This is a genomic window from Fundidesulfovibrio sp. YSD1, from assembly GCF_055397115.1.
In genome coordinates this window covers 1,841,448-2,064,666 of record NZ_AP043666.1, presented here as the reverse complement: position 1 = coordinate 2,064,666, position 223,219 = coordinate 1,841,448, and the positions used below count along the sequence as shown (strand labels likewise).

Sequence of the window (223,219 nt, the reverse complement as noted above, 5' to 3'; positions counted from 1 at the left end):
AGGACATGGCCTGGTTCACGGGCGTATCCGACGCGGACATCACCATGCCCGTGCGCGACTACGGCCACGACTACCCCAACGGGGTGAACAACGTCATGGCCCAGCCCACCTTCGAGGAGCTGAAAAGCGGTGAGATCGACGTCAACGGCCAGAAGATCCGCACCGTCCCGCTGACCAGCTACGCCCTGTCCCTGGAGATCGCCCAGGACCTCAAGGCCAAGATCGAGAAAGGGGAGTTCCTGCTCACCGAGGCGCAGGACAAGATTCCCTCCGAATAGCCCGAAGACGGCTTCACGGGCCGGTCGAAGCGCGCTTCGGCCGGCCCTTCTTCTTCCTTCCGCGCCGCGCGCGTGCTACACGCACCCGAATACGCACCCCGAGGAGTGAGCCCATGGCCCCGGAATGGACCAAGCACGACGACTCCACCTACTACATCTCCCTGGGCAAGGCGCTTCTGGTCACGGTGGTCTTCGAGCGCCTGACCCCGCCGGGCTGGAAGGTCCAGGTGGGCCAGCGCGCGCTCAAGGACAAGTTCGCCTCCCTGGAGGACGCCCAGAAGATCGCCCTGGCCTTCGCCGACAAGGTCGCCACGGCGGTGCGCGCCGACCTGGACGCCCTCAAGGCCGGCTCGTGATCTCGCGCCGGGCGCTCCTGGCCTGCCTGTGCGCCGTGGCCGGGGCGGCGCTTGGCGCGCGGCCAGCCCGGGCCATGACCCTGGACAAGACCCAGGCGAAGTGCGCCACCTGCCACTTCTGGATCGCCCCGCGCAAGGCCCAGTCCGGCGAGCGCGTGGTGGTGGAGGTGGCCGAGCGCGGCCGCTGCAACAGCGTGGACAGCCTCTACCGCAACCTCTGGGTGGGCCCCCTGCACGCCTGCCCCCAGTACCTGCTCTGGGAGGAGCTCGACCTGGAGCGGCGCGAGGGCGTCACCCGTCAGGAAGGCCTGCCCAGCACCTCCCTCAATTTGCCCCCGTCCTGAAGCCCCTGGATGTACGCGAAGCGCACGTAGAGGTGCTTGATGCGCTCGCTCAGGTTCTGGATTTCCGTGAAAAGCGCCCGGGCCTCGTCACGCGAGTCCGCGGCCACCAGAGCGAGGATCTTCTCCTGCGCCGCGTGCAGGGTGTCGTGGTACTGCGGGGCCTCCTCCCCGGGCAGGGGCGCGTTCCAGAGGTCCTCCAGGCGGGAGGTGATGATGTCCGGGAAAACGGTCTTGGGTGCGTCCATGGTCGGTCTCCTTTGGGCGCTTCTCACGCGCCCTGAAGATAGGCGGTGAAGTCCGAGCGCCCGGCCAGCTTGCAGTCGATGTAGAGCGCCGCGTACTCGTCGTAGCCCAAGGCCTGGCCGAACACGTTGAAGCGCTGGCCGGGCGCGCAGAATTCGAGCTTGTGGAAGGCCGCCACCTTGGGGTGGATGGGCAGCTCGAACTCGGGGTAGAGCTCCGGGCAGACCCGCCTGAATTCATCCGGAAGCGGGGGCAGGCCGAGTAGCCCCAGCACCGAGTCCGCCACGTGCAGCATGAGGCTCGCGCGCGGGTGGTTCACGGTCTGGAAGAGCTTCTCGCGCCTGAACCGGCCTGTGAGCAGGTCCGCGTACTTCACGTCGCTCTGAAGCTCCTTTTCGCGCTCGATGGCCATGGTCTGCTCGAAAAGCCCGGCCAGCCCGAACAGGCGGTCAAGGTCGGTGCGGAGCGCCACGTGCAGCGCCTCCGGGGCCGAAAGCCCCCGGTCCAGCAGCCCGTCCAGCAGGCTGTCCGAGAACTCGAAGCCCGGCCTGTTGGACCAGAACGGCCAGTACCCCTTGAAGAGCATGTTGGGGTAGCAGACGCTTAAGGCGCGCGCGGGCAGCCTGGCCTTGAGGGCCGGCGAGGAGAGCTCCCCCCACTGCGGCCCCAGGTGCTGGTGCAGGAAGAGCCCGCAATCCGCGAGGCTCTCTTCGGGTATGGCCTGGCGCGTGAAGTTGACGTAGAACTCCACCCGCCAGGCGGCCGAGAACTCCGGCGACGCCGCGAGGAAGGCGGCCAGGACCTCGCCCTGGCAGTTGCCGTGAATGATGCACGATCTTTTTGCCGCTTCCATGACGGGCGCACCCTAGCACAGCCGCGACCCGAGGAGAACACATGATCACCAGAGACGAAGCCCTTGAACTCGTGAAAAGCTTCAACCCCGAGGAGCACATGGTCCTGCACGCGCTCCAGACCGAGGCCGTGATGCGCGCCATGGCCGCGAAGCTCGGCCGGGACGCCGAACTCTGGGGCCTGACGGGCCTGCTGCACGACCTGGACTACCCGGCCACCAAGGACGAGCCCGCGCGCCACGGCCTGGAAAGCGCGACCATGCTCGAAGGCCGCCTGCCCGGGGAGGCGCTGAAGGCCATAACCGCGCACAACGGCGAGATGACCGGCGTGGCCCCCGAGAGCGAGCTGGACTGGGGCTTGCGCTGTTCGGAGACCGTGACGGGCATCATCCACGCGGCCACGCTCATGCGCCCCACCCGCTACGAAGGGCTGGAGGCGAAAAGCGTGAAGAAGAAGATGAAGGACAAGGCCTTCGCCAGGAGCGTCAGGCGCGAGAACATCCTGGAGTGCGAAAAGGCCGGGGTCGGGCTGGACGAGTTTCTCACGCTTTCCATCGCGGCCATGGCCGGGGTGAAGGCGTAACGCAAAAGGGCGGCCCCTCGAGGGGCCGCCCTTTTGCTTGATCAGTCGAAAAGGCTAGAACGGATTGATCGTGCGCTCCTTGGTGAAGCCCATGTACCCGGCGTTGACGCCGAGCCTCAGCCCCACGCCGAAGCGGATCGGGGCCAGCACCACCCTGCCCGACTGCTGGTAGTTCATGCCGAACCCGCCCACCACGTAGGCGCTGCCGTCCACGCTGGGGAAGCGCTGGTAGATCTCCGAGGGGTCGTTCATGTTGTAGACCAGGCAGAACACCTTGGAGGCGTTCACGCCCAGGTCGAAGCCCACGGACGGGCTCTGCCAGTACACGTAGGCCTTCTTGCCGTTTTTCAGGTACAGCCAGCCCTCGCCGTAGCGAAGCCCGACCACCAGCGCGCCCGCGCCCTCGTTGCCCTTGATGAAGCCCGTGGGCTCGCCGTAACGCTCGAAGGCCCTCGAGATGAGGTCGGCCAGTCCCCTGGCCCCGCCCTCGAAGAAGCCCATGACCTGCTCGTCCACTTCCTTGCGCGAGTAGGTGCTCACCTGTACCTGCTTGGCCTCGGGCATGTCGAAGACGCGCCCGGTGGAAGGCGTGCCCTCCTGGGCCGGGGGCTCCTGGGAGCCGCCGGGGGTCCACCTGCCGCTGGAGGAGTCCTGCCCGGAGGGCTGGTAGGGGGCCGGGTCGGACGTGGGCGGGGTCCAGGGCTTGTCCTGGGACGCGGGCGTCTTCGCCGGAGCCTGGTTCGCGGAGGGGGCCGGGGCCTTGTCCGTGGCCGCCGGTGCGGCGGGGGTCTTCGCCGTGGTCTGTGGCTTGTCCACGGTGGGTTCGTCCGTGATGGTGCGCTCCTGCAGGGCGTGTGCGGCGTAAGGGGCGCAGGCCAGGGCCAGTGCGAGCAGAAGAACGGCCGTCTTGTTCAAGGATATTCTCCGGTGTTGGCGGTTGTTCATCTGGCGAGCCGGATCACCAGGCCTTCGGGGGTCTTCTCGACGGCCGGGCGCTTGCCTGATTTGTAGGTGTCGGCCAGGTCGAGGACCAGGCGCAGCTTGTCGGGATGCTTGCCCACGCGCACGGCCTTGACGATCTCCGGCGCGGGCTTTTCGGTCACGCGGTAGGCCCACTCTCCGGGCAGGTCCACCACCAGCCGCGGCGGGTTGGCCAGGAAGAGGGCCTCGGGGCTGGACGAAGTGCTGGCCCCGGCCAGGGTGAAGACCGTCTCGTTTCCGGAGGAAACGGCCGTGATCTTGTCCACCGCGCGCCGCTCCGGGCCGGTGTGGACCTTGGCCTGGGGCTTGGCGGGCTGCTCGGGCCTGGCGGGGGCGGCGTCCTGGGGAATCGCCTGGGGCGCTGGCTGCGGTACGGGCTGGGCCGGAGCCTGGGGAGCCGGTTCCGGAGCCTTTTGGGGGGCCTTCTTCTGGGCGGCCTGGGCGCGCTTGAGCTCGGCCTCGGCCTTGCGCAGCTCCTCCTGGGCGCGGCGCAGGGTCTCGGCGCGGTCCTTTCTCGCCTCGGCCTCGGCGCGCTTGGCCTCGGCAGCGGCCTTGCGCTCGGCGGCCTGGCGGGCGCGGCGCTCGGCCTGGGTCTCCGGCTTCCTCTTTTCGGGCTCGGGGGCGGGAGCCTGCGCCGGGGCGGGCTGCGGCTCCGGGGCCTTCTCGGGCTCGGGCGGGGCCGGAGGTGGCGTCAGGGGTTCGAACCCGGATGTCGCCGGGGCCTTGGGCCCGCCGTTGAAGATCTCGGAAAGGGACTTGTCCGGCTCGGGATGCGGCGCGGTGGCCGTGGCCGGAGGGATCGGCAGCGGCGCTTCCTGGGCAGGCTGGGGCTGCGAAGGCGGAGGGGCGATGGGGGCGGTGACGGCGGGTCTGGCGTCCTGCGGGGCCTCCACCTTGTGCTCCACGGACGGCGCGGCCTTTTCGGCCTGACCGGCGGGGGGTTCGGGCAGCCTGCCCGCCGTGCGCCACCAGGCCAGCGCGCCGACCACGGCTCCGGCCAGGAGCACCGCAGCCAGGATGAGCATCTTGTCGTTACGTGTCAGGGCCATGAAGACTCCTTGCGGGCTTCCGGTATCATCCTTGCGCGGGCGTAGGCAAGGCCAGGGTTTCCGGGCAGCGCGCGCATACGCGGCGTTGCCGTTTCGTGTTTCGTGGTGTAATACGTGGGCCAGACAAGGAGGCCTTTCATGCAACGCCGCGTGCGATCCGTCCGCGTGCCAGCGGAACTGGACCAGCTGGACCTGACCGGGGTGGTGGCCGAATGCGCCAAGTACCTTCGCGACCTCGAATCCGCCACGCTCCTGAAGGCCCAGGGCAACCGGGAGGCGGCCGAGGCCCTGCTCAAGGCCAGGCAGGCCGACCTGGGCAAGCGCATCGGGCACAAGGTCTGGGAGGCCAGGGTGAAGTACGGGGAGAAGCTGCGCAAGGAAAAGCCCGGCGAGCTTGGCGAGGCCGACGCCTAGCGCCGGTCCCTCGTGTAAGGGCGCGCCCCTACGGCCTGGCCACGGGCAGCCGCCTGCCCAGGGAGTAGCCCCCGGGGGAGACGTCCACCACGTAGGGCCAGGCCTCGACCCCGGCGTCCAGGGCCCGGTAGAACTCCTCGGCGTAGAGCGGGTCCACGGCCCAGGCCGGGGCGAAGCAGTCCGCGTCCGGGCGCTGCACGGCGAAGAAGAACGCCGCGCGCCTGCCCGAGCGCGCGAGCCTCACGAGCTCCCCCACGTGCTTGCGGGCGCGCTCCGAGGGCGCGTCCGGGAATTGGGCCTGGCAGTCCTCCACCATGGTCACGTTCTTGGTCTCCACGTAGAGCTCCCCGGCCGGGCCGGTGAAGAGCGCGTCCAGCCTGCCGCCCTCGAAGGCGGGCTCGGACTTGAAGGAAGCGTACCCCGCGCACTCGGGCAAAAGCCCGGCGGCCCAGGCGGCGCGCAAAAGCCTGGTGGGCACGGCCGTGTTCACCCCCACCCAGAAATCCCGAAGTCTCAGCGCCTCCACGGTGCAGGGGTGCTTGCGGCCGGGCGCGGCGCTCACGGAAAGAAGCGCCTCGCACCCCGGGCGCAGAAGCCCGAGCATGGAGCCGGTGTTGTTGGTGTGCGCGGTGAACGAGCCCGAGGCGTCCTCCACGTCCATGAGGAAGCGCTTGCGGCGCGCGGCCAGGCGCGCGGTGCGCACGCCCCCGGAGAAGGCCAGGAGAGGCCCGGGAGAATTTACTGTTTCCACGTTTTGCTCTAGTACTCGTTGCGGTTCACTTGCCCTACACGCAAAAACAGTGAGAGCCGCATGCGAATTTCCCTGAATCTGTCTAGGATCAAGCCGTCGGCCACCCTGGCCATGAACGCCAAGGCCCAGGAGCTCAAGGCCCAGGGCAAGGCAGTGATCAGCCTGGCCGTGGGCGAGCCGGACTTCCCCACTCCCGAGCACGTCAAGGACGCGGCCAAGGCCGCCCTGGACGCCAATTTCACCCGCTACACCCCGGTGCCCGGCATTCCCGAGCTGCGCGACGCCGTGGGCGGGTACTTCAAGCGCTTCTACGGGGTCAATCCGCCGCGCGAGGCCGTGATCGTCTCCAACGGCGGCAAGCAGGCGCTCTACAACCTGTTCATGGCGCTTCTGAACCCGGGCGAGGAGGTGCTCATCCCCGCGCCCTACTGGGTCAGCTACCCGGACATGGCCATCCTGGCCGGGGGCCGCCCGGTGTTCGTGCCCACCGAGCCCGAGGACAACTTCCTGGTGAGCGTGGAGGCCCTGGACAAGGCCCGCACCCCGGGCACGCGCATCCTGGTGCTCAACTCGCCCTCCAACCCCACGGGCTGCTGCTACACCAAGGCCCAGCTGGACGCCATCATGGAATGGGCCGTGTCGCGGGGCATCTTCGTCATCTCCGACGAGATCTACGACCAGCTGACCTACCCCCCGTTCGAGCCCGTATCGCTCATCGACTGGTGGGAGAAGAAGCCCGAGAGCGTGGCCGTGGTCAACGGCCTGGCCAAGAGCTTCTCCATGACCGGCTGGCGCATCGGCTACGCCGTGGCCCACCCGGACCTGATCAAGGCCCAGTCCAAGATCCAGGGCCAGTCCACGTCCAACGTGTGCTCCTTCGCCCAGAAGGGCGCGGTGGCCGCCCTGACCGGCGGGTTCGAGTGCGTGGACGCCATGCGCGAGAGCTTCCAGCGCCGCCGCGACCTGGCCATGGAGATCGTCTCCTCCTGGCCCGGGGTGAAGTGCCCCAACCCGGGCGGCGCGTTCTACCTCTTCCCGGACGTGTCGGCCTGCTACGGCCCCAAGGCCCCGGACTCCGCCGCCCTGTGCACGCGCATCCTGGAGGAGGCCCTGGTGGCGCTCGTGCCGGGCAGCGCCTTCGGCGACGACCGCTGCATCCGCTTCTCCTACGCCGTGGACGACGAGACCCTGGTCAAGGCCCTCACGGCCGCGGGCAAGGTCATCACCGGGTAGGCGCGCCTTCTTCCATGGGAACATGGACATGTTTTCATGGAAGAAACGCCCGGGCTGGTGTAGTGCATGGCGCATCGCGCCCGGCGGCGAGAGACCGCCGGGCCTTCACGCGCGAACAAACAAGGAGCCGCAGCGATGCAGAAGAATATCCTCGACTGGACCAGCGCCTATCCCAAGGGCGTCTCCCCCAGCGCCGGGCAGGCCCGCCTGGGGGCCTTCGTGGAAAGGCTCGCCGTCGACCTCTCCGGCACCGAGGGGGGGCGGCTGCCCTTCGTGAACATGCCCCACTGGCCGTCGCTCAAGCGCGACCTGGAAATGCTCGCGCCTACACTCAAGAAATTCAAGCACATGCTGCTTCTGGGCATCGGCGGCTCCGCGCTCGGGCCCAGGGCCCTGCAAAAGGCCTTCTTCCCGCAGCAGGACCTGCCCGGCCACACGGGCCCCTGGCTCTGGGTCTGCGACAACGTGGACGTGACCACGCTGGAGGCCTACTTCACCAGGCTGCCCGCCGAGGAGACCGTGGTGGTGGCCATCAGCAAGTCCGGCGGCACCATCGAGACCACCAGCCAGTACTTCCTGGCCTGCCAGTGGCTGCAGAAAAGCCTCGGCGACGCCTGGAAGGACCACCTGGTCATGGTCACGGGCAACGAGGGCTTCTTCAGCAAGGAATCCAAGAAGCACGGCTTCACCACCCTGCCCGTGCCCACCTTCCTGGGCGGGCGCTACTCGGTGCTCTCGGCCGTGGGGCTCGTGCCCGCCGCGTTTTTGGGCGTCGACTACAACGCCCTGGTCGAAGGGGCGCTGTCCGTGACTAGGCCGCTCTTCGACACCATCCTCTCGCCCAAGATCCTCTCCGCGCACCCGGCGTGGCAGCTGGCCACCTGGAACTGGTCCATCATGGACTCGGGCTTCAACCAGCTGATCTTCTTCTGCTACGCCCCGCCGCTGGCCACCATGGGCGCGTGGTTCGCGCAGCTCTGGGCCGAGAGCCTGGGCAAGCAGGGCAAGGGCTCCATGCCCATCCCGGCCGTGGGCGTCACGGACCAGCACTCCACGCAGCAGATGTTCCTGGACGGCCCGCGCGACAAGGGATGCCTGTTCGTCACCTGCGAGGAAGAGCCCCAGGGGCTGCCCTTCGGCGACGACATCCCCGCCGAGTTCGCGTTTTTGCGCGGCAAGTCCTTCAGCGACCTTTTGCCCGCCGAGGCCCTGGGCTCGCGCATGGCCATGACCCAGCGGGGCATCCCCCTGGTGGAGGTGCGCCTCTCCAGGTGCGCGGAGCACGAGTGCGGGCGGCTCATGGCCCTTTTGGAGCTGACCACCCTGTTCACGGGCTGGCTCCTCTCCATCGACCCGCTGGACCAGCCCGCCGTGGAGCTGGGCAAGCGGCTGGCCAAGGCCCGCCTGGGCGCGGACGGCCTGGTCAAGGAGAAGGCGGACCTGGCCGAGTTCCTGGCCGCCGAGCACCCCAGCACGGAGTTCTAGTGGCGCGCCGCAAGACCCCGCAACGCGCGCCGTCATGCATATTGCCGGGGTCCGGGGGGAGGCTTCTCCCCCCGGCCGCCGGAGGCATCGTATGCCTCTCGCCTCTCGCCCCGGAGGCCTGCCCGTGAGAATCAAGCCCGGGCAGGACCTGAGCCGGGGGGCGTCCTTCGGGCTTCTGAAGTTCGTCTCCTGGGGCGCGCTGGTCCTGATCCTTCTTTCGAGCCTGTTCCTCTCCATCTTCCTGGCAAACCAGGCCAGCCAGGTGCTTCTGGACAAGCAGCGCGACTTCGCCCGCTTCCTGGCCGACACGCTGAACAGCGCCCTGTCCAAGCGCGTGTTCAGCCCGGCCTACCTGTTCTTCGGCGGCGTGGACCTGAGCAAGCCCGAGCAGTACAAGCACCTGGACGACGTGGTGCGCGAGGTGCTCAAGAACGCGCACGTCCAGGACGCCAGGCTCTACGACATGAGCGGCGTGGTCATCTACGCCCTGGACTCCTCGCTCATAGGCAAGCAGGGCCTGGGCGGCGAGCCCGCGGCCCTGGCCGTGGCCCAGGAAAAATTCTACTACGACTTCATCTACCAGACCGGCACGCTCGGGGCCTTCTTCTCGGCCGACATCGCCCCGCGCTCGGTGATCATGCGCATCACCGGCCCGCTTCAGTTCAAGGGCCTGGTGCCCGTGGCCATGGCCGAGAGCGCGGCCGGGGCGCAGCCCGCCCCGTCGGGCCAGCCCGGCCAGCTCGGCCCGGGCGAGGGAGTCGAGCCCGTGAAGCCGGGGGATGCCGCCCCGGGCGCGGCCCGCCCGGCGGTTCCCGCTGCCCCTGCGCCCCAGGACGCCCCCCAGGCCCAGCCCGCGCTGCCGGCCCAGCCAGCCGAGCCCGGCCAGCCCGGCTCGAGCCCGGCGCCGGCCGCCCAGAACCCGCCCCAGGCCCAGGAGGGCGCGCCCGCCCAGGGCCAGCCCGGCCTGGCCGAGGTGGAGGGCGTCATCGGGGGCCTCGAATTCACCCTGGACATCACGGCCGACTACCAGAAGCTCGTCACCTTCCAGCGCATCATCATCCTGGCCAACCTGGTCACCTCGCTGGTGATCTTCCTGGTGTTGCGCATGCTCATCCACCGCGCGGACCGCATCAACGCCCAGCGCCAGCGCGAGAAGGAGGAGTTCGACCGCGAGCGCATCCAGAACGAGAAGCTCGTGAGCATGGGCCGCATGGTGGCGGGCATCGCCCACGAGATCAGAAACCCCCTGGGCATCATCCGCTCAAGCGCGGAGCTTCTGGTCTCGCGCCAGAAGGACAAGGACCCGCTCACGGCGAAAATCCTCACGGCCATCCACGAGGAGTCCGTGCGCCTCTCCAAGACCGTGGGCGACTTTCTGGACTACGCCCGGCCCAGGACCTTGAAGCTCGAACCCGTGGACCTGGCCACCGTGCTGGACCAGGTGCTGGCCTTTTTGGAGCAGAAATGCCGCGAGCTGGGCGTGGAGGTGGTGCGCGAGTACGCCCCGGGCGTCCTGGTGCAGGGCGACAAGGACCTGCTCTACCGCGCCTTCTACAACATCCTGGCCAACGCCATGGAGGCCATGGCCCAGGAGGCCCCGGCGGACGACGGCCCGGTGCGCGGCCAGATCGTGGTGCGCGCCGGGACCGGGGAGGCCGGGGCGCGGCTCACCGTGCTGGACACGGGGCCGGGCATCCCCGAGGACATCCGCGACAAGCTCCTGGACCCGTTCTTCACCACCAAGGAGTCCGGCACGGGCCTGGGGCTCGCCATCACGGCCAACATCCTGCGCAGCCACGGGGCGTCCATCGAGATGGGCGACAACCCCGGCGGCGGCGCGAGGGTGGACATCCTCTTTCCCAGGACCTAGATTTCCAACGCCATGGCGACAAACATCCTCATCTTAGACGACGAAAGGAACTACCTGCTGATCCTGGAGGCGCTGCTCACCGACGCGGGGCACGCCGTGACCGCCCTGGACGACCCCGAGATGGGCCTGGCCTACCTCGAGGAGTCCGAGGTGGACGTGGTCATCACGGACATGAAGATGCCCAAGATGACGGGCCAGCAGGTGCTCGAACACGTCAAGAAGTCCTACCCCCACGTGCCGGTGATCATCATGACCGCCTTCGGCTCCATCGAGGGCGCGGTGGAGGCCATGCGCGTGGGCGCGTTCGACTACGTGACCAAGCCCTTTTCCAACGACGAGCTCATGCTCACCGTGGCCAAGGCCGCCCAGTTCGCCAGCACCCAGCGCGAGAACATCTTTTTGCGCAAAAGCCTCGAAGAGCGCTACGCCGTGCACCAGGTGATCGGCCGCTCCAAGGCCATGGGCCAGGTGCTGGAGCTGGTGGACAGGGCCGCGCCCTCGCGCTCCACGGTGCTCATCTGCGGCGAGTCCGGCACGGGCAAGGAGCTCATCGCCAAGGCCATCCACTACGCCTCCCCGCGCAAGGACCAGCCCTTCGTGTCCGTGAACTGCATGGCGCTCAACCCGGGGGTGCTGGAGAGCGAGCTCTTCGGCCACGAAAAGGGCTCCTTCACCGGAGCCGTGGCCAGGCGGCGCGGCCGCTTCGAGATGGCCCACGGGGGCACGCTCTTTCTGGACGAGATCGGCGAACTCTCGGCGGACATGCAGGTGAAGCTTTTGCGCGTGCTCCAGGAGCGCACCTTCGAGCGCGTGGGCGGCACCGAGCCCGTGGAGGTGGACATCCGCGTGGTGACCGCCACCAACAAGGACCTCCAGGCCGCCGTGGCCGCGGGAACCTTCCGCGAGGACCTCTTCTACCGGCTGAACGTGGTGCGCATCGACATGCCCGCCCTGCGCGAGCGCCGCGAGGACATCCCCCTGCTGGCCGGGCACTTTTTGCGCAAGTACTCCGAGGAGAACGCCAAGAAGACCCAGGGCTTCAGCACCGAGGCCATGGACGCGCTCACGGGCTACGAGTGGCCGGGCAACGTGCGCCAGCTCCAGAACGTGGTGGAGCGCTGCGTGGTGCTGGCCTCGGGGGAGCTCATCGGCGTCGCGGACCTGCCCGCCGAGGTGCGCGACGAGGAGACGCAGTACAAGTCCGCCGTGGACCTCCTGCCCGTGCGGATCAACATCGGCGAGACGCTTGAAAAGATCGAGGCGGCCCTGGTGCGCCGCGCGCTGGCCAGGGCGGAGTTCGTGCAGGTGAAGGCAGCCGAGATGCTGGGCATCTCCAAGAGCCTCCTCCAGTACAAGCTCAAGAAGTACAACATTGCCGGACACTGACGACCCCAAGCGCGGGGACGTGGCCGAGTACGTCTCGGCCCTCAAGGCATCCGAGCGCTTGAAGGAGCGCATCTGCTGCCACCGCGTGCTGCCCGAAAGGCCCGCCCGCTACGGCGAGCCCGCCAGGCCGCTCTCGCGCGCCGTGGCCGGGCTCCTGGCCGCGCGCGGGGTGGAGGCCCTCTACGAGCACCAGGCCCGCTGCGTCTCCCTTGCCCGGGCCGGGCGCAACGTGGTGGCCGCCACTCCCACGGCCTCGGGCAAGACCCTCACCTACACCCTGCCCGTGCTCGAGCAACTGGTGGCCGACCCGGCCAGCAGGGCGCTGTTCCTCTTCCCGCTCAAGGCCCTGGCCCAGGACCAGCTGCGCGCCTTCACCGAGCTGACCGCCTCCCTGCCCGAGTCCGCCCGGCCCACCGTGGCGGTCTACGACGGCGACACCACGCCCTACATGCGCGCCAAGCTGCGCAGGAACCCGCCCAACGTGCTCATCACCAACCCGGAGATGCTGCACCTGGCGCTTCTGCCGCACCACGAGACCTGGGCCACCTTCCTGGCCGGGCTGACCCACGTGGTGGTGGACGAGGTGCACACCTACAGGGGCGTGATGGGCTCGCACATGGCCCACGTGTTCAGGCGGCTCGGGCGCGTGTGCGAGCGCTTCGGGGCCCGCCCCGCGCACCTCTTCTGCTCGGCCACCATCGGCAACCCCGGGGAGCTGGCGCGGGCGCTAACGGGCCTGCCCGTGGAGGTGGTCTCCGAGTCCGGCGCGCCCCAGGGCAGGCGGCATTTCCTCTTCGTCAACCCGCTGGACGGGGCCGCGCACACGGCCATCCTGCTCCTCAAGGCCGCGCTGGCCAGGGGGCTTCGGACCATCGTCTACGCCCAGTCGCGCAAGATGACCGAGCTCATCGCCATGTGGGCCTCGGAAAAGGCCGGGCCCATGGCCTCGCGCATCAGCGCCTACCGCTCGGGGTTCCTGCCCGAGGAGCGCCGCGAGATAGAGGCGCGCATGGCCTCGGGCGAGCTTTTGGCCGTGATCTCCACCTCGGCCCTGGAGCTGGGCATCGACATCGGCGGGCTCGACCTGTGCATCCTGGCGGGCTATCCGGGCACGGTGATGTCCACCTGGCAGCGCGGCGGCCGGGTTGGGCGAAGCATGCGCGAATCCGCCGTGATCCTGGTGGCGGGCGAGGACGCCCTGGACCAGTACTTCATGCGCCACCCCGACGACTTCTTCGACCGGCCCCCGGAAGACGCCGTGGTCAACCCGGACAACGAGGCCATCATGGCCCGCCACCTCGAGTGCGCCGCGGCCGAGTACGCCCTGCGCCCCGGGGAGGCGTACCTCTCCTCGCCGGAAGCGGCCCGCCAGGTGGAGCGGCTCATGGCCTCGGGAAAGCTCCTCCTGGACGCGGAGGGCACCCGCATCCACGCCGGGCGCAAGATGCCCCACCGCGACGTGGACCTGCGCGGCTCGGGCGGGCGCTACCACATCGAGACCATGGAGGGCGTGTCCATAGGCTTCGTGGACGAGCACCGCGCCTTCCGCGAGACCCACCCGGGCGCGGTCTACCTGCACAGGGGCCAGACCTACGTGGTGGAGTCGCTCTCCCTGCCCGAGCGCCTGGCCAAGGTGGAGGCTCGCAAGGTTGACTACTACACGCGCACGCGCGGCAACAAGGCCACGGAAATCCTCGAGGTGCGCGCCTGGAAGGAGGCCTACGGGGCCAGGGTGGGGCTCGGGCGGCTCAAGGTCACGGAGACCGTGACCGGGTACGAGCGGCGCAAGGTGCGCGGCGGGCAGCTCCTGAACATCGTGCCCCTGGACCTGCCGCCCCTGACCTTCGAGACCGAGGGCCTCTGGTACGAGATCCCCCGCCACACCCAGGAGGAGGCCGAGCGCAGGCTCTTCCACTTCATGGGCGGCATCCACGCCTTCGAGCATGCGGCCATCGGCGTCTTGCCCCTTCTGGTGATGACCGACAGAAACGACCTGGGCGGCATCTCCACGCCCCTGCACCCGCAACTGGCGCGTGCGGCCGTGTTCATCTACGACGGCGTGCCCGGCGGCGTGGGGCTCACGCGCCAGGCCTTCGCGCGGGCGGACGAGCTCCTCGAGCGCACGCTCTCGGCCATCACGGGCTGCGAGTGCGAGAACGGCTGCCCCTCCTGCGTGCACTCGCCCAAGTGCGGCTCGGGCAACCGGCCCATCGACAAGCTGGCCGCGCGCTTCGTGGTGGAGTCCGTCATGGGGGCCGCGCCCGAGAGCGGCGAGCCCTTCGCCATCGAGACGGTCACGCCGCCCGCGGATCCCCGGGAACCGGCCGGGGAAGGCGAAAGCGCCTCCCCCCCTGGGCGCTTCGCCGTGTTCGACGTGGAGACCCAGCTCTCGGCCCAGGAGGTGGGCGGCTGGCACAACGCGCGCAAGATGCGCCTGTCCGTGGGCGTGGTCTACGATTCCGCCCTGGACGACTACCTCGTGTTCACCGAGGACCGCGCCCACGAGCTGGCGGAAGCCCTGGCCGCCGCCGACCTGGTGGTGGGCTTCAACTGCAAGCGGTTCGACTTCGAGGTGCTGAGGCCCTACACGGACATGGACTTCTCGGCCTTGCCGGTGCTCGACATGCTCGAGCGCGTCAAGGAGCGCATCGGGGTGCGCGTCTCGCTGGACACCCTGGCCGGGGCCACCCTGGGCGCGGCCAAGACCGCCGACGGGCTCCAGGCCCTCAAGTGGTGGAAACAGGGGCGCGTGGACGAGATCACGCGCTACTGCAAGGCCGACGTGGGCATCACCCGGGACCTGTACCTCTTCGGGCGCGACAACGGCTATCTGCTCTACACCAACAAGGCCGGGCGCGTGGTTCGCTGCCCCGTGACCTGGATGTAGGGTTTTCCCGTCTTGTCATGGACTTGGAGACGGGCTAAGGGTTCGATAAGATTTACCTGGACGCCGTCATGGCGTTCAGGCCGCCAAGAAGGACACGCGCATGAAGTTGACCACCCGCAGCCGTTACGGAACCCGCATGCTCCTGGACCTGGCCCAGAACGGAGGCAACGGCCCCGTCCGCGTCAGCGAGATCGCCCAGCGCCAGGGAATCTCCGTGAAATACCTTGAGAAGCTCTCCCGCATCCTGAAGAAGGCCGGACTGATTCGCAGCATGCGCGGCTCCAAGGGCGGCCACCTGCTGGCCAAGCCCCCGGCGGACATCTCCATGGGCGAGATAGTCCGCGCCCTGGAGGGCGACCTGAACCTGGTCACCTGCTGGACCGAGCGCACCAGCTGCCCGCGCCTGAAGACCTGCGTCACCAGCAGGCTCTGGCAGGAGGTCAGCAAGGCCCTGCTCGAGCGCCTGGACTCCATGACCCTGGAGGAACTCTTGAAGAGCGCCTCCGAGGCCGACTCCATGATCGCCTGCGAGAACGGCAAGCCCGCCTGACCGGTCTGATTCATCCCGGTCCGGGCCAAGCCCGGGCCTAGCCTCTTTCGCCATCACGCGGCGCGCGAATCCCACGCGCCGCCGCAGGAGGTCTCGCATCCCGAGGCCGCCGCCCCGGGTCCTCTTCCGTCTCCAGAGGCGCCGGCCGCTCCGCGCTTCCCGCCGTGCGGCCGCCCCGGCTTCTTCCTTCCGTTCCCTTCCGCGCCACGCTTCCGCCTTCGGATCGCCCTCCCTGCTTGTGCATTACTGAACGATCTGAAAAATCCCATCGTACACTTCAAGATAACGTACTGAAGTGGTCGGAATTACTCTAGTGCAGTATAAATTATCCGTCCGATACGGTAGGGAAGCACTCGCTTGACAGATGGTGCACGCGGTAGTAGGGCGCATATACCCGAGTTCAAAAGACTATGGCTTGAAAGTGCGGCCGGATGTCACGGGCCGCATGCAGATCGCCATGCATGAACAGGGAATTCGCGTAGGCACGGCATTGCCGTGAAACGCAAGACGGCTGGCGCGGACGATGAACGGGGTGGGGACCTTCAGTCCGTGCGCGGTGCGGCGATCCGTGGTTGTCCGGGGGGACAGCAACGGGGCGCGGCATGGCGCGCACGAGGGGCGGATTCGTGTGCGTGCGGCATGCACGCGCGGCCGGAGAGCCCTGCGGACAATTCTTCCCAATACCTTCCCCACATCCGTTTGCACGTGCATGAACCGCTCTTGAAAGAGCGGAGCTTTATCGGCGGCCGGTTGCGCATGGCGCCCGGCAGGTGACGTAGGCCCATCACTTTTAAAGGAGACGCCATGTACGCATTCGTGAACGGTCCATTGGTATGGATTGCCTTCGCCGTGTTCGTCTTCGGAAGCTTGTGGCAGATTGTTTCGCTGTACAAGATGTCCAAGCGCACGGACAAGGTGTTCTACGACCACTACAACCCGGGAGCGGCGGCCGGTTCCGTCTGGGCCTGGCTCATGCCCTTCGGCTCCCGCAGCTGGCGCGAGCACCCCGGGCTCACGGTCGGCACCTTCGTCTTCCACGTCTGCCTGATCGTGGTGCCCCTGTTCGCCCTGGGCCACGCCTCCACCCTGGAGTTCAACCGCGGCATCGCCTGGCCCAGCATCGCCGACTCCCTGGCCGACACCATGACCCTGCTCTTCATGGCCGCCGCGCTGTTTTTGCTCATCCGCCGTTTCGCCCTGCCCCAGGTCCGCATCGTCACCGAGCCCAAGGACATCGCCGTCTGGGTGATCACCGTGCTGCCCTTCGTCACCGGGTTCATGAGCTACCACAAGCTGCTGCTCGACCCCGACACCATGCTCATGCTGCACGTGCTCACGGGATGCCTGATGCTCATCTGCATCCCCTTCACCAAGCTGGCCCACGTGTTCCTGTTCTTCATGACCCGCGCCTTCATCGGCAGCGAGTTCGCCCGCCGCGGCACCAAGACCTGGTAGGAGGCTACACACCATGTCCGATCAGAAGCCAGTCAACGCCGAAGAGATCATGGCGGTCATCGAGCGCAACGACACGGCGCGCCTGCGCGCGTGGCTCAAGACCTGCACCTCCTGCGGCCTGTGCACGGAATCCTGCTTCTTCTACCTGGCCAACGACAACAAGCCCGAGTTCATGCCCCAGTACAAGGCGCGCAAGACCCTGGGCGAACTGATCAAGAGCAAGGGCAACGTCACCCGCGCCCAGCTCGAGGAGATGAAGGAAGTCGCCTGGGGCCGCTGCACCATGTGCCGCCGCTGCTCCCAGTACTGCCCCTTCGGCATCGAGATCGCCGTGATGATCAACATCGCCAGGCAGTGCATGCGCACCCAGGAAGTCTGCCCGGACAGGCTCATGACCATCGACCAGAGCTACGTCGAGTTCGGCAACCAGATGCAGATCCCCGACGAGGAGTTCGTCGAGACCTGCGAATGGATGGCCGAGGAAGGCCAGGCCACCGTCAAGGACCTGGAGATCCCCATCGACAAGGAAGACACGAACATCATGTTCGTGGTCAACTCCCGCGAGCCCAAGTACTACCCGCAGGACATCCAGGAAGCCGCCATGGTCATGCACGTGGCCGGCGAGAACTGGACCATGCCCAGCCACGGCTGGGAGGCCACCAACCTCTCCATGTTCTCCGGCAACCTCAAGGTCGCCGGGCAGGTCACCCAGACCCTCTACGACGCCGCCACCAAGCTGCGCGCCAAGAAGATCTGCATCACCGAGTGCGGCCACGCCTACCGCGCCGCCAAGTACGAAGGCCCCTACTGGACCAAGCAGCCCGGCGGGAAGGCCCCGGTGGAGGTCACCCACGCGGTGGCGCTCTTCCACAGCTACATGAAGGAAGGCAAGATCAAGCTGAAGCACAAGTTCAAGGAGCCCATGACCTACCAGCACCCCTGCAACCTGTCGCGCTCCGGCGACCTGGGGGCCTACGGCGACGAGCTCATGGAAATGCTCTGCGAAACCTACGTGCCCATGGAGCCCCACCGCGAGTGGAGCCACTGCTGCTGCGGCGGCGGCGGATTCATCCCCATGGGCGCCGACTACAAGCGTACGCGCATGATCGCCGGCAAGGTCAAGGCCGAGCAGATCCAGAAGACCGGATGCAAGTTCGTGCTCGTGCCCTGCCACAACTGCACGGACCAGATCAACGACCTGAACAAGGAGTACAATCTGGGCATCAAGGTCATGAGCTTCAAGGAGCTCATCTGCCACCTGATGGAAGTCCCGCCGCACATGCAACCCGATGAGGAGGAGGCCGAGTAATGCGCCGCACCCACACCTTCGCCGCCCTGTTCGCGGCCCTCATGCTGAGCGCTTTCGCCCTTGTCGCGTACGCGCAGGACGACAAGATGGACCTGAAGAACGACAAGGCCTACGCGGGCGGCAAACAGCGCGGGGCCGTGATGTTCACCCACGGCAAGCACACCATGCCGCTCGCGGCCAAGGGCTACGGCGTGGAAGACTGCAAGGCCTGCCACCACAAGTACGGCCCGGACAAGAAGAACGTCTGGGAGCCCGGCGACGAGACCTCCTGCGCGGCCTGCCACGCCGGAGCCAAGCCCCAGAGCAAGATGGGCCTCCAGCTGGCCTACCACAAGCTCTGCTGGGGCTGCCACGAGAAGCCCACCAAGGAGATGAAGTACGGGCCGCGCTCCTGCGCCGGGTGCCACGCGGTCAAGTAACCGATTGAAGAAGGCCGGGAAGTCCCCATCCCCGCCGCCCCGGCTTCAGGGTTCCGAAAGGCCCCTGGAGCCGGGGCTTGCTTTTTGTGCAGAGCGGGGCGCCGCCTCGCGCCCGCCAGGGCTCCGCCCTGGACCCGGAAGGGCTCCGCCCTTCACCCGCCGGAGGCGGATGCCCGCTCCCGGACCCCGGCGGTCCGCTTCGAGGGCTTCGCCGCACCCGAAGCCCGGGCTTGTTCCCAAAAGGAACAAACTCGGGAGGCGCATGGGCGAGAGGAGTTTCGAAAGGGTAAAGGCAAGTATGTACGGGGTGTTGTGCTTGACATCCCTTGGCGGCGAGGCACGGAGCAGGGTCTCCCGCGCGGCGTGCGGGCGTCGGAAAACGGGCCGGGAAAGCTCCAGAAAAGGCGCGTCGATGAGGGCGTGGCCGGGGGGGAAGCGCCAGGCCCTGTCCGGCGGGGCTTGGAGCAGGCCATTGGAGGGGGCGGGAAAACTACCAATTTAGTATGATAAAATCAGCGCCTGAAAGAAAAAACGAACCCTGAAAATACGGATTTTCCCTGGCCGATCAAGGCGGTCACGGCATGCGTGCGCCGAAGCCCGGGAACCCGCGCATGTCCCATCTTTCACGAACAGCTTGACGAAGCTCTTGCATGTGTTCTAGTGCCTGTCCAAAATCGTTTCTGGCCAGCTGTTTAAGGCAGCTCCGCGCCGCTGGAAAGGTGGGGGTTCCGGCAGCGCGGGTTCAGGCATTCAACCCTAGAGGCAAGGACGGATGCGTATGGTGAAACGTGTTTCCAGGTCACGGTGGGGCAGGGCCTTGTTCTTGTGCCTCACGCTTTCCCTGGCTTCGGCGCTCGTGGCCGGCTACGGGATCGGCGTGGGGGACCAGGCCAAGGCGCAGTCGCCGCAGATGCTCATGAGCGGAACCGCCATCGGCGGAAAGCCCGGACAGGGACCGCTGTCCAAGGCTGTCTTCAACCATCAAAAGCACGAAGCGGCGGTCCCGAATTGCGACACGTGTCACCATACCGGAACCCAGGAACCCTGCTCCCAGTGTCACACGAGCCAGGGTTCGCCTGACGGGGGCAACATCCAGCTTTCCCAGGCCATGCACTCGGCGCAGTCCAAGATGAGCTGCGTGGGCTGCCACTTCGAGGCCACCAAGAAGCCCCAGTGCGCCGGTTGCCACCAGAACATCTCCGCCGGTCCCAAGGAGGCCTCCTGCGCCACCTGCCACAAGGACCCCAAGGCCCCGGCTCCGGCCCAGGCCAAGCTGGCCCAGCCCGACACGGTGGAGATCGGCTCGCTCTCCAAACAGTACATGCCCGTGTCCTTCAACCATTCCGCCCACGTGGATTACCTGAAGGACGCCGCCAAGGGCGACCTGGCCAAGGCCTTCCACTCCGAGGCGGGCACGCTCTGCCAGGGCTGCCACCACAACACCCCGGCCGACATGGCGCCCCCCAAGTGCGGCACCTGTCACGCCAAGCCGTTCTCCTCGGACGAGCCCAAGCGTCCCGGGCTGATGGCCGCCTACCACATCCAGTGCATCCAGTGCCACAAGGCCATGAACGTCGAACCCGTCGCGGCCACCGATTGCAAGGGCTGCCACGCCCCCAAGAAATAACGAGGTACCTATGAAGCGCAGACACTTCCTGGGACTCGCCGGGGCAGCAGCGGCCACCACCCTGGCGGGACAGGCCAAGGCCGCCGGCGGGCATTCCTTCGACGGATATCCCAACTCCAACGGCGTGCTCTTCGACGCCAGCCGCTGCATCGGCTGCCGTCAGTGCGAGGCCGCCTGCAACAAGATCAACTCCGAGAACAAGACCAAGCCCTGGACCGAACTGCCCGCGAAGGACCCCAAGACCTTCGAGGACGTCAAGGGCATGAACGACAAGGCCCGCACCGACGCCTCCATGTACACGCTGGTCAACAAGTACCAGCCCGCGGCGCTGGGCGGAAAAAGCCCCGTGTTCAAGAAGTTCCAGTGCATGCACTGCAAGGAACCGGCCTGCGCGTCGGCCTGCTTCGTCAAGGCCTTCACCAAGCAGCCCTCCGGCGCCGTGACCTACAACGGCAGCGTCTGCGTGGGCTGCCGCTACTGCATGGTCGCCTGCCCCTGGAACGTGCCCACCTACGAGTACGACAAGCTCATCCCCTACGTGCAGAAGTGCCACATGTGCCACCCGCACATCTCGGCGGGCAAGGCCAAGGTGCCCGCCTGCGTGAGCGCCTGCCCCATGGAGGCCCTCGTCTGGGGCAAGCGCGAGGACCTGATCAAGGAAGCCTGGAGCCGCATCACGGCCGTGCCGGGCAAGTACCTCCCCCACGTCTACGGCGAGACCGAAATGGGCGGCACCAACTGGATGTATATCTCCAACGTGCCCTTCGCCCAGATCGGCCTGCCCGAGAACCTGGGCAAGACCCCCGCTCCGGAGATGACCTCCGGCGCGCTGGGCCTGGTGCCCCTGGTGGCCTGCCTCTGGCCCGTGCTGCTTGGCGGCATCTGGCAGATCACCAAGTGGAAGGACAAGAAGGCCGAAGACGAAAAAATGAAAGCCGTTGCCGAAGCCGTCGCCGCCGAGCGGGCCAAGGCCGGGAAATAGGGGGCCGACCATGAGCCAGCATAACCACGCTGAACCGGTCATCCTGCCTCCGGCCGGAGCCTGGGGCGTCATCAAGAGTCTTATGAACCCCGCCACCTACCTCCAGTTCGTCAAGGAGCACCCGATCCTTTCGGCGATCTTCGTGGTGGGCGTTGCGGTCACCATCAACCGCTTCTTCATCGGCGGCCTGGCGGCGACCACCAACCTGGACAACAACAACCCCTGGGGCATCTGGATCAGCTTCGACCTGCTCTGCGGCGTCGCGCTCGCGGCCGGCGGCTACACCACCACCGCAGCCGCGCTGATCTTCAACATCAAGGGCTTCCGCACCGCCGTGAAGCCCGCGATCCTCACGGCGTTCCTGGGCTACGCCTTCGTCGTGTACGCCCTGCTCTACGACGTGGGCCAGCCCTGGAAGCTGCCCTACCCGGTGTTCGTCTCCCAGGGCACCAGCTCCGTGCTCTTCGAAGTGGGCCTGTGCGTCATGCTGTACGTCACGGTGCTCGCCATCGAGTGGCTGCCCAACTTCACCGACTGGGTGGGCTGGCAGAAGATCAGCCACATCATCCACAAGTGCACCATCGCCCTGACCATCATGGGCATCGTGCTCTCCACCATGCACCAGTCCTCGCTGGGCATGCTCTACCTGATCGCGCCCAGCAAGATGCACCCGCTGTGGTACACCTCGCACCTGCCGCTGCAGTTCTTCATCTCCTCGATGGTCGCGGGCATGTCCATGGTCATCTTCGAGGGCACGATCTCGCACCACTACATGCACTCGCGCATGAGCGCCGAGTACAATCGCGACCATGACGGCGTGCTGTTCATGTTCGCCAAGGCCTGCTCCATCGTGCTCTTCGGCTACTTCTTCATGAAGTGGGTTCCCATTGCCGGAGAACACAAGTGGGCCTACCTCTTCGACGGCAAGTTTGCCCTGATGTGGTGGGCCGAGATGCTGGGCTTCGTCGCGCTGCCCTGCTTCCTCTACGCCGTGGGCTACCGCTCGAAGAACACCGGGACCATCAAGGCGGCCGCCACGATCTCCGTGCTGGGCATCGTGTTCAACCGCTTCAACGTCTCCTGGTTCGCCTTCAACATCAACCTGGCCCCCGAGCAGCGCTACATGCCCTCGGTCCAGGAGATCATCGTCTCGGTGTTCGTGGTCACGCTGATCATCCTGTGCTTCCGCTTCATCTCGAAGTACATGGCCATCTTCTCCGACCACCCGGCCTACAAGGACCACCACTAAGCGAGGAGAAAGAAGATGGAATTCCACGTCTATCACGACCAGATGGTCTTCGCCAAAGCGGCGGCCTACATCCTGATGGCCATCGCGCTCGCCTGCGCGGTGGGCTGGTGGAAGTTCCTCACGGGCAAGGAGCCCAAGGACGACAACCACCACTAGGCCGCACCCGCGACGTCTAGCCGGGGCCGCGAAGCGCACGCTTCGCGGCCCTTTTCTCGTTCCGCGCCCGGCCGGGCGCTTGCGAACCAGACTCCGCGCGGATAGTATCGGCAGGCCGGTCAGACCGGCGCGCACGGACACCCCAATACCCTCCCCCAAGGAGCACCGATGCCCATCGCCGATCCCGTCTCCGATCTCGAGGCCATCTTCACCGCGGCCCTCGACCGCATCGACCCCTACAAGATGATCAAGAACCGCGTCCGGCTGGAGGGCCAGACCCTGGTGGTGGACATGGAGGACGTGGTCCGCCGCGTGGACCTCGCGCCCTTCGCGCGCATCATCGTGCTGGGCGGGGGCAAGGCCTCGGCGCGCATGGCCAGGGCCTTCGAGGAGATCCTGGGCGACAGGCTTTCCGGCGGGCTGGTGGTGGTCAAGTACGGCCACACGGACGAACTGAAGAAGATCGAGCAGATGGAGTCGGGCCACCCCGTGCCCGACGAGAACGGCGTTGCCGCCGCGAGCAGGCTGGCCGGGATGGCCAGGGGCGCGGACGCCTCCACGCTGGTCATCACCTGCATCTCCGGAGGCGGCTCGGCGCTTCTGCCCGCGCCCATGACCTGCGAGGCGGCCGGTGAGCGCATCGAGCTGACGCTCGCGGACAAGCAGGCCACCACCCGGGCGCTTCTCGCCTGCGGGGCGGACATCGGCGAGATCAACTGCCTGCGCAAGCACCTCTCGGACCTGAAGGGCGGGCGCTTCCTCAAGCTCATGGCCCCGGCCAAAAGCCTGAACTTCATCCTCTCGGACGTGGTGGGCGACTGCCTCCAGACCATCGCCTCGGGCATCACCGTGGCCGACCAGGGCACCTTCGCCGACGCCATGGCCATCGTGCGCAAGTACGCCATCGCGGACAAGCTGCCGGAAAACGTGCTCAAGGTGCTCACGCTCGGCGAGCAGGGCCTGATCGAGGAAACGGTCAAGCCCGGGGACCCGGCCATCGCCCTGGCCGACAACATCCTCATCGGCACCAACCACGCGGCCATGATGGCCGCTGCGGACAAGGCCCGGGAGAAGGGCTACAACGTCTCGCCGCTGACCTGCCTGCTCACGGGCGAGGCGCGCGAGGCCGCCAAGTTCCAGGCCGGCATCGCCCGCGACGTGCGCCGCTCCGGCATGCTGGTGCCCAAGCCCGCCTGCGTGCTCCTGGGCGGGGAGACCGTGGTCACGCTCACCGGGCCGGGCAAGGGCGGCCGCAACCAGGAGATGGCCCTGGCCTTTTTGGCCGAGATGGACAAGGACCCCGAGTCCGGCAGGGACATTTACTACCTCTCGGCCTCCACCGACGGCTCGGACGGCCCCACGGACGCGGCCGGGGCCTTCGCCACGCCCGAACTCCTGCGCGAGGCGCGCGAAAGGGGCCTCTCCATGACGCGCGCCCTGGCCGAGAACGACTCCTATCATTTCTTCGAGGAACTGGGCGGGCTCTACAAGACCGGCCCCACCATGACCAACGTCTGCGACCTGCACATGATCCTGGTGATATAGCTTGACAAGAATGCACATAAGAGAGGATTTTGCCTCGTTTCCGACACAATCAAACGTCCTGGAGGACCGCATGACCAGAGTCGTGATGCTCCTGGCCCTGCTCTTGGCTTTCGCCGCGCCGGCGATGGCCGACCCCGTGGCCAGCCCCGTTCCCATCGGCATCGCCGTGGCCACCACCAGCAACGTCGCCCTGTTCGGCGAAGAGCAGATGAACGGCGCGAAAATCGCCGAGGCCTACTTCAACGCCCAGAACGGCATCAACGGCACTCCCATCAAGCTGGTCTACCAGGACACCGCCGGCGACGAGGCCGGCGCGGTGAACGCCTTCCAGAGCCTGATCACCGCCAAGGTGGTGAGCATCATCGGCCCCACCCTGTCCCAGCAGGCCTTTGCGGCCTGCCCCATCGCGGACCGCGCCAAGGTGCCCGTGATCGGGCCCTCCACCACCGCCAAGGGCATCCCCCAGATCGGCGAGTTCGTGGGCCGCATCTCCGCCCCCATGACCGACGTGGCCCCCAACTCCCTGAAGAAGGCCATGGCGCTCAATCCCAACATCAAGCGCGTGGTGGTGATGTACGCCCAGAACGACGCCTTCTCCACCTCGGAGACCGGCATCTTCCAGGAAGCCATCAAGGGCCTGGGGCTCGAGGTCGTCACCATCCAGAAGTTCCAGACCACCGACACCGACTTCACCACCCAGGTCACCGCCGTGCTCGGCGCCAACGCCGACCTGTTGGTCATCTCCGGCCTCGCCGCCGACGGCGGCAACCTGGTGAAGCAGCTCAGGCAGCTGGGCTACAAGGGCCTCATCGTCGGCGGCAACGGCTTCAACTCCACCAACATGTTCCCCGTGTGCGGCGCCCTGTGCGAGGGCATCCTGGTGGCCCAGGCCTACAGCCCGCAGGCCGACAACCCCACCAACAAGGCCTTCGTGGCCAAGTTCGAGGAAGCCTACAAGAAGACTCCGCCGCAGTTCGCCGCCCAGGCCTTCACCGCCGTGCAGGTCGTGGTCGAGTCGCTCAGGAAGATCGAGAAGGACACCGGCAAGAAGATAACGGACATGGACCTGGCCGAAGTGCGCGTGGCCCTGAACAAGGCCCTGCGCACCGGTTCCTTCGTCACCCCGGTGGGCGAGATCACCCTGACCCCCGAAGGCGAGGTCGTCCAGAAGCAGTTCTACGTCTCCACCGTCAAGATGAACCCCGACGGCAAGACCGGGGCTTTCGTCCTGACGAAGTAGTCTTGACGGGGGCGGGCCCAGTGCCCGCCCCACGTCTTTCCCGGCCGAGAGGGCGGGAGGGAGCTCTCCGGCGCGCGCGGCAAGCGGGCGGCGGAAAGCGCGCGGCAAGAGGCGGCCCCCGGAGCGCCCGCTCCCCGGCCGCGCGGCGCCGGCATGTCCGCGCCGCGCAGGCCCTGCAACGGTTCGACACATTCGGCCAGTTATGTCCCTAGCCTGGTTTCTTCAGAATTTCCTCAACGGGCTCTCCATCGGCAGCGTCTACGCCGTGTTCGCCCTGGGCTACACGCTGGTGTTCTCCATCCTGGGGATCATCAACTTCGCCCATGGCGCGGTGTTCACCCTCGGGGCCTACCTCACCTACGTGCTGGCCGTGGGCCAGTTCGGCTTGAACGGCCTGCTGGCCGGGGTGAGCCTGCCCTTCAAGCTGCCCTTCGTGCTGGCCCTGGTGGTGGGCGCGGCCCTGTCCGGCCTCGCCGGGATGGCCGTGGAGCGCCTGGCCTTCAGGCCGCTGCGCAGGCGCGGGGCGGACGCCCTGCTGGCCCTGGTGTCGAGCCTCGGCGTGGCGCTCATCCTCGTGAACCTGATCCAGTACCTCTTCGGGGCGGAGATCTACTCCTTCCCGCCGGACGTGTTCGGCTCGCTGCCCGCGGCCATGATCTTCAAGGTCGGGGACAAGCTGGTGGCCGTGCGCACGGTGCAGGTGATCCTCCTGGGGGTGAGCTTCGTGATGCTCGGGCTCCTGGTGTGGTTCATCCAGTTCACCAAGCAGGGCAAGGCCCTGCGCGCCACGGCCGAGAACCCGGACACCGCCAGCCTCTTGGGCATCGGGGTGGACACGTTCATCCTGGGCACGTTCTTCATCTCGGGCATCCTCGGCGGCATGTCGGGCACGCTCATCGGCGTGAGCTTCGGCCTGGCCGGGCCGTACTTCGGCGTGGCCTACGGCCTGAAGGCCCTGGCCGTGATCGTGCTGGGCGGGCTGGGCTCGATTCCCGGCGCGGTGGCTGGCGGGCTGGTGATCGGCCTGGCCGAGGCCTTCCTGCCGCCGGACATGTCCTCCTACAAGGAGGCAGTGGCCTACGTGCTCCTGTTCGTCATCCTGCTGGTCAGGCCCCAGGGCCTCTTGGGCAAAAACGTGGAGCAGAAGGTGTAGCCGATGGAAGACTTCATCTCGCGCTACGGCTTTCTCTTCGTCACGGTGATCCAGCAGGCGCTTCTCGGCCTCAGCCTCTACTTCCCGCTCATGGCCGGGCAGCTGTCGCTTGCGAGCATCGGGTTCTACGCCCTGGGCGGCTACGTGGCGGCCATCGTGGGCACGCACCCGGACCTGGCCCCCCTGCGCGACTCCCTGGGCTACCTCATCTACCCCCTGGAGTGGCTGACCGCCCTGGTGATCTCGGTGCTTTTGGGGCTCGGGCTCGGGTTTCCGGCGCTTCGGCTCCGGGGCATCTACCTAGCGCTGGCCACCATCGCCTTCGTGCAGGTGCTTGGCGTGGTGGTGCTGAACATGCCCGTCGCGGGCGGGGCCGTGGGCATCTTCGGCATTCCCCAGCCCTTCGAGAGCAGGCTCGCCTACTTCTGGTTCTTCGGCCCCCTGTTCGCGCTGGCCGTGTTCTTCATCTGGAGGCTCGAGCGCTCGGGCCTCGGCAGGCTCTTCTTCTCCATCCGCGAGGACGAGCTGGCCGCGCGGGCCATGGGCGTGAACGTCACCTGGCGCAAGGTGCAGGCCTTCGTCATCGGCTGCGCCCTGGCGGGCGTGGTCGGGGCCATGAGCGCGCCCTTCCTGAACACCTGGAACGCGCGCCAGGGCACCTTCGACGCGGCCGTGGCCTGCCTGGCCTACGTGCTCATCGGGGGCTCGCGCTCCAAGTGGGGCGCGCTCCTCGGCGCGGCCCTGCTGGTCAGCCTGCCGGAGCTGCTGCGCCCGCTCAAGGATTCGCGCATGATCCTAAACGGCCTGGTTCTGGTGCTGGCGTGCGTGTACATGCCGCGCGGCATCGTCGGCCTCTTCTCCAGGAGCAAGCCGTGAGCGCCGTGCTGAAAGTCGAGAACCTCTCCAAGAGCTTCGGCGGCCTGATGGCCGTCATGGGCGTGGAGTTCGAGGTGGCCGAGGGCGAGATCTTCGGCCTGATCGGCCCCAACGGGGCGGGCAAGACCACGCTCTTCAACATGCTCACCGGGCTCACCCGGCCGAGCTCGGGCCGGGTGGTGTTCCAGGGCAGGGACATCACCGGGCTGGACCCGGCCGAGATCGCGCTTCTGGGCATGGCCCGCACCTTCCAGAACATCCGCCTCTTCGGCGGGCTCTCCGTGCTGGACAACGTGCGCGTGCCCCTGCACGCCAGGGGCGGGGTGGGGCTGTGGCCCAGCGTGCTGGGCACGGGCTCCTCGCGCGAGCACGAGCGCGAGGCCCTAGAGAAGGCGCGCGGGCTGGTCGAGCTGGTCGGGCTCAGGGACCGCGCCGACGCGCCGGCCGCGAGCCTGCCCTACGGCGCGCGCCGCCGCCTGGAGATCGCCCGCGCTCTCGCGCTCTCGCCCAGACTCCTGCTCCTGGACGAACCGGCCGCCGGCATGAACCCGGCCGAGAAGGTCGACCTGGCGCGCTTCATCCGCGACATCCGCGACCGCTTCGAGCTGACGGTGGTCTTCATCGAGCACAACGTGCCCATGGTCATGGGCCTGTGCCGCAGCGTGGCCGTGCTCAACTTCGGCGAGCTCATCGCCAAGGGCACTCCGGACGAGGTGCAGTGCGACCCGGCCGTGGTGGAGGCCTACCTGGGCCAGGGCGAATCCGAAACCGGCCATGGAGAGACGGCATGCTTGAGCTGAACCGGGTCACGCTGGCCTACGGGCCCGTGGTGGCCGTGCGCGACGCCTCCATCAGGGTGGAGCAGGGCGAGATAGTCACGCTCATCGGGGCCAACGGCGCGGGCAAGACCACCATCCTGCGCGCCATCTCGCGCCTGGTGCACCCGCGCGAGGGCTCCATCTCCTTCATGGGGCGCGACCTCTCCGGGCTCACCCCGGACAAGGTGGTCCGCCTGGGCCTGGCCCACTGCCCCGAGGGCCGCCAGGTGCTCGCGCGCCAGAGCGTGCGCGACAACCTGGAGCTGGGCGCGTACGTGCGCTCGGACGCCTCCGGCGTGCGCAAGGACCTGGAGCGCGCCTACGCGCTTTTCCCGCGCCTCAAGGAGCGCGAGAACCAGCTGGCTGGCACGCTCTCCGGCGGCGAGCAGCAGATGCTGGCCATCGCCAGGGCCATGATGTGCCGCCCGAAGCTTCTGCTCATGGACGAGCCGAGCCTGGGCCTGGCCCCGATCATCGTCCAGGAGATCTTCCAGATCATCAAGGATTTGAACGCCGACGGCGTGACCATCCTGCTCGTGGAGCAGAACGCCAACCTGGCCATGAAGACCGCCAACCGCGCCTACGTGCTGGAGGCCGGGGCCATCGTGGCCGAGGGCGACGCCAGGGAGCTGGCCGGGGACGAACGCGTGAAGAAGGCGTACCTGGGCTAGCGCGCCGGGCAGGTGGAAAAAACACCTGGACAGCCCGGGGCCAAATCATTAGGGACTTTTTTCTCGAGCGCATACCGCCAGGAGGATACACCCATGGCTCACAAGAAGATCGAACGCAAGAAAGAGCTGGACCGCCGCCGCAAGCGCCGCCAGGAGCGCCTGAAGGAGCGCGTGCGCGCCGCCAAGGCCGCCAAGAAGTCCTAGAGCCCGCGCAGCTCTCCAGCCAATTCCACCGGACCATTTGACAACCGGCAGCCCTGGTCATATTTCCGGGGCTGTTACTATTTGCGTTGTCGAGGAGGAAGCCATGCCCATCTACGAATACCGCTGCCAGGAATGCCAGCAGACGTTCGAGGAGTGGCAGAAGGACTTCGCCGAACGCCAGGTCCCCTGCCCCGTGTGCGGGGGCAAGGCGGAGCGGCTCATTTCCAGCACGTCCTTCGTCCTGAAGGGCGGCGGCTGGTATTCCGATCTGTACTCCAAGCCGTCGTCCTCCGGCTCCGACGCCGGGACGTCGTCGTCCACGCCCGCCCCCAAGGCGGAGGCGGCTCCGGCCGCCGCGCCCGCCGCCGGTTCATCCGGGGGTTCGGCCAATTGAACACGGCCCCGCAAGGCAGCTTCGGCTGCCTTGCTTGTTTACAAGGCCCGGCAGCGGGCGCAGCAACCAACCTCACCACATGATAGACCGCTACACCCGCCCGGAAATGGGCAGGCTCTGGAGCCTGGAGAACAGGTTCAGGGTCTGGCTGGAAGTGGAGCTCGCCGTCTGCGAGGCCTGGCACGCCATGGGCCGCATCCCGGCCCAGGACATGGAGACCATCCGCGCCAAGGCGGACATCGACGTGGAGCGCATCCTGGAGATCGAGGAGCGCACCCGCCACGACGTCATCGCCTTCCTGACCAACGTGGAGGAGCTCGTCGGGCCTTCGGCGCGCTTCATCCACCTGGGCTGCACCAGCTCCGACATCGTGGACACGGCCAACGGCGTGCTGCTCATGCGCGCGGGCCGGATGATCGTCGCGGGCGTGGACAAGTTGCTTGACGTGCTGAAGGACATGGCCACGGCCCACAAGGGCAGGCTGTGCATGGGCCGCACCCACGGCATCCACGCCGAGCCCACCACGTTCGGGCTGAAGATGGCGGTCTTCTACGCCGAGTTCTCCCGCCACCGCGAGCGCGTGGCCAGGGCCACGGACAACGTGGCCGTGGGCAAGATCTCGGGCGCCGTGGGCACCTACGCCTACCTCTCCCCCGAAGTGGAAGAGAAGACCTGCGCCATCCTGGGGCTCACGCCCGACCCCATCTCCACCCAGATCGTGCAGCGCGACAGACACGCCGAGTTCTTCACGTCGCTCGCGCTCCTGGGCGGCGGCATCGAGCGGCTCTGCGTGGAGCTCCGCCACCTGCAGCGCACCGAGGTGCTCGAGGTGGAGGAGGGCTTCGGCAAGGGTCAGAAGGGCTCTTCGGCCATGCCCCACAAGAAGAACCCCATCTCGGCAGAGAACCTGGCCGGGCTTTCCAGGCTTCTGCGTACCAACTCCCTGGCCTCCATGGAGAACATGGCCCTGTGGCACGAGCGCGACATCTCGCACTCCTCGGTGGAGCGCGTGATCATGCCAGATTCCACCATCCTGGCCGACTACATGCTGCACAGGCTCGCCGGGCTTCTCTCCGGGCTTCGGATCATCCCGGAGAACATGGAGCGCAACCTCTGGGGCTCCTACGGGCTCTTCTTCTCCCAGGCCGTGCTCCTGGCGCTCATCGACGAGGCCGGAATGGACCGACAGAAGGCCTATGAAGCGGTGCAGGCCGTGGCCATGCGCTGCTGGACGGAAAAAAAGCTCTTTCCCGATGAAGTGCGCCGTGATACGGCCATCGCCAACGCGCTTGGAGTTGAAAAACTCGATGAGCTGTTCAATCCGGCCAACTTCCTGAAACAGGAACAGGCCATCTACGAAAGGGTGTTCGGGGCGTGAAACAAAGGCTTGCGCGTATCATACTTGAGAAGTCCTACCGCGAGGGCGATTTTCTGCTCACCTCCGGACGGCGAAGCGACTATTATTTCGACTGCAAGCCCACGGCGCTGCATCCCGAAGGTTCCTTTCTCATCGGTTCCATCTTCTGCGAAATGCTCTCGAGCATCGACGTGCAGGGCGTGGGCGGCATGACCCTCGGCGCGGACCCGCTGGTCAGCGCCGTGACCGTGATGTCCTTCATCGGCAAGCGGCCGCTGCCCGGGTTCATCGTGCGCAAGCAGTCCAAGGGCCACGGCACCAACCAGTACCTCGAAGGGCTCGGAAACTTCAAACAGGGCGACAAGGTGGCCATGCTCGAAGACGTGGTCACCACCGGCGGAACGCTCCTCAAGGCCTGCGAGCGCGTGCGCGACGCAGGGCTCGAGATCGTGGCCGTGCTCGCCGTGCTCGACCGCCAGGAAGGGGGCCGGGAAAACCTGGCCGCCGCAGGATACGACCTGAAGGCGATCTTCACTCGCGCCGACCTGGTCGCGGCCAAGGGGAGTTGAAAACCTTCAAGACCACCGTCGACTCATGGAGGAGCCGGACCGTGGACTCGCCACTTTCCAAAAAGTCCGCCTTGGGATTCTTTCTCGCTGCAGTGTTGTTCTGGGCCTGTCCGGCCCTCGCCGCCGATTTGGGCTGGTCCGCGGACTTGCGGGCCGACCCGTACGGTCCGCAGCGCTTCCTGGCCGTGGACAAGTCCTCCCAGACGTTCTGGTTCTTCGAGCAGAAGAGCCCGCTGCAGGCCATCAAGCAGCTGCCCTGCACCACCGGGCAGGAGCCCGGCACCAAGTGGCGCGAGGGCGACCTGAAGACCCCCGAAGGCGTCTACTTCATCAAGGAGCGCATCAACGGCGGCCTGGATTTCGGCCTGTACGGCGACCTGGCCTTCACGCTCAACTACCCCAACCCCATCGACGTCATCAACGGCCGCAAGGGCTCGGGGATCTGGATCCACGGCCGGGGCAAGCCCATCACTCCCATGGAGAGCAGGGGTTGCGTGGCGCTGAACAACCCCGACATCAAGGAACTCGACCCGCAGTTCACCAAGCGCGTCCTGCCCGTGGTCATCGCCAACGAGGTGCACTGGTCCAAGGACGTGCCCCAGGCTTCCCGGGAGGCCAAGGAGGTCGTGGCCGCCACCCTGGAGTGGGCCAAGGCCTGGTCGCGCAAGTCAGAGGACTTCTTCGCCTTCCACGACGCCCAGAAATACGCCGTGTCCACGGCCGAGCCCTTCGAGGCCTTCCGGGGCCAGAAGCGCCAGCTCTTCTCCAAGCTGCCCTGGATCCACGTGCTCCTGGACGACGTGCGCGCCGTGCAGGGCCCGGACTACTGGGTGACCTACTTCGGCCAGCTCTACCGCTCGCCCGCGCTCACCAGCGAGGGCGTGAAGCGCCTGTACTGGCAGAAGAACGCCGAGGGCCGCTTCGTGGTGGTGGGCGTGGAGTACGTGGAGACGACCCTGGGCCTCGAGGCCAAGTACCTCGACCGCGTCCGCCCCGACGTGCTCAAGGCCGTGGAGGCCTGGAGGCAGGCCTGGGAGAAGGGCCGCCTGGCCGAGTACATGCAGTTCTACGGCGAGAACGCCGTGCAGGGCGACCGCAAGGGCAAGGGCTCCATCCAGGAGCAGAAGAAGCAGCTCTGGGCCGGGAACAAGGCCCCCAAGAAGGTGGGCGTCAAGGACCTGAAGGTCTCCCTGGTGCAGGAGGGCGTGCTGGTGCAGTTCGTCCAGGAGTACGCCAGCAAGGACGGGCTGAGCGACAAGGGCAAGAAGAAGCTCCTGTTCGGCCCCGCCGGCGAGGCCTGGGTCATCCTGGACGAGGACTGGAGCAAGATCTAGCATGGGACGCAAACCGGGTAAGCTCAACGTAATCTGGTTCCACGACGAGCAACCGGCCAAGCGCCTACGGCTTCGCCCGGGCTGGATCCGCGCTGTCAGTTACTTCCTCGTGCTGGCCGTGCTGGCCGCCACGGGCGGCATGTTCGCGGCCTACCAGTTCTGGACGCGCACCCAGGAGGCCCAGGGCGAGCGCCGCGAGGTGGAGAGAAGGCTCTCCGAGGCGCTTCTCAAACTTGAGCGCCTCCAGAACATCGAGAAGCTCCTCCAGACCTCCGACCAGAACGAGCTCCAGCAGCTGCTCGCGGGCCTCGGCCTGGAGCCCGCCGCGAGGCCGCAACTCGCCCAGGCCAAGAACTCCCCCAAGGAACCCCAGCCCAAGGACGCCCCCAAGGACAAGCCCGCGCCCCCGCCAGCCGAAAAGCCCGCCGGGTTCGACCTCTCCGAGGTCATGGGCAAGGTGGATTCGGGCCAGGTGGGCGTGGAGAACTTCAAGGGCCGCGTGGACGCCAAGGGCGCGCACTGCGCCTTCGACCTCTCCAACCTCCAGCCCCAGCCCCTGGCCGGAAGCGGACAGCTCCTGGCCGTCACGCGCGACGGCGCGCTCTCCCCGCTCCAGACCGGCAAGGACGAGCTCAATTTCAGCATCCAGCGCTTCAAGCAGGTCACGGCCCAGGCCCAGCTGCCCAAGGGCGTCGACCCCGCCTCGGTCTTCGGCTTCAGGCTCGTGCTCGCCAACTCCTCGGGTAAAACCATCTTCAGCGAGACCTACCCCCTTGCGCCGCAGCAGTAGCCTGGCGCTTTCGCTGGCGCTCCTCGCGCTGCTCACGGCCGCCCCGGCCCTTGCCGAGGTGCACACGTTCTTCCCGGGCACGCAGTACGCCCTGGACGTGCACTTCCTGAAGGGCGAGCAGCCCGGGCCCACGGTGATGGTCCAGGGCGGCATCCAGGGCGACGAGGCGGGCGGCTTCCTCACCGCCCAGGTGCTCACCCGGGCCAAGGTCGCGCGCGGCACCGTCATCGTCGTGCCCCGGGCCAACCCGCCCTCCATCCACGAGCGCAGGCGCCAGATCAACGTGGACCTGAACCGCCGCTTCGACAAGGATTACAACGAATTCTACGAGGACCGCCTGGCCAGGGTGATCCGCTACCTCGTTTCCCAGAGCCAGGCCCTCATCCACCTGCACGAGGGCTCCGGCTTCTACAGCCCCCAGCGCGTGAGCGACCTGCGCGGCCCGCACCGCTACGGCCAGTCCGTGATCATCGACGCCAGCTCGCGCAAGGGCGCCCTGGACCTCGAACGCGGCGTGCGCCAGACCCTCGAGCGGCTCAACGCCAACGTGAAGCCCAAGGACTGGTGCTTCCAGGTGTTCAACATGGACACCTTCAACGACCGCTCCCGCTACCTGGAGCAGCGCAAGTCCCTGACCTACTACGCGCTCTCGAACGTGGGCATCCCGGCCCTGGCCGTGGAGGTGAGCAAGAACATCCCTGACCTGTCCTGGAAGGTCTCCCAGCAGCTCCAGGTCACCGTGGCCTTCCTGCGCCACTTCGGCGTGGAGCTCGAAGCGCCGCGCCTCACCGCCGAGGACCTCAAGGCCTACCCCAGCCGCAACATCAAGGTGCTGGTGAACGGCAGGGAACTCACCCCGGACACCAAGCGCCTGAAGCTCGACCCGGGCAAGCCCCTGGACGTGCGCTGCGAGGTGGCCCGCGACAAGCCCGACCTGAGCCCCGTGCCCGCCGTGTTCGCCTCGGACCGCCCGGGCTTCAACCTGGCCAAGGCCCCGCGCCTGCCGCTCTCGCCCTTCACGGGCCTGGACGTGCGCGCCGACGGCGTGGTGCTGGCCAAGGCCGCCCTGGAATGGAACGGCGACTGGCCCGCCACCGAGAAATCGGCCACGCCGCGCTTCGCGTGCTGGCTGGGCGGGGAGCTGAAGCTCGTGCCCGCCGGAGGCGAACTGGAGGCCGTGCAGGGCGACCAGCTGGTGCTCGAAGGCATCTGGGGCAGCAAAAAGGACGAGGTGCTGAACCTCAAGGGCTACGTCACCCGCGTGGGCAAGAACGACGGGCAGGACGCCGGGCAGGAGATCATCCTCGACCCCAAGAGCTTCATCCCCAAGTTCGTCACACCCCTCGAAAGCGGCGATTACCGCTACGAGGTGGTGCGCGAGACCCCGGGCGAGCCCGAGACCAAATTCACCATCCACGTCCGGCCCCGGCAGGTGCGCGACCTGGTGCTCGCCGCGGGCGACGGGCGCGAGCTCGTGCTGCCCTGGGACGCGGGCAAGCCGCTCAGGCTCGCCCCAGGGCGCTACACGCTCAAGGACGTGCGCTCCAACGGCCCCTCGGGCATGGTCCAGCTCTTCGCCGGGCGTTTCCCGGTGCGCCAGGGCCAGAGCTTCACCGTGGCCGACAAGGACCAGATCGTCATCCGCCAGGCCACTACCTTCGCCGAAATCGGCGCCATGCTCGTGGCAGGGACCACGGCCGTGTCCCTGGCCGAACTCGGCTCCTCGGGCGGCGGCGGGGGATTCTAAGGCCAAGGCGGGGCGCTGCCCCGCACCCCGGCGACGGCTTCGCCCTCGACCCACCAGGGCGCTGCCCTGGACCCGCTGGGGGCAGATGCCTGCCCCCAGACCCCGGCGATTCGCTTCGCGGGCTTCACCATCACCATGAAATATGGCCGCCCTCCTGGCTGGAAGCGCGCTTCCAGCCAGGAGGGCGGCCTAGTATCATGCAACCGGTGACCTGCGCGAAGCTATAGAGGGTGCAGGGGGATCATCCCCCTGCCGGGTCAAGGGCGGAGCCCTTGCGGGGTTCGGGGCAGCGCCCCGATTCCCCTTTCGTCACTACATGGCCCGCGAGCGCGCCCAACTCTCCAGGTTGTTGGCGTCGAGCGCGCCGGAGATGGAGTCCACGGCCTTGCCGTTCTTGAAGAGGATCAGGGTGGGCACGCTGCGGATGCCCATCTGCGCGGCCAGCACCTGCTCGGTCTCGGTGTTCACCTTGGCGGCGCGGATTTCGGGCTCCAGGCGTCTGGCGACCTCCTCGTAGGCGTTGGCCATCATCCGGCACGGCCCGCACCACGGGGCCCAGAAGTCCACGAGCAGAGGCACGTCCGTGTCCTGGACGTGCTTGGCGAAGGTCTGTTCGGTGAGTTCCACGGGCTTTCGCGGGAAAAGCTCCCCGTGGCACTTGCCGCAGGAGGCCTCCAGCTCGCGGCCGGGAACCACGCGGTTTCGCGTGTGGCAGTGGGGGCAGGTGACCTTTCTCGTATCGGGCATGCGCGGCTCCTGGTTGAATTCGGGTTCAAGAGTCCATACTATTTCTTTTTCCGCTTTTGTCGAGGAGAGCCCATGTTTTTCGTCAACCTGACCTTGCGCGCCGTGAAGCGCGACCCGCGAACGCTCGCGGAGTTCCTTTCGCGCGGCGTGAACCCGGAACTGGGCCTGGACCCGGTGCTCATGGACATGGTGGACATGGCCTGGCACCGGGAAATGGCCGCGCGCCTGGCGGGCGAGGGGCTGGCCTGCTCGCTGCACCTGCCGTTCTTCGACCTCCAGCCCGGCAGCGCGGACAACCTCGTGCGCCAGGCCAGCCGCGACCGGCTGGTCAAGGCCATGGAAGTGGCCCAGGTGTATGCGCCGGCGCACCTGGTGGGGCACGTGAAGTACGACCATCTGCTCTACATGCGCAGCTACGGGGATTGGCTGGAGAGGGCGCTTTCGACCTGGAACGCCGTGCTGGAGGCATGGCCGGGACATCCCCCCCTGTACCTGGAGAACACCTTCGAGCCCGACCCGGCCACGGTCGCGGGCGTGGTGGAGGCGCTTCGGAAGGAGCATGGAGAGGGCGTGGGGTTGTGCCTGGACGTGGGCCACTGGCACAGCTTCGCCCAGGGCGTGGCGCGCGGGAACCTGGAGGCGTGGCTGGACAGTTTCGCCCCGCTCCTGTCGCACCTGCACCTGCACGACAACGACGGCAGCGCGGACCAGCACAAGGGGCTGGGGCAGGGGGCCATCCCGTGGGAGGCCTTCTTCGGGGGGCTGGCCGCCAGGGGGCTTACGCCGAGCGTCACCTTCGAGCCCCACACGCCCGAGGCCTTCCACGCGGCCATGGACTACGTGCGCGAGCGGCCCGAGTGGTTCTCGCCGCTTGGCGTGAAAGCGCCTTCCAGGCGCGTCTGAGGGCGCAAGGCGGGGTTTGCCCGGATCAGCGCTTCAGGCGCTTCCAGATGCCGCCCTCGCCGATCGGGGCGGTGCTCCAGTTGCGCCAGATGGCCAGCACGCGAAGCCCGAAGGTGACGGCCACTGCCAGGAGCGCGGCCATGAGGGGCGGGAAGTCCGTGTATTTTTTCAGGGATACGTAGATCAGGCATCCTATCAGCGCGGCGAAGGCGTAGAACTGGCCCGGCTTGAAGACCATGGGCCGCTCTCCCGTGAACAGGTCGCGCAGCACGCCTCCTCCGCAGGCGTTGACCACCCCCACCAGCACGGCGGGCACGAAGCCCAGGCCCAGGCCCAGGGTCTTGTCCGCCCCGACCACGGCGTAGGCCCCCAGGGCCAGGGCGTCCACCCCGGCGATGAGCTTCCGCGAGACCTCGGCTCGCGCCCCGAAGGCCAGGCCCAGGGCGGCCGCGGCCGCCACGGCCCAGAGGTAGCGCTCGTCCAGCAGGATGGGGCTGATGCCGTTTTGCAGGAACACGCCGTCGCGCAGGAGCGCCCCACCCACGCCGGTGGCCAGGGCCAGGACCGTGAGCCCGATAAGGTCGAACTCGCGGCGGATGGCCTCGATGGCCCCGGTGATGGCCATGAGGAACACTGCGGCCAGGTCCAAAGCGATGGGGAGTTGGAAGGGCTGAGAGTCCATGGGTGCTCTCTGGCACCGAAAGCGTGCCAAGGCAAGGGCAAGCGCGGTTTCGTTGACTTCGGCGGCCTGTTTTCCCTATTGCTATGCCAAACATGGCATAGCAGGGGGAGATTCATGACCAGACGGATCTTGGCGTTTCTCGTCGCCGGGCTGCTGTTCCCGGTGCTGGCGTCGGCGGAAGTGAAGGTGGCGGAAGTCTACGGCGGCGGGCCCAAGGTGTTCACACTGGCCACGGGCAGCCCGGGGGAGCTGGGGCTCCTCAAGCTTTTGGGCGAGGCCTTCGGCGCGAAGGACGGGGCCACCCTCAAGTGGGTCAAGGCGGGCACTGGCGAGTCGCTGGGTTACCTCAAGGCCAAGGAGGTGGACATGGTCATGGTCCACGCCCCGGCCAAGGTGAACGAGGCCGTGAAGGACGGCTGGGCCGTGAAGAAGACGCTCATCGGCTCCAACGAGTTCTTCATCGTGGGGCCGGCGGCGGACCCGGCCGGGATCAAGTCCGTGAAGACGGCGGTGGATGCCTACAAGGCCATTGCGGCGGCCAAGGCCAAGTTCTTCTCGCGCGGGGACAACTCCGGCACGCACCAGAAGGAGATGGCCATCTGGAAGGCCGCCGGGATGGAGCCCTCGGGGCCGTGGTACGTGGTCACCAAGGACTTCATGACCGCCACGCTCAAGCGCGCCAACGACGAGGGCGGGTATTTCATGACCGACTCCTCCACGTGGGTGGCCGAGAAGAAGAACACGCCCAAGCTCGGGATACTCTTCCAGGGCGACAAGATGCTCGTGAACACCTACCACGCCCTGGCCCAGCCCAAGGGGGCGACCCCCGGGGCGGAGACCGCCGCCGCGTTCATCGATTTCGTGGCCTCCAAGGAAGGCCAGGACATCATCAGGGGCTTCGGCAAGGCCGAGTACGGCGAGGCGCTCTACAACGACGCGGCCTACGCCAAGAAGTACGACGACTGATCGCGGGATTCTTCGGCCGCCGCGCGTCCTGTTCCGTCCATCGCCGGGCGCGGCGCGGCTAGGACCGATTCGAAGACGATCCGTCGCCGCACTCCCCCCGGCGGCGGCCGGAACAGGACGCGCGGCCAGGACGGGCGAACTGTGAACGACGGGGAAAGAACAGCCGTGAAGCGGCCGGTAACGGCGCGAAGCTGAAAGCCGGGTCCAGGGGGAGGCTTCTCCCCCTGGCCGCCGGAGGCACTCTTGTAAAATTGCGATCCATCCTCCTGCCAGAGGTGATCGAAGCGGCCCGGACGGATTCTCGCCCCGTCCGGGCCGCTCTTGCCTTGCGGAGGCGTCAACCTTCCGGCGCGCCTAGCGTATGTACTGCGGCAGGTTGAGCATGAGGTCGCGCGTGAAGACGATCATCTTGTCCATGAGCCACGGAAAGGCCAGGATCAGGGCCACGAACATGGCCACGATCTTGGGCACGAAGGTCAGGGTGGCCTCCTGGATCTGGGTGGCGGCCTGGAGCACGGAGAGCACCACGCCCACCACCAGGCTCACGGCGAGCATGGGCAGCGAGAGCAAAAGCGTGATCTCGATGGCGGAGCGGGCGAATCCGATGACGGTATCAGGGGTCATGGGGCGTTACCTCACACGAAGCTGTTGACGAGGGATGCGGTCATGAGGCTCCAGCCGTCCACCATGACGAAGAGCAGGAGCTTGAAGGGCATGGACACCATGGCCGGGGGCAGCATCATCATGCCCATGGCCAGAAGGACGCTGGAGACCACCATGTCCAGCACCAGGAAGGGGATGTAGACCAGAAATCCGATGGTGAAGCCGGTCTTGAGCTCGCTGATCATGAAGGCGGCCGTGAGCATGATGGTGGGCACGTCCTCCTTGGTCTTGGGCTGCTCCATCTTGGTGATGGTGTAGAAGACGGAGAGGTCCTTCTCGCGGGTGTGCTTGAAGAGGAACGCGCGCAGGGGCACCTCGGCCTTCTTGGCCGCGTCGGTGAGGCCGATCTTCTCTTCCATGTAGGGGTTCAGGGCTTCGTCGTAGATCTGCTTGCCCGTGGGGTACATGATCACCACGGTCATGAAGATGGCCAGGCTGGCCATGATCTGGTTGGGCGGCATCTGGCCCGTGCCCATGGCCTGCCTGAGGAACGAGAAGACGACGATGATGCGCGTGAACGAGGTGCAGCAGAGGATGATGGACGGCGCCAGCGACAGCACCGTCAGCAGCATGAGGATTTCCAGGAGCGTGCTCACCTGCTGCGGCTGGTTCTGGCCAGCCGCGAGGTTGAGCGTGAACGTCGGCTCAGCCGCCTGGGCCAGGGCCGGAAGGGCCAGGGCCGCCAGGAGCGCCAGGGCGGCGGGCAGCCTTGTCGAGAGCGGCTTCGAAGTCGTTGTCGTCATCGGAAACGTCCACCTCTGTCAGCAGATTGATGCTCTGATCCGTGACCCCGAGCACCATGAGCTTATTCAAGAAGCGGACCACCATAATGTTCTTGCGCGGCCCCAGGGTGAGGTGGCCTTCGATGCGCATGCCGTGGGCCCTGGCCTGGCCCCCGAAGCCGAAGCGGGGGCCGTAGCGGCGAAGAATCCAGAACGCCACCAGGATGATGGCCAGGATGAGCAGCAGCCCGACCGCCATCTGGATGACGGCCCCGCCCATGTCCACCGAGGGCGGCGGAGGCGGGGGAGGGGTGATGGGGACGGTGAGCTCAGCCAAGCTGCTTCACCCTTTCGATGGGGCTTATGATGTCGGTCAGGCGCACGCCGAACTTCTCGTTGATGACCACGGCCTCGCCGCGCGCCACGAGCTTGCCGTTGACGTAGATCTCCAGCGGCTCGCCGGCCAGCTTGTTCAGCTCGATGACCGAGCCCTGGCCCAGTTGCAGGAGCTCGTTGATGAGGAGCTTGGTGCGCCCGAGCTCCGCCGAGACGTCCAGGGGGATGTCCAGGATGAAGTCCAGGTCGCGCCGTCCGGTCTCCGCGCGCGGGGCTTTGGCGTCCTGCGTCAAATCCTTGAACGCGGCGGTTTTGCTCTTGGCCGAGAGCTGGGCCTGTTCGCGCTCTTTCTTGACGGCGGTCTCTTCCTCGCCCGCCAGGGCGGCGGCCCACTGCTCGGCCAGGGCGTCGTCGCCGCCCCCGCCCGAGCCGCCCATGGCGCCCAGGGCCTGCTCGAAGGGGTCCACCGAGCCGGATTTGTCGTCGGATTCGAGGGCCGCGGCCCATTCCGCGGCGAGTTGGTCTTGATCGACATCGTCGGGGGCCATGGCAGCCTCCTCCACTTTAGAAATGGGTTTCTTCTTCCCGGATCACCTGGAAGGCCTTGTTGGACTTCACGGTTCCCGGGACTCCCCAGAATTTTTTCACGCCCTGCACCTCGGCCTTGAGCAGGTCCTCCACGTCGGTGTCCAGGAGGATGATGTCGCCCTCCTTGAGCGAAAGGAGTTGCCTGCCCGAGAGCTGGGTCTTGCCGAACTCCACCACCACCTCCACGGGCGTCTCCATGAGGCGCTCCTTGAAGCGGCTGATCCAGGCGTGGTCCACTTCCAGGCGCTCGGACTGGAAGGACGCGTACAGCTTGGAGCGGATGGGCTCGATGGTGGCGTAGGGCAGGCAGGCGATCATGGAGCCGATGGCGTTCTCCAGCTCCACCTCGAAGGTGACCACCACCACCACGTCGGACGGCGGCACGATGGCCGCGAATTGCGGGTTGATCTCGGAGCGGATCAACTCCACGTGCACCTCGTGCACGGGCCTCCAGGCGTCCTCCAGGTTGGCCAGGGCCAGGCGCACCACCTTGGCGATGATGGCCTGCTCGATGGGCGTGAAGTCGCGCCCTTCCACCTTGGGCTGGCTGCCCGCGCCGCCGAAGAAGTTCTCCACCAGGGCGAACACCAGGCGCGAGTCCACCACGAGGATGGCGTTGCCGCGCAGGGGGTCGAGCTTGAAGATGTTGATGGAGGTGGGCACGGGCAGGCTGCGCATGAAGTCGCCGAACTTGGACATGTCGATGGAGATCGGGTTCACGTCCACGCGCTTGCGCATGGCGTTGGCCATGGCGTTGGTGGCCAGGCGCGCGAAGCGGTCGTTGATGATCTCCAGGACGGGCATGCGCCCGCGGATGATGCGGTCCTGGTTGGAGAGGTCGAAGGGCACGATGCCCGAATCGTCCTCCAGGATTTCGGTCTCGGCCTCGAGCTCTCCGCCCGTGAGGCCGCGAAGTAGGGTATCGACCTCTTCCTGGCTCAGGATCTTGCTCATGCCCTGCCCCTACTGGATGACCCTGTCCGTGATGAACACCTGGCGCACGGAGCCCGGCCCCATGATCTGGTTCACCCGGTTCTGGAGTTCGGTGCGGAAGGCCAGCATGCCGTCCACGCTGGAGAGGTCCTCGCTGGTCTTGGACCACAGGAGCGTCAGGATGGCGTCCTTGACCCTGGCCTGGTATTTCTCGGTGAATTCGGCGGCCACGTGTTCGTCCTTGAAGTCGAACTCCACGGAGAGGCGCACGTAGCGCTTGCCGCCGGAGTCGGCCAGGTTGGTCACGATGCCCTGGATGGAAGTGACGGGCTTGTTCTTGTCGTCCTTCTTCTTCTCATCCTTTTTTTCTTCTTTCTTCTCTTCCTTCTTGGCGTCCTTCTTCTCCTCGGGCTTCTTCGCGCCTTCGGCCGGAGCCTGCTCGCTGGTCTCCTCGGCCGGGGGCGGCTTGAAGAACTTGATCCAGGCGTAGTATCCGCCGCCGCCCAGCGCGCCCAGGATCACCAGGAGGATGATGATCAGCAAGAGCTTGCTTTTCTTTTTCTTCGGGGCGCCTTCAGCGCCTTCTTCCTCGATCTTCTTGGCCATTGACCGGCTCCTCGCTTATTCTGGGGCCTCTCTGGGGCCGAAAAGGTCCGTCCCGACGCGAACCAGGGTCGCGCCTTCCTCCACGGCCTGCTCCAGGTCGTGGGACATGCCCATGGAAAGCTCGGGCATCGCGAGGCCCAAGCGCGCGGAAAGCTCCTCGCGCAGCTTCCTCGCCCGGGCGAAGAGCGGCCTGCCCGCCTCGGGGTTCTCGTCCCAGGGGGGCATGAGCATGAGCCCCCTCGGTTCGAGCCCGGGCAGCGCCGCCATGGCCTCGGCCAGGGGCAGGGCCTCGTCCAGGCCGCATCCGGCCTTGGCTTCCTCGCAGGCCAGGTTGACCTGCAGGAGCACGGGCTGGATCACGCCTTTCTCGACCGATTTTTTATGCAACATGCGGGCCAGCTCAAGCGAATCAACCGAGTGGATCAGTTCGAAGCGCCCCGCGACGTACTTGACCTTGTTCTTTTGCAGCCTGCCGATGAAGTGCCAGCGGAGCTTTTCGCCCTCCAACTCGTCCATCTTGGGCAGGGCCTCTTGCACGTAGGACTCGCCGAAGAGCGCCTGCCCGGCCCGGGCCAGGGCGGAAACCGCGTTCGCCGGGTGGGTCTTGGACACGGCCACCAGGGTCACGGAGGCCGGGTCGCGCCCGGCCCTGCGGCAGGCGGCCGAAATGCGGGCGCGCACGCGCTCCAGGCGCTCTTTCGGGCTCGTCGCGTCGATCATGGGCACGGGGTAACACAATCGGCGCGGATGGAAAACGATAACCGCCCGCGCCGCGCCGGAGGGCGGGGTTCAGTCGTCGCGCCTGGCGAAATGGTTCTGGTCCTTGCCGCAGTTCGGGCAACGCCACTCGGGCGGGAGCTTGTCGCCCGGCGTGCCCGGGGCCACGCCGCCCTTGGAGTCGCCCCGGCGCGGGTCGTAGGTGTAGCCGCAGGCCAGGCACAGATAGCGCACCCACTGCACTTCGGCGTCCGCCGCGTGCGTGCGCCCGGCCTCCACGGCCGCGATCACGAGAACGTCCTTCTTCATGGCTGTTTTCCTCCCAGAGGGGGTCTGCTATAGCAGACCGATGCGCGCCGCCTCAAGCTGGGCATTGCCCAAACTGCTGCCGTTCCTCGCCCCGTACCGGGGGCGTTTCTTCGCCGGGCTGGCCACCAACGCGGCCGCCCGCGCCTGCGACCTGGTGCCCATGGTCATCGTGGGCAAGGCCGTGGACGCCATCACGGCGGCCAAGTCCGGGCTCGCCCCGGGGGCCTCGGAGCTGGTCCTCTACGGCGCGGCCGTGCTGGCCTCCTTCGTGGCCCTGGCCGCGTTCCAGTCCGTGAGCGACTACTGCCTGGACTCGCTGGCCCAGCACGTGCGCCACGACCTGCGCGGCGCGCTCTACCGCCACCTTCAGCGACAGGATATGCACTTCTTCGAGGAGCGCCAGTCCGGGGACCTGTTGAACGTGGTCTCCTCGGACGTGGACAACCTGGAGAACTTCCTGGCCGACGCCACCACCTCGTCCATCAGGCTGGTGATCACCTTCGCGGGCACCTTCGCCGTGCTCTTCTGGATGGACTGGCGGCTCGCGCTTCTCCTGCTCATCCCCATGCCCGTGGCCATCGCGGCCGTGCGCACCTTTTCCACGCGCATCAGGCCGCGCTACCGCGAGGCCAGGAAGGCCGTGGGCCAGGTGGCCGCGATCATCGGCAACAACCTGCGCGGCATGGGCGTGATCCAGGCCTTCACCGCCGAGGAGGACCAGGCCTCGCGCGTGGAGGCCCAGTCCGCCCGCTACCGCGACGAGGCCCTCGGAGCGGTGGCGGCCAGGGCGCGCTTCATCCCGGTGCTCTACGCCGTGGCGGGCATGGCCTTCGCCCTCCTGATCGCGGGCGGCGGCTGGCTGACGCTTTCGGGAAACGGCCCCACGCTCGGCGACTACGCCACGTTCATCCTACTGGCCATGCGCCTCATCCTGCCGCTCTTCGTCTTCGGGATGCTCATCAACCAGTTCCAGCGTTCCGAGGCCTCGGCCGCGCGCATCTGGGGCGTCCTGTCGCTCACGCCCGCCATCGCGGACCGGCCCGGGGCCGCGCGCCTGGAAGAGGCCCCGGAAACGCTCGAATTCAGGGACGTGCGCTTCTCCTACCCGGACCGCGAGCCCGTGCTCAGGGGCGTGGGCTTCCGGCTCGAGCGCGGCAAGGTGCTCGGCGTGGTGGGGCCCACGGGCGCGGGCAAGTCCACGCTGGTGAAGCTCATGCTCAGGCACCTGGAGCCCGAGGGCGGGCAGGTGCTGCTGAACGGCAAGGACGTCTCGGCGTACACACTCGAGAGCTTCAGGCGGCGCATGGGGTATGTTTCGCAGGAGGCCTTCCTGTTCGCGGGCAGCGTGGCGGAGAACATCCGCCTGGGCACGCCCGAGGCGACGGACGCCATGGTGGAGGAGGCCGCGCGCGTGGCCGGGGCGCTCGAATTCATCCGCGAGCTGCCCCAGGGCTTCGACACCGCCATCGGAGAGGGCGGGGTGAAGCTCTCTGGCGGGCAGCGCCAGCGGGTGTCGCTGGCCCGGGCCGTGCTCAGGAACCCGGACATCCTGGTGCTGGACGAGGCCACCTCGGCCGTGGACACGCGCACCGAAGGCGTGATCCAGCACAACCTGCACGCCATGCGCGCCGGGCGCATGACCCTGGCCGTGGCGCACAGGCTCTCCACGGTGCGCCTGGCGGACGAGATCATCGTGCTGGTGGAGGGCGTTGTGGTGGAGCGCGGCCGCCACGAGGAGCTCCTGGCCCTTGGCGGCGTTTACGCCGGGCTGTGGGCCGTGCAGAGCGGGGAGGGCAGGCAGGCCGTGAAGGACGGCTAGCGCGGCGCGGGGCGCAGCGCCACGAACGAGGATTCGCCGGTGCGGCAGAGCACGTCGTAGGGGGCCAGGGCGGCCAGCAGGGGGAGGTCCTTGTTCTTCAGGGCGACGTATCCGACGTTGTAGCGGGCGAGCCCGTCTTGAAGCTCCCGGGGCGTGAGGCCTTTTTTGTAGAAGCGTTCGACGAAATCGACCCTGCCGTCATGGTCCGCGACCCAGTACACCGGGTGCGGGGACGCCACCACGGCGAACCCCTGGGCGGCTGCGAAAAGCGCCTCCTTCCTGGGCGTCAGCGCCGTGGGCCTGCCCTTCGCGGCCTGGGTCGGGCACCTGTAGAGGTCCTTGTCGCAATCCGCCGCGATCTCCCGCGCGTAGCTTCCGGCCGCCCCGCACGCGTACGCCGCGATCACGGCCATGGCGGCCCCGGCGCAAAGCCTCCCCTTCCAGGACATGCCCGCCACGAGCAGGGAAGCGAAATATGCGGCCAGCAGTTGGACGGCCAGGACGATCAGGATGAGCACGCGCGCCTGGCCGTACTGCCCCACGGCCACGGCCGCGAAGTAGACGCCCGCGGCCAGGACCACGCACGAAACGAGCGACCGCGCGAGCCCACGGGACCTTTTGAGCCCGAGCAGGGCGGCCGCGGACAAGGCCGCGACGGCCGCCGCCACGGGAAGGGCCGCGAAGACCGCGCTGTCCGTGTTGAAGGCGTTGGTCATGGGCTTGAGCAGGCCCAGGACCGGGTAGTAGGGCCAAACCATGGCCAGGGGCACGGCCGCCGCGAGCGGGAGCGCATAGCGCGCCAGGCGGCCGGGGAAGGTGGAAAAAGGCCGCGCGGGGCCGGCGAAGAGCAGGCAGAAATCGGCGATGGCGAAGATCACGAAGGTGGTCGGGTGCAGGAGGAGCATCAGCGCCCAGAGCACCGCCTTCAGGATGAGCGCCACGGCCCCGGGCCGCCCGTCGGCCGGGTTCGAGGCCAGGCAGAAAAATCCCAGGGCCGCCGCGAACAGCGATGGGTAGGGGGAGGTCAGCCTGAGCGCGTGGACGTTGAGGAACCCGCTCCAGACGAGCTTGCCCGGCGGCCACGCGAACAGGACGAAGAAAAGCGCGAGGGTGGGGAAGAAGGCGTTGCCCCCGGGGTACAGGCGGGTGAGCGCGAGCAGGAAGGCCCCGGCGAAAAGAATGAAATTGAAGGCCCCAGCCAGGCGCAGGACCGTTTCAGCAGGGGCGCCCAGGGCGTTCGTGACCCCGGCCAGGGCCAGGTGGAACGGGCTGAAGAAGGGGTGGGACGCGTCGACGGCCAGGAGGTGATGCCCGGGAGCGGCGGGGTGGGCGGCAAGCTCGTTGACCACGGCCAGGTGCTCCCAGTAGTCCGCCGCGCACGGCCAGCCGCCGCCGCGCTGGTCGGCCAGGAGCCACGCGAGCGTGAGCCCCGCGAGCAGCAGAGAGGGCAGCCAGCGCCATCGGGGGGAGTTCGATGCCATCCTGCCTCCGGGCGGGACCGGACATTGCGGACAGAAGTCCCCGGAACGCAAAGGACCGCGCCTTGAGTTACCTGCCGTCTACTGCTGGATCTTCCTGTACTTGCAGGTCTTCACCGGGCAGGCCAGGTGCTCGCCGTAGCGCTTGGACTGCTTCCTCACCAGGAGGGGAGAGTCGCACTCGGGGCACTTCTCCTCCACGGGCCAGTCCCACACGGCCATGTCGCACTGCGGGTACTTGGAACAGGAGTAGAAGAGCTTGCCGTAGCGCGAACTCTTCTCCACCAGTTCGCCGTCGCAGCCCTCGCGCGGGCATTTCACGCCCGTGGAGAAGGGCCGGGTGAACTTGCACTTGGGGTAGCCCGAGCAGGCGATGAACCGGCTGCCCGTGCGCGCCTTCTTGAGGTGCAGGTCCTTGCCGCACTGGGGGCAGACGCCCACCACCTCGGGCGGGGCCTCGGCGGGCTTTTCCGCGAACTGGTACTTGCCGTCCGCGTCGCGGGTGAAGTTCGAGGTGGACTTGCACTCGGGGTAGCCCGAGCAGGCCAGGAATTCGCCGGTGCGCCCGAACTTCACGAGCATGGGCTTGCCGCACTTGGGGCAGGCCAGGCCGGAGTCGATGACCTGCTTCTCCATCTCCTTGGAGGCCTTTTCCAGGGCCTGGTTGAACCCGCCCGCGAAGTCGGCCAGCAGGGCGTGCCAGTCCTTGCGGCCGTCGGCCACCTGGTCGAGGGCTTCCTCCATCCCGGCGGTGAAGCCCACGTCCATGATGGTCTGGAAGTGCTCGGAGAGCTGGTCGGACACGGTGACGCCGAGCTCCGTGGGGGCGAAGTGCTTCTCCTCCAGGCGGGCGTAGTCGCGGTCCAGCAGGGTGGAGATGATGGCCGCGTAGGTGGAGGGCCGCCCGATGCCCTTCTCCTCGAGTTCGCGCACGAGGGAGGCTTCGGTGTAGCGCGGGGGCGGCTGGGTGAACTTCTGCTCCTTGCGGATCTCCTGGAGCTTGAGCTCCTGGCCTTTTTCCAGCGGCGGCAGGGCCTTCTTGGCGGATTCGCTCTCCTCCTCGGCGTCCTGGCCGTAGACCTTGAGAAAGCCCGGGAAGAGCAGGCGCTCGCCCTTGGCCTTGAAGAGCGCGCGCCCGCACTCGATCTCGGCGGCCGTGTCCCAGAAGCGGGCGGCGGCCATCTGGGAGGCCACGAAGCGCTCCCAGATGAGCTTGTAGACCATGAACTGGTCCTTGGGCAGAAGCCCGGCCACGTCCTTGGGGGTGACGTTCACGTCGATGGGGCGGATGGCTTCGTGCGCGTCCTGGGCCCCGGCCTTGGCCTTGAAGACGCGGGCCTTCTCGGGATAGAAATCTTGGCCGAGCTGCTCCACGATGTAGGCCTTGGCCGCGTCGCGGGCCTCGTCGGCGATGCGCGTGGAGTCGGTACGCATGTAGGTGATGAGCGCGGCCGTGCCCCGGTCGCCCAGGTCCACGCCCTCGTAGAGCTTCTGGGCCGCGCCCATGGTCTTCTTGGCCGGGTAGCCCAGGCGCTGGTTGGCGGCCTGCTGGAGCGTGGAGGTGATGAAGGGCGGGGGAGGGGTCTTCTTGCGCTCCTTCTCGGCCACGGCGGCCACCGTGAAGGCCTTGCCCGTGAGCTCGTCGGCCAGGGCCTGGGCCGCCTCGGCGCTGCCGATGTGGGCCTTCTTGCCGTTGAGCTTGGCGAGCTCCGCCTCGAAGGGCGGTGGCGTCTTGGCCTCCAGGCGGGCGCGGAAGAGCCAGTACTCCTCCGGCTTGAAGGCCAGGCGCTCCTTCTCGCGGTCCACCACCATCTTGAGCGCCACGGACTGCACGCGCCCGGCGCTGATGCCCTTGCGCACCTTGCGCCACAGAAGCGGGGAAATCTTGTAGCCCACCAGCCTGTCCAGGATGCGCCTGGCCTGCTGGGACTCGAAGAGCTTGCCGTTGATCTCGCGCGGGTGCTCGAGCGCCTCGCGCACGGCCTTGGCCGTGATCTCGTTGAACTGGATGCGCCCGATGTTCGGGTTGGTGTCCTTGAGGATCTCGGCTATGTGCCAGGCAATGGCCTCGCCCTCGCGGTCCGGGTCGGGCGCGAGGTAGACGGTGCCTGCCTTGGAGGCGGCCTTGGTCAGCTGGTCCACGACCTTCTGCTTCCCCGGGATTACGCCGTACTGGGGCTCGAAGCCGTTGGCCTCGTCCACGCCCAGCTTCTTCTGGGGCAGGTCGCGCACGTGGCCCACCGAAGCCTCGACGTAATATTTGTCACCGAGGAACTTCTTGATGGTCTTTACCTTGGCCGGGGACTCGACAATAATAAGGTCTTTCGCCATGACAGGGCGGCTATAGCCATCGTCAACCGGTTAGGCAAGGGGTTGGGTAAGGCAATCCTTGACCGGAACGGTGTGATCACCTTATTATTTCAGAGATTTCTTTCTCTCCAAAGAGCGCTGACACGCTCACAACGGGGTGCAATCATGATAACAAAGGTCAAAATGTCGAGTTTTGGGCCTATCAGGGAATTAATTTGGGAAAACCTTAGTGGGATTAACCTCATTATTGGACCGAATGGGTCTGGAAAGAGCTTTTTTCTTAAGGCATTGTACTGTACTGTTAAGGCTATTGAAGAGGTTGGCCGTGGCGATGAAAGGCGGGGATTTAGTGAAATACTGAGTGACAGGTTGTATTGGACATTCCAACAAGATAAGATTGGAGACATTGTAAACAAGGCTGTTGGTAATTTGTCGCTCGACCTTGTTGTGGATGGCTGCTCGGTGAAGTATGAATTCGGGAAAGAAGCGGCAAAGAACATACGCGCCATGATTCCCCAGGATGTGCGGAGGAATTCAAATTCAATTTTTCTTCCAGCCAAGGAGGTTCTTTCAATTCATCATATTATTAAAAAATCAAGAGAGCAAGATAGTGTTTTTGGGTTTGATGATACCTATCTAGACCTGGTGAGGGCGCTTGAAATTAAGCCGCAAATTGGAAAGAATTTTAAAGAGTTCTCAAATTCCAGAAAGAAATTGGAGTCTTTGCTTGGAGGGCGGGTGTATTATGAACATGGAGAAAGCCGGTGGTACTTCAAAGAAAAACGTTTTAAGTACTCGATGGGCACGACTGCAGAAGGAGTTAGGAAGATCGCGATACTGGATACACTTCTCGGAAATAGATACATCACGCCGAGTTCGATTGTTTTCATAGATGAGCCAGAGTCCGCGTTGCATCCAGCTGCGCTAACGCAATTGCTTGATATCATACATCAGCTGTCTTTGAGCGGGATTCAGTTCTTTGTCGCGAGCCATTCCTATTTTGTGATCAAAAAATTATTGGTTCTCGCACTCAAGCATGGCATTTCGATTCCAGTGAGGTCGTATTGTAGCAATGAATGGACTGATCACGATCTTCGAGAAGGAATGCCAGACAATTCTATAGTGGATGAGTCTGTATCACTTTATGAGCAAGAAGTCGAGGTGGCGCTAAAATGAGTGCTGGATGCCTTGTTCACTCTGAAATGGATTTTAGCCCGTGTAGCAAGCATCCGATGTTTGACATCGAGGCTGCTGTTAAAGATGTTTTTAAAAAATCTACGCCTCGCTCTGTAGAGTTTGTATATTTTGATGAGGGCAAGAAAGAGCTTCGGTTTGTGGAGGCAAAAAGATCAGGGCCACGGATGGACTCTGGGGGAGATGCAGATAAGTATTTAAATAAGCTAGTCGAAAAAATAATAAGCAGCATTTTGTTTGTTGTGGGCATGAATGTAGAAAGGAATGATGCGCACCATAGTTTGCCAAGTGTAATGCTTGACATGGATGTGTCGGAAATAAAAATTATTTTCATAGTAGTAATTAAGACACACGAAAAAGAGTGGTTGGAGGATGTGAGTAGGCTTCTGTCAAGGAGGCTTGCCTCGTATTTTACAGCCTTCAATATTAATGCAAAGTGCCAATATGTAATTAACGAGGATATGGCCCGACACTTGGGCGTTGTCGCCTAGTCGATCTGCCAAGTCACCCTTTCCCCAGGAGAAATATGCACCGCTTCGGCCAAGTGGCCCTGATCGGACCGCCCAACGCGGGCAAGTCCACGCTTTTGAACGCACTTCTGGGCCAGAAGCTGGCAATCGTCAGCCCCAAGCCCCAGACCACGCGCAACCAGCTCGCGGGTATTCTCAACACCGGCGACGCCCAGATCGTGCTCATCGACACGCCCGGCGTGCACATCCCGCGCGGCTCGCGCCTGAACAGCCGTCTGGTGGAAGCGGCCTGGCACGCGCTGGCCCAGGCCCAGGCCATCGTCATCGTGCTGGACAGCCAGTTCTACTCGAAAAAGCCCGGCATCCTGGAGAAGGACATCCAGCTGCTCTCGCGGCCCGTGGAGCGCGCCGGGCTGCCCGTGATCGTGGCGCTGAACAAGATCGACGCCCTGCCCGACCAGAGGGCCATGCTGCCCGTGATGGCGCGCCTCGGCGAGGCCTGGCCCGGGGCCGAGATCGTGCCCGTGTCCGCGGCCAAGTCCCGCAATCTGGACGCCCTGACCCAGGTGATGGCCAAATACCTGCCCGAGGGAAGCGCGCTCTACCCCGAGGACCAGCTCTCCACCGCGCCCATGCGCTTTTTGGCAGCGGAGATCATCCGCGAGAAGCTCTTCCTGGCCCTGACCCAGGAGCTGCCCTACAACACGGCCGTGGTCATCGAGCACTGGGAGGAGACGGACAAGGGCGCGCGCGTGAACGCCGTGATCTACGTCTCGCGGGACCGCCACAAGGGCATGGTCATCGGCAAGGGCGGCAAGGTGCTCAAGGACGTGGGCACCAAGGCGCGCATGGACCTGATGGAGCTCACCGGGGGGCCGGTGCACCTTGAGCTCTTCGTCAAGGTGCGCGAGGACTGGACCGAGGACGAGTTCTTCCTGAACGAGCTCGGCGAGGAGCACGGATCCTGAACGAAGCCGAGCCGTTCCCGTCACCGGACCGTCGCTTGCCAAGCGTGTGAAACCGCGCTACCAAGCCCGTCCACCGATTTTGACATATCCCGCATTCAGCGGACCACATAGGAGGCCGTCGATGTCCACGCCCAAGCTCAAGCTGGGGATACCCAAGGGGTCTTTGCAGGAAGCCACGATCAAGCTGTTCGAGAAATCCGGCTGGAAGATCAAGGAGCATCACCGCAACTACTTCCCTGAGATCGACGACGACGAGATCACCTGCTCCATGTGCCGCGCCCAGGAGATGAGCCGCTACGTGGAGTCCGGCCTGCTGGACTGCGGGCTCACCGGCAAGGACTGGATCCTCGAGAACCAGTCCGACGTGGTGGTGGTCACGGACCTGATCTACTCCAAGGTCAGCTCGCGCCCGGCGCGCTGGGTGCTGGCCGTGGCCGGGGATTCCCCCTTCAGGCGCCCCGAGGACCTGAACGGCAAGCGCATCGCCACCGAGCTGGTGGGCTACACCAAGCGCTACTTCGAGCAGGCCGGGGTCAAGGTGGACGTGGAGTTCTCCTGGGGCGCCACCGAGGCCAAGGTGGTCGAGGGCCTTGCCGACGCCATCGTGGAGGTCACCGAGACGGGCACCACCATCAAGGCCCACGGCCTGCGCATCATCGCCGAGGTGCTGGTGACCAACACCCAGTTCATCGCCAACAAGGCCGCCTGGGAAGACCCCTGGAAGCGCCGCAAGATCGAGAACATGATCATGCTGCTCCAGGGCGCGCTCAAGGCCGAGAAGCTGGTGGGGCTCAAGATGAACGTGCCCGGCTCGGCCAAGGAGCGCGTGCTGGCGGAGCTGCCCAGCCTCACCTCGCCCACCGTGGCCAACCTGCTCGACTCCGACTGGCTCTCGGTGGAGATCGTGGTGGGCGAGGCCGTGGTGCGCGACCTGATCCCCAAGCTCAAGGAAGCCGGGGCCGAGGGGATCATCGAGTATTCGCTGAACAAGGTCGTGTAACGGCGAAACGCCGCAGGCCGTGTTTTTTCGAGGCCCCTGGAGCGCCAAGCGCTCCCGGGGCCTCGCCTTTTTTGCGCGGCGGAAAAATCGTTAAAAATTTGCCTCGCGACCCCTTGCGCGCGGGGAGAGCGTGGTTACCTTGTATTTTACGAGCGGACGGACAGCGGACAGGACCCAACCCGAAGAAGGAGGGATCGCACAGAACCGCATCCGCCGCCGGCCGAAAGGCCACGGTGAGCCGGGCGGAGAACACCCCCGTGGGACAGCGGACAAAAGGGCCGCACCCCATGATGCCGGCGGACAGACACGCCGGACCGCCCGGCCCGGTATCGGCAGGCACAGGATTCAGTCAACCGGGCAACCAACCTTCAAACGGGGCGACGACTGCCCCGGATGAAACGGGAAAAAGGCCACCGGAAGAACGGCGCACAGCCGGACCCGGCAAGGTCGGCGGGACAGCAAACCGCCCCCGAAGGTTATTCGGAAAGGCACTGGACGAGGGCAAACCGGTAAAATAACCAAAAAGCTTCTGGCATGCGCATCATGCGCTGGCCCTTTCGGCCCCCCTCCGCTCGCGGGAGGGGGGCTTCTATTTCAGCCTTCCGGCAGGCTCCGGCGGGGCGCCCGTTGCATCAGCCGTGATTCGTGGTATGGTCGTCGCCTGCTTCCCGGACAGGAAGGGAAGCGGGCCTCCTCCCGGCGGGGGGCGGCAAAACGCTTCACGGACGACTCCATGACACCTGCGATCCCATCCCTGTTCGTCTCTCACGGAGCCCCCACGCTGTTTCTGGAGCCCGGCCCCACCCACGGCTTCCTCGCCGGGCTCGGCGGCAGCCTCCCCAGACCGGACGCCATAGTGTGCGTGTCCGCGCACTGGAACACCCGCATGCCCATGGTGACCCTCTCGACGTCGCCCTCCACCATCCACGACTTTTACGGCTTCCCGGAGGAGCTCTACCGCGTCCGCTACCCGGCCCCGGGCTCGGCCGCGCTGGCCGGGCGCGTGCTGGAGCTCCTCGACCTCGCGGGCATCGAGGCGGGGGCGGACGCCTCTCGGGGGCTCGACCACGGGGCGTGGGTCCCGCTCGGGCTCATGTACCCCGGGGCGGACATCCCGGTGGTGCAGCTCTCGGTGCAGCCGGGCATGCACGCCTCCCGCCACCTGGCCGCAGGGCAGGCCCTCGCCCCATTGGCGCGGGAAGGCGTGCTGGTCATCGGCAGCGGCGGCGCCACGCACAACCTGGCCGAGGCGCGCTTCGACGCGGGGGGCTCCAACCCTCCGGAATACGCCGTTTCGTTCGACTCCTGGCTCAAGGGGGCCGTGCTCGGCGGCCGAAGCCGGGAGGTGGCCGGGTATCTCGAATACGCGCCCCACCCGTCGCGCAACCACCCCACCCCGGAACATTTCCTGCCGCTCCTGGCCCCCTTGGGCATGGGCGGCAGGGCCAGCCTCGTCCATGAAGCGTTCTCCTACGGGGTGCTCTCCATGGCGGCCTTCCGCTGGGACAATTAGGGAGCAGATCCATGAAAACAGACGCCATCCGCGACCGCGCCGCCGGGGCGCTCATGGGCGCCTTCATCGGCGACGCCCTGGGCCTCGGCCCGCACTGGTACTACGACCTGGACGAGCTGCGCCGCGACTACGGCCCCTGGATAACCGGCTACACCGACCCCAGGCCCGGGCGCTACCACCACGGGCTCAAGGCGGGCCAGCAGTCCCAGGCCGGGTTCATCCTGGAGTTGACCGCGCGCTCGCTGGCCGAGCGCGGCGGCTATGACCAGGAGGACTTCTGCCGCCGCCTGGACCAGGACCTCTTTCCCCAACTCGACGGCACCCCCGTGAGCGGCCCCGGCAACTACACCAGCCAGTCCATCCGCGAGGCGTGGCGCAGGCGCGTGGAGCTGGGGCTCGGCTGGGACGCCACCGGGGGGCACGCCGACACCACCGAGGCCATCGAGCGCGCCCTGGCCATCGCCGTGCGCTACGCCCTGGACATGCCGGGGCTGGCCCGGCACGTGGCCCGCAACACCGCGCTGACCCAGGGCGACGACCTGGTGGCCTCGCTCACCGTGGCCTGGTGCGCCGTGCTGGCCATGCTGGTGCGCGGACACCGGCTGGACGGGGCGCTCTCGGGCAGGCTCATGCACATGGTGCACGAAGGCTCGCTGCCCTTCCACGCCGTGACCAGGGACGACCTGCAGCCGCCGCGCCCCGGCGACCCGGACCCGCCGCGCGCCGGGCGCTTCGCCTCGCCCGACGCCCTGCTCTCGCCCTCCTACATGGCGCGGGCCGCGCTCGACCCGGACATCCGCATCGAACCGGCCTGGAAGGTGTCGCTGGTCTACGGCATGCCCTGCGCCATCTACCACCAGCTCCCGGCCGCCTACTACCTGGCGGCCCGCTTCAGCGGCGACTTCGAGTCGGCGGTGCTCCACTCGGTCAACGGCGGCGGCCAGAACCAGGCCAGGACCATCCTCACTGGCGCGCTCACCGGCGCGCAGACCGGGCTCTCGGGCATCCCGGCCCGCTTCCTCGACGGCCTCGAGAGGCGCGGCGAGCTGCTTGAACTGGCCGGCACGCTGGCGCGCCAAGCCACGGGGGAGTAGAGGGGGTTCCTGCGCCGCCCCCCTCCTTCGCATCTCGCGTTAAATCGAGCGGATAGCCCAACTGGCCTAGTTACATTTTTGTCAACGAAATCCGCCTTTTCGCCTTGAAGCATCCTCCCGTTTGCTGTTACACTCCCAAACTGATTACCTGATTCCGCCAAGCGAAACATTCGACCTTACATGGAGGACAACCATGGCGGTGTTCAAGTGCAAGAACGCTGACGACGTGCTCAAGGCAGTGAAGGACTACAACGTCTCCTTCGTCCAGTTCTGGTTCATCGACATCCTGGGCATGCTCAAGAGCTTCCAGATCGCCCCGCGCGAGCTGGAGGCCGCCTTCGACGAGGGAATGGGCTTTGACGGCTCCTCCATCACCGGGTTCACCAAGATCCACGAATCCGACATGGTGGCCTTCCCCGACCCCACCACCTTCCAGCTGGTGGCCTGGCGCCCCAGCGACCGCCCCGTGGCGCGCCTGTTCTGCGACGTGCGCAACCCCGACGGCACCCCCTTCGCGGCCGACTCGCGCTACGTGCTCAAGCGCATGCTGCGCAAGGCCGCCGACCTTGGCTACACCTTCTACGTGGGCCCGGAGCTGGAGTTCTTCCTCTTCGCCAACAACTCCGAGCCGCGCATCCTGGACAGGGGCGGCTACTTCGACGCACCGCCCTTGGACCTGGCCAACGATGTGCGCCGCGACATCATCTTCGCCCTGGAGTCCATGGGCATCGGCGTGGAGTACTCGCACCACGAGGTGGCCCCGTCCCAGCACGAGATCGACCTGCGCTACAACGAGGCCCTGGCCATGGCCGACACGGCCATCACCTACCGCGTGGTGGTGAAGGAAGTGGCCCGCAAGCACGGCTGCTACGCCTCGTTCATGCCCAAGCCGCTGTTCGGCGAGAACGGCTCGGGCATGCACGTGCACCAGTCGCTGTTCAAGGGTTCGAAAAACGCCTTCTACGACGCCTCGTCGCCCAACCACCTCTCCACGGACGCCCAGGCCTACATCGCGGGGCTGCTCAAGCACGCGCCCGAGTTCACCCTGGTCACCAACCAGTGGGTGAACTCCTACAAGCGCCTGGTGCCAGGCTACGAGGCCCCGGTGTACATCGCCTGGGCGCAGCGCAACCGCTCGGCGCTGATTCGCGTGCCCATGTACAAGCCCGGCAAGGAGGCCGCCACCCGCATCGAGCTGCGCTCGCCCGACCCGGCGGCCAACCCCTACCTGGCCTTCGCCGTGATGCTGGGCGCTGGCCTCAAGGGCATCCAGGACGGCTACAAGCTGGCCAAGCCCGTGGAGGACAACATCTTCCACATGAGCGAGCGCGACATGAAGAAGCACGGCATCTCCTCGCTGCCCGGCAGCCTGCACGAGGCCGTGCTGAACCTGGAGAAGTCCACGCTCATGAGGGAAGTCCTGGGCGACCACTTGCACAACGCCCTGGTGGAGTACAAGTACGACGAGTGGGACCGCTACCGCATGCAGATCACCGAGTACGAGATCGAAAAGTACCTGCCGGTGCTGTAACAAGAACAAGACGAACCGGAGAGGGAGCCGCCCTCTCCGGACCTCTCCCGCCAGGGAACTTCGTTCCCTGGACCCGTTATAGCTTCGCGGGTTTCACCCCCTGCCCTGAAATATGGCCGGCCTTCCGGCTGGAAGCTCGCTTTCAGCCGGAAGGCCGGCCTCTTTTCATGCAACCGGTGATCGACGCGAAGCTATTGCCGGGGTCTGGGGGGAGGCACTGCCCCCGGCGGGTCCGGGCGGAGCCCGGCGGGTGCAGGGCGGAGCCCTGCCGGGGCGCTGCCCCGCGCCCCGCTTTCGTCCTGCATCCTCCCGCTTGCACTTCACGCGCTTCCGGGTATCCTCCGCGGCACCAATAAAAGCCCGGAGGAGCCATGATCGCCAGCCAGCGCCAGCTTTTCGGCGTGCCCGAGGATATCGCCTACTTCAACTGCGCCTACACCTCGCCCCTGCCCGAGCCCGTGCTCGAAGCCGGGCGCGCGGCCCTGGAGCTCACGCGCGCCCCCTGGCGGATGACCTCCGACGCCTTCTTCGAATACCTTGAGGACGCGCGCGGGGCTTTCGCCGCGCTGCTGGGCAGCGATGCAGACGGCGTGGCCGTGACCCCGGCCGTGTCCTACGCCATGGCCGTGGCCGCGAAAAACATCCCCCTGGCCGAGGACAAACACGTGCTCGTGCTGGACGAGCAGTTCCCCTCCAACGTCTATTCCTGGCTGAAGATGGCCCCCGGCCGCGTGCGCGCCGTGCCCCGCCCGGCCGAAGGGACCTGGAGCGACGCCGTGATTTCCCACATCGGCGGGGACGTGGGCCTGGTGGCCCTGCCGCACTGCCACTGGGTGGACGGCACGGTGTTCGACCTGGCGGCCGTGCGCGCCGCCTGCGACAGCGTGGGCGCTCGCCTGGTGGTGGACGCCACGCAGTCGCTCGGGGCCATGCCGTTCGATTTCGCGGCCGTGCGCCCGGACCTCTTGGCCGTGTCCGGCCACAAGTGGCTGCTCGGCCCCTACGGCGTGGGCTTCTGCTACGTGAGCGAGGCGCTGCGCGAGGGCGAGCCCCTGGAGGAGAACTGGCTCAACCGCGAGGGCAGCGAGGACTTCTCGCGCCTGACGGAGTACCGCGACGCCTACCGCCCGGGGGCGCGCCGCTACGACGTGGGCGAGGCCAGCAACTTCGTGCTCATGCCCATGGCCGCCGCCGCGCTCAGGCTGGTGGCCTCGTGGGGCGTGGCCGAGATCGCGGCCACGCTGGCGGGCGTCACGCGCAAGCTGGCGCTCACGGGCCAGGCCTTCGGGCTTTCGCCCACCCCGGCGGCCGAGCGCGCCCCGCACATGATCGGGCTCAGGCTGCCGCACGGCCCGGCCAAGGGCGTGGCCCAGGCCATGGCCAGGGAGAACGTGTTCCTGAGCGCGCGCGGCGGCACGCTGCGCGTGGCCCCGCACCTGCACGTGGACGCGGGCGACATGGACCGCTTCGCCAACGCCCTGGCACGCGGGCTCTCCACCTGAAAAGGGCGCGGCCCTGGCTTTCGTCCGGACCATGGGTTAGGAAGGAGCGCATGACCAGACCGTCCGTCCCCTTCTTCGACTTGCGGCCCCTGCACGGCCCCGGGCGCGAGGACATCCTCTCGGCCGTGGCCCGGGTGGCCGATGCGGGAAGCTACATGTCCGAGGCCGAGGTCTCGGCTTTCGAGGTCGAGTTCGCGGCCTATTGCGGTGTGTGCGATTGCGTGGCTGCGGGCTCGGGCACCGACGCCCTGGGGCTCGTGCTGGCGGGCATGGGGGCCGGGCGGCCGGACCTCGTGCTGGCCGCGCCCACGGCCTCGCCCGTGGTGGCCGACGCCGTGCTCCAGGCCGGGCCGAGGCTCGGCTTCGTGGACGCGGACCCGGCCACGGGCCTTCTGGACCTGCAAAAGCTGGAGGACAGGCTCAAGGCCACGGACCTCCTTCGGCCCTTGGCCGTGGTCGCCACGCACCTGTGCGGCCTTGTCGGCGACATGGACGGACTTTTGGGGTTGGCCGCGAAGCACGAGTTCATCGTCATCGAGGACGCCCGCCAGGCCCACGGGTCTCTCCACAAGGGGCGCAAGGCGGGCAGCTTCGGGTTCGCGGCGGCCTTCAGCTTCTCGCCCGAGAAGAACCTGGCCGCCCTGGGCCAGGCCGGGGCCGTGACCACCTGCGACCAGCAACTGGCCAGGGCCGTGCGCCAGGTGCGCGACCAGGGCCTGGCCGTGGGCTTTTCGGGCCGGGTGGAGATGGCCGATTCCCAGATGGACGCGGTGCAGGCCGCGGTGCTGCGCTTGCGGCTCCCCGCCCTGGATGAAGCCAACGAGCGCCGCAGGGCCGTGGCCGCCGCCTACGACAAGGCCTTCGCGGGCACGGGCTTCACCGAGCCCCAGCCGGTGCCGATGCACTGCCTGCCCAACAGGCACCTCTACGCCATCCGCGTGCCCGACCGCGAGGACATGCGCGCCTACCTGGACGACCAGGGCGTGTGCACCGGCGTGCACTATCCCGTGCCCCTGCACCTGCACCCGAGGTTCAGGCGGCTGGGTTTCGGGCGCGGGGACTTCCCCGGGGCCGAGGAGTACGCCAGGATGAGCCTCTCCCTGCCCGTGCACCCGGGCCTGACCGAAGGCCAGATCGCCCACGTGATCGACTGCGTGCGCGATTTCGGCGGGTCCATGCGCTGAAGAAGTAACCTTCCCCCGCCCGGGGCCGCGTCCTTCCTGAAGGCGGACGGACCTTTCCCCGGCCGGGCAGGGACGCCTCCAAACGCCTCAAGACCGCCCGTGCGGCGGCCCGGCCGGTGGCGCCGGGTATTGCGAGAATCCGTCATGAAACCGAGGCACGTCCTGCTGGCCCTCGTCGTCACCGCGCTCTGGGGCGCGAACTTCGTCGTCATCCGCGTGGGGCTCGATTCCTTCCCGCCGCTTCTCCTGGCCGCGCTGCGCTTCGTGCTGGCCGCGCTGCCCGTGCTCTTCCTGCCGAAACCGGACATCTCCTGGCCCAGGATGATCGGGCTCGGGCTCGCGTGGTTCGTGGGCCAGTTCAGCCTGCTCTTTCTGGGCATGGCCGTGGGCATGCCGCCTGGCGTGGCCTCGGTGGTGCTCCAGTCGCAGGTGTTCTTCTCCATCCTCATCGCGGCCCTGGTGCTGGGCGAGAAGCCGGGCTGGCGGCAGGCCGCGGGCACGTGCGTGGCCCTGGCAGGGCTCGCGCTCATCGGGCTCACGGCCGGAAGCGGCGGGGTGAGCGCGGCCGGTTTCGCCCTGCTCATCGCGGCCGCGCTGTGCTGGGCCTTCGGCAACATCCTCATGCGCGGGGCGGGCAAGGCGGACATGCTGCCCCTTATCGCCTGGCTCTCCATCATCCCGCCGCTGCCGCTCTTCGCGCTATCCTACATGTTCGAGGGCCCGGAGCGCATAGCCTGGGCCATGACCCACATGAACGCCTCGGGAGTGGCGGCCGTGGTCTACCTCACCGTGTTCGCCACGTTCATCGGCTACGGCGGCTGGGGCAAGCTCCTGAAAATCTACCCAGCCGGGACCGTGGCCCCGTTCTCGCTCCTGATCCCGGTTTTCGGGGCCACCTGCGCCTACCTGGCCCTGGGCGAGACCTTCGGCCCGCGCAGGCTCGCGGGCATGGGGCTCATCCTCCTGGGGCTCGCGGTGGTGGTGCTGCCGCCCCTGCGGGCGCTCAAGGCGCGCGCCTTGCGCAGGGGCTGAGCGCGGGCCATGCGCGTCTTCATCCCCTCGGCCAGCGGCAAGGGCGCTCACGGCCAGGACGAGCGCTTCAGGACGGTCGCGGCCCAGTGGCGAAGCCTTGGGCACGAGCTCGTGTTCACGGCCGAGGCCGGGGATGCGGAAAAAGGCGGGGACGGACGAAGCCCCGGCGCATCCGGGCTCGCCGAGCGCCTGGCGCGCCTGCTCGCGCCTTGGCTGCCGAAGCGCGTGGACGCGGTCTATTCCCCTTCGGATTCGCCCCGCGACGTGCTCGCGGCGGTGTTGGCCAGGGCGGCCAACCCCGGGGCCGGGCTCATGGTCCGCCTGGGTCCGGCGGGGGAGGGCGCTTCCGGATTCGCGGGGCTTCGCGCCAGGGCCTCGCGGGCCGTGTGCGTGTGGCTGGCGCGCCTTGGGGAAGGGCGCATCCTCGCTTCAACTCCGCGCGAACGCGTCGAGGCGCTTAAACTGGGCGCGCCCACGGGCTCGGTGAGCGTGGCCGCTCCGGGCCTGGACGCGGCGTTCTTCGAGGGCGCGCGGCCCATGGCCGCCACGCCGCGCTACGACGCGGTCTTCCCGGCCGGGCCGTACACGCCGGAAGAGGTCGCGCGCATGGCGGCGGTCTGGCGGATGGTCTGCGAGGCGGATTCCCAGGCGCGGCTCGGCGTCGTGGCCTGGGGAGCGCGGGACGACCCGGCCGGTCTGGCCCGGGCCGCCGCGGGCGCGCACGGCCTGGGGGCCTGCGTGGAGTTCGCGGGCGTGCTTTCGGAGGAGGAGCGCGCCCGGGTGCTGGCGAGGGCCGGTTGCCTGTGCCTGCCATCCCGGGACTGGGGCTTCACGCGCCACGCCCTGGAGGCCATGGCCTGCGGCACGCCCGTGGCGGGCTTCGGGTTCGAGGGTGGAGAGGAGTTCTTCCCCGGCGGCATGGCCGTGGCCCAGGCAGGGGGCGTGGACCGGCTCGCCCGGGTGGTGCTGGAGCTCGAGGCGGACCCTTCCCGGCGAAGCTTTCTTTCGGCCGAGGCCCGCCTGGTGGCGGCCCGGCACGACTGGGCCGAGGTAGCCCGCCGGGAGCTTGAGCTTATCGGAAAGCGACCGGAAATCTGAAAGGCGCAACTTTCCTGGATTACACCTGTTTCAAGGGCGAGACCCGTGGGAGAACCCTGGGTCGTAGAGCTTGGAGCGGGTTTCGGACTTGAACCCCGGCAGCACCAGGAACACGGTCTGCCTGGTGAGCCCGCGCTCGCGCACCAGCCGCGCGAAATCCCCCACCGTGGAGAGGTGCAGCTCCTCCTCGGGCCAGCCCACGCGGTGGGCCACGGCCACGCAGATGCCCGGCCCGTGCCCGGCCGCGAGGAGCTCGTCGCGCACGGCCTCGGGGGAGGCCGCGCTCAGGTACACGGCCATGGCGCTGCCGTGCCGGGCAAGCTCCCGGAGCCTTTCGGCCTCGGGCACCGGGGTGCGCCCTGCCAGGCGCGTGAGAATGAGCGTCTGGGTCACTTCCGGCGCGGTGGCCGAGACCTTGAGCGCGGCGGCGGCAGCAGCCGCAGCCGTCACCCCGGGCACCACGGCGTACTCCACCCCTTCGGCCTCCAGGAGCCTGGCCTGCTCGGCAACCGTGCCGTAGAGGGCCGGGTCCCCGGCCTGGAGCCTGGCCACGCGCCCGCCGCGCCTGACGGTCTCCATGATGGCCGCGTGGGTCTCTTCCAGGGTCAGCGCGGAGCTGTCCAGCAGTTCGGCCCCGGGCTTGGCCAGGTCCGTGACGGCCTTGGGAGTGAGCGACCCGGGGAAGATCACCAGGTCCGCCATGGAGATCAGCCGCGCGGCCTTGAGCGTGAGAAGCTCGGGGTCGCCCGGGCCCGCGCCCACGAAATGCACTCTCGGAGTCATTGTCTTGCGGCCTCCCCCGGCCCCTGGGAGAGCTTGTTGAAGGTCCAGGTCAGGGCCACGGCGTAGAGCGCGGAGCCGATGCCCAGGAGCGTGTCGAAGTACGGCGGCGCGGCCAGGGCCAGGCGGATGCCCAGCGTGGCCAGGGCGTAGCCCGAGTTGCGGAACACCGCCAGGTAACCCGGGATGAACCGCTGGGAGAGAAGCACCAGGAGGATGTCCGCGAATACGAGCACGGTGTAGAAGGTGTCGAAGAAGTTGAAGGTGTGCCTGCCGGTCAGGCCCTCCCAGATGGCCACGGAGCCGAGCGCGGCGAACACGGCCAGCAGGATGAGCGCCACGATCTTCTTGGAGGCGATGAACGAGTAGCGCGCCTGGGGCGAGCGGGCCATCTTGCGCTGCGGCTGCTGGAGCCGGTCGTAGAGGCCCAGGAGGCCGAAGATGACGAGCGCCCCGGCCCCGTCCGAGACGATGTGCAGGATCGGGGTCCAGTCGTTGGTGAGGTGGATGGGCTCGGGCAGGTTCACGAGCTCCTTGAAGGAGTTGCGCAAAAGGATCAGCGAGAGGATCTCGAACTGCTTGCCCATGGCCTTGGAGAACGAGCAGGGCAGGATCAGGATGAGCCCGATCACCTCCAGGATCAGCACCAGGGTGAAGGCCACGCTCACGGCGTGGAAGTGGTTGTCCGGGGTGAAGTGCGCGAAGGGCTCGGGCAGGAGGCCCCGCCGCTTGAGTTCGATGCCCGCCAGGGAGAGCAGGAAGATGATCACCAGCGAGCCGGAGATGGTCCGCTCGGTCCTGGGGTTCTCCCAGAAGCGGACCATGGGCTCGAAGATGTTGGTGGCGATTTCGTAAACGGGCTGCATGTCGGCGGGGATAGCACGTTCAGGCGGGTTTGTCCGCCGTTATGACGAAAACCGGGTTGCAGGCAGCCAGGCGCACGTCACCGCCAAGCGGCGAGGACTGCGCGGCCTGGATCTGCGCGACGCGGGCGGGCCAGCCGAGGGAGGCGAAGAGCTCGAGGGCCCTGGCGCACGAGCCCAGGAGCACGGTGTTGGCCACCACGCGCCCGCCGGGCTTCAGCCTGCGGCAGGCCTCGGACAGCGCGCCCGGGCCCGAGCCCAGCGAGCCGCCCAAAAAGACGCGGTCCGGGTCGGGCAGGCCCAGGAAGGCCTCCGGGGCCTCGCCCTTCACGGCCTTGAGCTGCCAGGCCCCGAAGCGCCTCGCGTTCTCCTTGACCATGCGGTGGCGCTCCGGGTCGCGCTCCACGGCGAAGATCCGGCCCGTGGGCAGGAGCGCGCAGGCCTCGATGCCCACGGACCCGCACCCGGCCCCCACGTCCCAGAGCGTGAGCCCGCCCGTGAGCGAAAGCGCGGCCAGGCTCGCCGCGCGCACGGGCCACTTGGTGATCAGTTCGCCGGACTTCTCGTAGTCCTCGTCCGGAGCGCCGAGCACGGGGCGCCGGGCGGGCGGGCGCGAAAGCTCCGCCACCACGATGTTCAGGGCCGAGAACTCGCCCCGCGCGGCCTGGGCCGGGGCGAGCGCGGTCACGCGCTCGGCGGGCGAGCCCAGGTCCTCGGCCACGTGGAGCACCGCGTCGTCCAGGCCGTGCTCGAGAAGGAGCCTGGCCACGGCGTCCGGGGAGTTCGTCTGGTCGGTGTACACGGCCACCCTGCCCGAGGCGTTGAGCGCGGCCAGCACGGGCCAGGTGTCGGCCCGGCCGTGCAGGGAGACCACGGGCAGGCCGTCCCAGGGCATGCCCAGGCGCGCGCAGGCCGCCTGCACGGCCGTGACCCCCGGGGAGAAGCACAGGGCGCGGGCCCCGAAGCGCTCGACGAGGCGCGAGCCGATGCCGAAGAAGAGCGGGTCCCCGTCGGCGAGCACGGCCACGCGCTTGCCCTCGTCCCTGGCCTTGGCCACGGCGTCCAGGAAGCCCTCCAGGGGCGAGCCGATCACCAGGCGCTCGCCCGGCAGGTGCGCGAAGCGCTCGAGCAGCCGCGCCCCCCCGGCCAGCACGCCAGCCGCCATGAGCCGCTCCATCTCGGAGCGGCTGAGGCTCTCGCCCATGCCGAGCCCGATGACCTCGATCGCGGGAAGGTCCCTGGTGGTGTCGCCGCCGTTCATCCTAGCCGCCTTTACTTGGCTTTTGCCTGCCGGTATGCTCGCCGTGCCGCGAGGGCCGGACGCCTTCGCCCAAATCAAACAAAAGGACGCGCCATGATCAAGCACATCGTCATGTGGACCCTGAAAGACGAGGCCCTGGGCAAGACCAAGTCCGAGAACCGGGCCGCCATGAAAGCCATGCTCGAGTCCCTGCCCGCCAAGATCCCCGGCCTGGCCGTGGAGCTGGAGGCCGTGACCGACGGGCTGTTCGAGTCCGTGCCCGCCACGGACATCGCCCTCTACACGGTGTTCCGCTCCAAGGAGGACCTCAAGGCCTACGCCGTGCACCCCGAGCACCAGAAGGTGGTGGAGTTCATCAAGTCCGTGGCCGCCGAGCGCCGGGTCATCGACTACGAGGTGTAGGCCTCGGCCAAAACCCCGGATTCGAATCCGAAACACACGATTTCGATGCGCGGCCCGCTTCCGGCAAAGGAGCGGGCCGCCTCCACGGCCCTTTGCGCCGTGAGCGCCGCCAGGCGGGCCTGCACGGCCGCGTCCGATAGTATCTCCAGCACGTGGCGGGCCGTGTTGGCCCGGGCGATCATTTCCCGGGCGTCCTCGTCCGCCCCCGCCTTTCCGGCCAGGTCCGCCAGCATGGCGAAGTCCGTGGGCTCGCTTCTGGCGTGGGTGTAGCCCAGGCCCTGGGCCATCTTCACCAGCTTGCCGAAATAGCAGCCCCAGACGATCTCCGGAAATCCCAGCTCCGCAGCCTTGCGCGTGGCGTGGGCGAAGAAGTCCGCGCCCTGCACGAAGGCCGTCTCGGGCAGGTCCGGGTATCTGGCCATGAGCGCGCGCTCGCTGCGCCTGCCCGTGGAGATGGCGGCCGTGGCCACGCCCGCGGCGCGGGCCACCTCCAGGCCCGAATCGATGGTGGCCTTCCAGGCCTCGTGGCTGAAGGGCTTGACGATGCCCTGGGTGCCCAGGATGGAAATGCCGCCCTTGATGCCCAGGCGCGCGTTCAGGGTGTTTTTGGCGATGGCCTCGCCGTTCTCCACCTCCACCACCAGGCGCACCGGACCGGGCGAGCCGCTCGTTTCCAAGGCCTCACGCGCCGCCGCCTCTATCTGGGCGCGCGGTGCGGGGTTGATGGCGGCCTCTCCCACGGCCACGGGCAGCCCGGGCAAGGTGACGACCCCCACGCCCCGGCCCCCCTCGATCACGACCTCCGGCGCGCCCGGCCCTCCCGGAAGAACCAGGCAGCCGATGCGCGCGCGGTGCGTGGCGTCCGGGTCGTCCCCGGCGTCCTTGACCACCACGGCGAACGCGCCTCCGCGCTCGAACCGGGCGGACTCCACGGGCACCTTCAGCCGCCCGCCGCCCTCTCCGGGCAGGGGGATGTCCACTCCGGCCGGGGCCTCGCCGGCAAGGGCCAGGGTCAGCGCGGCCTTGGCCGCGGCGGCCGCCGCGGAGCCCGTGGTGAAGCCCTGGCGCAGTCCGCCGCGCCCGGAGCGCCGCGTCATTGGGCCGTGGCCTGGCGGGCCATGGAGGCCACGAAGTTTCGCGCCAGGTCCGGGTTGGAGGCAAAATGCAGGTGCACGTAGCTGCCCAGGGTGTTGCCCGAGAGAAAACCCTCGGGCGTCCCGAGCGGCCCCTTGCGCCCCGAGAGCGCGTAGGCGGCCGGAACGTCCGGCAAGGCGTCCAGGAAGGAGTAGTGGAACTCGTGGCCCCGGGCCAGGGTCCCGGCCGGGCCGAGAGGTGTCTCGAGGAGCATGCGCGCCTCGCGGTAGCCCAGGGCCGCGAAGCGCTCGCCCATGCGCGCCGTGCAGGGGAACACGCCCGCCATCTGCCGTATCCGGCCGTCCTGGCCGTGGAAGGCGCGCATCAGGGCCATGAACCCGCCGCACTCGGCGTACACGGGCCTGCCCGAGGCGCAGAACGCGCGGATGTCCGCGAGCATGGAGGCGTTGGCCGCAAGCTCCGAAGCGTTGAGCTCCGGGTAGCCGCCAGGCAGGTAGAGCCCGTCCAGATTTTCGGGCAGGCGCGCGTCCCCCACGGGCGAAAAGAACACGAGCCTGGCCCCGGCCGCCTCAAGCAGGCGCAGGTTCTCGGCGTAGGTGAAGCAGAACGCCCTGTCGCGGGCCACGCCCAGGCGCACGTAGGCTTCGGGCGCGGGCTCCCCGGGAGGGGGCTGCACCACGAGTCCTGGCAGGGCGTCCAGCAGGGCGTCCAGGGCGATGCCCGATTCCACCCAGTCGGCCAATCTCGCGGCCCAGCCCTCGCCCGCGTCCAGGTCCTGGGCCGTGGTCAGGCCCAGGTGCCGGGGCGGCACGGCCAGAGACTCGTCTCGCGGCAGCATTCCGAGCACCGGAAGTCCCGCCTGGGCCATGGCCTCGCCAAGAATCTCGCGGTGGCCGGGCCCTCCCACGCGGTTGAAGACCACCCCTGCCAGGCGCAGTTCCGGGTCGAAGCGGGCGAAGCCCTGGGCCAGGGCGGCGGCGCTGCGGCCCATGCCCGAGGCGTCCGCCACCAGGAGCGCGGGCACGCCCAGCAGCTTGGCCAGGTGCGCCGCGCTGCCGCGCTCGGAAGTCCCGCCAGCGCCGTCGAAGAGCCCCATGGCCCCCTCGATCACGGCCGCGTCCGCGCCGAAGGCGTGGCGGGCCAGGATGGCGCGGTTGGCCTCGGCCGGGAGCATCCAGGAGTCAAGGTTGTGGCTCTGCCTGCCGCAGGCGAGCTCGTGCAGGCCGGGGTCGATGAAGTCCGGCCCGGTCTTGAAGGGCTGGCAGGCCACGCCGCGCCTGGTGAGCGCGGCCAGAAGGCCCAGGGTCACCGAGGTCTTGCCGCAGCCCGAACGCGTGCCGGAGATGAGCAGGCTCTTGGTCATGGTGCGGCGATGATAGAAGAACGCGGACGCGGGGACAACCCCGCGCCCGCGAAGGCCGGTTTTGGCCCGGCCGTCCTATTTTCCGGTGAGCTTCTTGGCGTTCTCGGCCACGTAGCGGCCCTGCCACCTGGCCCCGTCCAGCTCGATCTTCGAGGGCGTGCGCGAGCCGTCGGCCCCGGCGATGGTGCTCGCGCCGTAGGGCGAGCAGCCCTTCACCTCCTCCACGCCCATCTGCTCCTGGAAGGCGTATGGCAGCCCGGCCACGATCATGCCCAGGTGCAGGAGCGTGACGTGGAAGGTCAGGATGGTCGATTCCTGGCCGCCGTGCTGCGTGGCCGAGCAGGTGAACACCGAGCCCAGCTTGCCCACCAGCGCGCCCTGCGTCCAGAGCCTGACGGTGGAGTCCATGAACTGGCGCATCTGGCCGCACATGTTGCCGAAGCGGGTGGGGGTGCCGAAGATGATGGCGTCGGCCCCGGCCAGGTCGTCCACGGTGCACACGGGCACGCCCGCCTGGGCCTTCACGCTCTCGAGCGCGCCCATCTTGGCGAGCACGTCCTCGGGAAGGGTTTCGGGCACGCGCTTGAGCAGGGGCACGGCCCCGGGGACCTGGGACACGCCCTCGGCCACGGCCTTGGCCATGGCGTGGATGTGCCCGTACATGCTGTAGTATGCGATCAGGACGTTCATGCGTTCCTCCAGCGGCGGGGATGAATTGCCCCGAGTATAACCATCTGAAGAAAAAAAGGGCAAGGCGCGCGCCCGCTCAGGCGGACATGTCCGCCAGGAAGGCCGCCGCGCAGGCCGGGCAGAGGTGCGTGCCCGAAGCGTCCCTGATCACCTCCAGGGCCTCCCCGGGCGTCACCGGGTCGCGGTAGGGCCGCTGGCTGGTGAGCGAGTGGAACACGTCGCCCACGGCGATGACGCGCGCGAAAAGCGGGATGGATTCGCCTTCGAGCCCGTGCGGGTAGCCCGAGCCGTCGAACTTCTCGTGATGGTGCAGGATGGCCGGGATGAGGCGGTCCATGCTGGTGATGGGGCTCAGGATGTCCGCTCCGATCACGGGGTGGCGCTTGATGGCCTCGAACTCCTCGGCTGTCAGGCGGCCGGGCTTGAGCAGGATGTCGTCGCGGATGCCGATCTTGCCGATGTCGTGCAGCCTGCCGGCCAGGGTGAGCCGCTCCATGTCCGCCGCGCCCAGGCCCATGCGCGCCCCGATGCGCGCCGAGATGGCGGCCACGGCGTCGGAGTGGCCCCGGGTGTAGTTGTCGCGGGCCTCCAGGGCCTGGATCAGGCTCGAAATGCTGGCCAGGAGCGAGTCGCGTTCGGCCAGCAGGAGCTTCTTCTCCTTGAGGATCAGGCGCACGTGGTCCGAAAGGAGCCTTTCGGCCAGGATCACCAGCTGCTCGGGGTGGAAGGGCTTTATCAGGTAGGCCGAGGCCCCGTGCTGGACCATTTCGCGCATGGCGCGCCGGTCGTTCTCCGAGCTCATGGCCACGAAGGGCACGTCCGCCATGCGCTCCATCCCGCGCACGGCCTCGCAGAAGGCCGCGCCGCCCATGACCGGCATGTTGATGTCCGAGAGGATGATGTCCGGGGTGTGGGCGGCCAGAATCTCCAGGGCCTGCCTGCCGTTTCCGGCGGCCATGACCCGGAAGCCCGCTTGCTCCAGGCTCTCGCCCAGGGTGTCGCGCACCAGGCGGGAGTCGTCCACCAGGAGCAGCACGCGACCCTTGACGAGCGAGGAGCGGCTCAGCACCTCGAGCACCCTGGGGATAAGCTCGGAGCTGGCGCGCTGCTTGACCACGTAGGCCGACGCGCCCACGCTGAAACCCTTGTTGATGGCGGTGTCGGAGTCGCAGGTGCTCAGGATGATCACCGGCACGGAGCGCGTGGCCGGGTGCTTCTTGAGCTTGCCGCACAAGGTGAAGCCGTCCATGCCGGGCATCTCCACGTCGGAGATGACCAGGTCCACGGGCAGGGACACGGCGCGCTCGAAGCCCTCGCGGCCGTTCTCGGCCGTGACCACGGACGCGCCCAACTCCGCGAGCTTGCGCTGGAGGGTGGCCCTGACGCTTCGGCTGTCGTCCACGACGAGGACGGTGGGACTGGTCATCGTACTTCCGGGGTGCAGGCCCTGTTCCCAGCCGGCGAGCCACGCTGGCGTCATCCGGCCAGGCGCAAGGTCGTACAGCCCTGCGGAAAAAGCAACGCGTTATTTCGCTCGGTCCCCGTGTTCGCGCGGACATCCCCCGAGGTGGTTGACGCACCCGGCGCGCGGGCGTAGATCGCGAAGCGTATCGCCGAGTTCCGCCATGGGCGGAAGCGGGGGAACCACCGGAGCGCCGCCAGGCTCTCCAGGGGCGTATCGCGTAAGCGTAGGGCACCTTTCGGCCCGAGCCCGTCAGCTAACCTCGCAGGCGTCGAAGGGAGACCTCCGGACAGGCCGGAAGCCTTCCCGTTTTCCGGCAACCGCCCGGGGCTTCGCGCGAAGCCCGGGCCGATCCTCGAGGTTCCCTGCATGTCCGAGCATCGCGCTCACTGCGATACCGGCCACGGTCCGCACGCCTGCACGCGCGGCCAGACCGCGTCCCTGGCGCTGGCCGCCCTGGGCATCGTCTACGGCGACATCGGCACCAGCCCCCTCTACACGCTCAAGGAATGCTTCCACGGCCCCCACGCCGTGGCCCCGGACCACGCCAACGTCCTGGGCGTGCTCTCCATGGTCTTCTGGTCGCTCATGATGGTGGTGAGCTTCAAGTACGTGGTGTTCATCCTGCGCGCGGACAACAAGGGCGAGGGCGGCATCTTCGCTCTCCTGGCCATGCTGCGCGGCGGCCCCGCGCGCACGGGCAGGCACTGGGGGCTCATGCTTCTCATGGCGGCCTTCGGCGCGGCGCTCCTCTACGGCGACGGCGTGATCACGCCGGCCATCTCCGTGCTCTCGGCCGTGGAGGGCCTGGAGGTGGCCACGGCGGCGGCCAGCGACTTCATCGTGCCCATCACCTGCCTGGTGCTGGTGGGGCTCTTTCTTTCCCAGAAACACGGCACCGCGGCCATCGGCAGGGTCTTCGGCCCGGTGATGATCCTCTGGTTCACGGTGATCGGGGCGCTCGGGCTGGCGGAGATCATCCAGCGCCCGGACATCCTGGCCGCGCTGAACCCGGCGCGCGCCGTGGAGTTCTTCGCGCTCAACCACCTGCACGGCATCGTGGTGCTGGGCTCCGTGGTGCTCTGCATCACGGGCGGCGAGGCCCTCTACGCGGACATGGGCCACTTCGGGCGCGCGCCCATCAGGCTCTCCTGGTACTGCGTGGTGCTGCCCGGGCTTCTGCTCAACTACTTCGGCCAGGGCGCGCTCCTGCTGGACGAGCCCGCCAAGGCCTTCAACCCCTTCTACGCCCTGGTGCCCGAGGCGCTTCTCTACCCCATGGTGGCCCTGTCCACGGCGGCCACCATCATCGCCTCCCAGGCGCTCATCTCCGGGGTGTACTCGCTCACGCAGCAGGCCATCCAGCTGGGCTTCACCCCGCGCATGCACATCGTGCACACCTCGGAGCGCGCGGCCGGGCAGATCTACATGCCGAGCGTGAACACCATGCTCATGATCGCCTGCCTGGGCCTGGTGCTGGCCTTCAAGGAGTCGAGCAGGCTGGCCGCGGCCTACGGCATCGCGGTCACGGCCACCATGGCCATCACCTCCGCGCTCTACTTCGAGGTGACCAGGCTCAACTGGAAGTGGAGCCTGTGGAAGGCCCTGCCGCTTCTCGTGGTGTTCCTGTTCTTCGACCTGGCCTTTCTGGGCGCGAACCTGCTCAAGATCGTGGACGGGGGCTGGTTCACCCTGAGCCTGGCCCTGGCCGTGCTCACGGTGATGGTAACCTGGCGCGACGGCCGGGCCTACCTGGCCAGGCACTACGCCAACATGCGCATGCCCGTGGACGCCTTCCTGCGCTCCATCGCGGAGTACAGGCCGCAGCGCACCTCGGGCACGGCCGTGTTCATGTCCATTTCGCCCGAGGGCGTGCCCCACACCCTGCTGCACCACTTCAAGCACAACGAGGCCCTGCACGAACGCGTGGTGCTTCTCTCCATCGTGTCCGCCGAGGTGCCCCAGGTGGAGCCGGGCGAGCGGCTGGCCATCGAGGACCTGGGCCAGGGCTTCCACCGCATCCTGGCCCGCTACGGCTACATGGAGACCCCGCGCGTGCCCGAGATCCTGGAGCTGGCCACGCGGATGGGGTTGCCCATGGACGTCTACTCCACCTCGTTCTATCTTGGCCGCGAGACGCTTCTGACCACCGGCGACGCGCCCATGGCCCAGTGGCGCAAGAAGCTCTTCGTGTTCATGTCGCGAAACTCCTGGAACGCCACGTCGTTCTTCGGCATCCCGCCCGGGCGCGTGGTGGAGCTCGGCAACCAGGTGGAAATCTAGTCCGGCGGCGCGCCGAGAGCGCAGGAGGCAGCGAGCGATGGAAAGCCTGACGGTCAGGACCGCGCGCAGGGAGCAGATGCTGGCCATCACCGGCCAGGTGCAGGAGATGATCGAGCGCAACGGCTGGCGCGAGGGGGTGCTTTTCCTGCACTGCCCGCACACCACGGCCGGGCTCACGGTGAACGAGAACGCCGACCCGGACGTGGTCAAGGACATGCTGGACACGCTCGCGCGGCTCGTGCCCGTGGACGCGGGCTACCGCCACGGCGAAGGCAACTCCGACGCGCACGTGAAGGCCAGCGTGATGGGGCCGGGGCTCACGCTCATCGTCAGCGAGGGCAGGATGAGGCTTGGCACCTGGCAGGGGGTGTTCTTCTGCGAGTTCGACGGCCCGAGGACCAGGCAGGTCTGGGCGCAGTGGATCGGGGCGTAGAAAGCAAAGCGCCGTCCGCTTGGACAGGGGACGGCGCGAAGCGGAAACGGGTCCAGGGAACGTTGTTCCCTGGCGGGAGAGGGCCGGAGAGGGCGGAGCCCTCTCCGGTTGAATCTTCTCGCGTTATTCTTCCTTCAGGGCTCGCGTCATCAGTTCGCGCACGGCCTGCCCGGGGTCCTTGTCCTCGTAGAGCACGGCGTAGACCTGCTCGGTGATGGGCAGCTCCACCTTGATCTTCTTGGCCAGCCCGTGCAGGGCCTGGGTGGTCTTCACGCCTTCGGCCACCATCTTCATCTCGCCAAGGATGTCCATGAGCTTCTGCCCGCGCGCGAGCCTCCTGCCCACCTGGCGGTTGCGCGAGAGGTCGCCGGTGCAGGTGAGCACCAGGTCGCCCAGGCCGGAGAGGCCCATGAAGGTCTTGGGGTCGCAGCCGAGCTTGGCTCCGAGCCTGCCCATCTCGGCCAGGCCGCGCGTGATCAGCGCCGCGCGGGCGTCCGCGCCGAAGCCCAGCTCGTCGGAGACTCCGGCCGCGATGGCGATGATGTTCTTCACCGCGCCGCCGAGCTCCACGCCCTTTACGTCCTTGTTGGTGTAGACGCGGAAGTAGTCCGTGGCGAAGAGCTCCTGCACCTGCTTGGCCAGGTCCTTGTCCTTGCAGCCCAGGCTCACGGCCGTGGGCATGCGGCGGATGACCTCGTAGGCGAAGCTCGGGCCGGAGATCACGGCGTAGCGGTACTTGCGCCCGCCCATGACCTCCTCGCAGACCTCGGACATGGTCTTGCCCGTGTCGATCTCGATGCCCTTGTTCGCGCAGACGATGGCCGCGTTCTTGGGCAAAAGCTCGCGCATCTCGCCCAGCACCGAGCGCATGAACTGGCAGGGCACGGCCATGAGGAAGAGGTCCTTGCCAGCGCAGGCCTGCTCCAGGTCCATGGTGGCCTGCAGGTTGGGGGAGAGCTTCACCCCGGGCATGTACCAGGTGTTCTCGCCCTTTGACTTGATCTCGGCCAGAAGCTCCATCTCGCGGACCCAGATGGTGACGTCCACGCCCTTGTGGGCCAGAAGGTCCGCCAGGGTGGTGCCCCAGCTGCCTCCGCCGATCACTGCGACTTTCATACGCTCTCCTAGAATGATGGGGGAACGCGCACGGCGGCGCGTCTCGTCGTGATTGCAACTACCACATGAACCCGGTAGAGATAAAGGCGTTATCGGCACTGCCCGAAGGAGCCCAGATGAAGAAAGCAAAAGAGTTCACCGAAACCCAGAAGCGCGTCCTTTCCATAGTCCAGGGCGATCTGCCCGACGGCCCGGAGCCCTTCGCCGAGGTGGCGCGCCAGGCCGGGGCGACACTGGAGGAGGTGCTCGAGCTCATCTCCGGGATGAAGGAGCGCGGCGAGATCAGGCGCTTCGGGGCCACCCTGCGCCACCAGAAGGCCGGGTACGGCTGCAACGCCATGGTGGCCTGGTTCGTGGACGGCGAGGACATGGAGCGCATCGGCGAGTTCATGGCCGCGCGCCCCGAGATATCGCACTGCTACCACCGCGTGAACTGCATGGACTGGCCCTACAACCTCTACACCATGGTCCACGCCAGGACCCGCGAGGAGTGCGGCGAGAAGGTGGCCGAGCTGGCCAGGCTCTCGGGCCTGGAGGAGTACGACGTGCTGGAGAGCCGCAAGGAGTTCAAGAAGACCAGCATGCGGTACTTCTAGCCATGGCCGTTCTGCCCAAGGACATCTTCGAATACATGTCCAAGCGCGTGCTTGGGCAGCGCGAAGTGCTGCGGCTCATCTCGGTGGCCGTGTACAAGCACGTCTCCGGGATACGGGCGGGCAACATCCTCCTGGTGGGCAACTCGGGCACGGGCAAGACCACCATCATGAAGACCATCCACCGCTTCTACCTGGAGCACGACGACCTTTCGTCGTTTCGGGTCATGGCGGTGCTGAACGCCAACATCCTGGCGGGCGAGGAGGGCGACATCCGCACCGCCCGGCTCTTCACCGCCCTGGAAGCGGCCGTGAAGAAGCAGTACGGCGAGAACGTGGACCGCGAGACCATGCGCCTGGGGCTCCAGAACGCCACGGTCTGCTTAGACGAGGTGGACAAGATCTCGGCGCGCATCTCCGGCAAGCCCAACCCGGTCGGCATCGCGCTCCAGCAGGCGCTTCTGACCATTCTCGAGGGCGAGACCATCATGGTGCCCGTCACCGTGACCGAGGACGGCCGCGAGGTGGCCACCCACGTGCCCGTGGACACCGGGCGCATCCTCTTCGTGTGCGGCGGGGCCTTCGAGGAGCTCTACGACCAGGTCTACGGCCTCATCGTCAACCGCAAGGACGACCGCAGGCTCAGGGAAACCACGGAAATCCAGCGCACCGGCGAGGGCGAGGTGCGCGTCACGGCCGTGACCCGCTTCAAGCTGGTGGACTACCTGCGCCTCTCGGACATGTTCACCTACGGCATGCTGCCGCAGTTCCTCTCCCGCTTTTCCTCCATCGCCATCCTGGACGACCTCTCGCGCGACGACCTGGTGCAGATCATGCTCTCGGCCGAGGATTCGCCGCTTCGGCATTGCCGGGAGTTCTTCGCGTCCATGGGGATCGATCTTCGCGTGACCCGCGAGGCCCTGGACATGATCGCAGAGCACGCCCTGCGCAACACGCGCATCGGCGCGCGCGCCCTGCGCGAGATCTTCAGCCGGATCATGGCCGAGGCCGAGTTCGACCCCTTCGGACAGCCCAAGCTCCAGAAAGACGAGAAGGGCCATTCCTTGACCCTGGACCGGGCCATGGTGCAGGAGCGCCTGGCCAGGTAGCCGGGCCGTTTGCGTCCGTGGCTAGGGTGAAACCCGCGAAGCCGGACGCCGGGGTCCGGGGGCAGGCACTGCCCCCGGCGGGTGCAGGGCGGAGCCCTGCGTCTTGATCCCTCCCCTCGTCAAAAAAAAGAGGACGCCTCCCGGCGTCCCCCACTCCGAAACTCTTCTTCGTCCGCGCTCAGGCTTTGGTCCGCGCGATGAGCCCCTTGAACACCTCGATGACGAGCTGGTCGGTTCTGTTGGAGGCCTGGATTATCTTGTCGATCTCAGCGGTGCGCTGGGTGGAGCGCGCGGCCAGGTAGTCGAGGATCACCTCGTTGACCTGGATGGCGTCCGGGATGCGTATCTTGGAAATGTCCGATGGCGATGACATGACTCGTTCCCCTGTTTCCTGCGAGCGCCAAGACGACAATGGCTCTCTTCCCGGCTCTTATCGGCGGTGCGGCGGGGTACTTTAGGGCGGGTCGGAAAAAATCTATTCGCCCCCGGCCTCGGCCCAGACCGTGTCCCACCAGGGCTTGAACGCCGCGCCGGTGAGCAGGCAGGGGCCGATGACCACGTCGGGCTCGAAGGTCCAGAGCGTGACCCCAGGCACGGAACCCAGGAGCAGCGCGGCCTCCGGAGTGGCCAGCACGTGCGGGGCGCGGATGCGCTGGGCGTCGGCCGCGATCATGGCCTGGTCCTGCGGGGTGAAGCGGTGGGAGTCCGGGAAGATCACGCGCAGCCGGGGCGGCAGCTTCAAAAACTTCTGGCAGGCCTTGGCCGCCACGTCCTGGTTGGACTGGGCCGCCACCAGCAGGTAGGGCGCTCCGTCCAGGTCCTGGGCGGTCCTGCCGTCCAGGCTCCTCAGCCGCCAGATGCTCGGGTGCACGGTGAACACAGGCCTGCCGAGCGCGGCCAGGCGGCGCTCCGCCAGGGGGCGGCGCTGGGGCAGTTCGTCCGGCCAGAGGTGCAGCACGAAGGCCGAAGCCCTGGCCAGGGCGCTTACGCCCTCGCGCCAGGAGCCCGCAGGGAAGGTGCGGTTCCAGCCCTTGTCCAGGTCGTGCGCGCCCATGAGCACGATGTCGGCCGAGCGCTTGAGCGAAAGGCTGGAGAAGTGGTCGTGCGCGATGAGGAGCCTCGGGGCCTCGCCCGGGGCCTTGAGCGCGGCCTTGCACGCGCGCACGGGGTCGCGGTCGGCCAGGATGGCGGAGCCCGGGCGGTAGCGGGCCAGCAGCGCGGCGTCCACGCCGCATTCCTGAACGGGGGTCTCCGGGGTGACCTCGAGCGGGGAGCTCGAAGGCTGGGCTCCGCGCGTTCCGGCCAGCAGCGCCGCCGGTATCCCGTGCGCCCTGGCCCAGCCCAGGAGCCAGGCCGAGACCATCACCTTGCCGCGCGAGAGCGAATCGATCCCGCCCACGCCCACCGTGGGCACTGGCGGGGCGAAGGCGCGCAGCAGGCCCTTGGAGTAGAGCCGGGCCCTGGCGCGCATGGCCATGGAGACGAGGGCCGCGGGCGGGGCCAGCAGATGGCGGAACCGGTGTTGCCAGGCGTGCATGTCCTGCATGGGGAGAAAGGCCGGGGAGCTTTCGGGCTCCCCGGCCGGGCGTGTGTTATTCGCGGTTGCCCGAGAACAGGCGCAGCATGATCAGGAACAGGTTGATGAAGTCCAGGTACAGGGTCAGCGCGCCGAGGATGGAGCCGCGCCGGATGGCGGCGGCGTCGCCCATGGGGGCGTTCTCGCCCATGTCCTTCAGGCGCTGGGTGTCGTAGGCGGTGAGGCCGGTGAAGATGAGCACGCCCACGCAGTCGATGATGAAGCGCATCATGGAGCTCTGCAGGAAGATGTTCACCACCATGGCGATGAGCATCCCGATGAGGCCCATGAAGAGGAAGCTGCCCAGCGAGGTCAGGTCGCGCTTGGTGACCATGCCGTAGACGCTCATGGCCAGGAACATGCCCGCGCTCACGGCGAAGGCCGAGGCGATGGTGGTGGCCGTGTAGGCTATGAACACGCCCGAGAGCGTCACGCCGTTCAGGGCGCTGTAGGCCAGGAACATGCCGGTGGCGGTGCCCGGGGCCATGCGGTTGATGCGCGCCGAAAGCATCATCACCAGGCCCAGCTCCGCGAGGACCAGCACGATGAGCGCCACGGGGTTGAAGACCAGCTTGAGAAGCGCCGGGCTGGAAGCCACGGCCACGGCCACCACGGCGGTCAGGCCGAGGCCGGCGGCCATCCAGCCGTACACGCCGCGCATGAAGGCGCTCAGCGCCTGCGCGCGGGACATGGACTGTTGCGCGTTGAAGGCGTTGTACATGCCAAATCTCCTTCTGATGATTCCGGGAAATAACGGTTAAATAGTCCCGGTTCGGGGTCCGGGCAACCCCGCCGAAACAAAAACCATCATGCACCAAAAAAGTCTGGTTGCCTAGATGGATCGATTCTAAGCGGGGCGCGGGCGAGGTTTCGCGCCTGTTGCCGCGCCAAGCGGCCGGGGGCGCGCGTTCACGGACAACGACCGGTCCGGGGACGTCGCATGGGCCAAGGACATGAACAAGATTTCATGAACGCCGTACCGCATTGGCGCGGCAGCAAGGATGCATGGGAAGGGTGGCGCGGTCCTGTGCGTTTCAGCCGCCGTCGGCTTCGGCGCCGTTCTCGCCCGGCGCGTCTTGGGCGCATTGGGCCCTCGCCTCGGCCAGGGCCAGGGCCGTGACGTCGAAGTGCTGCACCACCAGCGACTCCACCTCGCCGTCCGGGCCGAACACGGGGTGGATCACGGTCTCCAGCCAGAAGTCCACGTCGGGCGAGCCCACGTGCGTCTTGGAGGTGTTGAACACGTAGCGGGGCATGCGCACGGTCTCGCCCGTGAGGGCCCGGGCGAAGTACTCCGGCACGCCCAGCAGGATCAATTGCGGGTCGTTCAGCACGGTGAAATCCGGAGGCAATTCTCCGCCGCGCATGGCCTCTTGGGCGGCCTTGTTCACGCGCAGGGCGCGGCCCTGGGGGTCGCACCAGATCTGGATGACCGGGGAGTTGTCGAAGGCGGAGCGGAACGCGTCCCGCTCGGCCTTGAGCCTGGCCGTGACGAGCCTACGGGCGGCCTCGGCGGCCTCGCGCCCGGAAAGCTCCCTGCGCAGCCGCCTGATCTCGGCGTGCAGGTCATCGTGGGACATGCCGGAAACGTCGGGTGAATCCATGGTGCACCGGGAAGGAACGTATAAGGCGGCCTATCACGGGTTCGTGAGGGCCGCAACGCCCGGGTCCGCTTCAGCCCTCCGGGCTGTCCAGGGCGTCCATGATGCCCTGGGGGTCCAGGAGCGTGATGCGCCCGCGAGACACCGCGATGAGCCCGCGCTCCTCGAAGGCCGAGAGGGTCTCGCTGATGGTCTGCTGGCAGGAGCCGGTCATGGAGGCCATCTGGGTCTGGGTCAGGCGCACGGGCACCTCGGCCGCGCCGCCCCTGGCCTGGGCGATCTCGTCGCGGCTCAGGCACAGGAGGAGTTTCAGGACCCTGGTGGGCACGCCGCAGGTCATCAGGTTCTCGAGTTGGCCGGAAAGATAGCGGATGCGCCTGCCCAGCACCTCCACCACGCGAAGCGCGAGCCGTGGCTGGGCCAGCATGAGCGAGAGGAAGTCCTCGCGGCCGATCTCCAGGAGCGAGGCGTCGGTCATGGCCTGGGCCGAGCACTTGCGGCGCTCGCCGCCCACCACCTCGGCCAGGCCGAACATCTCGCCGGGGGAGCGGATGAAGAACGTGGGCTCCTTGCCGTGCAGGGACACGCGGAAGATCTTCACCGAGCCCTCGTGCAGGAAGAAGCAGCGCGTGCCCGGGTCGTTCTCCAGGAAGACCAGCTCGTTGCGCTTGACCTTCCTGCGCGCCGCGAGCGCGCGGAAGGCCTCGAACTCGCGGTCCAGGCCGTCGAAGAACCCGCCCTTGATCAGGTGCCAGTCCACTTTGTTTCCACGGTCAGGCATGCCCCAAGCATAGACGCCGGGAGCGCCGCGTCAAGCCCGACGGGTCTAACCCCGCCCGCGCCGTGTGGTGGCCGGGCGGGCGGGGCCGGTCGAGGGGCTGGCGCGATCAGCCCTGGGTCTTCAGGCGGTTGCGGTACTTGTAAGTCACGGTCTGGCCGTGGATGTCGGTGCATTTCCAGGTGATGCTGTCCTTGCCCATGAAGGGGGTCAGGGTGGCCTTGTGGTAGCCCAGCTGGTACGGGATGCGCGTCTCGATGGCGTTTCGCGGGCACATCTTCACGCAGGACATGCAGTCCCAGCAGTCGCGCGAGGCGTGGCAGTGGGACTTGCCGTCCTCGCCCACGTACATGAGGTCGCCCGGGCAGGCCTCCTCGCAGAACGACTCCTCGCGGCCTTCGCAGCCGTTGCATTTCTTGGGATCGACGACAGGGGGCATGGTGTCCTCCTTCCTGAATTGTGTCTGTTGTTCGCGCTACGGCTTGTACCTGTCCCCGGGCACGATCTGCTCGTAGGGACGGGTGAAGGTCTCGATCTCGCCGGTGGCCAGGTTCTTGCGGCTCTCCACGTGGCAATCGTAGGCCGGGTCCGTCTCCGGGTAGTCGGAGCGGGTCTGCCAGCCCTGCCAGCGCGTTTCCTTGCGGAACTTGAGGTGGTGGCAGAGCACCTCGGCCACGTCGAGGCGGTCGACCACCTCGTGCACGCTCATCAGGTCGTGCAGGTCCTGGGCCTTGAGGAAGCGCACCTGGTCCTTGAGCATGGCGATGTGCTTCAGCGCGTAGTCCAGGCGCTCCTCGTTGGTGCGGTAGAACTGGCTGGTGCCGCCCGCGTACTCGTCCATGAGCCGCTGCAGGCGCTCCTCCATCTCAAGGGCCTTCAGGCCGTCGAAATCCGCGCCGCGCAGAAGCGGCTCGAACACGCGGGCCTTCTCGGCCTCGACCTGGGCCGCGTCGGGCTCGGCGTGCCCGAGGCCCTGGATGTACTTCACGGCCCCGCGCAGGGCGAGCTTGCCCTCGGCCGCGCAACCGCCCACGAACTTGTTCGGGTTGCCCCCGGCGGTCTCGCCGGCCGCGAAGAGCCCGGGCACGGTCGTCATGCGCTCCATGTCCACCCAGAAGCCGGACTGGGTGTGCCCGCCCACGATGTAGGGGTCGGAGCCGTAGATCTCGATGGGCTCCTTGACCGGGTCCTGGCCCCGGCTGGCCAGGAAGAGCACGAAGCTCGGGCGCTCGTTCAGGTAGTCGGTCATCATCTGCTGGGCCAGTTCCGGGTCCATGCCGCGCGTGTCGCAGTAGGTGGGCCCGCGCCCGGCCAGCCACTCCTCCATGGGGGCGTTGGCGCGGATGTAGCGCGGGGCCTTGTCCGCGCCAAGGTGGGCGTAGCGCTTCTGCATGATGCGCTCGCCCTTGGCGTTGATGATCGGGGCCTTGTAGCCCACGGAGATGGTGTCCACCGGGCCGCAGAAGTCCTTGGTGCGCGTGGCGACCCAGCGCTGCTCCATGGAGGTCATCTCCGCGCCCTGGCGGATGCCCACGGCGTAGCCCGTGCCCACGCAGTAGGGGCACATCCAGATCTGGTGGTGGCTGTCCGTGGCGTCGGCCGTGTAGGACTTGTACAATCCGGCCGCGCCGCCCGTGGCGTTGATCACGGCCTTGGCCCGGAACACGTAGAACTTGCCGTCGCGCACGCCGAAACCCAGGGCCCCGGCGCAGCGGCCGCCGTCCATGAGCAGCTGGGTGCAGACCACGCGGTTGTACACCTCGGCCCCGGCCTCGATGGCCTTCTCGGCCATGATGGGCTTCAACTGCTCGCCGTGGATGGAGATGTCCCACGCGCCCCGGTAGCGGATCTTGCCTTCGGCGTCGCGCAGGATGGGCAGGCCCCAGCGCTCCAGGTCGTCCACGGCCTCGTTAAGTTCCTCGGCGTTGGAGAGGGCCAGGTCCTCGCGGATGGGCCCGCCGCCCACCTGGGAGCGGCACCAGCGCACCAGGTCCTCCGGGGTCTTGCCCTCGGGGATGTAGGTGTTGATGGCGTCCATGCCAGCAGAGCACGCGCCTGAGCGCATGATCTGGGCCTTCTCCATGATCACCACCTTGAGCGAGGGGTCGATCTTGGCCGCTTCCACGGCGGAGAAGCACCCGGCGTTGCCGCCGCCGATGATGAGGATGTCGCAGTCCACCCGGACGGTCTCTACCGCGTCCAGGGATGCGGGGTTCTTTGCCATGCGTGGCATGAGTTCTCTCCTCCTAGTAGGGCCAGGGGGCGTTGGGGTTCCAGACGGGCAGGCCCAGGAAGGCGTACCATGGGGCCATGACGCAGATGCCGTAGGCGATGGCGATGAGGATGCACACCCAGCCCGCCTTGGCGTAGTCGGCCGTGGAGAAGGTGCCCGTGCCGTAGGCGATCACCGCCGCCGTGATCTGGGTGGGCAGCAGATAGGCGTAGGTGTCCGTGTCGCAGACCAGCAGGGTGAAGGCCACCGGGTGCAGGCCGACCTTGGGGGCCATGGCGAAGACGATGGGCGCGAACATGGCCACGGCCGCCACGTTGGAGAGCATGCCGATGCGCATCACGTGCGTGCCCACCATGAGCACCAAAACCGTCTGCCACCAGCCCATGCCCACCACCATGTGGTGGATGATGTCCGCCAGCCACCCGGCCAGGCCGGACTTGGTCATGGCGTCGGTCATGGTGATGGCGCCGCCGAGCAGGAGGAAGGTGCCCCAGATGGTGCGGTCCTGCACGGCCTTCCACTTGAAGGGGAAGAGCCCGGGCACGAAGAGGATCATGATGCCGACGAGCCCGATGATGCCCAGCTGATGCTCGTGCAGCACCAGAAAGCTGCCCTTGCCGGTCATGAAGAGAAAGGCCACCAGGCCGAACACGGCGAGCATGGTCCACTCGGCGCGGCTCATGGGGCCCAGTTCCTCGTACTTGCGGCGGATCTGCTCGTGGCCTCCGGCGATGGACACGGACTTGGTCTTGAAGTGCAGGCGCACCCACCACTGGGTGAGCACGAACATGCCCAGGTAGGGGAACTGGAGGACCATCCACTGGAAGTAGCCCAGGTTGCGGTAGCCGTTCTTCTCGAAGAGCCCGGTCATGATCAGGTTGGGCATGTGCGCCGTGAGGATGAACACGCCGCAGATCATGCAGCCGTAGACCATGGACTGGATCACGATGGCCTTCTTGGCCTCGCGCTCCTCGGGGGTGTCGCCCAGAAGGCCGGTGATGCCCTGGATCACGGGCATGAGCGTGGCCGCGCGGGCGTTGGCCGCCGGGATCAGGAAGGCCAGGACGATGTTCACGCCGAACATGCCCCAGATGATCCGGCCCACGTTGTTGGCCTTGATCCTGTTCAGGATGGCCAGGGCGATGCGCTTGTCCATGTTCAGGAGCTGGATGATGGCCCCGGCGAAGAACGCGAACAGGCACAGCCAGATCTCGTGGGTGGTGAAGCCCGAGAACACCTGGCCCAAGGGGGGCCGCCCGTTGTTCCAGGGGATGCCCTTGGTGAGGATGAGGAGCGTGGGCACCGAGATGCCCGTGATGCCCACGGGCATGGCCTCGGACACCCACATCACCGAGGCCCAGACCAGGATGGCCAGCACGGCCATGCCTTCGGGCTTCAGGCCCTCGGGCAGAGGCAGCACCTTGTAGATGAGGAAGAAGAGCGCCCAGGCCGCTACATACCCGGCCCAGGTCGCCGCGGGGCTCTTCCCGCAGACGGTGAGGTTCTCGGAAATGTACGTCCCGAGCCCTCCCTTGCATGAATTGACGGTCCCGACTGACCCGTTGGCCATGCGCCACCTCCCTGGAGTTCCGCCCGTGGCGGGATTGGATGGTGGCCCTCTAGCCCGGGGAGGGAAAGCGGACTATCGCGCGGGCGATAGAACGGGAAAAATGGCGCAAGCGCACATATTTTCCTGGCGAGGCGGCCCGGGAAACGGCTAGAGGGCCGGGTTTTCGGACAGAAATTCCATGAAGGCGAGCTCCGAGGCGAGCATGTCCGCATCGCCGCGCCGCAGCCACTCCGAGAGCCAGCCGAAGCGCGTGGCCAGGATCATGGGGGCAAGCAGGGGGGCTTGCCCGTCCGGGAGAAGCCCGCCACGGCGCGCGGCTTCGAGCAGGGCGGCGGCGAAGGGGGTGGCGAGAGAACCGCCCTCCATGGCCAGGCAGCCCAGGCAGTTGGCCAGGTCGTAGAGGGCAGGGCGGACACCGGCGAACTCCCAGTCGATCACGGCCAGGACTTCGCGGCTGCTCCAGACCACGTTCAGGGGGTGGATGTCGCCGTGGCAGAGCGCCGTGGGCAGCGAGCCCCAGGCTTCGAAAAGTTCTTCAAGCGTGGGCAGCAGGGCCAGCGCGCGGGCGTGGACGCAGGCCAGATCCTGCGCGGCGGACGCGGCGGATTGTCCGCCGGGCAAGGGGCGGCCCCTCCCGGCAGGCTTCGTTGGCGCCAGGCCGCGAGCGGGGGGACAGTGCCCCTGGCGCTCGCCTTGGCTCCCGATGCGCCGGATGAGCTCCCTGACGTAGGCGGGCAGGTGAAGCTCGAAGAGTCCGTCCGGGAGCCGCAGCCCGCTCGAAGCGCGGCGCAGCCCGCAGAGCCAGGCCCCCAGGGCGCGGCCCATGCCCGCGTTTTCCAGGTAGCCGGGTTGAGGGAGCGGGACACCCTGGAAGAAAGGGGAAAGCTGCCAGCGACGGCCCCAGTCGGAGACGACGAAATTACCCGCGCCCGAGCGGCGGTGCGGAGCCAGGCAGCCCAGGCCGCGTCCTTGAAGCGATTCGAGCAGAAGGCCCATGGCCTCGCGCCGGACATGCTGGCCCGGGCCGAGCTGTTCGAGCAGCCAGAGCCGCCCGGCGTCGTCCTCCACCACGCGCCTGGCCACGCAGCGCTCCGGGCTGCCCGGGATGGCGATGTCCTGGCGCTGGCGCGTGAAAGCGACGCCCCAGTTGGCGAGAAGGTTCGTGGTCAGGGGCATGCGGGCGGGCAGGTGAAAAAAGCTCGGGCGGGCTCGCCGGCGGCGGACCCGGAAGTCTCCGGTTGCGAGGCGGCGGTTTCGCCGCCCCCTTCTATTCCTCTTCCAGCGTGGACAGGTCCCCGGCCGAGCCGCCGGTCTCCTCGGCTTTCAGGAGCCGTCTCAGTATCTTGCCGCTCTTGGTGTGCGGCAGGTGGTCGCGGAAGGCGATGGCCTTGATGGCCACGAACGGCCCGAGTTCGCGCTTCACGTGGGCGGTCAGGGCCTTTATCAGCCCGTCCTCGCTGTCGAAGTCCTTTTCCCAGCCTTCGGCGCGCACCACGAAGCACTTGGCGGACTCGCCCTTGATGGGGTCGGGCACGCCCACCACTGCGGCCTCCACCACGGCCTTGTGCGCGGTCAGCGCGGCCTCCACCTCGGCCGGGCCGATGCGGTGCCCGCCGATGTTCAGGACGTCGTCCGCGCGGCCCTGGAACCAGAAGTAGCCGTCCTCGTCCTTGCGGGCCACGTCGCCCGCGAAATACACGCCCGGGATCTTCTCCCAGTAGGCCTTGCGGTAGCCCTCGTCGTCGTCCATGAGCGTGCGCGCCATGGCGGGCCAGGGCTGCCTGACCACCACGAACCCGCCCTTGTCCGGCCCGGCGGGGTTGCCGTGGCGGTCCACCACGTCCACGTCCACGCCCGGCAGGGGCCGCCCGGCCGAACCGGGCTTCAGAAGCGAGATGGGCAGCGGCGAGACCATGAACATGCCCGTCTCGGTCTGCCACCACGTGTCCAGGAGCGGGCATTCGCTGCGCCCGATATACTTGTGGAACCAGACCCACGGCTCGGGGCCTATGGGCTCGCCCACGCTGCCCAGCAGCCTCAGTGTCGAGAGGTCGTGCTTCCTGGGGTACTGGCCGCCGTAGCGCATGAGCATGCGGATGAGCGTGGGCGTGGTGTAGAGGATGGTCACGCCGTAGCGGGCCACGATGGCCCAGAGCCTGTCCGCCTGGGGGTAGAGGGGGTGGCCCTCGTAGAGCACCACGGTGGTGCCCGCCATGAGCGGCCCGAACACCACGTAGCTGTGGCCCGTGATCCAGCCCGGGTCGGCCGTGCAGAGGTAGAGGTCCGTGGGTTTCACGTCCATGACCCAGCGGTAGGTGGAGTGCACGCCCACCATGTAGCCGCCGTGGGTGTGCAAAAGCCCCTTGGGCTTGCCCGTGGCCCCGGAGGTGTAGAGCAGGAAGAGCGGGTCCTCGGCGTCCATGACCTCGGTGGGGGCCTGGGGACGCTCCTGGCGGATCAGGTCCTCGTAGCGCAGGTCGCGCGGCTCCACCATGTCGAGCTCCACGCCCGCGCGGTGTACCACGATCACGGACTCAACGCAGTCGCAGCCCTCTCCGAACAGGGCCTCGTCGCACACGGACTTCAGGTTGATCACCCTGCCGTTGCGGTAGAAGCCGTCGGCCGTGACGATGATCTTGGGCTTGCAGCTCTCGATGCGCTCGCGCAACGACCGGGCCGAGTAGCCCGCGAAAACCAGGGTCTGCACCGCGCCTATCTTGGCCGCGGCGAGCATGGCGATGACGGTCTCGGGCAGGGGGGGGAGGTAGATGACGATGCGGTCGCCCTTCTGCACGCCCATGGAGCGAAGCGCGTTGGCGAAGCGGCAGACCTCTCGGAAGAGCTCGTAGTAGGTGTACTTGCGGCACTCGCCGGACTCGCCCTCCCAGATGATGGCCAGCTTGTTCTTGTTGGCCGTGAGGATGTGGCGGTCCAGGGCGTTGTGCACCAGGTTGCACTTGCCGTCCACGAACCACTTGAAGAAGGGCGGGTTGGAGTCGTCCAGGACCTGGGTCCACTTCTCGAACCAGTCCAGCTCCGAGGCCTGCTCCTCCCAGAAGAGGCGGTAGTCCGCCTGGGCGAGGCTGCACGCGGCCTTGAGCTCGGCCTGGCCCATGTTGGCCTCGCGCACCACCTGGGGCAGGGGGCGGAAGACGCGCTCCTCCCTGAGCAAGCTATCGACGAGACCGGTTTCCATAAGACACTCCTGCGTGATCTCCCGGGGCGCGTGCGCGCCGGGCGCCCCGGTCCGGGGCCGGGGCGTTTGGGATCCCCCCTCGATCTCGCGGGGTTTTGCCCCGCGCGAAGCGAAAAATTACAGGCCCAGCACCTGCTTGAGCTCGCCGATGCGCCGCCTGCTGATGGGCAGCTCGATGCGCGTCTTGCCCTGGGTGCGCAGCATGAACTGGCCCCCGGGCAGGCTCGCGATCTCGGTGACGGCCTCCAGGTTGACCAAAAACTTGCGGTGCACGCGGAAGAAGCCGTGCGGCCCCAGGCGCTCCTCCAGGTTTTTCAGCCTGTAGGAGGTCAGGTACTTCTGCTGCGCCGAGTGCACGAAGGAATAGTCCTCGTAGGCCTCCACGAAGAGGATGTGCGGGTAGGGCAGAAGAAGCGTGCGCCCGTCGAGCGTGATGGGCAGCTTCTCGATGTCCACGGGCTTCTTCTTGTGGCTTAGGTCCCAGGCCTGCTTGAGCGCGGTGAAGAACTGGCCTTCCTCCTCCTCCTCGATGGGCAGGGAGAGGGTCTGCTGGTCGTCCTGGGCCGCGGCGGAGCGCTCCTCGGGCCAGGCTCCGGCGGGCTGGGCCTGCTTGAAGCCCGGGGTGAGCCCGCGCAGGCGCGAGAGCGTCATCTCCAGGCGCTGCGGGGTCACGGGCCAGACGAGGTAGTCCACGGCCCCCATCTCGAAGGCCTTGCACGCCTGGGACTCGTCCTCGGCCACGAACACCAGGGCCGGGCGCTGGCGGCGGCCCGAGAGCATCTGGGCCAACTCCATGCCCGAGGTGGGGCCGGGCAGGCCCGGGCTCACGAAAAAGACCCCGTAGGGGATGGCCTCGAGCATCTCCAGGGCCTCGAAGGCCGTGGCCGCCTCGCCCAGCACGCGAAGCGGCTCCGCCCCGGCCAGCAGCTGGCGAAGCCCGGCGCGCACGGCCGGGTCGGCATGGACGATGAGGGTTTTCACCTGAGGCATGGATGCGGGCTCCCCGTATTCCCTCCCTGGTAGCGGGAAACGGCCGCTCGGGCAAGGGCGGGCTGCGGTTGCGCCCGGGCCCGCGCTCGGGGGGCGATGGCTGGGTGTTCGCGCTATCCGTTATCTCGATTGTACTTATCTAAAATCACGATTTAGGAGTGTCGCGGGTGTATCGGGCGGGCCCGCGCGGGGTCCGGTCTGGCGTCAACCAGCACAGGCGGGAGGAGGCATGGAAAACGGGGACGGCGGTTTTTGCCGCAGGGGATTTTTGAAGACCATGGCCGGTTCGGCCGCGGCCCTGGCCACGCTGGGCGCGCCGCTCACGGACGCGCGCGCCCAGGCGCACGGGGGCAAGCTTTTGCAGGTGTGGTCCTGCGGGGGGCTGGCCGAGGCCATGAACCCGGCCAACGAGCTCTTCAAGAGCCGCACGGGCGCGCGCATAAGCTACACCGGGGCCTTCGCGGCGGCGCTCGGCAAGTCGCTCCTGGGCAGCGCCACCACCGAGGTCTTTGCCGGGCGCGTGCTCGACCTGGCCAAGAAGCTGCGCCAGTCCGGCAAGATGGCCTTCTTCGAGCCGCTTTGCTTCACCAGCTACGTGATGGTCACGCCCAAGGGCAACCCGGCGGGCATCGCCAAGGTGGAGGACATGGCCCGGCCCGGGGTGAAGGTGGTGCTCGCGCCGGAGGCCTCCCCGCCCGGGGGCGCGGCCGCGCTGGCGCTTTTAAAGAAGGCCGGGGTGCAGGAGGCGGTGATGAAGAACTGCGTCACCCTGGGCTCCTGCGTGCAGCGCACCATGGACGACGTGATCTCCGGCAAGGGCGACGTGTCCATCGTGGAGCTCCGCGTCACGCGCATCCCGCAGTTCGCGGGCAAGGTGGAGGTGGTGGCCCTGCCCGAGGCCCTGTTCCCGCCACCGCCGCTGACCTTCACCATCGGCGTGATGAAGCACGCCAAGGACGTGGAACTGGCCCGGGAGTACGTCTCCTTCATGACCTCGCCCGAGGGCCAGGCGTTCTTCGAGCGCGCCGGGTTCGTCCCGGCCTTCTCGGACAAGGGCAGGCAACTGGTGGAAAAACTGGGGGTGAAGGATGTCTGAGAGCGTTGCCGCCAGCGCGCCCAAGGCCGTGCCCGGGCTGCGAGTCACCGTCTGGCGCAGGCTGACCCAGCTGGCCATGCTCGGGCTTCTCGGCCAGTGGTCGTTCTACGGAATCTTCCGCTGCCCGTTCATCGTGCCCTACGTGAGCTGCCAGAACTGCCCGGTGATCACCTGCCACGGGCGCATCCTGACCATGTTCTGGGGCTTCTGGCTGCTCCTGCCCGCGAGCGCCCTGCTTCTGGGCCGGGCCTTCTGCGGCTGGGCCTGCCCGGGCGGGCTCATGAACCAGATGCTCGGCAAGCTGGCTCCGTTCAAGGCGCGCGTGCGCACCAGGCTCGCGGCGTGGGCCTCCTGGGGCGGCTGGCTGGCCCTGGCCGGGTGTTTGTACGTGTGGCTTTACATGGGCCAGCCGCGCACCAACGTGCCCATCCGCGTGGGCGAGTTTTTCGGTTCCGTGGCCCTGACCTTCGAGCACGCGGAACTCTTCTGGCTGGTCAGGACGTTCACGGTGCTGGGACTCGTGGCCCTGGGCCTCGTGGTGGCCGGCTTCTGGTGCCGCTTCGCCTGCCCCACCGGCTCCGCGCTGGACGCGCTGCGGCGCTTCTCGGTGCTCGGGATGTACAAGACGAGCGCCTGCAACGGTTGCGACAAGTGCCTGCGCGTGTGCGAGATGGGCACCCGCCCGGGCGAGCGCGGCTGCACCAACTGCGCCGACTGCCTGGGCTCCTGCCCCGAGGGGGCCATCGGCTTCGGCAGGAAGTCTTGAGCGTGGCCGCCGGGGCGTTCCATCCCTGCTTCCACGACGCGGCCCGCGCCACCCACGGCAGGCTCCACCTGCCCGTGGCCGGGCCGTGCAACATCTCCTGCGGCTACTGCGACAGGCGCTACGACTGCGCCAACGAATCGCGCCCGGGCGTGACCACGCGGCTCATGACCCCCCTGGAGGCAGTGGAGCACGCGGCCCGCGCCCTGCATGCCGATCCGCGCATCGGCGTGGCCGGTGTCGCCGGGCCGGGCGACCCCATGGCCGACCCGGAGGCCACGCTGACCACCTTCGCGCTCCTCAAGTCCCGCTTTCCCGCCATCGCCGGGTGCGTCTCCACCAACGGCCTGGGCCTGCCGGGGCTCGAGGGCGACCTCTGGGACGCCGGGGTGCGCTTCGCCACCGTGACCGTGAACGCGGTGTCGCCTTCCGTCGGCGCGCGCATCTACACGCGCGTGCACTGGGGCGGCCGGGCGCTGTCCGGCGAGGAGGGGGCCGGGCTCCTGGCCTCGCGCCAGATGGAGGCCGTGGCCGCGTTCAAGCGCCGTGGCTTCGCGGTCAAGGTGAACATGGTCCTCGTGCCCGGGGTGAACGAGGGGGAGGTGACGGCCGTGGCCAGGGCCGTGGCCCGGCTCGGGGCGGATCGCATGAACCTGATCGGGCTCCTGCCCGTGGCGGGCACGCCCCTGGGCAGGCATGGCGCGCCGTCGCGGGAGCTTCTGGCCGGGCTCAGGCTCAAGGCCGGGCGGCATCTGCCCCAGATGGCGCACTGCATGCGCTGCCGCGCGGACGCCTCGGGGCTTCTGGGGGCCTGCGCCTAGGCGCTTCCCGGCCTCACGCCAGGCGGCAGATCAGCCGGGCGATGTACGGCCCCGCGAGCACCACGGCGAAGAGCCTCATGGTCTGGAGGGCCAGCACGAAGGGGATGTCCGAGCCGCTGCCCACGGCGATGATGGCCACGGAGTCGAGCCCGCCCGGGCTCGTGGCCAGGTAGGCCGTGAGCGCGTCCACGCGCGCGAGCGCCGTGAGCATCCAGGCCGAGAGCCCGCACAGCCCGATGAGCAGGAACGTGGCCAGAAGAAGCGCGGGGATGGCCCGCAGGGCGTGGCGGATCACGCCCGGCGTGAAGCGCAGGCCGATGTGCCAGCCCAGGAGCGCGTAGGCCGCGATCATCAGCCACTGGGGCAGGGTGATGTGCATGATCCCGGCCGAGTTGAGCGCGGCCCCGGCCACCAGCGGCCCGAGCATGGCCCCTGCCGGGACGCGCAGCTTGCGCCCGGCCAAGGACCCGGCCAGGGCCAGGGCCAAGGTCTGCGCGAGCGGGACGAGGGGCTCGGAGAGGCCGAGGTCGAAGGGCTGGGCCGGAGCCTGGCCCTCCACGCCCATGAGCAGCCTCGAGACCGCCGAGGCCGTGAGCACCACCACGAACACCCGCAGATACTGCATGAAGGCCACCAGGCGCACGTCCGCGCCGAACTCCCCGGCCATGGCGGTCATGGCCGCCGCGCCCCCCGGCGACGAGCCCCACGCGGCCGTGACCCCGGGCAGGGTCCCGCGCTTGGTCAGCACCCAGCCCACGATCCCTCCGGCCGCCAGGCTGGCCGTGACCACGCAGAGCATCACCACCCAGTCCCGGGCCAGCGACATGAGGATGGAGGGCGTGAAGGCCCTGGCCACCATGCAGCCGATCAGGGCCTGGGCGGCCAGGAAACCGGCGTCGGGCACGCGGATGGCCGCCCCGCGCAGGCCGAAGGCCACGCCCGCGAGCATGGGGCCGAGCAGGAAGGCCGCCGGAAACCCGGTGTGTTGCAGCGCCCAGGCCAGCGGGGCGGAAAGGGCGGCCAGCAGGGTCCACTGGCCGGCGTGTCGCAGGGAGGTCATGGTGTTTCGCGTCCGTCCCGGCCGGAAGTGATGCCGGAGCGGGAGGGCGCTCCGGCCGTGGCCGGGAAGAACCGGACTACATCCGCGCCCGGGTCATGGCAAGCCGGGCCCGCGCGGGCCCGGCTCACAGGGGGATGCGCAGGGTGAACTCCGCTCCGGCTCCGGAGTTCGCGCCCACCACCCCGCGCAGCTGCGCCGCCAGCGAGCCCACAAGCTGCATGCCGAGCGTCTGGGACGAGTCCAGGCTGAAGTCCTCCGGCAGGCCCTTGCCGTCGTCGCTCACGGTGAGCACGGCGTGGCCGCCCTCGGCGGCGAGCGCCACGCGCACCGTGCCCGTGCCCCTGCCCGGGAAGGCGTGCTTGAAGGCGTTGGTGGCCAGTTCGTTGACCAGAAGCCCGAAGGGGATGGCCCGCTCCACGGGCAGGGGCACCGGGTCGGCCTCCACCTCGACGCGGATGGCGAGGTTGCCCGCCACCGAGGCCGCGAGCTTGGGCAGGAAGCGTTCCAGGAACTCGCCCGCGTCGATCCTGTCGAGTTCGCTGGTGCGGTAGAGCTGCTCGTGGATGTGGGCCATGGAGGATACCCGGTTGCGGCTCTCCTCCAGGGCGCGGATTCCCTCCGGGTCCCTGCATTCCTGCTGCTGGAGGTAGAGCAGGCTCGAGACCACCTGGAGGTTGTTCTTCACGCGGTGGTGGATCTCGCGCAGGAGCACCTCCTTCTCCTTGAGCGAGGCGGCCAGGCGCTCCACGTCGCGCCGCCGCTCCGTGATGTCCACCGAAGTCTGCACGCGGGCAATGCTCCCGTCGATCCAGCGCACGGCGCGCTCGTGGTGCAGGAGCCAGCGCCCGATCACGGGGTTGAATTCCTCGCGCACGTTCTCCTGCTCGGGTTCGACTCCCGACATGAAGAGCCCGGGCATGGTGCAGTCCTCGCAGGGGGCCTGCCTCTCCCGGAAGGACATGTGGCATTTGCCGCCCGTGCAGTCCCGGTTGAAGGTGGTCATGGCGGCCTTGTTCATGAACAGGATCTCGCAGTCCTCGATGCGCACCACGTTCACCCCGGCCGGGACGCTCTCGAGCACCGTGGTCAGGGTGCGGTTCAACTCCGCGAGCATCCGCGCGGCCCTGCGCGCCTGGGTCACGTCCGCGAAGGTCACGGCCACGCCGCCGGGCTTGTCGTCCTCCCCGGCCAGGACAGGGGCGGTGTTCACGGATATCCACACGAAGCCGGGCCCCGCCGGAACGCCCATGAGCGCGTCGCGCACGGGCTCCCCCGTGGCCAGGGTGCGCGCCGCCGGGTCCTCCCCGGCGGGAAGCGGCGTGGCGTCCTCGCGCACGCACAGCTCGGAGAGCGCGAGCTTCCCGCCCTCACGGACCTTTTCCCCTCCCAGTATCCTCCTGGCGAAGCCGTTCAGGGAGAGGATCGTCCCCTGGGGGTCCAGGAGCACGATGCCCGTGTCCGCGGCCTCCACCACTGCGCGGTAGCGCTCGCGGTTCTCCTGGAGCGCCTTCTCGGCCTTCTTGCGGTCGGTGATGTCGTGGATGATGGAGAAGAGCAGGGTGCGCCCCTCCACCTGCACGGGGGAGGAGTAGACTTCCACGGTGCGCATCTCGCCGTTTTTCAGGCTGTGGGGGAAGATGAAGTACCGGACGCGCTTCTCCTTGGCCTGCCTGCGCAGGGCGTCGACCTCGGACGGGGGCAGCGTGTTGATCCTGGAAATGGGCATCCCCAGGAGCTCCTCGCGGGCGTAGCCGTAGAACTCCAGGGCGCTGGCGTTGGCGTCCAGGATGGCGCCGGATTCGGGCTCGATGAGCAGGAGGATGGCGTCGTGGTCGTGGAAGAGCGCGCGGAAGCGCCCTTCGCTCTCGCCCAGCTTCGCCTTCAGGCGTTCGAAATAGGCCAGGATCACCGCGATGGCCGCGAGCAGGCCGAGCGTCGCCCCGGCGAGGAACCCCCAGAAGGCGGGGCCGTACATGGGCCTCAGGAAGGGCAGGTCGAGCTGGTGCAGCCCCCAGAGGATGAACGCCCATCCCGCTATCGGCCTGCCGATTCCCCCTTGCGGGCAGCCGGCCAGCAGGGCGCGGCCGCAGGCCACGAGCGCGCCCGCGAAGAACACGTACGCCGGGACGTGCAGCCACGGCTCCGGGACGTCCAGGACTGCGGCGAGCGCGGCCCACGCCGTGATGGCGGCGACGGCCGCGTAGGCCGCCCTGCCGGGGGACTTGCCGCTGAAGCTCGCGGCTCCGGTCAGCAGAAGCAGGGCCGTGACGGCCATGAGGCAGTGCTCCCCGGCCAGCAGCAGGGGGGACGGCCCCCCGGAGATCCCGATGGCGATGGCCACGTTGCGCGCGGCGTGGGCCAGCCATGCCCCCGCCCAGGCCAGCAGGGCGCGTTCGCGGTACCTGACATAGAGGAGGCAATAGATGAAGACGATGCTCGTAAAGCACGTCGAACCGGCGAGCAGGGCTACGACAAGCCAATTGTTCATGCCGTCTCCGCCTTGGGACAGGCAGGTGGTTACGCTCCGTAGAGGGCGGCTTATGGTCAGTAACCGGGATTCTTATAGTCGTGTGCGCGGAAATTCAAGGATTTTTTCTGTTTTCGTGTCCTCCTGGGGACAGGCGAACAATCCGGCGGCGCCGTCCCGGCGGGGAGGGGGAGAAAATGATCCTGCATGAGCACATGGCGGCATATGGGGTGACGAAATCGGGTTTGCCGCTACGATTCCCCGATCGGCTGATCTCCTTTCGCGCCGCTCATGGGGCGCGCTCCCCCGAGCGCGCCGGACTGCCCGTCTAACGGCCTTGCCGGGCCGGTGAACGGCGGCCCTGCCCGCCGTTCGCCGAAGCGCCGAAAAACCGTTCGCCGCCCACGGCATCACCTCCAACCACTCGCCGAAACACCCCTTTTTTTTCTCCTCGCCCCGTTTACAAGGAAGCTGCGGGCGCACCCGTCGCGCGCCGGGCAGTCCGCAAACCGCACCGCAAGGAGAACCCAGATGAGTCACCGCATCGACGAAACCGAGTTCCAGGACCTCGTTCGCAAGAGATGGTCGGTCTCTTTGTCCATGACCGCGCTCATGCTTGTCATCTATTTCGGCTTCATCCTCCTCCTGGCCTTCAACAAGGCCGTGTTGGCCCAGAAGATCGGCGAGCACATGACCTGGGGCCTCCCCGTGGGGCTCGGCGTGATCCTCTCCGCCTGCGCGCTCACCGGGCTCTACGTGCGCTGGGCCAACACCAGCTACGACAAGTCCGTGAAGGACATCATCGAACACATGAAGGGGTAAGCCATGAACGACTTCATCTCAAAAATCGGACAACCCGACCCCCTGGCCATCGGATTCTTCTTCCTCTTCGTGGCCTTCACCCTGGTCATCACCTACTTCGCGGCCAAGAAATCCAAGACCGCGTCGGACTTCTACGCCGCCGGGCGCTCGGTCACGGGCTTCCAGAACGGCCTGGCCCTGGCCGGCGACTACATGTCCGCCGCGTCGTTTCTGGGCATCGCGGGCCTTGTGGCCCTCAAGGGCTACGACGGGCTCATCTACTCCATCGGCTTCCTGGTGGGCTGGCCCATCATCATGTTCCTCATCGCCGAGCCCCTGCGCAACCTGGGCAAGTACACCTTCGCGGACGTGGTGGCCTACCGCCTGCGCCAGAAGCCCATCCGCGTGGCGGCATCGTGCGGCTCGCTCATGACCGTGGCCTTCTACCTGATCGCCCAGATGGTGGGTTCGGGCTCGCTTGTGAACCTGATGTTCGGCCTGCCTTACGAATTGGCCGTGGTCATCGTGGGCGTTGTGATGATCGCCTACGTGCTCTTCGGCGGCATGCTCGCCACCACCTGGGTGCAGATCATCAAGGCCGTGCTGCTCCTGGGCGGCGCTTCCGTGATGGTGGGCATGGTGCTCTCGCGCTTCGGGTTCGACCCCACGGAGCTCTTCGCGGCGGCCGCGCAAAAGTACGGCCAGAAGGTGCTGGAGCCGGGCGGGCTGGTGGCCAACCCCTGGGACGCCCTGTCGCTGGGCATCGCGCTCATGTTCGGCACGGCCGGGCTGCCGCACATCCTCATGCGCTTCTACACCGTGCCCGACGCCGAACAGGCGCGCAAAAGCGTGCTCTACGCCACGGGCTTCATCTCCTACTTCTACATCCTCACCTTCATCATCGGCTTCGGGGCCATGGTGCTGGTGGGCCAGGACGTGATCACCCGCTTCGACAAGGGCGGCAACATGTCCGCGCTGCTCCTGGCCGAGGTCACGGGCGGGACCATGTTCCTGGGCTTCATCGCGGCCGTGGCCTTCGCCACCATCCTGGCCGTGGTGGCGGGCCTCACCCTGGCGGGCGCGGCCACCTTCTCGCATGACCTCTACGTGAACGTGTTCAAGTCCGGAAAGACCACCGAGGAGCAGGAAGTGCGCATGGCCAAGCGCGCCACCATGGCCCTGGGCGTGGTGGCCATGGCCCTGGGCATCGCCTTCAAGGGCCAGAACGTGGCCTTCATGGTGGGCCTGGCCTTCGCCATCGCGGCCAGCGGCAACTTCCCGGCGCTCCTGATGTCCATCCTGTGGCGGGGCATGTCCACCTTCGGGGCCACGGCGGCCATCATCACGGGCTCGGTGCTGGCCGTGGGGCTCATCGTCATCTCCCCCACCGTGTGGGTGGACGTGCTGGGCTTCAAGCAGGCCATCTTCCCCTGGAAGAACCCGGCGCTCATCTCCATGCCCGCCTCGTTCTTTATGGGTTGGCTGGGCTCGGTCCTGGTGCCCGACCCCGAGGCCAAGGCGCGCTACGAGGAGCAGAAGATCCGCAACTACCTGGGAGTGGGCGTGGAATGAACCAGGACGAGGGATTCCTTGGGCTCACCGTGGGCAGCCTGAGCCTGCCCGGGCCGGTGTTCGTCGGGGAGCAGACCCCCGTGGCCGAGGCGGCGCGCGCCATGCGCGCCGCCCGCGCCACGGCCTGCCTGGCCGGGACGCCCGCCCGGGTCGCGGGCATCCTCACCGAGCGCGACATCGTCGCCGCCGTGGCCGACGGGGCGGACCTTACAGGCCCCGTGGGCGCGGTGATGAGCAGGGGCGTGGTCACCGTGGCGCGCGGAGAGCTGGTGGCCGAGGCCTTTTTGGCCATGATCCGGCGGAACATCCGCCGCCTGGCCGTGACGGACGATGCCGGGGCGGTCACGGCCATGCTGGACGAGCGCGACCTCATGGCCGCGCGCCTGGAGAGCCCGGTGTCCCTGGCCTGGGCCATCTCCCGGGCCAAGGACCCGCGGGACCTGGCCGAGGCCTACGCGGGCCTGGCCGCGCTCTTGCCGCGCTGGCTCACCCAGGGCGCGGACGTCTCCCGCGCCGGGGCGCTGGCAGCCGCCGTGCGCGACCAGCTCTTCTCCCGCGCGGCCGAGCTCGCCGCGCAGGACGGCACAGGCTCCGGCCCCGGCCCCCTGGCCCTGGCCGCGCTCGGCAGCGAGGGCAGGCGCGAGCAGTTTCTCGCCACGGACCAGGACAACGCCATGGTCGTGGGCCAAGGGGCCGACCCCGAGGCGGCCAGGCTCTACGCCATGAGGCTCATGGACGTGCTGGCCCGGGCGGGCCTGCCCCCGTGCCCCCACGGGGTCACGGCGGACAACGCCCCCTGGCGCATGACCCTGGAGGGCTGGCGCGCCCGCCTCGCGCAGCTCGCGCGCGAGCCCGGGCCGGAAGCCGTGCTGGCCCTGTCGCTGCTGGCCGACGCCCGGCACGTGTTCGGCGACCCGGCCCTGACCGAGGGGCTCAGGCAGGCGCTCGGCGAGGCCGTGCGCGAGAGCTCCCGGGCGCTTCGCTACATGGCCAGAGAGGCCGTGCGCTTCGAGCCGCCCGTGTCCGTGTTCGGGGCGCTGGTCACCGAGCGCACGGGCCCGGGCCGGGGAGGTCTGGATATCAAGCGCGGAGGCATCTTCCCTCTGACCCAGGGCGCGCGCGTGCTGGCCCTGGAGTACGGGGCCGGGCGCACGGACACCGCCTCCAGGCTCGCGGCGGCGGCCGAGGCCGGGGTGATCTCGGAGGAGACTTCGGGCGACCTCGCCCAGGCCATGGCCTTCATGCAGGAGCTCCGCCTGCGCTTCCAGGCCGAGGCCATCGCGGCCGGGCGCGAGCCGGACAGCTACGTTTACCCCGAGCGCATCTCGCGCCTGGAGCGCTCGCGCCTGAAGGAGTGCTTCAAGGCCGTGGCCGCCTTCCAGGCGATCTTGTCCAACAAGTACCAACTGCACCTGCTCACATGATCATCGAAGACGTGGTGGACTTCTTCCGGCAGGCCCCGCCCCTGTCGCTCCTGGAACCGGCAAGGCTCGCCTCCCTGGCCCGGCGCGCCTCGCTGGACTATTTCCCGGCCGGGTCCAGGGTGCTTGGCCAGGGCGGCGCGGCAGAGGGCAGCGTGCTCGCCGTGAAGAAAGGGTCCCTCGAAGCCGGGGGAGAGGTTTACGGCGAGTGCTCCGTGCTGGGCTGGGCCGAGCGCGAGGCCAACGCCCGGGAGGACTGCGTCTGCGTGCTCATCCCCCCCGAGGCCCTGGCCGAGGCCGTGCGCGGCCGGGCGGAACTGGCGGATTTCCTGGACGGCCGCCTCGGCCCCCGGGTGCTGGAATTGGGCCTGGAGGGCCTGGTGCGCGAGATACCGGCCTGGCTCTCCAGGCGGCCCCTGGCCACGGTCACGGCCGGAGAGGCCGCCAGGCCCGGCGAGCCCCTGCCGTGCGGCACGTCCATAGGCGACGCGGCCCGGGCCATGACCGAGGCCGGGCTCGACGCCGCAGTGGTCCTCGGCCAGGGCGGGCGCCCGGCCGGGCTCGTCACGGACCGGGACTTCCGCTCCCGGGCCGTGGCCGCCGGGCTCGGGCCGCGCGAGCCCATCGAGAGGATCATGACCTCGCCCGTGATCTCCCAGGACGCGGGCGCGTCCTGCTTCGAGGCGCTCATGGCCATGACCCGCCACCACGTGCGCCACGTGGTGGTCATGGCGGGCGGCAGGGCCCTGGGCGTTCTGTCCTCGCAGGAGCTTCTGCTGCGCCAGGTGGGCTCGCCCCCGGCCCTGGCCGCCAGGATCGCCGGGGCGACTGGAACCGGCGAGCTCGCCCGCGTGGCGGCCCTGCTTGACCCGCTGGCCCTGGGGCTTCTGCGCGAGGGCGCGGGCGCTTCGAGCCTGGGGCGCATCGTCGGCGGGCTGCGCGAGGCGCTCGCGGCCAGGGCCTGCGTCCTGGCCGAGGAGGAGCTCGGCCCCCCGCCGTGCGGGTACGCGCTCCTGCTGCTCGGCCGGGCCGCCCGGCGCGAGGGGCCGGCGCTGTGCCCGCTGTGGCACGCCGTTGTCCACGAGGACGCCCCTGGCGAGGCCCATGGAACGGACCACGGAACAGAGTGGTTCGCCCGCCTGGGCGAGCGCCTGGCGCACGCCTTCGAGTCCATGCACATGGCCGGGGCCCCGGGCTCGCCCAGGGCGTCCGACGGGGACTGGCGCGGCACGCCCGGGCAGTGGCGCGAGCGCCTGGAGGGCTGGATGGCCCACGGGCCGCAAGACCCGGGGCACCTGGATTTCCGGCCCGTGCACGGCGCGCTGTGGCTGGGCGAGGCGCTTCGCGCCCACGTCACGGGGCTCGCGCACCGGGCCGGGCTCGGCGTGCTGGCCCCGCCGCCCGAGGCCCCGGGCGAAGAGAGCCCGGCCGAGGGCGCGGTGAACGCCGTGCGCGCCTGGGCGTTCGGCAGGGGCGTGACCAGGATATCGAGCGTGGAGCGCGCCCGGGAGCTGTGCCGGGTGAGCCCCTTGCCGCCGGAGTTCGCGGCGGCGCTCGAATACCTCACGGCCTGGCGCTGGGTGGGAGAGGAACTCAGGCAGGGGCCCATGGCCCGGGCCATGGAGAGGATGTGCCGCAAGGCGGCGGGGAGGGCTCGCGATGAAATGGTGGCCGTGGACGGACCGTAGCGCGGACGTGCCCGTGGGCCGCGCGGATTTCGTGGTGTTCGATCTGGAGACCGGCGGGCTCGACCCGTCGCGCGACGATATCCTGTCATTCGGGGCGGTGCGCATGCGCGGCGGGCGCATCGACCTGGGCGGCGTGATGGAGGCCAGGGTGCGCCCGCGCGCGGGCGCACCCTCGGCGGGCAGCGTGCGCGTGCACCAGCTCACGCCGTCGGAGTTGGCGGACAAGCCTCCGCTCGAAGAGGTTCTGCCCGCGTTCCTGGAGTTCTGCGGCAACGCCGTGCTGGCGGGCTGGCACGTGGAGCTGGACATGGCCTTCGTGCGCGCCTGGGCCAAGCGCCTGGGACTCAAGCCCGTGAACAACCGCAGCCTGGACGTTTTGGGGCTCTACCTGGCCATCAGGGGCGGGCGGGGCTCGCAGCTCCTGGAGGAGCTGCCCTTAAAGGACGCCACGCTCTACAGCGTGGCCAGGGCCCTGGGGGTCTCGCCCAGGGGCGCGCACGACGCTGCCGGGGACGCCTTCCTCACGGCCCAGGTGCTCCAGCGTTTTCTCTCGATCCTGCGCACCTCCCGCGAGGGCGAGGACCCGGCGCTCTCCACCGTGCTCAAGCTGGCCAGGCCCTCGTCGCCCGCGCGGGCCGCGCCGCACCCGGCGTTCTGAAAAGCCGCTCACCGGCGGGGATGGGCCGTTTGCCAAAAAACGCATGGGGTTTTCCCGACGCGTGTGCTACGGCCGTGAAATACCATCTTCCATATCCAAGGAGCCTTGCATGACCGACAACATCGAAAGCCTGCTCCACGAAGACCGCATTTTCGAACCTGCCTGCGGCCCCTGCCGCGACAAGGCCCATATCAAGAGCCTCGAGGAGTACCGCGCCGTATACCAACGCTCCGTGGAGGACCCCGAAGGCTACTGGGGCGAGCGCGCCCGGGAACTCCTCACCTGGAGTTCCCCCTTCGGCAAGGTGATGGACTGCGATTTCGACAAGGCCTCCTTCAAGTGGTTCGAGGGCGGCAAGCTCAACGTGGCCGAGAACTGCCTGGACCGCCACCTGGACGGCCCCAGGCGCAACAAGGCCGCCATCATCTGGCAGGGCGACCGCGAGGACGACGTGAAGGTCCTCACCTACCAGATGCTCCACGACGAGGTGGTCAAGTTCGCCAACGTGCTCAAGGCCTCGGGCGTGAAGAAGGGCGACCGCGTGGCCATCTATCTCGGCATGGTGCCCGAGCTGGCCGTGGCCATGCTGGCCTGCGCCCGGCTCGGCGCGCCGCACTCCATCGTGTTCGCCGGGTTCTCGGCCCACTCGCTGCGCGACCGCATCAACGACTGCGGGGCCAAGGTGCTGGTCTGCGGCGACGCCGTGCGCCGCGCGGGCAAGGCCATCTCGCTCAAGGGCAACGTGGACGAGGCCCTCAAGGAGTGCCCCACGGTGGAGAAGGTCATCGTGCACGACTCCGCCGGGACCACGATCAACATGGTGGAAGGCCGCGACATCTGGTGGCACGAGGCCCAGGCCGCCCCGGGCGTGAAGGCCCCCTGCCCGCCCGAGCCCATGGACTCCGAGGACGTGCTCTTCATCCTCTACACCTCGGGCTCCACGGGCAAGCCCAAGGGCGTCTACCACACCACCGGCGGCTACCTGACCTACGCCGCGCATACCACCCAGCTGGTCTTCGACATCCAGGAGGAGGACGTGCACTGGTGCACGGCCGACATCGGCTGGATCACGGGCCACAGCTACATCGTCTACGGCCCCCTGGCGCTCGGGGCCACGTCCGTGATGTTCGAGGGCGTGCCCACCTGGCCGGGGCCCGACCGCTTCTGGGCCACCGTGGAGAAGTTCAAGGTGAACATCTTCTACACCGCGCCCACGGCCATCCGCGCGCTCATGCGCGAGGGCGTGCGCTGGACCCGGAACCACGACCTCTCCACCCTGCGCGTGCTGGGCTCCGTGGGCGAGCCCATCAACCCCGAGGCCTGGATGTGGTACCACGAGAACATCGGCAAGGGGAAACTGCCCATCGTGGACACCTGGTGGCAGACCGAGACCGGCGGCATCATGATCTCGCCCCTGCCCTACGCCACGCCGCTCAAGCCGGGTTCGGCCTCGCTGCCCCTGCCGGGCGTGGTGCCCAAGGTGGTGGACAAGGACGGCAAGGAGGTCTGCTGCGGCGAGGGCGGCTTCCTGGTGCAGACCATGGCCTGGCCCGGCATGCTCCGTGGCGTGTGGGGCGACCACGAGCGCTACAAGAAGCAGTACTTCGACGCCTTCCCCGGGGTCTACGAGACCGGCGACGGCGCGCGCATGGACAAGGACGGCTACGTCTGGATCATGGGCCGCGTGGACGACGTGGTGAACGTCTCCGGCCACCGCATGGGCACGGCCGAGATCGAGTCCGCCCTGGTGGCGCACCCGGACGTGGCCGAGGCCGCCGTGGTGGGCATGCCCCACGACATCAAGGGCCAGGCCATCTACGCCTACGTCACTGTGAAGGAGGGCGTGGAGCCGTCCGACGAGCTGCTCGCGGCGCTGAAAAAGCACGTGCGCACCGAGATCGGGCCCATCGCCACCCCCGAGGTCATCCAGTTCGCCCAGGGCCTGCCCAAGACCCGCTCGGGCAAGATCATGCGCCGCATCCTGCGCAAGATCGCCGAGGGCGAGACCTCTACGCTGGGCGACACCTCCACCCTGGCCGATCCGGGCGTGGTCACGGACCTGATCGAGGGCAAGGAGAAGCTGTTCGGCTAGCCCCGGCCTGCAAGGAGAATACAGGGCGGCCCGCCGTTTACGGCGCGGCCGCCCTTTACTTTTGCCCGCCGAAAACGCATTGTGTTCGTAACAACCGGAGTCCGCGCCGGGCGGCTGGCGGGTCCGGAGTATATCCCCTGCGCGAGAGGTGGCTCCAATGTCTTCGGGTTTCTTCTCCCGGCTCGCTGATGCGCGCCTCACGGTCAAGTTCCTGACCATATCCCTGATCACCCTGGCCGTGTTCGCTGCATCGCTCTTCGGAGTGATCCTGCCCAAGATGGAGGCCGAGCTCCTCGGGGTGCACAAGGATTCGCTGAACGCCGTGGTCGGCACCATCAACTCCTTCCTCAAGGAGTACGACGCGCAGGTGAAGCGCGGCGACCTGACCCTGGAGGAGGCCCAGAAGCGGGCCATCCACCGCATCCGCAACGTGCGCTACGGCAAGGGCGACTATTTCTGGGTCAACGACCTGGGCAGGCCCGTGCCCAGGATGATCATGCACCCCACCGTGCCGGAGCTTGACGGCAAGGTGCTTAACGACCCCAGGTTCGATTGCGCCGTGTCCGCCCAGCAGGGCATGGAGGGCAGGCTGGAGTCCTTCGACGGCAAGCCGCGCAACCTTTTCGCCGCGTTGCTGGCCGCGTCCGAGCGCACGGGCGAGGGGTTCATCGTCTACCGCTGGAACAAGCCCGTGCCGGGCGGCGGCGTGACCAAGGAACTCTTCCCCAAGCTCTCCTACGGCGTGGTCTTCGCGCCCTGGGGCTGGCTCGTGGGCAGCGGCGTGTACATCGACGACATCGACGCCAAGATCGCGGACCTGCGCCTGTGGGGCGCGGGCGTGCTGGCCGCGGTCTTCGCCGTGGGCCTTTGCATCACGGCCTGGCTGACACGGGCCTTCGTGGGCAGGCAGGTGGACGCCCTGGCCGCGTACTCCACGCGCGTGGCCGAGGGCGACCTCTCGGCCCAGGTGCCGCCGGTGTCCTTCCGCGCGGAGCTCGGCAAGCTCAAGCAGTCGCTGGTGTCCATGGTGGAGCGCCTGCGCGACTCCATCGCCCTGGCCGAGGAGAAGACCCGCGAGGCGGCCGTCCAGGCCGAACAGGCCCGCGAGCAGACCAAGCTCGCCGAGGAGTCCCGCAGCATGGCCGAGGCGGCCAAGCGCGAGGGCGAGATGACCGCCGTGGCCGCCATGAGCCAGGCAGCGGACGGCATCGGCAACGTCTCCGGCGAGCTCTCCGCGCTCCTGGCCGAGGCCGTGGACGGCACGGGCAGGCAGCGCAGGCAGGCCGAGGAGACCGCCCGCGAGGTGGACGACGTCACCCGCACCCTGGGCAACGTCTCGCGCCTGGCCTCGGACGTCGCGGGGCTCGCTTCCGACGCCAGCGGCAAGGCCCAGGCCGGGGCCTCCGTGGTGGAGCGCTCGGCCCAGGCCATCGAGGCGGTCAACGCCCAGTCCCAGGCCCTTTCGGCCTCCATGCACGAGCTGGGCAAGCAGAGCCAGGCCATCGGGGCCATCCTGACCACCATCGCCGACATCGCGGACCAGACCAACCTCCTGGCCCTGAACGCGGCCATCGAGGCGGCCCGCGCGGGCGACGCCGGGCGCGGCTTCGCCGTGGTGGCCGACGAGGTGAGGAAGCTCGCGGAAAAGACCATGACCGCCACCCAGGAGGTCTCGCGCTCCGTGGGGGCCATCCAGCAGAACGCCCGCGAGAACGTGGAGCGCATGGACCAGGCGGCCAAGGCCATCACCCAGGCCACCGGGCTCGCGCGCGAATCCGGCGGGGTCTTCGCGGACATCGTCGAGATCGTGGGCCGCTCCGCCGGGCAGACGTCCTCCATCGCCAGCCAGGCCCAGGCCCAGTCCGAGGCCATGCGCCAGGTGGCCTCGGCCGTGGACGCCATCGCCCAGGTGTCCGGGGACATCGCGCGAAACGCCCAGGAGTCCCTGGAGGCGCTCAGGCGCCTGGAGCGCGAGCAGGCCAGCCTCGGCGAGGTCATCGAGGGCTTCGAGTCCTCCGGCGGCCCCAGGGCGCTCGGCAGGTAGCGCGGCCGTGGGCGCCATCGCCAGGATCTGGCGGCCCCCGGGGCTCGACGGCGTGGAGTGCCTGCGCGCCTCGTGGGGCCGCGTGAGCTTCGACCGCCACTTCCACGAGGGCTACGCCCTGGGCGTGATCGAGGACGGGGCTCTGGGATTTAAGTACCTGGGCCGCGACTTGGTCGCCCCGGCCGGGAGCGTGAACATGGTGGTGCCCGGCGAGGTCCACGACGGGCACGCCGCCTCGTCCCGGGGCTGGCGCTACCGCATGTTCTACCTGGACGCGACAGTGGTGGAGAGGGCCTGGGCCGAGCTTTCGGACGGGCGCCCGGGCATGCCCGCCTTCCCGGGCGGCGTCATCGACGACCCCGCCCTGGCCCTGGCCGTGAGGGAGTTGCACACGCGCCTGGACAACGGGCCGACCACGCTTCTGGAGCGTCAGGCCAGGCTCGCCGGGGTGCTCGCGGCCTGGATAGCCCGGCACGCCGAGGGCGGCAGGCCGCTCATGCCGGGCAGCGAACCGGTGGCAGTGCGCCGCGCCCGGGAATTCCTCCACGCCAACGCTTCCCGCCCCGTCCCGCTGGCCGAGCTCTCCGGCGCGGCCGGGCTCTCGGGCTGGCGGCTCACGCGCGAGTTCAGCCGCGTGGTGGGGTTGCCTCCCCACGCCTACCAGGTGCGCCTGCGCGTGGAGCAGGCGCGCGAGCTTCTGGCCGGAGGGGCGAACCCGGCCGAGGCCGCGCTCCGGGCCGGTTTCGCGGACCAGAGCCACCTGACCAGGCACTTCAAGCGTTTGACCGGCTTCACCCCCGCCCGCTATGGCAAGATCGTTCAAGACGCCTGACGCATGGCCGTGGCAAGGCCTCCAGCGAAGACGCAAGGAGGCTTCCCGCCATGAACGGTTCCGTTTCCTCCCGCGCCCGGCCTGCCCGGGCGGGTTCCCCGTCCCAGTCGGCCCCTCTGGCGGACATGGCCCTGGCCATGCTCCTGGTGGGGGCGACCGCCCCGCTCGGCGAGTTGGCCCTGCGCGGCCTGCCGCTCTTTTCCGTGCTCGCCCTGCGCCTGGCCCTGGCCGGGGTTGCGCTTTCGCTGGCGCGCTCCCCGGGACCGGGGGCCGTGCGCCTCACGGCGCGGCATTGGGCGGTGCTTTGCGTGCAGGCCCTGTGCGGGGTGGTGGTGTTCAACGCCGGGATGTGGCTGGGCATGCGCCACGGCGGCGGGGCAGCGGCCGCCGGGGTGTTCACCAGCGCAACGCCCGCGGTCATGGCCGTGCTCGGGGTCTGGGCCTTCGGCGAGAGGCCCACGCTCCGCGTGCTGGCCGGGGTGGGGCTTGTGTGCGCGGGGGTGCTCTTGGCGCGCGGTGTCCACGCGCAGGGGTGGGCGCCCGGCCTGGGGGACGCCCTCCTGGCGGCGGCGGTGGCCGGTGAGGCCGTGTTCCTGCTGGCGCTGAAAATGCTCCCGCCAGGGCTTTCGGCCATGGACGCGGCCCGGCGCGTCACCTGGATTGGCTTCGCGCTGGTGCTGCCGCTGGGCGTGGCGCAGGGCGCGGACGCGCGCTGGGCGGACGTGGACTTGGCGGCCTGGGGGGCCGTGGCCGCGCTCGGCGTGCTGGTGACGGCCGGGGGATACGTGCTGTGGTTCCGCGGCGTGGCACGGGCCAGCGCGGGCAGCGCCGCCGCCGTCACCGGGCTTCTGCCCGTGAGCGCAGTGCTCTGCGCCTGGGCGCTTCTCGGCGAAGCCCCCACGGCGGGGCAGGGGCTGGGCTGCCTGGCCGTGGGGGCGGGGATATGGCTGGCGGCCCGGCGCTAGCCGCCGAAGCTCAGGATGCTCTTGAACCAGGCGAGCAGCCTGTCCGTGAAGATGCCGCAGAACACGCCCACGATCATGGCCGAGCGCCAGTTGATGCCCAGGTTCAGCTTGTGCCACAGCGGCGTGCGCTCGTAGATGCTGAAAAGAGCCAGGGACACTATGACGGTCTTCACGCCTTCCCAGGAAACAGCGTGCGTGCCGAAATCAAGCAAGGCCGAGTAGAGAAGTGCCCAGATGGCTGAGGCGTTGGGCGCGATGTAATACATGTGCTCCGGGGAAGGCCTGGAAAAGCACTGCGTGGCCAGCGCCGTGAAGATGACGATGCAGTTGGCAATGAAGGTGACCGACGATGCGCTCATCTGCCTGGAGATGGTCAGGGTGAAGTATTTGTCGTCTTCGTCGCCGTCCCCGGCTTGCCCGCCCGTGTTGATTCCCCGGACGTCCGTTCCTGCTCCGGGCTCGGTCGCGCCGTCACGGATGGCAGGCGTCTCGGCCGCTGACCGGGCAGGTTCGGGCGGCGGAGGGCTTTCCTGGGGAGTATTTTCCGCTTCCTGGCCGGTCTTGTCCTCGGGCTGGGGCTGCGGTTCTGGTCCCTTGGGTTTTGCGGCGTCCTCTTCGCCTGGAGGTGCGCCTTCGGCGGGGGCGGGGCCGCGTTTGTCAGCCTCCGGTCCCTGCCGGGCGGATGCGTCGCGGTCGGGGGCGAGGTCGAGGAATGAATAGATGCACTCCAGGGTGAATTGCAATTTCACGTCGTTGAGCCACCGTTTCTCCATGTCGACGATGTAGTTGATGCGGGCTGATTTGCCCGGGGAGATGACGATGTTGTCCTTGAGTGCGTTTATCTTGATTTCGATGCTCTTGAGCTGGCTCATGTTCGTTTCAAGCACGGCCATGCAATAAGGATGCTTCGCGTCGGCTGGAATCAGCTTCGAGACCGCCAGGGCCTCCTCGTAGCAGGAGATGAACGGGAACGCTCCCCGGCGCTTGATCACCCGGTCCACGGCCCTGGATATCCTCCCCGACAAGAGCCTCGCCGGGTGCGCCCAGAAGCACCACGTCCTCTGCCTGGGAAGAGTTTCGCGCAGGACCTCCCGGATCTCTCTCTTGCGCTCCTCCGCCAGGTAAGCCAACAGTTCCCGCCCGCCGGGCTCCGGAAGGTCCTGCTTGCCGAGCATCCTCAGGATGACCTCCGACAACGACTCCCTGATGCGCGCGGACTTCTCCTCCAACTCGCGCAGCCGCATGTCCTGCCCGGCCACCAGGGTCAGGCGCTCGCATTGCGAAGGGCTTATGCGTTTGATGCGCAGGGTCCGCTCGTCGTTGTTCTTGATCTCAAGGGCCAGGCAGCTTCTCTCGGAACGGATCTCGAAGTTGAGCTCGCCGAGGGTGAAGGTGACGTCGCCGGACGGGGCGCGCATGATGACTGGCGCGGGATTGGGGAGCGGCGAGCCGAAAAAGCCCTCCTCCTCGCGCTGTTTGTCGTCAGTCTTGGCGGGTGGGTCGGGCTGCTGCTCGTTCGCCATGGCGGTCTCCTGTGATGGCTCAACAGCTTGCCTGGATTTGTCCTGCTTAGCGCATGTTCCTGCCCCGCAGGTCAAGAGGAGTTCGGCGTGATCGGCAGTCGATCCCGCATATAGATTTTTATTTCATGTGCGGATCTGAAGCGGATCATCAGGGATTCCAGAGCAGTTCATCCGAGATACAAAGAAACAAGAAGGCCAAAAGAGGAGAAAAAGAAGGGAAAAATACGTTAAAATAGAGCGCTGGGCAGTCGGGCGCCTGTTCCGGGCGGCCCCCGGCCGTGGGGCGGGTCCGGCCCGGTCAGCCCCTGGCGGCGTGGTGCATGAACACCGGATAGTCGCCCTGGTAGACGTAGCCGCCCGCGTGGCTGAACCTGCTCTTCAGGTCCGCGTGCACCTCGCCGCCGATGGCAGCCCAGCGCTTGCAGAAAGCGTAGTCCTCGGGGAGGTAGTCGCGGGTCTCCGGGTCGATCATGGTGTCGAAGAAGGCGTAGTTGTCGTAGACGTGGTCGTAGTAGGAGACGTAGCTGTAGTTGTAGCGCAGGTCCGGGTAGGCCTGGGCCATGCGCTCGAACACCCCGCGCTTGACGAGCATGAACCTGGTGGAGCCGTACTCCACGCTCACGAACCCGTCGGCGTCCGGGGACGCGCCGGGCTTGAACTTCACCGTGTAGTTGAGCGCGGCGGCCTCGGCCTCGGCCGGGCCCGCCTTGGGGTCCACGGCGCGAAGCTTCCCGGAATCGAGGTGCTTCACGGGGTAGACCCCGCAGACCACGTCCTTGTCCGCGCGCAGGTAGCGCAGGCCCGTGTCCGGCTCGAAGCCGATGTCCGAATCGATGAACAGGAGGTGCGAGTAGCGCTCCTGGCGCATGAACTCGCTCACGATGTGGTTGCGTGCGCGCGTGATCAGGCTCTCGTGGGAGGGCGTCATGATGTCGGCCTCGACCCCGGCGGCGTTGAGCTCGCGGACCATGTTGAAGAGCGAGATCATGTAGCCCGTGGTCACGGTGCCGTTGTAGCACGGGGTCGCGACGAGGATCATGCGGGGCCTCCTTCTGCGCGCGGAAACGTCAATATCCGTCGTCCTCGGGGTTTTCCCCGAACATGGCCCGCTTCACCGGGACGACCTCGTCCCAGATCACGTCCTTCAGTCCCGACGCGGACTGCCGCCTCGGGGTTACGGCCACCTCCCGCTTGCCGCCGCCCTGCGTCACCTCCACGCGCACCACGCCGCCCGAGGCCACGGCCTTGGGCGAGTATGAGGCCAGGAGCGCGGCCGCGTCCTCCACGGCCGGGGCGTCCCAGGCTGCGCCGGGCAGCGGGCGGATGAGCGCCAGCGGGCTCGGGAAGCCCTGCACGTCCATGAGCAGGTCGCCGGGTTCGGCGAGCCCGGCCAGGGCCTCGTTGCCCGCCTGGTCGCGGCCCATGGCCAGCCAGCGCGGCCCGGCCCAGAACTGTCTGCCCACGTTGGCCAGCTCGAAGTCGGCGGCCCGGGGCGGGGCCGCGTGCACGAACACGGGCACGTAGCGCTTGGCGGACTCGAACTCGGTCAGCTTGCAGCCTCCGGCGGGCTGGGGGATTTTCGTGACGCCGAGCTGCCTGGCCAGGGCCATCTGCGGCTTGCGCGAGCGCCCGCCGAAGTTGTGCAGGCGCTCCCGGTCCACGAGCCCGGACTCCTCCATGGGCGTGGGCTTCATGGTCCTGGCGCACAGCGGGCGCAGGAGCACGTTCCGCACGCCCGCGTCGCGGCTGATCACGTCCAGGGCGTCGCGGCGCTGGGACATGGGCCGCTGGCCCTTGACCTCTCCGGTGACGATGAACTTGGCCCCGTAACGGTCGAGGAGCCCCTTGCAGTGCGCGAGCATGAGGATCTTGCAGTCCACGCAGGGGTTCAGGCCCTTGCCCACGCCGTGGGCCGGGCGGGCGAGCATCATGGACACGTAGGGCTCGGACACGTCCACAGGCTCGATGTCCAGGCCGTAGGCCGAGGACCACTCTTCGATCTTGTCCGGGTGGCCGAAAAAGGGGCTGACGAAATGCAGGCAGAGCACGGAGAGCCCCTGCTCCGCGACGGTGCGGGCGGCCAGGATGGAGTCCAGGCCGCCCGAGAACATGGCCAGGGCGTCGTAGCGTTTCATGCGGGTACGGAAGGCTCCTTGGGTGAGCGCGGCCCGGCGGGGCCGCTACGTGGGCCGTTCCTACCAGCGAAGCGCGCAAAAGGCGATACTACGGTTGGCGCGCCTTGAGCAGGTCGCGGATCTCGGTGAGCAGGACGACTTCCGGCGGCGTGGGCGCCGGGCCCGCCTCCTCCTCCGGCTTCTCGATCCTGCGCCTGAGCGCGTTCACGCCCTTGACCATGAGGAAGATGGCGAAGGCCACGATGGTGAAGTCCACCATGGTCTGGATGAAGTTGCCGTAGTTGAGCGTGGCCCCCTTCATGCCCTCGATGGGCGGCGCGAGGTTGAGCTTCAGGCTGGTGAAGTCCACCCCGCCGAGGATCATGCCGATGGGCGGCATGATCACGTCCGCCACCAGCGAGGACACGATCTTGCCGAAGGCCGCGCCGATGATCACGCCCACGGCCAGGTCCATCACGTTGCCTTTGACGGCGAATTCCCTGAATTCCTTCAAGAAGCTCATGGCGTCCACCTCCCCTGATTTTGCCGGGAGCGTACCCCCCCTTGCCCCTCGTGGCAAGAAACCGCGCGAAAAAACGCGCCGCGCGGCCCGGGAAATGGCCGTTGCCGGGCGCGTGGGCATTTGCTATGCCCCTTGGGCATTTCCCATTTCGTCATTTCAAGGATGCGACCATGGCCAAGAAATCCGCCGCCTCTCCCCAGGACGCCCGCCTCGAAGCGCTGACCACCGCGCTGACCACCATCGAACGCAAGTACGGCCAAGGCTCGGTCATGCGCCTGGACGAGGAGACCCACGCCGCCATCCCGGCCATCCCCACGGGCTCCATCGGCGTGGACCTGGCCCTGGGCATCGGGGGCATCCCCAAGGGCCGCGTCACCGAAATTTTCGGCCCCGAGTCCTCGGGCAAGACCACCCTGGCCCTGCACATCATCGCCGAATCCCAGAAGCGCGGCGGCACGGCGGCCTTCATCGACGCCGAGCACGCCCTGGACGTGAACTACGCCAAGCGCCTGGGCGTGAAGACCGACGAACTGCTCATCTCCCAGCCCGACTACGGCGAGCAGGCCCTGGACATCGCGGACCTGCTGGTGCGCTCCGGCGCGGTGGACGTGGTGGTCATCGACTCCGTGGCCGCGCTGATCCCCCAGTCCGAACTCGAGGGCGAGATGGGCGAGACCCAGGTGGGCTCCCAGGCCAGGCTCATGAGCCACGCCCTGCGCAAGCTCACCGGCACCATCCACAAGTCCCAGACCGCCGTGATCTTCATCAACCAGATCCGCATGAAGATCGGCCAGACCGGCTACGGCAACCCCGAGACCACCACGGGCGGCCACGCGCTCAAGTTCTACGCCTCGGTGCGCATGGACATCCGCAAGATCCAGACCCTCAAGGACAAGGAAGAGGTCTACGGGTCGCGCTGCCGGGTGAAGGCGGTCAAGAACAAGGTGGCCCCCCCCTTCCGCGAGGCCCAGTTCGACATACTTTACGGAACGGGCATCTCCCGCGAGGGCGAGCTCATCGACATGGGCGTGGAGATGAACATCGTGGACAAGTCCGGCGCGTGGTTCGCCTACGGCTCCGAGCGCCTGGGCCAGGGCAAGGAGAACGTGCGCGAATTCCTGCGCGAGCACCCCGAGATCCGCCAGCAGATCGAGGACAAGATCCACGAGCACCTCGGCTTCAAGGAAGCCCCCGCTCCGCAGGCCGAATAACCAGGGGGGAAGCCCCCGCGCGCCCGCGAAGGGCAGCGCGAACACGGACGGACCAGCTGTCGAGAGGAAGTCCCCCAGGGGCCTTCCTCTCGTAATTCTTGAGGAGACATCGTGATAACCGCCACCGAAATCCGCCGCAAATTCCTTGATTACTTCGTCGCCAACGGCCACGCCGAGGTTTCGAGCTCTTCCCTCGTGCCCCGCGAGGACCCCTCGCTTCTCTTCACCAACGCGGGCATGGTGCAGTTCAAGAAGGTCTTTCTCGGCCAGGAGAAGCGCGACTACTCCCGCGCCGTGACCTCGCAGAAGTGCCTGCGCGTGGGCGGCAAGCACAACGACCTGGAGAACGTGGGCCGCACCGCGCGCCACCACACCTTCTTCGAGATGCTGGGCAACTTCTCCTTCGGCGACTACTTCAAGGAAGAGGCCATCCGGCTGGCCTGGGGCTTTCTGACCGATGAGCTTAAGCTCCCCAAGGACAAGCTCTACGCCACGGTGTTCCGCGACGACGACGAGGCCATCGAGCTGTGGAAGAAGGTCGCGGACCTGCCCGCCGAGCGCATCTTCCGCCTGGGCGAGAAGGACAACTTCTGGTCCATGGGCGACACCGGCCCCTGCGGCCCCTGCTCCGAGATCCTCATCGACCAGGGCGAGCACATGTCCTGCGGGCCTGACTGCGGCATCGGCAAGTGCGACTGCGACCGCTTCCTGGAGATCTGGAACCTCGTGTTCATGCAGTACGACCAGATCGAGCCCGGCAACCGCGTGCCCCTGCCCAGGCCCTCCATCGACACGGGCATGGGCCTGGAGCGCGTCTCGGGCGTGTGCCAGGGCGTGTACTCCAACTTCGACTCCGACCTCTTCACCCCGATCATCGAGGCCACGGCCAGGCTCGCCGGGGTCAAGTACCGCCAGGACGAGGAGACCGACACGGCCCTTCGCGTCATCGCGGACCACAGCCGCTCCATGGTCTTTCTCATCGCGGACTCCATCCTGCCCTCCAACGAGGGGAGGGGCTACGTGCTGCGCAGGCTCATCCGCCGGGCCTTCCGCTTCGGGCGCCTCATGGGCCTCAAGGACCCCTTCCTGCACCGGGTCTGCCCCGTGGTGGTGGAGGTCATGGGCGTGCAGTACCCCGAGATCGTCAGCGGCATGGACTTCATGACCCGCGTGGTGCGCGAGGAGGAGGAGCGCTTCTCCGACACCCTGGACAAGGGCCTGGAGATTCTGGAGGCCGAGATGACCGCCTGCGCCGACACCCGCGTGATCACGGGCGAGGCCGCGTTCAAGCTCTACGACACCTACGGCTTCCCCCTGGACATCATCACCGACGTGGCGGGCAAGCAGGGCTTCACCGTGGACGAGGACGGCTACAAGGCCTGCATGGCCGAGCAGAAGGCCAGGGCCAAGAAGGCCTGGAAGGGCTCGGGCGAGTCCGACATCGCGGGCCAGTTCAAGAAGCTCCTGGAAACGGGCGTGAAGTCGCGCTTCGTGGGCTACGACCAGGTCTTCGCCGAGTCGCGCGTGATCGCGCTTCTGGGCGAGGACGGCCTGCCGCGCGAGCGCCTGGTGCAGGGCGAGGGCGGCTACGCCGTGTTCGCCGTGACCCCGTTCTACGGCGAGTCCGGCGGCCAGGCCGGCGACCGGGGCTCGGTGGAGACCATGACCGGCTCCGCCGACGTGCTGGATTCGCTTCGCCCCAGCCCCGAGCTGACCACGCACAGGGTCTTCGTCAACGAGGGTGAGCTGCTCCTGGACCAGGAAGCCAGGCTCAACGTGGACGAGGAGCTGCGCCTGGCCTCGGCGCGCAACCACACCGCCACGCACCTCCTGCACGCGGCCCTGCGCAACGTGCTGGGAGACCACGTGAAGCAGGCCGGCTCGCTGGTCTCGCCCGAGCGCCTGCGCTTCGACTTCACGCACATCTCTCAGCTCTCGGCCGAGGAGACCGCGCGCATCGAGGAGGAGGTCAACCGGGCCATCCTCTCCGACATCGGCGTGGAGAGCGAGGTCATGGCCTACGGCGACGCCCAGGCCAAGGGGGCCATGGCGCTCTTCGGCGAGAAGTACGGCGACGAGGTCCGCGTGGTGGCCGTGCCCGGCGTCTCGGCCGAGCTCTGCGGCGGCACGCACCTCTCGGCCACGGGCCAGGCGGGCGGGTTCTCCATCGTGTCCGAGTCCGGCGTGGCCGCCGGTGTGCGGCGCATCGAGGCCGTGACCGGCTGGAACCTGCTTTCCGACTACCAGAAGGCCAGGAAGGAGCTGGAAGAGGCGGCCGCCGTGCTGCGCGCGCGCCCAGGCGAATTGGCCGAGAAGCTGAAGGCCCTCCAGGCCCAGGTCAAGGCGCTCTCCAAGGACAAGGAGCAGCTCCAGGCCAAGCTGGCCTCGGGCCAGGGCCGGGACATGATGGACGGCCTGGCCGAGGTGAACGGCGTTAAGGTGCTGACCATGCGCGTGGACGGGGCCAACGTGAAGACGCTTCGCGACACCATGGACGACGTCCGCTCCAAGCTGCCCTCGGGCGTGGCCTGCCTCTGCGGCCAGGGCGAGGACGGCAAGGTGGCGCTCATCCTCTACGTGAGCAAGGACCTGCACGGCAAATTCACGGCCCAGAGCCTGATCAAGGACGTGGCCGCCCTGGTGGGCGGCTCGGGCGGCGGCAGGCCGGACATGGCCCAGGCCGGGGGCACCGACCCCTCGGGCATCGACGCGGCCCTGGCCAAGGTCAAGGAACTGGTGGAGAAGGCGTAGGACGCCTTCCCCGGGACGGTTCAGATGCGCGTGCTGCTGCCCAGGCAGTTCGACCTGTCCACGGTCGTGCCGTTTCTCGGGGAGTTTCTCCTTGATGACGGCACGCCCCGGGGCAGGGAGGTCGTCTTCGACTTCAGCGGGTTGCGGTTCGTCAGGCCCGAAGCGGTCACGGCGTTCGCCAATGCCGTCAGATATCTTGTGTCCCACGGCTGTTCAGTGGCCTTCGAGGGTGTGCGTGTGGATGCCTCCACTCCTCAGAAAGACCCACTGAAATACCTGGACGATTGCGCATTTTTCGAGGTGATCTTCGGGCGCAAGATATTCGAGGGTTCGCATTGCAGGAGCACGTCGCTGCCCCTGACGGTCATAAGCACGACGCGCTATTACCCGTGGATCATGAACAAGGTCATCCCCTGGCTCGACAGCAACGCCGGGATCGACATCAGGCGGCAGCTTCCGGAATTTTCGGCCTGTCTGGACGAGGTCTTCAACAACATCATCGACCACACGGGCCTGGAAGCGGCCTCGGTCCACATGCAGTTTTACCCGGCGGAACACGAGGTGTTCATGGCCGTGGCCGACTTCGGAGTCGGCATACCGGCGAACATCCGCAAGATAGCGGGGTACGGGTCCCTCTCTGACGGGGAGTGCCTGGAGCAAGCCATCAAGCACGGCGTATCGTCGAAGACGACCCCCCGGAACAGGGGGGCCGGGCTGGACACCCTGCTGCAAAACGTTATTGTCCATAACAAGGGCAGAGTGCGCATTCTTTCGCTCCGGGGCCTGTTGACGGCAAACCCGGCCGGGGAGGGGATGTCGCACGCGATAGCGGAGAACCGGCAGCCTTACCCAGGCACGCTCATCCTGATGACGTTGCGCACCGACACCATCGGGCCTCCGGATGAAGAGGAGGAGGTCTTCTCATGGGATTGATCAAAGTACTGGACATCGTGGACCAGTGTTCGTCCTACGACAATGGGGTCACGCTTCACGCCTTGCTCCGGCAAAAACTCGCGGCAGGGGAGAAGATGGCGTTGTCCTTCGAGGGCGTCAGCACCGTTTCGACATCGTTCGTGAATGCCGCCCTGATCGAACTGCTCGAAGAGTTCCCCTTCGAGTCGATAAAGGCCGGACTGACGTTCACGGAAACGAACAGGCTCATCAACGACACCATCAAGCGCCGCTTCGCCTTCGAGGTCCAACGCCAGAAGCAGGCCGTCGCCTGATCGGATTCCACGGTTCCATTTCTCGCGGATCGTGCTAACATGAGCCGGAGCGCGCCCCTCGCAGGGTCCGCTCCGGCTTTTTCATTCGCAACGCGTTTCAGTCAGGAGGTGCGTTCATGGCCGTCAAGACACTCGTTCCCAACCTCATGGTGGAGGATGTCTCCCGTTCGGCCCGGTTCTGGTCCGGGCTTCTGGGCTTCCGCGTGAACATGTGCGTGGACGCCGCCAAGGGCTTCCACCAGGAGCCGCCCGAAGGGGCCGAACTCATCTGGGCGCAGTTCATGGAGGGCAACGCCGAGGTCATGGTCCAGCGCCGCGACAGCGTGGCCGAGGAGCTGCCCGCCTTCGCGGGCAAGCCCACGGGCGGAAGCTTCACCGTCTACGTCATGGTGGACGACCTGGACGCGAGGCTTGAGAGCCTCAAGGGCAAGGTCACCGTGGTCAAGGACTCGCACGTCACCTTCTACGGCATGCGCGAGTGGTACATCCAGGACCCGGACGGCTACGTGGTCTGCCTGGCCCAGCCCGCCGAATAACAGGGCGGCCCGCCCGGACCGCTCCCCCGCCTCCGGGCGGGCCGCACTTGCCCGCGCCGTCCGCCAAGGGTATGGACGTGCTTCCCAACTTCCAGAAGGAGCGCACGCCATGTCCCTGTCCTCGACCCTCTACGCCAAGGCCCAGACCATCATCCCCGGCGGGGTGAACTCGCCCATCCGCGCCTGCCGGGCCGTGGAGTCCGAACCGCTGTTCATCGACAGGGCCATGGGCTCCAAGATCTACGACGTGGACGGCAGGCAGTACGTGGACTACGTCATGAGCTGGGGCCCCATGCTGCTCGGCCACTCGCACCCGCGCGTGCACGAGGCGGCCCACGCCGCCCTGGACAAGGGCTCGAGCTTCGGCGCTCCCTGCCCGGCCGAGGTGGACCTGGCCGCCAAGATCGTCGAGATCATGCCCTCCATCGAGATGGTGCGCATGGTCAACTCCGGCACGGAGGCCACCATGTCCGCCCTGCGCCTGGCGCGCGGCTTCACCGGGCGCGACTGCGTGATCAAGTTCGACGGCTGCTACCACGGCCACGCCGACGCCTTCCTGGCCGCGGCCGGGTCCGGCGTCGCCGTGCAGGCCGCGCCGGGCACCCCCGGCGTCCCGGCCGCCACCGTGGCCCACACCATCGTGCTGCCCTACAACGACATCGAGGCCGTGCGCGAGGCCTTCAAGGCGCGCGGCAAGGAGATCGCGGCCATCATCGTGGAGCCCGCCCCGGGCAACATGGGCCTGGTGCTGCCCAGGCCCGGCTTCCTGGAAGGGCTGCGCAAGGTCTGCGACGAGTACGGGGCGGTGCTCATCTTCGACGAGGTGATCACGGGCTTTCGCTGGAGCCTGGGCGGGGCGCAGGCGCGCTACGGCGTGCGTCCGGACCTGACGACGCTCGGCAAGATCATCGGCGCGGGCTTCCCCGTGGGGGCCTACGGCGGACGCCGCGACATCATGGAGAAGCTCTCGCCCTGCGGCCCGGTGTTCCAGGCGGGCACGCTCTCGGGCAACCCCGTGGCCATGGCCGCCGGGCTCGCCAACCTTTTGGAGCTCGAAAAGCAGGACTACGCGTATCTCGAGGCCCGCACCGGGGAACTCGCGCGCGAACTCGCCGCCGTCATCCGCTCCAAGGGCGTGCCCGTGCAGCTCAACCACGTGGGCTCGGCCTTCACCATGTACTTCACGGACATCCCCGTGGAGGACATGGCCGCGGCGCGCACCTCCAACGGCAAGGTCTACACCGCGCTCTACAAGCAGATGCGCGAGCGCGGCATCTACCTGGCGTCGCTCGGCTACGAGTGCTCGTTCACCTCGTTCGCGCACTCGGCCGCCGACTTCGAGCTGACCCTGGAAGCCGCCAAGGCGTGCGTGTTCTAGGGATGCGGGATTGCTTTTTTCCCCAGGTGGGCTAAGCGCAAGATCATGACGAAGCCTTTGAACGACAGCCTCGCCGCCCTGTGCGCACGCCACGGCGTGGCCGAGCTCTACGCCTTCGGCAGCCGCGCGGGCGATACCGTCGCGCGGCTGAGGGGCGGCCAGGCCCATGCCGGACCAGCCGGGTCGGACGTGGACGTGGGCGTGCGCTTCACGCGCGAGGCTGTGGCCCCCGATGCGCTTGAGCGCCTGGACTCCCTCGTGTCCCTCTCGGGCGAACTGGAGGGCCTCCTGGGGCTCGGCCGGGTCGACCTGGTGGATGCGGCCTCGGCCGACCCGTTCGTGGCCGCCGACATCGTTCGCGGCGAACTGCTCTGGTGCCGCGACGCCGCGGATCAGGCGGAGTTCGAGCTCTATGTGCTTCGGCGCGCGGGCGATCTGGCCTGGTTCAAACGCCGGGAAATGGGGAGCATCCTCTTCGGGGAGGCCCTGTGAGCCCCGGGCGCATCCAGGGCAAGGTGGCCGCCGCCAAGGCGGGCTGGGTGCGCGCCATGCTGGAGGGCGTGCGGGCCTTGCCCCTGCGCGAGCGGGAGAGTTTCGCGGCCGATGCGCGCAATCTGGCGGCTGCCGAGTCCTACCTCCGCAGGGCGCTGGAGGCGCTTCTGGATCTGGGCAGGCACGTGCTGGCCAAGGGGTTCGGCAAGGCTCCCAGCGAGTACAGGCAGATAGCGGAAGAGCTGGTCCTGGCCGGAGTGCTGGACGCGAGGCTCGGCGAAACCCTGGCCAGGATGGCCGGATACCGTAACCGCATGGTCCACCTCTACAACGAGGTGGGGGGCGAGGAGTTGCGCCTGATCTGCCTGGAGCGCCTGGACGAGGTGGAGGAAGTGCTCGCGGCGCTTCTCGACTGGATCGGGGCCAACCGGGACAGAGTGGACGAAGGCCTGTAAGGCCGTGGCGAGCCAAACCCCCGCCGTGGAACATCCGAAGCCGTGAAGCATACCGCCGTCTACGCCCTGACCCCGCAGGGGGCCAGGCTGGCGCGCGCCCTGGCCGCCGAGCTTCGGGCGCGGCTGTACCTGCCGCGCAAGCTGGCAGCGCAAGGCGAGCAGGCCTTCGATTCGCTGCCCGCGCTGGTGGCGGAGGTCTTCCACGCCCACTCCGGCCACGTGTTCGTGGCCGCCTGCGGCATCGTGGTGCGGGCAATCGCCCCGCACCTCAAGGGCAAGGCGCGGGACCCGGCCGTGGTGGCCATGGACCAGAACGGCCGCCACGCCGTGAGCCTTCTCTCCGGCCACCTGGGCGGGGCCAACGACCTGGCCCGCCGCGCGGCCGCGCTGAGCGGCGGCGAGGCCGTGATCACCACGGCCACGGACACCGCCGGGCTGCCCTCGCTGGACATGCTCGCGCGCGACAGCGGGCTGGCCATCGAGAACCTGGACGCGGTGAAGGACGCCAACTCCGGGCTCCTTGCCGGGGTCATGGTGCAGGTGTTCGACCCGGAGCAGCGCCTGGGCGTGCCCGCCAGCCACTGCGAGCGCTTCGAGTGGGTGTCCGCCCCGCACCATCTGGACCCGCAAAGCCCCTGCGTGGCCGTGTCCTGGCGGGAGACGCCCGTGCCCGAGCGGTGCCTGAGGCTCCGGCCCCGGGTGGTGGTGGCCGGGGTGGGCTGCCGCAAGGGGGCGGGGGCCGCCGAGATCGTTCAGGCCGTGCGCGAGGCCTGCGCCGTTAAGTCCGTCTCGCCCTCGAGCCTCGCGGCCCTGGCCAGCATCGACGCCAAGCGCGGCGAGCCCGGGCTCGTCCAGGCCGCCTCCGAGCTCCACGCGGAACTCGTCTTTTTCACAGCGGAGCAACTGCGCCGCGCGGCCGTGGAAAACCCCTCGGCCATGGTCCTCAAGCACATGGGAGTCGAAAGCGTATGCGAGGCAGCCGCAATGCTGGCCAGCGGATCGGAGAAGCTGCTTTTGCCCAAGGTGAAGTCGCGACGGGTCACGGTGGCCCTGGCCCTGGCAGGCTGACCGTCGTGGGCCTCGGGCCCGGCGACGCGGCCCTCACCGCGCCCCTGGCCTCGAACGCCCTGGCCCGCGCCGGGGCGGTTGCGGGCTATTCCACCTACCTGGACCTTGTCCCCCCGGAGCTTCTCGCGGGCAAGCGCGTCATCTCCACGGGCATGATGGGCGAGGTGGAGCGCTGCTCCAAGGCCATCGACACGGCCCTCGAGGGTCTGGACACCGTGGTGGTTTCGGGCGGGGACGCGGGCGTGTACGGCATGGCCGGGCTGGTGCTCGAGCTTCTGGAGGCGCGCGGGCTCCTGGACGCCGTCGAGTTCGAGGTGGTCCCGGGCATTCCGGCGCTCACGGGCGCGGCGGCGCTCCTCGGCGCGCCCCTCACCCACGACTTCGCCTGCGTGAGCCTGTCGGACCTGCTCACGCCCTGGGAGGTCATAGAGAAGCGCCTCGAGGCGGCGGCCTCGGCGGATTTCGTGCTCGCGCTCTACAACCCGCGCTCGCGCAGGCGCTCCGGGCTTTTGGCCCGGGCACTGGAGATCGTCTCGGCGCACCGCGCGCCGGACACGCCCGTGGGCGTGGTGCGCCAGGCCTGGCGCGAGGGCCAGGCCGTGTCCACCGCCACCCTCGCCACGGCCGACCCCGAGGCCGTGGACATGCTCACCATCCTCATCATCGGAAATTCACAGACGCGATTTGCGGGAAACCGGATGCTCACCCCCCGGGGATACGCGAAAAAGTACTCCATGGGCGGCTAGAACCGGATTTGTCTCGGCCGCGCCTTGACACGGGCTTCTTTCTGACAGTAGTAGCTATGTGAATTTTTTCATTCAACATTTTTGGTGAGGAGGTTGGTGGGATGAAGAAACCGTTTTTTGTCACCGTGATGGCCGCCCTGTTGGTGGGCGCGTTCTGTCTGCCCAGCCTGTGGGCCGTGGACGCTCCCAAGGGCACGATGGAGCTCAAGGTGCCCGCCGGGGCCACCGCGACCAAGGCTCCCGTGAAGTTCAGCCATGAAGGCCCGGGCCACAAGCCCGCGGACTGCAAGGCCTGCCATCACAAGGAAGGGGCTGATTACAAGTGCTCCAACAAGGGCTGCCACGACAACGTCGACCCGGCCGACAAGACCAGCGACAAGAGCTTCTACATGGCCTTCCACAAGGGCGATTCCACCAAGAGCTGCGTGGGTTGCCACAAGAAGGCCAAGGAAGGCGGCAAGAACGCGCCCATCGCGTGCAACGCCTGCCATCCCGCTGCCCAGTAAGCATCCGCGAAGCGCGGAGGGCCTAGGCCCTCCGCGCCCTTTCCCCGCCTCGTGGAGGGCGACATGGCCGACACTCCCAAAGACATCATCGAGCTGACCGACATCATCGAGCAAGGGCCCGGAGTCCCGGATGCGCACGGCGCGAGCGTCGATCTGAGCTTCGAGAGGGAGCTGGAGGACCTTTTCGCCGACACCCCCGGCGATCAGCCCGCCGCGTCCCCCTCGGACGGCCTGCCCGGCCTGGACGACCTGCACCTGCCCGATCACGAGGGCAAGGAGGGCGGCGAGGGCGACATCGACCTGGACGGCCTGGACGCGCTCCTGGCCGAGGCCGAGAAGGCCGAGCCGGGAAGCCTGAACCTGCCGGAACTCCCCGACGATTTTCTCGACCAGCCCGTCCCGGGGCTGGGCGAACCCGATGACGGCCTCTCCTTCGACGACGCCCTGGCCGCCACCGCCGCCACAGCCGGAGCGGGCTTGGCCGCCGCGGCGGTGGCCACGGCCGGGAGCGCGGAAGCCCCGGGGCACGCCATGCAGGCCTTGAACGCCCGGCTCGACCTGCTCGAGGAGAAGCTGACCGCCATGGGCGGCACGCTCGAAACCTCCTTCAGGTCCGTGCTGGACGAGGCCCTGGCCGCGTTCAAGGCCGAGCTGCCCGCGCCGCAGCCCTCGCTGGCGGCCGCCGACGTGGAGGCCATAGTGGACTCCCGCCTGGACGCCTTCAGGGCGGAGCTGCCCGAACCCGCCCCGTCGCTCGCCTCATCCGACGTGGAGGCCATGATGGAAGCACGGCTGGAGTCGTTCAAGTCCGAGCTTCCGGCTGCGGCCGAGGCCCCCGAGTTCGACGAGCTGGCCCTTGTGGAGCGCATCCGCACGGACGTGCTGGCCGCGCTGCCCGCGTCCGCCCCGTCCCTTGACGAGGCCGCCGTGGCGGCGCTTGTGGACGAGCGTCTGGAGGCCTTCAGGTCCGGGCTTCCAGCCCCGGCCGAGGCCCCCGAGTTCGACGAGCTGGCCCTTGTGGAGCGCATCCGCACGGACGTGCTGGCCGCGCTGCCCGCGTCCGCTCCGTCCCTGGACGAGGCCGCCGTGACGGCGCTTGTGGACGAGCGCCTGGAGGCCTTCAAGTCCGGGCTTCCGGCCCCGGCCGAAGCGCCCGCCCCGGACCTCTCCGGGCTCGCCACCCGCGAGGAGCTGGACGCCCTGCGCCAGGAGCTCCTGGAAGAGGTCCGCAAGGCCGTTCCCGCCGCAGCAGCCAAGATCATCCGCGAGGAGATCCAGGCCCTCGTGCGGGACATGGACTAGGCAGGCTTCCAAAACCCCGACCCGTCCGGCCGTCTCATGCGCGCCACTCACCGGGAAGCCCTCGGCCTGTGCCTGGGCGCCTCTTCCATCGGGCTGGTCCGCGTCCGCGCGGAAGCCTCCGGCGTCTCCGTCGTCAGGGCGGTGAATCTGCCCCACGGCGGCGACCCCCCGGGCGCGCTCGAAGCCCTTCTCGCGGCCGAGCCGGGCTGGCGCGGCCTCCCGGCCTGCGCCACGGGGCGCAAGCTCAGGAACATCGTCACCTTCCCTTCCATTTCCGAACCCGAGGCCGTGGAACTGGCCGCGGCCCATGAACTCGGCCCGGCCCCCGCCCGGGCGGCCGTGCTCTGCGCCGGGGGCGAGACGTTCATGGCCTACGGCCTGGACACGAACGCGCGCGTGCGCGAAATCCGTTCCGGGGGCAAGTGCGCCTCGGGCACCGGGGAGTTCCTCGCGCAGCAGCTCGGGCGCATGGGCCTGGGCGTGGGGGAGCTCTCCTCCATGGACGCGCTGGCCGAGCCCTACGCCGTGTCCGGGCGCTGCTCGGTTTTCTGCAAGTCCGACTGCACGCACGCGCTGAACAAGGGCGCGCCGAAGCAGTCGGTGGTGGCCGGGCTCGGGGCCATGATGGCCGGGAAGTGCCTGGAGCTTTTGCACGGGCTCGAGCGCGAGGCCCTGCTGCTGGTGGGCGGGTGCGCGGCCAACCCGTACCTGACGCGCTTTCTCGCCAGCAAGGCCCCGGAGCTGCGCATCCCCGTTTCCGCCCCCTGGTTCGAGGCCCTGGGAGCGGCCCTTTGGGCCCTGGAGCACGCGCCCGCGCCGCTTGGCGACGGCCCCCTCTTCACTCCCCGCCCGCCCGTGTTCTCAATGCTCGGGCCGCTTTCCGGCAGCCTGCCGCTCGTGGAGTTCAAGGAGCACCCGCGCGGCCGGGCCGAGCCCGGCGACGAGGTGTTGGTGGGCCTGGACGTGGGCTCCACCACCACCAAGGGCGTGGTGGTGCGCCGCTCGGACAAGGCCGTGCTGGCCGGGGAATACCTGCGCACCGAGGGCGACCCGGTGGGCGCGTCGCGCAGGGTCTACGCGAGCCTGGCCGCGCAGCTCGGGGCCGGGGTGAGCGTCACGGGGCTCGGGGTCACGGGCTCGGGCCGGGCCATAGCGGCGCTGCACGCGCACGCCACGGCGGCGATCAACGAGATCGTGGCCCACGCGGCCGCGGCCGCGCACTACGACCCCCAGGTGGACACCATCTTCGAGATCGGCGGCCAGGACGCCAAGTACACCTTCCTCTCGGGCGGCCACCCCTGCGACTCGGCCATGAACGAGGCCTGCAGCGCGGGCACGGGGTCGTTTCTGGAGGAATCCGCCAGGGAATCCCTGGGCGTGGACACCCGGGACATCGCGGCCAAGGCCTTGGCCGCGCGCGCCACGCCCGACTTCAGCGACCAGTGCGCGGCCTTCATCGGCTCGGACATCACCGTGGCCGTGCAGGAGGGGCTGCCCCTCGAGGACATCCTGGCCGGGCTCGTGCGCTCGGTGTGCCTCAATTACGTCAGCCGCGTGAAGGGCAGCCGCCCCGTGGGCGAGCGGGTCTTCATGCAGGGCGGGGTCTGCTACAACCGCGCGGTCCCGGCGGCCATGGCCATGCTCACGGGCAAGCGCATCGTGGTGCCGCCAGAGCCCGGGCTCATGGGCGCGCTCGGCGTGGCCCTGGAGGTGGACAGGCGCATCCGCCTGGGGCTTCTTCCGGCCGGGCGCTTCGACCTGGACGCCCTGGCCGCGCGCGATGCCGCGCGGCGCGATTCCTTCATCTGCCGGGGCGGCCGGGGAGGGCAGAGGGGCTGCGATCGGGGCTGCGTGATCTCGCGCATCGAGGTGGGCGGCAAGGTCCATCCCTTCGGCGGCATCTGCAACCGCTTCGAGAACCTGCGCCAGGGTAGGGCACCGGACACGGCGGCCCTGGACCTGGTCCAGGCCAGGCAGCGCCGCGTCTTCCGCGACGCCGGGCCGCCCGGGCAGGGGAGCGCGGCCAGGCCCACGGTGGGCTTGTCGCGCTCCTACCTGGTGAACACGTACTTCCCGCTCTTCCGGGCCTTCTTCGACGAGCTCGGGTTCGACGTGGTCCTGCCCGACGGGCCGGACCCGGAGGGCGTGAACCGCATGGGGGCGGGGCTCTGCTATCCGGCCGAACTGGCGCACTGCTTCATGCAGTCGCTTATCGGCAAGCGCCCGGACGCCGTGTTCCTGCCGCAGGTTCGCGCCGTGCCCGCCGTGGGTGGCCAGGGCGCGTCGTGCACGTGCGTGCTGCTCCAGGGCGAGCCCTACTATTTGCGCGCGGCCTTCCCGGAACTTGACGCGCTGGGAGGCCGCCTGCTGACCCCGGCGCTGGACTTCGGCAAGGGCCTGAACGCGTCCGAGAAGGTCTTCCTCGGCGTGGCGCGCACGCTCGGAGCCGACGCCGTGTCCGCCCGCCGGGCCTTCCAGGCCGGGCTCAACGCCCAGATGCTCTTCCGGCGCGACCTGGCCCAGATGGGCCGCGAGGCCCTGCGCAGGCTCGGCGACGGCGTGATCGGGGTGGCGCTCTTCGGCAGGCCCTACAACGCCTTCGCGCCCGAGGCCAACAAGGCCGTGCCCGAGAAGCTGGCCACGCGCGGGGCTCTGGTCATCCCCTGCGACATGCTGGCCGCCGGGCTGGACGGGCCGGACGACTTCCCCATGTACTGGGGCATGGGCCGGACAATCCTGGCCGGAGCCCGGCGCGCGGCCGCCATGCCCGGGCTCTACGGCGCGTACGTGACCAACTTCTCCTGCGGGCCGGACTCCTTCCTGCTGGGCTACTTCCGCGAGGAGATGGGCGAGAAGCCGTCTCTTACCCTGGAGCTCGACAGCCACACGGCCGACGCCGGGCTGGAGACGCGCCTGGAGGCCTTCCTGGACATCGCGGACAACCACCGCCGGATGCGCGCGCCCGGCTCGCGCGCTGCGGCCGGGCCAGCCTTCCGCCCGGCGAGGGCCCAGGCCCGGGACGGGCGAGGCGGGATCGTCGGCTCGGACGGCGAGTGGCTCGCGCTGACGCACCCGCGCGTGAAGCTCCTGATCCCCAGCATGAACCCCTTCGCCAGCGTCCTGGCCGCATCCGCCCTCGAGTCCGCCGGGGTGCGCGCCCAGGCCCTGCCCCCGGCCACGCGCGACACGCTCCAGACCGGGCGGGGCAACTCCAGCTGCAAGGAGTGCCTGCCCCTGCAACTGACCATCGGCACGCTGCTCGATTACCTCGGGCGGCGTGAGCCGGGGGAGGTCACGGCCTATTTCATGCCCGGGGCGGACGGCCCGTGCCGCTTCGGCCAGTACGCGCAGTTCACGCAGCGGCTCGTCGAGCGCCTCGGAATCGAGGACGCGGCCGTGCTCTCGCCCAAGGCGGACAACGGCTACGCCGGGCTTTCGCCTAGGCTCACCCTGGCCGTGTGGCGCGGCATCGTGGCCGGGGACCTCTTCGACCAGGCGCGCGGCGCGCTCCTGGCCGCCGCCCGGGACCCGGAGGACGCCTTGTCGCTCCTGGATCGCTGCTTCCAGGACGTCTCGTCGGCCATGCGCCGCTCCTGGCGCGCGGGCCTGGCCGCCCTGCGCGCCTCGGCTTCGAGGCTCTCGGGGGTCGCGCTGCACACGCCCGTTAGGGAATTGCCCGCTCTGGCCCTGGTGGGGGAGATCTACGTGCGCCACGACCCCATCTCGCGCCAGGGCCTGGTGCGCCGCCTGGCGGCCAAGGGCTTCGTGGTGCGCACCGCGCCCGTGAGCGAATGGGTCTTCTACACCGACTGGCTCCAGAACCAGGGCATCACCCGGCCGGGCGGTTTCAAGGGGCGCGTCAAGCAGTGGTTCAAGAGGCGCGCCCACGCCCAGGCCCTGGAGGCCTTCGCGCCCTCCGGGCTCGCGGCCGCGCACGCCCCGGACACGGCCGAGATCGTGCGCGCCGGCTCGCCCCATGTCTCGCCCATGCTCACGGGCGAGGCCATCCTGACCATAGGCGCGGCCTTCCACGAGGTGCTCGCCCCGGCCTGCGGCGTGGTGGCCCTGGGCCCCTTCGGGTGCATGCCCACGCGCTTGGCCGAGGCCGTGCTCTCGCGGGTTTTCGATACGGACAACCTGGCCGCGCTCTACCCCGGCCGGGCGCGCGTGCTGCCCCCCGAAGCCCGGGGCAGGCTGCCGCTTCTCACGGTGGAGACCGACGGCAACCCCTTCCCGCAGCTCGTGGAGGCCAAGATCGAGGCCTTCTGCCTCCAGGCCGCGCGCCTGCACCGGGCCATGCGGGGCTGAGATCGCCCGCGCCGCCCGCCTTCGCACATGTTACAGAGGCCCGGCGCGGTGCCGTCACAATGCCCGCCAGGCCGCGCTTGCGCTTTGTTTCCGGAAATGTCACCGAATCGTGATATTGTCACCATGGCCCCGTCACCTGACCGTGATCTGAGGTTCCATCCGGAGGATATGGCCATGACAAAGGAAAGCGTGCTGATCGTCGAGGATGACGAGGACATCCTCCAGCTCCTCGAATACAACTTCCAGAACGCCGGGTTCGAGGTGGCCGTGGCCCGCGACGGCCTGGACGCCCTGAACAGGATCAGGCGCCAAAAGCCCGACCTGGTGCTTTTGGACATCATGCTGCCCGGGGCCGACGGCTTCGAAGTGTGCAAGAGCATCAAGCGCGACCCCAAGACCGCCCAGGTGCCCGTGATCATGCTCACGGCGCGCGGCGAGGAGGTGGACCGCATCGTGGGGTTGGAGCTGGGCGCGGACGACTACGTGGTCAAGCCTTTCAGCCCGCGCGAGCTGATCCTGCGCGTGCGCGCCGTGCTCAAGCGCCTGAGTCCGGGCGCCCCGGCGAAGCAGGTCATGCGCAAGGACGGCCTGAGCGTGGACCTGGACGCCCACAAGGCCCAGGCCCAGGGCGAGGAGATCGCGCTCACGGCCACCGAGTTCAAGCTCCTGGCCGAGCTCTTCAAGGGCCAGGGGCGCGTCCAGACCCGCGACCAGCTGCTCAACACCGTGTGGGGCTACGAATTCGAGGGCTACGCCCGCACAGTGGACACCCACGTGCGCAGGCTGCGCCAGAAGCTCGGCCCCTACTCCTCGCTCATCGAGACCGTGCGCGGGGTCGGCTACCGCTTCAAGGAATAAGGGCCCTGCACCATGGTCGATTTCGGCCTGCGCATCTTCCTCTCGCACGTCCTGGCCTGCGGCCTGGGGCTTCTGGCGCTCTGGCTGCTGCCCAAGGACGGCCTGGGCGTGACCATCGCCGCCGGGACCATGGCCGTGAGCGCCGGGCTCATGAGCTGGCTGATCACCAGGCGGCACGCGCGCTTCGTGCGCCAGTGCGCGTCCGTGCTCAAGGCCGTGGGCGACGGCGACTACGGCCGCAGGCTCTGGCCCGAATCCGGCCTGGCGCTGGAGGAGCTGGCCTCGAGCGTCAACGCCATGGCCAGCGGCATCGAGGGCCAGGTCAAGGCCCTGGAGGCCGAGAAGCTGCGCATCGAGACCGTGCTCGGCGGCATGCGCGAAGGGCTCATGGTCCTTGGAGTGGACGGCCGGATCGTCCTGGTGAACAAGGCAATGGAGGAGCTCTTCCCCGTGCTCGCGGGGGCCACGGGCAGGCTGCCCATCGAGGTGGTCTCCTGCCCGGAGCTCCAGACCGCGGCCGAGACCGTGCTCAACTGGCAGGACGACAGCCGCCCGGCCGTGGTCAGCGTGCAGATCGAACCCGGGCAGGACAGGTATTTCGACGTGAGCCTCGTGCGCCCGGCCCAGCGCGGGTCCGGGCTCGGGGCGGTGCTGGTCTTCCACGACCTCACGGAGTTCCGCAGGCTGGACAAGGTCCGGCGCGACTTCGTGGCCAACGTCTCCCACGAGCTGCGCACGCCCTTGACCTCCATCAAGGGCTACGCCGAGACGCTCCTTGGCGAGAAGCAGTTCCGCGACGGCCAGCCCAGGCGCTTCCTGGACGTGATCCTGAAAAACGCCAACCACATGTCCAAGATGGTGGACGAGCTCCTGAGCCTGGCGCGCATCGAGAACGACCGCCAGCCCGTGAAGAAGTCCCGCGTGAAGGCCTCCGAGAGCTTCCGGGCGGCCCTTCGCGAGTGCGCCACCCTGGCCCGCGAGCGAAGCGTGGCCGTGGAGAGCCTGCTGCCCGAGGACGGCCCCGAGGTCATGGCCGACTCCGGCCAGCTGACCCAGGTGCTGCGAAACCTCCTGGAAAACGCCATCAAGTACGGGCCGGAAGACTCGACCGTCACGGTATCGAACCGTCCGGGAAGCGCGGGCGTCACCATCTGCGTGGAAGATATGGGCCCGGGAGTGCCCGAGGCGGAGCGCCAGAGGGTCTTCGAGCGTTTCTACCGCGTGGACAGGCCGCGCATGAAGGGCGAGGGCGGCACGGGCCTGGGCCTGGCCATCGCCAAGCACATAGTCGAGCGCCACGGCGGGCGCATCTGGGTGGAACAGGCCCAGGGGCGCATGTCCGGGGCGGCGTTCTGTTTCAGCCTCCCCGAGGCCCAGTGAACGAGCATCATCACCCCAAGGACCGTAAATGACCATCCCCATCAAAATGTCCGCCAGGGAACTGGACTTCTACTACGGCGACTTCAAGGCCCTGCACTCCGTGACCCTGGACATCCAGACCAACCACGTCACGGCGCTCATCGGACCGTCGGGCTGCGGCAAGTCCACCTTCCTGCGCTGCCTGAACCGCATGAACGACCTGATCGACGTGGCCCGGGTCGAGGGAGAGCTGACCCTCGACGGCCAGGACATCTACGCGGGCGGCATCGACGTGGTCGAGTTGCGCCGCCGGGTGGGCATGGTCTTCCAGAAGCCCAACCCCTTCCCCAAGACCATCTTCGAGAACGTGGCCTACGGGCTTCGGGTCAACGGCATGAACGACAACGCCTTCATCGCCCGCCAGGTGGAAAAAAGCCTCAAGCAGGCCGCCCTGTGGGCCGAAGTGAAGGACCGCCTGCACACCAACGCCCTGGGCCTCTCCGGCGGCCAGCAGCAGCGCCTGTGCATCGCGCGCGCCCTGGCCGTGGAGCCCGAGGTGCTGCTCATGGACGAACCCGCCTCGGCCCTGGACCCCATCGCCACCCAGAAGATCGAGGAGCTCATCCACGAGCTGAAAAAGGCCCTGACCATCATCATCGTCACCCACTCCATGCAGCAGGCGGCCCGCGTCTCGGACATGACCGCGTTCTTCTACATGGGCAAGCTCATCGAGATGGACCAGACCGAGACCATCTTCACCCGTCCCGCCAACAAGCAGACGGAAGATTACATCACCGGCCGCTTCGGCTGATCCCCACGGGGGACCGGCGGGGCAGGATATCAGGAGGGGCAATGGACCCGCGTTTTCAGAAGGAATTGGAACAGCTCAAGGTCAAGGTGCTCCAGATGGCGGCCTACACCGACCGCGCACTGGAGAAAGCCCTGGCCGCGCTCGTGAACAGGGACATCGACCTGGCCAGGCTGGTCATCGACTCGGACAGCGAGATCAACGCCATGGAGTGCGAGGTGGACAACCTCTCGCTCAGGCTCCTGGCCCTGGACCAACCCGTGGCCATGGACCTTAGGTTCGTCGTGTCCTGCATGCGCATGGTCGTGGACCTGGAGCGCATCGGCGACGAGGCCGTGAACATCGCCGAGCAGGCCGTGCTCCTTTCCCAGACCCAGCCCGCGCCCGTGTTCAAGGATCTGGCCGCCCTGGGCGGGCAGGTGACCGAGATGTACCGCATGGCCGTGCAGGCCTTCCGCGACCAGGACTCGGAACTCGCGCGCAAGGTCTGCGCGGCCGACTCCCTGGCCGACGACCTGAACATGAAGGTGCTCAAGACCTGCATGGACATCGGCGGCGAGGACGCCTGCGTGGCCGGGCTGGACAAGGCCATCCGCACCGTGATGGTCTCGCGCTCCCTGGAGCGCGTGGGCGACCTCTCCACCAACATCGCCGAAGGGGCCATCTTCGTGGTCAAGGGCGTGTCCATCAAGCATCACTGCCAGCCTTTCTAGGATGCCTCCGGCGGCCGGGGGGAGTGCCTCCCCCCGGCCGCCGGAGGCGTCTTTCTCTTCCGTGCCTACCAGGGATTGAAGTTGCAGCTCTCCACGTAGCCGCGCTCCTTCATGCAGGCGCGGGTGGACTTGTTCACGCTGGCCTTGACCTCGGGGGTGTAGTGGTCCAGGCAGCCCTTGGAGTAGCAGTCCTGGTAGTCGGCCATGGCCGCTTCCCGGTCCGTCCCCTGCCGGGAGTAGGGGGGGCTGGCGCAGGCGGACAGCAGACAGGCCAGGGCGAGGGGCAAGGCGGCGCGGGCGAGGGTCATGGCGCAGGCTCCTTGGGCTTGGGGGCTCGGCTGATATTGTTAACGAATCGAAATACTTTCCCGAAACGTACCACCGTCGCCAATATTATGGCAACGCAAGGCGAGCGTCAATGACATGCCTGAACTGATACGTTGACCTTAGGCTCTCGCGGGCCTAAGAAACGGCTAACATCGCATCCCGGAGAACGTCATGAAAATCCTGCGCGCACCGCGCATCGAACGCTGCATCGGCTGCCAGTCCTGTTCGCTGGCCTGCGCCCGGCTGGTGCACCAGCGCATCTCCTGGTCCACGGCCGGAGTGCGCATCGTGTCTTCCGGCGGGATATCCACGGGCTTCGAGGCCAAGCTCTGCCTGGCCTGCTACCCCGCGCCCTGCGCCATGGCCTGCCCCACCGGGGCCTACACCCAGCGCAAGGGCGGCGGCGTGAAGGTGGACAAGAGCCTGTGCATCCGCTGCGGCGAATGCGCCAAGGCCTGCCCCGTGGACGCCATCTACATCGAGCCCGAGTCCAACCTGCCCTACGTGTGCATCCACTGCGGCCGCTGCGTGGCCTTCTGCCCGCTGGACTGCCTGGCCCTGGTGGACTCGCCCCACGAAGAACCCCGGCCAGAAGCCGGGGCCGCATCCACGGAGGCCAGCGATGCAGCCGGTTGACCATAGCTTCCGCGTGCTGGTCGCGGACCTTTCCACGGGCAGGGGCGAATACCGCCGCTTCGGCGACAAGCGCGAGATGCTGGGCGGTTCCGGCCTGGCGGCCGCGCTCTACGGCGAGTTCGGCCGGCCGGAGCTTCCGGCCCTGGCCCCGGAGCAGCCGCTCATCTTCGCCATCGGGCCGCTCACGGGCTGCTTTCCCATGATGAGCAAGACCGTGTGCGGGTTCAAGTCGCCCTACAACGAGCGCTTCGCCGAGTCCCACGCGGGCGGCAGGCTCGCGCTGTCCATGCGCTTCGCGCACATCGACGCGCTGGTGGTGGTGGGCCGCGCCCCGGTGCTCTCGAGCCTGTCGGCGGGCATCCGGCAGTTCGAGGTCAGGGACGTGCATTATCTGAAGGGCCTGGACGTGTTCACCACGGGCAAGATGCTGCGCAAGATGCGCTCGAGCGGCGCGGGCCACCGCAGCATCCTGCGCATCGGCCCGGCGGGCGAGACGCTCTCGGCCTTCGCCTGCATCAACGTGGACTCCTACCGCCACTTCGGCCGCCTGGGCGCGGGCGCGGTGATGGGGTCCAAGAACCTGAAGGCCATCCTGGTGGAGGGGGCCTCGGCCATGCCCGCCCCCGAGGGCAAGGCCTTCGCGGCCCTGTACAAGGACATCCATCTCAAGCTGACCACCACCGAGATGATGACCAAGTACCACGACCTGGGCACGGCCCAGAACATGGCCGTGATGAACAAGCTGCGCGCCCTGCCCTGGCGCAACATGCAGACCACCCACGACGACTCGCTCATCGACAACATCTCCGGCGAGACCTTCGCCCGGGAGCTTCTGCTGCGAAAGACCGCCTGCACGGGCTGCCCCGTGGGTTGCATCCACGTGGGGCTTCTGCGCGAGCAGTTCGCCAAGCACAACGACGTGCTCTACCGCCAGGTGGCCTACGACCACGAGCCCGTGTTCGCCACCGGGTCCATGCTCGGCATGACCAACGCCTCGGACGTGCTGGCCGTGCTCGACGAGATCGAGCGCCAGGGCCTGGACGCCATCTCCGGCGGGGTGTCCCTGGCCTGGGCCACCGAGGCCTTCGAGAAGGGGGCCGTGACCGAGGCCGAGACGCTCACGTCGCTCAAGTTCGGCGACGCTCAAGCCTACCGCGTGGCGCTCACGCACCTGGGCACGCCGCCCAACGAGTTCTACCGCCTGCTGGCCCAGGGGACCATGGTCGCGGCCGAACGCTACAAGGGCCAGGACTACGCCTGCGTGCTCGGCCAGGAGATGGCGGGCTACGCCACGGGCGAGGTGTTCTTCGTGTCCCAGGCCATGGGGCTCAGGCACTCGCACCTGGACAGCGCGGGCTACTCCTACGACCAGAAATCCCAGGACAAGGACGTGGCCAAGGCCGTGAAGTTCATGGTGGACGACGAGCGCCAGCGTTGCGCCCTGACCAGCATGGTGGCCTGCCTGTTCGCGCGCTCGGCCTACGACGAGGAGTCCCTGGCCAAGGCCCTGGACGTGATGGGCTATTCGGAAGTGGCGGCGAGCCTCGGCGAGGCGGCCGGGAAGGTGCAGAAGCTGCGCTGGAAGACCAAGTTCGCCACCGGCTTCGACCCGGACGAAGTGAAGATCCCCAAGCGCTACCTGGAAGTGGTCACCTGGAAGGGCCCCATCGACGCGGCCTACCTGGAGGAGCTCAAGCAGGCCTACGCCACGGTCATCAGGGAGATGGCGGTTTAGGGGAGGGAAGAGTCAAGACGCCTCCGGCGGCCAGGGGGAGAAGCCTCCCCCTGGCCCCGGCTTTCCGCTTCGCGCCGTGGAGCGGAAAGCCGGACCCTGATGCGTCTTTTGCTTGCAACGTGTCGGTTTTCCAGCGTATCGGGGAATCAGGCGCTGGAAAGTGTCGGAGTGTTGGCGTAACGCTCTGAAATAATTGGATCGGCATGCCAATTGCTTTTGTCGTGGCAGTGATCAACCTCAAGGACGAGGGTGCGACCATGACAGTGCGGCTGATTCCTCTTCTCTGCCTGCTTTTCCTGGCCGGATGCGGCGGGGCCTCCTACGACGCCCGGAGCAACAGGCCGGTGTCCGGCAACCTCGAGCCCGAGATCACGGAGCTCGACGCCCTGAAAAACAGCAGGGGCCGCCCGCTGACCCCGGTCGAGCGCCAGGCCCTCGATTCCAAGGCCGGGATCTCCTTCAACCTCACCGACGAGGAGACCAGGGAAGTCACCCTGTTCTTCCAGTATTTCACCCGCGACAAGCGCGACACCGTGCAGCGCTGGATGCTGCGCAGCGAGCCGCACCTGGAGTACGTGCGCGCCGTGCTGGCCAGCCACCGCATCCCCCAGGACCTGCTGGCCCTGCCCTACATCGAGTCCGGCTACAACAACCTGGCCGTGTCGCGCTCCGGCGCGGTGGGCATGTGGCAGTTCATGCCCGCCACGGCGCAGCGCTTCGGCCTGACCGTGGACTGGTGGCTGGACGAGCGCCGCGACCCCTACCTGGCCACCGTGGCCGCCGCGCGCTACCTCAAGACCCTGCACAAGCAGTTCGGCGACTGGCAGCTGGCCCTGGCCGCCTACAACGCGGGCGAGGGCACCATCTCCCGGGCCATGAACTCCACGGGCAAGCAGTCCTTCGTCGCGCTGGCCAACTCGGCCGCCCCCATCAAGGAGGAGACGCGCCACTACGTGCCCAAGTTCCTGGCCATGCTCAAGGTGACCAAGAACGCCAAGCGCCTGGGCTTCGACGAGCCAGACATGCGCGGCTCCAAGGACCTGACCGGCGTGCGCATCCCCCCGGGCACGGACCTGGCCGGGCTGGCCAGCCACCTGGGCCTCTCCTGGGAGCAGTTCCACGCCATCAACCCGGCCTACCGCCGCCAGGTGAGCCCGCCGGACCGCACCACCTCGGCCTGGGTGCCCAAGCGCATGGCCCAGGCCGCCACGGCCTACGCCGCGAACCCGTCCAAGGCCGGAAGCGCGGCCATGCGGCTGGCGCGCGGCGGCGAGACCTGGTGGAGCCTCTCGCGCGAGACCGGCGTGCCCGCCACCGCCCTGCGCGAGGCCAACAAGGGCGCGGACGCCCCCGCCCCGGGAAGGGCCTACTGCATCCCTCTGGCCGCCTGCTCCCTGGACGGCGGCATGGCCTACGAGCCCGCCGCGCCCGGCCGCGCCTCCTCGGGCACGGCGGTGGCCGCGCGCTCCAAGTCGCAGCCCGTCTCGGTCACCCCGGCCTCGGCCCAGCCCACGCTCTACGTGGTGCGCAAGGGCGACACCATTGAGTCCGTGGCGCGCAAGACCGGCGTGGGCGTGCAGGAGCTCATAAGCTTCAACCAGGCCAATCCCAAGGAAGCCCTGACCCCCGGCACGCCGCTGCTCATCCCGGCGGCGGGCCAGCCCGCGGCCACGGTGCGCGCCGCCAACGACCAGCCGAGAGCCGCTGAGGCTCCGGCTGAAGACAAGACCGAGCTGAACCCGGCCCCGCGCTACAAGATCATCAAGCGCAGCGGGACCTAGGGCGGGAATCGTTCGCTTGACGCAAAAAGCCCCGGGCAGGCGACGCCCGGGGCTTTTTGCGTTCCATGCGGCTTGGCTGGCCTCCCAAGGTGGGGCGAGGACGCCCGTGCCGGCTCAACGCGTTGCGTCCGCCCAGTTCTCCTCCACCCATTTTGCCACGGTCTGCCCGGCCACCCGGTTGCCCTCCACGCTCCAGTGCGTCTCCAGGGGGTAATAGAGCGCGGCCCCATGGCTCGCGGCCTCCCGCAGGGCCGGTGTCAGGTCCAGCACGGGCGCGTCCGGGGCGCTTGCCGCCAGGCGCTCCCGCACGAGCCTTGCCGGCTGCTCCAGGTCGAACCCGGCCGGGTCGCGCCCCAGGCGTTCGGCTGCCCGGGCCAGGAGCGCCGGGTCCAACTGGACCTGGGCGGGCGAGAGCAGCACCAGCACCCGCGTTCCCCCGGCCCTTGCCTGGGCCAGGGCCGCGCCCAGGGCGTCCACGTCCCCGAGGCCCTTTTCCAGGAGCGGCAGGGCCGCCGGGTCGCAGGCCTCCAGGTGGCGGCCCGCCACGCGCAGCCAGTCCGCCTCGCTCATGGGGCCGAGCGCGTGGGTGTAGGGCTCGGGCACGTCGCGCAGCACGAACTGCCCTTCCGTGAAATAGAGGTAGTAGGCGTAGGCGAAGTCCATCATGCGCAGCGGGAACTTGCGCGGCACGTGGCGCATGCGCTTGCGCCCGGTCTGCACGTCCACGAAGTTGGCCCCGAGGGTGCGGTTGACCACGCCGTCGTCGGGGATTTCCCGCCGCGCGGCCTCGGAGAGGTCGTTGCCCAAAAAGACGTTCACGATCACGGCGTCGTGTGCGATCTGGGGCGTCCAGTTGCGCATGGAGGCCGCGTACTGGAGAAACGACGAGCTGGGCTCGCCCAGGTTGACCACCCTGGCGGGCCGTCCCGGGCGGGAGAGCAGTTCCTGGGCCACGCCGTTGTAGGAGGCCGGGAACCTGACGATGGAGTGGCAGAAGGAGTCGCCGAAGCTCAGGATGCGAAGCTCATTCGGCGGCTTGGCCCTGGGCACGGAGGTGTCGTTGTAGTTCAGGCCCTGCAGGTCCGCCACGGGGCCGTCCAGCCGGTAGGAGGCGGTGAACGCGCGCGATTCGTAGAAGCGGAACGCCAAGTCTGCCAGGATCAGGCTGACGGCGCTGACGCCCAGCAGGAGCAAGAGGCTTGCGGGTCTCGGTTTCATAGGGGGGCGTCCTGTTAGCCCCCGAAACGAGCAGGCACCCGCTTGGTACCACGATGTCCCGCGGCTGCAAATAGTCAGATTCCCGGAGGAAGCGGCTCAGGCCATCAGGGCCTCGGCCAGGCTCCGGGCGTGCGCGGTCAGGGCCTCGAAGGAGCGCGCGCACACGGCCAGCCTGCGCGAGGCGAATTCGTCCGAAAGGATGATGCGCCGTATGTTCGCGGCCTCGGGGCTTCGAAGCGCGGCCGTGAGCGGCACGGCCCCGACCCCGGCGTTCATCCCGGCGAGAAGGCACACGGCCTCGAAGGTGCGCACGCGCACCCGGCAGCGGAAGCGTTTCCCGGCCTGGGCCGCGTGGTGCTCCAGGTGCTTTTGCAGGGCGCTGTCCTCGCTCAAGCAGACGAAGGGGTGGTCCAGGGCGGCGGCGAAGCTCACGGAGCGCCTGCCCGCCAGGGGGTGCCCTGCTCCGGCCACGAGCACGATGCGGTCCGCCCGGAAGGGCGCGGCCTCGAACCCCGGGGGCGCTGCCGCGTCCGTGAGCACGCCGATGTCCGCCTCGCCCCTGCGCAGGGCCTGGGCGATCTCGCGGCTGGGGCGCTCGCGCAACTCCACGTCCACCTCGGGGTGGCGGGCCAGGAAGGAGCCAAGCGGCGCGGGCAGGTGCTCGGTGAGGGCGGCGGTGTTGCACCACAGGCGCACGCTGCCGCGAAGGCCCCCGGCGAAGCGGCCGAGCTCCGCGCGCAGGCGCTCCACCTGGCTGGTGACGGCCCTGGCGTGGCGGATCAGCTCGCGCCCGGCCGCCGTGGGCTCCACTCCCCGGCGGGCGCGGGTGAAGAGCTGCGCGCCGAGGGAATCCTCCAGGGCCAGGATGCGCGCGCTGGCCGAGGCCAGGGACAGGTGCGCCCGGGCCGCCCCGGCGGTGATGCTGCCAGCCTCGGCCACGTGCAGAAATAGGTTCAGGTCGGTGAGGTCGAAGCTCATGGCCTGGCCTCCTTGGAGGGCTGTTTCCCGAGGCATAGCGCAGGCGTTGGCGGAAGCAAACAACCTTCGTCCTGGCCTGAGGCTGGCTCGGGAAATGGCGCATTTCCGGAAAGGCCCGAATGGTTCATGGACCTGCCATGGAACACGCACCACTCCTGTTTTCCGCCGGGCTCCTGGCCGGGGCCATGAACGCGGCCGCCGGGGGCGGCTCCTTCGTCACCCTGCCCGCGCTTCTCGGGACGGGGCTCTCGCCCGTGACGGCCAACGCCTCCAGCACCGTGGCCCTCTTCCCGGGCAGCCTGACCAGCGCGTGGGCCTTCCGGCGCGACTTCGCGCCCCTGGCCAGGGTCGGGCTCGGCAGGCTCGCGGCCGTGAGCGTGGCGGGCGGCATCGCCGGGGCGCTCCTGCTGTTGGCGACGCCCCAGGAGGCCTTCCTGGCCGCCGTGCCCTGGCTCATGCTGGCCGGGTCCCTGGCGTTCGCCTTCGGGCGCGGGCTGGGGGAGGCGCTCGGGCGCGGCTTCAGGATCGGCGTGGGCGCGGTGCTGTGCTGCCAGTTCGGCCTGGGCGTGTACGGGGGCTATTTCGGCGGGGCCGTTGGGCTCATGATGATGGCCGTGTGGAGCCTTCTCGGGGCGTCGGACATCAAGGCCATGAACGCGGCCAAGGCGCTCCTGGTGGGCGCGGCCAACTCCGTGGCCGTGGCCTGCTTCGTGGGGGCGGGCGTGGTCAGCTGGCCGCAGACGCTGGTGATGCTGGGCGCGGCCGCGCTCGGCGGCTACGCGGGCGCGCGTGTGGCCAGGGCGCTTCCGGCGCGTGTGGTCAGGCAGGGAATCGCGGCCTGCAACTTCGTCATGACCGGGCTGGTCTTCTGGCGGGCCTTCGGGTGATCCTCCCGCCGCTCAAATTCCAAGCGCCCGGGCCAGCAGGGCGCGCGCCTCGTCCATGGGCAGGTCGAGGCCGGTCCAGAGCCGAAACTGCGCCGCGCCCTGGCCCGCGAACATCTCCAGGCCGTCGATCGTCGCGGCCCCGGCCGCCCGGGCCTGCCTGAGGAAGAGCGTGTCCAGCGGGTTGTAGACCAGGTCGTAGGCGGTCTGCCCGGAAGTCCAGCACCCTTCGGGCATGGGCGAGGCGTCCCGGGCCTTGCCCGTCATGCCCAGCGGCGTGCAGTTGACGACCAGTTCCGCGTCCACGGTGTCGCGCCGGTCCCAGGCCACGGCGTTGACGCCGAAGCGCCCGGCCAGGGCCTGGGCGCGCCCGAAATCGCGGTTGGACACGGTCACGTCCGCCACCCCGAGATCTCCCAGGCCTGCCAGCACCGCCTTGGAGGCGCCTCCGGCTCCGAGCAGCAACGCGGAGCCGGGGGCGCGTTCGAGCTTCAGAAGCGGTGCGAGGAATCCTTCCACGTCCGTGTTGTGGCCCATGAGCCGCCCGTCCCGCCAGAAGAGCGTGTTCACCGCGCCCGCGCGCTCGGCCAGGGGCGTGAGCCCGTCCAGGAAGGGGATGACCGCCTCCTTGTGCGGGATGGTCACGCAGAGCCCGGACACGGGCAGGGCGCGCACGGCCCGGACGAACTCCTCCAGGCGCTCCGGCGGGGTGGGGAAGGCCGTGAACGCGGCCGCCACGCCCAGGCGCTCGAAGCCCCAGTTGTGCAGGAGCGGGGAGAGGGTCTGGGCCAGGGGGTGGCCGATGATGCCGTAGATCTTGTCCGGGATTCGCGGGTGAGTCATGGGGTGGTCCGTCGTGATTCGTTGTCGTGGGCCACGAAAAAGGGGGGCCGTGGGCCCCCCGTCGCGGTCATGCGGCGTCGAAACCCGCCTGGAGGGCTTCGGCGTTCTTGGGTATCAGGTGGCTGTAGTGCCCGGGGATAACGTGCCCCAGGGCCTCCTTGAGCCTGTCCAGGGGGATGGCCCCCGAGGCCTTGGCGTAGGCCCCAAGGGCGACCATGTTCACCATGCGCGCGTTGCCCACCTTCTCGGCGATCTCGTTGCAGGGCACGGCCACGGCCGTGAGCCTGGCCGCGTCGGCCAGGGAGGCGTCGCACAGCGAGGAGTTGACCACCACGAGCCCGCCGTCCTGCACCCGGGGCTGGAACTTCTCGAGCGACGGGCGGTTCAGGGCGATGACGCCCACGGGCCTCTGGATGATGGGCGAGCCGATGTCGTCGTCGGAGAGGACAACGGTGCAGTTGGCCGTGCCGCCGCGCATCTCGGGGCCGTACACGGGCATGAAGGTGACGTGCAGGCCGTGCTCCATGGCGGCGTAGGCCAGCAGGGTTCCGGCCAGCACCACGCCCTGTCCGCCGAATCCGGCGATGATGACGTCCGCGTACATCTAGCAGGCTCCGGATTGTTTGAGGTCCTTGAACACGCCCAGGGGGAAGGTGGGGATCAGCTCCGAGCCTATGCGCTCGTTGGCCTGGATGGGCGTCATCTTCCAGTTGGTGGGGCAGGTGGCCAGGATTTCCACGAAGCCCATGCCCCGGTTCTTGAGCTGCGCCTCGAAGGCGTGGCGCACGGCCTTCTTAGCCTGGGCGATGTGCTTGACGTTGTTCAAGGCCACGCGCGCGGAATAGGCCACCCCGGGCAGCGCGGCCATGATCTCGGCCATGTGGAAGGGCACGCCCTCGGTGGCGGCGCAGCGCCCGGCCGGGCTGGTGGTGGTCTTCTGGCCCACCAGGGTGGTGGGGGCCATCTGGCCGCCGGTCATGCCGTAGACCGTGTTGTTCACGAACACGATGGTGATGCGTTCGCCCCGGTTGGCCGCGTGCATGATCTCGGCCATGCCGATGGAGGCCAAATCGCCGTCGCCCTGGTAGGTGAAGACCACCTTGTCCGGGCAGACGCGCTTGAGCCCCGTGGCCGTGGCCGGAGCCCGCCCGTGCGGGGCCTCCACGGCGTCGAAGAGCAGATAGTTGTAAAGGAGCACCGAGCAGCCGATGGAGGTGACCATCAGGGTGTCGCCCGCCAGGTTCTGGGAGTCGATGTATTCGGCCACGAGGCGGTGGGCCACGCCGTGTTGGCAGCCCGGGCAGTAGTGGGTGGGCACGTCGGCCACGGAGGGCGTGCGCTCGAAAACGACGGTCTCGCTCATAAGGCTTCTCCCGCATGGGCGCGCTCGATGGCGGCCTCGAACTCGTCCGGGGTGGGCAGGTTGCCGGGCAGGGCCCCGAAGAAGCCGGAGTCGCCCAGGCCGCGAATGGCCAGGCGGACGTCGTCCACCATCTGGCCCATGTTGTGCTCAACGGTCAGGAAGCGCTTGCCCGAATAGGCCAGGTCGCGCAGGGCCTGCTCCGGGAAGGGGTAGAGGGTCACGGGTCTGAAAAGCCCGACCTTGAGCCCCTTGGCGCGCAGCTTGCGCACCGAGGATTTGACGATGCGCGCGGTGGAGCCGAAGGCCACGGCCACGAGTTCGGCGTCCTCGGTCATGAACTCCTCGGCGCGCGCCAGCGGCTGCATGTCGCGGTATTTTTCCTGGAGGCGCTTGTTCACGGCCGCGAGCATCCCTTCCGCCAGGTGCAGCGAGCGCAGGATGCGCCTGGGACGGCCCTTGGCCCCGGTGAGCCGCCAGTCCTCGCCCTCCTGGGGGTCGAGGGCCACGGCGGGCTTGCGCGAAATGGGCTCCTTCATCTGGCCCAGAATGGCGTCGCCCACGATGAGCACCGGGGTGCGGTAGCGGAAGGCCCAGTCAAAGGCCTCGCGGGTCAGGTCGTAGGCTTCCTGGCAGGTGGCCGGGGCCAGGCAGGGGGTGCGGTAGTCGCCGTGGCCGCCGCCCCGGGTGGACTGGTAGTAGTCGCCCTGGGCGGTGTTGATGTCGCCCAGGCCCGGGCCGCCGCGCATCATGTTCACCACCACGCAGGGGGTCTCGCTGCCCGCCATGTAGGAGAGCGACTCCTGCATGAGCGACACGCCGGGGCTCGACGAGCTGGTCATGGCCCGCACGCCCGAGGCGGCCGCGCCCAGCACCATGTTGATGGCCGCCACCTCGCTCTCGGCCTGGACGAACGCGCCCCCGGCCTCGGGCAGGTGCTGGCTCATGAACTCGGGGATCTCGTTCTGGGGCGTGATGGGGTAGCCGAAGTATCCCTTGAGGCCCGCGTCGATGGCGCCCATGGCCACGGCCTCGTTGCCTTTGACGAAGATGCGTCCGTCAGCCATTGGCGGCCTCCTTGGACTTGCGCGTGCGCAGGACCACGATGGCGAGGTCCGGGCACATCTGGGCGCAGGCCGTGCAGCCCGTGCACTTGGCCGCGAGCTCGGGGTCGGCCTCGGCGACCTTGTACCCCTGGGGGTTCATTCGTTTGGATTGCCGGAGGATCTTTTCCGGGCAGACGACCGTGCAGAGCAGGCAGCCTTTGCAGCGCCCCTCGTCCAAGACTATTCGCGACATATGAGGATGGTCTCCTTTGTGCGTATCCGGCCTGGTCAGCGGATGAGCATCGCGTCGCCGTATGAAAAGAACCGGAACCGCTCGCGCACGGCGTGAGCATAGGCGTCCAGTACGACGCTTTTCCCGGCCAGGGCGGCAACCATAATAACCAGGGACGACCCAGGCAAATGAAAATTGGTGAGCATTGCGTCCACCACGGTGAACGGCCTGCCAGGGCGGATGAAGATGTCCGTCCACCCGGCGAAAGGTTCGAGCGTGCCGCCCGTGGCCTCGCACGCGCCCTCGAGCGCCCTAGCCGAGGTGGTGCCCACGGCCACCACGGGGCGGCCCTGCGCCTTGGCCTCGGCCACGGCCCGCGCGGTCTCGCCTGGTATCTCCACCCATTCGGCGTGCATGCGGTGCTCGCGGATGTCGGCGGCGCGCACCGGGCTGAACGTGCCGTAGCCCACGTGCAGGCTCACCTCGGCCCAGCCGAAGCCGAGGCGGGAGAGCTCCTCGCGCAGTTCGCGCGTGAAGTGCAACCCGGCCGTGGGCGCGGCAACCGAGCCCTGCTTGTCGTCGCGGCAGTGCAGGGTCTGGTAGCGGGCGCGGTCCTCGGCCGAGTCCGGGCGGCGGATGTAGGGGGGCAGGGGCATGTGCCCGATGCGCTCGAACACGGCGCGCGCGTCGCCCCGGAAGGTCAGCTCCACCTCGCTCGCGCCGAAGTCCCCGCGCGTGATCACAGTGAGCGCGAGATCAGGGTCGAACACGAAGCGCTCCCCGGGCCTGGCCTTCTTGGAGGAGCGCAAGAGGCCCTTGGCTGGGGACTTGAACCACGGCCCGCCCGAGGCGCCCTCGGGCGGGTCGCAGGGCTTTGGCTCAAGAAGCGGCAGGGGGGTGAGCAGCAGAAACTCCACGGCCCCGCCCGTGGGCTTCCTGGTCAGGAGGCGCGCGGGCAGCACCTTGGAGTTGTTGGCCACCAGAAGCGCCCCGGGGGGCAAGAGCCCGGGCAGGTCGGTGAAGCGGGCCTCGCCCGTCACGCCCTTGTGGCGCTCCACCACCAGAAGGCGCGAGGTGTCGCGGCGATCCGCCGGGGCCTGGGCGATGAGCTCCTCGGGGAGGTCGAAGCTGTAGGATTCGAGGCTGTGTTCGTGGTCCACGGGAAAAATCCGCGCGAAAAGCCCTCGGGGCCTCGCGTCATCCATCGAATGCGTTCGCTCGGGCGGACCGTGACCTCCTACACGCGCGCAACGGGCTTGGCAACCGTGGCGGCCGGGCAGGGGGGCGCCATTTGCCAAAAGCGCCGGATATGATAGCACATCGTCCATATCCTTCTCCCCTCAACGGAGCCACGACATGGATCGAACCCCGCATCCTTCCTCGGTCAAGACGCTCGTCATCGTCATCCTGCTCCTCGTGGTGGGCATCCAGGGCTACTTCCTCTGGCGCGGCCATGAGACCCAAGCGCCGCCAGCACCCGTGGCCCAGTCGCCCAAGGCAGGGCTCCAGGATCAGGAGGCTCCGAAGCAATCCCCGCGCGAGGCCCAGGCTCCCGCGCCCGAACCGGCTCCCGCCGCACCGGCCGCGCAACCCGCCAAGCCCGCCGCCACGCCCGGCACGGTGGAGGTGGCCACCTTCCACCACGACTGGAAGCGCCGCGACCAGGTGATCGTCTCCTTCAGCAAGCCCGTGGGCGAAACCGAATCCACGGGCGCGCTCGCCAGCCCGCCCTTCGAGATAACCCCGCCCGTGCCGGGCGACTGGACCTGGGCCGGGCCGTACATCCTGCGCTTCAGGTCCGCCGACAAGAACGGCTTCGACCCCTCGGTGACGTATTCCTTCAAGGCCGTGCCGGGCAACTTCCTGCCCGCCGGGGAGTCCCTGGCCGGGCGCACGGAGTTCGCGGTCAGCCCGGAGCCCCTGAACGTGCGCAAATGGACCGCCGAGCTCGACCCCGTGCCGGGCAAGCCCGGCTGGTACACTGTGAGCGGGTCCGTTGCCTTCTCCAAGGACATCTTCCCGCAGCAGATGGCCCCGGCCCTGCGCATGATCGACCCCAGGCTCGGGGAGAAAAGCCCCGTGCCCCTGGAGTTCGCCACCGAGCGGGACTGGCCCTACGACACCCTGCGCTTCGTGAGCGTCCCCTTCGAGGCGGACGCGAAAAAGCGCATGTTCACGCTGGTGCTGGACAAGGACAGGGCCGAATCCAAGGACGGGTTCAGGCTGGCCCGTCAGGAGGCCTACGCCTTCCCGGTGAGCCATTCCGGGGTGCTGGAAGCCAGGAAGCCGGGCGACTACGACCGCGACCGCAAGGGCTGGGAGCTCGGCTTCTCGGCCAAGGTGGACCCGGCCGAGGTGCGCGCGAAGCTCACCCTGGAGCCGCCCGTGGAGGGCTTCTCGGTTGGGCGCGACTATGGCGGCGGGCTCGTGCTCTCGGGCAACTTCAAGCCCGGGGCCACCTACTCCGTGGTGCTGGCCAAGGGGCTCACGGCCCTGAGCGGCGCGGTGCTGCCCCAGGACGCCAAGTTCTCCCTGGCCGTGCCCAACCTGGAGCCGTCGGTGAAGTTCGCCCATCAGGGCATGTTCCTGCCCGCCAGCGGCTCGGGCAACCTGGCCCTGGCCTCGGTGAACGCCAAGGGGGCAAGCCTGCGCGTGGAGCGCGTCTACCGCAACAACATCTTCTTCAGCCTCAACTACTACGCGGACACGGCCTTCGGGGACGCGGGCTACTACGGCGACGAGGAGGGCGGCTACTACGGCGGCAGCGGCGGGGTGCTGCCCTACCTGGGCGACGCCGTGGCCGAGTTCAAGGCCGCCACGGCGAGCCCGCGCAACCAGGCCGTGAACACCCCGGTGAACATCGCCCGGGAGGTCCGGGACTTCGAGCCCGGGCTCTACCGCGTGGCGCTCACCCGGGAAGGCGCGGACCAGCCGTCCGACCAGAAGTGGATGCTCATCACGGACCTGGGCATCGCGGCCAAGCGCGGCCACGACGACATCCTGGTCTGGGTATGCTCGCAAAAGGACCTCACCCCGGTGGCCGGGGCGCGGGTGAAGGTGGTCTCCACCACCAACCAGGTGCTCTTCCAGGGCGTGACCGACGCGCGCGGCCTGTGGCGCGCCCAGGGGCTCGCGAACCTGGCCGAGGACAAGGTGCCCTTCATGGTCACGGCGGAGAAGGACAAGGACTATTCCTTCCTGCACTTCGAGCGCTTCCGTACGGACATGACCGGGCTCGACGTCTCGGGCGTGGAAGTGGCCCAGGCCGGGTACCAGGCCTTCCTCTGGGGCGAGCGCGACATCTACCGCCCGGGCGAGACCGTCTCGGGCATGGTCTGCGTGCGCGACCCGCAGCTGGGCGCGCCCAAGCCCCTTCCTGTCAAGCTGCGCTGGACCGACCCCCAGGGCCGCGAGGTGGCCGTGGAGAACGTGCGCACCGACGCCCAGGGGTTGGCCGCGTTCACCCGGGCCATCCCCGCCCACTTCCCCACCGGCCCCTACGTGCTGGAGGCCCTGGCCGGGGACGACGCCATCGGCCAGTACCGCTTCCAGGTGGAGGACTTCAAGCCGGACCGCATCGCAACGGCCGTGACCCCGGGTGTGGAGCGCGCGGCCCCCGGGCGCGAGCTGGCCTTCACCGTGGAGGGCCGCTACCTGTTCGGCGCTCCGGGCGCGGGCCTGGCGTCCGAGGCCCAGGTCACGCTCGTTCCGTCGGCGTTTACGCCCAAGGGCTTCGAGGACTACGCCTTCGGCGACCCCGAGCGGGCCTTCGAGCCCCAGACCATCCTCTGGAAGGAGGCCGCCCTGGACGAGGAGGGGCGCGCGGCCTACTCCGCGCCGATCCCTGAGAAGCTCTCGCCTCCGGCCGCGCTCACCGCCGTGGTCACGGCCAGGGTCAGCGAGGCGGGCGGGCGCGGCGTGGCCGCCAGGGCCAAGGTGCCCGTGGACGCCTACCTCTCCTATCCGGGCATAAAAAAGATCGGCCAGTCCGGCCTCAAGCCCGGCGAACAGCACGAGTTCGAGTACGTGGTGGTGGACGGCCAGGGTGCCAAGGCCACGGCCAAGTCCCTTGTGGCCGAGCTCTGGGAGGACCGCTGGCAGACCGTCCTGCGCCGCGGCGACGAGGGCGGCTTCCGCTACGAGACCAAGCGCGACTCGCGCCTGGTGGAGCGCCGCGAGATCGCCTCCCCCGGGTCGTCGGGCAGGGTGGGCTTCACCCCGCCCAAGTTCGGCAGCTACCGCCTGCGCGTCGCCGACCCGGATTCGGGCGCGGCCGCGCAGATGACCTTCTGGGCCGAGGGGCAGGGCTACAATCCCTGGGGCGTGGAGAACCCGGCCAGGCTTGAGCTCGTGCCCGCCAAGCCCGACTGGATGCCCGGCGAGACGGCCAAGCTCCAGGTGCGTTCGCCCTATCCGGGCAAGCTCCTGGTCACGGTGGAGTCCACGGGCGTGCGCGACGTGCTGGTGGTGGACATGCCCGCCAACACCGGCGAGGTGAGCGTACCCATCAAGCAGGGCTACGGCCCCAACGTCTACGTCACGGCCGTGCTGGCGCGCAAAGGCGCGGACGTGCTGCCCGGCCAGGCCGGGCGCGCCTTCGGCACGGTGTCCCTGAGCGTCGCCCGCGAGGCCGGGCGGCAGGCGGTGGCCATCCTCACGCCCGCGCTCATCAAGCCCGAGACCGAACTGACCGTCACGGCCAAGGCCGACCCGGGAAGCATCGTCACCCTGGCCGCCGTTGACGAGGGCATCCTCCAGCTCATCGCCCAGAAGACCCCGGACCCGTGGGCCAGCTTCTACGCCAAGCGCGCCCTCGAAGTGGAGTCCTTCGACACCTGGGCGCTCCTGCTGCCCGAGGTGAAGGCGCTCGCCGGCAAGTCCCCTGCGGGCGGCGACGAGGACATGGGGCGCTACCTGCGCACCGAGTCGCCCCAGGGCGAGAAGTCCGTGGCCTTCTGGTCCGGCCCGCTCAAGGCGGACGCCCAGGGCCGCGTGCAGTGGACCATCCCCGTGCCCAGGTTCCAGGGCGCGCTTCGGGTCATGGCCGTGGCCGTGAACGGCAACCGCTTCGGCTCGGCCGAGGCCATGACCAGGGTCAAGAGCCCGCTGGTGCTCATGCCCACCTTCCCGCGCTTCGCCCAGCTGGACGAATCCATGCGCCTGCCCGTGACCCTGCGCAACGACACGGGCGCGCCCGGCAGGTTCAGGCTGGCCCTGGACGCGTCCGGGCCCATGCGCGCCGAAGACCCCGTGCAGGAGCTTGCCATCGAGCCCGGCAAGGACGCCACCGCGTTCTTCACCGTGAGCACGGGCGCGGGCGAGGGCGTGGCCAGGCTCGCGGTCAAGGCGGCCGGAAACGGCGAATCGGCCGTGTCCGAGGCGGAACTCCTCGTGCGCTCGCCCTTGCCCGCCGTGAGCCGCATCGCGGCCGGAGTGAACGAGGGCGCGAGTGTGGAGCTCGCCCTGGCCGGGGCCGAGGGTCTGCTCCCCTCCACGGTGCGCCGCGACCTGCGCGTGGGGCGCTACCCCCTGGTGCGCTACTCGGGCAAGCTGGAGGCGCTCCTTGGCTACCCCTACGGCTGCATCGAGCAGACGGTGTCCAAGGCCTTCCCGCTTCTCTACTTCGCCAACCTGGCCCGGGAGCTCGAGCCCGACGCCCTGGCCAAGGGATCGCCCGAGGCAATGGTCCAGCAGGGAGTGAGCCGGGTGCTCTCCCTGCAACTGCCCTCGGGCGGCTTCGGCATGTGGCCCGGGGCAGACGGCGAGCAGGCCTGGGCCTCGGTCTACGCCACGCACTTCCTCCTGGAGGCGGGCAAGGCCGGGCACCAGGTGCCCAGGCAGGCGCTCTCGCGGGCGCTCGGCTACCTGGTCGACCTGGTCAAGCAGTTCCACAAGGGCGGGGCGCAGAAGACCCAGGCCTACGGGCTCTACGTGCTGGCGCTCTCCGGCAACCCCGACAAGGGCACCATGGACAACCTGCGCGACAGGCAGGGCGCGAAGCTCCCGGCGGACGCCAGGGCGCTCCTGGCCGCCGCGTACGCGGCCTCGGGCAACGCCAAGGGCGGCGAGGCGCTGCTTAGGAACCTGCCCGCGCCCCAGGCAGCCCCGCGCGAGGACGACATCTTCGATTCGCCCTTGCGCGCCGCGGCCCTGACCCTGGCGGCCCTGATCGACGTGGGTCCCGCCGGGCAGGAAGCGGCCAAGGCCGCGCGCGAGCTCGAAAGGCTCATGGAGGCCGCCGGGACCGTCTCCACCCAGGAGGCGGGCATGGCCTTCATGGCCTTGGGCAAGCTCTTCGCCCGCCAGCAGGCCGGGCCGACCTGCCCCGTGGAGCTCACGTCCGGCGCGGACAGGCTGGCGGCCTTCGACACCGCGAAGACCGCCGTGTTCAGAAACGTCCAGGCCAAGGGCCCTCTGGCCCTCAAGCTGGGCGGGGCGTGCGGGCCCGGGGCCGTGTTCTACTCGCTGGACGTGCGCGGCGTGCCCGGGAAATCGGCTTACAAGCCCTTTGCCGACGGGCTGGAGCTCAAGCGCGAGTTCCTTGATCGCCAGGGCCAGCCGCTCGACGTGGCCAAGCTCAGGCAGGGCGCGGCCGTGCTGGTCAAAACCTCGGTGCGCAGCACCTCCGGGGCGCTCAAGAACGTGGTGCTCACGCAGCTTCTGCCCTCCGGTCTCGAGGTGGAGAACCCGAGGCTCGCCACCACGGACAAGCTGCCCTGGATGGAGGAGCCCGCCAAGACCGACTACGCCGACTACCGGGCCGACCGGGTGAACGTGTTCCTGGACCTGCCGGGAGGCGAGTGGCAGCACGTCTTCACCCTGTGCCGGGCCGTGATCCCGGGCTCCTACAGCCTGCCGCCCGTGCAGGCCGAGGCCATGTACCACCCCGAGATCAAGGCCGGGACCGAACTCGGCAGCCTCGTCGTGGAAGGCAGATGAACCTGAAACCCCGGGGGCGGCGGATACTCTCCGCTGCCCTCGCCCTCGCGGCCGCTTGCGCGGCGGCCTTTTTCGCCCTGGACGCGCTCTTCCCCTTCCCGGCGCACAGGCTCTCCCCGGCCGCGTCCACCGTGGTGCTGGACGGGCGCGACCAGCCCATCCGCTTCTTCCTGGCCCCGGACCAGTCCTGGCGCTTCCCCGTGGCCCTGGACGAGGTCGCGCCGATGTTTTTGGACGCCGTGGTCGCCAGCGAGGACAGGCAGTTCTTCCGCCACCCCGGCGTGAACCCGGTCGCCGTGGCCAAGGCCGCCCTGGACAACCTGCGCGCGGGCCGGGTGGTGCGCGGCGGCTCCACCGTCACCATGCAGGTGGCCCGCATGGCCGAGCCCAGCGCGCGCACCTTCGGGGCCAAGCTCGCGGAGTGCTTCCGGGCTTTGCAACTGGAGCTTCGCCACTCCAAGCGCGAGATCCTCGAAATCTACGTGAACATGGCACCCTTCGGCGGCAACATCGTGGGCGTGGGCGCGGCCAGCTGGTTCTATTTCGGCAAGCCGCCCTCCATGCTCTCGCTCTCCGAGGCCGCGCTTTTGGCCGCCATCCCCCGCTCGCCCAACCGCCTGAGCCCCGTGCGCCATCCCGAGGCGGCGGCCAGGGCCAGGGCCTCGGTGCTGGCAGCCATGCAGGCCTGCGGCGCGGCCACGCCCGAGGGAGCCGCCGAGGCCCGGGACGCGGGCCTGCCGCAACGGCTCACGCGCCCGCCGCTGATCGCCCCGCACGCGGCCCAGATGGCCCTTGCTCGCCAGGGCCGCGCGGCGCGCATCCGCACCACGGTGGACGCGCGCGTGCACGAGCTGGCCCGCCAGGCCATGCGCGCGCGGCTCACCGAGCTTCGGGCCATGGGCGTGGAGAACGCGGCCGTGGTGGTCATCGACGTGGCAACAAGGCGCGTGCTCAGCCTGGCCGGGTCCGCCGACTACCTGGACGACGCGCGCTTTGGGCGCGTCAACGCGGCCCTGGCCCGGCGCTCGCCCGGGTCCGCGCTCAAGCCCTTCCTCTACGCCCTGGCCTTCGAGGACGGGCTCGCCGCGCCGGAGAGCCTGCTCCTGGACATCCCCATCACCCTGGGCGGCTACGACCCGCGCAACTACGACGGCGCCTACCGGGGCCGCGTGGAGGCGGCCGAGGCCCTGGCGCACTCGCTCAACGCCCCGGCCGTGCGCCTGCTGGCGGGTGTGGGCCAGGAGCGCTTCCTGGAGCTTCTGCGCGCTGGCGGGCTCGGGCTTAACAGGCCCGCCTCCCACTACGGGCTCTCCATCATCCTGGGGGGGGGCGAGGTGACGCTTCTGGACCTGACCAATTTCTACGCCACCCTGGCGCGCGGGGGCATGCACGGCCCGCCCGTGCTCTCCCCGGGCTCCCCCCTCGCGGAGAGGCGCGTGCTGAGCCCCGAGGCCTGCGCCCTGACCGCGCGCATCCTGGCCACTCTCGAGCGCCCGGACCTGCCCGGCGGCGTGGAGCGCGCCAGGGGCGCGCCCGAGGTGGCCTGGAAGACCGGCACCTCCTTCGGCCACCGGGACGCCTGGGCCGTGGGGTTCTCCTCGCGCCACGTCGTGGGCGTCTGGGTGGGAAACGTCACGGGCGGGCCGGTCAAGGGCATCTCCGGGGCCAGGCAGGCCGCGCCGCTTCTCTTCGACGTGTTCCGCGCCCTGGAGCCGGACGGGGCCGCGCTCGCGCGCCCGGACGGGCTCGGCCTGGAAGAAGTGGAGGTCTGCGCCCTGTCGCGCCAGTTGCCCGGGCCGGACTGCCGCCAGCGCGTGAGGCTGACCGCGATTCCCGGCGTGACCAGGCTCGGGCCGTGCCCCGTGCACCGGCGCGTGCTGGTGGACGCGGGCAGCGGGCTGCGAGTGGCCGGGGGCTGCCTGGAGGGCCGCGAGGTGCGCCAGGAGGTGATCGCGGAGTTCCCGGCCGAGCTCACGGCCTGGTGGCGCGCGAGCGGCATCGCCGTGCCCGGGGTGCCCGGACCGGACCCCGGCTGCCGCGACGCCCTGGCCGGGGAAGGCCCGCGCATCACCTCGCCCAAGGACCGCTCCCTCTACAAGCTGAGGCCCGATTCCCCGGAGCGCTTCCAGCGCGTGGGGCTCTCGGCCCACGCCGGGGCCGACGCCGGGCGGCTGCACTGGTTCCAGGACGGGGCCCTGGTGGCCGAGAAGGACCCCGGGGAGACGGGTTTTCTGGAACTCTCGCCGGGAAACCATAGGCTGGTGGTGGTGGACTCCATGGGCAGGGCGGACAGCGTGAGTTTCGTGGTGGAGTGAGTGTTGAGAAATATGGCCGGATGGCCCCGGGAGGGCGCTGGCCGCGCGCACGGGGCTAGGACCGATTCGAAGACGATCCGTCGCCTCGCGCGCGCGGTCAGCGCCCTCCCGGGGCCATCCGGCTTGTCCGCGCCATGGTGCGAGGGAGACGCGGAAAAGGGAAGGGGATGGCTTGATCGGGAGGTCCGGCGAGGGTAAAGGGGCGCGATCATTCGCAATGGAGGTGGGTTCGATGAAGCTGAGGATAGTCGTCGCGGCGCTGGCCGTGGCCGCGCTGTGCTCCTGCGCCGGGGCGCGCGCGACAGGGGCCACGAAGGTCGTGGAGAGGCCGGAATGGGGCGGACACTTCAAGGCCGCCGGGGTGACCGGGACCATCGCCCTCAAGAAGCAGGGCGACGCGCGCGTGCAAGTGTTCGACGCGACGCGTGCGGCCACGCCCTACCTGCCCGCCTCCACCTTCAAGATACCCAACTCCTGCATCGCGCTCCAGACCGGCGCGGTCTCGGGTCCGGGCGAGGTCTTCAAATGGGACGGCGCGCCCCGCTCCGTCGCGGCCTGGAACAAAGACATGACCCTGGCCGAGGCCTTCGCCGCGTCCAACGTGCCTGTCTTCCAGGAGATCGCCCGGCGCATCGGGGCCGAGCGCATGGCCCTGTACGTGGCCGAGGCGCGCTACGGCAACGCGGACATCGGCGGCGGCATCGACCGCTTCTGGCTGGAGGGGGCCTTGCGCATCTCGGCGCTCGGGCAGATCGAATTCTTGGAGCGGCTGCGCAACGGGGGCACGCCCTTCGCCAAGCAGACCGTGGACACCGTGGCCACCATGATGCTCGTGGACAAGGGCCAGGGCTGGGCGCTTCGGGCCAAGACGGGCTGGGCCGTGCGCGAAAGGCCCGGCACGGGCTGGTTCGTGGGCTGGGCCGAGAAGGGCGGCGAGGTGTGGTATTTCGCGGTGAACATCGACATGGACGACATGGGCCAGGCCAAGGCCCGAAGCGACGTCGCCCGCGCCGTGCTGCGCGCCGAGGGGATTCTTCCGTAAGGCGCGGGCGAACGCAAAAAGCCCGGCCGGTGCAGGACCGGCCGGGCGAAAAAGCGGGTAACCCGAGGCCTAGGAGGCCTTGGACAGGTTGCGGGTGCGCTTCTTCAGGCGGTTCACCTTGCGGCGGATGATGTCCTTCTCCTTGCGGGAGACGCCGTCGGCGGCCTTCTTGGTGCGCAGTTCCTTCATCTGGGACTTCATGGAGAGGATCTGGGCCTTGTAGGGGCTCGGGGCGCCTTCCTCGTCGGTGATGCCGAGGACTTCCTTGATGGCTTTGATCAGCTCTTCCTTGTCCATGCCGGAAGCGCCCTGGATGCTGGGGATCTGGTTGATCACCAGATCGCGCAGTTCCTTGGCGGTCATCTTGTCCAGGGGCTTTTTCAGATCCAAAGTGATTTCGTCGGCCATTGTCTCCGCCTCCAAAGGGGAATTGTATGTCACCTGCCGGGGCCAAACTGGCGGACGTAGGCCGCATACGAGCGCCCCACGGCAGTGTTCGGGTCCAGCGTGAGCCCTCCGAGGCGCTCGGACCGCCATTGCCTGGGCCGCCAGAATGTGGGGGCCTGGCCGGGCTGGGCGTCCAGAGGGGTTTTGCCCTGTAGCAGATCGAATTGCACCTTGTCAAAGACTTGTTGGCCCAGGAAGCCGTTGACCGCGTCCAAAATGTCCGGGCCGTCGTAGAGGCTCTCCTGCATGGCCATGGGGTCGTCCACCCCGATCAGCAGAACGCCCCGGCGGTGCCCCAGCGGATGCGCGTAGGGGGCCACGAGCCCCAGCACCTCGCGCCAGCGCGGCCAGAGCATGGCCAGCCTGAAGCCCATGGCCGCGTCCGCGCGGCTGGCGAAGCTGACGATCATCTGGCCCAGGGGCTGCATCAGAGCCTCGACTTCTCCGCCACGTCCTCGAGGGCCTCGCCCAGGGGGGTGGCCGGGGGGATGACGAAGTGCGCCGCGCTCATGAACGCGGGCTCGAAGCGCTCGACCTGCGCGGCGATCTCCTCCAGGCGGTCCACTCGCCCGAGGTTCTTGGCCAGGATCGGGGCCACGCCCATGAGGTGGAAGACCTTGCCGCAAGCGCGCATGGCCTGGACGGCCTCGGGGTCGGCCCCGAGCTCCGGGCTGGTGAGGGCCACGGCCACGGAGCACCGGGCCAGGAGCGCGGCAAGCTCCGCGCTCGAGGACGCCTCGGCGTACTCGAGCCCCAGGCGCTCCGCCGAGGCCCGGGCGAGTTCGCGCCCGCCGCTGCCCTCCAGGCCCAGGAAGAAGAGGTTGCCGGAAGCCCCGCCGATGCACCCGGGCGCAACCTGGTGGCTGAAGGTGGCGGTCTTGTCCTTTTCCTCGACCTCGAAGAGCTTGCGGATGGTTTTCGCGGGACGCATCGGCAAATGGTAGCGCCTTTGCGCCAAAGGTCAAGAAAAGTAGGCGCCCGCCGCGTGGACCACTACGCGGCGGGCGCATCCCGCGCCGGAGGCGTTGGCGGGGAGGGGGCGGCGGGGAAAGGACCCGCCGTCCGTACATGGAGCGACCGTCTGGGATACGGGTACGTGAAATTGGGAATCAAAGTCAAAACGTATCCGCGAATTCCCCACTGGATGACCAGCAAGCGAAAGGGCCGGGGAGGCGCACGCCTCCCCGGCCCGTGAAGCCGGTGTGTCCCTTGGGGGAACTAGACCTTGAGCGCGGTCTTCAGGTCGGCCACCGCGTCGGTCTTCTCCCAGGTGAACTCGGGCAGCTCGCGGCCGAAGTGGCCGTAGCAGGAGGTCAGCCCGTAGATGGGGCGCTTGAGGTCCAGGCGCTGGGTGACGAAGTAGGGGCGCATGTCGAACACGTCGCGCACGGCCTTGGTCAGGGCCTCGTCGGAGTAGTCGGAGGTCCCGGCGGAGCTCACCAGCACGGAGACGGGCTCGGCCACGCCGATGGCGTAGGCGATCTGCACCTCGCAGCGGTGGGCGAGCCCGGCCGCCACCACGTTCTTGGCCACGTAGCGCGCGAAGTACGCGGCGGAGCGGTCCACCTTGGAGGGGTCCTTGCCGGAGAACGCGCCGCCACCGTGGTGGCCCATGCCGCCGTAGGTGTCCTGGATGATCTTGCGCCCGGTCAGGCCGCAGTCGCCCAGGGGGCCGCCGATGACGAAGCGCCCGGTGGGGTTGATGTAGATCTTGGTTTCCTTGTCCAGCAGGTGCTCGGGCAGGGCCTTCTGGATGACCTCGTGGCGGATGGCGTCCACCAGGTCGTCGTAGGCCACGTGCTCGTCGTGCTGGGAGGAGACCACGATGTTGTCGATGCGCACGGGTCTGCCTTCCTGGTACTCCACGCAGACCTGGGTCTTGCCGTCGGGGCGCAGGAACTCCAGGATGCCTTCCTTGCGCACGTAGGCCAGGCGGCGCGAGAGCTTGTGCGCGTAGTAGATGGGGGCGGGCATCAGCGTCTCGGTCTCGTTCACGGCGAAGCCGAACATCATGCCCTGGTCGCCCGCGCCCTGCTCTTCGGGCTTGGTGCGGTCCACGCCCTGGGCGATGTCCGCGGACTGCTTGTCGATGGAGGAGATGACGGCGCAGGTCTCCCAGTCGAAGCCCATCTGGGAGGAGTTGTAGCCCACGTTCTTCACGGTCTCACGCACGATGGACGGGAAATCGGCGAAGGCGCTGGTGGTGATCTCGCCCGCGATGAAGGCCACGCCGGTGGTCACCAGGGTCTCGCAGGCCACGCGGGCGTGGGGGTCCTGCTTGAAGATGGTGTCCAGCACGGCGTCGGAGATCTGGTCGGCCACCTTGTCGGGGTGTCCCTCGGTGACGGACTCGGAAGTGAAGAGGTATTTACCTTTGGAAGCAGCGACCATGAAGTTTCCTCCCACGGAAGAAGATTCGCCGAAGGGCGATGGTATGTCGTATCGGACGGTCGGAAAAAACCGCTAGGCCATGTGTCACAAGTCGTGAAGCATTGTCAAATGCGCCTCAGGTCCAGGCGTCGTTCAGGAGCATGTTGTCGATGAGCCTGGCCCCGGGGAGCTTCACGGCCACGGCCATGAGCGCCGGCCCGGCCACGTCGCCCACGGGCATGAGCGTCTCGGGGTGCACTACCTCTATATAGTCCGTCCGGGCCAGGGGCATGGACTTTCTGTAATGGTCCTCCACGGCGGAGATCACCTTGCGCGGCGAGCGCTCGCCCGAGGCGGCCATCTCCCGGGCCAGGAGCAGGCCCTTGTGGATCTGGGGGGCCTGGGCGCGCTCCTCGGCGGAGAGGTTGGCGTTGCGCGAGCTCATGGCCAGTCCGTCGTCCTCGCGGAAGATGGGGCGGCCCTCCACGGTAACGGGCAGGCCCAGGTCCGCCGTCATGCGGCGGATCATGGCCAGCTGCTGCCAGTCCTTGCGCCCGAACACGGCCACCGTGGGCATGGAGAGGACGAGGAGCTTGGTGACCACCGTGGCCACGCCGTCGAAGTGCCCGGGCCGGGACTGGCCGCAGAGCCCGCCGGTCAGCCCGCTCACGCTCACGGTGGTGGCGAACCCCGGGGGGTACATCTGGCCGGGCTCGGGCATGAAGAGGACGTCCACGCCCGCCGCGCGCGCCTTGGCCGCGTCGCCTTGGGGGTCGCGCGGGTAGCGGGAGAGGTCCTCGCCCGGGCCGAACTGGGTGGGGTTGACGAAGATGCTGGCCGCCACCTTGTCCGCGTTGGACCTGGCCCAGTCGAAGAGCGAAAGGTGCCCCTGGTGCAAAAAGCCCATGGTGGGGACGAGCGCGCTCGAGGCGCCCTGGGAACGCCAGGACCAGCATACGGACTGGAACTCTTGGGGGGACGTGATGATCTGCATGTGGGTGGGCCGGTGGTTCGGCGGGCCGGGAAACCTTCCCGCCGGGCGGCGGTCCGGCGCGCCGCGCGGTATCGGCTGGGACCCACGCCCGGAAACGCCCCGGACGCGGTCGAAGTCGATTGTCTAGCGCCCCGGATGGGCCTTGGCAAGCCCGTGGGGGCCTGGAACTCGGTCTTATGCTGTTGAACAATGCCGGGGGCCGTGCTAGGGGTCGGGCGATTTTTCCAGAGAAGCACAGCCCATGGACATGTCCCCCCACCAGCTCGACCTGCTCAAGGAGCTCATCAACATAGGCGTCGGCAAGGCCGCCGGGCTGATCAACCAGATGGTCAGCACGCACGTGCGCCTTGAGCTGCCCGAGGTGCGCGTCCTTCCGGCGGACAGCGTGCTCGAGAGCATCGGGCGCGGCCCGGACGAGGTGCTCTCCACGGTGCGCCTGGGCTTCAGGGGCGCGCTGTCGGGCTGGGCCGGGCTGGTTTTCCCCAAGCCCACGGCGTCCTGGCTGGTCTCGCAACTCATCGGGCAGGATTTCGGCCCGGGCGGCATGGACTTCGATTCTCTGCTCATCGGCACCATCCAGGAGGTGGGCAACATCGTCCTCAACGGGATCATGGGCTCCATCGTGAACATCCTGGGCGTGTCCGTGGACTATTTCCCGCCCGACTACTTCGAGACGGGCATGCAGAGCCTGCTCACCCCCGAGGACACGCGAGAGCGCGTGGTGGTGCTCATCAAGGCGCGCTTCAGGCTCGAGGACAAGGCCGCCGAGGGCGACATCGTGATCCTCTTCCATGTGGACACCTTCCAGAACATGCTGGCCGCCCTGGACAGGCTGCTCGAGGAGCAGGGGCGATGAACCCGGCCGCCGGAGACGAGCGCTTCCAGAACATGGACTTCCTGCCCATGGGCATCATGGTGCTGGACCGGGAGCTTCGCGTGGTGTTCTGGAACGCCTGTCTGGAGTCCTGGACCGGCGCCGGCCGCGCCGAGGTCCTGGGCGGGTGCGCGCGGGAGCTCTTCCCGCTCGTGGACCGGCCCTTCGTGCTCGAGCGCCTGCGCGACCTCTTCGAGGGCGCGCCCCCGGCCGTGTTCTCCTACCACCTGCACAAGCACCTGGTCCCGGCCAGGCTGCCCGACGGCTCCTTCAGGCTCCAGCACTCCGTGGCCTACGGCCTGCGCGGCCCCGGCGGCGGCATCGACCACGTGGTGCTCTCGCTCCAGGACGTGACCGAGATCCACTCCCGGCTCGACGAGAATCTGCGCATACGCGGGCAGCTGGAGCGCGAGAACAGGATCAGGCGCAAGGTGGAGGGCAAGTTCAGGGAACTGGCCACGCGCGACATGCTCACGGGCCTGGCCAACCGCAGGTGGTTCCTGGGCACGCTCGCCAGGGAGCTGCGCCGGGCCAGGCGGTACGGGCATCCCCTGTGCCTGATGGTCATCGACCTGGACCACTTCAAGCTGGTCAACGACACCTGGGGACATCTGGCGGGCGACGAGATGCTCAAGCAGTTCGCGGCCAACTGCCGCGACAAGGTGCGCGAAATCGACCACATCGGCCGCCTGGGCGGCGAGGAGTTCGGGGTGATCATGCCCGAGACCACGCCCGAGGGCGCGCGGGCCGTTGCCGGGCGGCTGCTCCAGGCCGTGCGGGACCTCTCGGTCAGCCACGAGGGGGTGGAGGTGCGCATCACGGCGAGCATCGGGCTGGCCTGCCTGGGCGAAGGCCAGGACCTGCGAGAATTACTGCACGCCGCCGACCAGGCCATGTACCAGGCCAAGCTCAATGGCCGCGACCGCCTGGAGCTCGCCCAGGGCTGACGCCCCGGCCCTTCCGCCTTTCCCCGCCTATTCCCGGGCCAGCTTGGCCAGAGAACCCGGAGCCACGATCAGGCTCATGGAGCCGTCCTCGTCCGGGGCCGCGCCCATGAAGCACTCCTGTTCCACCAGCCTGCCCCCCAGGGGCTTGACCATCACCTGCGTGAGCCCCAGCGCCTCGTCCACGGCCACGGCGAAGCGCTCACCCCCGTGGCGGATCACCACCACGTGGCGCATGGGGGAGGCGTCCTCGCGAGGCAGGTCGAAGAGCTCCTGGAGCACGAAGCACGTCAGCACCGAGCCCTGCACGGCAACGGTCACGGCGTCCGCAGTCCTGCCCGGGGAAAGGGCTTCCTCCAGGCACTGCTCCACGCATTCGATGGGCAGGAAATAGCGCTCCCGCCCCACGCGCACCCGCAGGCAGTCCAGGAGCGACAGGCTCAAGGGGGCGCGCAGGGTGAAGAGCGTTCCCCGGCCGGGCGCGCTCGAAATGCCCACCTCGCCGCCCAGTTCGAGGACCGCGGCGCGCACCGCGTCCAGGCCCACGCCCCGGCCGGACACGCCGTCCACGCTCTCCGAGGTGCTGAACCCGGGCAGGAACACCATGTCCAGGAGGGCCGCCTCGCCAGGATGGGAGGACGGCTCCGCGAGCCCCGCGCGCACGGCCTTGGCGAACACGGCCGCCGTGTCGACCCCGGCCCCGTCGTCGCCCACCGAGATCACGATCTCCGACCCGTCCTGGAGCGCCTCCAGCCTGACGGTCCCCCGCGCGGGCTTGCCCGAGGCGAGCCTCTCGCCAGGCGGCTCCACTCCGTGGCGCACGGCGTTTCGCAAGAGGTGCACCAGCGGGGTGTTCAGCTTCTCGATGAGCGTCTTGTCCAGCTCGCACATCTCCCCGCTGACCACGAACTCCACGTCCTTGCCCGCCTGGGCCGCCAGGTCGCGCACCAGCCTGCGGTACTTGGGCACCACGGCCTTGAGCGAGAGAAGGCGCATGGACAGGATGGACTGGCCGAGCCGGGAGAGCTGGCGCTCCATCTCCCCGGCCAGGTGCAGGTATTCGAAGCGGCCCTCGCCCCTGGCCAGGGCGGACAGGCTCTCCCTGGTGGTCATGAGCTCGCTCAACCCCTCGAGGAGCTGGTCCAGGTGCGCGGCGCGCACGGAAAATCCGAGTTCCAGGGCCTCGGCCTGGGTAGCCTCGCCCCCTTGCGTGGGCAGGGCAGCCAGGCCCGGCCGGGCGGGCTCCTCCCTGGCCAGCAGGGAGGCCAGGGCGGAAAGCGCCACGGCGGTTCCGGCCGGGTCGTGGCCCGGTTCGTCCAGGCAGGCGCGCAAGCAGTCCAGGGCCTCGAGCAGGCCGCCCACCAGGGCGGGGCTGACGCGCGCCCGGCCCTGGCGCAGCTCTTCCAGGGAGGTCTCGAATTCGTGACAGGCCCTGGACAGGCCCGTGAGCCCGAGCGTGGCCGAGTCGCCCTTGACAGTGTGCACGCAGCGGAACACGGCCTCCACCAGCGGTCCGGCCTCGGCAGGGGCGGCGCGCTCCAGTTCGAGCGCGGCGTGCTCGGCGCGAGCCAGCTGGTCCAGGGTGCTCTCCCTGAAGATGTCCAAGAGGGCCTGGTCGGTCATGGGTACGGCGCGGGGTCCGTCAGGAGGGCAGCTGCCGGGCGATGACGGCGCGGATGGTTTCTTCGTCCAGGGGCTTGTTCAGCACCTCGGCCGCCCCGAGCTCCAGGCAGCGGGCGCGGGTGGTGTGCTGGATGTCGGCGGTGATGACCACGGCCTTGAGGGTCGCGCCCTTGGCCTTGAGCGCCTCGAGCACCTGGACGCCCGAGAGCTCGGGCATGTTCAGGTCCATGAGCACCAGGTCCGGCGGGGAGGCCTCGGCCATGTCCAGGAGCTGCCTGCCGTCGGCGGCCTCGCGCACCTCGTGGCCCAGGGAGGCGGCGATCTTGCGCAGCATGAAGCGCTGGAACATGGAGTCGTCGGCGATGAGAATGGAAGACATGCACAACCTCGTTGAACGTCATTTCACGGCGCGAGCATAGCCCGCCTGGGCGCGGCGGGCAACGCAAACCAGGGGGGCGTGCGCGCCGGTCAGCCAAGAAGCTTCACGAGCCGGTGCTTCTGCTCGAGCTCCAGTTCGCTGGTCAGCACGGGGCGGTGCTCGTCGAAGGACGTGGCGGGCCTAAGCCAGCTCTCCAGGCCCGCTTGGCGCACCGAATCCGCTGCCCGCCGCCATTGGGGCACAAGCCCCTCCGGCTCCTGGGCCAGGGTTTCCCGCGCCTTGTCCGCGTCGGCCGAGAGCGCCTTCCAGAACGCGTCCAGGTTGGTCCACAGCTGGCCGTTCTTTCCGGCGCTCGACACGCCCATCCAGCGCAGGCCCTCGGCGTGCCCGGCCAGGGGGGCCTCCAGGCGCGCGCCGAGCGAGGCGTCCAGGATGTCGCGGTTGTTGGAAAGATAGCGCGCGAGCCCGTTCCAGGCGTCCGTGACCCTGGACCAGCCCTTTTCCACCTCGTCCACGGCCGAGCGCACGGACAGCGGCACGTCCCCGGCGAAGGGCTCCGCCACGCTCACGAGCACGCGGCCCCGGTCCAGGGAGTAGGTGTCGTTCTCCGAAACCATTTTCCGGCCGTTCACCGTGACCCTGCCGTCCTGGCCGGGCCGCTGGCGCGCGTCCAGGCCCATGGCGGAGAGCGCCCCGGTGCGCCCGTCGGCCAGTCGCAGGCGCTCGCCGATGCGCTGGCCCTGCTGGACGAGCGCGAGCGTGATCCCGTCGTGCCAGTGGTCGCGCCCGGGCGTGGTCAGGGAGGGGACGCGCGTGTCCTCCACCCTGGCCGACACCGAAAGGCTCGCCCCGCCCACGGCGATGGCCGCGGCCTCGTACACGTCGCGCCAGGTGTCGCCCGCGCGCACGTTGAACGACACCGGCGCGCCCTCCAGGCGCGTGGTCAGGCCAAGGGAGGAGAGAAGCCCGCCCTGGCCGTCCCCAAGGGCGAAGTCTCCGCCCGCCTGGCCGGTCACGGTGAGCGAGAGCCCGTCCGCCGTGGCGTTCCGGTCCGTCTGCGAGGGGATGGGCCAGGCCTCCACGGCCGCGCTCACGCCCGGCTGGGAGTAGGCGCTGGACGGCCCCGAGAGGCGCCCTGTGGCCGGGTCCAGCCAGGGCTGCCCCGCGTTGACCTCGGAGGACACGGCCGAGAGCACCTGGCCCCAGGTCCAGCCGCTGCCGATGGCGACGGAGTGCCGGCGCGACTCCCCGTTGCGGGAGGACGTGAACGTGTACGTGCCAGGGGCAAGGGTGCTGGCCGCGTCCGGGTCGAAGGCCTTGGAGATGTAGGTGGACGGGGACTCCGCGCCGCCCACGGACAGGGCCAGGTCGTGGCGTCCAACGGCCAGGGTGGCCGCGGCGTTGGGGTCGCGGGGCGTGGCGGAGTAGAGCGTTGGCAGGGCCATGGCCTGGGCGGACACGGAGTACGTATCCTCCCGGGCCGGGCCCGTGGCCGTGTCCGTGGCCTTCACGCGCAGCTCGGAGAGCAGGTGGCCGGAGCGGTCGGCCAGGCGCAGGCCCTGGTCCGGGCGCAGGGGGTTGATCCCGACGGTGAGCATCTCCCCGGTGCCCGGGGCGCCCGGCCCGGCCCCGGAGGCCGCGTCCGCGCGGACCACGTCGGCGCGCGCGGGCAGGGAGGCTGCGTTGACGGCGTCCTTCACCGCCCCGAGCACCGCGCCCCAGGTGTCGCCCTGGGCCACCTGGACGCTCACGGTCTCGGTGTCGCCGCCGAGCGAGAGGTCGAATTCGTAGGTTCCCGGGGCGAGCGTCGTCCTCGCGTTGCGGTCGAAGCCGCCGGACACGGCCTTCAGCTCGGGCGTGGCCGAGCCCGCGGGCAGGGCCACGGCGGAGAGCTTGCCCGAGGCTTCCTGCGGGGCCGTGACCAGCCGGGCCTGGAACCAGGGGGCCTGCCTGGGCCAGGCGAACGAGCCGAGCGCGGCCTCGAAGTCGGCGAGCTTGCGGTCGAGCCCGTCGAGCACCGGGTCGGACCAGTCGCGGCGAAGCCTCGCGTCCCGGGCGTCCTCAGTCCGGGAAAGCACCTCCCTCGCGGCCCAGGCGCTCTTCACCTGCGCCGCCGTCATGGGGCTCCCCGCCGGGATTTTGGTCACGCTCTCGTCGCTCACAGGGGCCGAACTCCATTTTTTCCAGGCAGAGCCCCCGGGCCGGTGCGGTTGCCGGGGCCAGGGTCCTGTCTTTCCTCGACAGAAGAAATCGGACGGTTTGCGCGTCCGCTTTACCCCTGCCCGCGTCCACGAGGCAGCCCATGATGTTCCTGACCATCTGCTTGAGGAAGCCCGGCCCGGTCACGGACCAGACGCTCTCGAAGGGAGTCTGCCCAGGTCCGCGCACGATGGCGTCCACGGTGCGCACCGTATCGGACACGTCCGTGCCGGCGTTCTGGAAGGCCGCGAAGTCGTGGGTGCCGGTGAGTTCCCGGGCTGCGTCCTCCATGGCCGCGAAGTCCAGGGGGCCCACGCGCCAGACGAACGGGCGGCGCTGGGGCAGGAGGAAGTCCTGCTCGTGCCAGAGGGTGTAGGTGTAGGTCTTGGAGGTGGCGCAGTAGCGGGCGTGGAAGCCGGGTTCCGCGATGCGGGCCTCGGTCACGGCCACGTCGCGGGGCAGGATGGCGTTGAGCGCGCGCAGCCAGGGCAGGTGCGCCCGGGAGGCGGGCACGTCGGCGTGGGCCGCCTGGCAGAGGGCGTGCACGCCCGCGTCGGTGCGGGAAGCCCCCTGCACGCGGATGTTCGTCCCGGCCAGGCGGGACACGGCCTTTTCCAGCTCGGCCTGGACGCTGCGGCCGCGCCCCTCGGGCTGGTACTGCCAGCCCGCGAAGTCCGTGCCCTGGTAGGCCAGGGTGAAGCGCAAGCGGATGGTGTCGTTCATGCGCTGGCGTCTACACCGGCCCGGGCCGGGAGGAAAGCTTTTGCGTAGCGACTACAATGGGAGAAATGTTAGAGAGACATTTGCTCCCCAATGTGTTGCTTGGAGCGCGCGTGTTCCGGAAGGTCATGGTTTCGCCTTATGTATGTTGTTTATTTGATAAGTGTTGCTCTGAGATGCATTGACTTTGTGGAAAGTGGACGTGAGACAATGAAAAAAGCGCTTGCATTGTGCGCTTAAGATGGAGGCTTGTTTGGGTTGGTGGGCGGTGGATGACGATGAAGATTGTGTTTGGTGGTTTGTAGTGTGGTTTTTATTTCAATGAAATAGAAAATTAAGATCTTGTTGCAATTGTGCATTCGGCCGGTGCACCGTTCTGACGGTGGCAGGTGGTCGCATACAGGTGGTTGAGAAAGCGTTAATTTATTGTGCGTGTTTGTTTATTAATTTTTTGTTTCTTGTTTCTGGCGTGTTGCCCGCATGGTGTTGTTGACATCAATATTTAGAATATTATAATGTTAATCGATGTTCTTGTGGTGAGATTCTCGTGCGGAACTTTTAATTTGCAGATTTCCTTGGATTTTTACTTATGGCGCGGCAAACGCTTGGTCGGCGATAGTCGATATTTTGGGCAAGTCGATTCATATTCATAAGGTGTAGCTATTTGGAGGGTGGGATGAAATTTGTGAGAAATTCAGTTGTAAGATTTTTAATTTGTGCAGCAACGTTGGTTAGCCTTGGTTTTGTTACTGAAGGTTTTGCTGATGAAAAAATGTTTCATAAATTGGCAAAAGCTGTAGTGGCGGCGATGATGTCTAGGGATCCGAAAACGATTAAAGTCGAGAATTATAAAATGCAGGGTGTATACTTTGTAAGTTATACAAGAGAAAGTGACCGAACAAACTGGGCATTCCTCGTAAAATTTGAGGGCAAGAAAGCTGTCTGGGCAGGGGCTGGTTCGCCATCCGAACCTAATAAAATTGGACGATGGAGAGATCATCCGGCAGACAGCGTAATCACTTATGAAGTCGAAAACAATGTCGTAACGATCCGGGAGCGCTTCAGCGAAAACTCATCAATTGAAAGAAAATTTAACCTTGATGCTTTGTAAAATAACCGTACTTTCTGTCTCGGAATTGAATTTCAAAGCCCGGCCAAAGGCCGGGCTTTGAAATTCACAAGTCATGACCAAAATCACGGCGTCGCGGGGAGGTCCTGCCCGGCGGTCTGGAGCTTGGTCAGGTCCTCGGAGAGCTTGGCCGCCTTCTTGGGCGTGACGAAGGTCAGTATCTCGCCTGCCTGGCGGCCCTTCATCCCCGCCAGGATCTTGACGGCGATGTGCTCGTCCAGGGTCTCCAGCACCGACGCGGCCTGCTTGGACTTCATGTTGGTGTACACGTCGATGAGGTGGCGCATCTTCTCGTCCTTGATGGACTTGGCCTCGGTGAGCATGCCCTTGAGCGCGCCTTCGAGCTCCTGGAGCTTGGCCAGCCTGGCGTTCAGGTCCGCCTCCATGGCCTTGAGGGCCTGCTCCTGGCGGTCCAGGGCTTCGGCGCGCTCCCTGAGCTGCTGCACGGTGAGCACGGATTCGGGCTGGGCCGGGGCCTTGGCGGGCGCGGGCTTGGGGGCCTGCTGGGCCAGGGCCGCAGAGTCCTCCAGGATGGGCACGCGCACGGGCTGGATGGCCTGGACCGGCTGAACGGGGGCCTGGGCCACGGAAGCGGGCCTCTGCTGCCCGGGGGAGTGGTGCGCCTGCTGCGTCGGGGCCTGGCTGACGCCCATGAAGAGAAGCAGCGCGAGCTTGGCTCCGGCCAGGGCCGCGACCGCCAGGGCCAGCCTAGAGAGCCGGGGCCTGATAGCGAAGCGTGGCCATCTCGTCGAATCCTGCCTGTTCCTTTCGGTTCTCTTCTTGATCATGGCGTTGGGCCTGTGTTTCCTTGAGTTTTTCCAGGAGCTTGCGCTCGGTGGCCTTCTGCGCCAGCTCGGCTATGCGCGTCTGGACCTTGAGGGCCAGGCGGGACTCCTGCATGCGCGCCAGGTGGAGGTCTTCCGTCAGGCGTTTGGCGAAGTTGCGCATGAGCCAGATGTCCGCGGCGCTTTGCCCGTCCACGTCGGCCATGGCGGCCGTGTGCGCCTTGAGCCTCTCGTCCAGGGCGGCGGCCTTGGCGGCCTGCTCGGCGTGGGCGCGCTGGGCCCTGGCCAGGGCGAGCTTGGCCTGGTCCTCCAGCTGGGCGCGGTAGTCGAGAACCTTTTGCAGGCTGAAGCGGAACGCTCTGGGCATGGCTCGGTTCAGTTTGCAACTCCCGGGCCAGCGCAAGCCGTCGCCGCGGCCGGGCTACTTGAGCCTGACCTCGCCGTCGGCCACGCCGCGCAGCCCCTCGCGGTCGGAGATGGTAATGGTGCGGTTGGCCATGGCGATGAAGCCCTGGTCCTCGAGCTTGGCCAGGGCCCTGGAGAGCGCCTCGCGCGTGGCCCCGAGGAACCCCGCCAGGTTGCCCTTGCTCATGTCCAGGACGAAGGTGTCGGACTCCTTGTCGTCGGCCTGGAGCAGCAGGTAGGCTGCCAGGCGCGCGGGCACCTCGCGCAGGGTGATCTGGCCGATCATGGTGGACATCTGGCGAAGCCTCTGGGAGAGCGAGGCGAGCATGGCCATGGCGAAGCCCGGGTCGCGCTCCATGAGCCGTATAAGCACGGCCTTTTCGAGGTAGAGCGCGGTGCTCTGCTGGAGGGCCATGGCGTTGGCCGGGAACTCCGTGCCCTGGAACATGGGCACTTCCGCGAAGGGCTCGCCGGGGCCGAGCACGTGCAGGATGTGCTCCTTGCCCTCGGGGGAGGACTTGTAGATCTTCACCTGTCCCGTGAGCAGCACGTAGAAGCCCTTGGCTTCCACACCCTCGAAGAACACCACCTGCCCCTTGTCCAGCTTGAGCACGGCGGAGTTGTTCTCCAGGGTGGTCAGCTGGGCCGGGTTCAGGCTGGAAAACAGGGGGACCTTGGCCAGTATGGTCTGGGTGGAAGTGGGCTTGGGAGTCGTCATGGGCGGTCTGTTAGCCCGTTTTTGACGCAAGTCAAAGCCCCTCAAGGTTTTCGGACGTAGGAACCAGGCAGCGATAAACCCTGCCTGGTCAGGGACGGAGCCAGCACCGATGAAGAAAGCCTTGCTCGTCACAGCCGTCATCCTGGGGGCGCTTATCCCGGCCGCCCACGCCAACCGCTGGCACGGCCTGCCCGAGGCCCTGGCCTGGCTGGTCCCGGCCGCGCTGGCCCTGGCCACGGGGCGGCCGTTCCTGCGCGTGGCCTGCCAGCTGACGCTGGTGGCCGGTTCGCTGGTCACGCTGGATACCATGATCCACTTCATCCGCCTGCGCGAGGCCATGGGAATGCCCTGGGCGCGGCTCGCGGTGATCCTCGGCGCGGCCTCTCTTCTGCCCCTCCTCGGGGCCTGGGCCGCGGGGCATCCGCTGCTGGCCCGGAAGCGCCGGGCCTCCACGGGTGAGGCGGTGACGGCGGATGACGGCGCGAAGAATGCCGGGGCAAAAACGCCGGATTCTCTCAAGGCCCTGCGGCCGCTCGACATCCGCCCCCGGGCCGCGCCGCCCGAGTCCTCCCCCTGGCCGGGCTTCGCCGCGTCCGCCCTGGCCTTCGGGCTTCTGGCCGTTGTGCAGCTCAAGGTACCCACCCCCATGCTCCTGGCCGAACGCTTCCTCCCGGGCGCTGGCTGGCTGGAAGCGGCGCTTCTGGCGGCCTACGCCGGGTTCGCGGCCGAGGCCATGCTCGCGCCAGGGGCCTCGCCCCGGGTCAGGCGGCGCATCTGGACGCTTTTCTCCGTGGTCTTCTTCGGCCAGCTGGCCCTGGGCCTGGCCGGGGCCGAACGCTTCCTCATGTCCGGCGCGCTGCACCTGCCTGTCCCGGCCCTGATCGCGGCCGGGCCGCTCTTCAGGGGCGACGGGCTCTTCATGCTCGTGCTCTTCGGCGTCACCGTGCTGCTGGTCGGCCCGGCCTGGTGCAGCCACCTGTGCTACATCGGGGCCTGGGATTCGGGCATGGCGGACGCGAAAAAACGCCCCGGCCCGGCTCCGTCCTGGCTGCGTCCGGCGCGCGCCGCGCTGGCCGTCCTGGTGCTCGGCGGGGCCTGGGTGATGGGCCGGGCCGGAGTCCCCACCCTCACGGCCGTGTGGCTGGCCGCCGGGTTCGGGCTCGTTGGCGTGATGGTGATGATCATTGCCTCGCGCAGGCTCGGCGTCATGGCCCACTGCGCGGGGTTCTGCCCCATGGGGCTCGTGGCCGGGCTCATGGGCAGGCTCTCGCCGTGGCGGCTTCGCATCCGCGAGGGCTGCACGTCCTGCGGGGCGTGCTCGCTGGCCTGCCGCTACGACGCCCTGCGGCCAGGGGACCTGGCGAAGGGACGGCCAGGCGTGTCCTGCTCGCTGTGCGGGGACTGCCTGGAGCGCTGCCCGCGCGGCGAGATGGAGCTCACCTTCCTGGGGCGCGGCGGGCCAGGGGCAAGGACGGCCTTCGTCGTGCTCGCCGTGGCCCTGCACGCTGTCTTCCTGGGCGTGGCCAGGCTCTAGCAGCCCGCCCGATCCCGCAGGCGGCCGCTGCCTCGGAAAAGCCAAGTCCGGCGCGTATGTGAACTACGGGCCGGGTTTGGCTTTTTTTCGCGCCTTGCCAGGGAACCTTTTGAACGGATTACGTGAGTCGGCTTTGCCGACGCTCATCCGGCCCGGGCGAAAGGAACGTCCGGGCGTTTGCGCCAAGGGCCTTTCCGGGTGTAGGCTCGCCGGCAATCGTCGTCTCACGGGCCAAGGAGGGTGAAATCGATGCGCGCGCTCAAACGTACCTGTATCCGCGAGCTCGCGGGCCTGGCCGTGCTCGCGGCCCTGCTCGCTTGCCCGCTGGCGGCGGCCGCCTCCGAACTGGACGACCTGGACCGCGCGCTCGCGCCGGGCGCCGACGCCCTGACCAGGGTGCTGCCGGAGCTGGACGCCCTTGCCGGCCCCATGAGCCGAGACGTGCTGGACGGCAAGGCGGACATCCACGTGTTCTACGGCATGGCCATCGCGCGCCTGCTCTACGAGGAGTGCCGCGAGACCGTGTCGCTCGTTCGCGCGGCCAAGGCCCAGGAGTGCCCGGCCCTGGAGGCCGCGCTGGTGCGCAGGCTGGGGGTGGCTTCCACGCGCCTGGAGGGCGCGGCCGACCTCATCGCCGGGAGCCTGCCCATGACCGCCAGCCCGCGCGTGGGCGTGCTGGGGCACGCCACGGTGGAGGCGCTCAGGCTCTACCTGGCGCCGCTCAAGGAGTTCACGGGGGCCCGCCGGGGCAGCGATCTGTAAGGGGATGCCGAACGGGCGTCAGCCGCCCAGCAGCGAGCCCTGGCGCGACGGAGAGAGGAGCTTTTCGGCCAGCGCCCCGCCCTGTTCGCCGCCTCCGGCCATGCGCGAGAGCTCCTCGCGCAGGGACTGGCCGGAAAGCGCGGTGACCGTGGTCTCGGTCTGGCCGTCGCTCACGTGCTTGGCCACCAGGAAGTGCCGCCCGGCCAGGGCGGCCAGCTGGGGCCAGTGGGTGATGAGGAGCATCTGGTGGTCGCCGGAGAGGGCCTTGAGCCGTTCGCCCACGCGCGTGAGCGTGAGCCCGCCGATGCCCGCGTCCACCTCGTCGAAGATGAGCGTGGCCTCGTCGTTCTCGGAGCGCAGGCTGGTCAGAGCCAAGAGGAAGCGCGAGAGCTCGCCGCCCGAGGCGATGCGGTCCAGCGGCCTGGGCGGCTGGCCGGGGTTGGGCGCGAAGAGGAGCCTGGCCGCGCTCTCCTCGATGGCGGGCAAGGGGCCGTCGGCCGCGAAAAGCTCCACGGGCGAGAACTCGAAGAGCACGCGCACGTGCTCCGAGAATCCAAGGCCCTTGAGCTCCTCCTCGATGCGCGCGCCGAGCGCGCGGGCCGCCTCGGCCCGGGCCGCGCCGAGCGCCGCCAGGACTTCCGAGAGCTCGCCCCGGAGCCTTGCGCGCTCGCGCTCCAGGCGCTTGAAGTCGAGCCCGGCGTTGTCCAGGAAATTGAGGTTGTCCTCCACCTCGCGCCCCAAAGCCAGCACCTCGGGCATGGAGAGCTTGAGCTTGCGCTTGAGCTGGGCCAGCTCCCACAGCCGCGATTCCACGGCCTCGGGGTCGTCCTCCAGGCCCGGGATGCCCCCGCGCAGGCGCGCGGCCAGGTCGGAAAGCGCATGACGCGCGCCGCGCACGGTCTCCAGGTCCTGCCCGAAGGCGTCCGTGGCCTGGGAAAGCGCGGCCAGGTCGCGCTCGAGGCGCCCCAGGGCGGCCGTGACGCCCGAGTCGCCGTAGAGGAGTTCCAGGGCGGAGTCCGCGGCCTCGCGGGCCTTGCGCGCGTGCTTGAGCGCCTGCTGCCTGGCCAGGAGGTCCTCCTCCTCGCCTTCGCGCGGGGCCACCTTCTCTATCTCGGCCCGCTTCATCTCGAGCACCTCGCGGCGCTCCTCCAGGTGGGCCAAGCGCTCATGCAGGGCGTCGGCCTCGCGCTCCAGCGCCGTGAGCTCGCGCACGAGCGCGCCCCGGCGCTCCAGCGGGGCGGCGTCCGGCAGGAAATGGTCCACCAGGCGGGCCTGGAAGGCCGGGGAAAGAAGCTTCTGCTGGCCGTGCTGGCTCACGTGTAGCATGAGCCTGGGCTTGAGCTCGCGCACGCTCTCCTGAGTGGCCAGGCGGTCGTCCACGTAGAGCCTGGCCCGGCCGGACTGGGCCGAGAGCTCGCGGCGCATGATCACGTCCTGGCCGTCCAGCACGAACACGGCCTCCACCAGGGCCTTTTCCGCCCCGGGGCGGACCATGTCCTGGGTGAGGCGCTCGCCGGTCAAGAATTCCAGGGCCTTGAGCACGAAGGTCTTGCCCGCGCCGGTCTCGCCCGTGAGCACGTTGAGCCCCGGCCCGAATTCGAGCTCCACGTCGGCGATGAGCGCCAGGTTGCGGATGCGCAGCAGTTCGATCACGACGTACGCCCTTTACTGCCTGAGCCTGGGGTCCAGGAGGTCGCGCAGGGCCTCGCCCAGCAGGTTGTAGCCCAGCACCGTGAGCAGGATGGCCACGCCCGGGAAGATGGAGAGCCACGGCGCGATCTCCAGCACCTCTTTTCCCTCCAGGAGCATGTTGCCCCACGAGGGCATGGGCGGCTGCACGCCCAGGCCCAGAAAGGAGAGCGAGGATTCGGTCAGGATGGCCCCGGCCACGCCGAGAGTCGCCGACACCAGCACCGGGGCAGCCGCGTTGGGCAGGATGTGCCTGGCGATGATGCGCGCGTGGCCCGAGCCCGCCAGCACGGCCGCGCGCACGAAGTCGCGCCGCTTGAGCGAGAGCGCCTCGGCGCGCACCAGTCGCGCCACCCCCATCCAGGAGGTCAGGCCGATGATGATCATGATGTTGGTGAGCGACGGCTCCAGGAAGGCGATCACGGCCAGGATCAGGAAGAACGAGGGGAAGCAGAGCATCACGTCCACCCCGCGCATGATCGCCTCGTCCCACAGCCCGCCGAAATAGCCTGCCACCAGCCCGAAGAAGAGCCCCACCGCCACCGAGAGCCCCACGGCCAGGAAGCCCACCCAGAGCGACACCCGGCCGCCGTGGAGCATCCGCGAGAGCACGTCGCGCCCCAGCGCGTCCGTTCCGAAGGGGTGCGCCAGGCTCGGGGCCTTGAGCACGTTGTCCACGTCGATGGCCGTGGGCGCGTGCGGCGTGATCAAGGGGGCCAGGATAGCGGCCAGGGAGATGAGCCCCACCAGGGCGAACCCGGCCACGAACATGGGGTGGCGAAGCGCGCGGCCCAGGAAACTGTCATGCATCGCGGCCCCCGGAGCGGATGCGCGGGTCGGCCAGGGAGTAGCCCACGTCCGCCAGCAGGTTCCCGGCCAGGGTCAGCACCGCGCCGAGCACGAGGTTGGCCATGATCAGCGGATAATCCCGGCTCATGACGGCTTGGTAGAAGAGCTGGCCTAGCCCGGGCAGGGAGAAGATCTGCTCGATGATCACCGACCCGCCGATGAGCCCGGGCACTGAGAGCCCGAGCAGGGTGATCACGGGCAGAAGGGCGTTTCGCAGCGCGTGGCGGTAGATCACGGTCCGCTCCGGCAGGCCCTTGGCGCGCGCGGTGAGGATGTAGTCCTGCCGGAGCACCTCGAGCATGGCCGAGCGCATGTAGCGGCTCATGCCCGCGAGGCCTCCGAAGACGTAGATGAACATGGGCAGGGCCAGGTGCTCGCAGATGTCCAGAGCCTGGCGCCACCAGGGCATCTGCCCGAAATCCAGCGAGGTGAGCCCGGAGATGGGCAGCACGGGCCAGACGATGCCGAAAAGGAGCATGAGCAGGAGCGCCAGCCAGAACCCGGGCATGGCGAAGCCTATGAACACGAAGACCGTGGAGGCCCGGTCGAAGAGCCCGTTCTGTTTGGCCGCCGCGTGCACGCCTATGGGGATGGCCAGCGAGAGCGTGAGGATGAGCGCGGCCATGTTCATGCCGAAGGTGAGGGGCAGGCGCTCCTTGATCTTGTCCCAGACAGGGCGGCGGTCGCCGGTGAGGGCGTTGCCGAAGTCGAAGCTTGCCAGGCGCTTGAGCCAAAGCCCGTACTGCACGTGCACGGGCTGGTCCAGGCCGTAGAGCTTCTCCAGCCGGGCCACGGCCTCGGGCGTGATCAGGGGGTTCAGGTCGGTCTGGAGGTCCGTGGGCTTGCCCGGGGCCAGGTGGATGACCCAGAAGCTCACCAGCGTGATGCCAAGAAACACCACGGCGAGCCAGACGGTTTTGAGGAGCAGGCGCTGCAGAAGGGCTATCAAATTGGGCCTCCGGACAGGCGGTGTGTAACAGGGGTGCGGCCGGGCAGGGAAGGGGTTGGGAGAAAATTCGCTCGGCCGGGAAAAATCTGTTGACGAAAACGCGGGCGTAGGGCAAAAGCGGTTCTCCCGTGTGGGGCTGTAGCTCAGTTGGGAGAGCGCTTGAATGGCATTCAAGAGGTCGTCGGTTCGATTCCGTCCAGCTCCACCACACATTTCAAGGGGTTATCCAGGAAACTGGGTAACCCCTTCGAATTTTTACTTAGCCAACATCCGCCAACAAAAGCTGTTGGCACCCCCAGGCTGAGCTGACCCAGCGAAGCACAATCACCCCTGTTTGAGCATCCCAGATGAAGGCCTCTTGAGGAAATTCAAAAGGTTGTCTTTTGCTGCGTCTTTGCGCTGGGTATTCAGGGTTTCTCCTGGAGAAGATCGAGCTGAGCATGAGGCCCTTGGCGAAGGAGCTCTAGGTGGATTTTCAAGCGGCTGCCCCTACTGGGGCTTGCTGTTCCTGGGCCGGGTCTTCAAAATGATTTTGGAGATGACGAAGGGCTGACGGAGAGGGACCCACCCTGGCCGCCGCCCCGGACATTCCCTTGCCCTGCGCCATTTGCCGAGAATTGCCGAAAACTGTTTTCGTGGATATGGCTTGGGTTAATGTGGATGATGAACGCCCAATCCTGACCAAAGGAAGATTTGTGAAGAATTTTGGCCCCTTGTTCCTTGGGATTCGCATCATTTGTGCGCTGGCCCTTACACTGGTTGCTACTATTTGTGTAGCTTCGGCCAAGGACATAGCGCCCATTGGCGAAAAGATTGCCGTGGATGCTCAAGGCCGCGCCGTTTACCAAGTCGAAGGGAACGGGATCAGGATCGGGTACAAATTGATCGGTTCCGGGGAGCCGCTCCTGTTGCTCACCGGCCTTGGCTGCACGATGGATCGCTGGACCCCGGAGTTCATCGAAGAGGCATCCAGAAAGTATCAGCTGATCATCATGGATAACCGCGGAATGGGGTACACCACGGACAACGGCGTAAAATTCTCCTATGAGCTTTTTTCCCAGGACGTAATCAGCTTGCTTGATGCTCTTGGAGTCGCAAAAACAAATGTCTTGGGGTATTCCCAGTCGAGCGTTACCACGCAAAATCTTCTTCTCTACCATCCGGACAGGGTCGACAAGGCTGTCATCCATGCCACCTCAACCAATGGGAAAGCAGTTGCCGCCGCATTCAAGGGCATAGCCTTGCCTGACAATCCAACGATTAAGAAGCAAATAAAGGCGGCAATGGGCTGGAAGTCCCCCTTGGACAAGATGCCGCTTATCAAGAATCAGGTCATGCTGCTGGTGGGTACCGAAGACAACATCGTGGGCGCGGAGAGTTCAAAGACCCTGGCCAGCTTGATTCCCGGTGCATGGCTTGTCCAATTCAAGAATGGAACACACCATCTACAATTTGAGGCTCCCGCGGAATTTTCTCGCATTGTCTTGACCTTCCTGGAGATGAACGAAACTATCCCAATTCGCCAGGAGTAGTCTTTCGGAGAGTGTCATCATCAGCGCAGGTGAAGATTATAGGGTTTGCAAATCACTGAAGCCTGTGAATTGGGACCAGCCAAAACCGCGTTGGCTACCCCGGAGCTCTCATGGTTGCGCCGTCAGCGTGATGGCCGTATTCGGCGCGCCGTACAGCAGCAGGTAGGCGCCGTCATTGACTGCACCGACAACCGTCTTTTCCCCCATGCCCCAGTCCTTGAGGCAAAATCCGGCGTCATAAAGATACCATGACCACGCGCCGGTCAGGTTCAAAAGCGAAGCCGCCGGCCACCGTAACCATACGCCCAGCCCTTCAGGGCCGATTGTCACCGTGCCTTGGCCTGGCTCCAGAATGGGGACGGTCTCCAGCGGGCGGTATCTGGTGCCGTACCAGATGAGCCATTCCTCTCCATCCCGCTCCTCGATCACCAGATCGCTGAGCCCCCAGCCGTTGTCGATGGGAATCCTGAGGCACATTCGGGCGACATGATCGCTCTCCCTCGGATCAACGGTTTGCATCAGGTCAAATCCCGCCATGCGGAGTGATACTGCGAGGTAGCCCTCCAGACCCCGGACCTGCGCCAAGGTGATCAGGGGGGGCTGCCGCCCCAGGGCCAGAAAGGAGCTGTACGGTTCATTGGACGCCAGCCAGCGTTTGCCGATGCGCGACTGCCAGCGGGCTGACAGGGGGGGCGCGGGGGAGAGTTCATGTCCGACGGGGAGCTCCATGTCGTAGTGCCCCATTCCCCAAGGGATGCGCACAGCCAGATAGCGGCGGCCTGCTGCGACAAACCCGCGGTAGGACTTGCAGGGATTGCCATCGGCCACGAAGCGTCCATCCTGGCGGAGCCTGAGCCCTTCCAGAGTGGGGCGCCACTGATCGGCGATAAACTCAGAGAGGGTTAACGTCTGGTCGGCACAGACATCCAGCCGTTGCAGGCCATAGCTGCTCGCGTAGATGCCGGTGATGGCGGCCAGTTCGTCAACACTGGCCGGGATGGCTGGAGGGGCGGCTGGTTCCGGCGGCGCCGGCACATGGGCAATGCTCCCGCGCTCGGCCAATGCGTGGAGCAGAATCCGTTCGGCCAACGGGATGGCGCAGCTCCCGAATCCCAAGCGATTGGTGACCATGACCGCGGCCGCGAGGCGTTCGTCAGGAGCGACGATGAAGTAGCTATGATAATGATCCGCGTCGCCCGCCTTGTGCAATCCCACCACCCCAACCGCCGCGAGCCCGCCCTGGTTTACTCCGTCCCAACCCAAACCAAAATGGACATGGTGATCGGTGATCGGATTGAACGGCAGATCCACGGTCTGGTCCTTACACATTTCGGTCACGGCTGCTTCAGAGAGGATACGGCGTTTCCCCAGGCGTCCGCCATTCATGAACATCATCGACAATCTCCCCAGATCGCTCGGCGTCGAGAAGAGTCCGCTGGAGTAGATGTTGGCGTATTGCTGCGGTTCCGGGGAACCCGCCTCATCCAGAGTGGGGGCGAAACTGCCAGGGGGAGAGGGGGACAGTGTGAAGCGGGTGTGACTCATCCCCAAGGGTTCCAGGATTTCCCGCTCGACAAACCCGGTATAGGGCTGACCGGTCACAGCGCTGACCAGCGGTTCGATCAGCATAAAGCCATCGCTGCCGTACGCGGCCATTTCACCGGGCATGTGCTTGAGGCGCTCGGTGGCCAGCATGTCCCGGACCTGGGCGGCATAGCCGGAGACCGGCATCACGGTGAGGACGTTGGGGAAATGGACGCCCGGGAGTCCGGATGAGTGGTTGAGCAGCATTCGCACGGTAATGTCATGCCAGGGTGCGTCGTCGGCCATGCGGTAATCGGGCATATACCGAACCAGGGGGGCATCGAGTTCCAATGTCCCCCGGTCGACCAGGATCATCGCGGCGATTGCGGCGACCACCTTGCTGCAGGAGGCAGCGCAGAAAAGGGTCTCCGTGGTGGGCGCTACGCCACGGGGCCGGTCGATCGATCCGAACGCCTCAGCCCAGAGGATGCGCTCGTCATCGACGAGGGCCATGGAAATCGCTGTCGTTTTGTCCTCATTTCCGGTCAGTTCTTTCAAGATTTCAGGGCGTAAGGCGGCTATTGTATCGGGATAGGGGGCCGGCAGGTCGTCGTGATGTCTGCTGCGGTGGGATCGGAGGTGGGTGTGGTGAGGGCTGGAGGGGTTCGCCATGGCTGCCTCCTCTGCAGGTGCAAAGCCGAGTATGGCTATCTAACCACAGCCACAATGGCTGCGCAACCGCATCCGCCAAATTCCTGTTGGCGGCACGTTGGCAGGCCCGCACAGAAAGCCAAAAATTCGTTGGCGGACGCCAAAATGTTACGTCGGCTTGCCTGTAAAGGTGCAATCATTTCATCATGTTATTTGTGTGGCGTTCAGGAGGTCGTCGGTTCGATTCCGTCCAGTTCCACCAAGATTTCGCAATGGACAAGGCCGGCTAGGATCACCTAACCGGCCTTATTCTTATCCAAAATCAAGCGGTGTCACCCAGGATGTCGCCCACCCCCGGGTGACACGGAAATCCCAGCCCGTTAGGGCCTAAGCGGGTTTCCTGCCGCGTGCGCTTGAATCACTCCTGATTGAATCGCCGCCTGTCTTCCATCGAATCATCCTGGTTGATGTCACCCGCCAACCGCGCGAAGCGTTGCAAAAAGTGCCGAAAAAAGGTGTCATTCATGCATGACAAGCAGATATTGTTCTAGTAGATGTCACTTCTTTCAGTCGCCCCGCAAAAATCAAATACGGTTCAGCAGCCGCAGCAGTCCATCCAGTATCGTTAGTGGATGGGGAGGGCACCCCGGGACGTAGAGATCTACCCGAGCGATATTGTCTGCGCCATTTTCCACCTCCGTGTGATCGGCATACGGTCCCCCGGCAATGGCACACGCCCCCACGGCAATGACGATTTTAGGTTCTGGAACGGCTAACAAAGTCTTCTCAAGCCCCAAGCGCATGTTCCTGCTCACTGGGCCGGTTATCAACACCCCGTCGGCGTGCCTGGGCGATGCAACAAACTGGATGCCGAAACGGCCAAGGTCCCAGCCGATCGTCCCCAGAACGTTCGTATCCGCCTCGCAAGCGTTGCACCCCGCCGCGCTGACCTGGCGAAGTTTCAGGGACCGGCCGAACATGCTCAAAAGCCTGTCGTCGAGCCGGACATCAGGGAGTGCCTCTTCCTTTTCTGGTGCAACAATCAAATCCTGGCGATTACGGGCAGCTAGGCGGTACTCATTCGTGAATGATATGGCCCGCTGCGGACAAGCGGCAGAGCATTCGGTGCAGAAGAGACACTTGCCCATGTCGATGCGGACCGTGTCCGCTACAGTTATGGCCTTGACCGGGCAGGCGTCACTACAGAGATGGCATCCCGCGGGGCATTTTTCGGGATCGATTGACGGGCGCCCCCGAAACCTGTCCGGCAGTTCCGGGGCAGGCCCGGAGGGATATACAATCGTCCGGTGTCCCTGTTTCAACCTGGATACGATGACATTCAACATATCTCATTCCTTGATCATATCAGAGGTCATGCCCGCAATACGACAGATTAAAGCTCTTGTTGCAAAGTGGGAAGTCGGAAATCTGCTGATTCCGTAAAGCATACGCCAGCCCTGGCCAGTTATGGAACGACGGGTCGACCACCTTGTAGCGCATGAATCGCCCTTCATCGTCAGTGATGGCCACATGGCACACCTCACCCCGCCAACCTTCGTCCAGGGACACGGCAATGCGGTTTGGCAAGAGCGATCCGGCCCTGTTCAATATGTCCCCCGAGGGAATGGTATGAAGTTGTTCCCGGATGAACTGGATGGAGTGTTGGATTTCCAGCCACCGGACGTACGCGCGCCCAAACACATCCCCTGTGTCGTAAGTGGATACGGGGATATGAGTGAAACGAAACACCCCCGAGGGCTGGTCATTGCGCGTGTCGACTTCCACTCCGGCAGCGCGCGCGGCCGGGCCGACCATTCCAAGATCAAGGGCCACCTGTTTGGGCAGGCGGCCGACGTTCTCGAATCGGGCCATGGCCGAGGGCGTGTCCCAAAGAAGCTCGATGGCAACAGTGGCGTCTTTCTCGGCCGCATCCAACTGGCGGAGCAACTTCTCCACCCGGGCGTCGTCCATGTCGAAGCCGACCCCCCCGGGGCATACCATGCCACGGCCGAACCTGTTGCCGCACAGGAGCGCGGTCATGTTGAGGAAGTCGCCGCGTATGCGGCCGCAATAGCTCATGGTGGGCAGGAAACCGATGTCGCCCGCCAGCGCGCCCAGGTCCCCCACATGGTTGGCCATGCGCTCAAGTTCCAGGGCGATTCCTCGAAGCGTTTGAGCCCGGGCCGTCTTGCGGCACTTGGACAAAGCCTCGATCACCCGGCAGTAGGCGGTGGTGTGAGCAATCGTCGAATCACCGGCCAGGGTTTCCGCATAGTGGAGAGAGCGCGCATCAGGACCGCCCATCAATGCCTCTTCAACCCCGCGATGCTGAAAGCCCAGGGCGATTTCCAGATGAAACACCAACTCGCCGTGGCACTGGAATCGAAAGTGTCCCGGCTCTATGATCCCGGCGTGAACCGGCCCCACGGCGACCTCGTGCACCTCTTCCCCTTCCACCTGGTAGAAATCGCACACACCTGGCAGGATCTCTTCGCTCGCCGACCTGCCCCAGGCGTCCCGTCCAGTCCATGACCGATGATAGCGGACGGGCTTGAACCAGGGGTGCCCCACGGGCTTGATCCCAAACTGTTCAGCAATCTCGCGCTCGAAGAGATGCACTTGAGGGCAATGGTTTGTCAGCGAGGGATACTGCCCATCGTGTATCTCGGTCCGGACGATGTGCAGCCTGCTGAGCTGCGTGTTCACCAGTATGGCGAACAACTGCGTGACGCCCCGCTGCCGAGTGGAGGCGGCGAACAATGAAGCCACCCGGTGCCCCACGTCCACCGCGTCGGCAATCACCGTCTGAAAGGCGTCTGGGGCCAGCAGAGCGATGGCGTCGAGTTCGACGGACTGCCCATTGACCAAGGTAACCATCCGGAGTTTTTCGTGGTTCATGGTCATACCTTCAAGAAACGAACGGCGTCGTTCAGGAGCGCGGTGAGGGTTGCGGGAATATAAAGCCCCAGGGCCAGCACGAGCATCATCAAGAGAACGGCGGGAACAGTGGTGAGCAGGCCTTCGCGGTATGGCCTCTTGTTGACGGCGGCAGGAGCTCGTCCCTGAACGACCCGGAGGACGGTAGCTCCCATGCCGATGAACACCACGAGAAGCAGCAGCAGAAAAAAGCCTCCCGTGGCGTAGTGCCCCCCGTCAAAAGCACCGTTCAGGATGGAGAACTCGCTGATGAAAGGGCCGAACGGCGGAGACCCGGTTACCGCCAGGAAGCCCGCCAGAAACAATCCGCCTGAAAGCGGCAGCCTATGAATGGCGCCATGTACCTGGTCGGTATTCTTGCTGGCATACGCCCGGTGGATGTTCCCGGCAGAGAGGAACAACACTCCCTTGGTCAGGCCGTTGGTGACCACGTGCAGCAACGTGCCGAACAGGGCCGGGCCGCCGATGCCGAGGCCAATGGCCAGGATGCCCATGTGCTCGACACTGGAATAGGCCAGCATCCTTTTGAAGTCTCGCTGACCGACCATGAACAACCCGGCCACGATCATGGAGAGGAATCCCACTACGAGCAGGAGCCGCGAGATGTAGGCTCCCTCGCCTGCGGCCAGGCAGATATGATACACGCGAAGCAGCGCGAAAAAAGCGCAACTCGTGACCCCGCCCGCAAAAATCGCTCCCACCACTCCCGGCGCCTCTCCATATGCGTCCGGCTTCCAGGTGTGCATGGGCGCCAGCCCCATCTTGGTCCCATAGCCCACCAGCAACAGCACGAATGCAGCATGCAGCCAGGACTTGGAGAGCATGGGAGCGTTGCGGACCATTCCTTCAATACTCAACGTGGGCTCAATTCCCTGATGCAGCGAGGCATAAGCCAAGAAGAAAGTGCCCAGAAGCGCGAGGGCGATGCCCACGGAGCCTATCAGGAGATACTTCCAGGTCGCCTCGATGCTTTGCGGCGTGCGATTGAAATAGATGAGCGGGGCCGTGGTAAGGGTCATGGTTTCGATGCCCACCCACATGAGGCCCAGGTGCTGCGACAACAGCACCAGGGTCATTATGCCCAGAAAGGAGGTCAGACAGACACAGAAGACGCGGTTGGCTTGGTTATGGCGAAAGTGCAAAACCCCGACGGCGTAAAAGGAGCACAACAGGAAAAGGACGCTGACAAGTGGGAGTATTACTCGACCAATGGGGTCGAGGTACAGCCAGGATGACCCGGCCGACATTTCAGGGCGCGCCATCAGAAGCGCGGTCATGACCGAGTGCGCCACCCCCGCCACCGGCAGCAACCATGGCCTCAACCGATTCGACGGAACCAGCGCCGAAAGGGCTGCCAGAAAAAGAGGCGCGGCAATCAGAGCGAACTCCATGGCATCATTCCTTCAGTGTCACCAACCGGCGCGTGTCCATGGAGGAAAACGCCTGGTTGATGTGGTTGGCGATAATGCAGATGACGAAAATGCCGACAAAGAGGTCCAGCAGCACCCCCAACTCCACGATGAGCGGCATGGCCTCGATCAGCAGCATGCCGAAGATGTATATGCCGTTCTCCAGGATCAGATAACCGACCACCTGCGTGAGGGCCTTGTACCGGGTGATCAGCACGATGAATCCGGTGAAAACGGTAGCGATGGCTGTGGGCACCAGCAATTTGCCCACATGCTCGCTGGCCAGGGGCAGCTGGCTTGCAAACAGCAGGGAAAAAGCCGTGGCCACCGCGCCAAGTATGATGGAGGGCATAGGCCCGATCATGGGTTCGATCTCTCGCTTGATCTGTGCTTCGCGCAGGGCGTGCACCATGACAAGAGGAATGATGACCCCCTTGAGGGCTATGGCCATCACGGCCACGATGATGGCTGGTAGGGTCAGATGCTGGTGCACGACAAAGGGAATGACGCCAAGCAACGCCCCTTGGACAGACACGGCCTTAATGATGGTGTTGATGCGGCTTGTCCCCAAGGATAGCAGGTTCAACACGAGAACCAGCACGAGAATGCCATTGAGATAATTGTCCATTGCCTCACCTGATCAGTAGGAGAAAACCGAATCCACAGGAAATCAGGGCGAACACCAGCAGATAGGGCACGTGCCTCATCTGGAGCCTGGCCATGACCGACTCCACCACGCCGACGGCAACGGCCAGACACACCATCTGCACCATGAACAGCGGCCAGTCGAACCAGCGCATGGCCGCATACGACGGAGTGATGATGTGCAGCAGGACGCTGCCGAGAACGAAGAGCTTCAGGCTGGCCGCGTACAGGATCACCCCAAACAACGGGCCACTGTGGTCGAGCACCATGACCTCGTGGATCATGGTCAATTCAAGGTGGGTGTTGGGGTCATCCACGGGGATTCTGCAGTTCTCGGCCAGAAGGACGACGAAAAGCCCTATGGCTATCAATATCAGCGGAGCGCTGGCCGTTACGGAAACGTCCACTGTGGCGCGGAGCATGGTGGTCAGTGTCAGGGATCCCGAGATTTTCGCCAACACCAGAAAGGCGAAGAACAGGGCCGGTTCAGAGAAACACGCGAAGGTCACCTCGCGGGAAGCACCCATGCCTTCAAAAGAGGACCCCGTGTCCAACGCAGCCGCAGTGGTCAGGAATCTGGCCAATCCGAAAAGATAGGCAAAGAGGATCAGGTCACCGACAAAGGAAATAGGGGCATGGGCATGCCCAAAGGGCACCAACAGTCCGGCCACCAACACGGCGGCCAGAGTCACGAGAGGGGCCGCGACGAAGATCCATGTGGTCGTGTCGCTCAGCACCATGCTTTTGCGCATGAGCTTGAATATGTCGTAATACAACTGCAACAGTGGAGGGCCGACACGGCCGCCGAACCATGCCTTTGTTTTGTTGATCACACCAATAAGTAGCGGCGGCATGGCCAAAAGAAGAATAACATGTATAACCGTGTCAAACATGGCAATCCTCACAAAGATCCGAGCATCATCAGAATGAGAACTACGCTCACAATGTACATAATGTACAGATGTGTGTGTCCTTGCTGCATAATGCGAAGGGAGGAAAACAATCTTCCGCTGGCAAGGAAAAGCGGAACAGCAAAGCGATCGAGGACTACATCAATGACAACCATCCGGAATTGGGTTCTTCCCGGGAAATAGCCCCGCAACGCAGGATCGACGAACTTCGGAAAGAGAACGAACCGGAACAAACGCACAAGGGACTGGACAAAAGATGTGCCGGTATACTGGATGCGGGCGTTGGTCCGGGAGTAGCCGCAGTCCCATGTCGGGGCTTTGCGCGGGGGATTGGCCCGCATCAGCCTGATGGCGATGGCAATCAACGCGGCCGCGATGACCACGAAAAACAGTCCCACGGCCGAGATTGACGGTAAGGGCGCGAACGCCGCGAGAAGGGGCTTGTCCAATAGCTTTTCCGACCCGCTCCAGGCCTGGATGGCCTTTTCAAGCATCGGCGCAACCGCCATGGGGACCAAACCTAACCCCAGGCATCCGGCAGTGAGAAGCATCATCGGGATGAGCATGCTCTGGTGCGGATCCTTGATGTGGCGCACGTTATCGCTCCGTGGCGAACCCAGAAAGATCGAGCCGAAAGCCTTGACGAAACAGGCCAGGACCATGGCCCCGACGCTCGCCAGAACGACCGCGGCCAGGCCCACGGCGGCTCCGGACTTGCCCAGGGACTGGTCCAGGCCATGAAAGAAGCCGAGGTAGAGCAGCCATTCTCCGGCGAATCCATTGAGCGGGGGGAGCGCGGAAATGGCCACCGCCCCAGCGAAAAAAAGCGAGGCGACCCTCGGCATTTGCTTGGCAAGACCGCCAAGACGGTCCATGTCCCGTGTGTGGGCCGCATGGATCACCGCGCCGGCATTGAAAAACAGGAGGGATTTGAAGAGACTGTGATTCCAGACATGAAACAGAGCCCCACCAAGCCCCAGTGCAATAAGCTCCGCCTTGTCAAACGAACGGCCGAGCAAGGCCAGCCCCAAGCCCATGGCCACGATGCCGATATTCTCGATGCTGCTGTAGGCCAGTAGCCTCTTGATGTCTCGCTGTCCCATGGCGAAGGCGATGCCTACCACGGCGGAGACAGCCCCCGTGGCGAGAAGGGTCGCCCCCCACCACGCCTCCCCGAGGGGCAGCAGCGCAGTCATGCGCACAATGCCGTATATCCCCATCTTGAGCATGACGCCCGACATCACCGCCGAGACGTGGCTCGGGGCATTCGCGTGGGCCCCTGGCAGCCAGACATGCACGGGCATAAGCCCCGCCTTGAACCCGAAGCCGACCAGGGCCAGCACGAATATGCTCCCGGCCAAGGCCTCCGGCATCGCCTGCACGGCCTGCAGCGCGAACGTCCCTGTGGCGTGCCGCCACAGGGCGAACATGGCCAGCAGGCAGAGCGTACCCATGTGGGTGGCGATCAGGTAAACCCAGCCGGCCTGGCGCACATCCGGGTTGTTCTCCTCGGCGGTTGCCGCAAAGTAGGCGGAGACGGCCATAACCTCCCAGGCGATGAGAAACAGCAGCCCGTCACGAGCAAGGACGACGAGGGCCATCGCTCCAGCCAGGAATCCGTATGAGAGGATGACCCGGCGCCCGCCTTGTGGATGATCGGAATGCTTCCAGTATTGCCAGCCGTATAATGACCCCAGGGTGGGTATGACGAACACCGGGACAAGGAAGAGGATGCTGACCGGATCAGCGGCCATGGAGAAACTTCCCCAGGGAAGAAACCAGGGCAGCTGGATGGATTGCGGCCCCGGCCCGGTACACGCCAGCCATATCCCGTACAGCCCAAACGCACTGCCCAAGGCCATGACCAGCGTCGCAAGCCTCTGCCCGGCCAGCGACCGCAGCGGGAACATGCAGCCGCACACTCCACTTGCGGACAACAGCCCGGCTCCCATCAAAATAATCCCCACACCAGACATCACGACAACACCTCGGTTTGGAACAAGGTCAGACTCCAGATCTGCGCCCCATGCATCAACGGACAAAAAGGCGCGCGTAAAACTCCCCAGCAGGCAAAAGCGCGATGAGCATCACGACCAGCACGATAACTATGTATAAGAGATAGTTTTGCACCAGGCCCTGTTGAAAGCGATGTGCCTTATGAAACCATCGTTCCGCGAGCCTGCCGAAGGGAAGGAGCATGCGCTCCATCACGATATCATCGACATGGCTCTGCATGGCAGTCGCATGAGGAAACACCCCTTCCACAGTGGGCAGGTGCATCCTCGGCTTGAGAACTCTTCGGAATATCCGCACGATCGGCTGGGCAAAAGATGATGCCGTGTACTGCATCCGGGCCGTGGGCCGGGAGTAGCCGCAGTCCCAGGTGCCTGCGGTATACTGGGCGCGGTTGCGAAACGCGGCGGCCAGGCAAGCCACGGCAACCAAACAGGACAGGGCGATGGCCATTGCCCCGATGGTTGTGAGCGGGGCGAGACTCTGGACAGGCACCGGCGTCTGCCCGATTGCGCGCATCCAACTGGCTATTGCGGCATTGAGGAAGGGGCTGACGAGCGACGGAGCCAGCCCGATCATGACGCAACATGCAGCCAAAAACGCGATCGGCCCCAGCATTGAGGTCGGGGATTCATGGGCGCGCAGCGCTGCGACTGTGCGCGCGTTTCCCAGAAAAACCGCGCCGTACACCTTCACGAAGCAGGCCACGGCCAAGGCGCCGATCATGGCCAGCACCGGCATGGCCAGCACCAGGCCCGTGCCGTCGGCATGCTTGGCCACAACGCTGTTCATGAGCCCCAGGTACACAAAGAACTCGCTGACGAATCCATTCAGCGGAGGCAGGCCGCATATGGCCACCGCGCCCACCAGAAACATCGCGGCTGTCCAGGGCATGGATTTGGCCAGTCCGCCCAGGTGGTCGATCTCCCGGGTTCCGGCGCCGTGAAGAACCGACCCAGCGCACAAAAACAGCAGCGACTTAAACAGGCCGTGGTTCCAGACGTGCAACAAACATCCAGCCATCCCCAGCACGACCCATTCGGCGCGGCCAGTTGAGCAGCCTATCATTGCCAGGCCCAGGCCCATGAGGATGATGCCAATGTTTTCGACGCTGTGATAGGCCAGCAACCGTTTCAGGTCGTGCTGGCCCAGGGCGAACACCACACCGAGAAGGCCACTGACCACGCCGAGTAGCAGCACCAGTCCGCCCCATCCAACAGGGGGAGTGGGCAGCAGGGAAAGCACCCGCACGAGGCCGTAAATACCCATCTTCAACACTACCCCGGACAATACAGCCGAAACGTGGCTCGGGGCGTTGGCGTGTGCGCTTGGGAGCCAGAAGTGAAGTGGCATCATCCCGGCTTTGAGTCCGAAACCCAGAAGCGCCAGAAAGAACAGGATGTTCCGGGCACCTTGGCTCGTGGCTTCGAAGGTCGTGGGTGTCAAATCGAATGAGCCAGTCATCGAACGCCACAAGGTGAACATGGCAAACAAGGTGAGGGTGCCAATATGCGTGGCGATCAGGTAAACCCATCCGGCCTTTTGGCATTCGGGGCGTCTGTCCTCCGTGCTGACCAGAAAGAAAGCCGAGAGGGCCATCACCTCCCATCCAAGCAAAAACGTCATCCCGTGCCTGCTGATAACCAGAAGTGCCATCCCCAGCATGAGTAGTCCCCAGAAAAGCCCTAATTTTCGGCCGTCTCTCGGATGCTCACGCTGCCGCCAGTAGCCCAGGCCATAGAGGGAGCCCAGGCCGCCGATCAAGAATACAGGGACCAGGAAGAACGCGCTTAAACCGTCGATCCCGACAGACAATTGGATCGCAACCGGCCAAGCCACCATGTATGCCGCACTTTCCTCTGCGTCATGACCAAGATACACGCCCGCCAAACCGACAATCGCGCCCACCGACATCAACACCGACGCCATGCGTTGGCCTAATGACGATTCACGGCTCAGACACAACCCGGGAAACCCGCTGGCACCCATGAGGCACGCCGCGGCCACGATGAGTTCAAGAGCCATGAGCGACCCCGTTTTGAGTGATGAGATATGGCATGAATCGCATGGCCGGATTATCGGATTGGCACAGCGCTGCCGTTGCTCAACGCGGCCTGCGCCATTTCAATGCGGAAGACCATCTCCACCAGTTCCTCCCGGGGAGCCTGGCGATTAAGCGCAGCCTTGAATTCCTTGTCCAGCAGGGCGAAGCTCAGCCGGGACAGAAGATGAAGATGGACCCTGACCGTCGGGCTGATGAGCGTAAACAAAATGTTTACAGGCAAGCCGTCAGGTGCTCCGAAATTAATCGGGTGCTTCAAAAAACACAGCCAGATCGATGGATGAGACACATGCAATACCAGGGGATTGCGGACGTGGGGGATGGCGACCCCATCCCCGACACACGTGGAGCCAAGGGCTTCCCGGGCCAGCAGCACTTGATAGAGAAACTCCCTGTCCACTTCCTCCCCGGGTGGGAATGTGATCGTGTCGATTACCGCATGCAGGACCGAAGCCTTGTCTTCACCGTCCACCCCGTAAAAAATGCCGCCCGCATTCAAACTTCCAGCCAAGCTCGGCAGGCGCTCCATGTCGGGCTCAATATTGAGAAACTCCTCTGGAGCGACTTTTATATGCTGAGATGAGGCCCATTCGAGCAGTTCAACCCTGTTGAATCTGTATTCTTCATTGATCTTGTATACGGGAATAGCTCCCCGATCTATTTTATTGTATATGTCCTTCGCGGGCATATTCAAAATCTTCGCCGCTTCACTGACCGTAAGTTTCATACGCATGTCCTTGATTCAGGCGTTTTGAGCAGGCTATTGCTTTCTTATGTCTCGCGCATATGAAATTTTTTAAGGACTCGAGCAGTCATTTTTCACAAAAAACGAGTCGAACAGCACCCTGCAGACAATAATCAAACGAGGAGATGCGACTTCAATGTATGGTCGCATCGCCGCCATAACAGTTATCTACTTCCATCTTTTTGTATTTTTATAAAAAACGGTAGCCCTGTCAACATGTTGTGTGTACACAATTTGTTGACACCAATGGGGGTAATGATGCTGTTTGAGAAGAGGCAGCAGGTCCACTCTGCGTTCACGAAGCGCCATGAGGTTGCTGGAATGATCCGGGACTCGTTCCGCGAGGATGCCGATGGCCATCTTCTCAAAATGGCCATACGTGGCGATGGGGCCGGGAATGCTGGCCGCCTCTAGGAGAACTTCGGCAAGCTGGGGGAAGGGATTTGACTTTCGTGAGAACAGAGCCCTGCGGACCGCGGGGGAGGCAGTCAATGCGCACCAGTACTGCGCCATGGCTGAGGGTGGCCTCAAGAATCGGCCGGGCAGCCCGTCAAGTCCCGTTCGCACGGGGCAAGCTCGAAGGTGCCGCCCCACTCCTCCCGCGCGGGACTTTTTCTTCTTCCGCTGAAGAATTGTGTCGACCCCGGGAGGAGAACAGGGTAAGGGGAGCGGTAGTTTCCAGGCTCTGGAAGCGTTTCGTGTCGGCTGATTTTTTGTTTTTTAATTCAAATAACGTGCATGCATTCATCCATTGGGCTTCGGGTTTCGGGGCAACCGCCAGTGCGACAACTCATGCCAAACCCAGGAACTGGTGCCCATGTCCAAGAAATTATACGTCGGCAATCTGTCCTTCAGCACCACTGAAGATGAAATTCGTAACGTTTTCTCCGCTTACGGCGAGGTGCTCAGCGTGGCCCTCATCACCGACCGTGAAACCGGCCGCCTGCGCGGCTTCGGTTTCGTGGAAATGGACGACGCTGGCGCCATGGCGGCCATCCAGGGCGTGAACGGGAAGGATGTGGGCGGCCGCACCCTGAAGGTCAACGAAGCCCAGGACAAGCCCCGCTCCGGCGGCGGATACGGCGGTGGAAACCGCGGCGGCCGCTGGTAGAAACCAAGGCCTTCGGGCTGGTTTGGTATTGAAGAAGGGCCAGGAGTTTTCCTGGTCCTTTTTTTGTTCCGGAAGGGCGGGCAGCCCTGGCCTGCGAGGGCCGGGCTCATTCCTGCCCGGGTTCCTGCTGGTCTTCTTCCTGGACAGCGGTTTTCTTCTCCAGCTTGCGCTGCTTCTTCTCTTCCTTCTTCTTGCTCTTGGCTGCCTCTTTGGCGCGTTTTTCAAAGGAATAATTCGGCTTCTTGGCCATGGGGTGTCCTTGTGTGAGGAGTTGAACGTAAACGGCATGCAGGGCGCCGCTAAAGACGTCGAAAAGCTTGGAACGGGGACGCGACCCAGGGGGCGCACGTTTCGCCCGGTCCGCAACACCGCGGCCGGTGGCCGGGCCGCAGGAGACGTGGTGCTAGCCTGCGCGATTCTTGAGCCTAGCTTGAACATTAAAAACTATCATCTGTTGCAAAAGGTGTCCACCGGGATATGCCGGGCGGGCTTCTTCAAGCGGCGAATTGCCCTAAGGCAGGCCCTGCCCGTCAGTCCACATCCTCATCTCGACTCCCGCTCTCTCCGCCGGCGCACTTGCCGGCGGCGTGCTGATCGACATCACCTCTCCAGCACGAGCGTACTGGTCAAGCTGCCGTTCCTCATGAATCCCGGAGGGACTGAAAGGTCCGGGCCGTTCTGGTTTGCCCGGCCTTTTGGGCCAGCGGATATTTGCTGGATTATTTATAACCATTTGTTATCGTGAACACTGAAACATGAAGGGGCGAGGCTGGCCGGTCGCCTTTCAGGCTCTGACTTCAATTGATCGCATGATGTGTCTCTGATTTACACGGGAGTTCCAATGGGCAAGCTGTTTGTTGTTTTTGTTTTTCTTCTCATGGGCAGCAACGCTCTGGCGGCTGAAAACGATTTCCGGTGTCTTCGCTCCGTCGATTCCAAGAATTCCATCAAGCTTCAGTTCGTGTTCGATTCCGAGAAGGATGGCTTCGGCTCCGTGGTCTATCAGAAGGGCGGCAAACCCATTCCCGTGAAGCGGATGACCGAGAAAGAGCTCAAGAGGGGGCCCTCGGGAAGGCCATCCGAGGTTGAGGCGCAATGGCAGGAAACAACCCCGGACGGGTCTGGTGGAACCTACGTCATTGTCAGCCAAGGGGCGCTCATAAGTAAATTCCAATATATTCGGAAAAAAGACGGGAAGGTTTTCGTGTTTGAAGAAGACATGGACGCAACCGGCGAGAATGGCTGCGCCTGGAACACGAAATAACCGGCGGAACTCCCCTCGCAACGATTCGCGACCCCCGGCCCGCCTTCGCCCCGGTGCGGATGCCCATGACCCACGCGCGCGTTCCCCTCGACTTCTTGCGTTTCCCCATTCTTTGTGGGAGGTTTTAAAAGTCCGAGGAGTGCTTTCCCCGCGAGGCAAAGTCGGCGTTGTCACCGTGTCAGCATGCACCATCTTCCTGTCAGGAGAACAAGCTATGAGGTTCGGAGCCGCTTTCGCGTTCGTATTCTCTTTCATGTTCGCCACGTCGTTTGCCTGGGCCGATGGTAAAATTCCATCGATGGTCGGAAAATGGAACGTGGAGTCGAAGGGCGGAATGATGCTCGTTGCGGAAAAGGAATCGAAGGAAACACACTGGTCGCCAGGGCAGAAGGTCCTGAAAGGGCTAATCGAGATTTCAAGCCAGGACGACCGCTTCGTCAAGGGAACCTACACCTCGGAGCGGGGCGCGGAAAAGTTCATCGCCATGATCTCCGCGGACGGCAAGAACATGTACGCCTCCGACACGGACGGCTTCTTCGATTGCAGGATAGTCAACAAGGACACGCTGGAGATCGTCTACCGCCACGTCAAGCCGACCGACAGCGTCGTGGCCATCGGGGTGGCCAAGCGGCAGAAGTAGCCCGCGCGGCGAGTCCACCCGGCTTCGTTGAAAATCAAGGGGCTGTCCGGGCGACGGGCAGCCCCTTTTCGCCGCCCGATACCCCTTGATTGAAACCGAAAAGAGGTTCATTCACCAATTTAGGTGAAATCGTCCCCCCGTGCATCCCAGCGGTGGTGTCCTGGGCCGTGGCCCCTGGCGTCGCGCTTGTCTCCAAGGAGCGGTCTGGTGCGTCTACTTGGCGTCCTGCGGGTTCTCTGCGCTGTCTTCTTCCTTGCCGCCCAGGCCCTGCCCGCGCTCGCGGGCACGCCGGTCAAAGTCGGCGTCTACAATTTCGCCCCGCTGCTCTTTTACGAGGATGGCCAGGCCCAGGGCCTGTTCGTGGACGTGCTCAAGGACGTGGCCGCCAGGGAAGAGTGGGACCTGGAGTTCGTGTTCGGCTCCTGGGCGCAGAACCTGGCGAGGCTCGAGAACGGGGAGATCGACGTCCTGCCCTGCATCGGCTGGTCCCAGGAGCGGGCGGCGAGGCTCGACTACACCCGGGAGTACCTCTTCCTCGACTGGGGCGTGGTCTACCGCCGCAAGGGCGCGCCCATCCAGAACCTCTTCGACCTGGAGGGCAAGCGCGTCTCGGCCCTGGAAGGGAGCGTCTACACATCGGCCCTGGGCAGCCTCGGCGAGCAGTTCGGGATCAAGTTCGCCATCGTGCGCGCCAACGAGTACACGGCCGTGCTGGACCTGCTCTCCAAGGGCGAGGTCGACGCCGCCGTGAGCACCAACGTCTACGGGACGCTCCTCGAGGACAGGTTCAACGTGGAGCGCACCAACATCATCTTCTCCCCGGCCAAGCTGTATTTCGCCGCGCCCAAGGGCGAGCACGCCCGCTACCTCCGGACACTCGACGCGGCCGTGGCCAGGATGAAGCAGGACCAGGATTCGACCTACTTCCGGTCCTACGACCGCTGGGTGGGGCTCACCAAGAAGCAGGGGCTGCCGGGCTGGGCGTTCTGGTCGGGGGTTGGCCTCGCGAGCGCGATCCTGGCGCTGGGCCTGGCAACGCTCGCCCTCCGCGGGGTGGTGCGGCGGCGCACGCAGGACCTCAGGCAGGCCACGGCCTCGCTGGCCGAAAGTGAAAAGCGGTTCCGCTCCGCCTTCGAGCAGGCCGCCGTGGGCATGGCGCACGTGGGCCTGGACGGCCGCTGGCTCATGGTCAACCGCAAGGTGTGCGACATCCTGGGGTACGACGCGGGCGAACTCACCGGCGGGATGACCTTCCAGGACGTGACCCACCCCGACGACCTGGAGGAAGACCTGGACAGCTACGCCAGGCAGCAACAGGGGGCGTATTCCGTCTACTCGATGGAGAAACGCTACGTCCGCAAGGACGGTGCCGTGGTGTGGGTCGACCTCACGGCCTCGCTCATCCGGGACGAGCAGGGCAACGGGCTCTACGCCCTGTCGGTCATGCAGGACGTCTCCGAGCGCAAGCGCGTGGAGAAGGAACTCGAGAGGGCGCGCCACTACATCCGCAACATCATAAACTCCATGCCCTCGGTGGTCATCGGGGTGGACGCCGAGGGCCAGATCACCCTGCTCAACGTGGAGGCGTCCAAGCGCCTGCCCGACCCGGAGAGCACCCCCCTGGGGCTGGCCATGGACAGCGTGTTCCCCGAGTACGCGGCGCGCATGGAGGACATCCGCCGGGCGATACGCGAGCGCAAGCCCCTGCTGCTGGAGCGGCGGCCCGTGGTCGAGCAGGGCGAGGTCCGCTACCAGGACCTGCTCATCTATCCCCTGGTGGCCAACGGCGTGGAGGGCGCGGTGCTGCGCATCGACGACGTCACCGAACGGGTGCGCCTGGCCGAGATGATGGTCCAGAGCGAGAAGATGATGTCAGTGGGCGGATTGGCCGCGGGCATGGCCCACGAGATCAACAACCCGCTGGGGGCCATCCTCCAGTCCTCCCAGGTGGTGCTGCGCTACCTGGACCCGTCGCGCGAGGCCAACAGGAAGGCCGCCGGCGAGGCGGGCTGCGACATGGACGCAGTGTACGCCTTTCTTGAAAAGCGCAACGTGCCGTGGTTTCTGGAGAACATCCGGGAGGCCGGGCTTCGGGCAGCCAGGATCGTCTCCAACATGCTCGAATTCAGCAGGCGCAGCGAGAGCAGCAAGGAGTTCGCCGACCTCGCCGACATCCTGGACAAGAGCCTGGAACTGGTGGCGAGCGACTACGACCTCAAGAAGAAGTACGACTTCCGCCACGTGGAGATCGTGCGCGGATACTCACCCGGAGTCCCTGCCGTGCACTGCTCCCGCACGGAGATCGAGCAGGTGATGCTGAACCTGCTGAAGAACGCCGCCCAGGCCATGGCCACCAAGGACTACGCCCCGGGCGAGCACCCCGTCCTGCGCCTGCGCACGGCGCTCCAGGGCGGCAACGCGGTCATCACCCTGGAGGACAACGGGCCGGGCATGGAGGAAGCCGTGCGCAAGCGGATCTTCGAGCCCTTCTTCACCACCAAGGGCCCCAAGGAGGGCACGGGGCTCGGCCTGTCCGTGTCCTATTTCATCGTCACCACCAACCACGGGGGGAACGTCTCCGTGGAGTCTTCGCCCGGCAAGGGCACGCGCTTCACCATCGAGTTGCCCGTGGGCGGCAGCGGGCGCGAACCCGGGCAGTCCGCCGAAGGTTTGGCGGACTGAAGGCGGAACGGGGGCGTGTCCAGGCGGGACGACGCCCCTAGCCGGTCCTGCCCCTTACGTCCTCGCCGCGCGGTATTCCTTCTCGGGGACCATCTCCAGCCACTGCGCGGTGCTGCCGTCCAACTGCTCCTGGATGGCGATGTGGGTCATGGCGGTGTCGGCCCGCGCGCCGTGCCAATGCTTCTCGTTGGGCTCGATCCAGACCACGTCCCCGGGCCTGATCTCCTCCACGGGGCCGCCCAGGCGCTGCACCAGCCCGCACCCGGACGTGACGATGAGCGCCTGGCCCAGGGGGTGGCGGTGCCAGACCGTGCGGGCTCCCGGCTCGAAGGTGACGCTGGTTGCGGTCACGCGGGCGGGGTCGCGCGCCTCGGGGAGCAGCGGGTCCACGCGCACCGGGCCGGTGTAGCGTTCCGCGAGGCCAACCAGGGAAGCCTGGGACCCGTTTCTTTTGATCTCCATGTCCTGTTTCTCCTTTCGCCTCGTGGCGGGTGGACACGCGTCGCGGTCCGGCCCGAGTATGCAGGGAAAAGAGCCCCGGAAGCAATCGCGCAGTTGGGAAAGCGCGCCGTTCGCGTCCGGCGCGCGGGAGTCCACGGGCGCCTCCGGCCTTGACGGCGGCCTTCCCCGGGAACATCCTGGGCGAAACGCCGGGGCTTCCCCCCGCGAGAGATTCCAGAAAGGGCCAGGTCATGTTCCAGGATATCGATCCCCACAAGCTTACCTACGACCCCACGCGCGGCGGGCCCGGGGAAAAGGACCACGTCCTCTTCCTCAAGGCCGGGCGGGTGCTGCTGGACGCAAGCCAGGGCACGCTGGCCGTCCCCACCTACGGACAGGCGCGCCGCCTTCTCCAGGCCAGGGCGGACAGGCTGATCAACCTGTTCTCGGTGGACGGCGTCACGTTCTACCATTCGCTGGACGAGATCGACGCGTTCAAGCCCTACGCATACGAGAACGCGGGCGCCGTGCGCAGGATGGAGCCGCATCTTCTGGCTTTCGCCACGGCCACCGCGTTTCATTTCGCGCTCTGGTACGCGAACAACAGGTACTGCGGGCAGTGCGCCGCCCCCATGCTGCCCAAGCACGGGGAGCGGGCGCTCCATTGCCCGGGGTGCGGGCTGGTGAAGTACCCGAGGATATCCCCGGCGATCATGGTGGGCATCAGGCACGGCGAGTCCCTGCTGCTGACCAAGTACAACGGCAGGGAATACAAGAATTACGGGCTGATCGCCGGATTCGTGGACCCAGGTGAAACGCCCGAGGCGGCCGTGGAGCGCGAGGTGATGGAAGAGGTCGGCCTGAAGGTCGCCAACGTGCGTTACTACAAGAGCCAGCCCTGGGCCTTTTCCCAGTCGCTCCTGATGGGCTTTTTCGCGGACCTGCGGGGCGACGCGGCCATAACCCTCGACCCGGGGGAGTTGTCCGAGGCGGGATGGCACCAACGGTCGGAGCTCCCGGGCGACGAGCCCCGGTTCAGCCTGACCTGGGACATGATCCTGGCGTTCCGCAACGGCGAGGTGTGAAAAGGGAGCGGCGGGCCGCCCGGCCCCCGCTCCCCGTACGTCCAGGGCTTACATCTTGACGGCGACCAGCGAGGCCGCGCGGACGGCCTTGGCCTTGGCGTTCTCCACGTCGCGGCCCAGGGCCAGGGCCACGCCCATGCGCCGAAGGCCCTTCACCTCGGGCTTGCCGAAGAGGCGGATGGACGTGTCCGGCTCGGCCAGGGCCTCGGGCGCGATCTCGTAGGCGGGCGAGGACGACTCCCCCTCGGCCAGGATCACGCGGGAGGCCGCCGGGCCGTACAGGCGGACGGCGGGCACGGGCAGGCCCAGGATGGCCCGCACGTGCAGGGCGAACTCGGAGAGGTCCTGGGAGATGAGCGTGACCATGCCCGTGTCGTGGGGCCTGGGCGACACCTCGGAGAAGAGCACGGCGTCGCCCTTGACGAAGAGTTCCACCCCGAAGATGCCCCGCCCGCCGAGGGCTCCGGTCACGGCCTCGGCCATGCGCCTGGCCTCGGCCAGGGCCTGGCCGCTCATGGGGTGGGGCTGCCAGGACTCGCGGTAGTCGCCCTTTTCCTGGCGGTGGCCGATGGGCTCGCAGAAGCTCACGCCACCGGCGTGGCGCACGGTCAGAAGCGTGATCTCGTAGTCGAAGTCCACGAACCCCTCCACGATGACCCGCCCGGCCCCGGCCCTCCCGGCGGTCTGGGCGTACTCCCAGCATTCCCCGGCCTGGGCCTCGTCGCGGGCCACGCTCTGGCCTTTGCCCGAGGAGGACATCACCGGCTTGACCACGCAGGGGAAGCCCACCTCGCGGCAGGCGGCCATGAACTCCTCCCTGGTGTCCGCGAAGCGGTAGGGCGAGGTGGCGAGCTTCAACTCCTCGGCGGCCAGGCGGCGGATGCCCTCGCGGTCCATGGTCAGCCGGGCGGCCCTGGCCGTGGGCACCACGGTGAAGCCCTCGGCTTCGAGCTTCAGGAGCTCCTCGGTGGCGATGGCCTCGATCTCGGGCACGATGAAGTGGGGCTTCTCCTCCTCGATGATCCGGCGCAGGGCCTGGGCGTCGAGCATGCTCACCACGTGGGAGCGGTGCGCCACCTGCATGGCTGGCGCGCCGGGGTAGCGGTCCACGGCGATGACCTCGACGCCCAGGCGCTGGGCTTCGATGGCCACCTCCTTGCCGAGCTCGCCGGAGCCCAGGAGCATGAGTCTGGTCGCGGAAGGTGTAAGCGGCGTGCCGATGATCGCCATTGAAGTCTCCTTGTTGGAAAAATGCGTGCGCCCCGAGGATACATGGAAGCGCCCGGGAGGACAATTTCCGCAGGAGGCCGCCTCACGGCGTGGTGCCAACATGGGCGGAAGCGCGCTTTACAACGTGCAATCTCCTCTATAGAACGGAGACAATGCCATCGAAGGAGTGCTTATGAAGCGCCCGGCAATCATCGCCATGTTGTTCGCGGCAAGCGTGCTCGCTTCCGGCGAGGACGTGCTGGCAAAGAAGAAGGACCATTACCCCGGCCCGGACACCGACGGGTTCGTGCCGCCCGGCCAGGCCAAGCCCAAGGGGCCGCCGCCCTGGGCGCCCGCCCACGGGTACAGGGCCAAGCAGCGCTACCGCTACTATCCGTCGCACAACATCTACATGGACCCGGCCTCCGGAGCATACTTCTCCTTCAAGGGAGGCATCTGGAGCAAGGGCGGCCTGCCCGCCGGCCTCGCGCCCGGCAGCCTGGGCCGCTACAAGGAGTTCGACGGCTACCAGGACGAGCCCTGGAAGGACAATCCCTACTCCAGGCCGAGGAAGTAGTCCCCGGCCGCGAAGCCGGGCTCGCGCAGCGGAAAGCGACGCGCCTTGAAATCAAAGTCGAGGGAGAGTGTCGGAAAACCAAATAAGACGTGACCCAAGAAGCCTGAAACAGGAGCGTCCGCCATGAAAAAGCGTGCCGTCTGCCTTCTGTTGTCGATTCTTTTCTCCACCGCCGCAGCGGCCCTGGCCACGGAAGTGAGGATGGTCGGCGACGCCCGCATACACGGCACCTTCTTCACCCAGAGGAACTTCACGGGCTGGAACGCCAGCGCCACGCAGACCGAGGACGCCTTCACCATCTGGCAGCGCTTCCGCCTGCGCACCGACTTCATCGCCCACGAGGGGCTCAAGTTCCGCTTTTCGATTCGCGCCAACAACACCGCCTGGGGCAACAACTACCTCACGGTGGACAACCCGGCCGTCTCCATCCAGGTGTGGCAGGCCTACCTCCAGTTCAAGTGGCCCGGCACCGGGGCCGAGGTCACGGCGGGATACCAGGACTGGGCCCTGCCCGTTTCCTCCACCGGCATCTTCAACACCAACCCCGTGTTCGGCGGTACGCGCTCCGCCGCAATAGTGATCGACATCCCCATCTCGGAGCAGGTCGAGCTCGTCGGCGGGTTCTCCCGGTTCATGGACACCAACCGGGACTTCGACCCCACCACCACCCAGGTGGCGGACGAGATCGACGGCTACTTCCTGACCCTGCCCATCACCCTGGGCGGCTTTTCGGCCACGCCCTGGGGAATGATCGGGGTGGTGGGGCGCGACGCCGACTTCCTCACCGGCGTGGGCCTCTCCAACAGCAGCGTGGGCCAGACCCTGGCCTCCAACCTGCTCTCGGCGGGCACCGTGGTGGCCCCGCTGGGCTTCCGCAACGCCCAGAACCTCTACTGGTGGGCCGGGGCGGCCCTGGCGTGCACGGCCCTCGACCCCTTCAAGTTCTACGCGGACGTGATCTACGGCGAGGGCAACGCCGGCGACAGGGCCAAGAACCGGCGCGGCGGCCTCTTTTTCGACGTGGCCGCCGAGTACACGGGCTTCGACTGGGCCACGCCGCAGCTGGCCTTCTGGTACTCCACGGGCGAGGACGGCTCCACGGTGAACGGCTCGGAGCGCATGCCCATGGTGGTGGGCTACTGGGGCCCGTCCAGCTCGTTTCTGTTCGACAGCAACCAGGCCTACAACCGCAGCGTCATGGGCGTGAACAACGTGGGCAACTGGGGCTTCAGCGCCTCGCTCAACAAGGTGTCCTTCATCAAGGACCTGAGCCACCGCCTGACCTTCACCTACGTTCGCGGCACCAACTCCCCGAGGGGCCTGCGCACGGCCAACGCGCTCACGGGCACGGGCGTGTACGTGCAGATGGGCCGCGACCTGACCACCCAGGAGTACCTGCTGGCCGTCAACTTCGACCACCAGTACGACATCTACGAGAACCTGGCCCTGATCGTGGAGTCCGGCTGGGCCCACGGCTCGTTCCAGAAGTCCGTGTGGGGGCGCAGGCTGTACAGCCAGAGCCTCGAGGGCGACCCGTTCAAGGTGGCCTTCGGCCTGCGCTACCAGTTCTGATTTCAGCCTTCTTGTGCTGAAGGGGAAAGCAGAGGGGGCGCTCCCAGGGAGCGCCCTCTTTTTTTGTTTCCTGAGGCTACTTTATTTTCCTGTTTTGATGCCAACATGATGATTTCATTCGTAGTGGTTAAGGGGGTGACAAAATGTTGCATCATGGGTAAACACTGGTTCGTTTTGGGTAAAAGAAAAGTTTATAGGAATCGATGATCATGTCTGTTGAAGAATTCATCACAAGAATTGGAATCGCGTTGCTGCTCGGGACGGCCATCGGGTTCGAGCGGCAGTGGAGGCAAGGCATGGCCGGGTTGCGCACCAACGCGCTGGTCGCCACGGGAGCGGCCATGTTCGTGGGCCTGTCGCATCTGAACGGCGAGGAGGCGGGCCAGAGCCGCATGGCCGCCCAGGTCGTCTCGGGCATCGGCTTTCTGGGCGCAGGCGTGATCATGCGCGAGGGCCTGAACATCAGGGGCCTGAACACGGCCGCCACGCTGTGGGGGGCGGCCGCCGTGGGCACCCTGGCCGGTTCGGGGGCCGCGCTGTTCGCGGCGTGCGGCGCGGCGGGCATCCTCGCGGTCAACGTCCTGTTGCGGCCCGTGGCCAGGAGGATCAACATGCAGCCCAGGGAGCGTTCCGGGCGCGTCAACCGCTACATGATCTGGGCGGTGTGCGCTTCCGAGAGCGAGCAGTACATCCGGGCGCTTCTGCTCCAGATACTGGGCAACTCCCCGCTCAAGCTGCGCTCCCTGCACAGCGAGGACCAGGCCGACCCCAGCAGGCTCGAAGTGCGCGCGGAGCTCTATTGCGAGGGCTGCTGCGACAGCGTTCTCGAGCAGGCCGTGTCCCGCCTGAGCCTGGAGGCCGTGGTGAGCGCCATCCGCTGGGAGGTCCTCGACTCCGGGGACCCCGCCCTGGAGGAGTGACCCTGTCGCGCCTGCGCCCCGATCGTGCTCCGCGCCCCTGCGCCTGCTGGGCCTCGCCGCCTGGTTCTCCAGGCGTCCGGCTCCGGTCAGCGGGAGCGGCTCGGCGGCGCGCCCGAGGGAAGGGGGACGCCTCGCGGGCTGGTCCGGTACGGTGCGCGCGGGAACGCGTTCCGGCAAAAGGCAGGGATGCTCACCGTTTGAAGGTGATGGTCACGTTTTTGTCGCTTGATGCCGGGGCGCGCTTGGGTCATCCATGACCCCGGGTGTGTTCCCGGGCTGGTCGGGCATGCCGGCGTGCGGCCCGGAACGCGTGGAGCTTCATCAACAGGGAGGGGCGGTGCAGTTTCTGAAATTGCTTCTGGCGTTCGCGCCGTGGTTGGCGTTTCTGGTCATCGCCCAGGGGAGCCTGGCGCGGCTCAAGGCCGGGCTTCTGGTGGCCCTGGGGCTCAGCGTGGTCATGGGCGTGGCCCGGCTGCACAGGGGGATCGTCCTCTGGTCCGGGCTCGCGTTCTTCGCGTTCGCGGCGGTGGCCGTGGCCGGGTTCGAGAACATGTGGGCCGTGGCCTGGATGGGCGTGCTGGCCAACGGCGCGCTGGCCGGGTCCACGTGGCTCACGGTGGCCTTGGGCAGGCCCTTCACCCTGGACTACGCCAGGGAGCACGTGGACCCGTCGCTCTGGGACGACCCGGGCTTCTTGAGGACAAACATGCTGATCACGTCCGCCTGGGGCGCGGTGTTCACGGCCAACGCCCTGCTGGCGCTGGGGAAGAAGGAACATTTCGCCATGGGCGAGTTGGGGTACGAGTTGCTGTCGTACATCCTGCTGGTGGGGGCGGCGTTCTTCTCGACGTGGTACCCGAAGCAGGTGCGGCGGGCGCGGGAGGCCGCGAGAGCGAGGTAGGGCAGGGCGCGCCTCTCCTCATTCGGCCCGGAATTTGCATATCAATTCGAGCCGCCGGGCTCCGCCACTCAGCGCCGACCGCCCGGCCAACCATCCGCGCCCTGCGCGACCGGAGGCCGACCGTGTTCGACTGCACCTTCAAGCATCTCCCAGACCGCGTCTTCACGGGCGCAAGCCCCGCCTACCCCTTCGCGTCCGCGGCCGTGTTCGGCGCGGGCGGGCGCGGGGCCGAGGCCGTCTCGTCCCTGCTGGCGCGCGGGGTGCGCGTGCTGGCCGTCGCCGACAACGACCCCCGCAAGCACGGCGCGCTCTTCGAGGGCCTGCCCGTAATCGCCCCGGCCGCCCTTGCCGCCCTGGGCGTCCCCGTGGTGGTGGCCAGCGTGTACGAGAACGAGATCGGCGCGCAGCTCGCCGGGCTCGGTCTCCCCGGCGTCTACTTCTACCGCCCCGCCGAGGCCGCCCCGGCCTTCGACATCGTGGAGGCCAACGCCGGGCGCATCGCCCAGGCCTACCACGCCCTGGCCGACGAGGACTCGCGCGCCGTGTTCCTCCAGGCGGTCAAGATGCTGACGCCCAAGCACGACGGCCGCGTGAAGGCCTCGGCCTACGCGCAGTACGACCACCCCGAGGTCCGCGCCGAGGCCGGGGACGTGATCCTGGACGTGGGCGGCATGGACGGCGAAACCGCCATCTTCTTCGCCTGCCGCGCGGGCGGGGCCTGCCGCGTCTTCACCTTCGAGCCTTCGCCGCGCCATCGCGAGCGCATCCTCGACCGCGTGCGCCCGCACGCCGGGGCCATCGAGCTCGTGGAGCTGGGCGCGTGGTCCCACGCCTGCACCCTGCGCTTCAACGCGGACTTCTCCGAGCAGAACCCAGGCTGCCACCGCGTGGATGAGGACGGGTCCGACGAGATCAGGGTCACGGACATCGACTCCTTCGTGCGGGGCCGCTGCGAGCGCGTGGACCTGATCAAGATGGACATCGAGGGAGCCGAGCCCCAGGCCCTGGAGGGGGCGCGCGAAACAATCGCGCGGTTCTCGCCCAAGCTCCAGATTTCGGTCTACCACGAGCCCGCTCACCTCTGGGAGATACTGGAGTTCATCCGGGGCGTGGACCCGCGCTACAGGTTCCACATGGGCCACCATTCGTCCATGGCCACCGAGACCATCCTCTACGCGCGCGTCTGACCCCCCGCGCGAGGAAGCCCCCATGCCCACTCCGGCAGAGCGCGACGCGATCATCGAGGCCAGCGCGTTTCGGCGCAACATCTACAACATGATTCCGCACGGGGCGCGGCGCATCCTCGATTTCGGCTGCGGCTCGGGCGCGCTTCTCTTGCGCCTGGCGCGCGACAAGGGCTGCACCGAGCTCTACGGCGTGGAGCTGGACCGCGAGGTCTCCAAGCCCCTGGAGGGCTTCGCCGATAAGCTCTGGCACGCCAACATCGAGAAAAACTTCGCGCCCTTCGAGGACTTCCAGGGCCACTTCGACTTCATCGTGATGCACGACGTGGTGGAGCACCTCTACGACCCCTGGCACACCCTGCCCAGGATACGCTCGCTCCTCTCGGAGAACGGCAGGCTCCTCCTGGCCACCCCGAATTTCCACTACTGGGGCATCCAGCAGGAAGTGCTGGCCGGGCGCTTCCCCTACGGCCCCGGGCTCTGGCACACCGGGCACATCCGCTGGTACACGCCCGCGAGCCTGGTGGAGCTTCTGGTGATCGGCGGGCTGTCCATCGACACGCTCTACCTGGAGATTCCCGAACCGGTGGACCTCTCGCGCTACGCCACGGGCGGGCCCGTGACCTCCTTCACCTTTCCGCCCGAGGAGCACCGCCGGGGCCTCGGCCCCGAGGGCGTGTTCACCGTGGGCTACGGCGGGGACGTCTCGCGCTACTGCCCGGTGTTTTACGCCCACAAGCTCCTGGCGGACTGCGGCCGGGGGACCCTGTACTTCACGCCCGAGCCCGTCACCAACAACTGCCTGAGGCTTCTGGCCATGCGCGAGCGCATCGACAACCCCTACGGGGTCTTCAACCCCCCGCCCATGACCCCGCTGGTGGGAAACTGGGACTAGCAGGCCCTGGACGCGAAAAGGGCGGAGGCGCAAGCGCCCCCGCCCCGTGAAAAGGTCCGCGTTTCCGTCCGGCTACATTCCGGCGGCCTTGACCCAGATCAGCGCGTCCTGGCTCATTGGCTTGCCCGCGGAGAGCACCTGGCCCACGAACACGTTGCCCTCCCACAGGCCGTAGGGCTTGGCCATGGGCACGATCTCGCGGGGCAGGCCCACGGGCTTGTTCCAGATGCCGGGGATGCCGCCCACGTTGAGCACCGTCTTGGTGATCTGCTGCATGTAGGATTTGTCCTCGGGCTCGAAGTAGGGCGCGGGCGCATTTCGTTCAGGCTTTCCTCGTCTGGGCTGGACACCGTGCTGCTCCAAATTTCCCGGCCCGGCGGAGTCGGGTTTCCGGGCGGTCACGGAGGGTCAATTGAGAGGGATTTTCAAGGTCAATTGAGGCGGCCAGGCGGCCGTACTTGATGAGAAGTTCCGTTCCAGCGGGGGGTTGAGCGAAGCGCCCAAGTCTACTAGGGCTCGCAAGAAGCAACGCCGAACAAGGAAGACTCCATGGCCAAGCCAGCACCGAAGAACACCGGACTCGTGTACTCCACGGAACAGGGCAGGATGTGCCCCGGCTGCTCGCGGCCCCTGGAGCGTTGCGCCTGCGCCGGGGCAGGCGCCGCGCCCAGGGGGGACGGGGTGGTGCGCATCGCGCGCCAGACCAAGGGCCGCAAGGGCAAGGGCGTGTGCCTGGTCACGGGGCTGCCCCTTTCGGGGGAGGAGCTCGAGAAGCTGGCCAAGCGGCTCAAGCAGCGCTGCGGCTGCGGCGGGACCGTGAAGGACGGCGTGGTGGAGATCCAGGGTGACCACCGCGAGGCCCTGGCCGCCGAGCTGCGCTCCCTCGGGTACGTGGTGAAGCTCGCGGGAGGGTGAGTTTTTCTCGCGTCCCTCCCTGGCGGGAAGATGCGCCGTGGTGTACGGGTGGATCGGAATCCGGAACCGTCCTTTCCAAACAAGGAGACACCCATGCGCCGTTTCTCCCTCGCCGTCCTTGCCGTCGCGGCACTGCTGCTCGCGGCCGCCTGCTCGGGCCTGAACATGGTCACCCAGGCCGACCTGGAGACCCAGCCCACCACCTTCGCCAAGGTGATCAAGGAACCCAACCCCCTGCTGTACGGGCACTGGCGCAGGCCGCAGCCCGCCGGGATCAACAAGCCCTGGATGTTCAGCTACGCGATGCTGCGCAAGGGCGACAAGATCGCGGTCTACTACTTCTACGACTCGCGCAAGAAGAATTCCTTCAAGGGCTGGGCGGACTTCACCATCGACGGCGACACCCTGGTCTCCGGCGTGGACGGCTCCACGTTCTACGTGGAGGGCGGCGAGGTCTACATGAAGGTGGCCGGGCGCGACACCCCTTATCGTATGGAGAAGGTGGACTAAGCGCCGCGCGCGGCAATCCATACCGGGAAAGGAGGGTTGCCTGCGGGGCCGCCCGGGGGTAGTCTTCGGCCAACGCCAAGTCCTGGGAGGGTGCCATGCCAGTCGTGAAGGCCGTTTGCGTGAGCGAGAGGACCGGGGAGAAGAAGGCCCCGGTGGAGTTCGTGGACCTCGTGGAGGACCTGGGTGTCGCGGGCGACGCCCACGCGGGCACGGGCAGGCAGGTGAGCCTCCTGGACTTCGGCAGCATGGAGGCCGTGCGCCTGCAGCTGCCCACGGTGGGGCCGGGCTCGTTCGCCGAGAATTTGGCCGTGGAAGGGTTGAACGCCCTGGGGCTCGCCCTGGGCAGCAGGGTCGCGGTCGGCTCCGGCGCGGTGCTGGAGATCACCCAGATCGGCAAGAAGTGCCATCACGGGTGCGAGATCAGGCGCATCGTGGGCGACTGCATCATGCCCCGCGAGGGCCTGTTCGCCAGGGTGGTCAGCGGCGGCCGGGTGCGCCCCGGGGACAGCCTGGAGCTCCTGGGTTCGTAGCCGGGCGATCCGTTCGCGCCGTTTGCCTGAAAATGTCCTGGAGGGGTGAGCCGTTGCGCTTTCCCCTCCGGGATTTTTCCTTTTTTTTTCCACCCCGTGCGCTAAAGCGCCGCGCGGACCCTGCCGATAATCAGGGTGTAGCGCAGCACGGTGGAACCATGAACAACGACCCCTCGCACAAGCACGACGCCAACGCCGAAGCCCCCCCGGAGACCGCCGAGGAGAGGGCCAGGCGCGTGGCCGAGATCAAGCGCCGCGTCGCGCAGGGGAGTTACCGCGTGGACAGCCGCGAGATACTCTACAACATGCTGAAGACCGCCCCGTGATCCGCGCCGTCGCCGCCTCCGCTTGACTTTCTTTTCCCCATCCGTTTTAAATGTCGAGAATAACAAGAACGCCGGGCCGCGCGCCCGGGCATTTCCCATGGGGGCGAAAATGCCGCAAGCTTACGTTGACCAGGACGAATGCATCGGCTGCGAATCCTGCGTGCAGATCTGTCCGGCCGTGTTCGAGATGAACGACGAGGGCAAGGCGCAGGTGATCGAAGGTTCCGGCGGTACCGAGGAGTGCATCCAGGAAGCCATGGACACCTGCCCCGTGGAATGCATCCACTGGCAGGACTGACGCCAGGCCCGCCTGGGCGGGGCGTGGTTCGAGGGCCGGTGTCTTCCGGCCGGTGAGGACGGGGCGGGCGCGGGGGCCGGGCGCGCCGCCGGTGGGTCCCTTTGCGGCCCGGAAAAGGGGATGGCGATGAAGCCGCTCGAAAAACAACTGCTGGTGACCATCTCCGAGAACGCGAACGCCTTTTTCGGGCTTCGCTACGTGCATTCGTTCTTCTCCAGGCGAGACCTCGTGCGCCTGACGCTCTTCTACGTCACCCCCCGCAAGGGCGGGGACGGCGAGGACGCGCACACGCCCCCGTTCTGCGCCCCGGGACAGGAGCCCTCCTTCGGCAGCGCCTGCCGCAAGCCGCCCAAGGCCCTGGAGGACGCGCGCAAGTGGCTGGTGGACATGGGCTTCCCGGCCGAGCGCATCGAGCTCAAGTCCGCCCCGGCCAAGCTCGGCACCGTGAAGGATATCGCGGCCGAGGCCGAGCGCGGGCTCTACGACGCCGTGGTCCTGGGCAGGCGCGGCATCTCCTGGTTCGAGGAGCTCTTCGAGGACTCCGTCACCCACCGCCTGCTCTGGGAGTCCATCACCTTCCCCCTCTGGGTCTGCCGCAACCCGGGCAGGCGCAACAAGAACGTGCTTTTGTGCGTGGACGGCTCCGAGGAGGCCCTGCGCATCGCGGACCACGTTGGCTTCGTGCTGCGTGACGAACCCGGGCACTCAGTGACCGTCTTCCACAACCGCGCCGCCGGGCTGCCCGAGGGCCAGCGCATCGAGGACATCATGAAGGAGGCGCTCGGCGTGCTGCGCGGCAACGGCATAGAGGACGAGCGCGTGGACTTCGTGGTCAAGTCCTCGCGCGACCCGGCCGAGCTGATCCTCAAGGAGGCTAGGCAGGGCCAGTACGCGGCCGTGGCCGTGGGCCGCAGCGCGGGCAAGCCCGCGTCGCTGGGCGCGCTCTTCGGCTCGGTCAGCCAGACCCTCCTGCGCAAGCTGGAGGGGGCGGCCCTGTGGATATCGAAGTAGGGCGCTGATTTTTTTCCGCCAGCAGCCGGGGACCGCCTCAAAACGGTCCCCGGCTGCTTTTGGACGCTGCGTTCGCCCAAGGCTTGCGCGTGGCCCGGATAGGCCGTATTCGATCCTCCCTGGCCCTGCGGCAGGGGCCTTTATTTCCGGAAACGAAAAAAACGCGAAGCCTGGCCGGTCCGCGCTGGCGGACCCGGCCCGGGCTTGCGGCTTCGGAGCAGGCGCGATGGCACGCAAGTTTCTCTTCCTGGTGGCCGACGGCATGGGCGGCTGGCCCGGCGAGGCCGGACCGCTCACGGCCATGGAGGCCGCCTCCACCCCCGTGATGGACAAGATGGCCCGCGAGGGCGCGGTGGGCCTGGCCCGCACCATTCCCCGGGGCATGCCCCCCGGGTCCGACGTGGCCAACATGGCCCTGCTGGGCTTCGACCCGGCCACGCACCACACCGGGCGCGGCCCCATCGAGGCCGCGGCCCAGGGCCTCGAGCTGGCCGACGACGACTTGGTCTGGCGCTGCAACCTGGTGAGCGTCACGGAGTACTCCGAGCGCGGGACCATGCTGGACTACTCCTCGGGCCACATCACCAGCGAACTCTCCCGGCCTCTCGTCAAGGCCCTGGACGCCTACTGCGCGCGCTGCTCCGAAGACTTCGCGCCCTTCAAGTTCCACCCGGGCGTGCAGTACCGTCACCTGCTCGTGCAGCGCGGCGGCGCGTCCTCCCCGGAGGCCGCGCTGGCCATAAGCCCGCCCCACGACATCACGGACCGGCCCATCGCCAAGGACATCCAGGCCTTTCGCTCCTCGCCGCTCCTGTGGAGCCTGACGCGCTGCGCCGCTCGCTTCCTGGCCGAGCCGAGCAACGCCACCAAGGCCAATTCCATCTGGCCCTGGGGCCAGGGCAGGGCGCTCAAGCTGCCCGCCTTCGGCATGAAGGGCGCGGTGATCTCCGCCGTGGACCTGATCAAGGGCCTGGGCCGCGCGGCCGGGATGGAGGTGATCGACGTGGAGGGCGCCACCGGGCTTCTGGACACCAACTACGAGGGCAAGGTCCAGGCCGCGATACGTTTTCTCGAGGCGGGTGGCGAATTCGCCTTCGTGCATCTGGAGGGCCCGGACGAATGCGGCCACGGCGGCGACGCGGCGGGCAAGGCCGAGGCGATCTCCCGCTTCGACGCGCGCGTGGCCGCGCCGCTCCTGGAGGCCTTCCCGGACGCGGTGTTCCTGGTCACCTGCGACCACCTGACCCCGGTCTCCAAGCGCACCCACGTGGACGACCCCGTGCCGTTCGCGCTCTGGGGCCGGGGCGTGGAGGCCAACGGCGCGACGGATTTCAGCGAGGCCCAGGCGGCCTCCACCGGCCTTGTGGTCGACCCCGGGCACACGCTGCTCACGTGGGCCCTGGCCCGGGCGGGGATGAAATGATCCGGCCCGGCGACCCCTTTCCGCAGCCCGAAACCTGGTTCAGGCTCTTCGTGTCCTACGGCGAGACCGACGCCATGGGCGTGGTCTATTACGGCAATTACGCCCACTGGTTCGAGCGCGCCCGGGGGCAGTTCCTGCGCGAACGGGGGCTCTCCTACGCGGAAGTGGAGCGGCGCGGGGTGATGCTGCCCGTGCGCGAGATGTCCGTGCGCTACCTCGCCCCGGCCCGCTACGACGAGGAGGTCCTGGTGCGCGCCGGGATAAGCCAGTGGGGCCGCGCCTCCGTGAGCTTCGTCTACCAGGTCTGGGGGCCGCCGGACGGCTCCAGGGCCCTGTGCCTCGGCTCCACCCAGCACGCCTGCGTGGACGCCACGGGCAGGCCCACGGCCGTGCCCGGCTGGCTCAAGGAACTCTGCCTGTCGTGACCCTGGACATCCACACCCACGCCTTCCACCCGAAGATCGCGGACAAGGTCCTTTCGCAGCTGGCGGCCCACTACGGCATCGAGGCCGTGGGCTCGGGCCTCGTGGAGGACCTGCTGGAGCGGCTCGACCGCGCGGGCATCGAGCGGGCGGCGGTGCACTCGGCGGCCACGGCCCCGGCCCAGGTCGTCCCGGCCAACAACTGGGCCATCGAGCTTGCGCGCACCTCGCCCCGGCTCATCCCCTTCGGCACCATCCACCCGGGCTACGCCGATTTCGAGCGCGAGTTCGACAGGCTTTCGCGCGCCGGGGTCAAGGGCATCAAGCTCCACGCCGATTTCCAGGGCTTCCGCCTGGACGACCCGGCGCTCGGCCCCATCCTGGAGGCGGCCAGCGGCCGCTTCGTGGCCCTCTTCCACGTGGGCGACCGCCTGCCGCCCGAGCTCAATCCGTCCTGCCCGGCCAAGCTGGCGGCCATCCGCCGCGAGTTCCCGGGGCTTTCCATCGTGGCCGCGCACCTGGGCGGGTACCTGCACTGGGCCGAGGCCCTGGAGCACCTGGCGGGCACGGACGTCTACCTGGACACGTCCTCCTCCCTGCCGTTCATCGATCCCGGGCTTCTCGGCGCCATCCTGGACCGCCACCCGCCGGAACGCGTGCTCTTCGGCAGCGACTATCCGCTCTTCGACCCGGGCCGGGAGCTCGAGAACCTCACGGGGGCGCTTAGGCTCTCAAGCGCGGCCGTGGAGCGGCTGCTGACGTCGGGGGAGGCGCTCTTCGAGACTGTTTGACATCGAAGGCACGAACCAATAGATGATCGAGCATGACCTCTAGCCTTTTCAAAGCGGGAGAATCCATGCGCGTACTCATCGTCGAAGACGAAATCGCCCACAGAACGTTGCTCGCCGCCTGTTTGCAGGACGCACACCAGGCCGATACGGCAGGCGACGGCGAAGAGGCTGTCGCGCTCTTCAAGAAGGCCCACGCCGACAAGGCTCCCTACAAGCTCATCCTCCTGGACATCGAGATGCCCGTCATGGACGGACAGGCCGCGCTCAAGGCCATCCGCGAGTACGAACGGGGCATGGGCGTCGAACCCGACGCCAAGGTGGCCGTGCTCATGATCTCCGCCCACGACGACCGCATGAACGTCTGGCGGGCCTTCTTCCAGGGGCAGGCCTCGGGCTACCTGGTCAAGCCCGTGGGCCGCGAAAGCCTGCTGGCGACCATCGACGAGCTGAGGATCGGCTGACCCCCCCCATTTGTTTTCGTCTTTTTTGCGCCGCCCTGTTGACGTTGATTCTCAATTGCATTAAATGGGTTCCCGTAAGCTGACGGGCGGTGAGAATCACATGATCCCACTCGACAAATGTCCGCGCGGAACGAAGGTCAAGGTGGCGCGCCTGTGCGAGGACGCCCGGTGCCGGTGCCGCCTGTGCGCCCTGGGGCTGACCCCGGGGGTGGTGGCTGAGGTGTGCGAGTCCGGCGACAGCTGCCGGGTGAGCGTGCGCGGCGGCGAGGTCTGCCTGGGGGCGGGGCTCGCGGGGCGCGTGATGGTCACGCCTGTCTGACAATCCCGAGGAGAGTGCGATGCTTGAGAAGTTCATCGTCGCGGCCCTGGTGATCGGGGCCGGGATCTACCTGTTTCGACGCCTGACCCGCAAGGGCGGGGCCGGCTGCGGCTGCTCCGGCGGCTCGGGAGCCTGCTGCGGCGGGCAGCACGAGATCAAGCCCCTCGGCGGCTGCGGGTGCGGCCGCAAGGGCTGATTTTTTTGACCGCTTAATTGAGAATGAATTTCAAATTCGGAGTTGCAATGGATCACGCACAGTCTCTGCGCCGGCTCAGTGTGGGCCAGAAGGCGCGCATCGCGCGCATCACGGCTGAGGGAGAACTCGGGCGGCGCATCCGCGACATGGGCCTCGTGCCCGGAGCGGACGTGGAGGTCGTGGGCCGGGCCCCCCTCAAGGACCCAGTCGCCCTGCGCCTGAAAGGCTTCACCCTGTCGCTTCGCAACAACGAAGCCGACTTCATTCAGGTTACGCCCCTGGAGGCATGATCGTGACGCGACTCGACACGGAACAGCAGCGCAGGCAGGCCCCGGCCCCGGCCGAACGCAAGGGGCGGGCGGCCTACACCGTGGCCCTGGCGGGCAACCCGAACTCCGGCAAGTCCACGCTCTTCAACGCCCTCACCGGCGCCCGGGCCCACGTGGGCAACTACCCGGGCATCACCGTGGAGAAGAAGTCCGGCGAGGTGCGCGTGGACGACACGACCCTCGAGGTCGTGGACCTGCCCGGCACCTATTCGCTCACGGCCTACTCCGCCGAGGAGCTCGTGGCCCGCGACTTCCTGGTCAACGACCGGCCCCACGCCGTGGTGGCCGTGCTCAACGCCGGAGCCCTGGAGCGAAACCTCTACCTCGCGGTGCAGCTTCTGGAACTGGGCATCCCCATCGTACTGGGGCTGAACATGATGGACGAGGCCCGCAAGATGGGCCTCAAGCTCGACACCAAGCGCCTGGGCGAGCTCCTGGGCTGCCCGGCCGTGGAGCTCGTGGCCCGCGAGGGCCTGGGCGTGGGCGAGGCCACCCGCGCCGCCGCGACCCTGGCCGCCGAGCGCAAGGGCATGTGGAAGCCCCTGGACATCTCCTACGGCCCGGACCTGGACCCCGTGCTCACCGAGATGACCGCCAGGATCATGGCCAAGTCCCTCATGACCGACCGCTACCCGGCCAGGTGGCTGGCGCTCAAGGTCCTGGAGGGCGACGAGCAGATCCTGGAGTTGGCCCGCAAGGCCGACCCCGAGCTGGCCGCCTGGCTGGAGGCCAAGTCCGCCGAGGTGGGCAAGCACCTGCGCACCACCCTGGGCACCTACCCCGAGGCCGTGGTGGCGGACTACCGTTACGGGTTCATCTCCTCGCTGCTCAAGGGCGGCGTGCTCACCCGAGACGACCTGGGCGAGCGCATGGCCGTCTCGGACAAGCTGGACATGGTCCTGACCCACAAGGTCCTCGGCCCCGTGATCATGCTGGCCGTGCTCTACCTGGTCTACCAGGTCACGTTCACCCTGGGGGACTACCCCATGAAGTGGCTGGAGGCCGGCTTCGGCCTGCTCTCCGACACCGTCACGGAGCTCCTGCCCGACGGGCTTCTGCGCTCCATGCTCGTGGACGGCGTCATCGCGGGCGTGGGCGGGGTCATGGGCTTCGTGCCCCTGGTCATGCTGATATTCCTGCTCATCGCCTTCCTCGAGGACTCCGGCTACATGGCGCGCATCGCCTACATGCTGGACCGGGTCTTCCGGATCTTCGGCCTGCACGGCTGCTCCGTGATGCCCTTCATCATCTCCGGCGGCATCGCGGGCGGCTGCGCCGTCCCCGGCGTCATGGCCAGCCGGACTCTGCGCAGCCCCAAGGAGCGCATCGCCACCATCGTCACCGCGCCCTTCATGACCTGCGGGGCCAAGCTGCCCGTGTTCATCCTGCTGGCGGGCGTGTTCTTCCCCGACTCCCAGGCCCAGGCCATGTTCGGCATGACGCTTTTGGGCTGGGCCATGGCGCTCATCGTCTCCCGGATCATGCGCTCCACCGTGGTGCGCGGCGAGTCCACGCCCTTCGTCATGGAGCTGCCCCCCTACCGCCTGCCCACCTGGCGCGGCCTGGCCATCCACACCTGGGAGCGCACCTGGCAGTACATCAAGAAGGCCGGCTCGGTGATCCTGGCCGTGTCCATCGTGGTCTGGGCGGCCATGACCTTCCCGGGCCTGCCCGAGGACCGCGAGGCCGCCTTCGAGGCCCAGAAGGCCGAAATCACGAAGCAGATCGAGGCCCTCGAGGCCGCCAAGCCCGCCGAGGCCCCGGGCGAGGAAGCCAAGCCCGAGGGCGCCGTGGCCAAGGCCGAAGGCGAGGAAGCCCCCGCCGCGGAAGGCGAGCCCTCCGAGCTCGAAGCCCTGAACGCCAAGCTCGAGGACGTCGAGAAGGCCCAGGCAGCCGAGGCGCTGTCCGTCTCCCTGGCCGGGCGCATCGGCACGGCCCTGGAGCCCCTGTCCAAGTGGGCCGGGTTCGACTGGCGCACCAACATCGCCCTCGTGGGCGGGTTCGCGGCCAAGGAAGTGATCATCTCCACCCTGGGCACGGCCTACTCCCTGGGCTCCGTGGAGGCCGAGGAGGCCACCCCCCTGGCGGACATGATCTCGGCCGAGAACTGGCCCCTGGCCACTGGCCTTGCGCTCATGGTCTTCGTCCTGCTGTACGCCCCGTGCTTCCCCACGGTGGTGGCCATCGGCAAGGAGACCGGCTCCTGGAAGTGGTCCGTGTTCGCCGTGACCTTCAACACCGTGCTGGCCTTCGCCCTGGCCGTGGCCATCTACCAGGTGGGCACCAGGCTGTTCTGACAAGAACGCATACGCATCCCCCGACGACTCCCACCCCACAGGACCGCCCGGCTCATGCCGGGCGGTCCTCGTTTTTGCGGCCCGTGGCCGGCCAAGCTGTAACCCTGACCGCCGCCCGGGCCTCTAGAACCGTGCGGGCCGCCCGAACGCGGCCCTGAAAGACGCATTGACAAACTCCGCCCGCTGGCGGAGCCATGCCGAGGAGGCCTTTGCCGGGCGCGCGCGGGGAAACCGCCGCTTCCGGCGGGCGGGCCGACGGGGAGGGGAGAGACCCCCGAAAGCTCGCGTGAACCGGATGAACAGCATCATCAAGCAGCAGGAAGGCCACGCGCAGGACGCCCGGGCCATCGCCATGGTCCTGGACGGCCACGCGGACGCGTTCGCGGTGCTCGTCAGGCGCCACCAGGACTACCTGTTCGGCCTGCTCAAGCGGCACCTTCCGGCCTCGGAAGTGCAGGAGGCGGCCCAGGACGCGTTCGTGAAGGCCTTCGAGAAGCTCTCGCAGCTGCGCGAGCCCTCGTCCTTCCGGGCGTGGCTTTCCTCGCTGGCGCTCAGACGCGCCATACGCTACTGGCGGGAGGTCTCGAACCGCCGCGAGGTGTCCCTGGACGTCACCGGCGAGGACGGCAGCGAGTGGGTCGAGGCCTTGATGAGCGAGGATTCCAGGCAGCGCCACGACGACCATCAGCGCAAGCGGGAGGCCAAGTCCGTGGTGGACTGGCTGCTCGGGCACGTGAAGCCCGAGGACCGCGTGGCGCTCGGCCTCTACTACGCCAAGGAGTTCGAGCTGACCGAGATCGCGGCCATGCTCGGCTGGAGCGTGGAGAAGGTGAAGGTCAGGCTGCACCGCGCCAGGCAGGCCATGGCCAAGATCCTGCGCGACCAGAACCCGGGGGAACGCATATGAACGAGGAAAAATCTTTGACGCTGGTGGACGGGCTCCTGGAGGACGCCTTCGCCCCGAAGGGCGGCGAGGCCCCGCAGGGCTTCGAATGCGGCGTGATGGCCAGGATAGCCGGGCTTCAGCGCGGGGAGTCCTTCTGGGACGTCCTGCGCGCGGTGGCCAGGCCGCTTCTCGTCTCGGGCTGGGCTGCGGCCGCGCTTCTCGGCTTGGTGGCCTGGCGCGGGCTGGACCATGGCCGCGAGGTGGCCATGGCCGCGGTCATGAACGCGGACGCGGTCTCGCGCTGGCTGGCGTTGTGAGGGAAGGCGGCATGAGCAGAAGAAAAGGCCTGCTGATCGCCCTGGCGATCTTCCTCACAGGCGTGGTCGTGGGCGCGCTCGGCCAGGAGGTCTGGCGCATCGCCCAGGGCGGGCCGTTCGGGCGCATCGAGCGCATGGGCCCGGCCGGGTTCATCGTGGAGCAGATGACCCGCGAGCTTGAGCTCAGCGCGGAGCAGCGCGAAAAGATACGGCCCGTGATCGAGGAGATGGTGGCCAGGCTGGGCGAGGCGCGCAAGCCGTTCATGGCCGTGGAGGACGCCCTGATGGACGAATACCAGGGCAGGGTGAGGCAGTACCTCACGCCCGGGCAGGCGGCCAAGCACGAGGCGATCATCGCGCGCATCCGCGAGCACCGGGGCAAGATGATGCCGCCCCCGGGTGGTGGCGGGCTCTTCGGACCGCCGCCTCCGCCGGGGCCGCCGCCCATGTAGGGCAGACTTCTCCCCTGACGGGGCTTGCCGAAAGGCGATGCCCGGTTCCGAGGCCCCCGAGTCCATGCGGGGGCCTTTCGGCGTTTCCTGGGGGGCGATGCGGCCGGGTCGGGAGGGCAATGGCGGCCGGATGGGCTGGCGGCGGTCGAAGAAACCGGCTCCAGCGCTGCGGGCGAGGATTGCGGACGGCGGCTAGCGGGCCTTGCCCCGGCAGTCGGAGCAGACGCCGTAGAGGTACATCTTGTGGCGGGTCAGGGTGAAGCCGTGGCGCGCGGCCACCTCTTCCTGGAGCTTCTCGATGGTCTCGTCCAGGACCTCCACGTTCTTGCCGCAGCGCTCGCAGATCAGGTGGTCGTGGTGGTCGTCGCCGTGCTGGCGCTCGTAGCGGGTCACGCCGTCGCCGAAGTCGACCTCCTTGGCGATGCCCGAGCCGGAGAGCAGCTTCAGGGTGCGGTAGACCGTGGCCTGGCCGATGGTCTTGTAGGTGGCCCTGACCTTCTCGTAGAGCTCCTCGGAGGTGACGTGCCCTTGCTGCTCCAGAAAGACGTCCAGGATGTGCCTGCGCTGGGGCGTCATCTTGAGCTGCTCGCGGGCGGCGTAGTCTGCGAAGGCGACGTAGGGGTCCTGCATCGTGGGCTCTCGTGATTTTTACGGCCAACTATCCGGGATGGCCGTCCGTGTCAAACCCGTGGCCGAGGCGGTTCATACAAGGTTGAAATCCTCGACCACTATATGCCTGGGCGGCACTCCCATTCCCACCAGCTGGGAAGACAATGCTTCGACCATCGGCGTGGGGCCGCACAGAAAGAAAAGGCGGTTCAGCGCTCCGGGGCCGGCGCGCTCCACGGCGTGACGAGCGGTGAACCGCCCTGAATCCGCGCTCAGGTGCAGCTCGTAGAGGTGCCCTTGGCGCTCGAGTTCTTCCAGGGTGCCCAGGGGGCTGGCCGCGACCTCATGGCGGATGTCGTCGTCGAAGCTGGCCTCCCGCGCTTCGCGGCAGACGTAGAAGAGCGCGACGCGCGGGCTCTGCCAGTCGTCGGCGAGTTCGGGGTGAACGCAACGCAGGATGGCGGTGAGCTTCTCGCGGACGACACGCTCCTCGGAGTGCAGGGCAACGTGCCACATGCCGATGAACGACGTGATTCCGATCCCTCCGCCTATGAAGACGCAGTCGCAACGCGCATCAAGGAAGCGGTCGCTGAAGCGCCCGTAGGGGCCGTAGACGTCCACCGGGTCGCCAGGCTCAAGCAGGGAGAGGGTTCTCGTGTGGTCCCCCACCTGCCGGATGCCCAGCTTGAAGGAGCCGTCCGTGCTGAATCCCGAGGCGATGGAGTAGGGATGCGGCTCCGGGGTGATCCCCCGTTTGCGCGCCACGAGGTAGACGAACTGGCTGGGCTTGAAGTCCATGGCCGGGCCGCGCGCGGCAAAGGTAAATTCGCGGATATCGCCCGCCTGCTCCACTTTGGCCACGGTGTAGCGCCACCTGGGACCGAAGCTGCCGTACAGGAAGCGGATGTAAACGAAGGCGGCGCAGGCCGCGCACATCAGCGCGTACATCCAGACGTGCAGGGGCGGGTAGGCCGCCACGTCGGCGTCCACCAGCAGCACGTGGAGCAGGGCCAGGGCAATGGCGGCCCCGAACCACTCGTGGGTGCGCTTCCAGACGTGGTAGGCCAGCTTGCGCCGCACCGTGAGCCAGACCAGCGCGGCCATGAGCGCGAAGAGGACCAGGCCAAGGTTCTTGCCCGCGAGATAAGCGTCGCCACCCGCCGGCTCGAACCACAGGTAGGAGAAAAACGAGGGGAGGTCGGGCAGCCGGTGCGCGGCCAGGAACAGCGGGTGCAAGGCCACGAGGGGGACGATGACCCTGCCCAGGCGCTTATGCACTTGGTAGACCTTGTCCAGCCCGCCGAAGAAGTCCTCGAGAATCACCAACCGCGCGGAGAGGACCACGCACCAGCACATGAGCACCGTGGCGGTGAGCGCGGCGGCCTTGGCCGGGTATTTGTAGAGGTCGTCGAACCAGTCGGCGTACCACCACTTGCACCCCAGCCAGAGGGCAAGGGTGGCCAGTACGCTCAGCCAGACCGGGGCGGTCCGCTGGCTCAGGCGCGATGACGTCAGCATGGGAGTTTGGCGCGCCTCAGAAAAGCGTCAGGCCGAAATCCTTGCCCATGCGCGCGAAATCCTCGGGATGCAGGGCCAGGAAGCGCTCCTCCCAGGCCTGCACGTGCTCGGCCAGCGATTGCAGCAGGGCTGGCTCCACCTGGGGGAAGCGCTGCACGGTCTTCAGGAACTTCTCCCTGCCGAGCGTCATGGCCGTGGTCTCCTGCACGGCGCGCACCGAGAAGAGGCTCTTGCCGCCCATGATGAGCCCGAGCCCCCCCAGGCAGTCGCCCGGGCCGAAGACTTTCACCGCGACCTCCTGCCCGCCGGTGTCGCGCGTCACCTCGGCCTGGCCGCAGACCAGGTAGAAGAAGGCCTCCACGTGGTCGCCCTGACGCAGGAGGTAGTCGCCGGGCTGGAAGGTCTCGGCCACGCTCAGGTAGGCCAGCACCTTGCACACTTCCAGGGGCATGCGTGCGAAGAGCGGCAGCCCGCGCATGACGTCCAGAAAATCGGTGTAGCCGCAGGCCTCAGCCCCGGGCTTTTGTTCCGTGGACGAGCTCATGGAGCATCCCCCCCTTGTCCATCAGCTCCTGGTAGGAGCCGGTTTCGACGATCTGCCCGGCCTTCATGACCGCGACCTTGTCGTAGCCCTTGATGGTGTCCAGCCTGTGCACCACGGCGATCACCGTGGAGCGCCCCTTCCACTTGGAGTCCAGCAGGTTCTGGATGCGCGCCTGCGAGGCATTGTCCAGGGCGGCCGTGGCCTCGTCCAGCAAGAGAAGCGGCGGCTCCTTGAGGAAGGCCCTGGCCAGGGCCACCTTCTGGCGCTGCCCGCCCGAGAGCCGGTCGCCGTGGGTGCCCACCTGGAAGTCCAGGCCCAGCTCCACGATGCGCTCGAGCATGTCCTCCTGGATGAGCAGCATGATGATGGTCTTGTTGACCTTGTCCAGCACCTTGGGGCTTTCGGACTTGAGCTTGCCGAAGAGGATGTTGTCCAGGATGGTCTGGGTGTGGATGTAGTTGTCGCGGCGGTAGAAGGTGACCTTCTCCGGGGAGCGCCCGGCGATGAGCTCCATGAACCTGGCCCGGCCGGAGAGCAGCGTGCGCTCGTCCCGGGGCGAGAGCGAGGCGATGGCGTGGCGGCCCGGGGTGTAGCGCAGGGCCAGCTTGACGAGCATGCCGCGCTCCTGCTCGCCCAGCCCGTCCATGCCCTCGCCCGCGCGCTCCAGGCGCTCCGCCAGGGGGGAGAAGGCCTCGAACTCCTCGGGCAGCATGGGGGTCTGCTCGAAGAAGGAAGCGTCGGCCGAGGGCACGTTCTTCAGGATGTCCACCGTGCGCACCGCCAGCTCGCGCCCCAGGTCCAAGAGGATCGTGTCCAGCCCGGCCTCCCGGAGGAAGGCCTGGAACTCCGGGTTGGCGTGCAGATTCTCGGGCAGGAAGGCCTCGTCGTTGGGGTTGCCGAAGACGATGTTGGCGGCCACCGAGGAGTAGAGCAGGTAGCGGCCCTCGTCGAAGAACTCCACGAGCCCGGCCAGCTCGGCCGCGTGCCCGGCGTAGTAGGCCTCGCGGATGGCGATGACCTTCTGCACCAGGTGCTCCTTCTTGCCCTTGCGGAACACGGTGTTCAGCCCGAAGCGCAGGACGTCCAGGAAGAGCCCCACCTGCTGGGTGACCTCGATGAGCCTGTCCAGGCTCGGCTCGTTGGCCTCGCGGTCCAGGCCCTTGGCCACCAGCCGGGCGTTGACCGAGTAGAGCAGGTTCTCCTTGATGGAGCCCTCGAAGATGAAGGGGTGCTGCGGCACGAAGCCCATGTTCTCGGCCAGGTCGGACTTGGCCATGGTGGCGATCTCGTGCCCGGCCAGCTGGCACTGGCCCGAGGAGTAGCGGTAGATCTGCGCGATGCACAGGGCCAGGGTGGACTTGCCCGAGCCGGAGAAGCCCACCAGGGCCAGGTGCTGGCCCGGCTCCACGGACACGGACACGCCCTTCAGGAGCTTGATGCCGCCCTGGGCCTCCATGACCAGGTCCTTCACGTCGATCTTGCCGGGCAGGGCCAGCGGCGGGCGCTCCTCGGCGGGCTCGAGCGTGAACTCGCAGTCCTCGGCGAAGTACTCCATGACCCGGTTGTAGCTGACCTTGGCGTCCTGCCAACTCTGGTAGAAGTCCATGAGCTCCTTCCAGGGGTCGTAGAGCTTCTCGTTGGCCGAGAGGAAGGCCACCAGCGCGCCCAGGTCGAACCGGCCGTTGATGGCCAGCCAGCCGCCCACCAGGAAGAGCACGAACGGCCCCAGGGACTGGAAGAAGTTGTTGGAGTTCTTGATGGCGAACTTCCACAGGTTCCAGCGCACGCGCACCTTGAACTGCTTGTCCGTGATGGCCCCGAAGCGGCCGTTCTCGAGCTTGAAGGAGGCGTTGCCGTGGATCTCGTGGATGCCCGAGACCGCCTCCCCGATCATGGTGGACATCTTGCGGCCCGTGTCCACGCGCTCGCGGTTGGCGTCGTTGGAGCGCTTCTGCATCATGGGCACGAAGATGAGCGCCAGCGGGTAGAGGACCATGGAGAGCCCGGCCAGCATGGGGTTCAGGTAGAAGAGGTAGCCCGCGAAGGCCACCAGCGTCAGGATGTTGGTCACGGGCACGGCGATGGCCTGGCCGATGAAGTCGCCCGCGTTGGCCACCTCGGTCATGAGCGAGGACACGATCATGCCCGGGCTGGCCTTGCGGAAGAACCCGATGGGCAGGGTGAGGATGTGCGCGTAGAGCTTCTTGCGCATGTCGGCCAGGGCTTCCTGGCCGATGTAGGTCTGCAGCGAGTTGATGGCGAACTTGAGGCCCGAGGCCGAGACCACGGCGGCGAGGTAATAGCCGCAGTACATGAGCAGGAGGTCCACCTTGCGTTCGCCGATGGCCTCGTTGATGATCTTCTTCTGCATCTCCAGCGGGAACACGCGCACGGACACGGTGACCACGATGACGGCCAGCAGCATGAGCTGGAGCTTCATGTTGCTGGTGAGCACCCAGGAGAACAGGGTGCGTTCGTAGAGCCTGTCCGGAAGCTTCGGTCGTAAGCGCATGTAGCCGGCCTTTCGATGCGGTTTGGTTTTTGATGCACGCAATCGGCAAGGATGGCAACATGATCGCGCCTCGAAACAGCCCGTGCGCCCTTGACTTCCGCCTCCGCGCCTGCAACATCGCCATATGCGCCTGCACGTCTCCCTGCGGCTTCGGATATACTTGGTGCTGGGCCTGCTCATGACCGTCACCGTGGGCGGCGGCGGGTTCATGCTCTGGTACGGCACCAGGCTCCAGACCTTCTTCTCCGGCATCTTCGAGCGCCAGGTGCACGCCCTGGACGCGGCCATGCGCCTGGAGAGCACGCTCGCGGCCCAGCGCGGCTTTTTGACCTACTATTCCCTCGACTTCGACCCCATCTGGCTAAAGCGCCTTTCGGAGCAGCAGGCCGCGTTCGAGCGCGAGCTGGCCAAGGTGCGCTCCTTCGTGGGCGAGGAGCAGACCCGCGTGCTGCTGAACGACATCGAGTCGGGCTTCTTGCGCCTCACGGTGGAGCGCGAGCGCGTGGTGGAGCTCCTGGGCGCGGGCGACCGGGCCGGGGCCGCCGCCATCCAGGCCGGGGCGCGCAAGCGCTTCGACGGGCTGATCACCCAGTGCGAGCTGTTCCTGGACGCGCTCCAGTCGGGCCTGGAGCGCGACCGCGAGGAGGGCATCGGGCGCATGCGCCTGGTCAACGGCATGGCCCTGGCCTTCCTGCCCTTCACGCTGATCCTGGGGCTCATCATGGCCCTGGTGCTCTCGCGCCAGATACTCGGCCCCATCCGCAGGCTGGCCATGGGCGAGGACGTTCCCGTGGGTCCGGACGAGGTGGCGGCGCTGGAGAACCGCATGCACGGGCTTCTGGAGCGCGCGCTCCAGGCCCGGGCCAAGCTGGAGAAAAGCCAGGCCACGCTCATGGCCGCCGAGCGCCTGGCCTCGGTGGGCAAGATGGCCGCGGGCGTGGCCCACTCCATCCGCAACCCGCTCACGTCCGTGAAGATGCGCCTTTTCTCGCTGCAACGCTCCCTGGAGATGAACGAGAACCAGCACGAGGACTTCGAGGTCATCGCCCAGGAGATCAAGCACCTGGACCTGATCATCCAGAACTTCCTGGAGTACGCCAGGCCCCCCAAGCTCTCCCTGGCCCGCGTGAGCCCGTCCTCGGTCACGGACCAGGCCGTGAACCTGCTCAGGATGCGCCTGGACTCCCAGCGCGTGGGCGTCACCGTGGAGCGCGAGGACATGATCCGCCCCATCCTCATCGACGCCGAGCAGCTCAAGGAGGTGCTGGTGAACCTCCTGGTCAACGCCATGGAGGCCATGGACGGGCCCGGGCGCGTGGTCATCGCCGAGCACGAGGGCTTCATCGAACCCAAGGGCCGCGTGGCCGTGATCTCCGTGGCCGACTCCGGCCCGGGCGTGCCCGAGGAGGAGCGCGAGCGCGTGTTCGAGCCCTTCCACACCACCAAGGAGGAGGGCACGGGCCTGGGCCTGCCCATTGCCCGGCGCATCGTGGCCGAGCACGGCGGCACCCTGACCCTGACCCAGGCCAAGGGCGGCGGGGCCAAGTTCACCATCACCCTGCCCTTCGATTCGGAAGCCCAGGGAGGAGCCAGGTGGCAATGACCCCCATGTTCCCCGCGAGCGCAGCGGAGGCCCGCCCATGGGCGTGATCCTCATCGTCGACGACGACCCGGGCCTGCGCCTGAGCTTCGCCAAGCTTTTGGAGATGGAGGGCCACACGGCCCTGCTCGCGGCCTCGGGCGAGGAGGGCATCGAGCGCCTCAAGGCCGACGCGCCCGACGTGGTGGTCATGGACGTGCGCATGCCGGGCATGACCGGCCTGGAGGCGCTCTCGCGCATGAAGGCCCTCTCCCCGGGCGTGCCCGTGATCATCATGACCGCCTATGGGAACACGGACACGGCCATCGAGGCCGTGAACAAGGGCGCGTTCGACTACATCCTCAAGCCCTTCGACATCCCCGAGATGCTCTCGCTCATCGGCCAGGCCCTGGACGCCACGCGCCCGGCGCGCGGGGCCAAGGTCCCCGACCCCGGCGCGGACGAGCCCCACGTGTCGCTCGTTGGCCAGAGCCGGGCCATGCGCGAGGTCTACAAGCAGCTCGGGCGCGTGGCCGCCACGGACGCCACGGTGCTCGTGCAGGGCGAGTCCGGCACGGGCAAGGAGCTGGCTGCGCGCGCCATCTGGAGCTACTCCGCGCGCAAGAACCGGCCGCTGGTGGTGGTCAACTGCGTGGCCATCCCGGAATCGCTCCTGGAAAGCGAGCTCTTCGGCCACGAAAAGGGCGCCTTCACGGGCGCGTCCCAGCGCAGGGCGGGCAAGATCGAGCAGGCCCAGGGCGGAACGGTCTTTCTGGACGAGATCGGCGACATGCCCCTGCCCATCCAGGCCAAGCTCCTGCGGCTTCTCCAGGAGAAGCAGATCGAGCGCCTGGGCGGCAAGGGCCCCATCCCCGTGGACGTGCGCATCATCGCGGCCACCAACCGCGACCTGGAAACGGCCATGGCCGACGGCCGCTTTCGTGAGGACCTCTACTACCGCCTCCAGGTGGTGCGCATCGTGCTGCCGCCCCTGCGCGAGCGCAAGGAGGACCTGCCCCAACTGGCCGAGCACTTCCTCTCCCTGCACGCCAGGGAGATGAACGTGCCCTCGCCGGGCATCACGCCCCAGGGCCTCTCCGCTCTGGACGGGCACGAGTGGCCGGGCAACGTGCGCGAACTCTCCAACGTGATGCAGAAGACGCTCATCTTCTCGCGCGGGCTGGCCATCACCGACGCGGACGTGCGCGCGGCCATAGCCGGGCGCGCCCCCGAGCCCTCGCCCGAGAGCGCGGGCAGCGTCGAGGAGTACGTGCGCCAGGCCGTGGCCGCCGGAGGCCCGGACCTGTTCGCGCGCCTCACCGGAACCTTCGACGCCATGGTGGTGGCCGAGGCCCTGCGCGTCACGGGCGGCAACAGGACCCAGGCCGCCAGGCTTCTGGGGCTCTCGCGCCCGACGCTGCTCGCCAAGATGGAGCGCCTGGGGCTCTCGGTGGAGGCCCAGGTGAAGATCGGGGAGACCCTGTCCTGAGCGCCCGCCCGTGCGGACGCAATGGCTGAACGCGCCTGACCGGTGAAGGGCCGGGGGGCATCGCCACGGGAGGCCGTCATGGAAGCAGCCCGGATCGTGCGCACGTCCTGCCGTGGGTGCCACGGCGTCTGCCAGGTGCTCGTCCACCTGGACGGCCAGGGCAGGGTGGTCAAGGTCGCCGGAGACCCCGAAAGCCCCACCAGCAGGGGCTTCATCTGCCCAAAAGGCGCTCACGCGGCCGAGACGCTTTACCACCCCGACCGGGTGACCACGCCGCTCAGGCGTGTGGGCGCGCGCGGGCAGGGCCGCTTCGAGCCCGTGTCCTGGCCCGAGGCCATTGACCTGATGGCCGAGACCTTCCAGCGGGTGCGCGCCGAATCCGGCCCCGAATACCTGGCGCTCTGCCAGGGCACGGGCAGGCCCTACACCGAGTTCACCGGACGCTTCATCCACGCCCTGGGCTCGCCCAACTTCGTCTCCCCCGGCCACAACTGCTTCCTGCCCCGCAACATCGCCTCGGCCCTGACCGTGGGCTGGCTGCCCATCCCGGACGTCTACGGCGCAGGCGGCCAGTCCCCTGGCTGCGTGCTGGTCTTCGGGGGCAACTCCATGGAGACCGGCGCGGCCGACGGCATGTGCGGGGCCATGGTCAAGCGGGCCATGCGCGAGGCCAAAAAGGTCATCGTGGCCGACCCCAGGACCACGGCCACGGCCCGCGCGGCGGACATCCACCTGCGCTTGCGCCCGGGCACGGAGTGCGCCCTGGCCCTGGCCCTCATCCACGTGCTCATCGAGGAAAACCTTCACGACGCGGCCTTCGTCCGGGACCACTGCAACGGCTTTCCCGAGCTTCAGGCCCACGTGAAGCCCTTCGGCCCGGATTGGGCCGCGCCCATCACCCGCGTCCCTGCCGCGAACATCCGCGCCGCCGCCCGCGAGCTCGTGGCCAACGGCCCCGCCGTGGTGCTCTGGGGCAACGGCATCGACACCAGCGTGAACGCCTTCCAGACCGGGCGGGCGCTTCTCATCCTCATGGCGATCACCGGCAGCCTGGACGTGCCCGGGGGCATGGTGCGCTGGGTGCCGCCCGCCGGGGTGCGCTGCAAGTCGCCCCAGGAGAACAAGGCCCAGCTGGGCATGCAGTTCCTCTCGCCGCAGCAGAAGGCCCGGATGATCGGGGCGGGCAAGTTCCCCTTCTGCCCCGGCTGCCACCAGCCCACCTTCTGGGACGCCTGCGTCTCGGGCGACCCCTACCGCCCGCGCGCGGTCTGGCTGGTGGGCACCAACCCCATGCTCACGGCCACGCGCGGGGACACCATAGAGAAAGCCCTGCGCGAACACATCGAGTTCACCGTGGCCTCGGACTTCTTCCTGACCCCCACCGCCAGCCTGTGCGACCTGGTGCTCCCGGCAGCCCACTGGCTGGAGCAGGACGACGTGGTCTATTTCCACAAGGTCTGGTGCGTGCTGGCCCGCCGCAAGGTGGCCCAGGTGGGTGAGGCCCGCGACGACCGCGAGGTGATGCTCGAGCTGGCCGGCCGCCTGGGCCTGCACGCGGCCTTCCCCTGGAAGGACTGGGACGCCTACCTGGCCTGGCTGCTGGAACCCTCGGGCCTCACCTTCGAGCAGTTCGCCGAGAAGGGCGTCCTCCTCGGCGAGATGCGCTACCGCAAGCACGAGACCGAAGGCTTTCCCGCGCCCGGCGGCAAGGTGGACCTGGCGAGCCGGGTCATGGCCGGGGCCGGGCGGCCGCCGCTTCCGGTCTACGTGGAGCCGCCGCTTTCGCCCGTGTCGTCCCCCGAAATCGCCAGGGACCATCCCCTCATCCTCATGACCGGCTGCAAGGTGCTGCCGTTCTTCCACTCCGAGGGCCGCCAGATCGAGCACCTGCGCCGCCTTAGGCCCCACCCCCTGGTGGCGGTGCATCCGGTGACGGCGGCCGCTCTCGGCCTTTCGGAAGGGGCCGCCGCATACGTCGTCACGCCCCACGGCCGCGCCCGCTTCCTGGTGGCGCTGGACGACGGGCTCGACCCGGACGTGGTCAGCGCGGACCACGGCTGGTGGTTCCCGGAGCGCGGCGGCCTGGACCCGAGCTGGAGGGAGAGCAACGCCAACCTGCTCTTCGGCCACGAGCATTTCGACCCCGACTGCGGCGCGGAGCCGCTCAAGTGCGGCCTGTGCAGGCTGGAAAAAGCCTGAGCGCAGGCACTTGGTTCTTACAACAGGAGGGAGTGATGACCGACGAACGCCTCTCGCGATTCCTGGAAGCCCTGGGCTACGACGGCGAGCCCTACGGCATGTTCTACACGGACCAGGAGCCCGTCGAGGGCTACGCGCCCAAGCCCGGGCAGCCCGTATCCATAGAGCTCGAACAGGCCGGGCGCATGGACTGGGGCCAGGTCTGGGGCACGTTCTCCTGCGTCATGGGCATGCTCCGCCTGGCCAGGCGCAAGAACACGGCCGCCTACTTCGAGGCCGCCCGCTACGGCTGCCTGGGCGGCTCGTTCTACCTGGGCTTCCACCAGCCGCAGCTCGAATTCATCGTGCACTACGTGTCCACGGGCATCCCCGGCACCCAGGTGCACGGGGAGCGCTACCTGCGCTCGCCCGAGGTGGTGCGCCGCCTGTTCACCGAGATCGCGCCCCGGCCCGCGCCGAAGCGCTTCTGCGTGTTCAAGCCCGTGAGCCGGTTCGGCCCGGGCGAAACCCCGGAGACCGTCACCTTCTTCGGCCGCCCCGAGATGCTCTCCGGCCTGGGCTTTTTGGCCAGCTTCGTCACGGACGACTTCGAGGCCGTGATGTCGCCCTTCGGGGCGGGCTGCTCCAGCATGACCACCTGGCCGCTGCACTATCTCTCGCAGGGCAGGCTCAAGGCCGTGCTCGGCGGGTTCGACCCGTCCGAGCGCAAATACCTGGACACGGACGAGATGACCCTGGCCGTGCCGTTCGAGATGTTCGAGCGTTTCCTGGACAAGTGGCCTGAATCGTACCTGACCACGGACACCTGGGAGGGGATCAGGAAGAAGATCGCGCGCAGCCGCGAGGCCTGGAGCAAGGGAGAATAAGCAACTGGAGAGGGCGCCGCGCTCTCCAGACCTCTCCCGCCAGGGGGATGATCCCCCTGGACCCTCAATTGCTTCGCGTCTTTCACCGTGTCTAATCGAAGCCCCTCTGATCCGCGCATGCGCGGATCAGAGGGGCTTCGAATTGAGTGATTATTGTCACCCTCGCCGCTTGCGGCGACGGCGGTCCGCCGGGATGAGCGCCGCCTTGGTCGCGTTCCCGGCGGCATCTCCCGCTCCCCTGTCCTGCCTGCCGGTGAAGCCCGCGAAGCTATCGCCGGGGTCCGGGGGCAGGCATCTGCCCCCGGCGGGTGCAGGGCAGCGCCCTGCCGGGTTCCAGGGCGGAGCCCAGGCCTAGCCTACTTGGCCTGGTTGACGCGCTTGACGATCTCGTCGGTGATGTCCAGCGAAGGGTCGAGGTAGAGGTAGAGCCCGCGTTCCTGCACGCCGGTGAGCCCCTTTTCCTGGCCGTAGGCGCGGATGGCCGCGCTGACCTTCTCGGCCACGGGCTTGAGGCGCTTTTCTTCCTCGGCTGCCAGGTCCTTGCGGAACTGGGCCTCGTCCTGGGCGAACTTCTTGACCTTGTTTTCAAGCTCCGTCTTCTGCGGGCCCTTATCCAGGGCTTTGGTGCCCGGCTGGCCGCTCAGGGCGTCGATTTCCTTCTTGAGCGCGGCCATGGACTCCTGCCTGGGGGCGAAGGCGGCCCGGATCTCGGCCACGGCCTTGGCTCCCTCGTCGCATTTGACGAGCACTTCGCGGGTGTTCACGGCCGCGATCTTCTGGGCGTGGCAGGGGATGGCGGCGAGGGTGGCCGCAACCAGCAGAACGGCGAAAAGGGCGTGTTTCATGACTGCTCCTGGTCCTTGGGATGTTTAATCACCCTGGACCGGAGCGGCGCGCGCGTCAATGGGGGCTGCTGGAAGAGCCCGGGAGGATATCGGGAGGGGTTTTGCCCCTCCCGGCCTGTTTCTGGGTTCAGGCGAGGGCCTTGGGCGCCCCTGCGGAGGCGTCGGTCATGGAGCGGATGACCTCGCGCAGTTCGGAGGCCACCTCGGCCACGTCCCTGGAGGTCCCGGCCAGTTCGCCCATGGCCTGGGCCGTGTCCGAGGCGATCACGCGCACGGCGTCCACTGCCTGGGTGATCTCCTCGGAGGCCGCGGACTGCTCCTCTGCGGCGGTGGCGATGGCCCGGACCATGTCCGCCGTGCTCACGGACACCGCGACGATGCTCTCCAGGGCGTCCCCGGCGTCCTTGACCAGGCGCGCGCCCAGTTCCACGCCGTCGCCCGCCTCGGCCATGAGCCCGATGTTGGCCCTGGCCGAGTCCTGGATGCCGCTGATGGCCGCGTGCACGTCGCGGGTGGCGGCCATGGTTTTTTCGGCGAGCTTGCGCACCTCGTCGGCCACCACGGCGAAGCCTCGCCCGGCCTCGCCCGCGCGGGCGGCCTCGATGGCGGCGTTGAGCGCCAGGAGGTTGGTCTGGTCGGCGATGTCGGTGATGATGTCCATGATCCCGCCCACGGCCTGGGCCTGCTCGCCCAGTCTGGCCAGGCTGTCGGCCATGTTCCTGGCCTGCTCGCGCACGTTCATGATGGCCTCCACGGAGCGCTGGGCCACTTCCTGGCCGCTCAGGGCGTTCTGGCGGGTCATGTCGGCGTTTCGCGCCGCGTTCGAGGCGTTACGGGCCACCTCCAGCACGGAGGCGTTCATCTGCTCCACGGCCACGGCCGTTTCC

At 67.6% G+C, this 223,219-nt stretch carries 209 protein-coding genes, 1 tRNA gene and 1 riboswitch (2 of these 211 only partly in view); of the genes, 124 read left to right on the top strand and 86 right to left on the bottom strand.

Translation table 11 applies throughout. The annotated features are described in order from the left end of the window. The 3 genes from ACZ5V4_RS09630 to ACZ5V4_RS09620 form a co-directional block, all read left to right on the top strand. A protein-coding gene (locus tag ACZ5V4_RS09630; protein ID WP_464314636.1) for a homocysteine biosynthesis protein crosses the window boundary here: on the top strand, positions 1-278 show its 3' end. It extends 886 nt beyond the left edge of the window; 278 of the gene's 1,164 nt are visible here — the last part of the coding sequence; its start codon lies beyond the left edge, outside the window; it ends in the stop codon at positions 276-278. A gap of 113 nt (positions 279-391) precedes the next feature. Continuing rightward, positions 392-634, top strand: a complete 243-nt coding sequence (locus tag ACZ5V4_RS09625) for a hypothetical protein (RefSeq protein WP_464314635.1) — start codon at positions 392-394, stop codon at positions 632-634. Then, the gene (locus ACZ5V4_RS09620; RefSeq protein ID WP_464314634.1) at positions 631-978 is read left to right on the top strand and encodes a hypothetical protein; all 348 of its coding nucleotides are present in this window, start codon (positions 631-633) and stop codon (positions 976-978) included. The genes ACZ5V4_RS09625 and ACZ5V4_RS09620 overlap by 4 nt, the downstream gene beginning before the upstream one ends. On the opposite strand, the gene ACZ5V4_RS09615 is transcribed toward ACZ5V4_RS09620, so the two are convergent. Together ACZ5V4_RS09615 and ACZ5V4_RS09610 are read right to left on the bottom strand one after the other, a co-directional pair. Continuing rightward, the gene (locus ACZ5V4_RS09615) at positions 933-1,223 is read right to left on the bottom strand and encodes a hypothetical protein (RefSeq protein ID WP_464314633.1); all 291 of its coding nucleotides are present in this window, start codon (positions 1,221-1,223) and stop codon (positions 933-935) included. The genes ACZ5V4_RS09620 and ACZ5V4_RS09615 overlap by 46 nt on opposite strands. Positions 1,224-1,246: 23 nt before the next feature. Beyond that, on the bottom strand, positions 1,247-2,074 hold the full coding sequence (locus tag ACZ5V4_RS09610) for a WcbI family polysaccharide biosynthesis putative acetyltransferase (RefSeq protein WP_464314632.1): 828 nt from the start codon (positions 2,072-2,074) through the stop codon (positions 1,247-1,249). Between the two features lie 41 nt (positions 2,075-2,115). Here ACZ5V4_RS09610 and ACZ5V4_RS09605 point away from each other — a divergent pair, with 41 nt between their 5' ends. Beyond that, entirely contained in the window at positions 2,116-2,655 is a 540-nt protein-coding gene (locus tag ACZ5V4_RS09605) for an HDIG domain-containing metalloprotein (RefSeq protein WP_464314631.1), read from the top strand. 54 nt (positions 2,656-2,709) lie between these two features. On the opposite strand, the gene ACZ5V4_RS09600 is transcribed toward ACZ5V4_RS09605, so the two are convergent. Both ACZ5V4_RS09600 and ACZ5V4_RS09595 read right to left on the bottom strand, forming a co-directional pair. Continuing rightward, positions 2,710-3,570, bottom strand: coding sequence for a DUF1134 domain-containing protein (locus tag ACZ5V4_RS09600; RefSeq protein ID WP_464314630.1), 861 nt, complete (start codon positions 3,568-3,570; stop codon positions 2,710-2,712). Positions 3,571-3,596: 26 nt separating this feature from the next. Further along, positions 3,597-4,685: an AMIN domain-containing protein gene (locus ACZ5V4_RS09595; RefSeq protein WP_464314629.1), complete on the bottom strand. Its 1,089-nt coding sequence runs from the start codon at positions 4,683-4,685 to the stop codon at positions 3,597-3,599. A 138-nt stretch (positions 4,686-4,823) separates the two neighbouring features. Here ACZ5V4_RS09595 and ACZ5V4_RS09590 point away from each other — a divergent pair, with 138 nt between their 5' ends. Further along, on the top strand, positions 4,824-5,099 hold the full coding sequence (locus tag ACZ5V4_RS09590) for a hypothetical protein (RefSeq protein ID WP_464314628.1): 276 nt from the start codon (positions 4,824-4,826) through the stop codon (positions 5,097-5,099). A gap of 28 nt (positions 5,100-5,127) precedes the next feature. Here ACZ5V4_RS09590 and sfsA read toward each other — a convergent pair whose 3' ends face one another. Then, positions 5,128-5,850, bottom strand: coding sequence for a DNA/RNA nuclease SfsA (gene sfsA / locus ACZ5V4_RS09585; RefSeq protein ID WP_464314627.1), 723 nt, complete (start codon positions 5,848-5,850; stop codon positions 5,128-5,130). A 60-nt stretch (positions 5,851-5,910) separates the two neighbouring features. On the opposite strand from sfsA, the gene ACZ5V4_RS09580 reads away from it, so the two are divergent. The 25 genes from ACZ5V4_RS09580 to ACZ5V4_RS09460 all read left to right on the top strand — a co-directional run bounded on the left by ACZ5V4_RS09580 (position 5,911) and on the right by ACZ5V4_RS09460 (position 35,156). After that, complete coding sequence (locus tag ACZ5V4_RS09580) at positions 5,911-7,083, top strand: pyridoxal phosphate-dependent aminotransferase (RefSeq protein WP_464314626.1); 1,173 nt, start codon at positions 5,911-5,913, stop codon at positions 7,081-7,083. 135 nt (positions 7,084-7,218) lie between these two features. Continuing rightward, a complete protein-coding gene (locus tag ACZ5V4_RS09575) occupies positions 7,219-8,568 on the top strand; it encodes a glucose-6-phosphate isomerase (protein WP_464314625.1) in 1,350 nt (449 codons plus the stop codon). A gap of 124 nt (positions 8,569-8,692) precedes the next feature. Further along, positions 8,693-10,438: a sensor histidine kinase gene (locus ACZ5V4_RS09570; RefSeq protein ID WP_464314624.1), complete on the top strand. Its 1,746-nt coding sequence runs from the start codon at positions 8,693-8,695 to the stop codon at positions 10,436-10,438. 12 nt (positions 10,439-10,450) lie between these two features. Continuing rightward, positions 10,451-11,824 (top strand): sigma-54-dependent transcriptional regulator, encoded by a 1,374-nt coding sequence (locus tag ACZ5V4_RS09565; protein WP_464314623.1) that lies wholly within the window; start codon positions 10,451-10,453, stop codon positions 11,822-11,824. Next, complete coding sequence (locus ACZ5V4_RS09560) at positions 11,811-14,711, top strand: DEAD/DEAH box helicase (protein WP_464314622.1); 2,901 nt, start codon at positions 11,811-11,813, stop codon at positions 14,709-14,711. The genes ACZ5V4_RS09565 and ACZ5V4_RS09560 overlap by 14 nt, the downstream gene beginning before the upstream one ends. Positions 14,712-14,811: 100 nt before the next feature. Continuing rightward, positions 14,812-15,261 carry an RrF2 family transcriptional regulator gene (locus tag ACZ5V4_RS09555; protein ID WP_464314621.1) on the top strand — a complete coding sequence of 150 codons (450 nt, stop codon included), beginning with the start codon at positions 14,812-14,814 and terminating at the stop codon, positions 15,259-15,261. 804 nt (positions 15,262-16,065) lie between these two features. Further along, positions 16,066-16,716: a hypothetical protein gene (locus ACZ5V4_RS09550; protein ID WP_464314620.1), complete on the top strand. Its 651-nt coding sequence runs from the start codon at positions 16,066-16,068 to the stop codon at positions 16,714-16,716. A gap of 13 nt (positions 16,717-16,729) precedes the next feature. Continuing rightward, the gene (locus ACZ5V4_RS09545) at positions 16,730-18,025 is read left to right on the top strand and encodes a (Fe-S)-binding protein (RefSeq protein WP_464314619.1); all 1,296 of its coding nucleotides are present in this window, start codon (positions 16,730-16,732) and stop codon (positions 18,023-18,025) included. Then, positions 18,025-18,444 carry a cytochrome c3 family protein gene (locus ACZ5V4_RS09540; protein ID WP_464314618.1) on the top strand — a complete coding sequence of 140 codons (420 nt, stop codon included), beginning with the start codon at positions 18,025-18,027 and terminating at the stop codon, positions 18,442-18,444. The genes ACZ5V4_RS09545 and ACZ5V4_RS09540 overlap by 1 nt, the downstream gene beginning before the upstream one ends. Positions 18,445-19,222: 778 nt before the next feature. Continuing rightward, complete coding sequence (locus ACZ5V4_RS09535) at positions 19,223-20,071, top strand: cytochrome c3 family protein (RefSeq protein ID WP_464314617.1); 849 nt, start codon at positions 19,223-19,225, stop codon at positions 20,069-20,071. 10 nt (positions 20,072-20,081) lie between these two features. After that, the gene (gene hmcB, locus ACZ5V4_RS09530) at positions 20,082-21,053 is read left to right on the top strand and encodes a sulfate respiration complex iron-sulfur protein HmcB (RefSeq protein WP_464314616.1); all 972 of its coding nucleotides are present in this window, start codon (positions 20,082-20,084) and stop codon (positions 21,051-21,053) included. Between the two features lie 82 nt (positions 21,054-21,135). Beyond that, entirely contained in the window at positions 21,136-22,302 is a 1,167-nt protein-coding gene (gene hmcC, locus ACZ5V4_RS09525) for a sulfate respiration complex protein HmcC (RefSeq protein ID WP_464317825.1), read from the top strand. 15 nt (positions 22,303-22,317) lie between these two features. Next, positions 22,318-22,458, top strand: a complete 141-nt coding sequence (gene hmcD / locus ACZ5V4_RS09520) for a sulfate respiration complex protein HmcD (RefSeq protein WP_464314615.1) — start codon at positions 22,318-22,320, stop codon at positions 22,456-22,458. A 168-nt stretch (positions 22,459-22,626) separates the two neighbouring features. Next, entirely contained in the window at positions 22,627-24,003 is a 1,377-nt protein-coding gene (locus ACZ5V4_RS09515; protein ID WP_464314614.1) for a glycerate kinase type-2 family protein, read from the top strand. A 70-nt stretch (positions 24,004-24,073) separates the two neighbouring features. Continuing rightward, entirely contained in the window at positions 24,074-25,243 is a 1,170-nt protein-coding gene (locus tag ACZ5V4_RS09510; RefSeq protein ID WP_464314613.1) for an ABC transporter substrate-binding protein, read from the top strand. 202 nt (positions 25,244-25,445) lie between these two features. Further along, entirely contained in the window at positions 25,446-26,396 is a 951-nt protein-coding gene (locus tag ACZ5V4_RS09505) for a branched-chain amino acid ABC transporter permease (protein WP_464314612.1), read from the top strand. A 3-nt stretch (positions 26,397-26,399) separates the two neighbouring features. Continuing rightward, entirely contained in the window at positions 26,400-27,272 is an 873-nt protein-coding gene (locus ACZ5V4_RS09500) for a branched-chain amino acid ABC transporter permease (RefSeq protein WP_464314611.1), read from the top strand. After that, positions 27,269-28,072: an ABC transporter ATP-binding protein gene (locus ACZ5V4_RS09495; RefSeq protein ID WP_464314610.1), complete on the top strand. Its 804-nt coding sequence runs from the start codon at positions 27,269-27,271 to the stop codon at positions 28,070-28,072. Before ACZ5V4_RS09500 ends, ACZ5V4_RS09495 begins: the two co-directional genes overlap by 4 nt. After that, a complete protein-coding gene (locus ACZ5V4_RS09490; RefSeq protein ID WP_464314609.1) occupies positions 28,060-28,761 on the top strand; it encodes an ABC transporter ATP-binding protein in 702 nt (233 codons plus the stop codon). Before ACZ5V4_RS09495 ends, ACZ5V4_RS09490 begins: the two co-directional genes overlap by 13 nt. Before the next feature lie 307 nt (positions 28,762-29,068). After that, positions 29,069-29,359 (top strand): FmdB family zinc ribbon protein, encoded by a 291-nt coding sequence (locus ACZ5V4_RS09485; protein ID WP_464314608.1) that lies wholly within the window; start codon positions 29,069-29,071, stop codon positions 29,357-29,359. Between the two features lie 79 nt (positions 29,360-29,438). Further along, positions 29,439-30,737, top strand: coding sequence for an adenylosuccinate lyase (gene purB, locus ACZ5V4_RS09480; protein WP_464314607.1), 1,299 nt, complete (start codon positions 29,439-29,441; stop codon positions 30,735-30,737). Continuing rightward, a complete protein-coding gene (gene pyrE / locus ACZ5V4_RS09475; protein WP_464314606.1) occupies positions 30,734-31,285 on the top strand; it encodes an orotate phosphoribosyltransferase in 552 nt (183 codons plus the stop codon). The genes purB and pyrE overlap by 4 nt, the downstream gene beginning before the upstream one ends. 41 nt (positions 31,286-31,326) lie before the next feature. Beyond that, complete coding sequence (locus ACZ5V4_RS09470) at positions 31,327-32,619, top strand: L,D-transpeptidase family protein (protein WP_464314605.1); 1,293 nt, start codon at positions 31,327-31,329, stop codon at positions 32,617-32,619. A 1-nt stretch (position 32,620) separates the two neighbouring features. After that, on the top strand, positions 32,621-33,409 hold the full coding sequence (locus ACZ5V4_RS09465) for a hypothetical protein (RefSeq protein ID WP_464314604.1): 789 nt from the start codon (positions 32,621-32,623) through the stop codon (positions 33,407-33,409). Then, positions 33,393-35,156 carry a M99 family carboxypeptidase catalytic domain-containing protein gene (locus ACZ5V4_RS09460; RefSeq protein WP_464314603.1) on the top strand — a complete coding sequence of 588 codons (1,764 nt, stop codon included), beginning with the start codon at positions 33,393-33,395 and terminating at the stop codon, positions 35,154-35,156. The genes ACZ5V4_RS09465 and ACZ5V4_RS09460 overlap by 17 nt, the downstream gene beginning before the upstream one ends. A gap of 312 nt (positions 35,157-35,468) precedes the next feature. Here ACZ5V4_RS09460 and trxC read toward each other — a convergent pair whose 3' ends face one another. After that, positions 35,469-35,903, bottom strand: coding sequence for a thioredoxin TrxC (trxC, locus tag ACZ5V4_RS09455; protein ID WP_464314602.1), 435 nt, complete (start codon positions 35,901-35,903; stop codon positions 35,469-35,471). Positions 35,904-35,975: 72 nt separating this feature from the next. Between trxC and ACZ5V4_RS09450 the strand changes: the two genes are divergently transcribed. Next, entirely contained in the window at positions 35,976-36,806 is an 831-nt protein-coding gene (locus ACZ5V4_RS09450; protein ID WP_464314601.1) for a sugar phosphate isomerase/epimerase family protein, read from the top strand. 25 nt (positions 36,807-36,831) lie between these two features. On the opposite strand, the gene ACZ5V4_RS09445 is transcribed toward ACZ5V4_RS09450, so the two are convergent. After that, entirely contained in the window at positions 36,832-37,488 is a 657-nt protein-coding gene (locus ACZ5V4_RS09445; RefSeq protein WP_464314600.1) for a trimeric intracellular cation channel family protein, read from the bottom strand. A gap of 114 nt (positions 37,489-37,602) precedes the next feature. Here ACZ5V4_RS09445 and ACZ5V4_RS09440 point away from each other — a divergent pair, with 114 nt between their 5' ends. Continuing rightward, the gene (locus tag ACZ5V4_RS09440) at positions 37,603-38,454 is read left to right on the top strand and encodes an ABC transporter substrate-binding protein (protein ID WP_464314599.1); all 852 of its coding nucleotides are present in this window, start codon (positions 37,603-37,605) and stop codon (positions 38,452-38,454) included. A 354-nt stretch (positions 38,455-38,808) separates the two neighbouring features. On the opposite strand, the gene fliQ is transcribed toward ACZ5V4_RS09440, so the two are convergent. From fliQ to ACZ5V4_RS09400, 8 genes are all read right to left on the bottom strand, one after another. After that, positions 38,809-39,078, bottom strand: a complete 270-nt coding sequence (fliQ, locus tag ACZ5V4_RS09435) for a flagellar biosynthesis protein FliQ (RefSeq protein ID WP_464314598.1) — start codon at positions 39,076-39,078, stop codon at positions 38,809-38,811. Between the two features lie 11 nt (positions 39,079-39,089). Next, a complete protein-coding gene (gene fliP / locus ACZ5V4_RS09430; protein ID WP_464314597.1) occupies positions 39,090-39,860 on the bottom strand; it encodes a flagellar type III secretion system pore protein FliP in 771 nt (256 codons plus the stop codon). Continuing rightward, positions 39,763-40,176, bottom strand: coding sequence for a flagellar biosynthetic protein FliO (gene fliO / locus ACZ5V4_RS09425; RefSeq protein WP_464314596.1), 414 nt, complete (start codon positions 40,174-40,176; stop codon positions 39,763-39,765). Before fliO ends, fliP begins: the two co-directional genes overlap by 98 nt. Next, positions 40,169-40,723: a flagellar motor switch protein FliN gene (gene fliN / locus ACZ5V4_RS09420; protein WP_464314595.1), complete on the bottom strand. Its 555-nt coding sequence runs from the start codon at positions 40,721-40,723 to the stop codon at positions 40,169-40,171. The genes fliO and fliN overlap by 8 nt, the downstream gene beginning before the upstream one ends. A 16-nt stretch (positions 40,724-40,739) precedes the next feature. Then, positions 40,740-41,717, bottom strand: coding sequence for a flagellar motor switch protein FliM (fliM, locus tag ACZ5V4_RS09415; RefSeq protein WP_464314594.1), 978 nt, complete (start codon positions 41,715-41,717; stop codon positions 40,740-40,742). A 9-nt stretch (positions 41,718-41,726) separates the two neighbouring features. Beyond that, positions 41,727-42,302, bottom strand: a complete 576-nt coding sequence (locus ACZ5V4_RS09410) for a flagellar basal body-associated FliL family protein (protein ID WP_464314593.1) — start codon at positions 42,300-42,302, stop codon at positions 41,727-41,729. A 15-nt stretch (positions 42,303-42,317) separates the two neighbouring features. Further along, the gene (locus ACZ5V4_RS09405) at positions 42,318-43,022 is read right to left on the bottom strand and encodes a YggS family pyridoxal phosphate-dependent enzyme (protein WP_464317824.1); all 705 of its coding nucleotides are present in this window, start codon (positions 43,020-43,022) and stop codon (positions 42,318-42,320) included. A 69-nt stretch (positions 43,023-43,091) separates the two neighbouring features. Further along, on the bottom strand, positions 43,092-43,328 hold the full coding sequence (locus ACZ5V4_RS09400) for a rubredoxin (protein WP_464314592.1): 237 nt from the start codon (positions 43,326-43,328) through the stop codon (positions 43,092-43,094). Positions 43,329-43,392: 64 nt separating this feature from the next. Here ACZ5V4_RS09400 and ACZ5V4_RS09395 point away from each other — a divergent pair, with 64 nt between their 5' ends. Next, positions 43,393-45,147 carry an ABC transporter ATP-binding protein gene (locus ACZ5V4_RS09395; protein ID WP_464314591.1) on the top strand — a complete coding sequence of 585 codons (1,755 nt, stop codon included), beginning with the start codon at positions 43,393-43,395 and terminating at the stop codon, positions 45,145-45,147. Here the strand turns inward: ACZ5V4_RS09395 and ACZ5V4_RS09390 are convergent. Next, positions 45,144-46,628, bottom strand: coding sequence for a hypothetical protein (locus ACZ5V4_RS09390; protein WP_464314590.1), 1,485 nt, complete (start codon positions 46,626-46,628; stop codon positions 45,144-45,146). The two genes, ACZ5V4_RS09395 and ACZ5V4_RS09390, sit on opposite strands and share 4 nt — an antisense overlap. Before the next feature lie 78 nt (positions 46,629-46,706). Then, positions 46,707-48,956, bottom strand: coding sequence for a type I DNA topoisomerase (gene topA / locus ACZ5V4_RS09385; RefSeq protein WP_464314589.1), 2,250 nt, complete (start codon positions 48,954-48,956; stop codon positions 46,707-46,709). 144 nt (positions 48,957-49,100) lie between these two features. Between topA and ACZ5V4_RS09380 the strand changes: the two genes are divergently transcribed. From ACZ5V4_RS09380 to ACZ5V4_RS09330, 11 genes are all read left to right on the top strand, one after another. Further along, a complete protein-coding gene (locus tag ACZ5V4_RS09380; protein ID WP_464314588.1) occupies positions 49,101-50,111 on the top strand; it encodes an AAA family ATPase in 1,011 nt (336 codons plus the stop codon). A 56-nt stretch (positions 50,112-50,167) separates the two neighbouring features. Further along, positions 50,168-50,620, top strand: a complete 453-nt coding sequence (locus tag ACZ5V4_RS09375) for a P-loop NTPase family protein (protein ID WP_464314587.1) — start codon at positions 50,168-50,170, stop codon at positions 50,618-50,620. Between the two features lie 35 nt (positions 50,621-50,655). Further along, positions 50,656-51,567 carry a GTPase Era gene (gene era, locus ACZ5V4_RS09370; RefSeq protein ID WP_464314586.1) on the top strand — a complete coding sequence of 304 codons (912 nt, stop codon included), beginning with the start codon at positions 50,656-50,658 and terminating at the stop codon, positions 51,565-51,567. Between the two features lie 121 nt (positions 51,568-51,688). Then, a complete protein-coding gene (hisG, locus tag ACZ5V4_RS09365; RefSeq protein ID WP_464314585.1) occupies positions 51,689-52,567 on the top strand; it encodes an ATP phosphoribosyltransferase in 879 nt (292 codons plus the stop codon). A gap of 733 nt (positions 52,568-53,300) precedes the next feature. After that, complete coding sequence (locus tag ACZ5V4_RS09360) at positions 53,301-54,080, top strand: DODA-type extradiol aromatic ring-opening family dioxygenase (RefSeq protein ID WP_464314584.1); 780 nt, start codon at positions 53,301-53,303, stop codon at positions 54,078-54,080. 11 nt (positions 54,081-54,091) lie between these two features. Beyond that, positions 54,092-55,174: an ADP-ribosylglycohydrolase family protein gene (locus ACZ5V4_RS09355; RefSeq protein WP_464314583.1), complete on the top strand. Its 1,083-nt coding sequence runs from the start codon at positions 54,092-54,094 to the stop codon at positions 55,172-55,174. A 193-nt stretch (positions 55,175-55,367) separates the two neighbouring features. Further along, positions 55,368-56,705, top strand: coding sequence for a glutamine synthetase family protein (locus ACZ5V4_RS09350; protein ID WP_464314582.1), 1,338 nt, complete (start codon positions 55,368-55,370; stop codon positions 56,703-56,705). A 371-nt stretch (positions 56,706-57,076) separates the two neighbouring features. Then, positions 57,077-58,207, top strand: coding sequence for an aminotransferase class V-fold PLP-dependent enzyme (locus tag ACZ5V4_RS09345; protein WP_464314581.1), 1,131 nt, complete (start codon positions 57,077-57,079; stop codon positions 58,205-58,207). Positions 58,208-58,257: 50 nt separating this feature from the next. Beyond that, positions 58,258-59,391 (top strand): DegT/DnrJ/EryC1/StrS family aminotransferase, encoded by a 1,134-nt coding sequence (locus ACZ5V4_RS09340; RefSeq protein WP_464314580.1) that lies wholly within the window; start codon positions 58,258-58,260, stop codon positions 59,389-59,391. Positions 59,392-59,535: 144 nt separating this feature from the next. Beyond that, positions 59,536-60,423, top strand: coding sequence for an EamA family transporter (locus tag ACZ5V4_RS09335; RefSeq protein WP_464314579.1), 888 nt, complete (start codon positions 59,536-59,538; stop codon positions 60,421-60,423). Positions 60,424-60,432: 9 nt separating this feature from the next. Beyond that, positions 60,433-61,521: a glycosyltransferase gene (locus ACZ5V4_RS09330; protein ID WP_464314578.1), complete on the top strand. Its 1,089-nt coding sequence runs from the start codon at positions 60,433-60,435 to the stop codon at positions 61,519-61,521. A 30-nt stretch (positions 61,522-61,551) separates the two neighbouring features. Here the strand turns inward: ACZ5V4_RS09330 and cobM are convergent, their stop codons facing one another. Genes cobM through cbiE form a run of 3 tightly spaced genes read right to left on the bottom strand, consistent with a single transcriptional unit; the run spans position 61,552 to position 64,425 of the window. After that, positions 61,552-62,304, bottom strand: coding sequence for a precorrin-4 C(11)-methyltransferase (gene cobM, locus ACZ5V4_RS09325; RefSeq protein WP_464314577.1), 753 nt, complete (start codon positions 62,302-62,304; stop codon positions 61,552-61,554). After that, on the bottom strand, positions 62,301-63,167 hold the full coding sequence (locus ACZ5V4_RS09320) for a hypothetical protein (RefSeq protein ID WP_464314576.1): 867 nt from the start codon (positions 63,165-63,167) through the stop codon (positions 62,301-62,303). Before ACZ5V4_RS09320 ends, cobM begins: the two co-directional genes overlap by 4 nt. Positions 63,168-63,186: 19 nt before the next feature. After that, a complete protein-coding gene (gene cbiE, locus ACZ5V4_RS09315; RefSeq protein WP_464314575.1) occupies positions 63,187-64,425 on the bottom strand; it encodes a precorrin-6y C5,15-methyltransferase (decarboxylating) subunit CbiE in 1,239 nt (412 codons plus the stop codon). 93 nt (positions 64,426-64,518) lie between these two features. Between cbiE and ACZ5V4_RS09310 the strand changes: the two genes are divergently transcribed. Next, a complete protein-coding gene (locus tag ACZ5V4_RS09310; protein ID WP_464314574.1) occupies positions 64,519-64,827 on the top strand; it encodes a Dabb family protein in 309 nt (102 codons plus the stop codon). Here the strand turns inward: ACZ5V4_RS09310 and cbiD are convergent. The 4 genes from cbiD to ACZ5V4_RS09290 all read right to left on the bottom strand — a co-directional run bounded on the left by cbiD (position 64,815) and on the right by ACZ5V4_RS09290 (position 69,401). Then, positions 64,815-65,924, bottom strand: a complete 1,110-nt coding sequence (gene cbiD / locus ACZ5V4_RS09305) for a cobalt-precorrin-5B (C(1))-methyltransferase CbiD (RefSeq protein ID WP_464314573.1) — start codon at positions 65,922-65,924, stop codon at positions 64,815-64,817. The two genes, ACZ5V4_RS09310 and cbiD, sit on opposite strands and share 13 nt — an antisense overlap. Then, positions 65,921-67,285 (bottom strand): cobyrinate a,c-diamide synthase, encoded by a 1,365-nt coding sequence (locus ACZ5V4_RS09300; protein ID WP_464314572.1) that lies wholly within the window; start codon positions 67,283-67,285, stop codon positions 65,921-65,923. Before ACZ5V4_RS09300 ends, cbiD begins: the two co-directional genes overlap by 4 nt. Positions 67,286-67,360: 75 nt before the next feature. Continuing rightward, complete coding sequence (gene wrbA, locus ACZ5V4_RS09295; protein ID WP_464314571.1) at positions 67,361-67,975, bottom strand: NAD(P)H:quinone oxidoreductase; 615 nt, start codon at positions 67,973-67,975, stop codon at positions 67,361-67,363. Between the two features lie 76 nt (positions 67,976-68,051). After that, positions 68,052-69,401, bottom strand: coding sequence for a response regulator (locus ACZ5V4_RS09290; RefSeq protein ID WP_464314570.1), 1,350 nt, complete (start codon positions 69,399-69,401; stop codon positions 68,052-68,054). A gap of 175 nt (positions 69,402-69,576) precedes the next feature. Beyond that, positions 69,577-69,723, top strand: a riboswitch (cyclic di-AMP (ydaO/yuaA leader). An 83-nt stretch (positions 69,724-69,806) separates the two neighbouring features. Between ACZ5V4_RS09290 and ACZ5V4_RS09285 the strand changes: the two genes are divergently transcribed. After that, positions 69,807-71,720: a potassium transporter Kup gene (locus tag ACZ5V4_RS09285; protein WP_464314569.1), complete on the top strand. Its 1,914-nt coding sequence runs from the start codon at positions 69,807-69,809 to the stop codon at positions 71,718-71,720. Positions 71,721-71,757: 37 nt separating this feature from the next. Beyond that, positions 71,758-72,153: a secondary thiamine-phosphate synthase enzyme YjbQ gene (locus ACZ5V4_RS09280; protein ID WP_464314568.1), complete on the top strand. Its 396-nt coding sequence runs from the start codon at positions 71,758-71,760 to the stop codon at positions 72,151-72,153. Positions 72,154-72,276: 123 nt separating this feature from the next. On the opposite strand, the gene ACZ5V4_RS09275 is transcribed toward ACZ5V4_RS09280, so the two are convergent. Continuing rightward, positions 72,277-73,269, bottom strand: a complete 993-nt coding sequence (locus tag ACZ5V4_RS09275) for an NAD(P)H-dependent glycerol-3-phosphate dehydrogenase (protein WP_464314567.1) — start codon at positions 73,267-73,269, stop codon at positions 72,277-72,279. A gap of 116 nt (positions 73,270-73,385) precedes the next feature. On the opposite strand from ACZ5V4_RS09275, the gene ahbB reads away from it, so the two are divergent. Together ahbB and ACZ5V4_RS09265 are read left to right on the top strand one after the other, a co-directional pair. Continuing rightward, positions 73,386-73,865, top strand: coding sequence for a siroheme decarboxylase subunit beta (gene ahbB / locus ACZ5V4_RS09270; RefSeq protein ID WP_464314566.1), 480 nt, complete (start codon positions 73,386-73,388; stop codon positions 73,863-73,865). Between the two features lie 2 nt (positions 73,866-73,867). After that, positions 73,868-74,971: an AAA family ATPase gene (locus ACZ5V4_RS09265; protein WP_464314565.1), complete on the top strand. Its 1,104-nt coding sequence runs from the start codon at positions 73,868-73,870 to the stop codon at positions 74,969-74,971. 178 nt (positions 74,972-75,149) lie between these two features. Here ACZ5V4_RS09265 and ACZ5V4_RS09260 read toward each other — a convergent pair whose 3' ends face one another. From ACZ5V4_RS09260 to ACZ5V4_RS09210, 11 genes are all read right to left on the bottom strand, one after another. Further along, positions 75,150-75,344, bottom strand: coding sequence for a hypothetical protein (locus tag ACZ5V4_RS09260; protein ID WP_464314564.1), 195 nt, complete (start codon positions 75,342-75,344; stop codon positions 75,150-75,152). A 102-nt stretch (positions 75,345-75,446) separates the two neighbouring features. Next, positions 75,447-76,517: a tetraacyldisaccharide 4'-kinase gene (locus ACZ5V4_RS09255; protein WP_464314563.1), complete on the bottom strand. Its 1,071-nt coding sequence runs from the start codon at positions 76,515-76,517 to the stop codon at positions 75,447-75,449. A 46-nt stretch (positions 76,518-76,563) separates the two neighbouring features. Next, positions 76,564-77,268, bottom strand: coding sequence for a Bax inhibitor-1/YccA family protein (locus ACZ5V4_RS09250; protein ID WP_464314562.1), 705 nt, complete (start codon positions 77,266-77,268; stop codon positions 76,564-76,566). Positions 77,269-77,581: 313 nt separating this feature from the next. Then, positions 77,582-78,127 carry a PAS domain-containing protein gene (locus ACZ5V4_RS09245; RefSeq protein WP_464314561.1) on the bottom strand — a complete coding sequence of 182 codons (546 nt, stop codon included), beginning with the start codon at positions 78,125-78,127 and terminating at the stop codon, positions 77,582-77,584. 94 nt (positions 78,128-78,221) lie between these two features. Continuing rightward, complete coding sequence (locus ACZ5V4_RS09240) at positions 78,222-78,908, bottom strand: Crp/Fnr family transcriptional regulator (protein WP_464314560.1); 687 nt, start codon at positions 78,906-78,908, stop codon at positions 78,222-78,224. 127 nt (positions 78,909-79,035) lie between these two features. After that, positions 79,036-79,365: a 4Fe-4S binding protein gene (locus tag ACZ5V4_RS09235; RefSeq protein ID WP_464314559.1), complete on the bottom strand. Its 330-nt coding sequence runs from the start codon at positions 79,363-79,365 to the stop codon at positions 79,036-79,038. Between the two features lie 36 nt (positions 79,366-79,401). Then, a complete protein-coding gene (locus tag ACZ5V4_RS09230) occupies positions 79,402-81,159 on the bottom strand; it encodes an adenylyl-sulfate reductase subunit alpha (protein WP_464314558.1) in 1,758 nt (585 codons plus the stop codon). A gap of 13 nt (positions 81,160-81,172) precedes the next feature. Continuing rightward, the gene (locus ACZ5V4_RS09225; RefSeq protein WP_464314557.1) at positions 81,173-82,729 is read right to left on the bottom strand and encodes an SLC13 family permease; all 1,557 of its coding nucleotides are present in this window, start codon (positions 82,727-82,729) and stop codon (positions 81,173-81,175) included. Between the two features lie 147 nt (positions 82,730-82,876). After that, a complete protein-coding gene (locus ACZ5V4_RS09220) occupies positions 82,877-83,905 on the bottom strand; it encodes a phosphotransferase (RefSeq protein WP_464314556.1) in 1,029 nt (342 codons plus the stop codon). Between the two features lie 91 nt (positions 83,906-83,996). After that, positions 83,997-85,925: an acetate--CoA ligase gene (gene acs, locus ACZ5V4_RS09215; RefSeq protein WP_464314555.1), complete on the bottom strand. Its 1,929-nt coding sequence runs from the start codon at positions 85,923-85,925 to the stop codon at positions 83,997-83,999. A 117-nt stretch (positions 85,926-86,042) separates the two neighbouring features. Then, on the bottom strand, positions 86,043-86,915 hold the full coding sequence (locus tag ACZ5V4_RS09210) for a LytR/AlgR family response regulator transcription factor (RefSeq protein ID WP_464314554.1): 873 nt from the start codon (positions 86,913-86,915) through the stop codon (positions 86,043-86,045). A 229-nt stretch (positions 86,916-87,144) separates the two neighbouring features. Between ACZ5V4_RS09210 and ACZ5V4_RS09205 the strand changes: the two genes are divergently transcribed. Genes ACZ5V4_RS09205 through ACZ5V4_RS09195 form a run of 3 tightly spaced genes read left to right on the top strand, consistent with a single transcriptional unit; the run spans position 87,145 to position 89,595 of the window. Then, positions 87,145-88,011, top strand: coding sequence for a substrate-binding domain-containing protein (locus ACZ5V4_RS09205; RefSeq protein ID WP_464314553.1), 867 nt, complete (start codon positions 87,145-87,147; stop codon positions 88,009-88,011). Further along, entirely contained in the window at positions 88,004-88,777 is a 774-nt protein-coding gene (locus ACZ5V4_RS09200; RefSeq protein ID WP_464314552.1) for a 4Fe-4S binding protein, read from the top strand. Before ACZ5V4_RS09205 ends, ACZ5V4_RS09200 begins: the two co-directional genes overlap by 8 nt. 2 nt (positions 88,778-88,779) lie before the next feature. Continuing rightward, positions 88,780-89,595 (top strand): radical SAM protein, encoded by an 816-nt coding sequence (locus ACZ5V4_RS09195; protein WP_464317823.1) that lies wholly within the window; start codon positions 88,780-88,782, stop codon positions 89,593-89,595. Positions 89,596-89,608: 13 nt separating this feature from the next. Here the strand turns inward: ACZ5V4_RS09195 and ACZ5V4_RS09190 are convergent, their stop codons facing one another. Both ACZ5V4_RS09190 and ACZ5V4_RS09185 read right to left on the bottom strand, forming a co-directional pair. Further along, positions 89,609-90,655 (bottom strand): AbrB family transcriptional regulator, encoded by a 1,047-nt coding sequence (locus ACZ5V4_RS09190; protein ID WP_464314551.1) that lies wholly within the window; start codon positions 90,653-90,655, stop codon positions 89,609-89,611. A gap of 124 nt (positions 90,656-90,779) precedes the next feature. Next, positions 90,780-93,143, bottom strand: a complete 2,364-nt coding sequence (locus ACZ5V4_RS09185; RefSeq protein WP_464314550.1) for a sensor histidine kinase — start codon at positions 93,141-93,143, stop codon at positions 90,780-90,782. 510 nt (positions 93,144-93,653) lie between these two features. Between ACZ5V4_RS09185 and ACZ5V4_RS09180 the strand changes: the two genes are divergently transcribed. The 9 genes from ACZ5V4_RS09180 (at position 93,654) to ACZ5V4_RS09140 (ending at position 105,195) form a co-directional block, all read left to right on the top strand. Further along, positions 93,654-93,944, top strand: coding sequence for a DUF485 domain-containing protein (locus tag ACZ5V4_RS09180; protein WP_464314549.1), 291 nt, complete (start codon positions 93,654-93,656; stop codon positions 93,942-93,944). Positions 93,945-93,947: 3 nt separating this feature from the next. Beyond that, positions 93,948-95,495, top strand: a complete 1,548-nt coding sequence (locus tag ACZ5V4_RS09175; protein ID WP_464314548.1) for a sodium:solute symporter family transporter — start codon at positions 93,948-93,950, stop codon at positions 95,493-95,495. Beyond that, positions 95,492-96,919, top strand: coding sequence for a putative nucleotidyltransferase substrate binding domain-containing protein (locus ACZ5V4_RS09170; protein WP_464314547.1), 1,428 nt, complete (start codon positions 95,492-95,494; stop codon positions 96,917-96,919). The genes ACZ5V4_RS09175 and ACZ5V4_RS09170 overlap by 4 nt, the downstream gene beginning before the upstream one ends. Continuing rightward, complete coding sequence (locus ACZ5V4_RS09165; protein WP_464314546.1) at positions 96,916-98,604, top strand: DUF294 nucleotidyltransferase-like domain-containing protein; 1,689 nt, start codon at positions 96,916-96,918, stop codon at positions 98,602-98,604. Before ACZ5V4_RS09170 ends, ACZ5V4_RS09165 begins: the two co-directional genes overlap by 4 nt. Next, positions 98,576-99,262: a 3'-5' exonuclease gene (locus tag ACZ5V4_RS09160; RefSeq protein WP_464314545.1), complete on the top strand. Its 687-nt coding sequence runs from the start codon at positions 98,576-98,578 to the stop codon at positions 99,260-99,262. The genes ACZ5V4_RS09165 and ACZ5V4_RS09160 overlap by 29 nt, the downstream gene beginning before the upstream one ends. Before the next feature lie 109 nt (positions 99,263-99,371). Continuing rightward, positions 99,372-101,354, top strand: a complete 1,983-nt coding sequence (acs, locus tag ACZ5V4_RS09155; RefSeq protein WP_464314544.1) for an acetate--CoA ligase — start codon at positions 99,372-99,374, stop codon at positions 101,352-101,354. A 157-nt stretch (positions 101,355-101,511) separates the two neighbouring features. After that, positions 101,512-103,398: a methyl-accepting chemotaxis protein gene (locus tag ACZ5V4_RS09150; protein ID WP_464314543.1), complete on the top strand. Its 1,887-nt coding sequence runs from the start codon at positions 101,512-101,514 to the stop codon at positions 103,396-103,398. A gap of 7 nt (positions 103,399-103,405) precedes the next feature. Next, positions 103,406-104,230 (top strand): AraC family transcriptional regulator, encoded by an 825-nt coding sequence (locus tag ACZ5V4_RS09145; protein ID WP_464314542.1) that lies wholly within the window; start codon positions 103,406-103,408, stop codon positions 104,228-104,230. Positions 104,231-104,280: 50 nt separating this feature from the next. Further along, positions 104,281-105,195: a DMT family transporter gene (locus ACZ5V4_RS09140; RefSeq protein WP_464314541.1), complete on the top strand. Its 915-nt coding sequence runs from the start codon at positions 104,281-104,283 to the stop codon at positions 105,193-105,195. Here the strand turns inward: ACZ5V4_RS09140 and ACZ5V4_RS09135 are convergent. The 4 genes from ACZ5V4_RS09135 to mscL all read right to left on the bottom strand — a co-directional run bounded on the left by ACZ5V4_RS09135 (position 105,192) and on the right by mscL (position 109,355). Beyond that, positions 105,192-106,718 carry a hypothetical protein gene (locus ACZ5V4_RS09135; protein ID WP_464314540.1) on the bottom strand — a complete coding sequence of 509 codons (1,527 nt, stop codon included), beginning with the start codon at positions 106,716-106,718 and terminating at the stop codon, positions 105,192-105,194. The two genes, ACZ5V4_RS09140 and ACZ5V4_RS09135, sit on opposite strands and share 4 nt — an antisense overlap. Before the next feature lie 298 nt (positions 106,719-107,016). Continuing rightward, positions 107,017-107,757, bottom strand: coding sequence for a hypothetical protein (locus tag ACZ5V4_RS09130; protein ID WP_464314539.1), 741 nt, complete (start codon positions 107,755-107,757; stop codon positions 107,017-107,019). Between the two features lie 28 nt (positions 107,758-107,785). Further along, positions 107,786-108,853 carry an adenine nucleotide alpha hydrolase family protein gene (locus ACZ5V4_RS09125; RefSeq protein ID WP_464314538.1) on the bottom strand — a complete coding sequence of 356 codons (1,068 nt, stop codon included), beginning with the start codon at positions 108,851-108,853 and terminating at the stop codon, positions 107,786-107,788. Between the two features lie 88 nt (positions 108,854-108,941). Continuing rightward, a complete protein-coding gene (gene mscL, locus ACZ5V4_RS09120; RefSeq protein WP_464314537.1) occupies positions 108,942-109,355 on the bottom strand; it encodes a large-conductance mechanosensitive channel protein MscL in 414 nt (137 codons plus the stop codon). Positions 109,356-109,525: 170 nt separating this feature from the next. Here mscL and recA point away from each other — a divergent pair, with 170 nt between their 5' ends. From recA to phoU, 17 genes are all read left to right on the top strand, one after another. Then, positions 109,526-110,566: a recombinase RecA gene (gene recA, locus ACZ5V4_RS09115; protein ID WP_464314536.1), complete on the top strand. Its 1,041-nt coding sequence runs from the start codon at positions 109,526-109,528 to the stop codon at positions 110,564-110,566. Positions 110,567-110,677: 111 nt separating this feature from the next. Continuing rightward, positions 110,678-113,317 (top strand): alanine--tRNA ligase, encoded by a 2,640-nt coding sequence (gene alaS, locus ACZ5V4_RS09110; RefSeq protein ID WP_464314535.1) that lies wholly within the window; start codon positions 110,678-110,680, stop codon positions 113,315-113,317. 24 nt (positions 113,318-113,341) lie between these two features. After that, positions 113,342-114,250, top strand: coding sequence for a hypothetical protein (locus tag ACZ5V4_RS09105; protein WP_464314534.1), 909 nt, complete (start codon positions 113,342-113,344; stop codon positions 114,248-114,250). Continuing rightward, on the top strand, positions 114,241-114,543 hold the full coding sequence (locus ACZ5V4_RS09100; RefSeq protein WP_464314533.1) for an STAS-like domain-containing protein: 303 nt from the start codon (positions 114,241-114,243) through the stop codon (positions 114,541-114,543). The genes ACZ5V4_RS09105 and ACZ5V4_RS09100 overlap by 10 nt, the downstream gene beginning before the upstream one ends. A gap of 116 nt (positions 114,544-114,659) precedes the next feature. Further along, positions 114,660-115,079, top strand: a complete 420-nt coding sequence (locus ACZ5V4_RS09095) for a VOC family protein (RefSeq protein WP_464314532.1) — start codon at positions 114,660-114,662, stop codon at positions 115,077-115,079. Positions 115,080-115,188: 109 nt separating this feature from the next. Then, positions 115,189-116,457 (top strand): glutamate-1-semialdehyde 2,1-aminomutase, encoded by a 1,269-nt coding sequence (gene hemL, locus ACZ5V4_RS09090; protein ID WP_464314531.1) that lies wholly within the window; start codon positions 115,189-115,191, stop codon positions 116,455-116,457. A gap of 45 nt (positions 116,458-116,502) precedes the next feature. Then, positions 116,503-116,949: a hypothetical protein gene (locus ACZ5V4_RS09085; RefSeq protein ID WP_464314530.1), complete on the top strand. Its 447-nt coding sequence runs from the start codon at positions 116,503-116,505 to the stop codon at positions 116,947-116,949. After that, on the top strand, positions 116,946-117,404 hold the full coding sequence (gene hepT / locus ACZ5V4_RS09080) for a type VII toxin-antitoxin system HepT family RNase toxin (protein WP_464314529.1): 459 nt from the start codon (positions 116,946-116,948) through the stop codon (positions 117,402-117,404). The genes ACZ5V4_RS09085 and hepT overlap by 4 nt, the downstream gene beginning before the upstream one ends. A gap of 42 nt (positions 117,405-117,446) precedes the next feature. Beyond that, positions 117,447-118,472 carry a cobalt-precorrin 5A hydrolase gene (locus tag ACZ5V4_RS09075; protein WP_464314528.1) on the top strand — a complete coding sequence of 342 codons (1,026 nt, stop codon included), beginning with the start codon at positions 117,447-117,449 and terminating at the stop codon, positions 118,470-118,472. A gap of 5 nt (positions 118,473-118,477) precedes the next feature. Then, positions 118,478-119,218, top strand: a complete 741-nt coding sequence (gene cobJ / locus ACZ5V4_RS09070) for a precorrin-3B C(17)-methyltransferase (protein WP_464314527.1) — start codon at positions 118,478-118,480, stop codon at positions 119,216-119,218. Between the two features lie 101 nt (positions 119,219-119,319). Then, complete coding sequence (locus tag ACZ5V4_RS09065) at positions 119,320-119,724, top strand: cytochrome c3 family protein (RefSeq protein ID WP_464314526.1); 405 nt, start codon at positions 119,320-119,322, stop codon at positions 119,722-119,724. 63 nt (positions 119,725-119,787) lie between these two features. Further along, positions 119,788-121,026, top strand: a complete 1,239-nt coding sequence (locus ACZ5V4_RS09060; protein ID WP_464314525.1) for a hypothetical protein — start codon at positions 119,788-119,790, stop codon at positions 121,024-121,026. Positions 121,027-121,062: 36 nt separating this feature from the next. Then, on the top strand, positions 121,063-125,334 hold the full coding sequence (locus ACZ5V4_RS09055; RefSeq protein WP_464314524.1) for a BadF/BadG/BcrA/BcrD ATPase family protein: 4,272 nt from the start codon (positions 121,063-121,065) through the stop codon (positions 125,332-125,334). A 174-nt stretch (positions 125,335-125,508) separates the two neighbouring features. Next, positions 125,509-126,192 (top strand): response regulator, encoded by a 684-nt coding sequence (locus ACZ5V4_RS09050; protein ID WP_464314523.1) that lies wholly within the window; start codon positions 125,509-125,511, stop codon positions 126,190-126,192. 12 nt (positions 126,193-126,204) lie between these two features. Further along, positions 126,205-127,572, top strand: a complete 1,368-nt coding sequence (locus ACZ5V4_RS09045) for a sensor histidine kinase (protein ID WP_464314522.1) — start codon at positions 126,205-126,207, stop codon at positions 127,570-127,572. 28 nt (positions 127,573-127,600) lie between these two features. Then, entirely contained in the window at positions 127,601-128,362 is a 762-nt protein-coding gene (gene pstB, locus ACZ5V4_RS09040; RefSeq protein WP_464314521.1) for a phosphate ABC transporter ATP-binding protein PstB, read from the top strand. A gap of 41 nt (positions 128,363-128,403) precedes the next feature. Next, the gene (gene phoU / locus ACZ5V4_RS09035) at positions 128,404-129,072 is read left to right on the top strand and encodes a phosphate signaling complex protein PhoU (RefSeq protein ID WP_464314520.1); all 669 of its coding nucleotides are present in this window, start codon (positions 128,404-128,406) and stop codon (positions 129,070-129,072) included. A 65-nt stretch (positions 129,073-129,137) separates the two neighbouring features. On the opposite strand, the gene ACZ5V4_RS09030 is transcribed toward phoU, so the two are convergent. Further along, entirely contained in the window at positions 129,138-129,380 is a 243-nt protein-coding gene (locus ACZ5V4_RS09030) for a hypothetical protein (RefSeq protein ID WP_464314519.1), read from the bottom strand. 190 nt (positions 129,381-129,570) lie between these two features. On the opposite strand from ACZ5V4_RS09030, the gene ACZ5V4_RS09025 reads away from it, so the two are divergent. The 3 genes from ACZ5V4_RS09025 to ACZ5V4_RS09015 all read left to right on the top strand — a co-directional run bounded on the left by ACZ5V4_RS09025 (position 129,571) and on the right by ACZ5V4_RS09015 (position 133,551). Then, positions 129,571-130,035, top strand: a complete 465-nt coding sequence (locus ACZ5V4_RS09025) for a 4Fe-4S binding protein (protein WP_464314518.1) — start codon at positions 129,571-129,573, stop codon at positions 130,033-130,035. Further along, on the top strand, positions 130,022-131,770 hold the full coding sequence (locus ACZ5V4_RS09020; protein ID WP_464314517.1) for an aldehyde ferredoxin oxidoreductase N-terminal domain-containing protein: 1,749 nt from the start codon (positions 130,022-130,024) through the stop codon (positions 131,768-131,770). Before ACZ5V4_RS09025 ends, ACZ5V4_RS09020 begins: the two co-directional genes overlap by 14 nt. A gap of 257 nt (positions 131,771-132,027) precedes the next feature. Then, complete coding sequence (locus ACZ5V4_RS09015) at positions 132,028-133,551, top strand: lytic transglycosylase domain-containing protein (protein ID WP_464314516.1); 1,524 nt, start codon at positions 132,028-132,030, stop codon at positions 133,549-133,551. A gap of 114 nt (positions 133,552-133,665) precedes the next feature. Here the strand turns inward: ACZ5V4_RS09015 and ACZ5V4_RS09010 are convergent, their stop codons facing one another. Both ACZ5V4_RS09010 and ACZ5V4_RS09005 read right to left on the bottom strand, forming a co-directional pair. Beyond that, entirely contained in the window at positions 133,666-134,769 is a 1,104-nt protein-coding gene (locus tag ACZ5V4_RS09010; RefSeq protein WP_464314515.1) for an alginate O-acetyltransferase AlgX-related protein, read from the bottom strand. 96 nt (positions 134,770-134,865) lie between these two features. Continuing rightward, the gene (locus tag ACZ5V4_RS09005; RefSeq protein WP_464314514.1) at positions 134,866-135,747 is read right to left on the bottom strand and encodes a LysR substrate-binding domain-containing protein; all 882 of its coding nucleotides are present in this window, start codon (positions 135,745-135,747) and stop codon (positions 134,866-134,868) included. A gap of 137 nt (positions 135,748-135,884) precedes the next feature. Between ACZ5V4_RS09005 and ACZ5V4_RS09000 the strand changes: the two genes are divergently transcribed. After that, positions 135,885-136,634: a sulfite exporter TauE/SafE family protein gene (locus ACZ5V4_RS09000; protein WP_464314513.1), complete on the top strand. Its 750-nt coding sequence runs from the start codon at positions 135,885-135,887 to the stop codon at positions 136,632-136,634. Positions 136,635-136,646: 12 nt separating this feature from the next. Here the strand turns inward: ACZ5V4_RS09000 and aroE are convergent, their stop codons facing one another. The 6 genes from aroE to queA form a co-directional block, all read right to left on the bottom strand. Further along, positions 136,647-137,474, bottom strand: a complete 828-nt coding sequence (gene aroE, locus ACZ5V4_RS08995; RefSeq protein WP_464314512.1) for a shikimate dehydrogenase — start codon at positions 137,472-137,474, stop codon at positions 136,647-136,649. A 67-nt stretch (positions 137,475-137,541) separates the two neighbouring features. Continuing rightward, positions 137,542-138,078, bottom strand: coding sequence for a 2-oxoacid:acceptor oxidoreductase family protein (locus ACZ5V4_RS08990; protein ID WP_464314511.1), 537 nt, complete (start codon positions 138,076-138,078; stop codon positions 137,542-137,544). Next, complete coding sequence (locus ACZ5V4_RS08985) at positions 138,079-138,837, bottom strand: thiamine pyrophosphate-dependent enzyme (RefSeq protein WP_464314510.1); 759 nt, start codon at positions 138,835-138,837, stop codon at positions 138,079-138,081. Next, entirely contained in the window at positions 138,834-139,901 is a 1,068-nt protein-coding gene (locus tag ACZ5V4_RS08980; protein ID WP_464314509.1) for a 3-methyl-2-oxobutanoate dehydrogenase subunit VorB, read from the bottom strand. The genes ACZ5V4_RS08985 and ACZ5V4_RS08980 overlap by 4 nt, the downstream gene beginning before the upstream one ends. Beyond that, the gene (locus ACZ5V4_RS08975) at positions 139,894-140,133 is read right to left on the bottom strand and encodes a 4Fe-4S dicluster domain-containing protein (protein WP_464314508.1); all 240 of its coding nucleotides are present in this window, start codon (positions 140,131-140,133) and stop codon (positions 139,894-139,896) included. The genes ACZ5V4_RS08980 and ACZ5V4_RS08975 overlap by 8 nt, the downstream gene beginning before the upstream one ends. A gap of 35 nt (positions 140,134-140,168) precedes the next feature. Next, the gene (gene queA, locus ACZ5V4_RS08970) at positions 140,169-141,281 is read right to left on the bottom strand and encodes a tRNA preQ1(34) S-adenosylmethionine ribosyltransferase-isomerase QueA (RefSeq protein ID WP_464317822.1); all 1,113 of its coding nucleotides are present in this window, start codon (positions 141,279-141,281) and stop codon (positions 140,169-140,171) included. A 187-nt stretch (positions 141,282-141,468) separates the two neighbouring features. Between queA and ACZ5V4_RS08965 the strand changes: the two genes are divergently transcribed. From ACZ5V4_RS08965 to blaOXA, 3 genes are all read left to right on the top strand, one after another. Beyond that, positions 141,469-147,051, top strand: coding sequence for an alpha-2-macroglobulin family protein (locus tag ACZ5V4_RS08965; RefSeq protein ID WP_464314507.1), 5,583 nt, complete (start codon positions 141,469-141,471; stop codon positions 147,049-147,051). Beyond that, on the top strand, positions 147,048-149,366 hold the full coding sequence (gene pbpC, locus ACZ5V4_RS08960; RefSeq protein ID WP_464314506.1) for a penicillin-binding protein 1C: 2,319 nt from the start codon (positions 147,048-147,050) through the stop codon (positions 149,364-149,366). Before ACZ5V4_RS08965 ends, pbpC begins: the two co-directional genes overlap by 4 nt. 232 nt (positions 149,367-149,598) lie before the next feature. Next, entirely contained in the window at positions 149,599-150,408 is an 810-nt protein-coding gene (gene blaOXA / locus ACZ5V4_RS08955; protein WP_464314505.1) for a class D beta-lactamase, read from the top strand. 69 nt (positions 150,409-150,477) lie between these two features. Here the strand turns inward: blaOXA and ACZ5V4_RS08950 are convergent, their stop codons facing one another. The 5 genes from ACZ5V4_RS08950 to panC all read right to left on the bottom strand — a co-directional run bounded on the left by ACZ5V4_RS08950 (position 150,478) and on the right by panC (position 154,219). Continuing rightward, on the bottom strand, positions 150,478-150,816 hold the full coding sequence (locus ACZ5V4_RS08950) for a hypothetical protein (RefSeq protein WP_464314504.1): 339 nt from the start codon (positions 150,814-150,816) through the stop codon (positions 150,478-150,480). Between the two features lie 29 nt (positions 150,817-150,845). After that, on the bottom strand, positions 150,846-151,283 hold the full coding sequence (locus ACZ5V4_RS08945) for a DciA family protein (RefSeq protein WP_464314503.1): 438 nt from the start codon (positions 151,281-151,283) through the stop codon (positions 150,846-150,848). Then, a complete protein-coding gene (locus tag ACZ5V4_RS08940) occupies positions 151,283-151,786 on the bottom strand; it encodes a hypothetical protein (protein ID WP_464314502.1) in 504 nt (167 codons plus the stop codon). The genes ACZ5V4_RS08945 and ACZ5V4_RS08940 overlap by 1 nt, the downstream gene beginning before the upstream one ends. Before the next feature lie 287 nt (positions 151,787-152,073). Then, a complete protein-coding gene (metK, locus tag ACZ5V4_RS08935; protein ID WP_464314501.1) occupies positions 152,074-153,246 on the bottom strand; it encodes a methionine adenosyltransferase in 1,173 nt (390 codons plus the stop codon). 115 nt (positions 153,247-153,361) lie between these two features. Then, complete coding sequence (gene panC / locus ACZ5V4_RS08930) at positions 153,362-154,219, bottom strand: pantoate--beta-alanine ligase (protein WP_464314500.1); 858 nt, start codon at positions 154,217-154,219, stop codon at positions 153,362-153,364. A gap of 241 nt (positions 154,220-154,460) precedes the next feature. Here panC and ACZ5V4_RS08925 point away from each other — a divergent pair, with 241 nt between their 5' ends. Next, the gene (locus ACZ5V4_RS08925; protein ID WP_464314499.1) at positions 154,461-155,075 is read left to right on the top strand and encodes a chemotaxis protein CheC; all 615 of its coding nucleotides are present in this window, start codon (positions 154,461-154,463) and stop codon (positions 155,073-155,075) included. Next, positions 155,072-156,040, top strand: coding sequence for a sensor domain-containing diguanylate cyclase (locus ACZ5V4_RS08920; RefSeq protein WP_464314498.1), 969 nt, complete (start codon positions 155,072-155,074; stop codon positions 156,038-156,040). The genes ACZ5V4_RS08925 and ACZ5V4_RS08920 overlap by 4 nt, the downstream gene beginning before the upstream one ends. A gap of 27 nt (positions 156,041-156,067) precedes the next feature. On the opposite strand, the gene ACZ5V4_RS08915 is transcribed toward ACZ5V4_RS08920, so the two are convergent. The 4 genes from ACZ5V4_RS08915 to truA all read right to left on the bottom strand — a co-directional run bounded on the left by ACZ5V4_RS08915 (position 156,068) and on the right by truA (position 160,961). Continuing rightward, entirely contained in the window at positions 156,068-157,660 is a 1,593-nt protein-coding gene (locus ACZ5V4_RS08915; protein WP_464314497.1) for a chemotaxis protein CheA, read from the bottom strand. Positions 157,661-157,679: 19 nt separating this feature from the next. After that, a complete protein-coding gene (locus ACZ5V4_RS08910; RefSeq protein ID WP_464314496.1) occupies positions 157,680-158,039 on the bottom strand; it encodes a response regulator in 360 nt (119 codons plus the stop codon). A gap of 89 nt (positions 158,040-158,128) precedes the next feature. Next, positions 158,129-160,159 (bottom strand): hypothetical protein, encoded by a 2,031-nt coding sequence (locus ACZ5V4_RS08905; protein WP_464314495.1) that lies wholly within the window; start codon positions 160,157-160,159, stop codon positions 158,129-158,131. Further along, positions 160,101-160,961, bottom strand: a complete 861-nt coding sequence (gene truA, locus ACZ5V4_RS08900) for a tRNA pseudouridine(38-40) synthase TruA (protein ID WP_464314494.1) — start codon at positions 160,959-160,961, stop codon at positions 160,101-160,103. Before truA ends, ACZ5V4_RS08905 begins: the two co-directional genes overlap by 59 nt. Before the next feature lie 673 nt (positions 160,962-161,634). On the opposite strand from truA, the gene ACZ5V4_RS08895 reads away from it, so the two are divergent. Further along, positions 161,635-162,069, top strand: a complete 435-nt coding sequence (locus tag ACZ5V4_RS08895; RefSeq protein WP_464314493.1) for a hypothetical protein — start codon at positions 161,635-161,637, stop codon at positions 162,067-162,069. Between the two features lie 83 nt (positions 162,070-162,152). Here ACZ5V4_RS08895 and ACZ5V4_RS08890 read toward each other — a convergent pair whose 3' ends face one another. Genes ACZ5V4_RS08890 through ACZ5V4_RS08880 form a run of 3 tightly spaced genes read right to left on the bottom strand, consistent with a single transcriptional unit; the run spans position 162,153 to position 163,995 of the window. After that, complete coding sequence (locus tag ACZ5V4_RS08890; RefSeq protein WP_464314492.1) at positions 162,153-162,875, bottom strand: MotE family protein; 723 nt, start codon at positions 162,873-162,875, stop codon at positions 162,153-162,155. Beyond that, complete coding sequence (fliJ, locus tag ACZ5V4_RS08885; protein WP_464314491.1) at positions 162,796-163,239, bottom strand: flagellar export protein FliJ; 444 nt, start codon at positions 163,237-163,239, stop codon at positions 162,796-162,798. The genes ACZ5V4_RS08890 and fliJ overlap by 80 nt, the downstream gene beginning before the upstream one ends. 54 nt (positions 163,240-163,293) lie before the next feature. Further along, on the bottom strand, positions 163,294-163,995 hold the full coding sequence (locus tag ACZ5V4_RS08880; RefSeq protein WP_464314490.1) for a Crp/Fnr family transcriptional regulator: 702 nt from the start codon (positions 163,993-163,995) through the stop codon (positions 163,294-163,296). A gap of 109 nt (positions 163,996-164,104) precedes the next feature. Between ACZ5V4_RS08880 and ACZ5V4_RS08875 the strand changes: the two genes are divergently transcribed. Next, positions 164,105-165,529, top strand: a complete 1,425-nt coding sequence (locus tag ACZ5V4_RS08875) for a 4Fe-4S binding protein (protein ID WP_464314489.1) — start codon at positions 164,105-164,107, stop codon at positions 165,527-165,529. 249 nt (positions 165,530-165,778) lie between these two features. Next, positions 165,779-166,291 (top strand): hypothetical protein, encoded by a 513-nt coding sequence (locus ACZ5V4_RS08870; protein ID WP_464314488.1) that lies wholly within the window; start codon positions 165,779-165,781, stop codon positions 166,289-166,291. 18 nt (positions 166,292-166,309) lie between these two features. Here ACZ5V4_RS08870 and ACZ5V4_RS08865 read toward each other — a convergent pair whose 3' ends face one another. Genes ACZ5V4_RS08865 through ACZ5V4_RS08855 form a run of 3 tightly spaced genes read right to left on the bottom strand, consistent with a single transcriptional unit; the run spans position 166,310 to position 169,778 of the window. Then, positions 166,310-167,944: a DNA repair protein RecN gene (locus tag ACZ5V4_RS08865; protein WP_464314487.1), complete on the bottom strand. Its 1,635-nt coding sequence runs from the start codon at positions 167,942-167,944 to the stop codon at positions 166,310-166,312. A 12-nt stretch (positions 167,945-167,956) separates the two neighbouring features. Beyond that, positions 167,957-168,790 carry an ABC transporter permease gene (locus tag ACZ5V4_RS08860; protein WP_464314486.1) on the bottom strand — a complete coding sequence of 278 codons (834 nt, stop codon included), beginning with the start codon at positions 168,788-168,790 and terminating at the stop codon, positions 167,957-167,959. Continuing rightward, a complete protein-coding gene (locus ACZ5V4_RS08855) occupies positions 168,783-169,778 on the bottom strand; it encodes an ABC transporter permease (RefSeq protein ID WP_464314485.1) in 996 nt (331 codons plus the stop codon). Before ACZ5V4_RS08855 ends, ACZ5V4_RS08860 begins: the two co-directional genes overlap by 8 nt. A 132-nt stretch (positions 169,779-169,910) precedes the next feature. Here ACZ5V4_RS08855 and ACZ5V4_RS08850 point away from each other — a divergent pair. Together ACZ5V4_RS08850 and ACZ5V4_RS08845 are read left to right on the top strand one after the other, a co-directional pair. Next, positions 169,911-169,986 (top strand) — tRNA-Ala (locus ACZ5V4_RS08850). 385 nt (positions 169,987-170,371) lie between these two features. Then, positions 170,372-171,310 (top strand): alpha/beta fold hydrolase, encoded by a 939-nt coding sequence (locus ACZ5V4_RS08845; RefSeq protein ID WP_464314484.1) that lies wholly within the window; start codon positions 170,372-170,374, stop codon positions 171,308-171,310. 108 nt (positions 171,311-171,418) lie between these two features. On the opposite strand, the gene ACZ5V4_RS08840 is transcribed toward ACZ5V4_RS08845, so the two are convergent. The 10 genes from ACZ5V4_RS08840 to ACZ5V4_RS08795 all read right to left on the bottom strand — a co-directional run bounded on the left by ACZ5V4_RS08840 (position 171,419) and on the right by ACZ5V4_RS08795 (position 184,720). Continuing rightward, on the bottom strand, positions 171,419-173,506 hold the full coding sequence (locus ACZ5V4_RS08840; protein ID WP_464314483.1) for a serine hydrolase domain-containing protein: 2,088 nt from the start codon (positions 173,504-173,506) through the stop codon (positions 171,419-171,421). Positions 173,507-174,069: 563 nt separating this feature from the next. Then, on the bottom strand, positions 174,070-174,831 hold the full coding sequence (locus ACZ5V4_RS08835; RefSeq protein ID WP_464314482.1) for an NADH-quinone oxidoreductase subunit B family protein: 762 nt from the start codon (positions 174,829-174,831) through the stop codon (positions 174,070-174,072). A gap of 19 nt (positions 174,832-174,850) precedes the next feature. Then, entirely contained in the window at positions 174,851-176,383 is a 1,533-nt protein-coding gene (locus ACZ5V4_RS08830) for a hydrogenase large subunit (protein WP_464314481.1), read from the bottom strand. Positions 176,384-176,385: 2 nt separating this feature from the next. Further along, positions 176,386-177,813: a proton-conducting transporter transmembrane domain-containing protein gene (locus ACZ5V4_RS08825; RefSeq protein WP_464314480.1), complete on the bottom strand. Its 1,428-nt coding sequence runs from the start codon at positions 177,811-177,813 to the stop codon at positions 176,386-176,388. Positions 177,814-177,817: 4 nt separating this feature from the next. Beyond that, positions 177,818-178,459: a hydrogenase gene (locus tag ACZ5V4_RS08820; protein WP_464314479.1), complete on the bottom strand. Its 642-nt coding sequence runs from the start codon at positions 178,457-178,459 to the stop codon at positions 177,818-177,820. A gap of 4 nt (positions 178,460-178,463) precedes the next feature. Beyond that, the gene (locus ACZ5V4_RS08815) at positions 178,464-179,369 is read right to left on the bottom strand and encodes a respiratory chain complex I subunit 1 family protein (protein WP_464314478.1); all 906 of its coding nucleotides are present in this window, start codon (positions 179,367-179,369) and stop codon (positions 178,464-178,466) included. A gap of 8 nt (positions 179,370-179,377) precedes the next feature. Next, positions 179,378-181,297 carry a proton-conducting transporter transmembrane domain-containing protein gene (locus ACZ5V4_RS08810; RefSeq protein ID WP_464314477.1) on the bottom strand — a complete coding sequence of 640 codons (1,920 nt, stop codon included), beginning with the start codon at positions 181,295-181,297 and terminating at the stop codon, positions 179,378-179,380. 121 nt (positions 181,298-181,418) lie between these two features. After that, positions 181,419-183,425, bottom strand: coding sequence for a proton-conducting transporter transmembrane domain-containing protein (locus ACZ5V4_RS08805; RefSeq protein WP_464314476.1), 2,007 nt, complete (start codon positions 183,423-183,425; stop codon positions 181,419-181,421). Positions 183,426-183,475: 50 nt separating this feature from the next. Further along, positions 183,476-184,189, bottom strand: a complete 714-nt coding sequence (locus ACZ5V4_RS08800; protein ID WP_464314475.1) for a PTS sugar transporter subunit IIA — start codon at positions 184,187-184,189, stop codon at positions 183,476-183,478. Between the two features lie 186 nt (positions 184,190-184,375). Next, positions 184,376-184,720 carry a DUF2779 domain-containing protein gene (locus ACZ5V4_RS08795; RefSeq protein ID WP_464314474.1) on the bottom strand — a complete coding sequence of 115 codons (345 nt, stop codon included), beginning with the start codon at positions 184,718-184,720 and terminating at the stop codon, positions 184,376-184,378. A gap of 304 nt (positions 184,721-185,024) precedes the next feature. On the opposite strand from ACZ5V4_RS08795, the gene ACZ5V4_RS08790 reads away from it, so the two are divergent. Next, complete coding sequence (locus ACZ5V4_RS08790) at positions 185,025-185,318, top strand: RNA recognition motif domain-containing protein (protein WP_464314473.1); 294 nt, start codon at positions 185,025-185,027, stop codon at positions 185,316-185,318. A gap of 106 nt (positions 185,319-185,424) precedes the next feature. On the opposite strand, the gene ACZ5V4_RS08785 is transcribed toward ACZ5V4_RS08790, so the two are convergent. Then, positions 185,425-185,568, bottom strand: coding sequence for a hypothetical protein (locus tag ACZ5V4_RS08785; RefSeq protein WP_464314472.1), 144 nt, complete (start codon positions 185,566-185,568; stop codon positions 185,425-185,427). A gap of 591 nt (positions 185,569-186,159) precedes the next feature. On the opposite strand from ACZ5V4_RS08785, the gene ACZ5V4_RS08780 reads away from it, so the two are divergent. From ACZ5V4_RS08780 to ACZ5V4_RS08770, 3 genes are all read left to right on the top strand, one after another. Continuing rightward, a complete protein-coding gene (locus tag ACZ5V4_RS08780) occupies positions 186,160-186,582 on the top strand; it encodes a hypothetical protein (protein ID WP_464314471.1) in 423 nt (140 codons plus the stop codon). 334 nt (positions 186,583-186,916) lie between these two features. Further along, on the top strand, positions 186,917-187,222 hold the full coding sequence (locus ACZ5V4_RS08775) for a hypothetical protein (protein WP_464314470.1): 306 nt from the start codon (positions 186,917-186,919) through the stop codon (positions 187,220-187,222). 207 nt (positions 187,223-187,429) lie between these two features. After that, positions 187,430-189,904, top strand: a complete 2,475-nt coding sequence (locus tag ACZ5V4_RS08770) for a PAS domain S-box protein (protein WP_464314469.1) — start codon at positions 187,430-187,432, stop codon at positions 189,902-189,904. 54 nt (positions 189,905-189,958) lie between these two features. Here the strand turns inward: ACZ5V4_RS08770 and ACZ5V4_RS08765 are convergent, their stop codons facing one another. Further along, positions 189,959-190,366, bottom strand: coding sequence for a (R)-mandelonitrile lyase (locus tag ACZ5V4_RS08765; RefSeq protein ID WP_464314468.1), 408 nt, complete (start codon positions 190,364-190,366; stop codon positions 189,959-189,961). Between the two features lie 230 nt (positions 190,367-190,596). On the opposite strand from ACZ5V4_RS08765, the gene nudC reads away from it, so the two are divergent. Beyond that, positions 190,597-191,430 carry an NAD(+) diphosphatase gene (gene nudC / locus ACZ5V4_RS08760; RefSeq protein ID WP_464314467.1) on the top strand — a complete coding sequence of 278 codons (834 nt, stop codon included), beginning with the start codon at positions 190,597-190,599 and terminating at the stop codon, positions 191,428-191,430. Between the two features lie 48 nt (positions 191,431-191,478). On the opposite strand, the gene purT is transcribed toward nudC, so the two are convergent. After that, complete coding sequence (gene purT, locus ACZ5V4_RS08755; RefSeq protein ID WP_464314466.1) at positions 191,479-192,660, bottom strand: formate-dependent phosphoribosylglycinamide formyltransferase; 1,182 nt, start codon at positions 192,658-192,660, stop codon at positions 191,479-191,481. A 172-nt stretch (positions 192,661-192,832) separates the two neighbouring features. Here purT and ACZ5V4_RS08750 point away from each other — a divergent pair, with 172 nt between their 5' ends. From ACZ5V4_RS08750 to ACZ5V4_RS08725, 6 genes are all read left to right on the top strand, one after another. Continuing rightward, positions 192,833-193,216, top strand: coding sequence for a hypothetical protein (locus tag ACZ5V4_RS08750; protein WP_464317800.1), 384 nt, complete (start codon positions 192,833-192,835; stop codon positions 193,214-193,216). A 123-nt stretch (positions 193,217-193,339) separates the two neighbouring features. Then, the gene (locus ACZ5V4_RS08745) at positions 193,340-194,788 is read left to right on the top strand and encodes an outer membrane homotrimeric porin (protein WP_464317799.1); all 1,449 of its coding nucleotides are present in this window, start codon (positions 193,340-193,342) and stop codon (positions 194,786-194,788) included. 209 nt (positions 194,789-194,997) lie between these two features. Further along, complete coding sequence (locus ACZ5V4_RS08740; protein ID WP_464317798.1) at positions 194,998-195,708, top strand: MgtC/SapB family protein; 711 nt, start codon at positions 194,998-195,000, stop codon at positions 195,706-195,708. Between the two features lie 337 nt (positions 195,709-196,045). Next, positions 196,046-196,609 (top strand): hypothetical protein, encoded by a 564-nt coding sequence (locus ACZ5V4_RS08735; RefSeq protein WP_464317797.1) that lies wholly within the window; start codon positions 196,046-196,048, stop codon positions 196,607-196,609. A 122-nt stretch (positions 196,610-196,731) separates the two neighbouring features. Continuing rightward, the gene (locus ACZ5V4_RS08730; RefSeq protein WP_464317796.1) at positions 196,732-197,796 is read left to right on the top strand and encodes an FkbM family methyltransferase; all 1,065 of its coding nucleotides are present in this window, start codon (positions 196,732-196,734) and stop codon (positions 197,794-197,796) included. A 22-nt stretch (positions 197,797-197,818) separates the two neighbouring features. Continuing rightward, positions 197,819-198,688 carry a class I SAM-dependent methyltransferase gene (locus ACZ5V4_RS08725; RefSeq protein WP_464317795.1) on the top strand — a complete coding sequence of 290 codons (870 nt, stop codon included), beginning with the start codon at positions 197,819-197,821 and terminating at the stop codon, positions 198,686-198,688. A 72-nt stretch (positions 198,689-198,760) separates the two neighbouring features. On the opposite strand, the gene ACZ5V4_RS08720 is transcribed toward ACZ5V4_RS08725, so the two are convergent. Beyond that, entirely contained in the window at positions 198,761-199,090 is a 330-nt protein-coding gene (locus ACZ5V4_RS08720; RefSeq protein ID WP_464317794.1) for a DUF4198 domain-containing protein, read from the bottom strand. A gap of 147 nt (positions 199,091-199,237) precedes the next feature. On the opposite strand from ACZ5V4_RS08720, the gene ACZ5V4_RS08715 reads away from it, so the two are divergent. The 17 genes from ACZ5V4_RS08715 to ACZ5V4_RS08635 all read left to right on the top strand — a co-directional run bounded on the left by ACZ5V4_RS08715 (position 199,238) and on the right by ACZ5V4_RS08635 (position 210,171). Beyond that, positions 199,238-199,603 carry a translation initiation factor Sui1 gene (locus ACZ5V4_RS08715; protein WP_464317793.1) on the top strand — a complete coding sequence of 122 codons (366 nt, stop codon included), beginning with the start codon at positions 199,238-199,240 and terminating at the stop codon, positions 199,601-199,603. Between the two features lie 93 nt (positions 199,604-199,696). Beyond that, complete coding sequence (locus ACZ5V4_RS08710) at positions 199,697-200,113, top strand: hypothetical protein (RefSeq protein ID WP_464317792.1); 417 nt, start codon at positions 199,697-199,699, stop codon at positions 200,111-200,113. Positions 200,114-200,208: 95 nt separating this feature from the next. After that, a complete protein-coding gene (locus ACZ5V4_RS08705) occupies positions 200,209-200,643 on the top strand; it encodes an MOSC domain-containing protein (protein ID WP_464317791.1) in 435 nt (144 codons plus the stop codon). 158 nt (positions 200,644-200,801) lie between these two features. Further along, complete coding sequence (locus tag ACZ5V4_RS08700; protein WP_464317790.1) at positions 200,802-200,969, top strand: flagellar biosynthesis anti-sigma factor FlgM; 168 nt, start codon at positions 200,802-200,804, stop codon at positions 200,967-200,969. Between the two features lie 109 nt (positions 200,970-201,078). Continuing rightward, positions 201,079-201,267, top strand: a complete 189-nt coding sequence (locus ACZ5V4_RS08695; protein WP_464317789.1) for a ferredoxin — start codon at positions 201,079-201,081, stop codon at positions 201,265-201,267. Between the two features lie 126 nt (positions 201,268-201,393). Next, positions 201,394-202,278, top strand: coding sequence for a universal stress protein (locus ACZ5V4_RS08690; protein ID WP_464317788.1), 885 nt, complete (start codon positions 201,394-201,396; stop codon positions 202,276-202,278). Positions 202,279-202,504: 226 nt separating this feature from the next. Further along, positions 202,505-203,701: a 2,3-bisphosphoglycerate-independent phosphoglycerate mutase gene (gene apgM / locus ACZ5V4_RS08685; protein WP_464317787.1), complete on the top strand. Its 1,197-nt coding sequence runs from the start codon at positions 202,505-202,507 to the stop codon at positions 203,699-203,701. Then, complete coding sequence (locus ACZ5V4_RS08680) at positions 203,698-204,126, top strand: acyl-CoA thioesterase (protein WP_464317786.1); 429 nt, start codon at positions 203,698-203,700, stop codon at positions 204,124-204,126. The genes apgM and ACZ5V4_RS08680 overlap by 4 nt, the downstream gene beginning before the upstream one ends. Continuing rightward, on the top strand, positions 204,123-204,914 hold the full coding sequence (locus ACZ5V4_RS08675; RefSeq protein ID WP_464317785.1) for an amidohydrolase family protein: 792 nt from the start codon (positions 204,123-204,125) through the stop codon (positions 204,912-204,914). Before ACZ5V4_RS08680 ends, ACZ5V4_RS08675 begins: the two co-directional genes overlap by 4 nt. 65 nt (positions 204,915-204,979) lie before the next feature. After that, positions 204,980-205,375 carry a response regulator gene (locus ACZ5V4_RS08670; RefSeq protein ID WP_464317784.1) on the top strand — a complete coding sequence of 132 codons (396 nt, stop codon included), beginning with the start codon at positions 204,980-204,982 and terminating at the stop codon, positions 205,373-205,375. A gap of 100 nt (positions 205,376-205,475) precedes the next feature. Further along, positions 205,476-205,694 carry a FeoA family protein gene (locus ACZ5V4_RS08665; RefSeq protein ID WP_464317783.1) on the top strand — a complete coding sequence of 73 codons (219 nt, stop codon included), beginning with the start codon at positions 205,476-205,478 and terminating at the stop codon, positions 205,692-205,694. Between the two features lie 19 nt (positions 205,695-205,713). Further along, on the top strand, positions 205,714-205,890 hold the full coding sequence (locus tag ACZ5V4_RS08660; protein WP_464317782.1) for a hypothetical protein: 177 nt from the start codon (positions 205,714-205,716) through the stop codon (positions 205,888-205,890). Positions 205,891-205,937: 47 nt separating this feature from the next. Further along, entirely contained in the window at positions 205,938-206,180 is a 243-nt protein-coding gene (locus ACZ5V4_RS08655; RefSeq protein WP_464317781.1) for a FeoA family protein, read from the top strand. Next, positions 206,177-208,516, top strand: coding sequence for a ferrous iron transport protein B (gene feoB / locus ACZ5V4_RS08650; protein ID WP_464317780.1), 2,340 nt, complete (start codon positions 206,177-206,179; stop codon positions 208,514-208,516). The genes ACZ5V4_RS08655 and feoB overlap by 4 nt, the downstream gene beginning before the upstream one ends. A 295-nt stretch (positions 208,517-208,811) precedes the next feature. Beyond that, a complete protein-coding gene (locus tag ACZ5V4_RS08645) occupies positions 208,812-209,423 on the top strand; it encodes an RNA polymerase sigma factor (protein ID WP_464317779.1) in 612 nt (203 codons plus the stop codon). Beyond that, positions 209,420-209,719 (top strand): hypothetical protein, encoded by a 300-nt coding sequence (locus ACZ5V4_RS08640; protein ID WP_464317778.1) that lies wholly within the window; start codon positions 209,420-209,422, stop codon positions 209,717-209,719. Before ACZ5V4_RS08645 ends, ACZ5V4_RS08640 begins: the two co-directional genes overlap by 4 nt. 11 nt (positions 209,720-209,730) lie before the next feature. Further along, positions 209,731-210,171 (top strand): hypothetical protein, encoded by a 441-nt coding sequence (locus ACZ5V4_RS08635; RefSeq protein WP_464317777.1) that lies wholly within the window; start codon positions 209,731-209,733, stop codon positions 210,169-210,171. Between the two features lie 192 nt (positions 210,172-210,363). Here ACZ5V4_RS08635 and ACZ5V4_RS08630 read toward each other — a convergent pair whose 3' ends face one another. From ACZ5V4_RS08630 to ACZ5V4_RS08615, 4 genes are all read right to left on the bottom strand, one after another. Then, positions 210,364-210,801: a Fur family transcriptional regulator gene (locus ACZ5V4_RS08630; RefSeq protein WP_464317776.1), complete on the bottom strand. Its 438-nt coding sequence runs from the start codon at positions 210,799-210,801 to the stop codon at positions 210,364-210,366. 72 nt (positions 210,802-210,873) lie between these two features. After that, positions 210,874-212,298 carry a ferredoxin reductase family protein gene (locus ACZ5V4_RS08625; RefSeq protein WP_464317775.1) on the bottom strand — a complete coding sequence of 475 codons (1,425 nt, stop codon included), beginning with the start codon at positions 212,296-212,298 and terminating at the stop codon, positions 210,874-210,876. A gap of 16 nt (positions 212,299-212,314) precedes the next feature. Further along, positions 212,315-212,842, bottom strand: coding sequence for a Crp/Fnr family transcriptional regulator (locus tag ACZ5V4_RS08620; RefSeq protein WP_464317774.1), 528 nt, complete (start codon positions 212,840-212,842; stop codon positions 212,315-212,317). Further along, positions 212,808-215,354 (bottom strand): ATP-binding cassette domain-containing protein, encoded by a 2,547-nt coding sequence (locus tag ACZ5V4_RS08615; RefSeq protein ID WP_464317773.1) that lies wholly within the window; start codon positions 215,352-215,354, stop codon positions 212,808-212,810. The genes ACZ5V4_RS08620 and ACZ5V4_RS08615 overlap by 35 nt, the downstream gene beginning before the upstream one ends. A 124-nt stretch (positions 215,355-215,478) precedes the next feature. On the opposite strand from ACZ5V4_RS08615, the gene ACZ5V4_RS08610 reads away from it, so the two are divergent. The 4 genes from ACZ5V4_RS08610 (at position 215,479) to ACZ5V4_RS08595 (ending at position 221,487) form a co-directional block, all read left to right on the top strand. After that, positions 215,479-216,957 carry a sensor histidine kinase gene (locus ACZ5V4_RS08610; RefSeq protein ID WP_464317772.1) on the top strand — a complete coding sequence of 493 codons (1,479 nt, stop codon included), beginning with the start codon at positions 215,479-215,481 and terminating at the stop codon, positions 216,955-216,957. Between the two features lie 37 nt (positions 216,958-216,994). Continuing rightward, positions 216,995-218,422, top strand: coding sequence for a sigma-54-dependent transcriptional regulator (locus tag ACZ5V4_RS08605; RefSeq protein ID WP_464317771.1), 1,428 nt, complete (start codon positions 216,995-216,997; stop codon positions 218,420-218,422). Between the two features lie 78 nt (positions 218,423-218,500). Then, positions 218,501-220,621, top strand: coding sequence for a molybdopterin-containing oxidoreductase family protein (locus ACZ5V4_RS08600; protein ID WP_464317770.1), 2,121 nt, complete (start codon positions 218,501-218,503; stop codon positions 220,619-220,621). A gap of 35 nt (positions 220,622-220,656) precedes the next feature. Further along, entirely contained in the window at positions 220,657-221,487 is an 831-nt protein-coding gene (locus ACZ5V4_RS08595; RefSeq protein ID WP_464317769.1) for a DUF169 domain-containing protein, read from the top strand. Positions 221,488-221,843: 356 nt separating this feature from the next. Here the strand turns inward: ACZ5V4_RS08595 and ACZ5V4_RS08590 are convergent, their stop codons facing one another. Both ACZ5V4_RS08590 and ACZ5V4_RS08585 read right to left on the bottom strand, forming a co-directional pair. Then, on the bottom strand, positions 221,844-222,332 hold the full coding sequence (locus ACZ5V4_RS08590) for an OmpH/Skp family outer membrane protein (protein ID WP_464317768.1): 489 nt from the start codon (positions 222,330-222,332) through the stop codon (positions 221,844-221,846). Between the two features lie 127 nt (positions 222,333-222,459). Beyond that, a protein-coding gene (locus ACZ5V4_RS08585) for a methyl-accepting chemotaxis protein (protein ID WP_464317767.1) crosses the window boundary here: on the bottom strand, positions 222,460-223,219 show its final stretch. 1,286 nt of this gene lie beyond the right edge of the window; 760 of the gene's 2,046 nt are visible here — the last part of the coding sequence; its start codon lies off the right edge, out of view; its stop codon occupies positions 222,460-222,462.

Excerpts from the sequence above, each read along its gene's own strand:
- ACZ5V4_RS09225 (WP_464314557.1), bottom strand. The coding sequence starts at position 82,729 with ATGGCCAACGGGTCAGTCGGGACCGTCAATTCATGCAAGGGAGGGCTC.
- purT (WP_464314466.1), bottom strand. The coding sequence starts at position 192,660 with ATGGCGATCATCGGCACGCCGCTTACACCTTCCGCGACCAGACTCATG.
- ACZ5V4_RS09065 (WP_464314526.1), top strand. The coding sequence starts at position 119,320 with ATGAAGAAACCGTTTTTTGTCACCGTGATGGCCGCCCTGTTGGTGGGC.
- ACZ5V4_RS08725 (WP_464317795.1), top strand. The coding sequence starts at position 197,819 with ATGCCCACTCCGGCAGAGCGCGACGCGATCATCGAGGCCAGCGCGTTT.
- cbiE (WP_464314575.1), bottom strand. The coding sequence starts at position 64,425 with ATGAACGGCGGCGACACCACCAGGGACCTTCCCGCGATCGAGGTCATC.
- ACZ5V4_RS09220 (WP_464314556.1), bottom strand. The coding sequence starts at position 83,905 with ATGCCCCTGACCACGAACCTTCTCGCCAACTGGGGCGTCGCTTTCACG.
- ACZ5V4_RS09345 (WP_464314581.1), top strand. The coding sequence starts at position 57,077 with ATGATCGCCAGCCAGCGCCAGCTTTTCGGCGTGCCCGAGGATATCGCC.
- ACZ5V4_RS08670 (WP_464317784.1), top strand. The coding sequence starts at position 204,980 with ATGCGCGTACTCATCGTCGAAGACGAAATCGCCCACAGAACGTTGCTC.
- mscL (WP_464314537.1), bottom strand. The coding sequence starts at position 109,355 with ATGAGCTTCTTGAAGGAATTCAGGGAATTCGCCGTCAAAGGCAACGTG.
- ACZ5V4_RS08745 (WP_464317799.1), top strand. The coding sequence starts at position 193,340 with ATGAAAAAGCGTGCCGTCTGCCTTCTGTTGTCGATTCTTTTCTCCACC.
- ACZ5V4_RS09020 (WP_464314517.1), top strand. The coding sequence starts at position 130,022 with ATGCAGCCGGTTGACCATAGCTTCCGCGTGCTGGTCGCGGACCTTTCC.
- apgM (WP_464317787.1), top strand. The coding sequence starts at position 202,505 with ATGGCACGCAAGTTTCTCTTCCTGGTGGCCGACGGCATGGGCGGCTGG.
- ACZ5V4_RS09055 (WP_464314524.1), top strand. The coding sequence starts at position 121,063 with ATGCGCGCCACTCACCGGGAAGCCCTCGGCCTGTGCCTGGGCGCCTCT.
- ACZ5V4_RS08825 (WP_464314480.1), bottom strand. The coding sequence starts at position 177,813 with ATGGAGTTCGCTCTGATTGCCGCGCCTCTTTTTCTGGCAGCCCTTTCG.
- hmcC (WP_464317825.1), top strand. The coding sequence starts at position 21,136 with ATGAACCCCGCCACCTACCTCCAGTTCGTCAAGGAGCACCCGATCCTT.
- ACZ5V4_RS09170 (WP_464314547.1), top strand. The coding sequence starts at position 95,492 with ATGAACCAGGACGAGGGATTCCTTGGGCTCACCGTGGGCAGCCTGAGC.
- ACZ5V4_RS09375 (WP_464314587.1), top strand. The coding sequence starts at position 50,168 with ATGTTTGACATCGAGGCTGCTGTTAAAGATGTTTTTAAAAAATCTACG.
- ACZ5V4_RS08810 (WP_464314477.1), bottom strand. The coding sequence starts at position 181,297 with ATGTTCCCGCTGCGGTCGCTGGCCGGGCAGAGGCTTGCGACGCTGGTC.
- topA (WP_464314589.1), bottom strand. The coding sequence starts at position 48,956 with ATGGCGAAAGACCTTATTATTGTCGAGTCCCCGGCCAAGGTAAAGACC.
- ACZ5V4_RS09510 (WP_464314613.1), top strand. The coding sequence starts at position 24,074 with ATGACCAGAGTCGTGATGCTCCTGGCCCTGCTCTTGGCTTTCGCCGCG.
- pbpC (WP_464314506.1), top strand. The coding sequence starts at position 147,048 with ATGAACCTGAAACCCCGGGGGCGGCGGATACTCTCCGCTGCCCTCGCC.
- ACZ5V4_RS08740 (WP_464317798.1), top strand. The coding sequence starts at position 194,998 with ATGTCTGTTGAAGAATTCATCACAAGAATTGGAATCGCGTTGCTGCTC.
- ACZ5V4_RS09255 (WP_464314563.1), bottom strand. The coding sequence starts at position 76,517 with ATGCAGGACATGCACGCCTGGCAACACCGGTTCCGCCATCTGCTGGCC.
- ACZ5V4_RS09410 (WP_464314593.1), bottom strand. The coding sequence starts at position 42,302 with ATGGCCAAGAAGATCGAGGAAGAAGGCGCTGAAGGCGCCCCGAAGAAA.
- ahbB (WP_464314566.1), top strand. The coding sequence starts at position 73,386 with ATGAAGAAAGCAAAAGAGTTCACCGAAACCCAGAAGCGCGTCCTTTCC.
- ACZ5V4_RS08635 (WP_464317777.1), top strand. The coding sequence starts at position 209,731 with ATGAGCAGAAGAAAAGGCCTGCTGATCGCCCTGGCGATCTTCCTCACA.
- ACZ5V4_RS08875 (WP_464314489.1), top strand. The coding sequence starts at position 164,105 with ATGAAGAAAGCCTTGCTCGTCACAGCCGTCATCCTGGGGGCGCTTATC.
- hmcB (WP_464314616.1), top strand. The coding sequence starts at position 20,082 with ATGAAGCGCAGACACTTCCTGGGACTCGCCGGGGCAGCAGCGGCCACC.
- ACZ5V4_RS08870 (WP_464314488.1), top strand. The coding sequence starts at position 165,779 with ATGCGCGCGCTCAAACGTACCTGTATCCGCGAGCTCGCGGGCCTGGCC.
- ACZ5V4_RS08800 (WP_464314475.1), bottom strand. The coding sequence starts at position 184,189 with ATGAAACTTACGGTCAGTGAAGCGGCGAAGATTTTGAATATGCCCGCG.
- ACZ5V4_RS09390 (WP_464314590.1), bottom strand. The coding sequence starts at position 46,628 with ATGGCATCGAACTCCCCCCGATGGCGCTGGCTGCCCTCTCTGCTGCTC.
- ACZ5V4_RS09550 (WP_464314620.1), top strand. The coding sequence starts at position 16,066 with ATGTACGCATTCGTGAACGGTCCATTGGTATGGATTGCCTTCGCCGTG.
- ACZ5V4_RS08820 (WP_464314479.1), bottom strand. The coding sequence starts at position 178,459 with ATGGACAATTATCTCAATGGCATTCTCGTGCTGGTTCTCGTGTTGAAC.
- ACZ5V4_RS09205 (WP_464314553.1), top strand. The coding sequence starts at position 87,145 with ATGGAAAACGGGGACGGCGGTTTTTGCCGCAGGGGATTTTTGAAGACC.
- ACZ5V4_RS09100 (WP_464314533.1), top strand. The coding sequence starts at position 114,241 with ATGGGATTGATCAAAGTACTGGACATCGTGGACCAGTGTTCGTCCTAC.
- ACZ5V4_RS09500 (WP_464314611.1), top strand. The coding sequence starts at position 26,400 with ATGGAAGACTTCATCTCGCGCTACGGCTTTCTCTTCGTCACGGTGATC.
- acs (WP_464314555.1), bottom strand. The coding sequence starts at position 85,925 with ATGGAAACCGGTCTCGTCGATAGCTTGCTCAGGGAGGAGCGCGTCTTC.
- ACZ5V4_RS08590 (WP_464317768.1), bottom strand. The coding sequence starts at position 222,332 with ATGAAACACGCCCTTTTCGCCGTTCTGCTGGTTGCGGCCACCCTCGCC.
- recA (WP_464314536.1), top strand. The coding sequence starts at position 109,526 with ATGGCCAAGAAATCCGCCGCCTCTCCCCAGGACGCCCGCCTCGAAGCG.
- ACZ5V4_RS09230 (WP_464314558.1), bottom strand. The coding sequence starts at position 81,159 with ATGCCACGCATGGCAAAGAACCCCGCATCCCTGGACGCGGTAGAGACC.
- ACZ5V4_RS09025 (WP_464314518.1), top strand. The coding sequence starts at position 129,571 with ATGAAAATCCTGCGCGCACCGCGCATCGAACGCTGCATCGGCTGCCAG.
- ACZ5V4_RS08595 (WP_464317769.1), top strand. The coding sequence starts at position 220,657 with ATGACCGACGAACGCCTCTCGCGATTCCTGGAAGCCCTGGGCTACGAC.
- ACZ5V4_RS08790 (WP_464314473.1), top strand. The coding sequence starts at position 185,025 with ATGTCCAAGAAATTATACGTCGGCAATCTGTCCTTCAGCACCACTGAA.
- ACZ5V4_RS09150 (WP_464314543.1), top strand. The coding sequence starts at position 101,512 with ATGTCTTCGGGTTTCTTCTCCCGGCTCGCTGATGCGCGCCTCACGGTC.
- ACZ5V4_RS09505 (WP_464314612.1), top strand. The coding sequence starts at position 25,446 with ATGTCCCTAGCCTGGTTTCTTCAGAATTTCCTCAACGGGCTCTCCATC.
- ACZ5V4_RS08815 (WP_464314478.1), bottom strand. The coding sequence starts at position 179,369 with ATGTTTGACACGGTTATACATGTTATTCTTCTTTTGGCCATGCCGCCG.
- ACZ5V4_RS09160 (WP_464314545.1), top strand. The coding sequence starts at position 98,576 with ATGAAATGGTGGCCGTGGACGGACCGTAGCGCGGACGTGCCCGTGGGC.
- phoU (WP_464314520.1), top strand. The coding sequence starts at position 128,404 with ATGGACCCGCGTTTTCAGAAGGAATTGGAACAGCTCAAGGTCAAGGTG.
- ACZ5V4_RS09260 (WP_464314564.1), bottom strand. The coding sequence starts at position 75,344 with ATGTCATCGCCATCGGACATTTCCAAGATACGCATCCCGGACGCCATC.
- ACZ5V4_RS09340 (WP_464314580.1), top strand. The coding sequence starts at position 58,258 with ATGACCAGACCGTCCGTCCCCTTCTTCGACTTGCGGCCCCTGCACGGC.
- trxC (WP_464314602.1), bottom strand. The coding sequence starts at position 35,903 with ATGCCCGATACGAGAAAGGTCACCTGCCCCCACTGCCACACGCGAAAC.
- ACZ5V4_RS09130 (WP_464314539.1), bottom strand. The coding sequence starts at position 107,757 with ATGATCCTCGTCGCGACCCCGTGCTACAACGGCACCGTGACCACGGGC.
- ACZ5V4_RS08750 (WP_464317800.1), top strand. The coding sequence starts at position 192,833 with ATGAAGCGCCCGGCAATCATCGCCATGTTGTTCGCGGCAAGCGTGCTC.
- ACZ5V4_RS09280 (WP_464314568.1), top strand. The coding sequence starts at position 71,758 with ATGGAAAGCCTGACGGTCAGGACCGCGCGCAGGGAGCAGATGCTGGCC.
- ACZ5V4_RS09175 (WP_464314548.1), top strand. The coding sequence starts at position 93,948 with ATGAACGACTTCATCTCAAAAATCGGACAACCCGACCCCCTGGCCATC.
- ACZ5V4_RS09085 (WP_464314530.1), top strand. The coding sequence starts at position 116,503 with ATGACGAAGCCTTTGAACGACAGCCTCGCCGCCCTGTGCGCACGCCAC.
- fliP (WP_464314597.1), bottom strand. The coding sequence starts at position 39,860 with ATGACGACAACGACTTCGAAGCCGCTCTCGACAAGGCTGCCCGCCGCC.
- ACZ5V4_RS09185 (WP_464314550.1), bottom strand. The coding sequence starts at position 93,143 with ATGAACAATTGGCTTGTCGTAGCCCTGCTCGCCGGTTCGACGTGCTTT.
- ACZ5V4_RS09060 (WP_464314525.1), top strand. The coding sequence starts at position 119,788 with ATGGCCGACACTCCCAAAGACATCATCGAGCTGACCGACATCATCGAG.
- fliJ (WP_464314491.1), bottom strand. The coding sequence starts at position 163,239 with ATGCCCAGAGCGTTCCGCTTCAGCCTGCAAAAGGTTCTCGACTACCGC.
- ACZ5V4_RS09555 (WP_464314621.1), top strand. The coding sequence starts at position 14,812 with ATGAAGTTGACCACCCGCAGCCGTTACGGAACCCGCATGCTCCTGGAC.
- ACZ5V4_RS08905 (WP_464314495.1), bottom strand. The coding sequence starts at position 160,159 with ATGACGGCGGCGCAGGTGAAGAGCGCCTGGGCCGCGAGGGAGGTGCTT.
- hisG (WP_464314585.1), top strand. The coding sequence starts at position 51,689 with ATGTCCACGCCCAAGCTCAAGCTGGGGATACCCAAGGGGTCTTTGCAG.
- ACZ5V4_RS08710 (WP_464317792.1), top strand. The coding sequence starts at position 199,697 with ATGCGCCGTTTCTCCCTCGCCGTCCTTGCCGTCGCGGCACTGCTGCTC.
- ACZ5V4_RS09000 (WP_464314513.1), top strand. The coding sequence starts at position 135,885 with ATGGAACACGCACCACTCCTGTTTTCCGCCGGGCTCCTGGCCGGGGCC.
- ACZ5V4_RS09005 (WP_464314514.1), bottom strand. The coding sequence starts at position 135,747 with ATGAGCTTCGACCTCACCGACCTGAACCTATTTCTGCACGTGGCCGAG.
- fliM (WP_464314594.1), bottom strand. The coding sequence starts at position 41,717 with ATGAGCAAGATCCTGAGCCAGGAAGAGGTCGATACCCTACTTCGCGGC.
- ACZ5V4_RS08640 (WP_464317778.1), top strand. The coding sequence starts at position 209,420 with ATGAACGAGGAAAAATCTTTGACGCTGGTGGACGGGCTCCTGGAGGAC.
- ACZ5V4_RS09350 (WP_464314582.1), top strand. The coding sequence starts at position 55,368 with ATGGCGGTGTTCAAGTGCAAGAACGCTGACGACGTGCTCAAGGCAGTG.
- ACZ5V4_RS08615 (WP_464317773.1), bottom strand. The coding sequence starts at position 215,354 with ATGCGCTTACGACCGAAGCTTCCGGACAGGCTCTACGAACGCACCCTG.
- ACZ5V4_RS09575 (WP_464314625.1), top strand. The coding sequence starts at position 7,219 with ATGCAGAAGAATATCCTCGACTGGACCAGCGCCTATCCCAAGGGCGTC.
- ACZ5V4_RS08625 (WP_464317775.1), bottom strand. The coding sequence starts at position 212,298 with ATGCTGACGTCATCGCGCCTGAGCCAGCGGACCGCCCCGGTCTGGCTG.
- ACZ5V4_RS09485 (WP_464314608.1), top strand. The coding sequence starts at position 29,069 with ATGCCCATCTACGAATACCGCTGCCAGGAATGCCAGCAGACGTTCGAG.
- ACZ5V4_RS09330 (WP_464314578.1), top strand. The coding sequence starts at position 60,433 with ATGCGCGTCTTCATCCCCTCGGCCAGCGGCAAGGGCGCTCACGGCCAG.
- ACZ5V4_RS09010 (WP_464314515.1), bottom strand. The coding sequence starts at position 134,769 with ATGAAACCGAGACCCGCAAGCCTCTTGCTCCTGCTGGGCGTCAGCGCC.
- ACZ5V4_RS09625 (WP_464314635.1), top strand. The coding sequence starts at position 392 with ATGGCCCCGGAATGGACCAAGCACGACGACTCCACCTACTACATCTCC.
- ACZ5V4_RS09250 (WP_464314562.1), bottom strand. The coding sequence starts at position 77,268 with ATGTACAACGCCTTCAACGCGCAACAGTCCATGTCCCGCGCGCAGGCG.
- ACZ5V4_RS08920 (WP_464314498.1), top strand. The coding sequence starts at position 155,072 with ATGAACCCGGCCGCCGGAGACGAGCGCTTCCAGAACATGGACTTCCTG.
- cbiD (WP_464314573.1), bottom strand. The coding sequence starts at position 65,924 with ATGACGCGGCGCTCCGGGCGCGGCGGACTGCGCCAGGGCTTCACCACG.
- ACZ5V4_RS08945 (WP_464314503.1), bottom strand. The coding sequence starts at position 151,283 with ATGCAGCCCCTGGGCCAGATGATCGTCAGCTTCGCCAGCCGCGCGGAC.
- ACZ5V4_RS09030 (WP_464314519.1), bottom strand. The coding sequence starts at position 129,380 with ATGACCCTCGCCCGCGCCGCCTTGCCCCTCGCCCTGGCCTGTCTGCTG.
- metK (WP_464314501.1), bottom strand. The coding sequence starts at position 153,246 with ATGGTCGCTGCTTCCAAAGGTAAATACCTCTTCACTTCCGAGTCCGTC.
- ACZ5V4_RS09595 (WP_464314629.1), bottom strand. The coding sequence starts at position 4,685 with ATGGCCCTGACACGTAACGACAAGATGCTCATCCTGGCTGCGGTGCTC.
- ACZ5V4_RS08690 (WP_464317788.1), top strand. The coding sequence starts at position 201,394 with ATGAAGCCGCTCGAAAAACAACTGCTGGTGACCATCTCCGAGAACGCG.
- ACZ5V4_RS08795 (WP_464314474.1), bottom strand. The coding sequence starts at position 184,720 with ATGGCGCAGTACTGGTGCGCATTGACTGCCTCCCCCGCGGTCCGCAGG.
- ACZ5V4_RS09490 (WP_464314609.1), top strand. The coding sequence starts at position 28,060 with ATGCTTGAGCTGAACCGGGTCACGCTGGCCTACGGGCCCGTGGTGGCC.
- ACZ5V4_RS09465 (WP_464314604.1), top strand. The coding sequence starts at position 32,621 with ATGGGACGCAAACCGGGTAAGCTCAACGTAATCTGGTTCCACGACGAG.
- ACZ5V4_RS09565 (WP_464314623.1), top strand. The coding sequence starts at position 10,451 with ATGGCGACAAACATCCTCATCTTAGACGACGAAAGGAACTACCTGCTG.
- ACZ5V4_RS09285 (WP_464314569.1), top strand. The coding sequence starts at position 69,807 with ATGTCCGAGCATCGCGCTCACTGCGATACCGGCCACGGTCCGCACGCC.
- ACZ5V4_RS09135 (WP_464314540.1), bottom strand. The coding sequence starts at position 106,718 with ATGGCGAACGAGCAGCAGCCCGACCCACCCGCCAAGACTGACGACAAA.
- ACZ5V4_RS08980 (WP_464314509.1), bottom strand. The coding sequence starts at position 139,901 with ATGGCTGACGGACGCATCTTCGTCAAAGGCAACGAGGCCGTGGCCATG.
- ACZ5V4_RS08890 (WP_464314492.1), bottom strand. The coding sequence starts at position 162,875 with ATGATCAAGAAGAGAACCGAAAGGAACAGGCAGGATTCGACGAGATGG.
- ACZ5V4_RS09440 (WP_464314599.1), top strand. The coding sequence starts at position 37,603 with ATGACCAGACGGATCTTGGCGTTTCTCGTCGCCGGGCTGCTGTTCCCG.
- ACZ5V4_RS09445 (WP_464314600.1), bottom strand. The coding sequence starts at position 37,488 with ATGGACTCTCAGCCCTTCCAACTCCCCATCGCTTTGGACCTGGCCGCA.
- ACZ5V4_RS09320 (WP_464314576.1), bottom strand. The coding sequence starts at position 63,167 with ATGCAGCCCGTTTACGAAATCGCCACCAACATCTTCGAGCCCATGGTC.
- ACZ5V4_RS09210 (WP_464314554.1), bottom strand. The coding sequence starts at position 86,915 with ATGCCTCAGGTGAAAACCCTCATCGTCCATGCCGACCCGGCCGTGCGC.
- ACZ5V4_RS08975 (WP_464314508.1), bottom strand. The coding sequence starts at position 140,133 with ATGTCGCGAATAGTCTTGGACGAGGGGCGCTGCAAAGGCTGCCTGCTC.
- ACZ5V4_RS09400 (WP_464314592.1), bottom strand. The coding sequence starts at position 43,328 with ATGAAGAAGGACGTTCTCGTGATCGCGGCCGTGGAGGCCGGGCGCACG.
- ACZ5V4_RS08780 (WP_464314471.1), top strand. The coding sequence starts at position 186,160 with ATGGGCAAGCTGTTTGTTGTTTTTGTTTTTCTTCTCATGGGCAGCAAC.
- purB (WP_464314607.1), top strand. The coding sequence starts at position 29,439 with ATGATAGACCGCTACACCCGCCCGGAAATGGGCAGGCTCTGGAGCCTG.
- ACZ5V4_RS08620 (WP_464317774.1), bottom strand. The coding sequence starts at position 212,842 with ATGAGCTCGTCCACGGAACAAAAGCCCGGGGCTGAGGCCTGCGGCTAC.
- ACZ5V4_RS09615 (WP_464314633.1), bottom strand. The coding sequence starts at position 1,223 with ATGGACGCACCCAAGACCGTTTTCCCGGACATCATCACCTCCCGCCTG.
- ACZ5V4_RS08610 (WP_464317772.1), top strand. The coding sequence starts at position 215,479 with ATGCGCCTGCACGTCTCCCTGCGGCTTCGGATATACTTGGTGCTGGGC.
- ACZ5V4_RS09180 (WP_464314549.1), top strand. The coding sequence starts at position 93,654 with ATGAGTCACCGCATCGACGAAACCGAGTTCCAGGACCTCGTTCGCAAG.
- ACZ5V4_RS09265 (WP_464314565.1), top strand. The coding sequence starts at position 73,868 with ATGGCCGTTCTGCCCAAGGACATCTTCGAATACATGTCCAAGCGCGTG.
- ACZ5V4_RS08830 (WP_464314481.1), bottom strand. The coding sequence starts at position 176,383 with ATGAACCACGAAAAACTCCGGATGGTTACCTTGGTCAATGGGCAGTCC.
- aroE (WP_464314512.1), bottom strand. The coding sequence starts at position 137,474 with ATGACTCACCCGCGAATCCCGGACAAGATCTACGGCATCATCGGCCAC.
- ACZ5V4_RS09535 (WP_464314617.1), top strand. The coding sequence starts at position 19,223 with ATGGTGAAACGTGTTTCCAGGTCACGGTGGGGCAGGGCCTTGTTCTTG.
- ACZ5V4_RS09245 (WP_464314561.1), bottom strand. The coding sequence starts at position 78,127 with ATGTCCCACGATGACCTGCACGCCGAGATCAGGCGGCTGCGCAGGGAG.
- ACZ5V4_RS09165 (WP_464314546.1), top strand. The coding sequence starts at position 96,916 with ATGATCATCGAAGACGTGGTGGACTTCTTCCGGCAGGCCCCGCCCCTG.
- ACZ5V4_RS08715 (WP_464317793.1), top strand. The coding sequence starts at position 199,238 with ATGGCCAAGCCAGCACCGAAGAACACCGGACTCGTGTACTCCACGGAA.
- ACZ5V4_RS08655 (WP_464317781.1), top strand. The coding sequence starts at position 205,938 with ATGGATCACGCACAGTCTCTGCGCCGGCTCAGTGTGGGCCAGAAGGCG.
- panC (WP_464314500.1), bottom strand. The coding sequence starts at position 154,219 with ATGCAGATCATCACGTCCCCCCAAGAGTTCCAGTCCGTATGCTGGTCC.
- ACZ5V4_RS09380 (WP_464314588.1), top strand. The coding sequence starts at position 49,101 with ATGATAACAAAGGTCAAAATGTCGAGTTTTGGGCCTATCAGGGAATTA.
- wrbA (WP_464314571.1), bottom strand. The coding sequence starts at position 67,975 with ATGAACGTCCTGATCGCATACTACAGCATGTACGGGCACATCCACGCC.
- ACZ5V4_RS09590 (WP_464314628.1), top strand. The coding sequence starts at position 4,824 with ATGCAACGCCGCGTGCGATCCGTCCGCGTGCCAGCGGAACTGGACCAG.
- ACZ5V4_RS08925 (WP_464314499.1), top strand. The coding sequence starts at position 154,461 with ATGGACATGTCCCCCCACCAGCTCGACCTGCTCAAGGAGCTCATCAAC.
- blaOXA (WP_464314505.1), top strand. The coding sequence starts at position 149,599 with ATGAAGCTGAGGATAGTCGTCGCGGCGCTGGCCGTGGCCGCGCTGTGC.
- ACZ5V4_RS08665 (WP_464317783.1), top strand. The coding sequence starts at position 205,476 with ATGATCCCACTCGACAAATGTCCGCGCGGAACGAAGGTCAAGGTGGCG.
- ACZ5V4_RS09235 (WP_464314559.1), bottom strand. The coding sequence starts at position 79,365 with ATGCCCCCTGTCGTCGATCCCAAGAAATGCAACGGCTGCGAAGGCCGC.
- ACZ5V4_RS08660 (WP_464317782.1), top strand. The coding sequence starts at position 205,714 with ATGCTTGAGAAGTTCATCGTCGCGGCCCTGGTGATCGGGGCCGGGATC.
- ACZ5V4_RS08985 (WP_464314510.1), bottom strand. The coding sequence starts at position 138,837 with ATGAGCGAGACCGTCGTTTTCGAGCGCACGCCCTCCGTGGCCGACGTG.
- ACZ5V4_RS08880 (WP_464314490.1), bottom strand. The coding sequence starts at position 163,995 with ATGACGACTCCCAAGCCCACTTCCACCCAGACCATACTGGCCAAGGTC.
- ACZ5V4_RS08645 (WP_464317779.1), top strand. The coding sequence starts at position 208,812 with ATGAACAGCATCATCAAGCAGCAGGAAGGCCACGCGCAGGACGCCCGG.
- ACZ5V4_RS09450 (WP_464314601.1), top strand. The coding sequence starts at position 35,976 with ATGTTTTTCGTCAACCTGACCTTGCGCGCCGTGAAGCGCGACCCGCGA.
- ACZ5V4_RS08785 (WP_464314472.1), bottom strand. The coding sequence starts at position 185,568 with ATGGCCAAGAAGCCGAATTATTCCTTTGAAAAACGCGCCAAAGAGGCA.
- ACZ5V4_RS09405 (WP_464317824.1), bottom strand. The coding sequence starts at position 43,022 with ATGATCGACGCGACGAGCCCGAAAGAGCGCCTGGAGCGCGTGCGCGCC.
- ACZ5V4_RS09515 (WP_464314614.1), top strand. The coding sequence starts at position 22,627 with ATGCCCATCGCCGATCCCGTCTCCGATCTCGAGGCCATCTTCACCGCG.
- nudC (WP_464314467.1), top strand. The coding sequence starts at position 190,597 with ATGTTCCAGGATATCGATCCCCACAAGCTTACCTACGACCCCACGCGC.
- acs (WP_464314544.1), top strand. The coding sequence starts at position 99,372 with ATGACCGACAACATCGAAAGCCTGCTCCACGAAGACCGCATTTTCGAA.
- ACZ5V4_RS08695 (WP_464317789.1), top strand. The coding sequence starts at position 201,079 with ATGCCGCAAGCTTACGTTGACCAGGACGAATGCATCGGCTGCGAATCC.
- ACZ5V4_RS09050 (WP_464314523.1), top strand. The coding sequence starts at position 125,509 with ATGACAAAGGAAAGCGTGCTGATCGTCGAGGATGACGAGGACATCCTC.
- fliN (WP_464314595.1), bottom strand. The coding sequence starts at position 40,723 with ATGGCCCCCGACGATGTCGATCAAGACCAACTCGCCGCGGAATGGGCC.
- fliQ (WP_464314598.1), bottom strand. The coding sequence starts at position 39,078 with ATGACCCCTGATACCGTCATCGGATTCGCCCGCTCCGCCATCGAGATC.
- ACZ5V4_RS09310 (WP_464314574.1), top strand. The coding sequence starts at position 64,519 with ATGATCAAGCACATCGTCATGTGGACCCTGAAAGACGAGGCCCTGGGC.
- ACZ5V4_RS08840 (WP_464314483.1), bottom strand. The coding sequence starts at position 173,506 with ATGGCGAACCCCTCCAGCCCTCACCACACCCACCTCCGATCCCACCGC.
- ACZ5V4_RS09360 (WP_464314584.1), top strand. The coding sequence starts at position 53,301 with ATGACACCTGCGATCCCATCCCTGTTCGTCTCTCACGGAGCCCCCACG.
- ACZ5V4_RS09605 (WP_464314631.1), top strand. The coding sequence starts at position 2,116 with ATGATCACCAGAGACGAAGCCCTTGAACTCGTGAAAAGCTTCAACCCC.
- ACZ5V4_RS09275 (WP_464314567.1), bottom strand. The coding sequence starts at position 73,269 with ATGAAAGTCGCAGTGATCGGCGGAGGCAGCTGGGGCACCACCCTGGCG.
- ACZ5V4_RS09540 (WP_464314618.1), top strand. The coding sequence starts at position 18,025 with ATGCGCCGCACCCACACCTTCGCCGCCCTGTTCGCGGCCCTCATGCTG.
- ACZ5V4_RS08805 (WP_464314476.1), bottom strand. The coding sequence starts at position 183,425 with ATGGCTCTTGAACTCATCGTGGCCGCGGCGTGCCTCATGGGTGCCAGC.
- ACZ5V4_RS08765 (WP_464314468.1), bottom strand. The coding sequence starts at position 190,366 with ATGGAGATCAAAAGAAACGGGTCCCAGGCTTCCCTGGTTGGCCTCGCG.
- ACZ5V4_RS08775 (WP_464314470.1), top strand. The coding sequence starts at position 186,917 with ATGATGCTCGTTGCGGAAAAGGAATCGAAGGAAACACACTGGTCGCCA.
- ACZ5V4_RS09095 (WP_464314532.1), top strand. The coding sequence starts at position 114,660 with ATGGCCGTCAAGACACTCGTTCCCAACCTCATGGTGGAGGATGTCTCC.
- pstB (WP_464314521.1), top strand. The coding sequence starts at position 127,601 with ATGACCATCCCCATCAAAATGTCCGCCAGGGAACTGGACTTCTACTAC.
- ACZ5V4_RS09200 (WP_464314552.1), top strand. The coding sequence starts at position 88,004 with ATGTCTGAGAGCGTTGCCGCCAGCGCGCCCAAGGCCGTGCCCGGGCTG.
- ACZ5V4_RS08990 (WP_464314511.1), bottom strand. The coding sequence starts at position 138,078 with ATGTACGCGGACGTCATCATCGCCGGATTCGGCGGACAGGGCGTGGTG.
- hmcD (WP_464314615.1), top strand. The coding sequence starts at position 22,318 with ATGGAATTCCACGTCTATCACGACCAGATGGTCTTCGCCAAAGCGGCG.
- ACZ5V4_RS08965 (WP_464314507.1), top strand. The coding sequence starts at position 141,469 with ATGGATCGAACCCCGCATCCTTCCTCGGTCAAGACGCTCGTCATCGTC.
- ACZ5V4_RS09610 (WP_464314632.1), bottom strand. The coding sequence starts at position 2,074 with ATGGAAGCGGCAAAAAGATCGTGCATCATTCACGGCAACTGCCAGGGC.
- era (WP_464314586.1), top strand. The coding sequence starts at position 50,656 with ATGCACCGCTTCGGCCAAGTGGCCCTGATCGGACCGCCCAACGCGGGC.
- ACZ5V4_RS08950 (WP_464314504.1), bottom strand. The coding sequence starts at position 150,816 with ATGGCCGACGAAATCACTTTGGATCTGAAAAAGCCCCTGGACAAGATG.
- ACZ5V4_RS09190 (WP_464314551.1), bottom strand. The coding sequence starts at position 90,655 with ATGACCTCCCTGCGACACGCCGGCCAGTGGACCCTGCTGGCCGCCCTT.
- ACZ5V4_RS09580 (WP_464314626.1), top strand. The coding sequence starts at position 5,911 with ATGCGAATTTCCCTGAATCTGTCTAGGATCAAGCCGTCGGCCACCCTG.
- ACZ5V4_RS08630 (WP_464317776.1), bottom strand. The coding sequence starts at position 210,801 with ATGCAGGACCCCTACGTCGCCTTCGCAGACTACGCCGCCCGCGAGCAG.
- cobM (WP_464314577.1), bottom strand. The coding sequence starts at position 62,304 with ATGACTCCGAGAGTGCATTTCGTGGGCGCGGGCCCGGGCGACCCCGAG.
- ACZ5V4_RS09045 (WP_464314522.1), top strand. The coding sequence starts at position 126,205 with ATGGTCGATTTCGGCCTGCGCATCTTCCTCTCGCACGTCCTGGCCTGC.
- ACZ5V4_RS09105 (WP_464314534.1), top strand. The coding sequence starts at position 113,342 with ATGCGCGTGCTGCTGCCCAGGCAGTTCGACCTGTCCACGGTCGTGCCG.
- ACZ5V4_RS08600 (WP_464317770.1), top strand. The coding sequence starts at position 218,501 with ATGGAAGCAGCCCGGATCGTGCGCACGTCCTGCCGTGGGTGCCACGGC.
- feoB (WP_464317780.1), top strand. The coding sequence starts at position 206,177 with ATGATCGTGACGCGACTCGACACGGAACAGCAGCGCAGGCAGGCCCCG.
- ACZ5V4_RS08605 (WP_464317771.1), top strand. The coding sequence starts at position 216,995 with ATGGGCGTGATCCTCATCGTCGACGACGACCCGGGCCTGCGCCTGAGC.
- ACZ5V4_RS09335 (WP_464314579.1), top strand. The coding sequence starts at position 59,536 with ATGAAACCGAGGCACGTCCTGCTGGCCCTCGTCGTCACCGCGCTCTGG.
- ACZ5V4_RS09545 (WP_464314619.1), top strand. The coding sequence starts at position 16,730 with ATGTCCGATCAGAAGCCAGTCAACGCCGAAGAGATCATGGCGGTCATC.
- ACZ5V4_RS08940 (WP_464314502.1), bottom strand. The coding sequence starts at position 151,786 with ATGCGTCCCGCGAAAACCATCCGCAAGCTCTTCGAGGTCGAGGAAAAG.
- ACZ5V4_RS08680 (WP_464317786.1), top strand. The coding sequence starts at position 203,698 with ATGATCCGGCCCGGCGACCCCTTTCCGCAGCCCGAAACCTGGTTCAGG.
- ACZ5V4_RS09140 (WP_464314541.1), top strand. The coding sequence starts at position 104,281 with ATGAACGGTTCCGTTTCCTCCCGCGCCCGGCCTGCCCGGGCGGGTTCC.
- hemL (WP_464314531.1), top strand. The coding sequence starts at position 115,189 with ATGTCCCTGTCCTCGACCCTCTACGCCAAGGCCCAGACCATCATCCCC.
- ACZ5V4_RS08860 (WP_464314486.1), bottom strand. The coding sequence starts at position 168,790 with ATGCATGACAGTTTCCTGGGCCGCGCGCTTCGCCACCCCATGTTCGTG.
- ACZ5V4_RS08895 (WP_464314493.1), top strand. The coding sequence starts at position 161,635 with ATGAAATTTGTGAGAAATTCAGTTGTAAGATTTTTAATTTGTGCAGCA.
- truA (WP_464314494.1), bottom strand. The coding sequence starts at position 160,961 with ATGAACGACACCATCCGCTTGCGCTTCACCCTGGCCTACCAGGGCACG.
- ACZ5V4_RS08910 (WP_464314496.1), bottom strand. The coding sequence starts at position 158,039 with ATGTCTTCCATTCTCATCGCCGACGACTCCATGTTCCAGCGCTTCATG.
- ACZ5V4_RS09290 (WP_464314570.1), bottom strand. The coding sequence starts at position 69,401 with ATGACCAGTCCCACCGTCCTCGTCGTGGACGACAGCCGAAGCGTCAGG.
- ACZ5V4_RS09015 (WP_464314516.1), top strand. The coding sequence starts at position 132,028 with ATGACAGTGCGGCTGATTCCTCTTCTCTGCCTGCTTTTCCTGGCCGGA.
- ACZ5V4_RS09300 (WP_464314572.1), bottom strand. The coding sequence starts at position 67,285 with ATGACCAAGAGCCTGCTCATCTCCGGCACGCGTTCGGGCTGCGGCAAG.
- ACZ5V4_RS09125 (WP_464314538.1), bottom strand. The coding sequence starts at position 108,853 with ATGAAACGCTACGACGCCCTGGCCATGTTCTCGGGCGGCCTGGACTCC.
- ACZ5V4_RS08705 (WP_464317791.1), top strand. The coding sequence starts at position 200,209 with ATGCCAGTCGTGAAGGCCGTTTGCGTGAGCGAGAGGACCGGGGAGAAG.
- ACZ5V4_RS08915 (WP_464314497.1), bottom strand. The coding sequence starts at position 157,660 with ATGACCGACCAGGCCCTCTTGGACATCTTCAGGGAGAGCACCCTGGAC.
- ACZ5V4_RS08700 (WP_464317790.1), top strand. The coding sequence starts at position 200,802 with ATGAACAACGACCCCTCGCACAAGCACGACGCCAACGCCGAAGCCCCC.
- ACZ5V4_RS09355 (WP_464314583.1), top strand. The coding sequence starts at position 54,092 with ATGAAAACAGACGCCATCCGCGACCGCGCCGCCGGGGCGCTCATGGGC.
- ACZ5V4_RS08835 (WP_464314482.1), bottom strand. The coding sequence starts at position 174,831 with ATGTTGAATGTCATCGTATCCAGGTTGAAACAGGGACACCGGACGATT.